This window comes from Rhodanobacter sp. FW106-HT46G03 (assembly GCF_058789895.1).
Map to the genome: position 1 here is coordinate 2,007,283 of NZ_JBYTCC010000001.1, position 223,803 is coordinate 2,231,085.

The following is a 223,803-nucleotide window of genomic DNA, read 5'->3' on the forward strand; positions in this document are numbered from 1 at the left end:
GCAGCACCTCGCGGTTGCCTCGGGGCTGGTGCTGGCGGAAATCGAACGCCGCCTGCCGAGCGACAAGCTGGTCTCGCGCGCCTCGTTCGACGTGCTGGGGGTGATTTACTCGGGCGAGTTCACCATCGACGTCGAGGTAGTGCGTCCCGGCCGCACCATCGAGCTGGTGGAAGCCACCATGCGCCACGGCGAGCGCGTCAGCATCCGCGCCCGCGTGTGGCGGCTGGCGGCGAGCGACACCACGAGCGTCGCCGGACTGGAATCGGACGCCATGCCGCCGCCCGAAAGCATGCCGCGCCTGGCGTTCTCCAAGGTCTGGGCGGGCGGCTACATCGACGCGCTCGAAGTCCATCAGGAAGCCACCGCGCGCCCCGGTCGCGGCCGCAGTTGGCTGCGCACAACCTACCCGCTCGTGGCGGGCGAGGTCGACCCGCCCACCGCCGGCTTCGTCAAACTGGTGGACACCGCCAACGGCCTCGTGGTGCGCGAAGACCCCGGGCACACCTTCTTCGCCAACGTCGACCTCACCATCCACTTTTTGCGCCAGCCGCAGGCCGGCTGGGTCGGCTTCGACACCCGCGTCAACTTCGGCCCGAGCGGGTTGGGCGAAACCTTTACCGTGCTCAGCGACGTGCACGGTCCGGTCGGCACCGCCGCGCAATCACTCACCGTGCGGCTGGGACAAGGCACGAAATAACCGCGCTCAATCGCGTTTTTCGCCGTCCTCCAGCAAGCCGGCCGGGGACGGCACGTGTTCTTCGGCACCCAGCTCGGCGCGCCGGTTCGCCAAGGGATCAAGCGTGCCCAGCCACGACTCCGGCCAGAATGGATCGGACTGTGGATCCTCCAGCACCATGGCGTGCCACTCGGCCGCCGTCATCACCAGGCTCGGCGCGCGATACGGCTGCAACGCCTGCGCACGCGGCGTCGCGTCGCCCACCGCATCGCTGGTGCTGGCAACCGGTCTTTTCATCGCGTCCAGTATGGCGCGGCTCCTGCACGTGCCGCCAACCAGCACCACCCTAATGGTCGCGGCGCAACGTGCCCGTGACTCGCATCAGCCCTGCGCCTTGCCGCGCGCAAGCTGGCGTTTGCGGCTTTGCGCCGCAAACGCCATGCTGTACTGCGCGCTTTCATCGCCGGCCACGCGCTCTTGCCGAGCGCCGTCCCCGTCTTGCCGGTCAACCACCACGCAATCCGTCAGGCACAGCCAGCGCCGCTGCAGGCCCGCCTTGAGAAAGCCGTCGCCACCCCGATCATTCCAGGCATCCGATCCATGCCGCGGTAGCCATGCTCGAGAAAATCCGCCACTGGCGCGACCAGCGCATTGCCGCCCGGCGCGCGATTGCCGAGCCGCTGTGGCGCTACGCGTTGCAGCATTGCGCGCCGGCGCAGCGACTCGGCCCCGCTGACCAGGCTCGACTACGCGTGCTGGTGACCTTGTTTCTCGAGCGCAAATCGATCGAGCCAGCAGCCGGGCTGGTCCTCAGCGACGCCGACCGTGTACTGCTTGCCACCCATGCCTGCGTGCCGATCCTCGCGCTCGGGCTCGACTGGTACGCCGGCTGGCGCAGTGTCATCGTCTACCCGGAGGCCTTCGTGCCACGTCGCACGCAAGTCGATGCGGCCGGCGTGGAACACGTCAGCCACCACGCGCTGGCGGGCGAGGCGTGGCTACGCGGCCCGGTCATCCTCTCGCTTGCCGACGTGCATCAGACCGGCCAGGTGCCGGGCCACAACGTCGTGATCCACGAAATGGCCCACAAGCTGGACATGCGCAACGGCGAAGCCAACGGCTTTCCGCCCTTGCCCCGCCGCATGGATCCGCACGTCTGGTCACAGGTGTTTGCCTCCGCATGGCACGGGTTGCACGAGGATCAACGCCTGGGCCTTGACCTGCCGCTCGACCCTTACGCGCTGGAAAGCCCCGGCGAGTTTTTCGCCGTTGCCAGCGAGGCCTACTTCGAAACCCCGCAGGCACTGCACGCCACCTTGCCTGCGGTATACCAGCAGCTTGCGCAGTTCTACGCCATCTGAGGACAGGGGCTGGTCTGCTTTCGCAATGGTTTGCGCAGGCCGCCTGGTCACCAGGAAGTGAACTTGACCTTGGCTCCGATTGAGATACCCGCCACCGCCACCACATCATGATGATCTCCACTGCTACCGGATCACCCATGACCACGCCGGCCACTCTGCGCATTGATTTCGTCTCCGACGTTGCCTGTCCGTGGTGCGCCATCGGATTTGCCAGCCTGCAACGGGCGCTGGCGAAGCTCGCTGGCAAAGTGCACGCCGACATCCACCTGCAGCCGTTCGAGCTGAGCCCGCAGATGCCGATCGAGGGCGAAGACGCCGGCGAGCACATCATGCGCAAGTACGGCATCGACGAGAAAAAAATGGATGCCAACCGCGACGCCATCCGCGAGCGCGCCGCGGCGCTTGGCTTCGCCTACAACGTGCATCACGGCAGCCGCGTGTGGAACACTTTCGATGCCCACCGCCTGCTGCACTGGGCGAGCCTTGGCGACAATGCCCGTGCGCTGGCGCTGAAACAGGCGCTGTTCCGCGCCTATTTCAGCGATGGCGAAAACGTCTCCGATCCCGAGGTGCTCCTCCGTATCGTCAACGCCGTCGGCCTTGATGCGGATGCGGCCCGTGGCGTGCTCGAAACGGGCGCCTACGCCGACGACGTGCGTGCCCAGGAGCAGCGCTATCAGCAAGCCGGCATCCATTCCGTCCCGGCCACCATCGTCAACGGCGCCCACCTGATCCCCGGCGGGCAGCCACCGGAAGTCTTCGAGCAGGCCTTGCAAGAGCTCGCTGCATCAGGGGCGTCCGGGACTTGAGCGCCTGGAAAAATGCGGCAGCAGCAGTGACTGCCACGCGACAAGCGCCATAGCATGGCTCAACGGCGGCAACCGTTGGCATGCCTGATTTGGCCGGCTGGCCATCGGCTTCAAACCAACGCTCTGCAAGTGCCAAGAGATGGCGCTGCGGCGTTTCCATACACCGATAACCGGCATCGCACCAGCGCATACTGACGCGCAAGTTCTCGTGGTGACATGCCGTTCATGGCGTCCATTTATCGTGTCCAGGATGTGCTGGCGCGTTGCCATCTGACGCACCGGGGGAAGCAACAGGGACTCACCATGGTTTGCCTGCCAATGCTGCGTAAGCGTGCCGCACGAGTGGCGTTGGCGACCCTGCCGTGCGCCTTGTTGCTTTCCGCCTGCGCCGTCGGCCCTGCCTATCACCAACCAGCGTCGCCAAAGGCAACCCTGGCGGTGCCTGCGAGTGCGGACGGCGCGCAGCGCTTCGTGCCGGGTGCCGAGGTTTCGGGCGACTGGTGGACGCTGTTCCATTCGCCACAACTGGATGCGCTGATCGCGCAGGCACTGGCGCACAACCCGGACCTCAAGGCGGCGCAAGCCGCGTTGCGCGTGGCGAACGAGAATGCGTTGGCACAGCGCGGGGCATTTTTGCCGAGTGTGTCGGTGAGTCTGGCGGCAAGCCGCCAGCGCCAGGCGGGCACGCTCGCGCCGGTGCCCAATTCGAACACGTTCGAGTACAACCTGTTTACGCCGCAACTGTCCGTGTCGTATGCGCCGGATGTGTTTGGCGCCACGCGGCGCGGCGCCGAATCGCTGGCGGCGCAGACGCAGGCAGCCCGGTTCCAGATGATTGCGGTGTGGAACACGTTGGCGTCCAACGTCGCGGTGACCGCGATCCAGCTTGCTTCGCTGAATGCGCAAATCGATGCCACGCAGCACGTGATCGACGCCGGCACGCAGATGCTCGACATCACGCAACTTCGCCTGCGCAAGGGTTACGCGAGCGGTGCCGACGTGGCCGCACAGGAGACCCAGCTTGCACAACTCAAGGCGGGCTTGCCGCCGCTGAGGAAACAACAGGCGCAGACGCGCGATGCACTGGCCATGCTGACCGGGCACTTCCCGTCGCCGTCATCCGCACCATCGGTGACGCTCAACGCCCTGCAGCTACCCGAAAATCTGCCGGTCTCCCTGCCCTCCGCCCTGGTGGCACAACGGCCGGACGTGCGCCAGGCCGAGGCCAACCTGCACGCCGCCAGCGCACAAGTCGGCATCGCCACCGCCGCGCGGCTGCCGAGTCTGACCTTGAGCGCGGATACCGGCAGCACGGCGCTCGCGTTCTCCAAACTGTTCACGGCAGGCACCGGGTTCTGGGATTTCGGTACTTCGCTGGTGGCGCCGGTGTTCCAGGGCGGCACGCTGTTGCATCAGCAACGCGCGGCAAAAGCCGCCTATGCCGAAGCCGCCGCGCAGTACCGCAGCACGGTGCTGGGCGCGTTCCAGAATGTGGCGGATGCGCTGGCGGCGCTGGATGCCGACGCCGGCGCCGTGATGGCGACCACCCGCGCCGAACAGGCTGCCGAGCGCTCGCGCAATTTGGCACAACGCCAGCAGCGCGATGGCTACGCCGACAACCTTGCGCTGCTGAATGCGGAACAGGCTTGGCAGCAAACGCGCATTGCGTCGATCCAGGCGCGCGCCAATCGCCTGGCGGACACCGCCGCGCTGTACCAGGCGCTTGGCGGCGGCTGGTGGCACCACCCCGACCTGGCCAAACCGTGACATGAACAAGCCCAAGTTGCGTTCTCCGTTCCCCCTGCGCTGGTGCATGCCCCTGCTGGTCGCGACCGCAGCGGCCATGCTGGCTGCCTGCTCCTCATCGCCTGCGCCCACGGCCGCCGGCGATACGACGCCGCACGATGTCACCCTGACTTCGGCACAACAGCAAAGCATTCGGCTGTACACGGTGGAGCCATCCACCTATCGCACCGTGACCGACACCACCGGCACCGTCGACTACGACCACGATCACTCGACGGCAGTGCTCGCGCCCTTCTCCGGCGCAGTCGTCAAGGTGCTGGTAGCACTCGGCGATCACGTGCAAGCCGGCCAGCCGCTGGCAACGGTCGCCTCGCCCGATTACGCCGCTGCCGCGGAAACCTATCGCAAGACGCTGGCGGCCGCGCACGCGGCGGCCCAATTGGCCGCGACCGACAAGGACTTGTTTGCGCACGATGCAATCTCGCAACGCGAAAACACGCAGGCACAGTCCGATGCGATCGGCGCAGCGTCGGATCGTGATGCGGCACGCGCGACGCTCATCGCAATGCACGTGCCGCCGGCGGTCCTGGCCCGGATCGAGCGTGGTGATGCTGCGGCGGGCGATCAGGGCATCATCCGCGCGCCCCTGGCCGGCACCGTGGTCGAGCGCTCTGTCACGCCGGGCCAGCTGCTGTCCGCCGGCAGCACGCCCTGTTTCACTCTTGCCGACGTGGCAAAGGCTTGGGTGATGGCCCAGGTATACGGGCGCGATCTCGCACGCGTGAAAGCAGGCGACCGTGCACGCGTCACCGTCGACGGCAAGACGCTCGATGGCATCGTCGCCAATGTCTCGCCGGGGCTTGACCCCGACACTCGCGCGGCGGTGGCGCGCGTCGTGGTGGACAACGCGGCAGGCCTGCTCAAACGCCACATGTACGTGCAGGTGCAGCTCGTCTCTGCGCAGGCGCAGCGCGGGTTGCAGGTGCCGGTGGGTGCCGTGCTGCGCGACGACGAAAACCTGCCGTTCGTGTACCTGCGCAACGCCGACGGCGGTTATGCGCGGCGCCCAGTGACGCTGGGCGAGCGCGATGGCGACCGCTACCTGATCGCCGACGGCCTGCATTCCGGTGACCAGGTCGTCGCCGAAGGCGGCATCTTCGTGCGCTTCATCCAGACCCAATGAGCGAGCCGGCGCAAACGGCGCACACGCCGTCCCTCATCAACCGCATTGTCGCGTTTGCGCTCGCGCAACGCCTGCTGGTCGTGCTGCTCACCGCGCTGGTGGCTGGTGCCGGCATGTGGGCGCTCAAGCGCCTGCCGATGGACGCCTATCCCGACCTCTCGCCGCCGATGGTGGAGATCATCACCCAGTGGCCAGGGCACTCGGCCGAAGAGATCGAACGGCTGATCACGATTCCGGTCGAGCTGGCGATGAATGGCATCCCCAAGCTTGCGGTGAAACGCTCGCTTTCGCTCTACGGGCTATCCGACGTGACACTCACGTTCGCCGACGGCACCGACAACTACTGGGCGCGCCAGCGCGTGTTCAACCGCTTGTCGGGCATCAGCCTGCCCACCGGCGTGGCGCCGTCGATTTCGCCGCTGTCCTCGCCGTCGGGGCTGATCTACCGCTACGTGCTGACCAGCTCCGACCGCTCGCCGATGGAGCTGAAAACGCTGGAAGACTGGGTGATCGCACCGCAATACCGCTCGGTGCCGGGGGTGGCCGACGACTCCGCGTTCGGTGGCGGCGACATGCAGTACCAGGTGGTACTCGACCCGGCGAAGCTCGCCGCGCACGGCCTGTCGGTGGCGCAGGTGGAAACCGCCATCGGTGCCAACAACGGCAACGCCGGCGGCGGCTTCTACACCCAGGGTGACCAGTTCTTCTACGTGCGCGGGCTGGGCCGCATCGAGACCCTGCAGGACATCGGCAACATCGTGCTCGCCGTGCACGCCGGCACGCCGGTGCTGGTGAAAGACGTGGGCACGGTGCGCATCGGCATCGCGCCGCGGCTGGGCGAGTTCGGTTACATGGGCAAGGACGACGCGGTGGAGGGCGTGATCCTGATGCTCACCGGGCAACAGACCCAGGACGTGCTGCGCCGGGTCGAGGCGGAAACGCGCGAGCTCAATACGCACCTGCTGCCGCCGGACGTGAAGATCCATCCGTTCTACGACCTCAGCGACCTCATTGCGCAAACCACGCACGTGGTCGAGCGCAACCTGCTGCTGGGCATGGCGCTGGTAATCCTGGTGCTGGTGTTTTTCCTGTACGACGTGCGCGCCGGGCTGATCGTCGCCGCGACGATACCGCTCGCGCTCTTGTTCGCCTTTGCGTGCATCCAGCTGCAAGGCGCCTCGGCCAACCTGCTTTCGATCGGCGCGGTGGATTTCGGCATCCTCGTGGATGGCGCGATCTTCATGGTCGAGAATATTTTCCGCGAGCTGGCGAAGCGCCACGGCACCGATTACGACATCCGCGAAGTGATCCGCACCGCGGCTTCGGAAGTGGATCGCCCGCTGGTGTATGCGGTGGCGGTGATCGTCGCCAGCTTCCTGCCGATCTACGTGCTCACCGGGCCTTCCGGCACGCTGTTCAAGCCGATGGCCGACACCATGATCTTTGCACTGGTCGGCTCGCTTTTGGTCACGCTCACGCTGTTGCCGGTGCTGTGTGCACTCTTCATGCGCCGCGGCGTGCGCGAGCGGCGCAATGTCTGGTTCGAGAAAACGCAGGCGTTGTACGTGCGCTGGCTGGATCGCTGCTTCGCCGCGCGTTGGCGCACCGTGCTGATTCCGACCGCCTTGCTCGGCCTCGCCATGCTGCTGGTGCCACGCATCGGTGCCGAATTCATGCCGCACCTGGATGAGGGGGCGCTGTGGGTGCGCGCCACCATGCCGTACACCATCTCGTACCAGAAAGCCGCCGAGATCACGCCGAAAATCCGCGCCATCCTGCGCTCGTTCCCGGTGGTGACCACCGTCACCTCCGAACTCGGCCGGCCCGACGACGGCACCGATTCCACCGGCTTCTTCAACGTGGAATTCCTTGTCGGCTTGAAGCCCTACTCGCAGTGGGACGGCAAGTACCCGAGCAAACAGGCGTTGATCGACGCGATCGACAAGCAGCTGCGCGTGCTGCCTGGCATCGACTTCAACTACACCCAGCCGGCCGAGGATGCGGTCGACGAAGCCGAGACAGGGCTCAAGAGTTCGCTGGCGGTGAAGATCTACGGGCCCGACCTCAAGACCCTGCAGGACAAGGGCAAGGCAATCAAGGCAGCCATGGAACGCGTGCCCGGCATCACCGACGTGACACTGGTGCACGAGCTGGGCCAACCCAACCTCGCCATCAAGATCGACCGTGCGGCCATTGCGCGCTACGGCCTGAACGTCGCCGACGTCAATGCCGTGATCGAGGCGGCCATCGGCGGCGACGTTGCCACTCAGGTGGTGCAAGGCGAAAAGCAATTCGACCTCGTCGTGCGTCTGGCGCAACGCTACCGCGACAACCCACAGGCGATCGGCGATATCCCGGTGCTGACGCCGGGCGGGCAGGAGATTCCGCTCAAGCAGCTGGCGTCGATCACCATCGCCAACGGCGCCTCCTTCATCTACCGCGAAGACAACTCGCGCTACATCGGCGTGCAGTTTTCGGTGAGCGGACGCGACCTCGCCAGCACCGTGCATGCCGGCATGCGCGAGGTGGCCAAGGCGGTGAAACTGCCGCAGGGCTACCGCATCGACTGGGGTGGCGAATACAAGGAGTACACCGCCTCGCGTGCGCAGATGAACCTGATTTTGCCGGTCACCGTCCTACTGATCTTCGGGTTGCTGTTCGTGCTGTACGGCAATTTCAAGTTCCCGTTCATCACCGTACTCAGCGTGCTGCTCAGCGCGCCGGTGGGCGCGGTACTTGCGCTGTGGCTCACCGGCACGCCGTTCTCCGTCTCCTCCGGCATCGGCTTCATCGTGCTGTTCGGCGTGTCGGTGCTGACCTCAGTGGTCTACATCTCGTGCGCCAATGAGCTGCGCGGTCGCGGCATGACCATCAATGAGGCCACGCGCGAAGCCGCGATCCTGCGCTTGCGACCGATCATGATGACCGCGCTGGTCGCCGCGCTCGGCCTGCTCCCGGCCGCCATCGCCACCGGCGTCGGCACCGACTCGCAGCGCCCGTTCGCGCTGGTGATCGTGAGCGGCATGCTGTCGCGCCTGGTGATCGGCGTGCTGCTGATGCCGGTGCTGTATCGCCTGGTTGCGCGCGACGGCGACGCACTACAGGTATGACGACCCGGAGCACGGCGGCAACCACGCGAGCGGCTGCGGCTGCACCGCTGTGGCCATCTTCCGCGCTGGTCTTCGACCGTGATGGCCGGCAAACCGTCACTCAATCTGGCTCAAAACGGCTTTGCCTTACCTGCCCGTCTTCTACCGCCTGCATTCCTAGCGTCGCGCGCGGAAAAACGCACGCAACAACGCGGAGGATTCCTCGGCCAGCAGGCCACCCTGCACGTCGACGCGATGGTTGTGCCGCGGGTCGACCAGGGTGTCGAACACGCTTCCAGCCGCCCCGGTCTTGGGGTCGGCTGCGCCGTACACCACCCGGCCCACGCGCGCGTGGATCAGGGCCATCGCGCACATCGCGCACGGCTCCAGCGTGACGTACAGCGTGCCGCCGACCACGCGGTGGTTGCCGAGCTTCTCCCCGGCCGCGCGCAACGCCATGATCTCCGCGTGCGCCGTGGGGTCGTGCAGGGTGATGTTGCGGTTCCACCCCAAGCCGACGATCTCGCTGTCGAGTACCAGCACAGCGCCCACCGGCACTTCGCCTTCCGCATCACGCGCATGCGCAGCCAGTTGCAGCGCGCGGCGCATGTGGGTTTCGTCGGCGGGGGTGAAAGGCGAGTCGGCTTCCATCATGTCAATGTAGGTCGGGCTTCAGCCCGACATCAAAAAGCAGTCGGGCTGAAGCCCGGCCCACAGGCACTGGCCAGACCCTACTCCCACTCGATCGTCGCCGGCGGCTTGCCGCTGATGTCGTAGACCACGCGGGAGACGCCGCGCAACTCGTTGATGATGCGGTTGGAGACCGCACCGAGAAACTCGTAGGGCAGGTGCGCCCAATGCGCGGTCATGAAGTCCACGGTCTCCACCGCGCGCAAGGCAATCACCCACTCGTAGGCGCGGGCGTCGCCCACCACGCCCACCGACTTTACCGGCAGGAACACGGCGAATGCCTGGCTGACCTGATCGTACAGCGCCGCCTTGCGCAATTCGTCGATGAAAATGGCGTCGGCTTGCGCAAGCAGCTCGGCGTATTCGGGCTTGACCTCGCCCAGGATGCGCACACCGAGACCGGGGCCGGGGAACGGGTGGCGGTAGACCATCTCGCGCGGCAGGCCGAGTTCGACGCCGATGCGGCGTACCTCGTCCTTGAACAGTTCGCGCAACGGCTCGACCAGCTTGAGCTGCATGTGCGCCGGCAGGCCGCCCACGTTGTGGTGGCTCTTGATGACATGTGCCTTGCCGGTCTTGGCACCGGCCGACTCGATCACGTCGGGATAAATCGTGCCCTGCGCGAGCCATTTCACCTTGCCGCCGCCAGCGACAAGCTTGCGTGATTCCTCGTCGAAGATCTCGACAAACAGGCCGCCGATGATCTTGCGCTTGGCCTCGGGGTCGGTCACGCCCTTGAGCGCGGTAAAGTAGCGCGCGGCGGCGTTGACGCGCACCACCTTGACCCCCATGTTGGCGGCCATCGTCGCCATCACCTGGTCGCCTTCCTGATAGCGCAGCAGGCCGGTGTCGACGAACACGCAGGTCAGGCGGTCGCCGATAGCCTTGTGCAACAGCGCGGCAACCACCGAGGAATCGACGCCACCGGAGAGACCGAGCAGCACCTGGTCGTCGCCGACGGTTTGCCGCACGCGGGCGATCTGGTCGTCGATGATGTTGGCCGCCGTCCACAGCGTGGCGCAACCGCAGATCTCGACCACGAAGCGCTTGAGCAACGCTCCGCCCTGCTTGGTGTGGGTGACCTCGGGATGGAACTGCACGCCGTACCAATGCCGCGCAGCGTCTTCCATCGCCGCGATGGGAATGCGGTCGGTCGTGCCGGTGACGGCGAACCCGGGCGGTGCCTGCGACACGTGGTCGCCGTGACTCATCCACACGTCGAGTCGCGCGCAGCCCGTGTGGTCGGTGAAGCCATGGAACAGTTGGCTTTCCGCGGCGACGTCGACACGGGCGTGGCCGAACTCGCGATGGCCAGAAGCCTCGGTGGCGCCGCCCAGCTGCGCCGCCATGGTTTGCATGCCGTAGCAAATGCCGAGCAGCGGCACCCCCGCGTCGAACACCGCCTGCGGCGCGCGCGGCGCGTTCGCCTCGGTCGTCGACTCCGGCCCGCCGGAAAGAATGATGCCCTTGGGCGCAAACGCCGCGATCTCTGCCGGGTCGTGGTCCCACGCCCAGATCTCGCAATACACCCCGAACTCGCGTATCCGCCGTGCGATGAGCTGTGTGTACTGCGCGCCGAAATCGAGGATCAGGATGCGGTGGTGCTGTAACCGGGATTCGGGGGACGGGATTCGGGAAACGGGCATGGCATTCTCGCAGGGAACAGGAAATCGAGAATGGGGAATAGGAAAAGCCGCTACCGCGGGACCGAATAGTGTGCCGGACAGCGCTGTTGCCCTTCCGATTTCCGTATCCCTATTCCCCAATCCCGGCTCTTACGAATTCAACCGATAGTTCGGCGCTTCCTTGGTGATCTGGATGTCGTGCGGGTGGGCCTCGGTGATGCCGGCCGAGGTGACCTTCACGAACTGCGCCTTCTTGCGCACGTCCTCGATCGTGGCCGCACCGAGATACCCCATCGACGCACGCAGGCCGCCGATCAACTGGTGGATGATGTTGCGCAGCGGACCGCGATACGGCACGCGGCCTTCGATGCCCTCGGGCACCAGCTTGTCGGCGTCGGGTTCGTCGTCCTGGAAGTAGCGATCCTTCGAACCGAGCTGCATGGCGGCGATCGAGCCCATGCCGCGATAGCTCTTGTACGAGCGCCCCTGGAACAGTTCGACCTCCCCCGGGCACTCTTCGGTGCCGGCGAACATCGAGCCGAGCATGACGGTGGACGCACCGGCGGCGAGCGCCTTGGGGATGTCGCCCGAGTAGCGGATGCCGCCATCGGCGATCACGGGGATGTCATCCTTGAGCGCGCTGGCCACCATGTCCACTGCGGTGATCTGCGGCACGCCGACGCCCGCGACCACGCGCGTGGTGCAGATCGAACCGGGGCCGACGCCGACCTTGACCGCGTCGGCGCCCGCATCGCGCAGCGCCAACGCCGCGTCGCCGGTGACAATGTTGCCGGCGATGAGCTGCACCTGCGGAAAATGCTTGCGCACCCACGCCACGCGATCGATCACGCCCTGCGAATGGCCGTGGGCGGTGTCGACTACCAGCACGTCCACGCCGGCGTCGATCAACGCTTCGACGCGGCGCTCGGTATCACCGCCCACGCCGACCGCCGCGCCGACCAGCAGCGCACCGTTCTTGTCCTTCGCCGAATGCGGGTTGTCGCGCGCCTTCTGGATGTCCTTTACCGTGATCAGGCCGCGCAACTGGAAGGCGTCGTTGACCACCAGCACCTTTTCGATGCGGTGGCGGTGCAGCAATTCAAGCACCTCGTCCTGGCTGGTGCCTTCTTTCACGGTGACCAGCTTGTCCTGCCGGGTCATGATGTTGCGCACCGGGTCGTCCGGCTTGCGCTCGAAGCGCATGTCGCGGCTGGTGACGATGCCGACGAGCTTCTCGCCGTCGACTACCGGCACGCCGGAAATGTTGTGCGAATGGGTGAGCTTGAGCACGTCGCGGATCGAGGTCTCCGGGCCCACGCTGAACGGGTTGCGGATGACACCGGCCTCGAACTTTTTCACCAGCCGCACTTCGGCAGCCTGCTGTTCGAACGACATGTTCTTGTGGATGATGCCGATGCCACCTTGCTGCGCCATGGTGATGGCGAGTCGCGCCTCGGTCACCGTATCCATCGCGGCGGAAACGATCGGAATGTTCAGCCGCAGGCCGCGGGTAAACCGGGTGGAGGTATCCACATCGCGCGGCAACACGGTGGAATGGCCCGGGACGAGAAAGACGTCGTCGTAGGTGAGAGCCTCGGCGAGAATGCGCATGGTTTGCCCCGCTGCAAAGAAAGAATTATACGCGGCGCAGCATGATCGCTGCCAGCGAAGGCGCTGAACGAACGCCGCGCAGCTCAGACGCCGTCGCGCGCGTTGGCGGCTTCGAGCGTGTTTTCCATCAGCGTTGCCACCGTCATCGGGCCCACGCCGCCGGGTACCGGCGTAATCCAGCTTGCGCGTTCGGCCGCCACGGCAAACTCCACGTCGCCAACGAGGTGGCCATCGGCCAGCCGATTGATGCCGACGTCGATCACCACCGCGCCGGGCTTGATCCATTCGCCCTTGACCAGCCCAGCCTTGCCGGCGGCAACGATGACGATATCGCCCTGGCGGACGAAGCCGTCGAGGTCCCGCGTGAAGCGATGACAACAGGTGGTGGTGCAACCGGCGATCAGCAACTCCAGCGCCAGCGGTCGGCCAACATGGTTGGAGACGCCGACGATCACCGCATGCTGCCCGCGCACCGGACGATCGGTGTGGCCGAGCAGCGTCATCACGCCTTTGGGGGTACACGGGCGCAGGCCGAACCGGCGCAGGGCGAGGCGTCCGACGTTGATTGCCTGGAAACCATCGACGTCCTTGTTGGGGTCGATGCGATCGACCAGCGCGTCCTCGTCGATATGGTCCGGCAGCGGCGACTGCACCAGGATGCCATGCACTTCGGGGTCGGCGTTCAGGCGGTCGATCAGCGCGATCAGCTCAGCCTGGCTCACGCTCGCCGGCAAGTCGAAATCGAACGAACGGAATCCCACCTGGTGGCACGCCTTGCGCTTGTTGCGCACGTACACCGCCGAAGCGGCATCGCTGCCGACCAGCACCACCGCCAGCCCCGGCGCCGCGAGTCCGCGGCCGGTGCGCAAGGCCACGCGCGCGCCGACGCGCTCCAGCAATTCGCCCGCAATGCGCTTGCCGTCGAGGATGCGTGCCGTCATGGGGGATTCCGTAGCAATGGACGCGCCATTATCGTGGCTCGATCCACCGCATACAAACGGACGTCCATGTCAGAGCGATCCGCCCTTGCCGCAACGCGGCTTTGCGACTCCACGGTGCGGCTGACGCCATGGGCGCTGGCCGATGCGCAGGATCTGCTGGCGGCGGTGCGGGAGTCGGTCGCCGGCGTGGGGCACTGGCTGCCGTGGTGCACACCCGACTACGGGCCGACGCAAGCCGAGCAATGGGTTGCCACTTGCCGCGCGCAGTGGCGCGTCGGCGCGGCGTATGCGTTCGCCATCCGCGCCGTGGACGGCGGCGCCTTGCTGGGCAGTTGCGGCCTCAACCAGCTCGACCACAAGCACTGCCTCGCCAACCTCGGCTACTGGGTGCGCAGTGCGGCACAAGGTCGCGGCACCGCGACCGCTGCCGCACAGTTGGTCGCGGCATTCGGTTTTCGCGAGCTGGGTTTGGCGCGCATCGAGATAGTCACCCTGACGGACAACCTCGCCAGCAGGCGCGTCGCGGTCAAGCTTGGCGCGCGGCATGAAGGCGTTGCGCGGCACCGATTGTGGGCGTGGAACCGGGCGCACGACGCAGCGGTATACGGCCTGTTGCCGGGCGATCTCGCCGACTGATGCGGTTGGTTACTTCTCGCGCCGCTTGATTTCGCGGATCATCCGCTGCCGTTTGCGCTGCTGGCCTTCGGTCAACACGTTCTTCCTGCCCGCAAACGGGTTTTCGCCCTCGCGGAACAGAATGCGGATCGGTGTGCCTTCCAGCTTGTAGCGCTTGCGGAAGTAGTTTTCGAGATAGCGCTGATAGGCGGGCGCAATGTGTTTGGTGCGGGTACCGTGGATCACGATGGTGGGCGGGTTGCTGCCGCCTGGGTGCGCGAACCGCAGCTTCGGCGCGTGGCCGCGCACCAGCGGCGGCTGGTACGCCTGATAGGCCTTTTCCAGCGTGCGCGTCAAGTCGGCGGAGCCGAGCTGGTAGTTCGCCGACGCATGGGCACGCACGACGGCAGACATCAGCTCGCGCAGGCCGGAGCCGTGCAGCGCCGAGATTGTCACCTGGCGCGCCCATTCGACAAACTGCAGGCGCCGCGACAGTGCCTCGCGGCATTGCTCGCGCTGGTAAGTGTCGAGGCCGTCCCACTTGTTGAGCGCGATCACCAGCGCACGGCCTTCGTCCAGCACTTGGCTGATGAGGGTCAGATCCTGCTCGGCAAGGTTCTCGCGCGCATCCACCAGGAGGACCACCACCTGCGCTGCGCTGATTGATTGCAGTGCCTTGATGACGCTGAATTTCTCGACCGCTTCCTCGACCCGGGCACGGCGCCGTACGCCGGCGGTGTCGATCAGGGTGTAGCGCCGGCCATCGCGTTCCAGTGCCACCCGGATCGGGTCGCGCGTGGTGCCGGCGGTAGCGGAAACCACCAGCCGGTCCTCGCCAAGCAGACGATTGACCAAGGTCGACTTGCCGGCATTGGGGCGCCCCACGATGGCCACCCGAATGCTGTCGTCATCGGCCACCAGCGCCTCGGCGTCGACGTCTTCCGGCAGCAACGGCAACAATGCGGCAATGGCAGCGTCGATGCCGCGGTTGTGGGCCGCGGAAAGCGGCAGCGTGTGCGCCATGCCAAGCGCGGCAAAGTCGGCAAGCGCGGTGTGCTCATCGAGCCCGTCGATCTTGTTGACGGCCACCACGATGGGTTTGCCGCTGCGCCGCAGCTCATCAAGGATGCTGCGGTCGTGCGGCAACAGGCCCTCGCGTGCATCCAGTACCAGCAGCAGCGCGTCGGCCTCGACGATGGCAAGCCGCACTTGTTGCGCGGTCAGCTCGTCCATCTCATTACTGCGACCGGACAACCCGCCGGTGTCGACCACCATGAAGGGGCGGCTGCCAAGGCGGCAGACGCCGTAGTGCCGATCGCGCGTCACCCCGGGCAAATCGGCCACCAGCGCATCGCGCGTGCGCGTCATGGCATTGAAAATCGTCGACTTGCCGACGTTCGGGCGACCGATGAGAGCAACGACGGGCAGCATGCGTCAGGCCGACCGGAGTTCAGTGCGGGTCGAGACGGTAGGCGCCAATGTGGCCGGTAACGTCCTCGACGTACACCAGATCGCCCACTACCACCGGCTGCGCCATGATCGCCTTCTTCGAAAGGCGCATGCGCGCGGCCAAGGCACCGTCGCCACTCTGCAGCCAATGCACGTAGCCGTACATGTCGCCGACCACCACGTAATCGCCCTGCACTGCCGGGCCGGACAACCAGCGGTACTTCAGCTTGGCGTTCTTCCACATGTCGGAGCCGCTGGCGCGATCAAATGCCCAGACTTCACCCTGGTCATTGACGCCGTAGATCGAGTTGCCGCCAAGCGCGAGCCCGGTGTAAGTCGAGAACGGATGCGTCCACAGCGGACGCCCGCTCGGGCCATCAATGGCAGTGAGATTGCCGTGATAGGCCGCGGCGTACAGCGTGGAACCCTCAATCAACACACTGCCATCGGCGTCGTCGAGGCGCTCGATATCAGTGCGTCCGTCGCCATTGGCGAGTTTCTGCTCCCACAGCTTTTCGCCGTTGTCCTGGCGCAGCACGACCAGTTTGCCGTCATCGGTGGTGATGAACACCACACCGTTGGCCGCCAACGGCGCACTGTTTCCGCGCAAGCTGAGCAGCGGCACAGTGCCCTGGTCGTAAACCCAACGTCGCGTGCCGGTTGCCGCATCCAGGCCATAAACGCGGCCATCCTGGGTGCGCACAATGACGAGGTCGCCGCTGATGGCCGGTGCGGCCACCACTTCCGCGGTCAGTTCGGCTTCCCAACGGCGGTTGCCGCTCTTGGCATCCATCGCGTAGACGTGACCATCCAGCGTGCCGACCACCAACAGGTCGCCGGCCACTGCCGGGCCACCGGCATACAGCGCATCCGCGCGCTTTTTGTCGCCCCAGCCGAACCAGCCCTTGGTGCGGCTGCTTTTTTCCCACAGTTTCTTGCCGCTCGCCGCGTCGAACGCCGCCACCTTGCCGTCGGTACTGTCGGCATACAGCACACCATCGGCCACGGCCGGCTGCAAGCGCAGGCCACTGCGCCCGACACCGTCACCCAGGTGCGTGCTCCATACCTTGGACACCTTCACCGTCGGCGTGAAATGCTTTTCCAGCGGCGTCGGCGGCTGCAGGTTGGCTTTCTTGAACGAATTGCACCCGGCCAGCGCAACCAGCGCGCCAAGAGCCACGACCCACACACCTGTCTTCACCACGGATTTCATGCACCCTGCTTTCCGGCCACGGCCAGATCGTCAATCTTCATCTGCAAGACGGCGTGCTGCGGAGCATCTTCACCCAACGCCGCCATGGCCGCTTCGTATGCCTTGCGCGCTTCAGGTGCGCGCCCGAGCTGGACCAGCGCATCGCCGCGGAGTTCCTGCACCAGGCCGGCGTATTGCCCGACCGCGATGCCTCCCAGCGTGGTCAACGCCGTCTTGGCGTCGTTGTTGGCCATTTGCACGCGCGCAAGGCGCAACTGCATCAGCGCCTTGAGTTGCGGCGCATTGGCATGGCCGGCCGCCCACTCGAGCGACGCGCTGGCCTTGGCGAGCTGCTGGTCCTGAACCTGCCGACGCGCCTGATCGCTTAGCGCAAACAGGGTATACGGCGACTTGGCGTAGTCCTTCTTGAGTTCTTCGATGAAGGCCGTGGCCGCAGCCGGCTTGTCGCTGGCCAACGTCACCTGTACCTGCTGATACAGCACCGAGGCGGCCGCTTCGCTGTTGGCCTGATGTTGGCGCCACTGTTGCAGCCCGAAAATGCCGACCAGGCCGATCACGATGCCGACGAGGATGGACACGCCATTTTCGCGCAGCCAGCGCTGCACGCGTTCACTCTGTTCGTAGTCGTCGTATGCGTCGTCAAGTGCCATCAGGGTCACCGTTGGAAAATCGTGCGCCGACCGCGCGCGGGCCGACTGCCTCGGGGCGTGCGGTCAGCCCACCAGTCGAGATCGGGAATGCGGAAGCATAACCGAAAGCGGCGCCCGTCAGGCGCCGCTTGCGTGTGCAGTTCAGTCAGGATCAGAGATTTGCCGCGCTGGCCTTGCCGTCGGCAATCTGCACTTGGAAGTGCGCAACATTTGCGCGTTGATAGGCGTCCAGCGCCACCGCTGTGCCATCAATGCTCACTTGGGCGCCCTGCGCATTGCCAATGCGCACGTCCAGTGGCTGATCGCTATGCCAAGTCTTGCTGCTGCCAGCCGGCAAGAGGCCGTATTCCAATCGCGTACCGTCCTGCTGCGTCACCGCCACCCAGCTGGCGCCGTCCAGTTCAAGACTGAGGCTATGCGCGCCTTGCGCAACGGCCGGTGTCGCAGCTTGCGGTGGTGTGCTGGTGTCGTTGAGCGTGGGGAACGGCGCCATCGATGCCAACAGAGGTTGATCCTGCGCCGGTTGGGGCGTGGGCGCCGCATGCACCGGTGCCGTCGGCATCCCCCGGGTCGATTCGCCGCGCCGGGCGGGCACCACCGGCCGCGTATCCTGCTGCGCGACGGGCGAAGCATCAAGCGGCGTCAAGTGGCTGAGATCGCGATCCAGCGTACTGCGCACACCAAACCAGATGGTCGGTACCGCAATCACCATGGTCAGCACGACATAGGTCGCTGCCGCACGGTAACGGTCGAACAGAAAACGTGAGTGCGAAACGCCGCCGGTGGCAATCAGTGGTGGCTCCGGCTGGCGCAGCAGGGCGACTTCGGCGTTGATCGCCGCCGCGTCCACCCCGAGATGGCGGCCGTAGCTTTCGAGATAGCTGGCCAGATAAACGCGTGAATCCGTACCTTCGTAGGCGCCCTGCTCCAGCTTGCGCAAGATGCGTATCGGCAACTTGAGCGCTTGTGCGCAGGCATCCAGATCAAGCCCCTGCGCCTCGCGCGCGGCACGCAGCCGGTTGCCAAAGTTCGCCGCGTGGGCGTCGATTGCACGCGCATCGAATACGGTGTCGGCGTGAACCGCCGGTTCGACTGGATCGCACTCGGACGTGTCCTGACCGGGCAGGGAGGGCTGAAGGGTGGTCATGGGTGACTGGCAGTGCTGTTGGCGGCGTGAGCCGGCTCCGCTCCCGGAAACTGGCTGTGCAAGCGCCTGAGATAGTTCTGGGCAGCATCCTTGTTGCCCAAGCGCGATTCGATGCCGTAACCGAGCTGAAGCGATGCCGCAGTCGGCTTACCCAGCGCCTCGAAGCGCTGGATGAACGCACGTGCACCAAAAGCGTTCCCCTGTCGATAGAGTACTTCGGCGAGGTGGAAAAGTGCATCACCGTTATTTGGATTACGTGCGATCGCGTCACGGAAACTGGCCTCGGCACCCGTCATATTGCTGACGTTCATCTGGCATATGCCGGCATTGGTCAGCGCCGCGTCGGGCGTGCTGTAGAACGGATCGGCTACCGCCTTGTTGAAATAGGCGATCGACTCCTGTTCCTTGCCGTGGCGGCACAGGAACAGGCCGAGGTTGTTGTTGGTATCGCCCTTGGTGGGCTCCAGCGCCTCCGCCTTGCGATAGTTCGCCTCGGCCTCCGGCACCTTGTTGATCCGTTCGTAGACGTACGCGATCACGGTGTGCGCCGGGGCGTAGTCGGGATCGAACTTCAGCGCGAGCTGCAACTTTGCCAACGCATCCTGCAGGTCGCCCTGCGCGAGGTAATGCTGGGCCAGTTCGGTATGGATGCGGGCCGCATCCCGCCGCTGCTGCGCCTTGCTGGCGCTGACCACCTTCGGAGCGCGCTGGTTGCCGGAACCTTCGCCGTAGTTGTTTCCGTTGTTGCCGCCAACGGTGACGCAACCGCCGAGCAGCGCGGCAAGGCCCAACCACAGCAACCGTTCACAGCGCATGCGTCACCTCGGCGTTCTGGCGTTTGCGGATCTCGGCGCTGCGCCGGGTGCGATCCTTCACCTGCCCGGCAAGCTGGCCGCACGCGGCATCGATGTCCTCGCCGCGCGTCCGCCGCAGCATGGTCAAAACGCCGGCCGCCATCAACTGTGCCTGAAATGCCTCGATCACGCTCGTCTCGGAGCGCTTGAACTGCGTGCCCGGGAACGGGTTGAACGGGATCAGGTTGACCTTGCACGTCGGGTACCGGCGCATGAAGCGGATCAACTGCTTCGCATGCAACGGCTGATCGTTCACGCCTTTCATCAAGGTGTATTCGAAGGTGATCGTGGTGCGCGGCTTGCGCGCCAGCCAGCGGTCGCACGCGCCCATGAGCTCGGCCAGCGGATAGCGCTTGTTGATCGGCATCAGCTCGGTGCGCAGCTCGTCGTTGGTGGCGTGCAACGACACCGCCAGCGAGACGTCGATCTCCTCGGAGAGCTTGTCGATCTGCGGCACCATGCCCGCGGTGGACAGCGTGACGCGCTTGGCGGCAAGCCCGAACCCGAGGTCATCGCGCATGAGTTTCATCGCGCGCACGACATGGTCGAAATTGGCCAGCGGCTCGCCCATACCCATCATCACCACGTTGGTGATGCGCCGGGTCTGATGGGTGATGTTGCCGAGATACTTCGCCGCCACCCACACCTGTCCGATGATTTCCGCGGTGCTGAGATTGCGGTTGAAGCCCTGGGCGCCAGTGGAACAGAACTGGCAGTTGAGCGCGCAACCGATCTGCGAGGACACGCACAACGTGCCGCGGGTGGGCTCCGGGATGTACACGGTTTCCACCGCGTTGCCCTGGTTCATGCCCAACAGCCACTTGTGCGTGCCGTCGGTGGCGGCTTTCTCCACCAGCGTGTTCGGTCGCTCGATACAGCTCACCTCGGCCAGTTTCGTGCGCAGCGCCTTGCCCAGATCGGTCATCGCCTCGAAGTCGTCCTCGAGGTTGTGGTAGATCCACTTCATCACCTGGTCGGCGCGATAGGGTTTCTCGCCCAGTTGCGCAAAGAATTCGCGCAGCCCGTCGCGATCAAAATCGAGCAGGTTGACCTTGCCGGCTCGCGGCGGGTTGGCGGGAGTAGCGACGACGGTGTTCACGGCTTGGCATTGGCGGCGGGCGACGAACGCCTCAGCCGTGGATCTCGGTGGTGGCGAAGAAGTAGGCAATCTCGACCTTGGCGGTTTCCGGCGCATCGGAACCGTGCACCGCGTTGGCGTCGATCGAATCGGCGAAATCGGCGCGGATCGTGCCGGGCGCAGCATCCTTCGGGTTGGTGGCCCCCATCAGCTCACGGTTCTTCGCGATCGCGTTCTCGCCCTGCAGCACCTGGATCATCACCGGGCCGGAGGTCATGAACTCGACCAGCGGCTTGAAGAACGGGCGCTCCTTGTGCACCGCGTAGAAGCCCTCGGCTTCGGCGCGCGAGAGCTGCTTGCGCTTGGCGGCGACCACGCGCAGCCCGGCCTTTTCAAAGCGGCTGTAGATCTCGCCAATCACGTTTTTGGCAACCGCGTCGGGTTTGATGATGGAAAGCGTGCGCTCCAGCGCCATGGGATGCTCCGGGAAGACAGGGAAAACGGCGGGGCGGCATCGTGCCGCAAACAGCCAAAACCGACTGGAAATGCGGGTTTAGCCAATGAAGTTTGACAGATTCTACTGCATTGGCAAGCACGGTCGCCGCGGCGTGGATCGTTGATTTGACGACCACAAAGGCGCCCGCGTATCCTCAAACGATCGTTTGAACTTGTCCGGTTACCTGCCTGAAGGCCTGCGCCGTGAACCCAGCCGGTTCCACCAAGGAACGCATCTTGAACGCCGCCGAGGCGCTGTTCGCGCAGCGCGGCTTCGATGGCGCTTCGCTGCGTCAACTGACCAGCGCCGCCGGCGTCAACCTGGCTGCCGTGAATTACCACTTCGGCTCCAAGGACAAGCTGGTGGAACAGGTGTTTCGCCGCCGCCTCGATGCCCTCAACACCGAGCGCCTCGCCGCACTGGCGAAAGTATCCGGCGCACCGGGGACCCGACTCGAAGACGTGCTGGCAGCGTTCATCCGGCCCGCGCTGGAGCTCTCGCACGACAACGGCGGCTCACTTTTCATGCGCGTGCTGGCGCGCGCATTCGCCGAGCATGACGACACGCTGCGCACCTTTCTGTCGGAAAACTACGGCCACGTGATGCGCCAGTTCACCGCCGAGTTCGCGCGCCTCCTGCCGGGCCTCAGCAAGGAAGAGCTGTACTGGCGCATCGACCTGGTGACCGGCGCGCTGACGCTCGCCATGTCCGGCTTCGGCATGATCCGCCGCCGCGACAACGTCAGCGAACGTGCGCATCGCGAACAGACCACGCAACACCTCATCCGCTTTGCGGCCGCCGGCCTCAGTGCGTCCTGACCCCTTTCACCGCGCGGCTACGGCCGTGCGTTCACCTTGAGTGGCTGCTCAGCACTCCTTGTTGTCCTTGCTCGGAGAATCCTCATGACTGCTCCATCTACCTCTCCCGCGACACTGCACATCCGCAAGGCCGCGGTGCTCGGTGCCGGCGTCATGGGCGCGCAGATCGCCGCCCACCTGACCAATGCCGGCGTGGAAACCCTGCTGTTCGATCTGCCCGCGAAGGAAGGTCCGAAAAGCGGCATCGCGCTGAAAGCCATCGAGCATTTGAAGAAGCTCTCGCCCGCCCCGCTCGCCGACCCGGCGCTGGCGGCGGCGATCCTCCCCGCCAACTACGACGAGCACCTTGATCTGCTCAAGGATGTCGACCTGGTGATCGAGGCGATCGCCGAACGGATGGATTGGAAGCTGGATCTGTACAAGAAGATCGCCGGCCATCTGTCGAAGACCGCGGTGATCGGCTCCAATACCTCGGGATTGTCAATCAACGGGCTGGCGGACGTGCTGCCAGAGGAAATGCGCCACCGCTTCTGCGGCGTGCACTTCTTCAACCCGCCGCGCTACATGCACCTGGTCGAATTGACGCCGACCCGGCACACCGACCCGGCCATCGTCGCCGCGCTGGAAGCCTTCCTTACCACCACCGTCGGCAAGGGCGTGGTGATCGCGCGCGACACGCCCAACTTCATCGGCAACCGCATCGGCGTGTTCTCGATGCTGGCCACCATGCACCACACCGAACAGTTCGGCCTGGGCTTCGACGTGGTGGATGCGCTGACCGGCCCGGCCGTCGGCCGCCCGAAGAGCGCCACCTACCGCACGGCGGACGTGGTCGGCCTGGACACCATGGCGCACGTCATCAAGACCATGGCCGACACCCTGCCCGATGATCCGTGGCACTCGTATTTCAAGGCGCCCACCTGGCTCTCCACGCTGATCGAAAAAGGCGCACTCGGCCAGAAGAACGGCGCCGGTTTCTACAAGAAGGTCGGCAAGGACATCGTGGTGCTCGACCTCGCCAAGCAGGATTACCGCCCGTCGCAGCAGAAGGCGTCGGATGAGGTCGCCGCGATCCTTGCGATCAGGAACCCGGCCGAGAAGTTCGCCAAGCTGCGCGCCTCGCAGGATAAACAGGCGCAGTTCCTGTGGGCGACGTTCCGGGATCTCTTCCACTACAGCGCCTATCACCTCGCGAGCATTGCCGACACAGCGCGGGACGTCGACCTCGCCATCCGCTGGGGTTACGGCTGGAAGCTCGGCCCGTTCGAAACCTGGCAGGCCGCCGGTTGGCAGCAGGTCGCCGGCTGGATCGCCGAGGACATCGCGGCCGGCAAGGCCATGAGCAAGGCGCCGCTGCCAGCGTGGGTCACCGACGGACGTACCGGCGTGCACGGCAAGGATGGTTCATGGTCGGCCGCCGACGGCAAGGCCAAGCCGCGCTCCGCCCACCCGGTGTACGCCCGCCAGTTGTTCCCCGATCCAATCCTCGGCGAAACCTTCGATCACGGCACGACGCTGTGGGAAAACGATGGCGTGCGGCTGTGGACGCTGGGCAACGACGGCGTCGGCATTGTCTCGTTCAAGACCAAGATGCACACGGTGAACGACCAGGTGCTGGACGGCGTGCAGCACGCGATCGGCATCGCCGAGGACCAGCTCAAGGCGGTGGTGATCTGGCAGACCAGCGAACCGTTCTCCGCCGGGGCCGATCTCAAGGGCGCGCTCGGACTGCTGCAAGCCGGCCGCTTTGACGACTTCGAGAAAATGGTGGCGAACTTCCAGCGCACCAGCATGCGCATCAAGCATGCGCTCGTGCCGGTGGTGTCCGCGGTGCGCGGGTTGGCGCTGGGCGGCGGCTGCGAGTTCCAGATGCATTCGGCACGCACAGTGGCCGCGCTGGAAAGCTACATCGGCCTGGTCGAGGCCGGCGTCGGCCTGCTGCCGGCCGGCGGCGGGCTGCACGAGCTGGCGATCCGCGCCGCCAAGTCCCATCCGGACGATCCGTTCGAAGGGTTGAAGCACGTGTTCGAAACCGTGGCGATGGCCAAGGCTTCCACCAGCGCATTCGACGCCAGGAAGCTCGGTCTGCTGCGCGACAGCGATGTCGTCGTGTTCAACGCCGACGAGCTCTTGTACGTGGCGAAGAAGGTCGCACTGTCGCTTGCCGAGTCGGGCTGGCGCCCGCCGCTCTACCAGCACGCGATCCCGGTTGCTGGCGACGTCGGTCGCGCCACCTTCCAGGCGCAACTGGCCAACCTGCAGGCCGGCTATTTCGCGTCCGAGCACGACGTACTGATCGCCACGCACATCGCCGACACCCTGTGCGGCGGCAACATCGAACGCGGCTCGCTAGTCGACGAACAATGGCTGCTCGACCTCGAACGCAAATACTTCGTGGAGCTGGCCAAGACCGAAAAGACGCAGGCGCGGATTGCGCACACGATGACGACGGGCAAGCCGCTCAGGAACTGAGATTCGAGATACGGGATTCGGGATGGGGCAAAAGCCACGATCCCGAATCCCGAGGCCACTCCACACAACACTATTGAGAGTGCCGGGCATCGCAACCGGGTTCTGGATCGCATCAAGCCGCTTCGATCGAATCCCCAATCCCGCATCCCGGCTCTCGGAGAAAGCTCATGACCAAGCAAGTACAAGACGCCTACATCGTTGCCGTGACGCGCACGCCGGTGGGCAAGGCACCGCGCGGCGTGTTTCGCCATACCCGCCCGGATGACATGCTGGCGCACGTGATCCGCGGGGTGCTGGCGCAAGCGCCAAGCGCCGACAAAGGCCGTATTGAGGACGTGATCATCGGTTGCGCGATGCCGGAGGCCGAGCAAGGCATGAACGTCGCGCGCATCGGCCTGCTGCTCGCCGGCCTGCCCGACCACGTGCCGGGTGTCACCGTGAACCGCTTCTGCTCCTCGGGCCTGCAATCGGTGGCGATGGCCGCCGACCGCATCCGCCTCGGTGAAGCCGACCTGATGCTGGCCGGCGGCACAGAAAGCATGAGCATGGTGCCGATGATGGGCCACAAGATCGCGATGAACCCCGACATCTTCAAGGACGAGAACATCGGCATCGCCTACGGCATGGGCATCACTGCCGAAAACGTCGCCACGCGCTGGAAGATCAGCCGCGAGCAGCAGGACGCGTTCGCCGCGGAAAGCCATCGCCGCGCGCTGGCCGCGCAGGCCGCCGGCCTGTTCAAGGACGAGATCACGCCGTTCAAGCTGGATGACCGTTATCCGGATCTCGCCACCCACGGCATCAAGAGCGACACCCGCCTGATCGAAAACGACGAAGGCCCGCGCGCCGGCTCCACGCCGGAAGTGCTCGGCAAGCTGCGCACCGTGTTCCGCAACGGCAAGCTCGGCGGCACGGTGACCGCCGGCAATTCCAGCCAGATGTCGGATGGCGCCGGCGCCGTGCTGCTGGCCAGCGAGCAGGCGCTGAAGGATTACAACCTGACGCCGATGGCGCGCTTCGTCGGCTTCTCGGTAGCTGGCGTGCCGCCGGAAATCATGGGCATCGGGCCGAAGGAAGCGATTCCCAAGGCGCTCAAGCTCACCGGCATGAAGCAGGACCAACTCGACTGGATCGAACTCAACGAGGCGTTTGCCGCGCAATCGCTGGCGGTGATCCACGACCTCGGCCTCGATCCGGCCAAGGTCAACCCACACGGTGGCGCCATCGCACTCGGCCACCCGCTGGGCGCCACCGGCTCGATCCGCATCGCGACGATGCTTTACGGCATGCGCCAGAAAAAACAGAAGTACGGCATGGTGACCATGTGCATCGGCACTGGCATGGGCGCGGCGGGCGTGTTCGAAGCGTTGTAAACAGATTGCACGCGAGCCGGGGCCTTCCGGCCCGCGTGCTGCCCCGGTCGAACACGGGTTCGGTTCGCACAGGGCACCTGTCAACCTGATTTCAATCATTCGGTATACAGGCGCCGGCGACTACGCTGCATGCCTCTGTGGCGTACGCCATCCCGCAGGTTTCGGCCATGTCCCTGACTCCCCCGTTCGCGCTCCAGCAATGGATCGAAACCCACCGTCATCTGCTCAAGCCCCCGGTTGGCAACAAGTGCATCGTCGACGGCGATTTCATCGTGATGATCGTCGGCGGGCCAAACGCGCGCACCGACTATCACTGGGACGAAGGCCCGGAATTTTTCTACCAGCTCGAGGGCGAGATGGTGCTGCACGTGCAGGACGACGGGCAAAAGCGCGACCTGCCCCTGCATGCCGGCGAAATGTTCTACCTGCCGCCGCGCGTACCGCACTCGCCGGAACGCATGCCGGAATCGGTCGGCCTGGTGATCGAACGCAAGCGCCTGCCGCACGAGAAGGACGGTCTGCTGTGGTACTGCGAGGCGTGCAATCACAAGCTGTACGAGGAGTACTTCACGCTCCAGAGCATCGAGCATGATTTCCCGCCGGTGTTCGAGCGCTACTACCGCTCGCCCGAAGCGCGCACCTGCACCGCGTGCGGCCATGTGAACCCGGCACCGGCGCGCTATGCCGACGCGACTGAGACCGCCTGACACGCCTCCGGAGGTCGGGCTTCGGCCCGACAGGCTCTTGGCAAGCACTCGTCGGATGAGGCCCGACCCGGAGCGGTATTGCTTTCCAGGCAGTCCCTCAGCGCGGCCGGTTCATCCACTTGCGCGCCATCCGTTGCATTGAAGCGTCGGGGTCATCGAGCGCGAGGTCGCTGATCGGGCGCCAGGCCAGCGCGAGCGATTCCGCACCGACGACGAAGTCCTCGCTGATTGTGGCGTGCACGACATGCCGCACGTCGTAATGCCAATGTTCCGGCTCATCGCCGCGTGGCGGAATGCGATGCGCGTCGAGATCGAAAATCTCCGCATCGACCGTCAAGCCGGGCAGCCCCGACTCTTCGTCCGCCTCGCGCAGCGCGACCCGCGCAAGATCGGTATCGCCATCGGCGTGCCCGCCCAATTGCAGCCAGCGACCGAGCTTGCGGTGGTGGGTAAGCAGCACCCGTTCGCTGTCCGCACTCACCAGCCAGGCCGACCCGGTGAAGTGGCCAACCTGGTGCCGGCGCTCGAATACGGCCGCATCGGAGGCAAGAAAGGATTCGAAATCGGCAACGACTTCGCCCTCCTCCGGATACCGCGCGCGATAGTCGGCAAAAGCAGCCGCAAGATGCGGAAAAAACGCAGGCATGACTTGTGGCATGGACACCGGGAAGGTCAGCCATTCTAGCTGCATCGCGTCTTGTACCGGTGCGCGCGGCTCCGCTATGGTTGGCCGTCCGCCGGCCCGTTGCGCCACGCATCGCGCGCCCGTTCGCGCGCGACGTCGTCGTCCCACGGGGAACCATGCATGCTGTTCAAGCGCGTCAAGCCGATCGACCAGATCATCGCCACGGCGGAGAAAAAAGGTCTTACCCGCCAACTCGGTGCGTTCCAGCTCACCATGCTTGGCATCGGCGCCATCATCGGCACCGGCATTTTTGTATTGACAGCCGAGGCGGGGCAGAAAGCCGGCCCCGGCATGATGGTGTCGTTCGTGATTGCCGCCATCATTTGCGCACTGGCGGCACTGGCCTACGCCGAGCTTGCCTCGATGGTGCCGGTCGCAGGTTCCGCCTATACCTATACCTATGGCGTGCTCGGCGAGGGCACCGCCTGGGTCGTGGGCTGGGCGCTGGTGCTCGAATACACGATCGCTGCCAGTACGGTGTGCGTCGGCTGGGCCGGGTACGTCAACGGACTGTTGGTGCACGCGGGCTACGGGCTGCCCGAGTTTCTGCGCGTGGGGCCGATGGATGGCGGCAGCTTCAATTTGCTGGCTTGCCTGATCGGGCTCACCGTCACCGGCCTGCTGGTGGTCGGCACTTCGAAATCCGCTTCGGTCAACACTGTATTGGTGCTGATCAAGATCGCCGCACTGACGGCATTCGTGTTCGTCGCCATACCGGCGGTGAAAGATCCCAACTTCACGCCGTTCGTACCCAATGGGTGGGGTAGCCCGATGGGCGGCATCGGCGTGCTCGGTGCCGCCGCCTCCATTGTGTTCGCCTACATCGGGTTCGATGCGGTGTCCACCGCGGCGGAAGAAACCAAGAACCCGAACCGCAACATCCCGATCGGCCTGATCGGTTCGCTTGGCGTGTGCACAGTGTACTACCTCCTGGTCAGCTACGGCGCGGTTGGCTCGGTCGGTTCGCAGCCGTTGATGGATGCCCACGGCGTGGCATTCGAGCCCGGCACCCCGGGCTTTGCCGCTGCGTGCGCGGCGGTCAGCGAACATGCCGCGCAGCCGCTGGTGTGCAGCAAGGAGGCGCTGGCACATGTGCTGCGTCTGCTCGACTACAACCGGCTCGGCAACCTCGTCGGGCTGGCTGCGGGCATCGCCCTGCCGTCGGTCATCCTCACCATGACCTACGGCCAGACACGCATCTTCTTCACCATGGCACGCGATGGCCTGTTGCCGTCGGGGCTCGCGAAGATCCATCCGCGGTTCCATACCCCGCACATCATCACGCTGATTACCGGCACCTTCGTCGCGGTGTTCGGTGCGCTGTTCCCGGTGGGCATCCTTGCCGACATCACCAACTCCGGAACGCTGTTCGCGTTCATGATGGTGGCGCTCGGCGTGCTGATCCTGCGCCGTACACAGCCGGATCGCCCGCGGCCGTTCCGCACGCCCATCGCATGGCTGGTATGCCCACTCGCCGTGCTCGGTTGCCTGCTGCTGTTCCTGAACCTGTCGGAGAAGGCGATCATCACCTTCTTCGTGTGGGGCGGCATTGGTCTGGTGGTGTACTTCGCCTACGGCTACCGCAAGAGCAACCTCGCGCGCAGCAATGGTTCCAACTGACGCTGCAACCGCGCCTCGCGCATAGTCCGGGAGCCCGATGTTCACGCAACTGTTTGCCTGCAAGACCAACTTTGACGGCAGCGATGCCCATGGTGTGGCGCTGGAGCGGACGCTCGGACCGTGGGGGCTGACGGCGCTCGGGATTGGCGCGGTGATCGGCGGCGGCATCTTCGTCATCACCGGGCAGGCTGCGGCCGAGCATGCCGGGCCGGCCATCATCCTCGCCTTCATCATTGCCGCCGTGTGCTGCAGCTTTACCGCGCTGTGCTACGCGGAGTTCGCCACGCTGATCCCGATGTCGGGCAGCTCGTACTCCTACGCGTACGCCACACTGGGTGAGCTGACCGCCTGGTTCATCGGTTGGAACATGGTGCTCGAATACGGTGTGTCGGCTTCGGCGGTTGCGGTGAGCTGGACCGGCTACTTCACCAGCTTGCTCGACCACATGGGCCTGCACATACCCGCCGTGCTGACCAACGCACCGATTGCCTACCACGACAGCCATTTCATCCTGACCGGCGCGCTGATCAACCTGCCTGCCGTGGTGATCGTGCTGGCGCTGACGTGGTTGTGCTACGTCGGCATCCGCGAATCAAGCGGTGCGAATCTCGCGATGGTCATCCTCAAGGTGGGGCTGATCGTGATCGTGATCGTGGCCGGCTGGCAGTACGTGAACCCCGAGTTGTGGCACCCGTTCATTCCCGCCAACGAAGGGCCGGAGAAATACGGTTGGTCAGGCATCATGCGTGCCGCCACCATCGTGTTTTTCGCCTACATCGGGTTCGAAGCCACCTCGACCGCCGCGCAGGAAGCCCGCAACCCGCAGCGCGACCTGCCGATCAGCATTCTCGTTTCGCTGTCGATCTGCACCGTGCTTTACGTGGGCATGGCCGCCGTCATCACCGGCCTGCTGCCGTTCGACCTGTTGGGTACAACCGAGCCGGTAGTCACCGCCGTACGCGCGCATCCGGAACTCAACTGGCTGCGCTGGCTGGTGGAGATCGGCGCGCTGATCGGCTTGTCGTCCGTGGTGTTGGTGATGATCATCGCGCAGCCGCGCATCTTCATGATCATGGGCAACGACGGCCTCTTGCCGCCAGTGTTTGCGAAAATCCACCCACGCTACAAGACGCCGCACATCAACACGGTGATCACCGGCGTTGGCATTGCGTTGCTGGCTGCGGTGTTTCCGCTCGATATCCTCGGCGACCTGGTGTCCATGGGCACTTTGATCGCCTTCGTCGCGGTATGCGCCGGCGTGCTGATCTTGCGCTACACCCACCCGGAGTTGCCGCGCACTTTCCGCGTGCCGTGGGCGCCAGTCACTTGCGTGCTGGGCGTGCTTTCCTGCGCCACGCTGCTGTACTGGGAGAACTGGTACAACTGGGCGCTGATGAGCATCTGGACGGTCATCGGCCTGGTGATCTATTTCGCCTACGGCTACCGGCATAGCTACCTGCATCAACGCAAATCTGCCGCAACTTCAGTGAACGCCGCCGATTGATACAGGATCTTTCGGCATCTTCGCCCGCAGTAGGTCCAGGTTGGCGTTTCGTCTCCTGACCGTCATGTTCAACATCAAGGTTTTATTGTAGATCGTTGATACTGGGGCGTATTACGGCGTTATCGACAAAGAAATCCGCGCACGAACAGCCTATTCACGGCGGCGCGGGTTATGATCCTCGGCCCGTGGGTTGATCACTTGGCAGTGGGCCCCGGATCGCCGCCCGGCGTGTCAGGTAGGCAGCTCCTCAGCCTGATGCGTCGGGCAGCACTTTTCTGCTGGCAGCACAGCGCCGGCAAACCCGATACGAAAACGGCCGGCAAATGCCGGCCGTTTTCTTTCATCGTGATGAACGCGTGGCGTGTTCGATCAGTGCGCCTTGGGCGCGTGCGACACACACCAGCCCTTTGCACTCACCGACTTGCCGGGGAACAAGGCACACGGGCCGTAGCCGGTCGCACCGCCCGAGTAGAACTGGCAGTTGGCGCAATTGTCGCCCGCCTTGTGCTTGGGGTTCTTGGTCTTTGCGGCGTCGTCGATGTAATCGAGTGCCTTGGCCGTCGGGTCCGCTGCCGTCACGTGCGGCAAGTCGGCGCTGCGCGCCATGGTAGGCAGCCCGCCCAACACCACCGCGGCAGCCGTGGTGCCGGCAGCCACCTTGAGGAAACGGCGACGCGACTCGTTGCTCTCTTCGTGCGACATGAAAAACCTCCGTCGTTGGCATGCAGGCCGCCATTCGCGAATGGCGGAATCGGGTTGATCCTACGCCGCGCACACCATACAAGGCGCGAATGGAACGCATTAACCACGACTGGTGCCGGTGGCCTTGGTGTATAGTCAGCCACTCGTTTGGACGTCCATTTGCATGAGCCAGCAGCTGCCCGACTCGATATCGCCCACCGTCTTTCGTGCATGTGCCGAAGCCATCGCCAATGCTGCGCGCAACCTGGCTGAGCGTGGCTGGACGCCAGCCACCAGCAGCAACTTTTCGCTGCGCGTGGACGCCGCGCACATTGTCATCACGATTTCGGGACGCGACAAGGGCAAGCTGCGCGCCGACGACATCATGCTGGTCGACCTGGATGGCAACCCGGTCGGCACCAATGCCCATCCCAGCGCTGAAACCGCACTGCACACGCAGATTTACCGCCGCATGCCTGTCATCGGCGTCGTGCTGCATACGCACTCGCATGTGCAGAGCGTCGCTTCGCGCCTGTACGCACGCGCCGGCGAGGTGCGGCTCCAGGGCTGGGAGCTGCAGAAGGCGATCGCCGGCATCACCACGCATGCCGACACGCTCGTCATCCCGGTGTTTCCCAATACCCAGCACATGCCCGAGCTGGTGGCCCAAGTGAAGGCCTGGCTCGATGCCGACAAGCCGCTGGCGGCCTACCTGATCGACGGCCACGGCCTCTACACCTGGGGCCGCGACATGGCTGAGGCGCAGCGACATCTCGAAGCATTGGAATTCCTGCTTGATTGCGAACTGGATCTGAGGAGATTGTCACCATGAGCCGCCTGCGCATTTTTGACGAACATCGCCCCACCACGCCGGTTGCGGATTGGACAGATCACGCTGCGATCAAGCGCGAGCTGGCCCAGGTCGGCGTACGCTTCGAGCAGTGGGCCGCGAACCAGCCGATCGCCCCCGGCGCCAGCCAGGAGGAAGTGATCGCCGCCTACCGCGGCGACATCGACCGTCTGATGCGCGAGGAGGGTTACCAGGCCGTCGACGTCATCAGCCTCAAGCCCGACCATCCCGACCGCGCGTCGCTGCGTGAGAAATTCCTCTCCGAGCACACCCACAGCGAGGATGAGGTGCGGTTCTTCGTAGCCGGAGCCGGCCAGTTCACCCTGCACCTTGGCGGCAAGGTGTATGCCGTGCTGTGCGAAGCCGGGGATCTCATTGGCGTGCCGGACGGCACCCGCCACTGGTTCGATATGAGCGAGGCACCATATTTCGTCGCCATCCGCCTGTTTACCAACAAGGAAGGGTGGGTCGCGACCTACACCGGCAGTGACATCGCCAAGGGCTTCCCGCGCATGCAGCCCATTGCGACCGGCGCATAAAACGGCACGCCCGGTAAACTGGGGGCCCTTTCCGGGATTCGCCGCATGCCCCCCGTCCGCGTCGTACTCACCGATATCGAAGGCACCACCAGCTCGATCCATTTCGTCAAGGACGTGCTGTTTCCGTACGCGCGCAAGCGCCTGCCCGCCTTTGTGGAAACCCATGGCGACCAGCCTGAAGTGCAGCACTGGCTGCATGAGGCCGCGCGTGAGGTTGGGCTGGTCGAGGCGGCACGCCAGGGCGTGATCGAACTGCTGCTGCGCTGGATTGACGAGGATCGCAAGTCGACCGCGCTCAAGGCACTGCAAGGCATGATTTGGCGCGATGGCTATGTCGCCGGCGACTACCGCGCCCACGTTTATGCCGAGGTCCCGGCACGTCTCGGCGCCTGGCAAGCGGCGGGACTGCGGCTGTATGTGTACTCGTCCGGCTCGGTCGCGGCGCAGCGGCTGTTTTTTGGCTACAGCGAAGCAGGCGACCTGACACCGCTGTTCAGCGGCTACTTCGATACCACCTCCGGGCCCAAGCGCGAAGCGGCGTCCTACGCCACGATCGCAGCCGCCATCGACGAGGCCCCCGAGCGCATCCTGTTCTTGTCCGACATTGTCGAAGAGCTGGATGCCGCCCACGCCGCCGGCTTGCAAACCGGCTGGCTGGTGCGCCCGCCGCAGCCACGCCCACCGCACCCGCGCCACCCGGTGTACGCGGATTTCGACGCGATCACGCCCTGAACCATGCGCACCATCGTCATCACCCTGCTTGCCTTTGCTGCCGGCGTATTGCTGACGCTCTGGTCGCCGCGGTGGCCATCGACCCCGGTAGCGGCATCCACGGCCACGCCAGCGAGCGCCGCCAACACGGCCGACAGCGGGGATGACACCGCCGCCGGCTGGCCGGCCGACGCACCAACGCCCGAGCAGGTGCTTTACGCGCAAGCCGGATTGGTGCGTACTGCGCTGGCCAAACTCACGCCACGTGTGCCCGGCACCCCCAATCTGTATGTCGTCGCGTTTGCCGGCGACGGCGGCGAGGACGTCTTTCGCAACGAAGTCGAATACATCGCGCGCGCCTTCCCTGCCCGCCTCGGTCCCAGCACCCATGTGCTGGTGCTGGAGAACAACCCGGCCCCGCTCGCCACGCGCCCGTTGGCGACGTGGAGCAACCTCGAAGGCACGCTGGATGGCCTGGCCAAGGTCATGCACCCCGACGACATCCTGATGCTCTACCTCGCCACCCATGGCAGCGAGGATCACCAACTGCTGGTGGACATGGATCCACTGCCGCTGGACCAGATCGACGCCAACGACCTCGCCGGCATTCTCAAGGAGCACACGTTCGACTGGAAAGTCGTCGTGGTCAATGCCTGCTACTCGGGCGGCTTCATCCCGCCGCTGCATGCGCCGGGCACGCTGGTACTGACCGCCGCCCGCAGCGATCGCAGCTCGTTTGGTTGCGGCAGCGAATCCGAGCTCACGTATTTCGGCCATGCATGGCTGGTCGATGGGCTCAACCACACGGATAGTTTTTTGGCGGCCTTCGGCATCGCGAAAACCGAAATCGCCGGCTGGGAACGACAGGACAAGCTCCCCCCGTCGGAGCCGCAGATGGACGCCGGCGGCGGCATCCAGGCACAGCTTGCGGCGTGGCGCAAAGGAGTCAAACCCGGCCCGCCCGTGCCGTTTGCGCCGGCGCCCGCCGCATCGTCCGCGGCGCCCTGATTCAGTTTTTGGCGCTTGCTTCGCGCTCCGCGTGACGGCGCGCCAGCACGGCCGCCACCTCGCCCAGCCCGAGGTGGCGGGCGCGCAACACCACGGTCAGGTGAAACAGCAGATCCGCCGCCTCGCCAAGCAGTTCCTCGTCGCCTTGCACCACCGCGGCCAATGCCGTTTCCACGCCTTCTTCGCCCACCTTTTGCGCCATCCGGCGCACGCCGGATTCGAACAGCTTCGTGGTGTAGCTGCCGGCCGGGCGTTCGACATCGCGCGTGGCGACCAGCGCATCCAGCTCGGCAAGAAAGCCCAGCGGCGGACGCACCTCGCCGCGGTCGCCAAAACAACTGAAGCTGCCGGTATGGCAGGTCGGGCCACTGGGCGTGGCGGCGATCAACAGCGTGTCGGCATCGCAATCGGCGCGGATCGACACCACCGACAGCACGTTGCCCGAGGTTTCGCCCTTCATCCACAATCGCCGCTTGCTGCGGCTCCAAAACGTCACCAGCCCCTTGGACTGCGTCGCCGCCAGCGCCTCGGCGTTCATGTAGCCGAGCATCAGCACCTCGCCACTGGCCGCGTGCTGCACGACGGCCGGCACCAGGCCGTCGCCCTTGGCCCAGTCCAGTCGCGAAAGATCGGTATGCATCGCACTCATGGTTTGTTTCCTTGCCTACAACCGCACCGGGATGCCCGCGGCAGCCAGCTGGTGCTTCAAATCGGGGATGGCGATGGCGCTGGAATGGAACACACTGGCGGCGAGTGCACCGTCGACATCGGCCGCGCGGAACGCATCGCGGAAATGCTCCGGGGCGCCAGCGCCGCCCGAGGCAATCAGCGGCACCGTGCACAACGCACGCACCGCCTTGAGCTGCGGGAGATCGTAGCCGGCGCGCACGCCGTCGCTGCCCATGCAATTGAGCACGATCTCGCCCGCGCCACGGCGCTGCGCCTCGGCCACCCAGTCGAGCGTGCGCCGGCGCAGGGCCTGCGTGCGCGAGGGGTCGCCGGTGTACTGGCGCACGCGCCACTCGCCATCCGCATCGCGCAGCGAATCAACGCCGACCACCACGCACTGCACGCCGAATGCCGCTGCCAGCTCGTCGATCAGGCCGGGACGTTCGAGCGCCGGAGAATTCACCGAAATCTTGTCCGCCCCGGCGTGCAGCACCGCGCGTGCATCGGCCACCGAACGGATGCCACCGGCCACGCAAAACGGAATGTCGATGACGCGCGCGACCTTTTCCACCCACGCGCGATCCACGCTGCGCCCTTCCGGGCTGGCGGTGATGTCGTAGAACACCAGCTCGTCGGCGCCTTCATCGCGGTAGCGCAACGCGAGGTCGACGATACCGCCCATCACCACGTGGTTGCGAAACTGCACGCCCTTGACCACCTGGCCATCGCGCACGTCGAGGCAGGGAATGATGCGCCGGCTCAGCATGCCAGCGCCTCGCGCAAGGTGAACCGGCCTTCGAGCAAGGCGCGACCAAGGATGACCCCGGTGGCGCCGGCAGCGCGCGCGGCGCGGATGTCACCCAGCGCACGCACGCCGCCGGACGCCTGCACCTGCAGCGTCGGCACGCTGGCGGCAAGATGCCGGTACAGGTCGAGGTTGCAGCCGGCGAGCATGCCGTCGCGGTCGATATCGGTGCACAGCAGATGCTGCGCGCCGCGTGCGGCATACCAGGGCGCGAGCTGGTCGAGTGTGCCGGCTTCGACCTGGGTCCAGCCGGCGCTGGGCAACGTCCAGCGGTTATCGACGCGGCGGGTGTCCAGCGCAATCGTCAAGTGTTCGGCACCGAAATCGGCAAGCCACGTCACCACCTGCTGCGGGTCGCGGATGGCAACACTGCCGACCACGACGCGGGCCACGCCGGCGTCGCGCAGGCGACGCACGTCGGCCTCCGTACGCACGCCACCGCCGGCCTGCACCTGCATGCCGACCCGGGCCAGCGCCTCGATGACGGCAAGGTTGTCGAACTGGCCGGCACGGGCGCCGTCGAGGTCGACCACGTGCAGCCACGTTGCGCCCGCTTCCGCATAGCGCTGCGCTACGCCGAGCGGATCGTCGGCATAGGTGGTCTGCTGGGCGTAATCGCCTTGCTTCAGGCGTACCACGTGGCCGCCGCGCAGGTCGATGGCAGGGATAACGGTAAACGTCATGGTCGGAGAAAATTCCCGAGCAAGCGGGCGCCGACTTTAGCCGAGCGCTCCGGATGAAATTGCATGCCGAAAAAGTTGCGGTGTGCGACCACAGCAGAAAACGGCTCGCCGTATTCCGCGGTCGCCAGCGTCCACGGCCCGACCGGCACCACATAGCTGTGCACGAAATACGCCTGATCGCCTGCCTCCAGGCCCGCCAGCAACGGGTGCGGCGCGACCGCACGCAGCGTGTTCCAGCCCATGTGCGGCACACGCAGCTCGGCGCGCGCGACCAAGTGGCCCACGCGTGCCGGAATCAATCCGAGGCCCTCGACGTTGCCCTCGTCCAGATGCGCACACAAAAGCTGCATGCCCAGGCACACGCCCAGCACCGGCTGCGTCAGGGAACGCAGCACTTCGACCAAGCCAAGCTCATGCAGGCGCGCCATGCCGGGGCCGGCCGCGCCCACGCCCGGCAGGATCACGCGGTCGGCGCTGCGAATGGCCGCCGCATCCGCCGTGAGCGCCGTCTCCACGCCGAGGCGTCGCAAGGCGTAGCGCACCGAGCCGATGTTGGTGCCGCCGGCATCGACCAGTACCACCCGCATCAGAGCAAGCCCTTGGTGCTGGGAAGCTCGTCGCCCTGGCGCGCGATGGCCTGGCGCAGCGTGCGCGCGACCACCTTGAAGCACGCCTCCACCATGTGGTGCGCGTTGTCGCCACGCACGGAAAGATGCAGGTTCGCGCCCAGCGCCTCGCACAGCGAGCGGAAAAAGTGCGGCACCATTTCCACCGCCAGCTCGCCCACGCGCTCGCGTGGAAAGGTGCCATCGAACGCGAAGTACGGACGCCCGGAAAGGTCAAGCCGGGCATCGGCGGCGCTCTCGTCCATCGGCAGCGAGAAGCCGTAGCGTGCGATGCCGCGCTTGTTGCCCAGCGCCTGCTTCAGTGCCGCCCCGAGGGCCAGCGCGCAATCCTCCACACTGTGGTGATCGTCGATGTGGATATCGCCCTGGCATTCGAGTTCCAGCGCAAAGCCGCCGTGCTTGCCGACCTGCTCCAGCATGTGGTCGAAAAAGCCGAGCCCGGTGTGCACCTGCGGATCGGCCACGCGGTCCAGATCGACGCGCACGCGGATGCGCGTTTCGCGTGTGTCGCGCACCACCTCGCCGATGCGCGGCGCATCCAGCACGCGATGCGCGATCTCGTTCCAGCCAAGGCCGTGCGGCCCGACGCGAAATCCGCGCACGCCGAGGTTGGCGGCAAACTGCAGGTCGGTTTCGCGATCTCCCACCATTGCCGACGCGGCGCGGCTCCAGCCGTCGTCGGCAAGGTACGCGCGCATCAGGCCGACGCCGGGCTTGCGCGTGTCCTTGCCTTCGTAGTCGAAACTGCGATCGATCAGCACCTCGCGAAAACGCACGCCCTGCGATGCCAGCAGGCGCAGCAGCAGCTCCTGCGGCCCACGGAAACTTGCTTCGGGAAACGACGGCGTGCCGAGGCCATCCTGGTTGGTCACCATCACCAGCTCGTAGCCGGCGCCGACGAACCGCTGCAGCGCGGCGACCACCTCCGGCAGCAGGGCGAGTTTTTCATAGCTGTCGATCTGGCCATCCGCCGGTTCCTCGATGACGCACCCGTCGCGATCGACGAACAACAGTTTGCGCGCGCTCATGCGAGCACCTCCGCCACCGGCCCGCGCAACGCCGCCAGCACACCGTCGTTCTGTTGCGGCGTGCCGATGGTGATGCGCAAGGCGTCCTCCAGGCCGGGGTAGCGGCGTACGTCGCGCACCACGATGCCCGCCGCGGACAAGCGCGCGAAAGCGTCGGAGGCATCGGCAAACCGCACCGTGAGGAAATTGGCTTGCGAGGGCAATACCGCGTGCACACCGTCCATCCGTGCCAATGCGGCGCCCACGCGCGCACGCTCGTTGCGCACCACCATCAGATGCGCCCGGGCGTTGGTCTGCCCCCAGCCGGACAGCGCCAGCAGCGCCGCCGCCACGCTCGGCCGCGGCAGCGGATACGGCGCCATGATCCGCCGCAACAAGGCCACCACGTCCGGATGCCCCAACAGGCAGCCGACGCGCGCACCGGCCAGCGCCCACGCCTTGGACAACGTGCGCAGCACCACCAGGTGCTCAAAGCGGTCGAGCGCGTCGGCCATGCCGGCCTCGTCGGCAAATTCGACATACGCCTCGTCGACCACCAGCAAGGCGCGACCGGCAAGCCCCTGTGCCAGCCGTTCGAGATCGCGCCGTGGCACCTGGGTGCCGGTCGGGTTGTTCGGCGTGCACACGAACACCAGCTTGACCGCAGGCGTTACCGCGGCCAGCGTGGCTTCGACGTCCAGCGCAAAATCCGCACCCAACGGCACCGTGATCACCTCGGCGCCCTGGATATGTGCACTCACTGCGTACATGCCAAAAGTGGGCGGCTGGATCACGATCGCGTCGTGCCCGGCGCGGCAAAACGCGCGCATCAAAAGGTCAATGGCTTCGTCGCTGCCCCGCCCCACCAGCAGCTGCGCCTCGCGCACACCGTACAAACGCGCCAGGGCCGCAACCAGCTCCGGCGGCTGCGGCTCGGGATAACGGTTGCACCCGATGCCGGTGTCGCCCGTGGGCGGCCACGCGGATTCGTTGGCGTTGAGCAGCACCGCGCCGCCGCGGGCTTCCATGCGCGCAGAGGAATATGGCGTGAGTGCGCGGATTTCCGGCCGCGCCAGATCGAGCACGTTCATGCCGTTCGCTCCAGGGTCGCCAGACGCAACGTCACCGCACGGCGGTGAGCGTCGAGTTGTTCAGCCGCCGCCAGCGTTGCCGTGCACGGGCCGATGGCACGCAAGCCATCGGCGCTCAGCTCCTGCACCGTGATCTGCTTCTGGAAGCTCGCCACCGATACGCCGCTGTAACTGTGCGCGTGGCCGTAGGTCGGCAACACGTGGTTGCTGCCGCTGCAGTAATCGCCCACCGACTCGGGCGCCCACGCGCCGAGAAACACCGCGCCCGCGCTCTGGATGCCGGACAACAGGCTGCGCGGATCATTCACCTGGATGATCAGGTGCTCCGGCGCATAGCGGTTGCTGACTTCCACCGCCTGTGCCAGCGAGGCGACGAGAATCAGCCGACTGCGCGCAAGCGACTTGCGCACGATGGCGATCCGCGGCAACTCGGCGCATTGGCGTTCGACTTCCACCGCCACGGCATCGAGCAACGCCGCCGACGGGCTGAGCAGAATCACCTGCGAATCCGGGCCGTGCTCGGCTTGCGACAACAGATCGGCGGCCACGAATACCGGGTTGGCGTCGGCATCGGCAATCACCAGCACCTCGGACGGGCCGGCCGGCATGTCGATGGCGGCGCCATCGGGGTCGGCCGCAACCTGCAGCTTGGCTTCCGTCACCCACGCATTGCCGGGGCCGAACAGCTTGTCGCACTTGGGTACGCTCGCGGTGCCATAGGCCATGGCGGCGATGGCCTGCGCACCGCCTGCCTTGAACACCTGATGCACGCCGGTGAGCTGCGCGGCGTACAGCACGGCAGCGTCGCACCGCCCATCCGTCCGCGCCGGGGAACACAGCACCACCTGCGGACAGCCGGCAATGCGTGCGGGCACGCCCAGCATCACCGCCGTCGACGGAAGCGGCGCACTGCCCGCCGGCACGTACAAGCCAACCCGCCCCACCGGACGCACGATGCGTTCGAGGTGCACGCCGGGCGCGGTTTCCACCGCAGCCGGCGGCAGCGCCGCCGCACGGTGCCAGGTCTCGACCCGCCCGATCGCTTCACGGATCGCCGCCTTGAGCGATTCGGTGAGTGCCGCTTCGGCCTCGGCAAACTCGCGCGGCGTCACCTGCAAGGCGTCCAGCGTGCAGTGATCGTATTTGGCGCCGAACTCGCGCAGCGCGTCGTCGCCGCGCTCGCGCACCGCGGCGATGATGTCGGCGACGCCCGCATGCAGCTCCGCCGCCTGCGCCCGCGCAGGGCGTGCCAGTGCCTTGGTCCGCTCCGTCTCGTCGAGCGTGTTCCAGTCGATCCGGTTCATCGGGGTTCCTAGGTCAGCATCTTCTCGACCGGCAACACGAACATGTCGCGTGCGCCGGCCTTCTTGATTTCTTCCAGTTGCCGCCAGCTCACTTCGCCGGCGCACAGCGCCTGCAACAGCAGTTGCTCGGGTTGCCCCGCCACCGGCAGCAAGGTTGGCTGCGGACCGCCCGGCAACAGCCGGGTGACCGCTTCCACCGCGCAGCGCGGCGCCTGCAGCAGCAGCAAGCGCGACTCACGCACCTGGATCACACCGTCCAGCCGCTTGAGCAGCAGCGCCAAGAGATCGCCCCGCTCGTCGCCCGGCAGCTCAGCCGGGCCGGCCAGCACGGCTTCGCTGTCCAGCAGTACGTCGGCCTCGCGCAACTGGTTTGCCACCAGCGTCGCGCCGCTTTGCACCAGATCGCAGATGAGGTCGGCGGTGCCGAGCTTCGGCGCGATCTCCACCGACCCGGCAAGCGTCACCACGCCGGCCTCGATGCCGCGCTCACGCAGCCAGGCACCGAGCAGGCCGGGGTACGAGGTGGCGATGCGCAGGCCGGCCAACTGCGCCGGTTCGCGATAGGCGGATTCCTGCGGCACCGCAATCGACAACCGGCAGCGGCCGAACCCCAGCGCGCGCAGCTCTGCCAGCGGCGCCTGCTCGACGCCGGCGGTAAGCCGGAATTCGTCGAGCACGTTGCGCCCGACGATGCCGACATCGCATACGCCCTGTGCAATCAGGCCGGGGATGTCGTCGTCGCGCACCAGGAGCAGGTCGACCGGCTCGCTCTCGCCAAAACAGAACAGCTTGTCGCGGCTCTGGCGGAAGCTCAGGCCACAACGGCGCAACAATTCGAGTGCCGGTTCGGTGAGCCGACCGGATTTCTGCATGGCGACCCGCAGGCGATCACGCGGTTTCATGGACGTACCTTGTTGGCGGCGGCGCGACGGCGCGAGGCGCGTGCCGCCGCCGCGAGATACCCGCCATTGCCTTGGTTGAGAAAGCGCGCAACGCGACCAATCGTGGTGATGCTGACCGCCGTGCGCTCATGGATTTCACGATACGAGATGCCATCGAGCAGATGCGGCACCACCCGCCAGCGGTCGACCAGCACCTCCAACTCGGCCGGCGTGCACAGATCGCGCAGGAACGCGTCCATTTCCTCGACGCCCTTGAGCGACAACAGCACCGCGCACAAGCCGAGTTCGGCATCTTCGATGGGGGTTTCGGGGTCCAGCGATCGTCGTTTCATCGTGTTAATGCGTTAATACATTGGTTAGCGATTCTACGGGATGCTGCGACGCAGCGCAACAGGGCGAAGCGGGGTTCTGAAGGATTGGCGGTGCATCGGGGCTGGCGTCGCCTCGGATGTCTGCAGGAAGCCGGGTTCCGGCACGCGATACCACCCGGCCAAAAGCGCACTGGGCTGAAACCGTCAAGCCTTCTGCGAACCCCAGACGCGAAAAACCCCGCCGAGGCGGGGTTTTTCATGCGTGCTGCCGAATGCGGATCAGGCGGATTTTTTCTTCGGCGCGGCTTTCTTGGCTGCCACCGGTTTCACCGCCGTCGCCTTGGCGCCGACTACGACCGGACGCACAGCGTGCACGCGCTTGTTGCCGTAGCTGCCACGATAGGTCTTGCCACGGCGGGTCTTGCGGTCACCCTTGCCCATGAAAATCTCCTCGATGCGTGTTGGCTGGCCATGATACCAGCGCCGGCACTGCCAGCCATAGCGCAGCGGAACGCATCAATCGTGGGCGCAGTGCTCGTCGTGATCGGCGCACGGGCCAGGATCGATCTGCACCGTGACATGTCGGATCTCGAAGCGCTCCAGCAGCAACTGGTTGATGGCACGCAGCGCGCGCGCGCCGCCAGCCGGGTCTTCCACCACGGCGTGCAAGGTAGCCATGCGCGAGCCGGAGGCCAGTTGCCACACGTGCAAATGATGGATGTCGCGGATGGCCGGGTCGGCGCTGCGCAATGCCGCCTCCACTGTCGCGCTGTCCAACCCTTCGGGCACGCCTTCGAGCAAGATATGCGCCGAGCGCCGCAACAAGCGCCACGCACTGGCCAGGATCAGGATCGCCACCAGGATCGACAAGGTCGGATCCATCCACAGCCACCCGAACGCCTGGATCGCCAGCGCAGCCAGCACTGCCGCGACCGAACCAAGCAGGTCGCCCAACACGTGCAGCGAAGCCCCGGCAGCGTTCATGTCGTCATGCGCATGGGTATGCAGGCTGCGCAGCACCAGCACATTGACGACCAGCCCGACCAGCGCCACCACCAGCATCATGCCGGACAAGATCCTGTCAGGATGCAGCAGCCGGTCGAACGCCTCATACACCACCCAGCCCACCAACACGAACTGGCTGAGCGCGTTGACGAAGCCGACCAGGACCTCCATGCGCCCATAGCCGTAACTGCGTTTGGCATCGGCCGGGCGCAGGGCGAGCCGCGCGCCGGCAAACGCCATCAACAGGGCGAGCGCGTCCACCATCATGTGGCCGCCATCGGTCAGGAGCGCCAACGAGCCCGACCACAGCCCACCCACGATCTCGGCGATCATCATCATCGTGGTGAGCAAAAACGCGATCAGCAACTTGCGCCCGCGCACGGCCGGAGGCAGCGCATGATCGTGATGGTGGAGGTAGTGCTGCGACGCTGACGCGTGGGCCGCAGCGTCATCGTGGGCGGGGTTTGCGCTCATCCAATCATGCTAGGAACCGCCTGCCGCGTTACACAATCACCGCATCAATGTGCGCAATGCCCGCGCCTGCGGTCGATCCACAGGTTGACGAAATGCCCGGACGCCACCAGCAACCCGCCACAGGTCACCAACGTGGCATGCAGCACGATCGGATACGCCTCGGCCCAAGTCACGCCAAGCAGCAACAACGCCAGGCCCGGCAGTGCCAACCGCAACGGCAACGCCCGGCGGTGCCGCCGGTAACCCGTGATCAGCGCCAGCAACGCCAGTGCGACGGCAAACAACACGAAATAACGCTCAAACCGATGGCTGGCGAGAAACCCCAGGCCGACCAGCGGCAACGCCGTCAGCACAAACGGCAATAGGGCACAATGGATGGCGCACAGGAACGAAGCCGTGGCGCCCACGCGATCGGCAGCGTCCCACCCATGCGTGTGTGTGGCCCTTGCCGGCGCGCAAGCCGAAACCGCCGAGCCGTCTGGCAGACGGCCATCGAGCGCGACTGAAGTATCCACGTTGTCCATAACGGGATGTTACTTTATAACGTTTCGCCGCGGCAAGTGGCGTATCGCGCCATTCAGTCAGCGTTTGCGACAGCGCTTGCAGACGCCATGCACTTCAAGCGTCTGCGCCAGCGCCTGAAAGCCGAGCGCCTGCGCCTGTGCGTCGATCAGCGCGGCCACGCGCGGGTCGCACACCTCCTCGGCACTGGCGCACACGTCGCAAATCAGGAACGGCACCTGATGCGCCTGCGCCGGGTGGTGGCAGGAGACGTAGGCGTTGATCGATTCGAGTTTGTGGATGAACCGCTGTTCGAGCAGGAAATCCAGCGCGCGATACACCGTGGGCGGCGCCGCATTGCCGTGCTTTTCGCGCAGTTGGTCGAGCAGATCGTAGGCCTTCACCGGCTTGGTGGCTGCCGCGATCAGTTCGAGCACCTCCATGCGCAACGGGGTCAGCCGCAGGCCGCGCTCCTCGCTGACGTGCTCCACCTCGCGCACAAAACCCTTCGCATCGTGATGATGTGTGTGTTGCAGCTGCAGGTGGGTGGCGGTTTCATGCATCACGGCGATCTCCCTCAACGATCATACCTGTCGCGCCGTGCGCCAGCGAAATCAGCGCCGGTGCGGTAGCGGAGGCGGGGTGGCATGTCGCCGTGTGCGGGCGAGTAAAACCAACCACCCGATTGGCCCGAGCACCCACGCCCAAGCAACGCCTTCCCACAGCCGTCCGCGCCACCAGCCAAGCAGCGCGCCCACCGCGACAAACGCCAGGTTCCACCACATAAGCGCAACCCACGGCACCATCGCCATGAGGTTGGCAAAAATCTGCCAGAAAGCATCCGGCGCGTCCGGATCGACGCCCTGCATCGCGCGAGCCAGGAGCTCGTCCACGATGCGTGACCTAGCCGCGCGCGAGCGCCAGCGCGTAGTCGATGCGCCGGAGTGCCTCGTCGCGGCCGGTGAGGTAGATCGTGTCCTCGATCGACGGCGACACTTGCGTACCGGTCATGGCCACACGCAATGGTTGCGCGATCTTGCCCATGCCCACTTCGAGGTGCGCGGCCAGCTGTTCGACCAGCGGATGGATCGCCAGCGGGTTCCACGCCACGGCCGCCAGAAGCGGCTTCGCAGCTTCCAGCACGGCGGCGCCCGTCGGGGTCTTGAGGTGCTTGGTGACGGCCTTTTCGTCCCAGTCGGTGATCGGGCCGTACCAGATCTTCGCGCGCTCGGCCATTTCCTTCAGCGTGTGCACGCGGTCACGCAAGGCGACGATTACCTCGGCTGGCGCCGGGCCGCGTGTCGCGTCGATGCCGGCGCGGGCGAGATGCCAGGCAAACTCGGGCACCAGCGCCGCGGGCTCGTCGGTTTTCAGGTAATGCTGGTTGAGCCACTTCAGCTTTTCGATGTCGAACCGCGACGCCGCCTTGTTGACGTCGCCGATATCAAACAACGCCGTCATCTCCGTGCGCGAAAAAATCTCCTGATCCCCATGCGACCAACCCAGCCGCACGAGGTAATTGAGGATGGCATGCGGCAGGTAACCCTCCTCGCGGTACTCCATGACGCTGACCGAATTGGTGCGCTTGGAGAGCTTCTTGCCGTGGATGTCCAGAATCATCGGCAGGTGCGCAAAAGTCGGCACCGGTGCGCCGAGCGCATGGTAGATGTTGATCTGGCGCGGCGTGTTGTTGACATGGTCGTCGCCGCGGATCACCTCAGTGATACCCATGTCGGTGTCGTCCACCACCACGGCAAAGTTGTAGGTGGGCCAACCGTCGGAGCGGAAAATCACGAGATCATCCAGCTCACTGTTGGCGATCTCGATGCGGCCCTTCACCTTGTCCTCGAACACCACCGTGCCTGCGGTCGGGTTCTTGAACCGGATCACCCGGTTCGGATCGTCGCGGTACGGCTCGTTGCGGTCGCGGTAGTAGCCGTTGTAGCGGGGCTTCTCGCCCTTCGCCATCGCCGCTTCGCGCATCGCCTCGATCTCTTCCTTGCTCTCGTAGGCGTAGTACGCCTTGCCTTCGGCCAGCAGGCGGTTGGCCACCTCGGTGTAGCGCGCCAGGCGCTGCGTCTGGTACACCGGCGCCGCGTCGGCGTTGAGATCGAGCCACGCCATCGCATCGAGGATGGCTTTTACCGCCGCATCGGTCGAACGTTCGCGATCGGTGTCCTCGATGCGCAACACGAACTCGCCACCATGCCGCCGCGCTTCCAGCCAGCAATACAAGGCGGTGCGCGCGCCGCCGATGTGCAGGAAGCCGGTGGGACTGGGGGCGAAACGGGTGCGCATGGTCATGACTTTGAGTCTGAAGCGGCAAAGCCAAGCATTTTAGCCGATCCGCTCCCCTGCCCGATCCGCTGTGGCGCTGTCACTCCACGTGAATGGTAATCTTGCGCGAGACCACGGCCGGCACGAACGGCACGTGATTCGCATCGCCCAGCTCCAGTTGCAGGGTGTGCGTGCCCGGCGCAAGTTCCAGCGCGGTCTCGGTCTGGCCGCCGCCGAAATGGCGATGCTGCGCGTCGGTCGGGATCGGCTGGCCGGCCGCCGGCAGCGTGTCCATGTCCACCAACAGGTGGTGATGCCCGGTGTGCGCCTTGGCCATGCCGGCCGGGGCGACGCCCATGCCGGACAAGCCGAAGCGCACCGTGACCGGAGAGCGGACCGTGGCGCCGTCGGCCGGGCTGATGACGTAGACCCTGGTGCCCTCCGGGGCAGCGGTGGTCGGCAGTTCGGCGCCTTGCGCCAGGACGGGCATCGAGGCCAGGGCAATCACCAGCAGCAGGCTTTTCATGCGGGGTCCTCCGGAAACGAGACATTGAGTCTAACGTTTCGGGCGCTGTTCCCGGCAAGCCGCGTCAGCCGACCAACTGCGCAGGTCTTCGGCAAAGAGAGCCAAACGCCTGAATGGCAACCCGTCAGCAGGAGTTGTCCACAGACTTGCGAGGCACTCATCCACACCGCCTGTGGAAAACTGGACGCCGGACGCGAAGCTGCCGCCCGCAGGCGGCAGCCGTAGCAGGCTGGCCGCGGGCTTCAGGCCGCGCGTGGCAGCTGCTTGAGTACCCGCAGCAAGTCGGCCAGCTTGTCCCGCATTTCGCGGCGATCGACGATGAGGTCGATGGCGCCGTGCTCAACCAGGAACTCCGAGCGTTGGAAGCCTTCCGGCAACGTTTCGCGCACGGTCTGTTCGATCACGCGCGGGCCGGCAAAACCGATCAGCGCCTTGGGCTCGCCGATATTGATGTCGCCGAGCATGGCGAGGCTGGCCGATACGCCGCCGGTAGTCGGGTTGGTCAACACACTGATGTAGGGCACCCCAGCCTGGCGCAAGCGCGCGAGCGCGGCCGAAGTCTTGGCCATCTGCAGCAACGAAAACAACGCCTCCTGCATGCGCGCGCCGCCGGTAGCGGTGAACCCGACCAAGGCGCTCTTGTCCGCCAGCGCGCGCTCGGCGGCGCGAGTGAACTTTTCACCGACGACGGAACCCATCGAGCCGCCCATATAGGCAAATTCGAAGGCAGTGGCGATCAGCGGCATGTCCTTGAGTTTGCCGCTCATGACGACCAAGGCGTCCTTTTCACCGCTTTTTTTCTGCGCAGCGGCAATGCGGTCGCGGTACTTCTTGGTGTCGCGGAATTTCAGCGGGTCCACCGCCTCCATGCCAGCCCAAAGCTCCCTGCCGGAGCCAGCGTCGAGCAGCGCGGCAAGCCGCGTACGGGCACGGATGGCGTGGTGGTGTCCACACTTGGGGCACACCATCAGGTTGCGCTCGAGCTCGGGCTTGTACAGCACCGAGCCGCAGCCGCCGCACTTCTCCCACACGCCTTCGGGAACCTTGCCTTTGCCCGCTACCGCACTTTGCGGATGCACGCGCGGCGTCATGATTTTCTGCAGCCAGTTCATGGGAACCCCTTGTACGAGTTGCCCATTCTAGCGAACTTGGCTACACCGATCCGGACGCCGGCGTGTGGTCAGCGCGGACGATCCAGTGCGGCACGGATCGGCGCCAGGAACGCCGTGGCGCGCTGCGTGACGTCCGCGACCGTCGTCGCCCCGGCAAGACGATCGACCAGCGCGCTGCCGATCACGACCGCATCGGCGAATTGCGCAATGGCGCGCGCACTTTCACCGTCGCGCACGCCGAAGCCGACGGCAACGGGCGCTGCCGCATGCGCACGCACATCGGCAACGCGCGCGGCGATGTCGCCCACGCTCAGGCTTGCGGCGCCGGTGATGCCGGCAAACGACACGTAATAGAGGAATCCGTTGGCCGCCTGGCACAGCGATGCCAAGCGCTCTGGCGCGGTGGTCGGCGCGGCCAGCAGAATCTGGTGCAGCCCTGCCGCGCGCAGTGGCGCGAGCACGGCGGATTCCTCCAGTGGGCAATCGACCAGCAATACGCCGTCCACGCCCGCAGCGGCAGCCTCCTGCGCAAAGCGCTCGTAGCCGTGAATCTCGACCGGATTCAAATAACCCATGAGCACCACCGGAGTGTCGCTGTCGCGCTCGCGAAACGCGTGTACCCAGCCGAGCACGTCGGCCAGGCCGACGCCGTTGGCAATGGCACGCTCGCTCGCATGCTGGATTACCGGGCCGTCGGCCATCGGATCGGAGAACGGCACCCCCAACTCGATCGCATCCGCACCGGCCGCAACCAACGCATGCATCAGCGCGACGGTGTGCGCGGGTGCCGGATCGCCGGCCGTAATGAAGGGAATGAGCCCGGCGCGATGGTTGGCCTTGAGGTGGGCGAAGCGGGTGTCGATGCGATTGGGATTCGGGATTCGGGATTCGGGATTCGTCATGGCGCACTTGCTCGCAAGAAAAATGACCGGTACCCATCGGGGTTCGTGCCTGCCTCCGCTGAGTCCCGGATCCCATATCCGACGCTCATATCCTCACCCCCTCGCGCGCGGCAATCGTGTGCACATCCTTGTCGCCGCGCCCCGACAGGTTGCACAGCACGATGCCGTCCTTCGGGTATTCGCGGGCGAGCTTGATCGCCTGCGCCACCGCGTGGCTGGATTCCAGCGCGGGCAGGATGCCTTCGGTGTGCGCCAGCAGGTGAAAGGCGGCAAGCGCTTCCTCGTCGGTGACGCCCACGTACTCGGCGCGGCCGGCGTCTTTCAGGAACGCGTGCTCGGGGCCGACGCCGGGGTAGTCGAGGCCGGCGGAGACCGAATGCGTCTCGGTGATCTGGCCGTTGTCGTCGCACAGCACATAGGTGCGATTGCCGTGCAGCACGCCGGGACGACCGAGCGACAGCGAGGCGGCGTGGTGGCCTGGTGCAGTGCCGTCACCGCCGGCTTCGGCGCCAACGATACGCACGTCGCGGTCGTTCAGGAACTCGTAAAACAGGCCCATGGCGTTGGAACCGCCACCGACGCACGCCGTCAACACGTCCGGCAGACGGCCGTACTCGGCCAGCATTTGCGCACGCGCCTCGCGCCCGACGATGGCATTGAAATCGCGCACCATCATCGGATACGGATGCGGGCCGGCAACGGTGCCGATGATGTAGTAGGTGTCGGCGACGTTGGTGACCCAGTCGCGCATCGCCTCGTTCAGGGCATCCTTCAGCGTCTGCGAGCCGGAAGTGACCGGCACCACCTCGGCGCCGAGCATCTTCATGCGGTAGACGTTGATCTTCTGCCGCTCGATGTCGGTGGCGCCCATGTACACCACGCACTTGAGCCCCAGCCGCGCCGCCACGGTCGCGCTGGCGACGCCATGCTGGCCGGCGCCGGTCTCGGCAATGATGCGGGTCTTGCCCATGTAGCGCGCCACCAGCGCCTGGCCCACGGTGTTGTTGATCTTGTGCGCGCCGGTGTGGTTCAGGTCCTCGCGCTTGAGCACGATGCGCGCGCCGCCAACGTGCCTGGTGAGCCGCTCGGCAAAGTAGATCGGGCTGGGGCGGCCCACGTAGTGCACCAGGTCGCGGTCCAGCTCGGCGATGAACGCGGGGTCCTTGCGCAAACGCAGATAGGCTTCGGTCAACGCCGCCAGCGGCGCCATCAATGTCTCGGCCACGTAGCTGCCACCAAAGCGGCCAAACCGGCCCTGCACATCGGGGAAGGCGTGGAAATCCAGAACCTCGGCCATGTCGACTCCGTAAAGACACATCGTGGCATATGCCACATACTCACACCCTATCGGCACCAGTGCCTGCAAAAAAGCGAAGAACTTGCATCGAAGGTTGAGTTAACCTCACATCATGTCGAATCGTGACCTGCCCTCGCTGAACGCCTTGCGCGCGTTCGAAGCTGCTGCCCGCTTGGGCAGCATGAGCCTCGCTGCCCGGGAGCTGTTTGTCACCCATGGTGCCGTCAGTCGCCAGATTCGCACACTGGAGGAATCCCTCGGGCGCGCCTTGTTTGAGCGCCAAGGGCGCGGCGTAGCCCTCACCAAGGCGGGCCAGCAACTGCAGGAACAATGCCATGGCGCGTTCACCCAGTTACGTGAGGCTTGGCACCAGCTGTGCGAAGAGCAGGCCGCACCGGCGTTCGTGCTTGGCTGCTCCGGCAGCGTGCTCGCGCGCTGGGTCATTCCGCGGCTGGAACGCCTGCGCCACGAATTGCCGCAACTCACGGTGCACCTCGCCGCCCAGGATGAGCCCTTCCCGGCCTCCGCCACTGATGTCCACGCGAGCCTGGTGATCGCCGCGCCACCATGGCCCAGCGGGTGGCAGGTTCACGAGCTCGCGGCCGAGCGCATCGGCCCGGTGCTGAGCCCGGGTTACCCCAGCGCCCCGCGTCTGCGCGACGCCCCCCCCTCCGCACTGGCGGACGAGCCCTTGCTGCAGACCGCCTCCCGCCCGCAAGCCTGGCCCAACTGGGCCAAGGCGATGGGTTTGCCGCCAACCTCGCTGCACCCCACCCAACCACTGCCGCATCTCTACTTTCTGCTCGAAGCCGCTGCCGCCGGCCTTGGCGTGGCGATCGCCCCGCGAGCCCTGGTGGCCGATGACATCGCCAAACGACGCCTCATCGCACCCTGGGAGTTTCGTGAAACGACGGCGCGCTGGGTGCTGGCTACCCGCCGGCCCGGCGACGCGCGGGTCAACGTGTTGGCGCAATGGCTGGCGCACCAGCTCGCGGCCGAATGAAACCGGGCGGCATTACTCGCTCGGGCGCATGCCGTCCGGAAGCTGCCCGGCGCGGTCCAACACTTCGCCATCGGCCGCGCGCACGGCAGCAACAAATTGCCGCATCCGCTGCGCATCCTTGATACCCGGCGCGGATTCGACCCCACTGGCGACATCCACCGCCCATGGCCGCACGGCGGTGATGGCAGCGCCGACGTTGCCGGCATCCAGCCCGCCGGCCAGCACCACCGGTTGCCGGATGTCACGCGGCAACAGCGACCAGTCGAAGGTACGTCCGCTGCCGCCCGTCTGCCCGCCAGCGTGGCCGTCCAGCAACAGCGCTGTGGCCTGCGGGTACGCACGCAGCCTTGGCAACGCCGCCGCGCCATCTCCCATCGCCACGGCCTTCATGTAGGGCCGCCCGAATTGCGCGCACCATGCGTCGGTTTCATCGCCGTGAAACTGCAGCAAGTCGGGCTGCACGACTTCGATGACTTCGTTCACCAGTTCGACAGCGTCATCCATGAACAAGGCGACGACGGAGACAAACGGCGGCAGCGCCAGCCGGATCTCGCGTGCCCGTGCCGGGGACAGGCGCCGTTTGCTGCGCACGGCAAACACCAGGCCGACGGCATCGACGCCCAGTTGTGCCGCCAGCAAGGCGTCTTCGATCCGGGCCATGCCGCAGCACTTGACGCGGGTCATGGCTGGCACACCTCCGCAGGCAAGCCCCAATGCGCCTCGTAACGCGGGCCAATGAATGTCAGCCCGGTGGGCGGCGCGGTGGGGCCGGCGACCTCGCGATCGCGTCCGGCCAGCAGCTCGGCGATCCACTCCGGCGGCTGCTCCCCGCGCCCGACCGGCAACAGCGAGCCGACGATATTGCGCACCATGTGATGCAGGAACGCATTGGCCTCGATATCTACCATGACGATGTCCCCCTCCCGTTGCACGCGCACCGCCAGCACGCAACGCCGGGCGTGCCGCGCCTGACAGGACGCGGCGCGAAACGCGGAAAAATCATGCTCGCCCACCAGTACCTGGGCGGCGGCTTGCATGCGCGCGGCATCGAGCGGCAGGCGCTCCCAAGTCACATAACGCGCGTCCAGGGCAGCGCGAATGGGACGGTTGAGCAGACTGTAGCGATAGCGCCGGCTGCGCGCGGAAAACCGCGCATGAAAGGCCGGATCGACCTCTCGTGCCCACACCACGGCGATGCTCGGCGGCAAATTCGACGTGGTGCCCAGCTGCCACGCGCGCAGGCTGCGCGCCACCTCGGCATCGAAATGCACCACCTGGCAACGGCCGTGCACGCCGGTATCGGTGCGCCCGGCGCAGGTCACGGTGACCGGCTGCGAGGCCACCTGCGACAGCGCTTGCTCCACCGTGCCCTGTACCGTCTCGCCGTGGCTCAAGCGCTGCCAACCCAGAAAGTCGGTGCCGTCATATTCGATGCCGAACGCAATGCGCATGCCACGCCACAATCCACGAAAGCCTGCAGCGTAGCAGCCCGCCGCCATGCCGCGACAAAAACGCAAACGGGCCGGCAAGCCGGCCCGTTCCTGGTTGCCCGCACCGGTCAGTGCAAGTCGTCGATCATGCGCTTGGCCACATCCTTTTGGGTCTGGCTGCCTTCCTGCATGACCTCCTCCAGCATGGCCTTGGCCCCTTCCGGATCGCCCATGTCGAGATAGGCGCGCGCAAGATCGAGCTTGGTGTCGACCGGGTCGTCGTTGAAGGTTTCGATGTCCGGTACCCGCGCGTCAGACACCGGTGCCGGCTCGTCGAAGTGCCAGTCCGAGACGGGCGCGGCCGTCGGCACGGACTTGGCGGCAGCGGGCTCAACCGCCGCCCCGTGAACCGCCGCTGGCGCTTCCTGCGCAGGCGTCAGATCAAAGTTGAAGTTGTACTCGCTCACCTTGACCGGATCGCTCGGAAACGACGGCGCGGCCGAAGCCGGCACCGTCTTGCCCGCTGGCGCGGTGGCCGTGACATCGTCGGCGTCAAAATGATCGATATCGAAACCGGGTACCGGCTCGGCGGCAACGGCGGTTGCCGCCGCGTTTTTGTGAGCAAACAGCGGATGTGCGGGGGTCAGGTCTTCCCCCATGCGCACTACTTCTTGCCACTCCTCCTGATGCGGGTCGGCAACGTGTACGTGCATGGCTTCGGCCGCAGCCTCGAAATGCTCGACGTCGCGACGCTCGTAATACAGGCTCGTCAGTTCGAGGTGCAGGCCGACGTCGTCCGGATGTTCGGCGAGCTGATCGAGCAGATGGGTTTGCTCCGGGTCGGCATCCGCCTCCGCATCTCCGGCACCGCTTGCCGCGCTGGCGGCAAAGCGATCGGCGAGCGATGCGCCCGCCTTCGAGCCCTTGTCGGTCGGTTTGCGACCGCGCCGCCTGCCAAGCAAGGCCAACAGCAGCAACAGCACGACAATGGCACCGCCGAGTGCCTGCGCCCACAACTGCATGTACCAGGGTTCTTCCGCAGCCGGTTGCGCTGCCGTGGTGGTTGGCTTGAGCGGTGTCGTCTTTGCCGCCGCGGCTGGCGTTTCCGCCACCGGTTTACTGGCGACTGGCTCGGCACTGCCTGTCGTGGCAGGCGCCATTGCCTCGGCCGCGACTGGCGCACTGGCGGCCGCAGTCGGCTTGGCCGCATTTGCCGCCACCACCGGCACCGGTGCCGCCGATGCGCTGGCGGCGGCATTGGCGGCCACCGCCTCGGCCGGCAGACCGGCCGCCTTGCGGGCCGCCGCCAGTTTCGCTTGCAACTCGGCGATCTGGTTGTCCTTCAATGCCAGCAAGTGCGCGTTCTTGCTGTTGATGTCGGTGAGATCCTTCAACCGCGATTTCAGGTCGTCGCTTTGCTGTTGCAGGCTGGCGACAGCCTCTTGGCTGCGCAACAGATCCTGCTGGCTGCCGTGATCGGCATTGCCCGCCGCCGCAGCCTTCGCCCCCTGCTTGGCTGCCGGCACCAGCGCGAGATGATCACTCTTCGGCGCCGTACTTGTGGCAGGCGAGCTGGATGTCGCGCTGCGAGTGCCGGCGTCGGCGACCGTGACCGGCGAGCTGGCGACGCGGCCGCTGCGCCAATCACCGTTTTGCTGTCGCACCTGGGCAGCCGCTGCGGCGACCGCCACGGCTTCGGCCTCGGCCTTGCTCGGCACCCGCAGCACGGCGCCGGCTTTCAGCGCATTGATGTTTTCGCGATAAAACGCATCGGGGTTGGCCTGTCTCAGGGCCAGCATCATTTGATTCAGGTCGACGCCGGCCGGCGCCGTGCGCCGCGCCACCGCCGACAACGTCTGTCCGTGCGCGATCGGGCCGAACTTGCCGTTGGCAAGTTGCGCGCTTTCGGCTGGTGCCGACCGCTTCGGTCGCGGCTCTGGCGCTGCCGCAGTAGCCGGGCTGCGGCTCGGCGCCGTCGGGCGCGCCGCCACCGGCGCCGGATTGGTGCCCGGCGGATCAAGCAGGATGGTGAACTCGCGCACGCTCTTGCCAGTGCCACCATGAATCTCGATCAACAAGTCGAGGAACGGATCGTTGACTGCCGTCTGGCTGGTGATTCGGATGACCTTGTGTCCGCCCTCGCCGCTGACGACCTCGAAATGCAGCGGGATCGCCGGGCGTCCGGCGCTCACGCCAGCGCGCGCAAACTCGTCGCCGGATGCCAGCTGCACGCTGAGCTTCTGCAGCTCGGCCGGGGTGGCCTTCTGCACCGGTATCTCGGCAAGCAAGGGCTGGCCCAGCGCTGATTTCACCTGGATCTGCCCCAAGTCGAGCGCCAAGGCCTGGCTGCTGCCGAGAGCCAATGCGATCAGCAATGGCAATTTCAACGAACGCTTCATCACGTCTCCCCCGAACAAGCCGTGGCCCTTGGCGAGACCGTCACCATGGCGGTGCTTCACCCAAACGATGCGCCACTTTAGTTAGATAGTGGCTGATCAACAATAGCTGGAACGGTGACTTGCAACGCATTGCTGCGACACATTCCAGATCGCGGCGGCAGCTTAACGAACCTTGGTCGCCGGCATCGGCACCGGCTTCACCGCCTGCAATTGCCGTTGCAGTTCGGCGATCGTTGCGTCTTTTTGCTGCAGCTGCGCTGCCGCCGCGCGGCTGCCAGCCTCCTTGCTGGCAACGGCGTGCTTGAGCTGCTCAACCGCCGCGCGCTGCTGCCGGATGGACGTGACCGTCGCCGCCGGCGCGCGTGATCCCGGCTCGGAGCCCGGTGTCTGCGCCAGCAATGCTGGGGCCGCACACATCCCGAACCATGCCAGCGCGATGGGCAGCCCCCTCATAGATAGGTCTCGATGAGTTGCTCGGCCACTTGCACTGCGTTGAGCGCGGCGCCTTTGCGGATATTATCCGAAACTACCCACAGGTCGAGCCCGCGCTCGCAGGAGATGTCCTCGCGGATGCGGCCGACGAATACCGGGTCCTTGCCGGCGACATCGCCGACCGGAGTCGGGTAACCGCCCGCCTTGCGCTCATCCATCACCACCACGCCATCGGCCTTTTCCAGCAGGGCGCGGGCCTGCGCGGCGGTGATCTTGTCGCGGGTCTCGATGTGCACCGCTTCCGAGTGGCCATAGAAGACCGGCACGCGCGCCGCCGTGGGGTTCACCTGGATGGACTCGTCCTCGAGGATCTTGCGCGTCTCCCACACCATCTTCATTTCTTCCTTGGTGTAGCCGTTCGCCTGGAACTCGTCGATGTGCGGGATGACGTTGAAGGCGATCTGCTTGGGGAACTTCGACGGCTTCGCCTGCTTGAAATTGAGCAGGTCGGCGGTCTGCCGCCCCAGCTCTTCCATGCCCGAACGCCCGGCCCCGGAAACCGACTGGTACGTGGCCACATTGATGCGCGTGATGCCTGCCGCGTGATGGATCGGCGCCAGCGCGACCAGCATGCCCATGGTCGAGCAGTTCGGGTTGGCGATGATGCCGTGCGTGGTGTAGCCGGCGATCGCATGCGGGTTGACCTCTGACACCACCAGCGGGATGTCGTCCTGGTAGCGGAACTCCGAGGTGTTGTCGATCACGACCGCACCGGCCGCCGCCGCGCGTGGCGCGTGCACCTTGCTGACCGAACCGCCGGCAGAGAAGAACGCAATGTCGACGCCGGCAAAGTCGTAATCGGCGAGGTTTTGCACGGTGAGCTGTTTGTTGCCGAACTCCACCTGTTTGCCGGCCGAGCGCTCACTCGCCAGCGGAATCAGCTCGCTGACCGGAAAGTGGCGCTCGTGCAGAATCGCGAGCAGCGCCTCGCCAACTGCGCCGGTGGCGCCGACCATCGCAACCTTGTAACGGCTCTTCTTGCTCATCGGGTGATTTCTTGGTGGGGTGGAAACGACACGCCGGCCGCGGCCAGCGCAGTGGAATTGACAAGATTGGGCGGGCGCCCGGCATGCGCGCCAAAACCGAAGCAGGCCAGCACATTGTCGACCGCTACCGCGGTCATCGCGCGCCGGGTGTCGACGGTGGCGCTGGCGATGTGCGGGCTGAGCACCACATTGTCCAGTTCGAGCAGCGCCGGGTGCAGCCGCGGCTCGCCCTCGAATACGTCGAGCCCGGCCGCGGCAAGCTGGCCGTTGCGCAGGGCCGCGAACAACGCGGCGTCATCGACCACGCCGCCGCGCGCGACGTTGACCAGCACTGCAGTGGGTTTCATCTGCGCCAGTTCGGCGGCACCGATCGCGTGGCGCGTCTGTGCGGTGAGCGGCACCACCAGCACCAGCACATCGGCTTCGCGCAGCAGCGTGGCCTTGTCCACGTAGCGCGCGTTGCATTCGCGCTCGGTGGTTTCGGACAGGCGCGAACGGTTGTGATAGATCACCGGCATCGCGAAACCGGCCGCACGGTGCGCGATCGCGCGGCCGATGCGGCCCATGCCGAGAATGCCCAACGTGCGGCCGTGGACATCCAGCCCGAGCCACGACTTGAATTCGATCGAGTGCCATTGGCCGGCGCGAATCCAGCGCTCGGCGGCACCCACGCCACGCGCCGCCGCCAGCATCAACGCCCAGGCGTAATCGGCGACGCTTTCATCCAGTACACCGGCGGTATTGCTGGCGGCGATGCCGGCCGCACCCAGCGCGCCGACATCGAGGTTGTCATAGCCGACGGAGAGGTTGGCGACGATGCGCAGCCGCTTGGCGTTGGCGACCGCAGCGGCGTCGACGCGCTCTTTCATGCCGACGATGGCGGCGTCGCAAGCGGCGAGCCTGGCGGCCAGTTCGGCCGGCGAAAACTTCCGCTCCTCCGGTTCGGCGAGTACTTCGAAATGCGGCCACAAGCGTGCGATCACGTCGTCGAACGTGGGGCGGGAAACCCAGACTCGCAGTGGCTCACTCATGGCTCGCAGGTATGCGTTGGCTGCCGGTGCATCATGCAATGCGCGGCGACACCGGCCCCACGTCGCCGCACTGCGCGCGCTGGCGCAAGGCGTGATCCATCAGCACCAGCGCCATCATCGCCTCGGCGATGGGCGTGGCGCGGATGCCGACGCAGGGGTCGTGCCGCCCCTTGGTCACCACGTCCACCGCCTCGCCGGCCAGGTTCACGCTGTGGCCGGGGACGAGGATGCTGGACGTGGGTTTCAGCGCGATCGTGGCAACCACCGCCTGACCGCTGCTGATGCCGCCAAGGATGCCACCCGCGTGATTGGACGTAAAGCCGTCCAAATAAAGCTCATCGCGATGCTCGCTGCCATGCTGGGTGACGGCCGCAAAACCGTCGCCGATCTCCACGCCCTTGACCGCGTTGATCGACATCAGTGCCGCGGCGAGATCGCCATCGAGCTTGCCGTAGATCGGCTCGCCCCAGCCCGGCGGCACGCCGTCGGCCACCACGCGTACGCGCGCGCCGACCGAATCTCCGGCGCGGCGCAGTTGATTGATGTAGGCCCCCAGCGCCGGCACCTGCGCCGTGTGCGGCCAGAAAAACGGATTCTGTTCGACCGCGTCCCAGTCGAAACCCTCGGGCACGATGTCGCCAAGCTGCGCGAGATGGCCGCGCACGTGCACGCCGTAGCGTTCGGCCAGCCATTTTTTTGCGACCACGCCCGCCGCCACCCGCATCGTGGTTTCGCGCGCCGAAGCACGCCCGCCGCCGCGTGGATCGCGGATGCCGTACTTCTGCCAATAGGTGTAATCGGCGTGGCCGGGGCGAAAGGTCTGCGCGATGGCACCGTAATCCTTGCTGCGCTGATCGGTATTGCGGATCAGGAGCGCGATCGGCGTGCCGGTAGTCTTGCCCTCGTAAACGCCGGAAAGAATCTCCACCTCGTCCGCCTCGTGGCGCTGCGAGGTGTAGCGGCTGCGGCCGGTGGCACGCCGCTCCAGGTCATGGCGAAATTCCTCCGGCGCAATCGCCAGCCCCGGCGGGCAACCGTCGAGCACGCAACCAATCGCCGGCCCGTGGCTCTCGCCAAACGTGGTCACGGTGAACAGTTTGCCGAAAGAATTGCTGGACACGGGCGCGGGGCTCGTCGATGGCGGAAAACCCAAGCTTAGCCGGGTTGGCCGTCCATGTCGCGCCGCACAAGATTCAATCCGCGCCGGTTGCCATGGCACGCCACTCGCGTGCCAGCAGTGCATAGATCGCCTCGTCCGCAAAGCCGGCACCATCGCGCCAGCCTTCGCGAAACAGGGCCTCCTGGCGCAATCCGAGGCCTTGCAGCAACCGCACACATGCCACGTTGCGCGGGTCGACCGCCGCATACGCGCGATGCCGGCCCAGGGTGCCGAACACGAGATCCAGTGCAGCGCGCATGGCCTCGCCGGCAAATCCCCGGGACTGCTGAGCCAGCGCCAGCGTGATGCCGAGTTCGACCGTGTCCGGATCGACGAAATGCAGGCCCAGATCGCCGATCAGCCCAGTGCCGTCACGCGGGCGGATCGCAAACTGCCGCCAGCTCCCCGGCGTACCGAATTCCACGGTCAACTGCCGTTCGATGAAATGCGTCACTTCGACCAGCGTGATCGGACGCCAGCCCTGATAACGATTGACCGCAGCATCGGCGCGATACGCGAACAGCAGCGGAGCATCGTCCGGGCGCAAGGCATCCAGTCGCAGGCGCGCCGTGACGAGCTCCATCGCTCAGCGCCGTGCGGCAGCGGCGTGGATGGCTGCGTGGTGGGCCACGAGGTCGCGTTTTTCCAGCACGAACACGCCCATCTGCCCCACCTTGAACTCCACCCATACGAACGGCACCTCGGGCAACAACGCCGCCAATGCGCGCTCGCTTTCGCCCACTTCAACCACCAAGAGCCCGTCATCCGCGAGCAGATCGGCAGCCTCGTCCAGGATGCGCAGGCAGATATCCAGCCCATCGGCGCCGGAGGTGAGCCCGAGCTTGGGCTCGTGTGCATATTCGCCGGGCAGCGCCGCATACTCGGCGTCAGTCACGTAAGGCGGGTTGGACACGATGAGGTCGTAGCGGCGACCGCGCACGGCCGCGAACAGGTCGGATTTCAGCACCTCGACGCGCTCGCCCACGCCCTGGAGCGCGACGTTTTCGCGCGCCAGCGCCAGCGCATCGTCGCTGACGTCGACCAGATCGACGTGCCAGTCCGGGTTGTACTCGGCCATCGCGATGCCGATGCAGCCCGAGCCGGTGCACAAATCCAGTGCGTGCTCGACGTGGCGCTCGTCCAGCCATGGGGTGAAGCCGGATTCGATCAGCTCGGCTATCGGCGAGCGCGGCACCAGCGCGCGCGGATCGCTCTTGAACTTGAGCCCGGCAAACCAGGTTTCGCCCACCAGATAGGCCACCGGCAGGCGCTCGGTCACGCGGCGCTCGATGAGTTTCAGCACCTTCTCGCGCTCGCTCGACACCAGCTTGCCGGCGCCATAGGCGGGAGGCAGGTCGGGCGGCAAATGCAGGCTCGCCAGTACCAGATGCGTGGCCTCGTCGATCGGGTTGTCGTGACTGTGGCCAAAGGTCAACCCTGCCTCGGCGAAACGGCTCGCGCCGTAGCGGATGAAATCGATGATGGTCGAAAGGTCGGCGGTCACGGGAGGCCCGGCAGGCAACGGAAAGGCCGTGATTATAGAGGCTGGCCCCGTATACTCCCGCGGATGAATTTTCGCGTCCTTGTGCAATACCTGTTGCCGCACCGACTGCTTTCGCGCGCGGTGTATCGCGCCACGCGCTGGACCTTCGCGCCGTGGAAGAATTGGCTGATCGCCACCATCGTGCGCAATTACGGCGTGGATCTCTCCGAGGCGGCACAGCCTGACCCACGCGCCTACCCGCATTTCAATGCGTTTTTCACCCGCGAATTGAAACCCGGCGCGCGCATGCCCGACAGCACGCCCGACGCGATCCTGTCACCCGCCGACGGGCGCGTCAGCCAGGCCGGGCGCATCGAGGCGGGGCGCATTTTCCAGGCGAAGGGCCAGTCGTACACCGCGACCGAGTTGCTCGGCGGTGACGAAGCCGCGGCCGAGCCCTATCGCAACGGCCGCTTCGTGACCGTGTACCTGTCGCCGCGCGACTACCACCGCGTGCACACGCCGCTGGCCGGTACGCTCACGGAAACCGTGCATGTGCCGGGGCGCATTTTCAGCGTTGCCCCGTTTGCGGTGGATGCCATCCCGCGCCTGTTCGCCCGCAACGAGCGGCTGGTTTGCCACTTTCGCGGCGAACGTGGGCCATTTGCCGTCGTCATGGTGGGCGCGATGCTGGTGTCCTCGATTGCCACCGTGTGGGACGGGCTGGTCATTCCGCCTTATGCGGCAGCGGTCGGGCACAAACGCTTCGCCGACAACACCGTGGCACTGGACAAGTTCGCCGAGCTTGGGCGCTTCAACATGGGATCGACGGTGATCGTGTTGTTTCCCGACCGCACTGCCGAGCTCGACGATTTGTTGCCGCAGCAAACCGTGCGGGTCGGTCAGCGCATCGGCCAGGTTCCACCGCAAAACTGACATACAACGTCGTTTTGTGACGCGCTCGGTGCAATTGTGCCGAAGAGCCGCTATGCTCGCCACCGTCATCGCCCTTCACGGCTCGTCGACCAGGGGTCTCCATGCAGCTGCTCAGTCCGGCCATTGCCCTCTTTCGCGCCTATCAGCTCGAACGTCAATTGCGCGTGATTGCCAACGCCATTCACACCCTGCCGCGCCGCAGCCTTGGCCAGTTGAGCGTGCTCACGCTGCGCGAGATCGGTCAGGCCTCCCGCAGCGAGTTTCCACACCTGTATGGCACCTCGCCCGAAGCACGCTATCTACCGTGGGGGCAAGGCACTGCCGCCGGCTATGAACGCGCTCGCTCGGACAACCCGGAGGTTGCCCTACGCGGCATCGCGCTGTGGCTGGCTGTGGCCTATCACGAAACCAAACATTCGCCGCAGGACCGCCTGCTGCCGCAGCACCGTCAGGTACTGCAACTGCTGCAGGAGCTGAAACGCCTGCACCAGCCGGCCGACGCGGGCAAAAACTGGATGGAGCAGGCCGGCGCTACCGCCTGAATCGCCGTGGCGGCGCGCCGCGTCGCATGCATGCCGAATTGTTTTCACGCCGCCGCCAACCCACGTGGCGCGCTCGCTGGTTGCGCCTCCCGCGCGCGGCTGACCGGTCAATCACCCCGCCGATACCGTTCCGCGTTTTCCACGCACGGCCCGCGTAAAACGCATCGTGCCTGCGCGCCGCCTGCGACCGGTGTCGTGCCCACGTAATGCGAACGTCGCCCGCGCGCAACCAGCAACCGCGATGCTCCGGTGGTCACCCACCGGAGAACCACCATGCACATCGCCTTTGTTTCCGAAACGTGGCCACCGCAGATCAACGGCGTCGCATTGACCGTACGGCGATACGCCCAGGGCCTGGCGGAGCGCGGGCACCAGGTTGACGTGATTCGCCCCGGCAGCGACGGCCACGAAAACCAGCTTGAAATGGTGCACGCCAAGGGAGCCCGGATCCCACGCTACCCGTCGCTGCAGTTCGGCATGCCGCAAGGCGGCAGCCTGCGCAAGCGCTGGTCCGCACGTCGCCCGGACGCGGTCTACATCGCCACCGAAGGGCCGCTTGGCACGTCCGCCATGCGCGTGGCCAATGTGCTGGACATCCCGACCGCCACCGGCTTCCACACCCGTTTCGACCAGTACGCCGGCTACTACGGCGTCGGACTGTTTACCCCGCTGGTGCGCTCGCATCTGCTGAAGTTTCACCGCCGCGGCCAAATGACCCTGGTGCCGACCCGCGCACTGCTGAAGGAGTTGCACAGTAGCGGCGTCACCAACGCGCGCCAGCTGCGGCGCGGGGTGGACACCGGACTCTTCGCGCCAACCCGGCGAGACCCGTCCCTGCGCGCCCGTTGGTATGCCAACGACAACACGCCAGTCATGCTGTGCGTGGGCCGGGTGGCCGCCGAGAAGAGCCTGTGCCTGGCGCTCCAGGCCTGGCGCGCCCTGCAGGCACGCAATCCACAGGCGCGCATGGTGGTGGTCGGTGACGGCCCGCAGCGCGCAGCCCTGGCCGCCGCCTACCCGGATGCGATCTTCACCGGCGCCCTGCACGACGTCGAGCTCGCCACCCACTACGCCAGCGCCGACCTGTTCCTTTTCCCCAGCGTGACCGAAACCTTCGGCAACGTCGTGCTCGAGGCGATGGCCTCGGGGTTGCCGGTGGTGGCATTCGACCGCGCTGCGGCGCATGAGCACCTGATCAACGGCATTTCCGGCCTGCTGGTGCCGGACACCGACACGCGCGGCTTCATCACCTCCGCCTTCCAGCTCGGGCTGGATCAGGAAATCCGCGTCGCCCTCGGCGCCAACGCCCGGCTGGCAGCCGAGCGCTGCGCACCCGAGTACGTGATCAAGGACATGGAGAGCCTGCTGAAAGCCATGCTGGCGGCACACACGGCTCCCCCGTTCCAAGCTGCCTCATGATCACCCGTACGCGCCTGCGGCAAGGTTGGGCGTTCGATCCGCGGTGGTGTCACATCGCCAACCGCTGGGGTGCCCATCGCAGCCTCCACCGATTGTTCACCCTGGTCAGCCGCCTGGGCGACGGCTGGTTGTGGCTGGCGCTGGCAGCCGGTTTGGCCGCGTTGCCGGGTTCGCGCGGCATATGGGCGGCGCTGCAGATGCTGGTCACTGGCGCGGTGGGGTCCCTAGTGTACCGCGTGCTCAAGCAGATGACCCGCCGCTCGCGGCCGTACCGTATCCATGCAACCGTGGTGGCCCGCGTCACGCCGCTGGACGAGTACAGCTTTCCGTCCGGCCACACCCTGCATGCGGTCTGCTTCAGCATCGTGGCCGGCGCGTGGTTCCCGATGCTGGCGCTGCCGCTGATCGTGTTCACCGTGCTGGTGGCACTCTCGCGGCTGGTGCTTGGTCTGCACTACCCGACGGATGTCCTCGCCGGCGCCTTGCTGGGCACGGTGATCGCCCTGCTGTCGCTGTACCTCGTGCCGGTGATTCCGCGCTGAGCGTGGCCTACCGGCACGCCAGCACTTTCAGGGTTTGTCCGACCGCCAGATGGTGGTGGTGCAGGCCATTCATCTCGGCCACTTCCTGCACGCTGGAGCAGCGCAGATTGCGCACGATGCTGACCAGCGTGTCCCCGCGGTGCACCTTGTAGCGCCGGGTACCGACTTTCACCGGTGCGCGCACGATGCTCGGCGGTGCGATGACGACCGGCGCTGCGGCATGCTGCAGATCGGCTGCGAGGATGGGCCATGGGCCGTCCACGCACTGGTTCGCATAAGCCCTTTCGAGCCGTTTCGGCACCTGCATTTCGGTGCCTGCCGGTTGCTCTTGCTGCGGATCGAGTCGCGGGTTGAGATTGCGCAGCGTGCGAAACCAGCCCTCCTCCATGCCATCGGCCGAACCAAGGCAAACCGTCAGTTCGGAAATCGATGCCGGGCGTTTCAGCACGATGGTGCCGGCCTTGCCGTCGATGCGCGGGAACCGCAGGTTGTAGCTGTCGGGGTGCAAAAACAGCCATGCTGCAGCCAATACGGCGGGTACGTAGTCGCGCGTTTCCTGCGAGAGCTGGTCGTAGATGCGCGGGTCGTAGAAGCTCACCGCCGTATCCGCCCCCACCAACCGACGCACCCGGCCCTCACCGGCGTTGTATGCCGCCAGCGTCAGTTCGAGATTGTCGTTGAACACCTTGAGCTGCTCGTTCATGTACTCGGCATTCGCGCGCGCCGCGGCCACCGGGTCGAACCGCAGATCGAAGCCGCCGGTATTGCTCAGGCCGAAGCGCAGGCCGGTGGAATACATGAACTGCAGCGGCCCGGCGGCGCCGGAACGCGACACCGCATGCACCTTGCCGCCGGACTCCTTGGCCATGATGCCGAACAGGATTGCCTCGGGCAGGTCGGCCTGCTTGTACGCCGGCCACATTTCGTGGCGCAGGTATTGATAGTTGATCCACGCATCGACGAGGTTGGGTCGCAACTGGGTCAGCCACATCTGCAGCGCGGACTTCACCGCACCATTCATGGCGATCAACTCGGAGAGCTTTTGTCCGTGCAGCAACGTCACGCTGCGCTGGGCCTCGGGCAAGGTGGCCACACCGTGCTGGTCGAGCGCCATGCCGGTGGTGGATTCGCCCTCGATGGTGTCGCCATCATCCGCACCACCGGCCGCCCCGCGCAGGATGCGGTCGTAAACCGCCGCAAAGCGCTGGACGTCGCAACCTGCGGTACGCACGCATGCCGTGGTGGCATCGTGCAACGTGGCCGCCGCCGCATCCATCGCCTGCTGGCCGCCCGCACTGTCGCCCTGGCGCACGCGCCGCGCGCCGGCCTGATAGGCCGCTGTCGCCTGCGTCAACTGCGCATACAGCGCGTTGGTCGTCGGAGTTCGCCGTGCCCCGCCGGCACCCGCACACCCTGCCGTCATCGCCACCGCCACCAACATCGGTACCCAGCGCAAGCACCGTCTTCCACGAGCAGGCCACATGACTACGACTACCAGCCGAAAGACATGCACGATAGCGAGCAGTTGGCGGCTACTCAATGGACAAGGCCAACACCCGCACTGGCTACAATCACGGCCACTCATTCGGGGAGGACGCACATGAGCGGGATTCTGATCGGCCGCAACGACCACACCGGCGTCAGCCTCGATCCGCACTACGGCAATCGGCACGGCATGATTGCCGGCGCCACCGGCACCGGCAAATCCGTCTCGCTGATGGTGCTGGCCGAGGGGTTCTCGCGCCTCGGCGTGCCGTGCTTCCTTGCCGACGTCAAAGGCGACCTCGCCGGCCTGGCGCTGCCGGCGTCAGAGCCGGGCGACAAACTCAAGGCCCGGCTCGCCACGCTCAAGCTGGATGGCTGGAAGCCCGCCCCCAACCCGGTCGTGTTCTGGGACATCTACGGCAAGCTCGGCCACCCGGTGCGCGCCACTGTGAGCGAGATGGGCCCGGCGCTGCTGGGCCGCGTGCTGGATCTGAACGACACCCAGCAAGGCGTGCTGGAGATCGTTTTCAAGCTGGCCGACGACAATGGCTGGCTGCTGCTCGATCTCGATGACCTGCGCGCGCTGCTTGGCTTTGCCGCCGACAACAGCAAGGATCTCTCGACCCGCTACGGCCTCATCAGCAAGACCAGCCTCGCTGCCGTGCAGCGCGCCCTGCTGCAACTGGAACAAGGCGGCGGCGCGAGCTTCTTCGGCGAGCCGGCACTGGAACTGGCCGACCTGATGCGTCAGGACATGTCGGGCCACGGCATCATCAGCGTGCTCGCCGCCGACCAGCTCGTGCTGAAACCCAAGCTGTATTCCACCTTCCTCCTGTGGCTGCTGTCGGAGCTCTTCGAGCAGTTGCCGGAAGTCGGCGACCTCGACCAGCCCAAGCTGGTGTTCTTCTTCGACGAGGCGCACCTGCTGTTCGACGACTGCCCGTCGGCGCTCAAGCAACGCGTGGAACAGGTGGTGCGGTTGATCCGCTCCAAGGGCGTGGGCGTCTATTTCTGCTCGCAGAATCCGGACGACGTGCCGGGGGAAATCCTCGGCCAGCTCGGCAACCGCATCCAGCACGCGCTGCGCGCGTTCACCCCGCGCGATCAGAAAGCGGTCAAGGCGGCGGCGGAAACCTTCGCCGCCAACCCCAAGCTCGACGTGCGCGAGGCCATCGGCAAGCTCGGCGTCGGCGAGGCGCTGGCTTCCACGCTCGGCGCCGGCGGCGTGCCGACGCCGGTCGAACAGGTCCTGGTGACGGCGCCATGCTGCCGAATCGGTGCCATCAGTGATGCGGAGCGCGCTACGGTGCGCAGCCGCTCGCCCGTCGGCGGCAAATATGACACGCCGGTCAATCGCGAATCGGCAGCGGAAATGCTGGCCAAGCGCGCCGACACCAAGGCCGCTACTCCCGCAACGCCCGTCGCCGAGCCCACCGCCGACAGCGGCACCTCGGGCTGGGGCAGCACCGTGCACGACGTGGTGTTCGGCACCAAGCGCCGGCAGGGCATGCTCGAAACCATGGGCAAGCAGATGGTGCGCACCGCCGGCGGCCAGCTCGGCCGGCAGATCCTGCGCGGCGTCCTGGGCGGCATCTTCGGCGGCAAACGGTGATCGAATGAGCCGCTGGCGTCCACCTGCCCCGAAATCCACTGCGATCATCACGCGCGAGGGATTCGAGAAGCTCAAGGCCGAAGTCGACTACCTGTGGCACACGTTGCGCCCGGAAGTGGTGAAGGCGCTCGCGGCGGCCGCAGCCGAGGGTGACCGCTCGGAAAACGCCGAATACACCTACCGCAAGAAGCAGCTCGGCGGCATCGACCGCCGCGTGCGCTACCTCAGCAAACGCATCCCGTCGCTGCAGGTGGCCGAAGGCGTACCGGGCGACAAGGATGCGGTGTTTTTTGGCGCGCACGTGACGCTGGAAAATGCCGCCAGCGGCGAGGAAGTGACCTACCGCATCGTCGGCCCGGATGAAACCGACGCCGAAAACGGCTGGATCAGCATCGACTCGCCGCTCGCTCGGGCGATGCTGAAAAAACATCTCGACGATGAGTTCGACGCCGAGCTGCCTGGCGGTCGCACGTGCTTCTGCATCATCGAAGTGCGTTACGACGGCTGAGGCTCACGACTGGCGACGACCCGCACGTCGGCGCCGTCCACTGCAGGCGAAAGGCCCGTGCACCGACCCTCAGCCCATCTGTTTTGCCAGCGCTTCGGCCAGGCCGAGATACTCGGCATGCTGCTTGAGGCCGTCGATGAAACGTTGCGGGATCGCCTGCACACCGCCGATGGCGCCGCTCAACGCACCGGCCAAAATCGCGCGCGCCTGGTTCTGTCCACCGCCGTTCACCGCGCTCAGCACCGCCTGCTCCACATCGCCCTGGAAGCGCGCGGCGAGATAGTACGCCGCCGGGAACTGGTGATACACCGCACACGGCAAGCCATAGACCAAACCCGCCTTGGACGCCGGCTCGATCACCACCGCCGGGTCGCGTGCCGCACGCGCAATCGACGACACCGTGAGCAGCGCATCGGGCGAGGAAAACTGCCCCGCGACCAGCGCCGCCTCGTCGCCACGCGGTACATCGAGCTGGCCGCTGGTGACCGTGTGGAACGGCAACTCGCCACTCTTGACCAGCGCCATCAGGCGACTGGAAAGCTGCTCGTCCAGCGGCGCGCCATTCACCAGTTGCCCGAGCACCGCGGCAAACGCCAGGGTCATGGCGCCCACCGTGGGGTCGCTCTGGGTCAGCGCCACGTTGCTGCTCACGTATTGCGCAAGGTGCTGCGGCTCGGCGGCATAGCGCACGGCAATCGCAAGCACCCGCTCGGCGGCCTCCGTGTTGTCCGCCAGCCCGGCCACCTTGCCCCACGGCAAGCCCGCCCGCCGCTTGCGCCAGGCCTCGCGGATCGACTGGCTGGTGTAGCCGCCAGGCCCCGCCATCGGCGAGCCATCGACCAGCGGAAACAACTCCTCATCCATCCGCCGGCAGAAATCCGCCTCATCGTAACCGCCCTGCGCCACCAGCGACCGCAGCGTCAGCGCCAGGATGAATCCGGCCTGCGATGACGCTCCGGCCGGCAGACCGGCGTGATAACGGCCCGGCTTGGGCGCCGTGTAATCGCTGATCCAGTTGCCGTAGACATGCTTGAGCTCGTCCAGGTCGTAATACCAATGCGGCCCGAGCGCGAGTGCGTCGCCCACGAACGCACCAAGCAGCGCGCCCACGACACGGTCGGCGCGCGAAACGGGAGAGGCGGACGATGACATGCGATGACTCCGGCGAAACGATGTTGGCAGTCTACGCGCCGACAAGTGAAGGCCATCGATGCACTCGCCATCACCGCCCAACCGTCACCTCGCGGGATTGCGTTGCGGCAAAAGATCATGGCCAGGTCAAGGCTAGAATCGGAATATCGTTGCCACCGGAATCAGGCCCATGGGACACAGCATCAATATCCCCACTCAGCGCACGCGCTGCATCGGCGGCTACCTTGCCAAGCCGAAGGGCAAGCCAAAGGGCGGCGTGATCGTGGTGCAGGAGATTTTTGGCGTCACCGCACATATTCGCAGCGTCGCTGATCGCCTTGCGGCGGTGGGCTATACCGCCCTGGCGCCGGCGTTTTACGACCATCTCGAAGCCGGTCTGGAACTTGCCTATGACAAAAGCGGCGTCACCCGCGGCAAACGCCTCGCCGACGAGTTGGGCATGGACCGTGCGCTCGAATACGTGGCCAATGCCACCGATGCGATCCGCTCGGCCGGCAAGATCGGCGTGGTCGGTTTCTGCTGGGGCGGCACGGTAGCGTTGTTGTCCGCCATCCGCCTGGGCTTGCCGGCGGTGAGCTACTACGGCGCGCGCAACGTGCCCTACCTCGGCGTCAACCCGAAGGCACCGGTCATTTTCCACTTCGGCGAAAAGGATCGCAGCATCCCGCCAGAAGCCATCGCCCAGCACCGCGAGCTGCTGCCGGACATGCCGGTGTACACCTACCCCGGCGCCGGCCACGCGTTCAACCGCGACGTCAAGGACGACCCGCACTACCACGCAGCCAGCGCCAAACTCGCCTGGCAACGCACGCTCGACTTCTTCGACCAGCAGGTGGCTCACGCATGAGCACGCCGGACTTCGCCCTCGACCCACGACTCGAACACGACACCCGCCCGGTCGCCGAATTGCCCCTGTGCAGCGTGCGGTTGATGGACGATTTACGCTTCCGCTGGCTGATCCTCGTGCCGCGCCGCGCGAATGTGGTGGAAATCGCCGACCTTGCCGAAGCCGACCGTGCCCAGCTGTGGCGTGAAGTCGACCAGTGCGCTGCGGCGCTGCGCGGCACTGGTCCGTGCACCAAGCTCAACCTTGGCGCACTGGGCAATGTAGTGTCACAGCTGCACGTGCACGTCGTGGCCCGCATGGAAGGCGATACCGCCTGGCCGGGCCCGGTGTGGGGCGTTGCCGGCCGTCTGGCCTATGCGCCCAGCCTGCTCAAGCAGCGCACCGAAGCGCTGCAAAAAGCGTTGGCCGGCTGAAGCCAGCTGCTGCGGATCTGGCGCAGGCCAGTGCAGGTCGGACGCCTGTCGACGAAGCCGGGGTTGGGGATGCGGAATTCGACGGAACCACCGTGGCGACCAACGCGGCACCCGAGGATTGGTGCAGCTCAGGCTTCAACCCAACCCGCAGATGGGAGCGGCTCTTTACCGGATCCCATGTCCCAAATCCCCCATTCCGGCCGTCCCGGTTCAGTACCCCCGCTGCCCCGACGATTGCTGGTCCATGCGATCGCACCCGGCGGCGGATTTGCACTGCTGGCTGTCCTCGATCTTCATCGGCGTATGGTGATCCTTCAGCTCGCGGGCCTTGGTGTTCACGGCATTGATCTGGGTGATCTGTCCGTCGTTGTCGTAGTACGCGGCAAAGCCGTAGTCGATCGACATGCGCGCGAGGTATTGCAGGTGCACCTTGCGGATCTTCGAATCGCTGCTCGGCATCAAGAGCACGGTTTTCGGCAGCTTGTGGATATCGCGCAAATAGGCGAAGTGGCTGCCGGCATCCACGGCAGAAAGCACCGCGCCGTCGATCAGGAACTGGCCGTCCTTGTACGACTCGATGGTGGCGTCGAACTTGCCTTCCCACTGCGCGGCGAGCTGCTGCTGGCTTTTGACGCCTTGCTTGTGGCAACCGCCAAGCACCAACGCACTGCCCACGACGAGTGCGGCGGCGATGCGGGCCAACAGAGTGGGCAGACGGGTCATGCGGGTCTCCAGCGGGGTTCGGTCGATCAGACGGCAGAGTGTAGCGCTCGTGCGGTGCCACCTCGGCGACGCCCTGCGCAGGCTCGGCGGGCGTTCAGGTACGCGGCAGCGTCACGCCCTGCTGGCCCTGGTACTTGCCGCCACGGTCCTTGTAGCTGGTGGCGCACGGCTCGTCGGACTGGAAAAACAGCATCTGCGCCACGCCTTCGTTGGCGTAGATCTTGGCCGGGAGCGGCGTGGTGTTGGAAAACTCCAGCGTCACGTGGCCTTCCCACTCCGGCTCGAGCGGCGTGACGTTGACGATGATGCCGCAGCGCGCATAGGTGCTCTTGCCCAGGCACACCACCAGCACGTCGCGCGGAATGCGGAAATACTCCACCGTGCGCGCCAGCGCGAACGAATTGGGCGGGATGATGCATACGTCCGACACCACGTCGACGAAGCTCGCCGGGTCGAACGCCTTGGGGTCGACGATCGTGGAGTTGATGTTGGTGAAGATCTTGAACTCGCGCGCGCAGCGCACGTCGTAGCCATAGCTCGACGTGCCCCACGACACTGCGCGTCGACCGTCCTCCAAAATCTTGCACTGGCCGGCTTCGAACGGCTCGATCATGTGCTGTGATTCGGCCATGCGCCGAATCCACTGGTCGGATTTGATGGTCACTTGCGCTCCGTGGTCACGCGTCCGGCGTCGTGCGCCGCGGCGAAAGGCGGAAAGTTACCGGTTCGCGGCCGGCGCGTCGAGCTCAGGCCGCGCCGGGCACGCCACGCACCACGATCTTGCCCAGCCCCAACGACTTGTTGCGCGGCAGGAGCGACAACCGTCCCGCCGTGTTGCGCGCGATCTCGCGATAGCGCGCGGAAAGATCGGATTCGGGAATGGCATCCACCGTCGGGTTGCCGCCGTCAGTCTGTTCGCGGATACGGATATCGAGCGGCAGCGAGCCCAACAGCGGCACCTTGTAGCGCTCGGCCATGCGCTCGCCGCCGCCTTCGCCAAAGATGTGCTCCTCGTGGCCGCAGTTCGAGCACACGTGGGTAGCCATGTTCTCGACGATGCCAAGCACCGCCACCTCCACCTTCTCGAACATCTTGATCGCGCGGCTGACGTCGATCAGCGCGATGTCCTGCGGGGTGGTGACGATCACCACGCCCGACACCGGAACCTTCTGCGCCAGCGTGAGCTGGATGTCGCCGGTGCCGGGCGGCAGGTCGATGATCATGTAGTCGAGCATGTTCCAGCGCGAGTCGGTGATCAGCTGCATCATCGCCTGGGTGACCATCGGGCCGCGCCAGATCATTGGCGTGTCCTCTTCCACCAGGAACCCGATCGACATGATCTGCACGCCGTGCGCTTCCAGCGGCACGATGCTCTTGCCGTCCGGCGATTCGGGCTTGGCGTTGATGCCCAGCATGCGCGGCTGGCTGGGGCCGTAGATGTCGGCGTCCATCACGCCCACCTTCGCGCCCTCCGCCTTCAGCGCCAGCGCGAGGTTCGCGGCCACCGTGGACTTGCCCACGCCGCCCTTGCCGGAGGCCACGGCGATGATGTTCTTGACGTTCGGCAACGGCCCCAGCGTGCCCTGCACCTTGTGCGACTGGATGCGGGTGGTGACCGACACCGCCGCCGATTCGATCCCGGCATTCGCCTCCAGCGCCTGCTTTGCCTGCTGCGTGATCGCCGTGATCGCGCTGGCGGCCGGATAACCGATCAGGAGATCGACTGACACCTTCGCGCCATCCACGCCCACGGCACGGATCGCGTTGCCGAGCGGGGCACCGGTGTGGGTGTCGATCACCTCGCCGAGGAGTTGGCGCACCAAGGCTTCGTTTACCTGCGTCATGTCGGTTGGAGCTTCACTGCAATACGAGACACGACATTATGCCAGCGCCTGCCGCCACGCCGGGTGATGCAGATCAGCGGGCATGGCGCGACGCAGCTTGACGCCCCGCGCGCGCACCGGCAGGCTCCGACCATACTGCCCAGCACGGAGCGTTACGATGAAGCCCAGCAACTGCTTTGCCCTTGTCTTCGGCCTGCTGTTGGCCGCCGGCCCTGCGCTCGCCGCCAACGACACTCCGGCGGGCACTTGGAAGACCATCGACGACACCACGCATCAGGCCAAGTCCATCGTCGAGATCAGTGAACACGACGGCGAATATCAGGCAAAAATCGTGAAGCTCCTGAACCGCTCGCCGGAAGACATTGCCCGCGACGGCGACGTGGCGTTGTGCCACGCCTGCAGTGGCGCCCGCAAGGACAAGCCGATCGAGGGCATGGTCATCATGTGGGGCGTCCGCCAGGACGGCACGGTGTGGGATGGCGGCAAGATCCTCGACCCCAAGAGCGGCAAGATCTACAAGGTGAAACTCTCGATGCTGGACGGCGGACAAAAGCTCGACGTGCACGGCTACATCGGCTTCGCACTGCTCGGCCGCAGCCAAGTGTGGGAGCGTCAGTAACCCCGCTCGCAACGCGGGCTCGCAACGGGCGCACCACTCGGTGCGCCCGTTGCGTTTGGGCGGCTACACCAAGGGCCGCGCCGGCATGCGTGCCATAATGCAAGGCTCGTTTCCACGCGCAAAAACCATGAGCCGTCGCCTCCTCGTCACCAACGCCCTGCCTTACGCCAACGGCCCGCTGCACATGGGCCACTTGCTGGGCTACATCCAGGCCGACATCTGGGTGCGTGCGCAACGCATGCTGGGCAGCGACGTGGCCTATGTGTGTGCCGACGACGCGCATGGCACGCCAATCATGCTGGCGGCGGAAAAAGCCGGCACCACGCCGGAGGCCTTCATCGACGGCGTGCGCCAGGCACACGCGGCGGATTTCGCCGCCTTTGGCGTCGCCTTCGACCACTACCACACCACGCATTCGGACGAGAACCGCGAGCTTTCCAGCCTGATCTACACCCGCCTGCGCGACGGCGGCTACATCGCCAAGCGCACGATCCAGCAGTTGTACGACCCGGAAAAGCAGATGTTCCTGCCGGATCGCTACATCAAGGGTACCTGTCCGAAATGCGGCGCGCCGGACCAGTACGGCGACAACTGCGAAGTGTGTGGTGCGACCTATGCACCCACCGATCTCCTGAATCCGTATTCGGTGGTGTCCGGCGCGACACCGGTGCTGAAGGATTCGGAGCACTACTTTTTCGAACTGGGCAAGTTCGAAGCACTGCTGCGCGACTGGTTTGCCGGCAAGCGCACCGATGGCAAGCCAGTCGCCAACCCCAGCGTCGTCGCCAAGTTGCACGAGTGGCTGGATGGCGGCCTGAAAGATTGGGACATTTCGCGCGATGCGCCGTATTTCGGCTTCCCCATCCCCGATGCGCCGGGCAAGTTCTTCTACGTGTGGCTGGATGCGCCAGTCGGCTACCTCGCGAGTTTCACCGCGTTGTGCAAAAAGACCGGGCAGGAGTTCGACGATTACCTCGGTGAAGCCAGCACGGCGGAATTGCATCACTTCATCGGCAAGGACATCATCAATTTCCACGGCCTGTTCTGGCCGGCGATGCTGCACGGCGCGCATTTCCGCACGCCGACCGCGCTGCACGTCAACGGCTACCTCACGGTCAACGGCGCGAAGATGTCCAAATCGCGCGGCACCTTCATCAAGGCGCGCACCTATCTCGACGCCGGGCTCAACCCGGAGTACCTGCGCTACTACTTCGCCAGCCTCCTGAACGACACGCCGGTCGATGTCGATCTGGATCTCAAGGCGTTCGAGGATCGCGTCAACTCGCACCTCGTCGGCAAATGGGTAAACATCGCCAGCCGCACGCAAGGCTTCGTGCACAAGTTTTTTGGCGGCAAACTGGCGGCGGCATTCGACGCCGAACGCAGCGCCCTGTGGCAAACCCTGCTGGGCCACTACGACGGCATCGAGGCGCTGTACGAAGGCGGGCACTTCGCCGACCTCGCCCGCCGCTTCGTACTGATGGCCGACCTGGTCAACGGCCATATCGCCGCGAAGGCCCCGTGGACGCTGGCCAAGGACGCATCGCAATGCGCCGAACTGCATCAGGTGTGCTCGTTCGCGCTCGCCGCATTCCGCCTGCTCGCCGGGCTCTTGAAGCCGATGCTGCCGGCCACGGTTGCCGCTGCCGAAAGCTTCCTCGCCGCACCGATCACCGATTTCGCCAGCGCGCGCAATCCGCTGGCCAGCCACACCATCGGCAAGTTCACGCCACTGATGGCGCGCCTCGACCCCAAGCAGATCGAGACCATGATCGAAGCCTCGAAAGAATCCCTGGTCGCCACGCCCGCCGCAGCCCCGACCGCCGCGCCGAGCTCCGCGCCGGCAGCTCCCGGGGTCGTCTCCATCGACGACTTCGCCAGGCTCGACCTGCGCATCGGCAGGGTGCTGGCGTGCGAGGCGGTGGAAGGCTCGGTCAAGCTGTTGCGCTTCGAGCTGGACGGCGGCGCGCTGGGCAAGCGCCAGATCTTCTCCGGCATCCGCAGCGCCTACCCCGAGCCGGAAAAGCTCGTCGGCCGCAACGTGGTGTTCATTGCCAACCTCGCGCCGCGCAAGATGCGCTTCGGCCTCTCCGAAGGCATGATCCTGTCCGCCGGCACCGGCGGCACCGACCTGTTTTTGCTGAATGCGGATCAGGGCGCGCAGGCGGGCGCCACGGTACGTTGATTTTCCCGCCAGCCCAGCCTCGCGTCATCGCGGGCAGGAAACGGTCATGACGTCATCACTTGCCGACCAGATCGACGCGCTGTTGCCGCAAACCCAATGCGGGCAGTGCGGGTATCACGGGTGTCGGCCGTACGCCGAGGCCATCGCGCGTGGGGAGGCACCGATCAACCGTTGCCCGCCCGGTGGTCAGGCCGGTATTCGCAAACTGGCCGCGCTGCTGGGCGTGCCGGAAATTCCGCTCGACACCACACGCGGGGTGGAAAAGCCGCGCATGCTGGCGCACATCGTCGAGCACGACTGCATCGGCTGCACCAAGTGCATCCAGGTGTGTCCCACCGATGCGATCGTCGGCGCGCCCAAGCTGATGCACACCGTGCTCGCCGATGACTGCACCGGTTGCGAGTTGTGCGTGGCCGCCTGCCCGGTGGATTGCATCGAGCTGGTGACGATGCCCGAGACGCAGATCGACCAGCCGCATGCCGATGCGGCACGCGAGCGCTTCATCCGGCGCGAAGCCCGGCTTGCACGCGAGCAGGCTGAACGCGCCGCCCAGCTTGCGGCGCGCAAGGCCGAAGTGGATGCCGCACTGACCGCCGAAAACCCGGTGCTGGCCGCACTGGCCCGCGCCCGCGCGAAGAAGCAGGGCTGACGCCATGCCCCTGAAACGCGAGGAAGTCGTCGAGCTGTTCACCCGCCTGCGCGAGCTGAACCCGCACCCACAACCGGAACTCAAGTACGGCTCGCCGTTCGAGCTGCTGGTGGCCGTGGTGCTTTCCGCACAGGCCACCGACACCGGGGTCAACAAGGCCACCCGCAAGCTGTTCCCGGTGGCGCACACCCCGCAGGCCATGCTTGCGCTCGGCGAGGATGGCCTCAAGCGCTATATCAATACCATTGGCCTGTACAACGCGAAGGCAAAAAACGTCATTGGCCTGTGCGAGCGGTTGATCGCGCAGTGCAGTGGAGAGGTTCCGCGCACGCGCGAAGCGCTCGAAGCACTGCCCGGCGTGGGGCGCAAGACCGCGAACGTGGTGCTCAACGTCGCCTTTGGCGAGCCGACGATTGCGGTCGACACGCATATTTTTCGTGTCGCCAACCGCACCGGCCTCGCACCCGGCAAGACCGTACGCGCAGTGGAAGACAAGCTGCTCAAGGTCGTCCCCGACGAGTTCCGGAAAGACGCCCACCACTGGTTGATTCTGCACGGCCGCTACGTGTGCAAGGCGCGCAAGCCGGATTGCCCGCATTGCCCCATTCGCGACATCTGCCGCTACAAGCACAAGACGCCAGCCGAAACGTGACTGGTCGACGCTTGGCCCGACCAGCAGGCGATGTATAAGGGAGTTTCCTGCCCCGGGAGATTCCCCATGTTCCACCTGCCTGCCCGTACCGTGCTGTTGGTCGTGACGCTGTCGTTTGCCGCTGTCGCCTCGGCGCAGAGCCTCGATTCACTCAAGGGCGCCGCCGGCAATTTGCTCGGCCAAAAAACCTCCACGACGACCGCCATGCCGTCCCTCTCTTCGCTCGGCACGGCACAGAACGCTGCCGGTGTGCTCGGTTACTGCCAGTCGCATGGCTACCTGCCGAGCGCCACCGATACGCTCAAGAACAAGCTGCTCGGCAGCCTTGGCGCGCCTGCGCAAGCCAAGCAGGATCCAGGCTACCAGCAAGGCCTGAACGGCATGCTGCAGGGCGGCGACGGGCAAAGCTTCAACCTCGCAAGCCTCAAGGGCACGGTCGCCAAGAAGCTGTGTGAAAGCGTTGCCAACAAGGCGGCATCGCACTTTCTCGGCCAGTGATCGCCGCGCGTCCAAAGCCGTGACTGATATGCTTGGTGGATGGATGTTTCGAGTCACAGCATGGCCAGCCGCCTGGCCGGGCGCTTTCGCGGTTTCCTCCCTGTAGTCGTCGACGTCGAAACCGGCGGCTTCGATGCCGAACACGACGCCTTGCTTGAGATCGGCGCCGTGCTGCTGGCCATGGACGGCGAGGGTTTCCTGCACCCGCATGCGTCGGTGCACGTCAACGTGGCGCCATTTCCGGGCGCCCACCTTGACCCGCGCGCGCTGGAAGTCACGGGGATCGACCCGGACAACCCGTTACGCGGCGCCGTGGACGAACGAATCGCACTGGAGCAGGCGTTCCAGCCGGTGCGCGTGGCGATCCGCAGCCACGGGTGCCAGCGCGCTGTCCTGGTCGGCCACAACGCGCATTTCGATCTCGGCTTCATCAATGCCGCGGTGAAACGCACCGGCAACAAGCGCAACCCGTTCCACCCGTTCAGCTGTTTCGACACCGCGACACTGGCCGGCTTGGCCTACGGCCAGACCGTGCTGAGCAAGGCGGTGCAGGCGTCTGGCCGCGACTTCGATGCGCACGCCGCGCATGCCGCGCTGTATGACGCCGAGCGCACCGCGGCCCTGTTCTGCGACATCACCAATCGCTGGCATCGGCTTGAGATGCTCGAACGCGACCAGGTCGGACAAAGGCTGTAACCCGCGCGGCGGGTGTCACCTCGCTGTCACAAACCTCTCATCACTGTGCAACACGCAGACGCTGCAATGGCATCCATCGGGCATTGCCCCGCCCCCAGCAGGAGCCAACGTGTTGAAATCACCCCGCCGCACCCTGCGCTTCGGCGCGCTCGCCGTTCTCGTCTCGCTCGCGCTCACCGGCATTTCTGCCCAGGCCACCGACGTCACCGGCGCCGGATCGAGCTTCGTGTACCCGGTCATCTCCAAATGGTCGGCCAGTTACGCTGAAAAGACCGGCAACCGCGTCAACTACCAGTCCATCGGCTCAGGTGGCGGCATCGCCCAGATCAAGGCTGGCACGGTGGATTTCGGCGCCAGCGATATGCCGCTGGACGCAGCCACCCTGGCCAAATTCGGCCTTGGGCAATTCCCTGACGTGATTGGCGGCATCGTGCCGGCGCTCAACGTGCCTGGCGTGGCGCCCGGTCAGCTGGTGTTGGACGGCCCGACCTTGGCCAACATCTTCCTTGGCCGCATCGCCAAGTGGAACGCCCCTGCCATCGTGGCTTTGAACCCCGGCGTCAAGCTGCCGGGCACCAAGATCACGGTGGTACATCGCTCGGATGGTTCGGGCACCAGCTTCAACCTCACGAACTACCTCACCAAAGTCAGTCCCGAATGGAAGGCCAAGGTGGGTGAAGGCACCGCGGTGAACTGGCCGGTCGGTATCGGCGGCAAGGGCAACGAAGGCGTGTCGGCGTACGTGCGGCAGATCCCCAATGCGATCGGCTACGTCGAGTACGCCTATGCGGTGAAGAACCACATTGCCTACGCGCGGATGAAGAATGCCGCGGGCAAGGTGGTGGAGCCGAAGGCCGCCAGTTTCCAGGCTGCCGCTGCCACCGCCGACTGGGCGAGCGCGAAAAACTTCGACCTCTTGATGACCAATGCCCCGGGCGCGGAAGCCTGGCCGATCACTGCCACTTCCTGGGTGATCGTGTACAAAAAGCCGAAGAACGCCGCCAACAGCAAGGTCGTGCTCGATTTCTTCAAATGGGCCTACGAACACGGTCAGCCCGCTGCCAGCGCGCTCGATTACGTGCCGCTGCCGCCATCCCTGGTCGGGCAGATTGAGAGCTACTGGAAGGCCGAGCTCAAGCAGTGACGGGGACGCATGCGGGTCAGGTTTTGGCCCGACATGCCACGCTTTGTGTCACGATAAATCTTGGCCCACAACCGCCATGCGGTTCCGGTGGGCCGGGATTTATTCTGCTTGTACCAACCACCCGCCCCGCGACCTGATCGAAGCGTCTTGATGTCTTCCCGTTTTGACAATCCACCTACGGTTGCCACCACCGACTACCGTAGCCGCCGTGATGCGCGCCACGACACGTGGTTCCGCCGCCTGCTGAAAACCTGTGCCCTGCTGGTGCTTGCCGCCCTGCTCGGCGCAGCACTTGCCACCTTCTGGGGCGGGCGCGAAGTGCTGTTCCACGACGGCTTCCGTTTCCTCACCAACGACACCTGGAACCCGGTCGCCGATGACTACGGCGCGCTGGCGCCGATCTACGGCACGCTGGTGACCTCGTCCATTGCGCTGCTGCTGGCCGTGCCGGTCAGCTTCGGCATCGCGTTGTTTCTGACCGAACTGGCGCCACACTGGCTGCGCGCGCCGGTGGCCACCGCCATCGACCTCCTGGCCAGCATCCCGTCGATCATCTACGGCATGTGGGGCCTGTTCGTGTTCGTGCCATTCATGGCCAGCATTGAGCCGGCGCTGTCCGCCAGCCTTGGCCGCTTGCCGCTGGTCGGCGGGCTGTTCGACGGCCCACCGCTCGGCCTCGGCCTCCTGACCTCCGGCATCGTGCTGGCGGTGATGATCCTGCCGTTCATTGCCGCGGTGATGCGCGAGGTGTTTCAGACCGTGCCGGTACGGCTCAAGGAGTCGGCCTATGCGCTGGGATCCACCACTTGGGAGGTGATGTGGCACATCGTGCTGCCGTACACCCGCTCGGCGGTGATCGGCGGCGTATTCCTCGGCCTGGGGCGTGCGCTGGGCGAGACCATGGCGGTGACCTTCGTGCTCGGCAACTCCTACCTCATTACCGGCTCGCTGTTGATGCCGGGCACCTCGATTTCCTCGTCCATCGCCAACGAATTCAACGAGGCGGTGGGCATGCATCGATCGGCACTGATCGCGCTGGGTTTCCTGCTGTTCGTGGTGACGTTCGTGGTGCTGCTCATCGCCCGCCTGATGCTGCGCCAACTCGCCCGCCGGGAGGGTGAGCGATGACCCGTACGCCATATCTGCGTCGCCGGTTGACCAACCTCGTCGCGCTCGGCTTTGCCGGGCTCGCCACCGCGCTGGGGCTGGCGTTTCTCGGCTGGATTTTGTGGGTGACCCTGTCCAACGGAATCTCCGCGTTCGGGCCACGGCTGTTTACCCGCATCACCGCCTATGCGGATCAGGGCGGGCTGGCGAACGCGATCGTCGGCAGCCTCATCATGGACGCGTTGGCGCTGGCCGTCTGCGCACCGATCGGCGTGCTGGCAGGCACCTTCCTCGCTGAATACGCAAACCGCAGTCGACTCGGCACCACCATCCGGTTCTTGAACGACATCCTGCTCTCCGCGCCGTCCATCGTTCTGGGCTTGTTCGTGTACGTCATCGTGGTGCTGCCGATGTCGCGCCTCACCAACGGCGCCGTGTCGTTCTCGGGCGTGGCCGGTGCCCTCGCACTGGCACTGATCGGCCTGCCGGTGATCGTGCGCACCACCGACGAGATGCTCAAACTCGTGCCCAGCACCCTGCGCGAGGCAGCGCTGTCGCTCGGCATCCCGCAATGGAAGGTGACGGTGCAGATCCTGATGCGGGCTTCCACCTCGGGCATCGTCACCGGCGTGCTGCTGGCGCTTGCCCGGCTCGCCGGCGAAACCGCGCCATTGCTGTTCACCGCGTTCGGTAACAACTATATGGTGCTGAATCCATTGGACAAGATGGCCAGCGTGCCGGTGGCGATCTACCAGTACACCAACGACCCCGACCCCGCGCTGCACGCCATCGCGTGGGCTGGCGCGTTGCTGATCGCGCTCGCGGTGCTGGCGACCAGCCTCGTCACCCGCCTGCTGTTTTCCAGCCACAAGGTTCGTCATGACTGACCCCACTCCCACGCCGGCCAAGCTTGCCGCGCGCGGCCTCGATTTCCACTACCACGACCACCACGCACTCAAGGGCATCAACCTGGATGTTCCGGCGCGCGAAGTCACCGCCATCATCGGGCCGTCCGGCTGCGGCAAGTCCACCTTGTTGCGCGTGTTCAACCGCATCTACGCGATCTACCCCGGCTTGCGCGCCAGCGGCGAGGTGCTGCTGGACGGCGACAACATCCTGGATGCGCACTACCCGCTCAACCGCTTGCGCAGCAAGGTCGGCATGGTGTTCCAGAAGCCGGTGCCGTTCCCGATGACCATCTTCGAGAACGTCGCATGGGGTATCCGCCACCACGAACGGCTCGGCAAAACCGACATGGCCGACCGCGTCGAACAGGCACTGCGCCGTGCCGCGCTGTGGGACGAGGTGAAAGACAAGCTCAAGGCGAGCGCCCTCGGCCTCTCCGGCGGCCAGCAGCAGCGCCTGTGCATTGCCCGTGGCATCGCGCTCAAGCCCGAGGTACTGCTGCTCGACGAGCCCACCTCCGCGCTCGATCCGATCGCCACCGGCCGGATCGAGCAGCTGGTGGATGAGCTCAAGGGCGATTACACCATCGTCATCGTCACCCACAACATGCAGCAAGCCGCCCGTATCTCCGACCGTACTGCCTTCATGTACCTGGGCGAGCTGATCGAGTTCGACCACACGGAAAAGATCTTCACCCAACCGGCGAAAAAGCAGACCGAGGATTACATCACCGGAAGGTATGGCTGAGAGCCGGGATTCGGGATAACGCAGATTTCCGTGAACCCTGGCCGTTTCACCTGCTCTAAGCTTTCATCCACACACAACACCGCTCGTCCAGTTTCCATTTCCATTTTCGATTCCCTGCCCCATGCCCAACCACCTCATCAAAAGCTACGACACCGAACTCACCCGGCTCACCGGCGAACTGGTGCGCATGGGCGAATTGGCCATCCACCAACTGGATGCCGCCATGGACGCACTGGCACGCCGTGACACGGTGCTGGCGCAACAGGTGGTGGACGACGACGACGCCATCGACCGGCTGGAGCAGGAAATCGGTCAGGACGTGGTGCGCCTGCTGGCGCTGCGGGCACCGATGGCAGGAGACCTGCGCAACGTGTTTGCGGCGCTACGCATCGCCTCCGACATCGAACGCATCGGCGATTACGCGGCCAACGTGGCCAAGCGTTCCATCCCGTTGTCGCAATACGCACCGATCGCCCCCACCGGGGGACTGGCACACCTCGCCAAACTGGCCACCATCGCAGTCCGCAAGGTGCTCGATGCCTGGCGCGACCACGACGCCACGCTGGCCCGACAGGTGTGGCTGGACGACACCCAGCTCGACGACGCCTGGACCGGCTACTTCCGCCAATTGCTCACCTACATGATGGAAGACCCGCGCCACATCACACCGTGCACGCACCTGCTGTTCATGGCAAAAAACATCGAACGCATCGGCGACCACGCCACCAACATCGCCGAAAACGTGTGGTTCGTCGTGCACGGCACCCCCCTGCCCGAGCTGCGCGAAAAACGCGACCGCACCAGCACGACGTGAAGGCTGTAGCCCACGGCATCGCCCTTGTTGCGATGGCAGGCAGAAACAACAAACGATGGTCTGGTTGGAGGTCCTGATCCGTACGCCTGGTTGATACTGCTCCGCACAGCCAACGCTGGCCTGCAGGGCACACAACTGTCGTGGCAGAAAACACCGATCATCGGGCCAGGCGTTTACCACGATGGAACGGCGAATCTAGGCGCCTTGGCAACCAGAGTTACCGCGAATCGTATCGGTGACCGCCAAAGTTACCGCCAACCCGTGGCAAATCTGCAATAACCGTGCCGTTTACGGTGTGCCGATCCAAAACTCCACGCAAAGGAAAAGCCCCAAGAATCGGGGCTTTAGGGGTATCGCGGGGTATTGCGTGATGCTCAAATGGTGCCCAAGGGGGGACTCGAACCCCCACGCCTCTCGGCGCTACCACCTCAAGGTAGTGCGTCTACCAATTCCGCCACCTGGGCTTGTCTGATCAGTGCTGCTTCTGCGGGGCCGGGGCTGCCGGCACGCCGGATTGTTGCTGGTTGGTTGCTGGCGCCGCGGGTATTGCCGTATTGCTGGCCGGGGTTGCCGCCGGAACTTCCGGGTTGGCTGGTGCGGCCGGCTTTGGCACCGGCTTGACGGGCGCCTTCTGGGTTTGCCCGACACCGGCCATGACGCCAAGACTGGCGTTGGCATTTTGCTGTGCGCCGTGGCTGTGCAGGTACATGCCCATGCCAAGGCTGAGCGCGAAGAAGATGGCGCCGAGCACTCCGGTGGCCCGGGTCAGGAAATTGGCCGAGCCGCGGGCACCGAACACTGTGGCCGAAGCACCGCCACCGAAGCCGGAGCCGGCGTTCGCACCTTCACCGTTTTGCAGCAGGATCAACACGGTCATGGCCGCGCCAACCAGGATGTAAAACACGCTGAAAATGACAAACATGACAGTGATTGAGCCTGTGACGCCTAGCGGGCCGCTGCGCAGATTTCAAGGAAGTCGGAGGCGACCAACGAGGCCCCACCGATGAGCCCGCCATCCACGTCCGGTTGTGCAAACAATTCGGCGGCATTGGCCGCCTTGACGCTGCCGCCGTAAAGCAGCCGGGTCAGACGGGCAATTCTAGCATCTTCTTTTTCGAGTTGGCTACGGATGAAGGCGTGGACGTGCTGCACTTGTTGCGGTGTGGCGGCATGCCCGGTGCCGATGGCCCACACTGGCTCGTAAGCGATCATGCCGGCCTCGAACGCGCCGATGCCGCAGATGTCCAGCACCGCGCCCACCTGGTCGGCAATGACCGCATCGGTTTCACCCGCCTGGCGTTGCGCGAGTTTTTCGCCGACGCACAGCACCGGCGTGAGCCCCCCGGCCAGCGCTGCGGCAAACTTGCGGGCAACGAGCTCATTGCTTTCGGCGTGGTAATGGCGCCGCTCGGAATGACCTACCAATACCCAGTGCGCGCCACAGTCGGCCAGCATCGCGGCGGACACCTCGCCGGTATAGGCGCCTGGCTCGATATGCTCGCTGAGGTTCTGACCGCCGACACCGACGCCCGCCACGCCGCACAGGTCGGCCACGTCGGAAAGATACGGGTCGGGTGGGCAGATCAATACATCACAGTGCGTCGGGTTGGCCGCGACAATCGCCGTGCACAGCGACTTCGCCATGGCCCTGCTGCCGTACATTTTCCAATTGGCCGCAACGATTTTTTTTCGCATGATTCAACGATGTTTCCCCGAAACAAGGCGTAAATTCTAGGTGCCGCGCGTGATGCGCGGCAAACTGACAACGGTGTCTGCCGCACTGCAGTGTGCGAATGCCGGGCACCGGTCCTCATGGAGCAATGATGATTCCCGAGCATCCACTGAGCCTGGTGACAGGGGCTTCGTCCGGTATTGGTGCCGCTTTTGCGGAAGCTCTGGCGGCGCGCGGCCACGACCTCGTGCTGACCGCGCGCCGCGCCGACCGGATGCACGCGCTGGCAGCGCGATTGCACCAGCAATACGGCTGTACGCCCACTGTCCTGCCGGTCGATTTGAGCACGGACGCTGCGCCGCAACACCTGCACGAAGCGTTGCTGGAGCGCGGCTTGCACGTGGATTGGCTGATCAACAACGCCGGTTACGGTGTGCCGGGCGGTTTCATTGCCAACGCCTGGCCGATCCACGCGCAGTTCCTGCAGGTGCTGGTGACGGCACCGATCGAGCTCGCGTGGCGCCTGCTTCCCGGCATGCGCGAGCGCGGTTACGGGCGCATCGTCAACGTCGCCTCGCTCGCCGGCCTCGTGCCCGGTACTGCCGGCCATACCCTGTACGCGCCGGCCAAGGCGATGTTGATCAAGTTTTCGGAAGGGTTGGCGCTGGAAAACCGCGGGCACGGCGTCAACGTGTGCGCACTGTGCCCGGGCTTCACCCGAACGGAGTTCCACGACGTCACCGGCACTCGCACGGTGATGAACCGCTTGCCGGGTTTCGCGTGGCAAACCGCCGAAGCCGTCGCACGCGAAGGCATCGCGGCGGTCGAACGCGGCGCCCCGGTGCATGTGTCTGGCCGAGTGAACCGCGTCATCAAGACCGTGTTCAAGCTACTACCTGATCGCCTCGCCTTTCGGCTTTCGGCTCGCGAAGCCAAGCGTTACCGCAGCGCCGATGGAGCCCAGCCATGAGTTTGTTCCCGACCCAGATGCGCCCGCTGCCGTATCGCAAGCCAAGCCTCGGGCGCGATTACTGGGTGTTCGACGACGCCTTGCCCGAGCCGCTGGCACTACGCGAACGCTGCCTCGCGCGCGAGGATTGGGTGTACGGCTACCCGACCACCGCCGAGGTTTGGCCTGGCATGCGCGCGCTGCCGGCCTTGTCGACCGCGGAGCTGACCATCGTCGAAGACAAGGTGCGTGCGGCCACCGGCGCCAAAAAGCTGTGGGTCGCCACTGCGGAAGACGGCGCGCGACTCAACCACAACTGCGTCCAGGTGGTGGGTGCGGTCGAAGGCACGGTAAAGCCGCATACCGACTCGCTCGACCTGTGCCGCTACGCCGGCGTGCTGTACCTCAACCCGCAGGTATCGGACAACTGCGGCACCAGTTTTTTCCGTCAACGACTGGGCGATGGCCGGTTGGGCGGCAACATCGTGCTGCCGCCGCACCGCAACCTCGTCGACGCACTGGGCAACCGCTTCGTGCAGCCCAACGCGTTTGCGGTCGACGTGCGCGTCGCCCACCGCTTCAACCGCCTCTTGGTGTACAAGGCCAACCTGATCCACAGCGCCAACGCCTACGCGGGTTTCGACGGGATCGAGAGCAAACGCATGACGGCGGTGTTTTTCTGGATGGCGTGAACAACAGGCGCCCAGTCCGGACGATGCCCGCCCCACGACAACCGCGCAAATCCCGAATCCCGGCCTACATCAATTTGATTTCGCGCAGGCGCTGCTGCAGATACGCATGCGCGGTGATCGAGGTGTCGTAGCGGCGCGGGTTGTCGGGCGTAATGCATTCGGGCAGCGGGTCGAGTACCACGTTGGGATTGGGGTGCAGGAAGAACGGCACCGAATAACGCGGCTCGCGCGCGCTCGCGCCTTGCGGGTTCACCACGCGGTGGGTGGTGGACGGGTACACATGGTTGGTGAGCCGCTGCAGCATGTCGCCAATGTTGACCACGATGGCATCACCCTCGGTGGTGATCGGCAGCCACTTGCCTTCGCGCGTCAACACCTCAAGACCGGCGGCGCTGGCGCCAACCAGCAGCGTGATGAAGTTGATGTCCTCGTGCGCCCCGGAGCGCACGTTGGGTGCGTCGCCGTCGACGATCGGCGGGTAGTGGATCGGGCGCAGGATCGAATTGCCCTGGTCAGTCTTGTCGTCGAAGTAGTGCTCGGGCAAATGGATATGCAGTGCCAAAGCGCGCAGCACGCGCGTGCCGAGTGCATCCAGCGCCTGATAGAGCGCGCTCGCGCTGGGTCGGAATGTCGGCACTTCGAGTGGCCACAGGTTCGGCGGCATCAAGGCAGCAAACTTCGAGCCGGGCGGCAGCTCGCGACCGACATGCCAGAACTCTTTCAAGTCGGGGTAGCGACTGTCCTTCGCGGTTTCCACCTTGAACGGCGTGTAGCCGCGCGCACCGCCGACACCGGGCAGGTGGTACTTCATTTTGGTTTGCGCCGGCAGCGCAAAGAATTGGCGGAACGCGTCGTACGCGCTGTCGATCAATGCCGCGGAAATGCCATGGCCACGGATGCAGCAGAACCCGAATTCCCGGTAGGCCGCGCCAAGTTCGGCGACGAACGCCTCACGGTCAGTTTCGTAACGACGGATATCGAGGGTAGGAACGCTGTTCATGGATGGCTGCCCCGGTAAACCTGCGGTCGATGGGTGCCCCGCCACCGCAGGGGCGGGTCATGTCGGGCCACTCCACGGCGACCGGATCAGGCGCGCAGCGCCAGCCGGTTCACGAGCGTTCTGCGGCCGATTTTACGACGTCGGCAAGGCCTTGCGCCAAACGCTGCACCTCATCGGCATCGGCGCCTTCCACCGTGACGCGCACCAGTGGCTCGGTGCCGGACGCACGCAGTACCACGCGGCCGCGACCGCGCAGCGTGGTTTCCGTGGCAGCCAGGGCGGCGCGCACGGCCACGTTGGTAAGCGAGGCGCGCGCTCCGTCGGCGCGTACGTTGATCATCACCTGCGGGAGCTTGTGCAGCCCCTTGCGCACTTCGGCAAGGTCCGCACCGGCCAGCGCTTCAAGCACGGCCAGCGCTGAACAAATGCCGTCACCGGTGGTGACCCGGTCGAGACACAGAATGTGGCCCGAGGTTTCGCCGCCAAGCACACCGTGGTGTTCCTTGAGTTGTTGCAGCACATAGCGGTCGCCGACGTTGGCGCGCACCAGCGGAACATCCAGTGCCTGCAACGCGAGTTCGAGCCCGTAATTGCTCATCAAGGTGCCGACCACCGGCCCTTTGAGCAACCCGCGCGCCTTCCATGCCCGGGCGATGACGTAAAGCAGATCGTCGCCATCGGCGAGCACGCCGTGGCGATCCACCAGCTGCACGCGGTCACCGTCACCGTCGAAGGCAACACCCAGGTCGGCGTGCTGCTCGACCACCGTGCGCTGCAGGGTTTCCGGGTGGGTCGAACCAATATTGCGGTTGATGTTGAAGCCGTCGGGCTGGTTGCCAAGCGCGATCACCTCGGCGCCGAGCTCGGCAAACACCTTGGGTGCCACCTGGTAGGTGGCACCGTTGGCGCAATCGAGCACGATCTTCATGCCGGTGAGGTTGAAATCCTCCGGCACGGTGGCCTTGCAGAATTCGATGTAGCGGGTGGTGGCATCGGCGATGCGGGTGGCCTTGCCGAGCTCTTCGGACGGCACCGTGAGAAAGGCGGCGTCGATTTCCGCTTCGATCGCGTCCTCCATTTCGTCGCTGAGCTTTTCGCCCTGCGCGGAAAAGAACTTGATACCGTTGTCGTAGTGCGGGTTGTGCGAGGCGCTGATGACGATGCCGGCCTCCGCGCGCAACGAGCGCGTGAGGAATGCGATCGCCGGCGTGGGGATCGGTCCGAGCATGCGCACGTCGACCCCGGCCGAGACCAGGCCGGCCTCGAGTGCCGCCTCGAACATGTAGCCGGAGACGCGGGTGTCCTTGCCGATCAGCACGCCGCGCCGCGCACTGCCCTGGCGCTTGAGCACCGCACCGGCAGCGCGCCCGAGGCGCAGCATGAACTCCGCGTTGATCGGCCAGGTGCCAACCCTGCCGCGAATGCCGTCGGTGCCGAAGTACTTGCGCTGCGCCATGTGCCGCCGTCTCCCGAATGGATGCCCTGCCCCGCGCGGTGCTGTTCCGCTCTCAATCGTCGTCCGGCCAGCGCGGCGCAGGCGGTCGTGCATCGCGCACGGGCGCCGCATCGCCGGCGTGGACGCTGCGCCACACCGCGAGTACGTCGACGGTGGCCGCAACGTCGTGTACGCGCACCAGGCGTGCGCCACGCTGCACTGCGATCAACGCCACCGCAGTCGACGCGGCAACCCGCTCCACCGGCACCTTGCGGCCAGTGAGTTCGCCCAGCATCGACTTGCGGGAGAGGCCCACATACACGCCGCCGCCGAGGTCGGCAAAGCGTTCCAGCGCACGCAGCAGGGCCAGGTTGTGTTCGAGATCCTTGCCAAAGCCGAAACCCGGATCGAGCATGACCTTGCGCCGATCGATGCCGGCCAGCTCGCACGCCAGCAAACGATCGGCCAGGAACCGGTGCACCTCGCCGACGACGTCGTCGTAATGCGGGGCCGCCTGCATGCCGCGTGGTTCGCCCTGCATATGCATCAGGCACACCGCCACGCCAAGGCTCGCCACCACATCGAGCGCACCGTCGCGGCGCAGCGCATACACGTCGTTGACCATGCCGGCGCCAGCCGCCACCGCCGCGCGCATTACTTCCGGTTTGTACGTATCGACGGCAATCGGCAGCGTGGTTTGCCGCGCGAGTTGCTCGATCACCGGGACCACCCGGCGCAACTCCTCTTCCACCGGCACATCGGCCGCACCGGGACGAGTGGATTCGCCGCCGACGTCGAGCATGTCGGCGCCTTCGGCGGCCAGCTGCAGACCATGCTCGACCGCGTGCGCGGTATCCGCATACAACCCGCCGTCGGAAAACGAATCGGGCGTGACGTTGACGATGCCGGCAATGCGCGGGCGGTCGAACACCAGCACGCGGCCGGCGCAATCCAAGGTTGGCGCCAACATGGCATCGAGCGTGTTCATGCGTGATCCTGCCCGCCCAGCGCGCCCATGAAGCGCCGGTAGTAGCGCAGCTCCGAAATCGAGTCGTGGATATCGGACAGCGCCGTGTGTGCCGCCTCTTTGCCGAAGCCCTTGGCGATCTCCGGCACCCAGCGCTTCGCCAACTCCTTGAGCGTGGAGACATCCAGGTTGCGGTAATGGAAAAAGTGTTCGAGACGCGGCATCTGGCGATGCAGGAACCGGCGATCCTGGCAAATGGAATTGCCGCACATCGGCGACTTGCCGGCCGGCACCCATTGTTGCAGGAACGCCAGCGTCGCCTGCTCGGCCTCGGCATGATCGGCGGACGCGGTCAGCACCCGCTCCCACAAGCCGGATTTGCCGTGCTGGTTGCGGTTCCAGCTGTCCATCGCGTCCAGCGCGTCCAGCGTGTGGCGGATGGCGAACACCGGCCCCTCGGCCAGCACCGTGAGTTCCTTGTCGGTGACGATGGTGGCGATCTCCAGGATCGAGTCGCGATCCGTATCGAGACCGGTCATTTCCAGATCGATCCAGATCAAGTTCTCATCGTTCGCTTGGCTCATGATCGCTCCTTGTGAGGAGCGCAGTTTACCAGCCCCGCATGCGATCATCGCCCGATGCAAACCTTCTTCTGGCACGATTACGAAACCTTCGGTGCCGACCCGCGGCGCGACCGCCCGGTGCAGTTTGCCGGTATCCGCACCACCACCGAGCTGGAAATGGTCGGCAACCCGGTGATGGTGTTCGCGCAGCCACCGCGGGACTGCCTGCCGCAGCCGGAAGCCTGCCTCATTACCGGCATCACCCCGCAGCAGGCCGCGCGCGAAGGCGTATGCGAAGCCGATTTTGCGGCGCAGGTGCACGCGGCGCTGGCCGAACCGGGCACCTGCGGCGTCGGCTACAACTCGCTGCGTTTCGACGACGAGGTGACGCGCCAGTTGCTGTACCGCAACTTTTTCGAGCCCTACGGGCGCGAGTGGGAAAACGGCAACTCGCGCTGGGATCTGATCGACCTGGTGCGCATGTGCGAGGCGCTGCGCCCGGAAGGCATCCATTGGCCGCTGCGCGACGATGGCAGCCCAAGCTTCAAGCTCGAGCATCTGGCGCGCGCCAACCACCTGCAACAAGAGCACGCGCACGACGCGCTCTCCGACGTGCACGCCTTGATCGACCTGGCGCGCCTGCTGCGCACACGCCAGCCAAGGCTGTGGGATTGGCATTACGCGCTGCGCCGCAAGCAGCGCGTGTTCGGGCTGATCGACGTGGCGCAGATGACGCCGCTGGTGCACGTTTCCTCGCGCTACCCGGCATCCCGCCATTGCCTGACGTTGATCGCGCCGATCGCGATGCATCCCGCACGCCCCGGCGAAATCATCGTGTGCGATCTTGCCAGCGACCCACGCGCGTGGCTCGATCTGGACGAAGACGACATTGCCGACCGCGTGTTCACCGCGCGTGCCGACCTGCCCGAAGACATCGAGCGCGTGCCGCTGCGCACGCTGCGCGCCAACCGCTCACCGGCGATCGCGCCGCTGTCGGCGCTGAAAGGCGCCGACCTTGCGCGACTGCAACTCGATCCCGAACGCTGTCTTGCCCACCGCGATGTGCTGGCTGCCACCGATGGTCTGGCCGCGAAAGTTGCCCGTGTGTTCGCCCATGCCGCAAGCATCCCACCGGCCGCAGATGCCGAGCTTGCGCTCTACGACGGCTTCCTGCCCGATGCCGACAAGCGCCTGCTGCGCGACGTGCGCAGCACGCCGCCCAGCGAGCTTGCGAGCCGCGTCTTTCCCTTCCGCGACCACCGCTACGCCGAGTTGCTGTTCCGTTACCGTGCGCGCAACTGGCCGGAAACGCTCAACGCCACGGACGACGCACGCTGGAAGACATTCCGCCGCAACCGCCTCACCCGCGCCACGCCGCTCACCACGCTCACTTTCGACGATTACTTTGCCACCCTCGCCGCGCTGCGCGCCGACCCCGTGCGCGCCGACAAACTGGCCATCCTCGACCAGTTGCAGGCGTGGGGCGAAACGCTGCACGACACCCTTTGAACCGAGGCCCCATGCCGCACCACGCTTATTTCACCCCGGCCGCGTTCCGCTTCTGGCGCACGCTGGCCAAGCACAACAACCGCGAATGGTTCACCGCGCACAAGGACGACTACGAGCGCCATGTACGCGAGCCCTACCTCGCGCTCATCACCGACCTGCAGCAGCCGTTGGCGAAAATCAGCCCGCATTTTCGCGCCGACCCGCGCAAGGCCGGCGGTTCGCTCTACCGTTATTTTCGCGACACCCGCTACTCGCACAACAAAATGCCGTACAAGACCTGGCAAGGTGCGCGATTCTTCCACGAGCGCCGGCACGAAATCGTCGCCCCCGGCTTTTTCATGAACCTTGAACCCGACCATTGCTGGGCCGGCGGCGGGCTGTGGAATCCCGAGCCCGACGTGTTACATCACATCCGCGAGTTTCTTGCGGACAACCCGACCGCGTGGAAGCGCGCCACGCGCAGCAAGGCGTTCACGAGTCATCTCACCCTGCGCGGCGAAACCTTGAAGCGCCCGCCACGCGGGTTTCCGCCCGAGCACGAGCTGATCGATGATCTGAAACGCAAGGAGTTCGTTGCCGGCGCCGATTTCGACGAGGTGTTCGCCTGCTCCGCCGAGCTCCTGCCATGGCTGGTTGACTGCTTCCGCCACGTCGCGCCAATGGTGGACTACCTCTGCGCGGTGCAGGAACTGGAGTTCTGAACCTGGCGCCCGCGCGCGAGGAGCCACGCGGCCACGCCGGCACCGACCAGTGCGGTCACTGCCACATAATGCGCTGGTGCCAGCGGCCCAAAACCGCGCACCAGAAGCCCGACCAGCGGCGGCGTGAAGCCGCCGAACAGCGCATAGGCGATGTTGTAGGAAAACGACAGGCCGGAAAACCGGATTGCCGGCGGAAACGCCTCCACCATCACCACCGGCACCACGCCGACCACGCCCACGCAGAACCCCGCCAGCGCGTACAGCGGCAGGAAGTGTGCGCCGCCCGCGCGCAGGTCGACGAACAGCCACCACGTGGAAAGCGCAAGCGCCGCCGCGCCGACCAGCAGCGACCACGCGCTGCCCACGCGATCGGTCAGCCGTCCAAACGCAAGACAACCGGCGGCAAGCGCGAGCGACGCCACGGCGTTGCCGGCAAACGCCCGCGTGGCCGGCAGGTGGAAGGTGGACTGCACCAGCACCGGCGCCATCAGGATCACCACCACGATGGCCGCGGTGAGCATCCACGTGACCAGCATGGACAGCGCGATCGCACCGCGGTGGTCGCGCAGCACCAGCGCCAGCGGCAACCCGCGCGCCAATTGCTTGCGTGCGCGCATGGCCTCGAACACCGGGGTCTCCGCCAGCCAGTGGCGCAGCCACACCGCGAAGAAACCGAACACGCCGCCGGCGATGAACGGCAGGCGCCAGCCCCAGGCCAGGAGTTCCGCGTGGCTGAAATGCGCATTGATCGCGGCCGCCGCCAGCGAACCGAGCAGGATGCCGGCGGTGAGCCCCGAGGTGAGGCTGGCGCAGGCAAAACCCGTGCGTCCGCGCGGCGCGTGCTCGGCCACGAACACCCACGCGCCCGGCACCTCGCCGCCCACCGCGATGCCCTGCACCACGCGCAGACCCAGCAACAGCACCGGCGCCAGCGCGCCGATCTGCGCGTACACCGGCAACAACCCGATGGCGAGCGTGGGCAGCGCCATCAGGAAAACGCTGAGCATGAACATGCGCTTGCGCCCGGAGGTGTCGCCGTAGTGCGCCATCACGATGCCGCCCAGCGGGCGCGCGAGATACCCCGCGGCAAAGATGCCGAACACCTGCAACTGCGCCAGCCACGGCGGGGTATCCGGCGGAAAGAACAGGTGTCCGAGCGGGATGGCGAAAAACACGAACACGACGAAGTCGTAGAACTCCAGCGTGCCACCTAGCGCAGACAGCACCAGCGTGCGGATGTCGTTGCGATCCAGTCGCTGCCGGCTTGCCGGCATGACCGCCCCCGAGTCGCCCATTTCCTTCCCCTTGATGATGACGTCCGCACTGCTGCGGTGCACCACGATGTTACTCGGCTTAAGCTCGCGGCGTGCCGGCGGCAATGCAGGTGGGGAGCGCGTGGCAACGGGCTGCTTCCTGGGTGGTCGACGACACCGTGCAAACCACTCAACACGAAAGGAGCATTCGATGAATCTCGGCAAACGCATGGCGGCCGAAGCATTCGGCACCTTCTGGCTGGTTCTCGGTGGCTGTGGCGCAGCGGTGATTTCCGCCGGCTTTCCACAACTTGGCATTGGCTTCGTGGGCGTCGCCCTCGCCTTCGGCCTCACGCAGCTCACGATGTGCTACATGATCGGCCACATCTCCGGCTGCCACATCAATCCGGCCGTGTCGTTCGGCCTCGCGGCCGGCGGCCGTTTTCCGTGGAAGGAAGTGGCTCCATACGTCATCGCGCAGGTAGTCGGCGGCGTACTCGCCGGACTGGTGCTGTACGGCATTGCCTCCGGCAAGCCCGGCTTCGAGGTCGGCAACTTCGCCTCCAATGGCTATGGCGCGCATTCGCCGGGCGGCTACTCGATGGGCGCGGCAGCGCTGTGCGAGTTCGTGCTCAGCGGGTTTTTCGTGCTGATCATCATGGGTTCCACCGACAAGCACGCGTCCGCCGGCTTCTTCGGCCTCACCATCGGTCTGGCGTTGACCTTAATCCACCTCGTCAGCATCCCGGTCACCAACACCTCGGTGAACCCGGCGCGCTCGACCGGCGTGGCGTTCTACCAAGGCGGCTGGGCGGTCGACCAACTGTGGTTCTTCTGGGTGGTGCCGATTGTCGGCGGCCTCGTCGGCGGCCTGCTCTACCGCAGCCTGTGGAGCCAGCACGACTGAAGTCGCTGCCGCGCGCCACCCGCCAGTGGCGCGCGGCATCAAGCCTCGGCAAACGGAAACGCCAGCACGTCGGCAATCGCGTCGGTACCGGCCAGGCACATCAATAGCCGCTCGATGCCGAGCGCGACGCCAGCGCAATCGGGCATGCGGTCGAGCACAGCAAGCAGACGCTCGTCGATCGGCAACTCGCGCTGGCCGCGTTCGCGACGGCGCTGGTTGTCGCGCTCGAACCGCGCGCGCTGCTCGGCGGCACGGTTCAACTCGTGATAGCCGTTGGCCAACTCGTAACGGCCCAGATACAACTCGAAACGCTCGGCGCGCGGCGGATCGCCGGGGCGGATGCGCGCCAGCGCGCACTGCGTGGCCGGGTAATCGTGGATCACGGTGATGCGGTCGGCGGGAAACGTCGGCTGCAGCTTGTGGGTAAGCAACAGGTCGAGCCAGTCGTCGCGCGTGAGCCCGGCTGGATCGATGTGAAACGCTGCCAGCGGCGCACGCAGCTCGGCGATGGGAGCATGCACCGAGTCGACGCCCAGCTCGTCCACGAACAGCTGGCGGTAGCCGGTGACCGTCACCTCGGCGCGCTTGTTGACCAGCGCCAGCGCCGCAGCCACCAGCGCCACGGTTTCGTGCATCAGCCGCCGATGATCCCAACCGACGCGATACCACTCCGCCATCGTGAACTCGGGGTTGTGCCGACCGCCCGCCTCGCCATTGCGAAACACACGCCCCAACTCGTAGCAGTCGCCCACGCCCGCCGCGAGCAGGCGTTTCAGCGGATATTCCGGCGAGGTACGCAGCCAGCGCTCGCGCGGGCCGGCATCCACGTGGCCGCTGAACTGCGTGCTGAAGCTCTCGATGTTCGGCTCGGTGTTGCCCGCCGCCGACAAGATTGGCGTCTCCACCTCGAGCACACCGCGTTCGGCAAAAAAATCCCGGATCAGCGCGTACAGGTGCGCACGCAGATGCAATGCCGCCCGCAACCTGGCGGCCATCACGCGGCTCCGTGTGTGGCCAGCATGGCCATGAGCCGTGCTTCGTCCCACACCGGCACACCCAGCTCGCGCGCCTTGTCGAGCTTGGAGCCGGCGGCCTCGCCAGCCACGACAAAGTTGGTTTTCTTCGACACGCTGCCGGCTACTTTCGCACCGAGCGCTTCGAGCTTGGCCTTGGCTTCGTCGCGCGTTAGGTTCACCAGCGTCCCGGTGAGCACCGTGGTTTGCCCTTCCAGTGGCAGCGTGCCGCTTGTACCGGCAGGCAGCGCGGCCAACAGGCGATCCATCGCCGCCTCGGCCGCCTGCAACTCGCCTGCGCGTGCGGGGTCGTCCAACCACGCAGCAAGGTTGATGGCGGCGGCTTGCGTCAGGCCTGCCGTGATCCACTGCGCCTGCCCCGCTGCCTGCAGGTCACGCAACGTCGGGAAGTGTTGCGCCAACAAGACCGTGCTTTTCGGTCCGAGCTTGTCGACGTTCGCCATGTCCAGCAGCACCGCCAGCCCGAGCCGCCGACGCAGCTTGGCGTTTGGCGCAACCTCATCGTGAAACGCGATGCCGGCCGCAAGCAGTTCATCCACCACGCGCTGGTTGCCCGCCTGGGCAAAGAAGCCGGCGATGGACGCCGCCACCTCGGCGCCGATGTCGGGCAGCACGCGCAATACCGGCGCCGGCGTGCTGCGCACGAACGCCAGCGAGCCGAGCCAGGTTGCCAGTGTCTTGGCCGTGCTTTCGCCAATGTGCATGATGCCAAGCGCGTAGAGGAAACGCGCCAGCGAGGCGTGCTTGCTGGCTTCGATCGCAGCGAGCAGGTTTTTCGCCCACTTGGTGGCAACCTTGCCCTGCTTGACGGTTTCCGGCGTAGTGCCGTCGTGCTCGTCGGCGCGGCGCTTCATCGCGAGGAAATCATCCAGCGTCAGGCGGTACAGATCGACCGGCGTCGCGACGTAGCCGAAATCGACCAGCGCATCCACGTAGCGGTCGCCGATGCCCTCGATGTCCATCGCGCGCCGCGAGGCAAAGTGGATCAGGGCCTCTTTGCGTTGCGCCGCACACACCAGCCCGCCGGAACAGCGGTAGGCGGCCTCGCCGTCTTCGCGCAGCAGCGCGGAGCCGCACACCGGACAGCGCGCCGGCATGTGCCACACCGGCGCATGCGCCGGGCGGTACTCGGGCACCACGCGCACGACTTCGGGGATCACGTCGCCGGCGCGGCGCACGATCACGGTGTCGCCCACACGCACGTCGAGCCGCGCCACCTGGTCGGCGTTGTGCAGCGTGGCGTTGGTGACGATGACCCCGGCCACCTGCACCGGCGCCAGTCGCGCGACCGGTGTCGCCGCACCGGTGCGACCGATCTGGATCTCGATTGCCGCGACCGTGGTGGTCTGCTCCTGCGCCGGAAACTTGTGCGCGATCGCCCAGCGCGGTGCGCGCGCGACAAAGCCCATTTCGCGCTGGCCGGCGTAGTCATCGAGCTTGTACACCACGCCGTCGATGTCATACGGCAGCGCGTCGCGCTTCGCGCCGATGCGGTGATAGAACGCGATCAACCCGTCGAAGCCACGCGCAGTGCTCACCTCGGGCGACACCGGGAAGCCCCATTCGCGCAGCTTGCGCAAGGTGGCCGAATGGGTATCCGGCAGCTCGCCGCCTTCGACCACGCCGATGGCGTAGGCGAAAAAGCTCAACCGGCGCTGCGCGGTCACCGCCGGGTCGAGCTGGCGCAGTGAACCGGCAGCGCCGTTGCGCGGGTTCGCCAATGGCTTCTCGCCGCGTTTGCGCGCGCGCTCGTTGTAGGCCTCGAAATCCTTGCGCAGCATCAGCACTTCGCCGCGCACTTCCAGCACCTCGGGCCAGCCGGTGCCGCGCAGGTGCAGCGGAATCGAGCGCACGGTGCGCACGTTGGCGGTGACATCCTCGCCGGCCTGGCCGTCGCCGCGCGTCGCGCCGCGCACCAGCACGCCGTGCCGGTAGAGCAGGCTCATCGCCAGCCCGTCGAACTTGGGCTCCACCGAAAACAGCGGATTGGTGCGATGAGTGGTTTCCTCGATGCGCTGCTCGAAATCCAGCACCTCGCGAAACCGCGTGCGGTCGTCGTCGCCCTCCTGGCCGAAGGCGTCGATCAGCGACAGCATCGGAATCTCGTGGCGTACCTCGGCAAAACCGCTGTGCGCCCGCGCGCCAACCTTGCGCGTGGGTGAATCAGGCGTTGCCAGCTCCGGGTGCGCGGCTTCGAGCGCGCGCAGCTCGCGCATCAGCGCGTCGTAATCGGCATCCGGAATATCCGGGTCGTCGAGCACGTAGTAACGCTGACTGGCGTCGTCAAGGCGCCGGCGCAAATCGGCCGCAAGCGCAGCCGGGGCAGAGGTTTCCAGGTTCATGCCGCAAGTGTAATCGCGGCGGTGAAGTGCCGGGATTAGGGATGCGGGATTGGAGTTTCGGAAAGGCGCGCCGACGCGAGGTGCAGGCTTTTTCCAATCCCGAATCCCCACTCCCGAATCCCGGCTCTTACCGATGCAAATCGCCCGAGGCTTCGGGCTGGTAGTCGATCGCCAGCACGGTGAGCCGGCGGGTCTTGCCGTCGGGCGTGGGCCAGTCGATGTGCTTGCCCTTGGCAAGACCAAGCAATGCGCTGCCGACCGGGGCCAGGATCGACACCGTACCCGGTTTGCCGGCCGCGTTCGGATACACCAACGTGAGGGTCATCGGCTCGCCGCCCGCGGTGTCGGTGAAGCTCACGGTGGAGTTCATCGTCACCACGTTGCGCGGCATGGCGGCCGGCTCCAGCACCGTCGCACGATCCAGCTCCGCCATCAGCGCATCGTGCTTGGCCGCATCGGCACGCGGCATGCGTTCGATCAGGACCTCGATGCGTTCGAGGTCGAGGCGGGAAACGGTGATGGCGGGTTTGCGGCTCATGATTCGCGTCCTGTCGCTGGCTTGTATGGTTCACGCAAAAGCGCGCCGGAGCGGTTGCGCCCCGGCGCGCGTGATTCTGCGTTGTCACGTCAGCTCATGGTAAGGGCATCTGCGACTGAAACAAGCCTGCCCCTGCCTTGCGCGTACACGGAATGCAGGCACGCCACGCACTACCATTGTGCAAATGCCGGATCGTGCCGCCGAGTCTCCCCCGCACCGCGGTTCGCCACCGGCCGATTCCGTCGATGTGCCTGCGGCGTCGTCATTGCAGCGCTATCGCGGCCTGCTGTGGCTGGTGGCGGCGGCATTCTTCATGCAATCGCTCGACTCCACCGTGGTCAACACCGCGGTGCCGGCGATTGCGGAGGCGTTGCACGAAACCCCGCTGGGCATGCGCAGCGCGCTCACCAGCTACGTGTTGACGCTGGCGATCCTCACCCCGGCCAGCCCATGGCTGTGCGACCGCTTCGGCACCCGCCGCGTGTTCGGCGCGGCGATCCTGCTGTTCGGGCTGGGTTCCCTCCTGTGCGGGCTGTCGCAATCGCTGCACCAGTTGGTGGCCGCGCGCGTGCTGCAGGGCGTCGGCGGCGCGGCAATGATGCCGCTGGGCCGCTACGTGCTGGTGCGCAGCATCGACAAGCGCGAATTCGTGCGCGCCATGAGCACCGTGGCCACCTTCAGCGTGCTCGGTTCGGTGCTCGGGCCGCTGCTGGGCGGCGCGCTCACGCAGTTCACCAGTTGGCGGCTGATTTTTCTGGTCAATGTGCCGGTGGCCATCGCAGGCATCTGGATGAACCGGCGCAGCATGCCCGAGTACCGGCTCAAGCGCGCGCACCATTTCGACCTGGCCGGGTTCCTGCTGTTCGCGGCCAGCTCGGCGTTGCTGCTGGTGGCCTCGGAGTTGACCTCCGACACCCCGGTGCCATGGTCGCGCATGGCCGCCTATGGCCTGTTTGCGTGCCTGCTTGGCGCCGTTTACGTGTGGCACAGCCGGCGCACCGCGCACCCAGTGGCCGACCTCGCGCTGCTGCGCATCCGCAGCGTGTGGGTGTCGCTTTCCGGCGGGCTGTTCACCCGGCTTGGCATCTCCGGCATGTTTCTGCTGCTGGTGCTGTTTTTGCAGGTGGGCTGCGGCTGGTCGCCGCTCGCGGCCGGCTTGATGATGGTGCCGCAGGCCATCGGCTCGATCGTTGCCAAACGCGTGATCCACCGTGTGCTGGCGTACTACGGCTACCGCCGGCTGCTGCTCGCCAACACGCTGGTCGTGGCAGTGCTGCTGGCGGGATTTGCGCTGCTCGGCGCCGACTCCTCGCCGTGGGTCATCGGTGCCCTGGCGTTTGCCTACGGCGGCTTTGCCGGCCTGCAATACACCGCGATGAACACGCTGATCTACAACGACATCGACATCCACGCGGCGGCGATGGCCTCGTCGATGGCTTCCAGCGTGCAGTACCTCGCCATGAGCTTTGGCATCGCGCTGTCCACCTTGCTGATGCAGGCCTTGCTGCGCGGCCACGAGCCCGCGGATTTCGTCGTCGCCTTTCGCTGGACCGTGGTGCTGCTGGCACTGGTCACCGCGTTCGCCAGCCGCGTGTTCGCGCGTCTCGATCCGGATCGCCCGGCGATCGCCGCCTCCACCGCACACTGAGAGGCGCCATGTAGCATGCAGGTCTTCCACAGGCCGAGCGAGCCGGTTTGATGCACCACGCCAGCGACATCCTGCTGCTGCTTTTCATCGTGTTTGTCGCCGCGCAGATCGGCGGTGAGATCGCGCAGCGCCTGAAGTTGCCCAGCGTAGTGGGCGAGATCGCTGCCGGCTGCGTGATCGGGCCCTCGCTCCTGGGCTGGGTCACGCCCGAGCAGATCGCGATCGGCACCCCGCTGGACGTGCTGTCCGAGGTTGGCGTAGTGCTGCTGCTGTTTTCCGTCGGCCTCGAAACCCGGCTGGACGACCTCAAGAAAGTCGGCCGCACGGCGTTCATGGTGGCGCTGATCGGGGTGCTGGTGCCGTTCGGCATGGCCGCCGTGTGGGCCCACGTCGAAGGGCTCAACTGGGACCGCTCGATGTTCGTCGCCGCCGCCTTCGTGGCCACCTCGGCCGGCATTACCGCGCGCGTGCTGCAGGAACTCGGCGTACTGCAGCGGATCGAGAGCCGGGTGATCCTGGGCGCCGCGGTGATCGACGACGTGCTCGCCATGCTGCTGCTTGGCATCGTGGTCTCGCTGCAGGGCGGCGAAAGCCTGAACCCCGGGCACCTCCTGGTGGTGCTCGGCGAGGCGCTCGGCTTCATCGCCGTGATCGGCTGGGGCGGCGCCCGCATCATGCGCTGGAACTCGGCATGGCTGGATACCCCGCGCCACGCGCAGTCGCCTCTGCTGATTGCGTTGGCGCTGTGCCTTGGGCTGGCCTATGTCTCCACCCTGTTTGGCCTGGCCGCGATCATCGGCGCCTTCCTTGCCGGCATGATCGCCTCGGAAACCCGCCAGCAGCACACGCTGGAAACCCAGACGCGACCGCTGCTGACCTTGCTGGTGCCGTTCTTTTTCGTCGTCACCGGCGCCAAGATCGACCTGCACGAGCTGGCCAGCCCGGATGCGCTGTGGATGCTGCTGGTGGTCACCGCGATCGCGGTGGTGTCCAAGCTCGTCGGCGGCGGCCTCGGCGCGCTTTCGCTCGGTCCACGCAGCGCCACCATCGTCGGCTTCGGCATGGTGCCGCGCGGCGAGGTGGGCATCGTCGTCGCCAGCCTCGGCCTCGCGGCCGGCGTCTTCGACAACCGCATCTACGCCGTCATCGTTGCCATGTCGCTGCTGACCGCCATGCTCACCCCGCCGGTGCTGGCGGGAATGCTGCGCCGCTGGCCTTCACCGCAATTTGCCGCGCAAAATCGTAACGATTCGATACAGTAAACTGCGCCTAGACTCGGCGCACCACCCAGGCTTCGAGGAGACCCTGATGAACAAGCACGTCCTGCTCGCCATTGCCACCGCCGGATTGATCGGCCTGGCCGCCAGCGCCGGCGCCCATGCGCAACAACCGAATGGCGTCCTCGTGCGTTCGGACGGCATCTACCTGCGTTGCGACCAGTGCGGCACGGTGGAGCGCATCGAACGCAACGTACAACAAGGCGGCGGCCACGGCACCGCCGGCGCGGTGATCGGTGCGATCGCCGGCGGCCTGCTGGGCAACCAGGTCGGCCGTGGCAAGGGCCGCGAACTGGCCACCGTGGGCGGCGCCGTCGGCGGCGGCTTCGCCGGCCACGCCATCGGCGACCGCACCGGCAGCAGCGACAGCTATCTGGTGCGCCTGAAGATGGGCAACGGCAGCTACCAGAACATCCAGGTCAAGGACGCCAGCAGCATCCGCGAAGGCGATCTGGTGCAGGTCGACCAGAACGGCAACATCACCCGCATCCAGTGATGCCCGGCCGGGCCGGGCCCCGGCGCCCAAAGTCCGCTTCCTCAAGAGGGGCTTTGGGCCTGCGGCACGTCCGTGGAGGCACTCGGCGCACGCGAAACGTCACGCGTCGGGATCGAAGTAGTCGCCATCAATTCGCTTGACCACGTAAGTGGCCTCGCCGCTCACCCCAACGTCATGGCGGATCATCAGCTCGGCCAGTTTCCGGCCATCGATCAGCACGATCTTCTTGCTGATCTTGCCGACGTAATCACGGGCTTCCACGGTAAAGGCCGACGTGGTGATGAACACGCCCTTGGTCGCGCGCTCGCCTTCCAGCGAACCGGAGAAAGCCTGCACAATCGGTCGGCCGATATTGTCCTTCCAGCGTTTGGCCTGCAGGTAGATCTTGTCCAGCCCGAGTTGATCCTCGTCGATCACGCCATCGATCCCGCCGTCACCGGACTGCCCCACCGTGTGCCCCACCTCGGCGCGCGAGCCGCCGTAGCCCATCGCCAACATCAAATCCACCACGATTTTCTCGAAGTACACAGGCGGCACCTGCTTGACACGTTCGAGCAGCTCGTCGGCCAGGTCGCGATGCAGCTGCGCGTGCATGCGCTCCAGCGTTTCACGCGGAGTTTCGTCGCCTCTGTCGTCGATATCATGGTCATCCGGCGTAGGCCCAGCCGTACCGGCAGCAGACTTCGCAGGTCGCGCCCATTCGGCAAACTCGGGGTAACGCATCAACCAGGCGTTGTTGATGCCTGCTGGGTTTTCCCGCAGCACCGACTGGCCGCGCTCGGTAATGGCAACCATCCCCCACTTGGGTGACTGCACCAGTCCGGCCTTCTTGAGGAAGGTACGCGCCCAGCCAATACGGTTGCGATAGGTGGGGCCGGTGCCACTGGGCAGCATTTCGCCCAGGTCGGCCTCGCTCAGGCCAGCTTCTTTTGCAAGCTCGTCGTAAACCTCGGACATGCGCCGCGCGCGCCCGTCGCCTAGCAGGCGCAACAACGGCAGATACCACCAGTCGTATTTCGGCACCGCCATGACGTACTCCTTTGCGTGGCCTGCTTATGAAACCATCGGCAGCTTCAAGCCCTTTTCCTTAGCGCAGGCGATGGCTTCGGGATAACCCGCATCCGCATGGCGCATGACGCCGGTGGCCGGGTCGTTCCACAGCACGCGGGCGATGCGCGCGTCGGCTTCCCTGGTGCCGTCGCACACGATGACCAGACCGGCGTGCTGGCTGTAACCCATGCCGACACCGCCACCATGGTGGAAGCTCACCCAGGTGGCACCGCCCACCGCGTTCAAGAGGCAGTTGAGCACGGGCCAGTCGCTGACCGCATCGGAGCCGTCGCGCATGGCTTCGGTTTCGCGGTTGGGACTGGCCACCGAACCGGAATCGAGGTGATCGCGGCCGATCGCGATCGGCGCCTTGAGCTCGCCGTTGCGCACCATTTCGTTGAACGCCAGACCGAGCTTGTCGCGCAGGCCGAGGCCCACCCAGCAAATGCGCGATGGCAGGCCCTGCCAGTGGATGCGCTGCTCGGCCATGTCCAGCCAGTGGTGCAGGTGTTGGTCGTCCGGGATCAACTCCTTGACCTTGGCGTCGGTTTTCAGGATGTCTTCCGGATCACCCGACAGCGCCACCCAGCGGAACGGGCCGATGCCACGGCAAAACAGCGGGCGGATGTAGGCCGGCACGAAGCCGGGGAAATCGAACGCGTTCTTGCAGCCCACGTCGAACGCCATCTGGCGGATGTTGTTGCCGTAGTCGAAGGTGGGGATGCCTTGTGCGTGGAACGCCAGCATCGCCTCGACGTGCTTGCGCATGGATTGCTTGGCAGCGGCCGCAGTGCCCTGCGGATCACCCACGCGGCGCTCGGCCCATTGCGCGACCGTCCAGCCCTGCGGCAAATAGCCGTTGACCGGATCGTGCGCGCTGGTCTGGTCGGTGACCGCATCCGGACGCACGCCGCGACGCACGAGTTCGGGCAGCACGTCGGCGGCGTTGCCGAGCAGCGCGACGGATTTCGCTTCGCCCGCCTTCGTATAGCGCTCGATACGCGCGAGCGCATCATCGAGATCCTTCGCCTGCTCGTCGACGTAGCCCGTCTTCAGGCGGAAGTCGATGCGGTGCTGGTCGCACTCCACCGCCAGCATGCAGGCGCCAGCCATCACCGTCGCCAGCGGCTGCGCGCCGCCCATGCCGCCGAGGCCCGCGGTCAGCACCCAGCGCCCCGTGAGGTTGCCGCCGTAGCTCTGGCGGCCCATCTCGGCGATGGTTTCGTAGGTGCCCTGGATGATGCCTTGGGTGCCGATGTAGATCCACGAGCCGGCCGTCATCTGGCCGAACATCATCAGGCCCTTCCGGTCCAGCTCGTTGAAGTGCTCCCACGTCGCCCAGTGCGGCACGAGGTTGGAGTTGGCAATCATCACGCGCGGCGCATCCGGCGTGGTCTTGAACACGCCAACCGGCTTGCCGGACTGCACCAGCAGCGTCTCGTCGGGATTCAAATCACGCAACGCCTGGAGAATCGCGTCAAAGCATTCCCAATTGCGCGCCGCGCGGCCGATGCCGCCGTAGACCACCAGCTCGGCCGGGTTTTCCGCCACCTCGGGATCGAGGTTGTGCTGGATCATCCGGTACGGCGCCTCGATCAGCCAGTTCTTGCAATGCAGCTCGGGGCCGCGCGGCGGGTGGATGACGCGGGTGCGGTCGATGCGGGTGGGAGCAGTCATGGGGGTCTCATGGAACCGGAGAGAATCCGATTGTGGCTAGCCGCCCGGCGCGTGAAAAGGCGCGCCGCCGCATCACGGCGGGAACACCCGGCTACGAGCGTCGCCGAAAACATCACTGGCCCGTAGCCGCGTGCAGCGGCACGCGGGCTCCGGCTTCGCGACCATGCATGAGCGACTGGCGCAGTGCGAATGCCCTGTGCCAGGAAACCTCAGCGGCAACCCAGCAGCGGCTGCAGCTTCGCGTCGAACAGCACGTCATAAGCCAACGCACCCATCGCGGCGTAGCCGCGATCATTCGGATGCAGGCCTGCGTCGCCCGCGCAGACGGTCGCCATGCCGGCCGGCAACGGGGACTGCTGCGCAACCAGCGGCGGCGGCACGTACGCACCCGCCACGGCGTCGGCGAAATCGACCACGCCGTCGAACACGCCGGAACGACGCATCCACTGGTTGAACTGCAGCCGGACGGCCTCCCGCTGCGGGCTGTACCAGCCCGGGAATCCGGCGAACGGCGTGACCGTGCCGGCGTAAATGCGCAGGTGGTGCTGGTGGGCGACGTCGGCGAGCATGCGCATCGCGGCGATGAGGTCGCCGGCCGATGCGCCGTTCGGATAGCCGGCGGCATCGATGCCGCGATTGATGTCGTTCGCGCCGAACAGCACGACCACATCCGTGACACCGGGGCGATCGACCACGTCGCGCAGGAAGCGCTTCAGGCCGGAGGCGCCGGCACCCGGCGCACCGATCTGGTCGGTGGTCAATTCATTGGCGCTGATGCCGGCATTCACCACCGCCGCCGCGTCGCCGTGGCGCTGGGCGAGGCCGGCCAGCACCGCCGGCCAGGTGGTGCCGGGCGCGCTGGCGAGCGCGCCGTCGGTGATCGAGTCGCCGAACGCGACGATGCCGCGGGTGTCCTCCGGCACCTCGACCTCGACGCCAGCAAGCAGGTAGAGGTGATCGTCCCGCGTGCGCGGCAGTGCCTTCGCGGCCGGCAGGTGCGCCAGCGATGGCTGCCGCGTGGCGTCGCCGTCGACCGCGTAGGTGGTGTGCGCCGGTTCCATCGGATGGAAATCGGCGAGCTGGACCGGGCCGGCGAAATACAGGCTGACGACCACGTTCGACAGTGCCGGCACGCGCAGCTCCACCGGATCGCTGACCGCCTCGTTGCCGGGCGCGATGGTGATCGATCGCTTGCCACCGCCGAAGCTCAACCGCCGGTCGCTGTCGGGATCGATCGCCGACAGGTCATCGGCGTGGCCGGCGCCGAGCGCAATGCGCGCGACGCCCACGGTGAGCGGCGCACGGCCGTGATAGTTCGACAGCCGGATGCGCACGCGCACGCCGCCGGCACTGACGTTCACGCTCTGGCGCAGGGTGAGGTGATCGACCGTGGGCGCGTGCTCGAGCGGCTGCCCATAGACATCCCGTAGCGGCTCGCCGTCGCGGCCGGCAACCCGCACGTATTGCGAGGTCATCGCCTGCCCCCAGGTAGCGACCCACTTCTGCGTCGCGGCTCCCGCGCCGGCGGCGTGTGCCTGACACAGCAGGCTTCCCGACAACAGCACCGCCAGCACGACGATGAACCGCAAACGGACTTGGGAACGTGCGTGTGCCATGCGTGCCTGCCCGGGAAACCAAAGGATCACCATCCCGGATCGTTCGGCAGTCCGCAGGGGATTGTCAACGCGGCGGGAAGGCCGCCACGAAGCCGGCGGCCCCTGCACGACCGACGCCCGTGCCAGATGGCGTCCCGCACAAGGCTCGTGCCATCGATGTCCGAAAACGGCGAGTCTCCGCGCAGGGCCGGTGCTAGCCTGATCGCATGTCCGACACCCACGCCACCACCCTGCCCGACGCGCGTACCTGCGAACGGGCGCGGCTCAGCCGCGACGCGCGGTTCGACGGGCTGTTCTTCACCGCGGTGGCCAGTACCGGCATTTACTGCCGGCCGGTGTGCCCGGCGCCGCCGGCCAGGCGCGGGAACGTGCGCTACTTCGCCAATGCCGCAGCGGCGGAAGCCGCCGGCTTCCGGCCCTGCCTGCGCTGTCGGCCGGAGCTCGCGCCCGGCAACCCGTGGTGGCAACGCGGCGATCACGTGGTGGCGCGTGCGCTGCAACTGATCGAGGCCGGCGCCCTGGCGGACGGCTCGCTGGACCAGCTCGCCGCGCGGCTCGACCTGGGCGCACGGCAATTGCGCCGGCTGTTCGTGGAACGGCTGGGCGTACCGCCCATCAGCGTGCACACCACGCGCCGCCTGCTGTTCGCCAAGCAGTTGCTCACCGAGACCGCGCTGCCGATCACCGACGTGGCGCTGGCGTCCGGCTTCCGCAGCCTGCGCCGGTTCAATGCCGCGTTCGCGCTGGCCAACCGGGTGGCACCGCGCGAATTGCGCCGCACCCCGCGCACGGCATCCGGCGACGCGCTGGTACTGCACCTGGCCTACCGTCCGCCCTGCGATTTCGCGGCGCTGCTGGCGTTCCTGCGCGGCCGTGCGCTGCCGGGCATCGAGCAGGTGGACGAGCACTGCTACACGCGCGTGTTCGGCCCCGCGGCAGCACCGGGCTGGCTGCGGGTATCCGCCGGCGCACGCGGCACGCACGCGCTGAAGCTGGAGCTGCACGCGCCACAGCCGGCGCAGCTGCTGGACCTGGTGGCGCGGGTGCGCCGCCTGTTCGATCTCGACGCCGACCCGCAGGCGATCGCCGCCGCCCTGCGTGGCGAACCCATGCTGCGCCCCTTGCTGCGCAAGCATCCCGGCCAGCGCCTGCCGGGCAGTTGGGATGGCTTTGAAATCGCGGTGCGCGCGGTGCTCGGCCAGCAGGTGAGCGTGGCGGCGGCCCGCACGCTGGCGGCGCGCATCGTGCAGCGCCACGGTGGCGTGCTGGACCCGGCGCCGATGCCGGGGCTTGATCGCCTGTTTCCCGACCCCGCCACGCTGGCCGCGGCCGACCTGCGCGAGCTGGGCGTCACCACGGCGCGCGCGGCGACGATCCGCGGCATCGCTCGCGCCCTGCTCGACGGCCGGGTGGATTTCAACCGCGGCCAGTCGCTGGAGACGTTCGTCGCGCGCTGGACCGCCCTGCCCGGGATCGGCGACTGGACCGCGCATTACATCGCCCTGCGCGTACTCGGCCATCCCGACGCCTTCCCGGCCGCCGACCTGGTGCTGCGTCGCGCCGCCGCGGCCGGCGGGTCCATCCCAAGCGCCAGGGCACTGACCGTGCGCGCCGAGGCGTGGCGGCCGTGGCGTGCCTACGCTGTGATGCACCTGTGGCGCGGCGCCCAGCCTCGCGCACGCAACGGCGTGCCCGCTGCGCGATGAGCCCTTCGCCAGCCATTCCGTCATGTGCGCGGCGCCTGCACGCGTGTCTCCCATCCCCCCGACCATGAGCGGCAAACCCATGACGACACCCCGAGTAGCCCTGTACTACGACATCATGCCGAGCCCGCTCGGCCCGCTGACGCTGGTGGCCGATGACGCCGGCCTGTGCGAAATCTGCTTCGAGAGCGAGCACCGTCCGAATACGAAGGACACATGGCAACGCGACGCCGGACGCCTTGCCAAGGCACGCACGCAACTGGCCGAATACTTTGCCGGTCGACGCACCGTGTTCGACCTGCCGCTGCACCCACGCGGCACGCCATTTCAACTTGCCGTATGGGAGGAACTGCTGCGCATCCCGTTCGGCATCACCATGAGCTATGGCGAGCTGGCGCAACGCATCGGCAAGCCCAAGGCGGTGCGCGCCGTCGGCGCCGCCAACGGGCGCAACCCGATTCCCATCATCGTGCCCTGCCACCGCGTGATCGGCGCCGACCACAGCCTCACCGGGTACGGCGGCGGGCTGTGGATCAAGCGCGCCTTGCTCGGCCTCGAAGGCCGCAAGCTGCACGGCGACCTGTTCGTCGAACCGGCTCAGTGACCCTGGTTGGCCGCATCGCGATAGCGGTCGACTGCATCGCGCTGCTGCGCGGCGCTCGCCGCCTGGCGTGCGCGATCGGCCTGTTTCAGTGACCGCTGCCCAGCAGAGCCTTGCGGCAACACCTTGCCCGCCACGTCGCTGACATTCTGCTGTTGCTGTGCCTGTTGTTGACTCTTCTGCAACTGGTCGCTGACGTGTTGCTGCTGCATGGTCTGCTGGAACTGCGCGGCCGCCGGCGGCACCTGCTGCGCGACAACGGCCAGCGGCAACACCGACAAGCCGAGTGCCATCGCAAGTGCCAGGTGTTCATGACTGGTTGTTGCGTGGGAACGCTGCATCGGCATGTCAACCTGTCCATCATGGATACACGACCTGAGCGTAGGTACCCTGGCATGAAATTTCCGTTCCGATACGCCGTCATCCTGCTGCTGGCGCTGCTTGCCGGCTGCGCGGCGCAAGGCCGCTTGCCGCCGAACGCGACCACACCCGCCAGCCGCCCCGGTCCGGTGCTGCTGGTGTCGATCGACGCCTTCCGCGCCGACTACATCAACCGCGGCCTCACGCCCACGCTGACGATGCTGGCAAAAACCGGCGTGCACGCGGCGGCGCTGCAGCCCGCGTTTCCCTCGCTTACCTTTCCCAACCACTACACGCTGGTGACCGGGCTGTATCCCGACCACCACGGCATCGTCAACAACACCATGTTCGACGCGCAGCTCGGCAAGTTTTCGCTCGGCAACCGCAAGGCGGTATCCGATGGCCGCTGGTGGGCCGAGGGCACGCCGATCTGGGAAGACGCCGACGCGCACGGCCTGCGCACCGCCACCATGTTCTGGCCGGGCAGCGAGGCCGACATCCACGGCAAGCATCCCGATTACTGGAAACCCTACAACGGCAAGATCACCGCCGACCAGCGCGTCGACCAGGTGCTGGCCTGGCTCGACCTGCCACCGGCCGAGCGCCCGCGTTTCCTCACCCTGTATTTCGACGAAGTGGATCACGCCGGCCACGCGCACGGCCCCGATTCGCCCGAAGTGGACGCCGCGCTGCGCGACACCGACGCTGCGCTCGCACGCCTGGTCGCCGGCCTCAAGGCGCGCGGCCTGTACGACAGGGTGAACCTCATCGTGCTCGCCGACCACGGCATGGCCAGCGTGCCGAAAGAGAACAACGTCTACATCGACAAGCTGATTCCGCTCGACGCCGTGCACGTCGTGAGCCTCGAGATCGTCGCCGGTTTCAACCCGCGTGCCGGCCACGACTTCGCCGCCATCGAAAAGCAGCTGGAAGCCCCGCAGCAGCACATGCAGTGCTGGGACAAGACCCGCATTCCGGCACGCTTCCACTACGGCACCAACCCGCGCGTGCCGCAGCTCGTGTGCCTCGCCGACGTCGGCTGGCGCATCACCACCACCGCCTCCGCCGCCAGACGCGGCGACCGTGTCAGCATCGGCAACCACGGCTACGACAACGCCGACCCCACCATGCGCGCCCTGTTCATCGCCCACGGCCCCGCCTTCCGCCAAGGCATCACCTGGCCGGAATTCCCCAACGTCGATGTATATCCGCTGATGACCCATTTGCTCGGCATCCCGGCGGATCGGAACGATGGGGATTTCGATGCGGTGAAGGGGATGTTGGTGGGTGGGGCACGAGATTAGGAATACGGGATTGGAGATTCGGTAGAGCAGCGATCCTCACTGCCTTCGCTTCGGCTGGCCGCAGATGCAACGCGACGCTCAGAACGCCGCTTTGCCAAATCCCCAATCCCAAATTCCAAATCCCGACCCTTACCCCATCGCCCCGCGGCTCATCGGTTGCGGCAGCGTCGGCACGTTGACCAAGGGCTTCAGGCGAGTGAGCCCGAGCGCGATGGCGAGGCCGGCGAGGGTCAATGCGCCGACGAAGAGCGCGACGCCGGTCCAGCCGTGGGCGGCGTAGAAGAAGCCGCCGAAATAACCGGCCGTACTGGAGCCCATGTAATAGCAGAAGAGGTACAGCGAGGCGGCTTGCGCCTTGGCCGCGCCGGCGCGGCGGCCGACCCAGCTGCTTACAATGGAGTGGCCGCCGAAGAAGCCGAAGGTGATGGCGACGACGCCGAGCATGATGAGCCACAGCGATGCCGCTGCGGTGAGCGCGGCACCGACCAGCATCAGGGCCAGCGCGGTCCACAGCACCTTGCGGCGGCCGAGCTTGCCGGCGAGGTGGCCCATCCACGCCGAGCTGAAGGTGCCGATGAGGTAGATGCCGAAGATCAGGCCGACCGCCGCCTGACTCAGGTTGTACGGCGGCGCCAGCAGGCGGTAGCCCAGATAGTTGTAGACGGTGACGAAGGCGCCCAGCAGCAGGAAGCCTTCGAGGAACAGCCACGGCAGGCCGCGGTCATGGAACACGCCGGAGAAGCGTCCGGCGATACCGCGCAGCGACAATGGCTGGCGGCGAAAATGCCGCGATGCCGGCAATGCATGCGCAAACGCCAGCGCGCAGGCCAGGCCGATCACACCGACCACGGCGACGCCGATGCGCCAGCCGACGAAATCGGCCAGCACGCCAGTGACGATGCGCCCGCCCATGCCGCCGATTGCGCTGCCGCTGATATACAGGCCCATGCCGAGGCCGATCGACTCGGCATCCATCTCCTCGCTGAGGTAGGTCATCGCCACTGCCGGCAGGCCGCTCAACGTCAGTCCCATCAGCGTGCGCACCGCCAGCAGGCTGCCCCAGGTCGGCATCACTGCACTGCCCAGCACCAGCACCGCCGATGCCAGCAGCGAGACCACCATCACGCCCTTGCGACCCCACGCATCCGACAGCGCACCGGCTACCAGCATCGCTATGGCGAGCACGCCGGTAGTGAGCGAGAGCGACAACGACGCGCCGGCTTCGGACACGCCATAGTCGCGGCTGAACTCGGGCATCAGCGGTTGCACGCAATACAGCAGGCCGAAGGTGCACAACCCGGCCGCAAACAGCGCGAGATTGGTGCGGGTGAAATCCGGCGTGCCGTGATGGATGTACGGCGTTGCCGCACTGCTTTCCGCCGCCGTTTCGTACCGCATGCGCTGCCCACCGTTCAAATCGACACGCCAGCATACGGGCGCGCTGCCCAATGCCGGATGACGCAGCGCAGTACGCCCGCGAACGTGGTCAGTAGAAACCAAGCAAGCGAGAGGAAACGGCTTTGCGCCAATTGACGTGACGGTCTGCAGCCACACCGTCATTCCATTGGCCAACAACCACCGGTGCGGAAGATCGCCAGGACGGCACAACTGCAGTCGCTTGGATTTCCGCCGCCCGCGCTCCCCGGTTCTACACGTGATGCACACGCCGGCGGCGTAGCATGCACTCGCCGCCGTTGCGGCATCGCACAAACATGGGCATACCTCCTTTTTCTCACACTCCGCGCGGTGCGCGGCGCTGGTGCTTTGTATCGCTGCCGATGGTCTGCGCGCTGCTGTCAGCATGTACCGTTGGACCGGCCTGGCATCGGCCACCCGCACCAACCGTCGCCACCTACACGGCATCCACTGCCGCGCCGGCATCAGCCAGCAGTACGGTGACGCCACCAAAGCTGCAGGTTGGCGCGGCGGTCGATCCGCAGTGGTGGCGCGCGTTCGGTTCGGCGCCGCTTGACCGGCTAGTCGATGCCGCACTGGCGCACAACCCGGACATCGAAGCGGCACAGGCCACGGTGGAGCAGGCGCAGCACCTGCTGCGCGCCACGCGCGGCGCGTTTTATCCGCAGGTGGCGCTTGGCCTCGGTGCCGAACGCCAGCGTTCGAGCGGCGCGGCGAGCGGCGGCAGGGTCGGCCCGCAGCTGTACAACCTGTACACGGGACAGGTGGAGGTGAGCTACGCGCCCGACGTGTTCGGCCTGAGCCGGCTCGCCACGCACGATGCGCAGGCGCGGGTGGACATTGCACGCTACCGGCTGGCCGCCGCGCGGCTGGCGATTGCCGGCAACGTCGTGGCCACCACCATCGACCTGGCCGCGCTGGATGCGCAGCTTGATGCCATGGCGCACACGCTGCACGACCAGCAGCAGGTGCTGGACCTCGCGCGCACGCAGTACCGGCTGGGTGCCACTTCGCAATTTGACGTGCTTACCCAGCAAAGCCTGCTTGCTTCCAGCCAGGCGCAACAGGTGACGCTGCAGCAGGCACGCGATGCAGCGTTGCACCTCCTGGCCACCTATCTCGGCCGATTCCCGGCGCAGGCCGGCACGCTCACATTGCCCGCCATCGACCAGTTGCAGCTGCCGACCGCCCTGCCGCTCAGCCTGCCCTCCGCGCTGGTGCACGAGCGCCCGGACATCCTGGCCGCCGAGGCGCAGTTGCGCGCCGCGAACGCCGAGGTCGGCATCGCGGTGGCGCGCATGTATCCCAACGTCGAGCTCAGCGCCGCCTGGGGCGTGCAGGGCAACCACACCGATGGCCTGTTCAGCCCGGCCAGCCGCATCTGGAACGTGGCCGCCGGCCTGGTGCAGCCGATCTTCGAAGGCGGCACGCTGAAGGCCGAGAAGCAGGCGTCCGAAGCCGCCTACCGCGGCGTGTTTGCCGACTATCAAAGCACCGTGCTTGGCGCGTTCCGCGATGTGGCCGACGTGCTGCGCGCGCTCGACCACGATGCCGGGCTGCTCGCAGCGCAAGACGACGCGCTGCAGGCGGCGCAACAGGCCAATCAACTGGTCGCCGCGCAATACCGCGCCGGTGGCGTCAATTACCTCGGCCTGATGACCAGCCAGGTACGGCTCGAAGCCGCGCGCATGGCGCAGATCAAGGCACGCGCGCAGCGCTACGCCGACGCCACGGCGCTGTATGTCGCGCTCGGTGGCGGGCAATGGCCGGTGGCCACGGCGCAGGCCACCACGCGGCAAGGAGATCAATGATGCACAAGGCATGGCTTGCGACCGGCATCGCGCTGGTCGTGGTGTTTGGCGCCATCTTCGGCACGCGGCTGTATGCCGACCGACGCGCCGCGGCGCAGCCGCATGGCCAGCCGCCGGTTGCCGTCGCCACCGCGGTGGCGAGCGCCGCCACGTGGGCGCCGCAATCTCACGTGGTCGGCAGTCTGGAAGCGGTGCAAGGTACGGAGATCACTGCGCAGATCGCCGGCAACGTCACCGAGGTAGCATTCCGGTCCGGCGCCAAGGTGCAGCGCGGGCAACTGTTGGTGCGGCTGGATGATTCCAGCCAGCTCGCGCAGTTGCACGCGGATGAAGCCAAGCTGCAACTGGCGCAGGCCACGCTCGCACGCACACAGCAACTTTATGCGGCCAAGGCGTCGAGCCTGTCCGACCTGCAAACCGCGCAGGCGAACGCCGGCGTCGCACACGCGGCGGTGGAAAGCGACCGCGCCACGCTGGCCAAGCTCCACATCAGCGCGCCGTTTGCCGGCACCGTCGGCATCCGCGAGGTGAGCCTCGGCCAATACGTGTCGCCCGGCACGCCGGTGGTCGACCTGCAAAGCTGGAACCCGCTGCTGCTGGATTTCAGTGTGCCGCAAGCGCAGCTGCCGCAACTCAAGCCCGGCAGCAAGGTGAGCTTCACGGCGGACGCGTTCCCCGATACCCCGTTCACCGGCAAGATCACGGCGGTCGGCGCGCGGGTGGATCCAGCCACCCGCAACGTCGCGTTGCAGGCCACCCTGGAAAACCCCGGCGAACGCCTGCGGCCCGGCCTGTACGGCCACGTGCAGTTGGCGCTCGGTGCGGCGCAACACGGCATCGTGGTGCCGCACACCGCCATCACCTACAGCACCTTCGGCGACAGCGTGTACGTGGTGCACGACGGCGCGCACGGCAAGGTCGTGCACCCGCAAGTGGTGCAGGTGAGCGAGGAGCGCGACGGCAAGGCGCTGCTCGCCAGCGGCATCCAGCCGGGCATCACGGTGGTCATCGCCGGCCAGAACAAATTGCGCGATGGCGTGCCGGTCACGATCGACAACGCGATCCAGCCGTGAAGCGCCGCGCATCATGAAATTCACCGATCTCTTCATCCGCCGCCCGGTGCTGGCGAGCGCGATCAGCCTGGTCATCCTGCTGCTCGGCGCCCGCGCGTGGACCGGCATGACGATCCGCGAATACCCCACGGTGACCAGCACCGTAGTCACCGTCACCACCGCCTACCCCGGCGCCAGCCCGGAAACGGTCGGCGCTTTCATCACCACACCGCTGCAGCAGGCGATCGCGAGCGCGCCCGACATCGACTACATGACTGCGACCAGTGCGCCGGGGCTGTCGACGATCATCGCCAACATGCGCCTGAATGCCGACCCGAATGCCGCGGTGGCGCAGATCCTGTCCAAGGTGAACCAGGTGCAGAACGTGCTGCCGGCGCAAGCGCAGCGGCCGACCATCAACGAGACGGTGGGTGACCCCACCGCGCTGATGTACCTCTCGTTCGGCGGCAAGGGCATGAGCCAGCAGCAGATCAACGACTACGTGCTGCGCGTGGCGCAGCCGAAGATCCAGGGCGTTCCCGGCGTGGGCCAGGCGCAGATCGTGCCGGCCGGCATCGACCCCAGCGGCAACGCGTTCGCGCTGCGCGCATGGCTCGACCCGGCGCGCATGGCGGCACGCGGCGTCACCCCGGCCGACGTGGCGGCGGCGCTGCAGGCCAACAACGTGGTCTCCGCGGTGGGCAGCACGCGCAACGCACACGAGCAGGTGACGATCACCGCCAGCACCTCGCTCGACAACCTGGCGCAGTTCAAGCGCCTGGTGGTGAAGACCGTCGGCACCACGACGATTCGCCTCGAAGACGTGGCCGACGTGACGCTCGGCGCCGCCAACTACAACCAGGCAGTGTTCTACAACGGCGAACCCGCGGTGTTCATCGGCGTGCAGCCCACGCCGGATGCGAACGCGCTCGATGTCGCCGACGGCGTGCATGCGGCGCTCAAGGAGTTGCGCGCCAACCTGCCCCCCGGCATGCATGCCGACGTGGCGCTCGACCAGAGCGTGTTCATCACCGCCTCGCTGCACGAGGTGATCTTCACCATCGCGATCACGCTGGCGGTGGTGGTATTCGTGATCTTCCTGTTTCTCGGCTCGCTGCGCTCGCTGCTGCTGCCGGCGGTGGCGATTCCGCTGTCGGTGATCGGCGCCGGCATCCTCATGCTCGCGCTCGGCTTCACCATCAACCTCTTTACGCTGCTCGCCGTGGTACTGGCGATCGGGCTGGTGGTGGACGACGCGATCATCGTGCTGGAAAACATCCAGCGCCTGATCGACGAGGGCGAAACCCCGCTGGCCGCCGCGTACCACGGCGCGCGCGAGCTGGCGAGCCCGATCATCGTGATGTCCACCACGCTGGTGGCGGTGTTCATCCCGATCGGTTTCATGGGCGGCCTCACCGGCAGCCTGTTCACCGAGTTCGCATTCACCCTGGTAGCGACGGTGATCGTGTCGATGGTCGTGGCGCTGACGCTGACGCCGATGCTGTGCTCCAAGGTACTGCGCCACACGCCGGCCAAGGGGCTGACCCACGTGCTCGACCACGGTTTTGCGCGGTTGCGCGCGGCGTACGACAAATCGTTGCACGCGGTGCTCGACGTGCGCGCGGTGGTGCTGGTGACCGGCGCCTGCGTGCTGGTGAGCATCCCGCTGCTGTTTCTCGGTACCCAGAGCGAGCTGGCGCCGACCGAGGACCAGGGCACCGTGCTGGTCTCCGGCACTGGCCCGGCCACGGCCACGCTGACCTACCTCAACAAGTACAACGAACAGATCCACCAGATTCTCGCCAGCTTCCCCGAGACCGGGCTGGTGTGGCAGATCAGCGGCCTGGCGCCTTCGGGCGGCGCCGGCAACAACGCCGTGTTCGGCGGCGCCAACCTGAAACCGTGGGATGCGCGCTCGCGCACGCAGATGCAGATCCTGCCGCTGGTGCAGAAAAAACTGAACGCGGTCACCGGGCTGCAAACCGTGGCGTTTGCGCGGCCTACGCTGCCGGGCTCCTCCGGCGGCCTGCCGATCCAGTTCGTGCTGACCTCGACCCACGACTACGCGCAGATCAATGCCGACGCCGACCGCCTGATCGGCGCGGCGATGCAGACCGGGGAATACACCTTCCTTACCAAGAACCTGCACTACGACGCCCCGACGATCTCGCTCGACATCAAGCGCGACGTGGCAGCCAACCTCGGGCTCGACATGCACACCATCGGGCAAAACCTCAGCGCGCTGTTGAGCGAAAACTACGTCGGCCGCTTCGACATGAGTGGCCACAGCTACGAGGTGATTCCGCAGGTGCCCAATGCACTGCGCGCCAACGCCAACGCGCTCGGCGACTACTACCTGCACACCGCCGGCGGCAAGCTGGTGCCGCTCACCACCGTGGTCGACGTCAAGCGCAGCGTGCAGCCGGAATACCTGCCGCAGTTCCAGCAGCAGAACTCGGTGACGATCCAGGGCGTGATGGCACCGGGCGCCACCCTCGGCCAGGCGCTGGGCACGTTGAAGAGCCTGGCGGCGAAGGTGCTGCCCACCGGCTATGCGATCGATTATGCGAGCGAATCGCGCCAGTTCATCAAACAGGGCAACACGGTGATCGTCACCTTCGGGCTGTCGATCCTGCTCGTGTATCTGTTGCTCGCCGCGCAGTTCGAGAGCTTCCGGGACCCGCTGATCGTGCTGGTGGCGGTGCCGATGTCGGTGTTCGGCGCGCTGGCGTTCCTCTACACCGGCGCGGCCACGCTCAACATCTACACCGAGGTGGGACTGATCACGCTGATCGGCCTCATCACCAAGCAGAGCATCCTGATCGTGCAGTTCGCCAATGTGATGCAGGAGGAGCAAGGCCTCGACCGCCGCACTGCCGCCGAGCGCGCCTCCAGCATCCGCCTGCGTCCGATCCTGATGACCACCGGCGCGATGGTGCTCGGCGTGGTGCCGCTCCTGCTCGCCAGCGGCCCCGGCGCCGTGAGCCGCTTCGACATGGGCCTGGTGATCGCCACCGGCCTCACCATCGGTGCGCTGATCTCGCTCTACGTGGTGCCGGTGATCTACACCTACGTCGCCACCGACAAGGCGGCCGCACACACCGAAGCTGTGGCGTCGCTGCCGGCGCTATAGGTCGGGGTCCAGCCTCGGCAACACCTCTTGGCGGCGCACCTTCGGGTGCGCCGCATGCGTGTTCACGACCAAAGTTTTTGTCCGGCGCAAACCCACAGAGGCCACCGCTTGCGCGATGCGGTGTTTTCGGATTTCCAATCCCGGCCCGCAGGCGCCAAACCGCAGGTCAGCGATAGCGCCAGTGGCCACCCACCCACACGCCACCGCCATAGCTCCAATGCCCCGGCACCCACACCTGTGCATGGCGCGGCGGCACGATGACGCAGCCGCTGACCATCGCACTGCCGCCGAGCAGCACCAGCGAAATCAGGCAAGCTCGCAGGAAACGATGCATCGCACACTCCTCATCGGATGGATGGAGTGTGAAACGCCCGTCCGACGGCATCGCCTACCGCCGCCCCGCGTACGGTTTCGCAATCGTTCAACCGCCCCGCTTCGCGCCGGCCACGGCATGGGTGACGCGATGGATCAGCCGCGCGGCGACGCGTGCGGTCACGCCGTCGTGGTCGTGCGGCGGCGACAGCTCCGCGATGTCCAACACCCGCACTTTGCCGGTAGCCGCCACCGCGTCGAGGATCGGTTCCACCACATCGAGCGACACCCCGCGCGCAGCCGGCGCGCTGACGCCCGGTGCCATCGCGTGCGGCAGCGAGTCGATGTCGATCGTCTGGTAGATCACGTCCACGTCGGCCAGCACTGCCTGCAGCGCCGCGATGCGCTGCGGCAGGTCGAGCACACCCAGCTCGTCGTCGCGCACGTAGTGCACGTAATGTTCGTCGGCGGTCTGAAACAGCAAGCGCGTGTTCGACGCCGCGCTGATGCCGAGCACGCAGTACTGCACGGCAAGACCGATGCCCTGCGCGTGCTCGAGGATTTGCAGGAACGGCGTACCCGAGCTGCCGCGCTCCTGCTGGCGCAAGTCGAAGTGTGCGTCGATGTTGACCACCGCCACGCGCGGCCGGTGCTTGCCCAGATGTTTCGCCAACCCCTGGTAGGTCGCAAACGCGATCTCATGGCCGCCGCCGAGGCCCACCGGGAAATGCCCGGCATCCAGCAACGCCGCGAGCCGCTCGGCATACCGCACTTGTGCGCCTTCGAGGTCGCCATCCACTACGTCCACCGTGCCGGCGTCGTACAGCGGTGTGTCGTCCAGCGTGGGCAAACCCGACAGTGCCTTGCGCAGCGACGTCGGGCCTTCGGCCGCACCGACGCGCCCGTGGTTGCGCCGCACGCCTTCGTCGCTGGCAAAGCCAAGCACCGCAACACCCGGCGCCGCACCGGCCTCCAGCGGACGCACCCACTGGTGCCAACGCCGCGTCAGCGGCCCCTCAGGCAGATCGACGCGTCCGCTCCAGCCTTGCATGCCGTCACTCCCGCAAATGGATGGCCGGCATTGTAGTCGGCACCATCCGGCGATAATGCAGCCACCTTTTCGCGAGACACGATCATGCCCGGTTCGTGGGATCACCTGCTGTTGCACGCGACGCTGGCCACCTTCGCGGGCAATGCGCCGTTCGGACTCATCGAGGATGGCGCCATCGCCTGGCGCGACGGCAAGGTCGCCTGGCTCGGCCGCGCAAGCGACCTGCCGGGCGATGCCACCGCGACCGTCACGGAAGACCTGCACGGGGCGCTCGTCACCCCGGGCCTCGTCGATTGCCACACGCACCTGGTGTTTGGCGGCGAGCGCGCCAACGAATTCGACCTGCGCTTGAACGGCGCGAGTTACGAGGAAATCTCCCGCGCTGGCGGCGGCATCGTGTCCAGCGTGCGGGCGACGCGCGCGGCGAGCGAGGACGACCTTTTTGGGCAATCGCTGCCGCGTGCGTGCGCGCTGCTCGCCGATGGCGTCACCACGATGGAGATCAAATCCGGTTACGGACTGGCACTGGACGCCGAGCGGCGCATGCTGCGCGTCGCGCGACGCATCGGGCGCGAACTGGGGATCACGGTGCGCACGAGTTTTCTCGGCCTGCACGCGTTGCCACCCGAATACGCCAACCGCCACGACGACTACGTGGCGCTGGTCATCGACCACATGCTGCCGACGCTCGCCGCCGAAGGGTTGGTGGACGCGGTGGATGCATTCTGCGAGCGCATCGCGTTCACCCCGGCCGAAACACGACGGTTGTTCGAGCGCGCACAGCAGCTCGGCCTGCCGGTAAAGCTGCACGCCGAGCAGCTTTCCGATCAGGGCGGTGCGGCGCTGGTCGCCGATTTCCATGGGCTTTCCGCCGATCACCTGGAACATCTGGGTACCGCTGGCATCACCGCCATGAAGCGGGCCGGCACCGTCGCCGTGCTGCTGCCTGGCGCGTTCTACGCGCTGCGCGAAACCCGGGCGCCGCCGGTGGCGGCACTGCGCCAAGCCGGCGTGCCGATCGCCATTGCCACCGATTTGAACCCCGGCACCTCGCCGCTGCTGTCCCTGCGCCTGGCGGCGAACCTCGCCTGCACGCTGCTGCGCCTGACGCCCGAGGAAGCTTTGCGCGGCGTCACTGCACACGCCGCCCGCGCGCTTGGCCTGGCCGACCGCGGCACCCTCGCCGTCGGCCAACGCGCCGACCTCGTGGCATGGAACGCCCGCCACCCGGCCGAGTTGTGCTACTGGATCGGCGGCACCCTGGCACGCCAGACATGGATCGCCGGCAAGGCGGTCGGCCCAGAGCATTGATGATGGCAACCCAAACGGTTTTGTCCCGCCTGCTTGGTTGCTGCCGCCCCCGCTCCTAAGCGCTGGCGGGGAGCAGCCGCTCCGCCTTGAACACGCAGGCGAAGGTGGAACCCTTGCCGGGCGTGCTCTCGATGCGCAACTCGGCGCCGTGCAGGTTAAGCACGTGCTTGACGATGGAGAGCCCCAAACCGGTGCCGCCGGAAGCGCGCGAGCGGCTGGATGACACGCGGTAGAAGCGTTCGGTGAGTCGCGGCAGGTGCTCGGCGGGGATGCCGTAGCCAGTGTCGATCACGGCGTATTCCGCGCCGCCCGCGCACGGCCGCCACGCAATGGTGATGTCGCCGCCGTCGGGCGTATAACGCACCGCGTTGCTGACCAGGTTGGAAAACGCGCTGTGCAGATCGCGCGGCGAACCCATGAGGTCGAACTGCGCATCGCGTTGCACCTGGATGCGATGGCGCCCCTGGCTGAGCGCCTCGGCTTCGTGGCGCAGGCCGTCGAGCAACGGCGCCATCGGCACCCGTTCCTCGTCCAGGCTTTGCTGCATCTCCAGATGCGACAGCATCAGAAGATCCTCCACGATCTGGCGCATGCGTTGCGACTGCACGCGCATCTCCTGCAGCACGCCGGCCAGCGCCGGCACGTCCTCGGGGGAGAGCAGTTCGAGATAACCGTGGATCACGGTGAGCGGCGTGCGCAGTTCGTGCGACACGTTGGCGACGAAATCACGCCGCACCTGTTCCAGCCGGCGCACCTGGCTGATGTCGCGCGCCACCAGCAGCTGACGATGCGCGCCATAGGCGGTAAGCGACAACGCCAGGCGCACGGCGTCGTCGGTCGGCGCGGCAATGTCCTGCGCGTCGCCGCTTTCGATCAATGCCCACACCGCCGCACCCTGCGCACCGAAACAGTCGCGCGCCGGCGCGCCGCGGTCGCGCGGCCAGCGGATGCCAAGCAGGCGTTCGGCTGCCGGGTTGCACCAGCGCAGGCGGTCGTCGTGATCGAGCAGCGCCAGTCCGTCGGGCAAGGCGCAGGCGACGGTGCGCATGTCGTGCAGTTGCGCGGCGAGGCGCTGCGCGCGATGCAAATCCCCGTTCATGGCGTGGCCGACAGGCGGTAACCGGTACCGCGCACGGTCTGCACCAGGCCATCGAGCGCAAACGGTTCCAACGTCTTGCGCAGCCGGCGAATGTGCACATCCACCGTGCGCTCGTCGATGTAGACGCTGCCGCCCCACACCTGATCGAGCAACTGCGCACGGGAATACACGCGCTCGGCGTGGCTCATGAAAAAGTGCAGCAGGCGATATTCGGTGGGACCGATCTCGACCTTGGCGTCGCCGGCATAGACGCGATGCGCCGGGCCGTCAATGCGCAAGGCGCCCACTTCGAGCGAGCCGGTGCCGCCATCCGCCTGGGTGCGCCGCAGTACGGCCTTGATCCGCGCGATCAGTTCGCGGGTGGAAAACGGCTTCACCACGTAGTCGTCGACCCCGGCTTCGAGCCCGCTGACGCGATCCACTTCTTCGCCACGCGCGGTGAGCATGATGATCGGGATCTCCGCGGTGCGCGGGTCTTGTCGCAACCGGCGGGCAAGCTCCAGCCCGGACAGCCCCGGCAGCATCCAGTCGAGCAGAATCAGGTCGGGTACGCGGTCGGCAATCGCGACCAGTGCCGCGTGGGCATCGGCGGCGTGCACTGGTTCCATCTCGGCGCGGCGCAGCGCAAAGGCGACCATGTCGCGGATGGAGGCTTCGTCTTCAACGATCAGGATGCGTTTGGACATGATCTACGTGCACGCTGTCGGCAGGGGAATCAAGGCGTATTGCAACTGCAACACGTGACATCTACATGACAGGTACAGCCTGGCGCAAGGCCAAGGCCTGCTGCCACCACGTCGCGCCCATGCCGGCGGCATCCGGTGCCGAGCGTCCGGCCACGTGAATTGACCCGCTGCCGCCACCGTACGGCCCCCACTGCGCCGGATCGGTGACCGAGAACACACCCAGCGTAGGTGTGCCACTGGCCCAGGCCAGATGCATCACGCCGCTGTCACTGGCGATGCAGGCGTCCATGTTGGCGATGAACGCCGCCAGGTGGCGCACGTCGCTGGTGAAATACGCGGGGTACGCATCCGCCAGCATCGAGCGCCCGGAGGCCGGCACCAGCTCCACGATGCGAGCATCCGGCACCAGCGCGGTGAAAGTCGAGAGAAACTCCTGCCACCACGCCAGCGGCAACAGCTTGTCGCCGGTGGCGTTGGCAAACACCGCGATCCGCGGGCCGGCGCCAACACGCGCCGCCACGCGCGCCGCCGTGTGCCAACCGGTTTCCAGTTCAGTTGCAGTGAGCGGCAGGCTCGGCAGCGGAAACGCTGCGCCGGTCGGGTCTTCACCCAGCGCTTTGCGCAACAGGTAGACCGGCAGCATCGCCTTGTGACGTACTTCGACCGGCACCGCCACGCCGTGGGTGACCGCACCTTGCTTGCCGGCGCCCACATAACCGAGCGCGAGGCGTGCGTGCGCCATTGCCAGCATCAAGCGGCCGGATTGCGAGCGCGGATCCGGGTCGATCGCCAGGTCGTACCCCTTGCGCCGCATGCGGCGGAAGGCCGTTGCGGTAGCGATCGCATGGCCCGGCATGTGCTGCGGCAAAATCCACAGGTCGCGCATGTTGGCAAAACCGCCGAACAATTCGCGCGCCACCTTGCTGCGGCTGACGATATCCACCTCGGCGCCCGGATACACCCGCGCCAGCTCATCGACCAGCGGCGTCAACGTAAGCGAGTTGCCAAGCGTGCGGATACTGCGGCAGATCAGGATGCGGTGGATGCCGCGGCGCGGCAGCGGCTGCGTGGAGTCTCCGACATCATGCAACACACTGCCGACCAGCCGCGCGGATACCCGGCGGCGCAGTCTCTGAATGGCATCGAAGCGGTTCAAGGCGGATCTCGCACGAAAGCTGGCGGGCGACTGTGCCACTTCGCCCGCTCAAAAGCGATGGATGAAACCCACCTGGAAGCCGCCGGGAAGCCAGCCGAGGATCAGCGGAGACTGCCGATGTGCGGCCCAGATACCCACTGCGGTGCCCGCCGCCCAACCGACCAGCACATCGCTTTGCCAGTGCCCGCGCGTCTTTACCCGCGCCACCGCGTCGTACGCCGGCAGCAATTCCAGCGCGTAGACCGCCGGATAGTCCTTGCCGTAGGCCACCACGAACGGTGTTACCGCGCCGGCAATGGCGCTGACCTCGCCACTGGGGAAGCTTTCGTTGTGGATACCCTTGAAAAACTCGTTGGGGTTGGCGGTTTGCGACGGCCGCTCGCGCTGGAACACCCACTTGCCGCCCTGCGCGATCGCGGAGGACACCGCGACCGAATCCACCGACCGCCAGAAGGTGTCGCCGAGCTTGTCGTGATCGCCCAACGCAAAGGCGCCGCCGATCACCGCGACGATGGTGGCCGTCAGCACTTCCTGCTGGTGGTTGCGTTGCCAGATGCCGTGGTTGTCCACCGCCACGCGATGATCGATACCGAACGGGCCACCGGCCCACGCACGCGCGCCCGGCAGCATTACGCTGGCCACCGTGCACGCGAGGAACATGCCGAGCGACGCCTGCCATGCGTGTTTCATCGCGATCTCTCCCCGGACGGACACCCGCAGCATGCGCCCATATGCTTAGCGGGTGCTTGCGATGTGCCCTCCCCGGTTCAGCGATCGGTACCGGTCAAGGTCGCCATCACCGTCTTGCCCTGCAGCGAAACGCGGTAATGCGCCACCTGCCGGCCAGCATCCTGGATCACGTCGACATCGGCGTGCGCGGTGGCGCCGTGCCCCCCGTTTCTGCCTCGAGTGCGGGCCCCTTGCCCACCCGTTCGGCGTGCGCCATGGCAGCGGCGAGGGTAAGGGTGGTGCCATCCAGCGCATGCGCCCCCTGGGCATCCTCGCCGTGGGCGGGCTTGCGGCCGATGACCTTGCCGGTGGCGACATCCACCCGCACCGACTCCAGCGCACCGCCGCGCCGCACGTCGACCTTGGACCAGCGTTGCCCGCCGTCCACTTCCATGCCGTACGCATACGCCACGCCACCGTCGGCTTCCGCCGCACGCACCGCCTGCGTCGGGATCACGGTGGCCTGCCTCACCGCCGCGATATCCGCGCGGTCGTCCGGCTCGATCCTGCCGGCCAAGGCAGTGCCCGCCACCGTCAGCGTCAAGGCGGCGACCAGGATCCGCACGGTCGACTGGCGCACGGTACGCACTTCTCTCTGAGTGGGAGGCCTCACGATGCGGCCCGACGCTTTGCGTGCCATTCGCAAACGCTTTGCAAAGACTTTGTAGTTGCCCGCGCAGGCAGGTGTTAGCGTCCGCCCATGGCCATCGCAAAACGTCCGGCATGAAGCTGCTCCTGATCGAAGATTCCGACCGCTTGCGCACCACCCTTGCCCGCGGCCTGCAGGCCGCCGGCTTCGTGGTCGACGCCGCCGCCGACGGCGTTGCCGGCGTCACCTACCTCAAGGCCTACGGGTACGATCTGGTGCTGCTCGATCTCGGGTTGCCGCGGCTGGATGGCTTCGGCGTGTTGCAAGCATTGCCACGCAGCGGCGAACGCCCGCGCGTGCTGGTGCTGTCGGCACGCGACCAGGTGAGCGACCGCGTGGACGCGCTGAATGCCGGCGCCGACGATTATCTGGTCAAACCCTTTGCTTTCGACGAACTGGTGGCGCGCCTGCACGCGCTCGCGCGGCGGCCGGTGGAAACCCGCGCGGACACGCTTGAACTGGGTGCGCTCACACTGGACACCCAGGCCCGCCAGGCCCGCGTCGGCAACGAGCCGCTGCACCTCACGCCGCGCCAGTACGAGCTGCTTGAATTCCTGCTGCGCCATCGTGGACGGGTGTCGCCACGCGCCATCATCCTCGAACGCATCGCCGGCAGCGACAGCGAGGCCTCCGACCGCAGCATCGAAGTGCTGGTGTTCGGCCTGCGTCGCAAGCTCGACGAGGCGGGACTGCCGGGGCTGATCGAAAACCGCCGCGGCGCCGGCTACCTCATTGCATGACGCCGGCAGCATGTCCCACCTGACCCGCACCTACTCGCTGCGCACGCGGCTGACCATCGCGCTGACCGTGCTCATCCTTGCGGTGTTTGGCAGCGCCGCCTTCGTGGTCGACCGCCAGGTTGACCACGCCATGCAGCAGCGCTTCGATGCCGATCTGCTGATGCAGGCCGACGCCATCGCCGATTTGCTCGAAAACACCGCCGTCGGCAACCGTGCGGACACCGCCGAGGCCGCCACCCCGGCCACGGAAGGAGGCTGGTTCCAGCTGCGCTGCGACGGTCGGCGGCTGGCGCATACCATGCAGCTCGACCTGCCGCCGGCCACCGGCACGGCACCCCGATTTGCCCACGCGCAGTTGCCCAATGGCACCGCGGTGCGCGTGGTCTCGCTGCCGTGGTCGGCCGGCAACGCCGGGGATCGTTGCACGCTCGACTACGCTGCCGCTACCGCCGCGTCCCACAACTTGCTGCGCGACATCGACCTGCTCTTGATCGGCAGCCTGCTGGTGGCTTGCGCGCTGGTGGTGCTCGCCACGCCGTGGGTGGCCAAACGCGCGCTGCGCCCGCTCGCGGTACTGAGCCAGGTGATGGCGGACATCGGCCCGGATACTCCCGGTGCACGCCTGCCCTCCAGTCACATTGCCGAGTTGTCGTCGCTCACCGCGCGTTTCAACGAGGTGCTGGCGCGCATGGACGACGGCATGGCGCGCGAGCGCCGATTCGCCGCTGGCGTGGCCCACGAGTTCCGCACCCGGCTGGCGGAGCTGCGCGTACTGGTGGAGGTGGAAACGCGCTACCCGAGCGGGCGCGACAGCGCCGCGCTGCTGGCGGAAGTCGGGCACATCTGCGCCGAACTGGAGGCCACGGTGACCGCGCTGCTGCAGCTCACCCGCATCCAGGCCGGGCTGGAACAAGCGCGCATCGAACCGGTGCCGCTGGCAGCCGCCGTCGAGCGGGTCGTTGCCCGCCACCAGCCGGCGGCGCAAGCACGCGGCCTGGCGCTCGACGTCACGCTGGACGCAGACACCACCCTCGAGGCCGACCCCACCTTGCTCGAGGTGGTATTCGACAATCTGCTGGGCAACGCGATCGAGTATGCGGCCGAGCGCGGCCGCATCACGGTGCAAGCCCGGCACGATGGCTGGGCCGTGTGCAATGCTGCACCGTTATTACAACCCGCGGATCTGCCGCGGCTTGGCCAGCAGTTCTGGCGCAAGTCGCCAGCCGGCAGCGGCCACGCCGGACTCGGCATTGCGCTGGCGGGTGCCGCCGCCAAGGCCATGCACATGCGCCTCGATTTCACGCTGGAAGCTGGCCAGCTGTGCGCCGCGTTGGCGTGGCCAATGCCAACGCGCAACGCCGGCATGAATCCGCTCTCCGGAGAGCGCGGACGATAGAGACCAGGCAGGCAAGTCAGGGCTGCCTCAAGGCAGCCTGCGGGCGATTTGTCGCCCCGTGGCGGTTCATCGGTCAAACACTGGTGCGGAAGACCGCCAAAACGGTGCAGCCACGGCCGTTGGTGTCGCCTCCACCCCGCTCCCCAGCCCGGACCGGCATCCGTGTCCGGCCCGGGACCTTTCAGGCATCCTGCCAGTACATGAGGACGATCCGTTCCTCGTCCCTACGCGGCATCCTTCCGCATCAACCACTGCCAGCGGTTCCTGCTCAGAACGCCACCTCACCGAACACGCCGATCTCGTTGGTCTTCACGTTCTGCACGTGCGCCGGCAGCGGCGTGGTCACCGACTTGTCACCCTTTTCGTGCTTCCACACGCCGGCGAGCTTGAAGCCCTTGGTCACCTGGTACTGCAGGCCGAGGTTCCAGTAGGTGTCCTTGGCGTTGCGATCCAGATCCTTGCTCAGTTTGGCCTCGTCGTAGCGGGCAAACAGGGAGAGGTCGTCGTTCAGCGCCACGCTGCCCCACACCGACCAGCCATCGGCCTTGTCGGAGCGCGGCGTCAGCACGTTGTTCCAGTCCTTCGCGGTGAAGTACTCGCCGCCCACACGGAACTGCTTGTTCACGTAGGCAATCAGGAAATCGCCGCGCTGCGCGGTGTGGGGAGCGCTGGTGGTCTGCGTCTCCTGCCCGCGGTGGCCGGAGTAGCCGCCGAGCGCCACGGTGAGGCCGTCGAACGGCACGAAACCGACGCGCGCTTCCACATCGACGCCCTTGCTGCGGCTGGGGTTCTTGTAGCCGGCACCGTTCACCACCGACACCGCGTAGTTGAACATCTTGCCCGCGCCCACGTCGCCGAGCGCATGCAGGCCCCAGTCGGCCGAGTTGGCGTACTTCAGGCGGTCGGTGATGGTGTTCTCGACATAGCGGTAGCCATAGACGTTCTCGACGAACGGGATCCACGGCATGTCGGCCGAACCGATGCGCAGGATCGCCGCCTGGTCGAACTTGCCCTGCACGTAGGCCTTCTTCACGAACAGGTTGGTCTCGCCGTCGTTCGCGACGTAGTTGAAGTCGGTGGTGAGGTTGGCCGACCAGATGTCGTTGAACTTGTGGTCGACGCCGAGGTAGAAGCGCTTCACGTCCAGCCCGGTGCCGTTGGCGGCAGTGCGGCCCGTGTCGCTGTTCTTCTGGTCGATGTTGGTGAAGTCGAAGAACATCTTGCCGGACACCTTGGTGTTGTTGACCAGCTTGTTCAGCGCCTCCAGGCTCTTGGACTGCGTGCCACCGGCGTTCTTGCCGTCGGCCTCCACCTTCTGCACTGCCTGCGCCGTCTCGGCTTGCGCCGCGGTCTGCGCCTCGGATTGCTGCGAGAGCTCATCCACCTTTGCCTGCAAGGCTGCGAGCTGGGCCTTGAGCTGCGCCACTTCGGCCGCAGACGCGGTGGATTGGGGTCGTGTAGCGGCGTCGGCGCGGGCGCCGTAGCCGGCAAAGCCCAGGGCGGCGGCAATCGCCAGCGCGAGCGTCTTCGAATGCATGCGTTTCTCCACAATGGTCAGGATGTCGCGCCCCGCCCCGTGTGCCCCTGGCAGCAAGACTGCGATCGGGCGCAAGAATGCAGGGGTCGCCTTACCGTCATGTGCAAGTGCCGTGACAGGCTGATGACACACCCGAATTCGACGTTGCCGGCGCGTCGATGCCCCTCCCGATTTCCCCCGCTGGCACGCCGGCAAGGGATGACTTCGGGCACGCCGTATTAGGGTGCGATGTCCCGCCGACGCTGGCCGCATCCGCCCCGACACGGCGCCAACGGTGTTTTGCCGGACGCCCCGCGCGTGGCATACTTATCAGCTTACGCAGTCAATCCGGCTGCGCGCGACCCGGAACACATGGCCAAAGACGACGTCATCGAAATGGAGGGCACGGTTACCGACACCTTGCCCAACACCATGTTTCGCGTGGAGCTGGAGAACGGGCATGTGGTCATTGCCCACATCTCCGGGCGCATGCGCAAGCACTACATCCGCATCCTCACTGGCGACAAGGTCAAGATCGAGATGACCCCGTACGACCTGAGCAAGGGGCGGATCACCTACCGCATGAAGTAAACCTTCGGCGTCCGGTGGCAGCAAAAGGCCGCGCAGTGCGCGGCCTTTTGTCGTTCCTGAAACAGCCGCCTATTCGACCACGGCCGGCAACTTTTCCGCCTCCTCGCAGCTCACCGTCAGCTCGCCATCCTTGACGCCCAGCAGCACCTTGCCGCCGTCCGCCAGCTTGCCGAACAACAGCTCATCGGCCAGCGGCCGCTTCACCTTGTCCTGGATCACCCGCGCCATCGGCCGCGCGCCCATCTGCGGGTCGAAGCCGTGCTCGGCCAGCCAGCGCCGCGCCTCCGGCGCCACGTCCAGGCTCACGCGCTTCTCGGTCAACTGCGCTTCCAGCTCGATCAGGAACTTGTCGACCACGCGCAGGATGTGCTCGAAATCGAGCGCGTTGAACTGGATGATCGCATCCAGCCGGTTGCGGAACTCCGGCGAGAACGCGCGGCGGATGACCTCCATCGAGTCGGTCTGGTGGCTTTGCGCCACAAAACCGATGCTGCGCCGCGCCGCCTGCGCCGCGCCGGCATTGGTGGTCATCACGATGATCACGTTCTTGAAGTTGGCCTCCCGTCCGTTGGTATCGGTCAGCACGCCGCGATCCATCACCTGCAGCAGGATGTTGTACACATCGGGGTGCGCCTTCTCGATCTCGTCCAGGAGCAGCACCGCATGCGGGTGCTTGGTGACTGCCTCGGTCAGCAGGCCGCCCTGGTCGAAACCGACATAGCCCGGCGGTGCGCCGACCAGCCGCGAAACCGAGTGCGACTCCATGTACTCGGACATGTCGAAGCGGATGAACTCGATGCCGAGCTGCAACGCCAGCTGGCGGGTGACCTCGGTCTTGCCCACGCCGGTCGGGCCGGCAAACAGGAAACTGCCGATCGGCTTGGCCGGGTCGGCGAGGCCGGAGCGCGCCATCTTGATCGCCGAAGCCAGCGCGCCGATGGCGCCGTCCTGGCCGAACACCACCATCTTCAAATTGCGTTCGAGGTTTTTCAGCACGTCACGGTCGGACGCCGACACCTGCTTGGGCGGGATGCGCGCCATCTTGGCCACGATGTATTCGACTTCGGCCACGTCGACCTTGCCGGTGCGCTCTTCCGGCGGCAGCAGGCGCTGGCGTGCACCAGCCTCGTCGATCACGTCGATCGCCTTGTCCGGCAGCAGCCGATCGGGCAGGTGCTTGACCGCCAGATCCACGGCTGCCTTCAGCGCCTCGTTGGTGTAGATGACGTTGTGGTGCTCCTCGAAACGCGAGCGCAGGCCCTTCAAGATCTCGACGGTTTCGGCCACCGATGGCTCGACCACGTCGATCTTCTGGAACCGCCGCGCCAGCGCGCGATCCTTCTCGAACACGCCGCGGTATTCCTGGAACGTGGTCGACCCGATACAGCGCAGCTCGCCCGAGGCCAGCATCGGCTTGATCAGGTTCGAGGCGTCCATGGTGCCACCGGACGCCGAGCCGGCGCCGATGATGGTGTGGATCTCATCGATGAACAAGATCGCATCCGGCTGCTTCTTGAGCTGCGCGATCACGTTTTTCAGGCGCTTCTCGAAATCGCCGCGGTATTTGGTGCCGGCCACCAGCGCGCCCAGGTCGAGCGCCCAGATCGTGGCGTTTTCCAGCACCTCGGGCACCTGGCCGTCGACGATGCGCTTGGCCAGCCCCTCGGCCAGCGCGGTCTTGCCCACGCCGGCGTCGCCCACGTACAGCGGGTTGTTCTTGCGCCGGCGGCACAAGACCTGGATGGTGCGCTCGATCTCGTCGGCACGGCCGATCAGCGGGTCGATCTTGCCCTGCGCGGCACGCTCGTTGAGGTTGCTGGCAAACTCGGCCAGCGCATTGCCACGGGCGTCGCTGCCCTCCTCGCCCTCGCGCTCGCCACCGGCCGCCGGGTCCACCGTGCTCTCGTCACCCACCTTGGCGATGCCGTGCGAGATGTAATTGACCACGTCGAGCCGGGTGATCTCCTGCTGGTGCAGAAAATACACGGCGTGCGAGTCCTTCTCGCCAAAGATCGCCACCAGCACGTTGGCGCCAGTGACTTCTTTGCGCCCGGAGGATTGCACGTGGTAGACCGCGCGCTGCAGCACGCGCTGGAAACCCAGCGTGGGCTGGGTGTCGCGCTCGTCGCCGTGCGGCAATACCGGCACGGTCTCGGCAATGATCTTTTCCAGCTCGTGCGTGAGCCGCGGCAGATCGACCCCGCACGCGCGCAACGCGCTGAGCGCGGACTGGTTGCTGGTAAGCGCCAGGAGCAGGTGCTCCACCGTCATGAATTCGTGGCGCTGCTCGCGGGCCTGCTTGTAGCACTGGCCGATGGTGACTTCGAGATCCTTGCTGAACATCCGGACCGTCTCCGTTGCAGTGGCGTGGGCGGGTTGAACCGCGATGGCTACAAAGTAAGGGCTCCTAGACCTTTTCCATAGTGCACAACAAAGGGTGTTGATGGGCGCGTGAATACTCATTGACCTGGTTGACCTTGGTCTCCGCGACCTCGCGCGTAAACACCCCGCAAACCCCCTTGCCGCGCGTATGCACATGCAGCATGACCTGCACCGCACGCTCCTGCTCCATCGCAAAAAAGCCGCGCAGCACTTCGATCACGAAATCCATGGGAGTGAAATCGTCATTGAGCAGCAAAACCTGGAACATCGGCGGCCGCGCAACCTCGGGTTTTGCGGTTTGCACGGCAATGCCGCGGCCGCCGTCCTGTTCGTTTTCGGGTTGATTGGCCATGGATCGAACACACTCCTGCAACCGCCACAATTATACGCAGCGAGCCCGTCGCGACTGCGCTGCAGGCCCCCGGTACAGGTGATGGCACAATGGCGTCTTTCCAAGTCGTGTACCCTATGTCTCCCGTCGTCCCCACCGCCGCCATCTGGCGTCCGCACGTCACCGTCGCCTGCATCGTGACCGACGGCGCGCGCTACCTCATGGTCGAGGAGGAAGCCCACGGCCGCCTCGGCTACAACCAGCCGGCAGGCCACCTCGAGGATCACGAGCAACTGCTCGCTGCGGCCCGCCGCGAAACGCTGGAAGAAACCGGCCGGACGGTCGAACCCACGCACCTCGTCGGCGTCTACCAGTGGCACAGCACCGAGCATGGCGAAGGCGTGGTGCGCTTCTGTTTCGCGGCCCGCGCGGTGTCGCACGACGCCACGCGGGCACTGGACAGCGGCATCCATCGCGCACTGTGGCTGACCCGGGAAGAAATCGCGGCGCTCGGCACCCGCCTGCGCAGCCCGCTGATCCTGGCCAGCATCGACGACTGGCTCGCCGGATCGCGGCTGCCGCTGGATACCTTGCACTGGTGGCCGGAACCCACCGTGTCATGCGGGTGATGCTCGGCATCTCCGGCGGCGTGGACTCCTCGGTCGCCGCCCTGCTGCTCAAGCAGGCCGGGCACGCGGTCGAAGGTTTGTTCATGCAGAACTGGGAAGACGACGGCCGTGACGGCCCGTGCACCACCGACGCCGACCGCAAGGATGCGGTCGCCGTATGCGGCCAGCTCGGCATCCCGTTCCACGCGCGCAACTTTGCCGCCGCGTATTGGGACGGCGTGTTCACCCATTTTCTGGACGAATACCGCGCCGGGCGCACGCCGAACCCCGACGTGGCGTGCAACCGCGAGATCAAGTTCAAGACCTTCCTGGACGAGGCACGCAAGCTCGGCGCCGAGAAGATCGCCACCGGCCACTACGCCCAGGTCGACTGCGTGGACGGGGCCTACCGCCTGCTGCGCGCGGTCGACCGCGCCAAGGATCAGACCTACTTCCTGCACGCCCTGGGGCAGACGCAACTGGCGGCCACGCTGTTCCCGATCGGCGCGCTGGAAAAATCCCGCGTGCGCGAGCTGGCGCGCGCCGCCGGCCTGCCCACCTCGGCCAAGAAGGATTCCACCGGCATCTGCTTCATCGGCGAGCGCGATTTCCGCCAGTTCCTTGCGCGCTACCTGCCCGGCCAGCCGGGCGAGATCCGCACCCCCGACGGTCGCCTCGTCGGCGAGCACCAGGGCGCGATGTACTACACGCTCGGCCAGCGCAACGGTCTCGGCATCGGCGGCCGCCACGACGCCAGCGGCAAGCCGTGGTATGTGGTCGGCAAGGATGTGGCCGCGAACCGGCTGATCGTGGCCCAGGGCAATGCGAACCACTGGCTGGATTCGCGCCACCTGCGCAGCGAAGCACCCACCTGGGTTGCCGGCCACGCGCCCGCCGCGCAGTTTCGCTGCACGGCAAAAACCCGCTACCGCCAGCCCGACCAGGCTTGCACAGTCACGGTTACGGACGACGCACTGGAAGTGCACTTCGACACTCCCCAGCGCGCCGTCACGCCCGGCCAGTCGCTGGTGCTCTACGCTGGTGAGGTGTGTCTGGGCGGCGCGGTGATCGCCGCGACCGACGCGCCGTACGGCGGCCTTCCCCCGAATGATGAGAGTTGAACGACGGTGTTTGAAGCTTTTGCGATGAGCGAGGAACGCGTGCTGGCGCTGGCTGGTTTGTACCAGGCCTGCCTCTTGACCAAGCAATTGGCCAACGACGGCCGCTGCGACGAAGGTGCCATGGAAGCCGGACTGGCCAGCGTCTTCCGCATCGACGCGCCGTCGGTGGTAGCGGTGTATGGCAGTACCGCCGGCGTACGGCTGGGGCTGCGTACGCTGGTGTCGCAGCTCGACGAAAACGGCAACGACATGACCGTGACGCGCATGGCAATGACGGTGATGCGCGTGGAACGCAGCCTGTCCGGCCGGCGCGACCTGCTCGACGAGCTGCAGCAAGGCATCATCGCCGCGCAGCGCCAGGTCGAACATTTCGGCATGGGCTCGCCGCAAGTGACGGCACGGCTCGCCGAGCTTTACGCGCAAACCCTGTCCACCCTGCGCCCGCGGGTGATGGTCAACGGCAACCCGACGCATTTGCAGCAAGCGCCCATCGTGGAGAAGGTGCGCAGCAACCTGCTCGCCGCAGTGCGCTCCGCGGTGTTGTGGCATCAGCTCGGCGGCCGCCAATGGCAACTGCTGCTGTTCCGGCGCCAGTGCAGCATGCTCGCGCGCGGCCTGTTGACCGGCACCACGCTGGACAACGGCGGCTGAGCACCGGTTAAAAAAACCGCCTGCCGGACCTTTTCCGGCGCCGAACCTCAGCCGATCAGCTTGAGCCCTGCCAGCTGCCGCGCCAGTTGCCGCAGCAGCTTGGCGAACGCCTGCAAATCGGGTTGCCACGGCGTCGCCTCGCGCCAGTAAAGCGCGATCTCGCGTCCCGGCACCTGGCCACGAATCTTCGCCAGCACGATGTCCGGCTTGGACGCCAGCCGCGCGTGCGCCAGCGCCGGCACAAAGGTGTGCCCGCCACGCAGGCTCACCAGCGCGGCAAGGCTTTCGAGGCTCACGTCCTGCACGTAGCCCTCGCCGTCGGCATGGCTTTCGGCCATCAGGATCGCATCCGCGGCATCAAGCTGGTCAAGCGTGACGCTGCGGCGCCCGGCCAACGCATGGTCGGCGCGCAGCATCACTTCCCATGGCTCGAAAAACAGCGGTGTAACAACCACGCCACTGCCGGCCACGGTAAGCGGCGCCAGCGCCGCGTCCAGCTCGGCCTCGCGCAGCCGTCGCAGCAGGCCGCGCGGCTTGCCTTCGGAGATACCCAGCCGCACGCCGGGGAAATGCTGCGGAAACGGCGCAATCAGGTGGGGCAAGAGATACGGCCCGAGCGAGGCGGGCACGCCCAGTCGCAACTCGCCGCCAAACGCCAGTTCACCGGCATGCGCACCTTGCTGCAGAGCCTCGGCGGCGCCCAGCACGGCGTCGATGCGCGCCAGCAGCCGGCGCCCACCGGCAGTCGGCACCACCTTGCGCCCGCCGCGCTCGAACAGCGGCGCCCCCAGCGCCTGCTCCACCTTTTGTACTTGATGGGACAGGCCCGAGGGGCTGATGTGCATGGCGCGCGCGGCATGGTTGAAGCTGCCGTGCTGGTGCACTGCCTGCACCATCGCCAGGTCGCGCAGCGAGACCGCGGCGAGCCCGGTCGAAATCATCGAATGCTGCATGTCATGAAATGCGTTTGTGGATGGCTGCGTGGCTCGCCATGCTATACGGCCTTTGGCCAGTACGTCGCGTTTGCAGCACTCGGCAACGCGCCGACCGGGCGACAATCACGCCAACTTTGCACGCGAATTGCCATCTTCGTGCACCTGATCGCGTCGATTACGCCAGACCGCCACCGTCCCAGCAGCAGGATTTCGCCAGGAGCCCCCATGAAAGATTCCTTCCAGGTACGCGACACATTCGAAGCCAACGGCCAGAAGTACCGCTTCTTCAGCCTCGCCAAACTCGGCCAACGCTTCGACATCAAGCGCCTGCCCTACTCGCTCAAGATCCTGCTGGAAAGCCAGTTGCGCAACGAGGACGGCGTGGATGTGACGCCGGACAAGATCGAAGCCATCGCGAAATGGGTGCCATCGGCCACGCCGTCGACCGAAATCGCGTTCATGCCGGCGCGCGTGATCCTGCAGGATTTCACTGGCGTGCCGTGCGTGGTCGACCTGGCCGCGATGCGTGACGCCGTGGTCAAGCTCGGTGGCGACGCCACCCAGATCAACCCGGTCAACCCGGTGGAGCTGGTGATCGACCACTCGGTGCAGGTGGACATCTTCGGCTCCGAGGGCGCGCTGGAGAAGAATGTCGAGATCGAGTTCCAACGGAACCGCGAGCGCTACAGCTTCCTGCGCTGGGGCCAGAAGGCATTCAAGCATTTCCGCGTGGTGCCGCCGCGCACCGGCATCGTGCACCAGGTGAACCTGGAATACCTCGCCCGCGTGGTGTTCACCAAGGAGATCGAGGGCGAAACCTACGCCTATCCGGATTCGCTGTTCGGTACCGACTCGCACACCACCATGATCAACGGCCTGGGCGTGCTCGGCTGGGGCGTCGGCGGCATCGAGGCGGAGGCCGCGATGCTTGGCCAGCCCTCGTCGATGCTGATCCCGCAGGTGGTCGGCGTGAAGCTGACCGGCCAGCTCGCCGAAGGCGTCACCGCCACCGACCTCGTGCTGACGGTGACCGAGAAGCTGCGCAAGCTCGGCGTGGTGGGCAAGTTCGTCGAATACTTCGGTCCCGGCCTCAAGAACCTCGGCCTCGCCGACCGTGCCACGGTGGGCAACATGTCGCCGGAATACGGCGCCACCTGCGGCATCTTCCCGATCGACCAGGTCTCGCTCGACTACATGCACCTCTCCGGCCGCAGCGACGAGCAGGTCAAGCTGGTCGAAGCCTATGCCAAAGCACAGGGTCTGTGGCACGACGAGCACACCCCGGCCGCCGAGTACTCCACCGTGGTCGAGGTCAACCTGCCCGACGTCGTACCGTCGATGGCTGGCCCCAAGCGCCCACAGGATCGCGTGCTGCTGTCCCAGGCCAAGGAAAACTTCCACGAAGTCGTGGTGCCGATGACCGCGCGCCGCAGCAAGCCGCACGCCGAAGGCGGCGTCACGGTCAAGCGCAACGGCCAGACCTTCAAGCTGGACGATGGCGCGGTGGTGATCGCCGCGATCACCTCGTGCACCAACACCTCCAACCCGACGGTGATGGTCGGCGCCGGCCTGCTGGCCAAGAAGGCGCACGACCTCGGCCTCAACTCCAAGCCGTGGGTGAAGACCTCGCTGGCGCCCGGCTCCAAGGTGGTGACCGACTACCTCGTCAAGACCGATCTGCTCAAGGATCTGGAAGCCATCGGCTTCTATGTGGTCGGCTACGGCTGCACCACCTGCATCGGCAACTCCGGCCCGCTGCCGGAGGAAGTCAGCGCCGGCATCAGCGAGGGCGATCTCGCCGTCGCCGCCGTGCTTTCCGGCAACCGCAACTTCGAAGGCCGCGTGCACGCCGAGACCAAGCTCAACTACCTCGCCTCGCCGCCGCTGGTGGTCGCCTACGCGCTGGCCGGCACGCTGGACATCAACCTCACCAAGGATCCGATCGGCACCGGCAAGAACGGCCAGCCGGTCTATCTCAAGGACATCTGGCCGTCCAACCGCGAAATCGGCGAAGCCATGGCCGGTCGCATCACCGCCGACATGTTCAAGAAGAACTACGCCGACGTGTTCAAGGGCGACGAGCGCTGGAATGCCATCCCGTTCCCGAACGGCGACGTCTACGAGTGGGAAAAATCCACCTACATCAAGAACCCGCCGTACTTCGACGGCATGACGATGGCGGTGGGCAAGGTCGAGGACGTGCACGGTGCACGCGTGATCGGCCTGTTTGCCGACTCGATCACCACCGACCACATCTCCCCGGCTGGCGCGATCAAGAAGGACAGCCCGGCGGGCCGCTACCTGATCGAACACGGCGTCGATCCGAAGAACTTCAACTCCTACGGCTCGCGGCGCGGCAACGACGACGTGATGGTGCGCGGCACGTTTGCCAACATCCGCATCAAGAACCAGCTGCTGGACGGCGTGGAAGGTGGCTACACCAAGTACCTGCCGACCGGCGAGCAGATGGCGATCTACGACGCCGCGATGAAGTACAAGGAAACCAACACGCCGCTGCTGGTGGTGGCCGGCAAGGAATACGGCACCGGCTCCTCGCGCGACTGGGCGGCCAAGGGCACGCTGCTGCTCGGCATCAAGGCCGTGCTGGCGGAGAGCTTCGAGCGCATCCACCGCTCCAACCTGGTCGGCATGGGCGTGCTGCCGCTGCAGTTCAACGCGGGCGAAAACGCCAAGACGCTGGGGCTGGATGGCACCGAGACGTTCGACATCACCGGGCTGGACAACGGCAACGCGAAAGAGGCGAAGATCACGGCCACCGCGTCCGACGGCAGCAAGAAGCAGTTCACCGTGCACGTGATGCTGCTGACGCCGAAGGAGCGCGACTTCTACCGCCACGGCGGCATCCTGCAATACGTGTTGCGCCAGCTTGCCAACGAGAAGAAAGCCGGCTGATCCACGCGTCACCGCAGCACCCGACCGCCCCGGCTTGCCGGGGCGGTTTTTTCATGGCCGCGAGAAACGCGTTACAGCGAGCGCTTCCACGCGGCGCGGTAGCAACGCCAGTGGCCACCCTCCCTGCGCCAGGCGGTTTCCGCCCGGTATACGCCAAGCCGATCCGGCAACACGCGCCCACCGCTGGTGAGCGTCACGGTGAAATCCGCCACCAGCCGGTCGCCACGACGCTCGATGGCAATCGGCCCGGTGGTGGCGCCAACATGCTCGCCGCGCAACGCCAGGCCCGCGACCATGCGCACCAGGTCGCGCCGCCCAAGCTCACCGGCATTACCGTCGAAATCGTCAGTCAGCACCGCACCCAGATCGCTGGCCGAACCCGCCTGCACTGCCTGCGCACCCGCCGCAATCGCGGCGCGCACCTGCACCTCGTCCGGCGTGCGTCGGCAGGCGGTGATCGGGACGCCGATCAGCATCGTCATGACCAGCAAAACCAGTACCTTCACGTCCTTCATGGCCACCTCGAATCGTTGCATTGCCGCTTGCCCCGTACGCCGGCGCATGTTCAAATCTTCGGTCACAATCCACGACGGATGCCTACGCCAACGCGACGCTTCCATCCGCCCATTGTCATCGACACAACAGGGGATCCAAAGCATGAGCAATGACCGTCCGTGGCTGGCGCACTATCCCGCCGGCGTACCCGCCGAAATCGACATCAACACCTACGGTTCGGTGGCGGCGGTAGTGGAAGAAGCGTTCACCAAGTTCCGTGATCGCCCCGCCTTTGCCAACTTCGGCAAGGTGCTCAGCTACGGCGAGATCGACACGCTCAGCCGGCAGTTTGCCGGCTACCTCACCGGCGTGATCGGGCTGGCCAAGGGCGACCGCATCGCCCTCATGATGCCGAACGTGCTGCAGTACCCGATCGCCCTGTTCGGCGCGCTGCGCGCCGGCATCGTGGTAGTCAACACCAACCCGATGTACACCGCGCGCGAGCTCAACCATCAGCTCGAAGACTCCGGCGCCCGCGCCATCGTGGTCCTCGACAACTTTGCCAAGACGCTGCAGGAAGTCGTCGCCGGCACCCAAGTCAAGCACATCATCACCACCGGCATTGGCGATCTGCTCGGCTTCCCCAAGGGCGCACTCGTCAATTTCGTGCTCAAGCATGTCAAGAAGATGGTGCCGGCCTATCAGCTGCCGACCGCCGTGCGCTTTCGCGACGCGCTGGCGCAAGGCGCCGCGCACCCGGTGCCCAAGGTCGAGCTGACCCACGCCGACCTCGCCTTCCTGCAGTACACCGGCGGCACCACCGGCGTCGCCAAGGGCGCGATGCTGAGCCACGGCAACATGGTCGCCAACATGCTGCAGGCCGGCACCTGGGTCGGCGGCAACACCAAGCCCGGCGAAGAAGTCATCATCACCGCGCTGCCGCTGTACCACATCTTTTCGCTCACCGCGAACGGCCTGGTGTTCATGCGCATGGGCGGGCTCAACTGGCTGATCACCAACCCGCGCGACATGCCGGGCTTCGTCAAGGAACTGAAGGCCTCGCATTTCACCGCGCTGACTGGCGTCAACACGTTGTTCAACGGCCTGCTCAACACGCCGGGGTTTGCCGAAGTGGATTTCTCGCGCCTGCATCTGACGCTCGGCGGCGGCATGGCGGTGCAGCGGGCGGTGGCGGAGCGCTGGAAGAAGGTCACCGGCTGCACGCTGGCCGAGGCCTACGGCCTCACCGAAACCTCGCCGGCGGCATGTATCAACCCGCTCGACCTCAAGGAGTACAACGGCTCGATCGGGCTGCCGGTGCCGTCCACCAACGTCGCCGTGTGGTCGGAGGACAATCAGCCCTTGCCGGTGGGCGGCGTGGGCGAGCTGATGGTCAAGGGCCCGCAGGTGATGCAGGGCTACTGGCAGCGCCCGGAGGAGACCGCCAAGGTGCTCGGCGCCGACGGCTGGCTGCATACCGGCGACATCGCGCGGATGGACGAGAACGGCTACTTCTACATCGTCGACCGCAAGAAGGACATGATCCTGGTGTCCGGCTTCAACGTGTATCCGAACGAGGTCGAGGACGCCGTGATGCTGCACCCCGGCGTGGCCGAGGTGGCCGCCGTGGGCGTACCGGACGAGCACTCCGGCGAGGTGGTGAAACTCTACGTGGTGCGCAAGGACCCGAACCTCACCGCCGAAGCCCTCAAGGCGTTCTGCCACGACCAGCTCACCGGCTACAAGCGCCCCAAACTGATCGAATTTCGCGACAGCCTGCCCAAGAGCAACGTTGGCAAGATTCTCCGCCGCGAGTTGCGCAACGAGGCGCGCGCACAAGCGGCAAAAGCGGCGGGTTAATCCACGACAACCCGCCGCTCGGGGACGCGCGGCGGTTCAATCCTTCCAAAGTTCGAGGATGTCGGCGTAGCCGCCGAGCAGGTTCCACAATGGCACCTGCTTGTCCTCGGGGATCGCCACGTAGGAAAAGCCGAGGTGATGGTCGGCAATGCGCGCCACCTGCGCTTCCAGATGGATGTGCAGGTCACTGCCGAAAATCATGTCGAGCAGCCAGGTCTGGCCCACTTCGCCTTCCCATCCCAACGGCCGCCGCAGCAGGGCGCCGGTGGCCGAGATGTCGACCAGCTCGGTCGGATGGGATGCGACGCCGCGGCTCATCAGCACCGTGGTCTCGATCTGCATGCGCGCCGGTCGCAGGTGTTCGGCTTCGCTGCCGGGCTTGTTGTCGTCCTTTGCCATTCGTATCCCCTTGTCGGCCAAGCCCGTCATATGTTGCACCGTGGTTGTGGCCGGCAAAAACCGCCATGAAGCGTTCCAAGCAAGCGTTGTGCCACCACGTCCGACCGCAAGGCGGCCCAATTGCCGGGAGCCGTGTTGCCCCAGGTTTGCCAACTTCGACGCTGCAGGTCACTCGCCTTTGCGCGACCGCCCCGTGCCGGCACGACAGAGCCCGAATTGTACTCGGCGAAGAAATCCTTTCCGTGCGCCAGCGCGGTGATGGCTGGACTTGACCGCCGCACCCCGTTACTCTTCCCCCACACGTGGTGCCACAGCCAGACGCCAGCCGGTTGCTTCCGGCGGCAGTGGCACCCGACGATGTCTCGGGCCGATCGCTCCGACTTGCCGGCGACATGATTCGCCACTGCACTGTCCAGTTCCTGTCATGCCCAACCGGCCTGCGCGCCGGCCCATGGTGGCAACTACCGCATGCCAGCCGCGCCGCAAGCGCGCGCGGCCTGCCGGCCGTGACAGGGGAAAGCCGGGGTCGGCACGCAGATATCGCGTGCAACCGTTTTGCCGAAGCACCGCTTTGGCGTCGCCACCGCGCTGGAACACGGCGCGGCGGTGTCGTCACCAGGCCAATGTTTCGCCCTTGATGGACCAGAACGTTTTGCCGGCCGCCATGCGGCCCAATGACACGCATTGATGAGCACCGAACCCCTCGGACCGCAAGGCCCGGTCGCTGCGCAGGACAACCCTGCGACACCACCCCAGCAGCAGGAAATGCCGCTGGCAGTCGTGCGTGGCGAACCTGTGCTGCAAATGCCGCAGGATCTGTACATCCCACCGGATGCGCTGGAAGTGATCCTGGAAGAGTTCGAAGGCCCGCTTGACCTGTTGCTGTACCTGATCCGCCGGCAGAACCTCGACATCCTCGACATCCCGATTGCCGAGATCACCCGCCAATACATGCAGTACATCGAGATGATGCACGACGTGATGCGGCTGGAGCTGGCGGCCGAATACCTGCTGATGGCCGCGATCCTCGGCGAGATCAAGTCGCGCCTGCTGCTGCCGCGACCGCCGGCCGAGGAAGGCCTCGAGGAAGACCCGCGCGCCGAACTGGTGCGCCGCCTGCAGGAATACGAGCGCTTCAAGAAGGCCGCCGAGGACATCGAGTCCCTGCCCCGGCTCGAACGCGACACCGTGCCGGTGCATGCCGATGCCGGCGACCACAACGTGATCCGCCTGCCGCCACCGCTCGAACTGCGCGAAATGCTGCTGGCACTGAAGGATGTCCTGCGCCGCTCCGAGCTGTTCGGCCACCATGCGATCAAGCGCGATGCGCTCAGCGTGCGCCAGCGCATGGGCGACCTGCTGGGCAAGCTCGACGGCGCCGATTTCCATCGTTTCGAGACCTTGTTCGACCCGGGCGAAGGCCGCCTGGGCGTAGTGGTCACCTTCCTCGCCATGCTTGAGCTCGCCAAGGAGTTCCTGGTCGAGATCGTGCAGGAGGCTCCGCTTGCGCCGATCTACCTGAAAGCGCGCGTGCAGCATCCTGCCAGCATGACCGATACCGCGCCGGACGCCGACGACGAAGCCGGCGAGCCGGCCTACGACACCCCGCAGGCCTCCGACGGCGCCCCTTGAATCGACACGCACAGCCATGCAGAGCGAACAACTCAAACCCATCGTCGAAGCCGCCTTGCTGGCCGCCAGCCAGCCACTGAGCGTGGCCCAGCTTGGCGACCTGTTCGGTGAAGGAGACGAGGTCGACCGCGAGGACATTGCCCGCGCGCTGGAGTCCCTGGTCGACGATTGCGCCGGCCGCGGCGTCGAGCTGATCGAGGTGGCTTCCGGCTTTCGCTACCAGGTGCGTCGCGACGTGCACCCGTGGGTGGCGAAGATGTGGACCGAAAAACCCAGCCGCTACTCGCGCGCGCTGCTGGAAACCCTGGCGCTGATCGCCTACCGGCAACCGATCACGCGGCCGGAGATCGAACAGATTCGTGGCGTCGTGGTGTCCTCCAACATCGTCAAGACGCTGGAAGAGCGCGAGTGGATCCGCATCGTCGGCTACCGCGACGTACCGGGCAAACCGGCACTGTTCGGCACCACGCGCACGTTTCTCGACTACTTCAATCTGAAATCGCTGGACGAGCTGCCGCCGCTGGCCGAAATCCGCGACATGGAAGACCCGCAACTCGGCTTTGACCAGACGCCACTGCCGCCGCGCGTCATCAAGGACCTGCCGATCGACCCCGAGGCCACGGCCGCTGCACTGGCCGCACCGGCCAACCCGCTGGCAATCGAAAGCGAACCCGACACCGTAGCCACTGCGCCAGACGACGCAGCCACTACCGAACCAGAACCCCCGGTTGCCGAGACGGCAACCGCCGCGCCGGACGCCGTTACCGACGGCGACGCACCGAATCCCTGAGGAGTACCGCGCATGACTGCGCCGCAAAAATCCATCCTGTCCCTGAAGCGCGCGCCCGCCAGCGACGCTGCTCCGCTCGAAGAACGCCTGCACAAGGTGCTGGCCAACGCCGGCCTCGGTTCGCGCCGCATGCTCGAACAACGCATCCTGGCCGGCGAAATCGAGTTGAACGGCGCGCCGGCCACGATCGGCACCAGTGTGCATGCCGGTGACCGCGTGGTGGTCGACGGCAAGCAGTTCGTGGTCGCCACCGATACCCGCAGCGACGCCGAGGTGCTGATCTACCACAAACCCGAAGGCGTGCTCACCACGCGGGACGACCCGGAAGGCCGCCCGACCGTGTTCGAGCAGCTGCCGCGTCTGAAGGGCGCGCGCTGGGTGGCCGTGGGCCGGCTCGACATCAACACCACCGGCATCCTGCTGCTCACCACCGACGGCGAGCTGGCCAACGCGCTGATGCACCCCAAGGCCGGCGTGGAACGCGAATATCTGTGCCGCGTGCACGGCGAGGTGCCGGACGAAGTAATCGAAAAGCTCAAGGCCGGGATCGACCTTGAAGACGGCCCGGCGCGGTTCGACGAGATCGGCGTCATCAGCCGCGGTGGCAGCCACAGCTGGTTCCGCGTGGTCATCCGTGAGGGCCGCAACCGCGAAGTGCGCCGCCTGTGGGATTCACAGGGTTTCCTGGTCAGCCGGCTCAAGCGCATCCGCTACGGCGGCGTCGAGCTGCCGCGTACGCTGCGCCGCGGCGATTGCGAGGCGCTCGACGAAGAAGCGGTAAAGCGCCTGCGTGAACTCGGCGGAGTCAGCGCTCCGCAGCCGGTGCTCACCTTGAGCGCGGTCCTGCACCAGCGCCGCGCCAACCGCAATGTCACCGAATACCGCCCGGAACAAGGCGCCGCCAGTGCCTGGAGCGCTGGTTACCAGGACGAGGCACGCGAGATTCGCGCCTTTGACCGCATTCGCGTGGATGCGCCGCGCGGTCGCCAGAAACCGCGCAAACCCGGCCGCGAGGTGAACGGCAACGTCGCCCTGCCCGAGCGTCCGACCGGCGGTCCACGCAAGAAGAATCGCCGCGGCGTTGCCCCCGGTCAGGAGCTGCCCTCGGTGCGCACCTGGTTTGCCGGCGACACCCGCGACGGCGCCGCGGCAGCCCATGGCAAACGCCGCGGCGGGCCCGGCGCCCCGGGCGCTGCCGCGGGTGGCCCGCACACCGGCTTTGCCGGCTACCACGCCGGCAATCGCCCGGCCGGCGCCGGCAACCGCGGTGGCCGCGGGCGGCCACAAGGGCAAGGTCAGGGCGGCAATCGCCCGCCGTTCGGCGGTGGTCGCCCTGGCGGTGGACGTCCGCACGGACGCGGCGGCAACCGTTCCGGCAACCGCTGATGATCCGCATCTACCACAACCCCCGCTGCAGCAAGTCGCGCGCCACCCTCGCGCTGCTCGCGGGCCGCGAGGTCGAAGTGGTGAATTATCTCGACACTCCGCCCGATGCCGCCGGACTCAGGCATCTGCTGCAACTGCTCGGCATGACGCCGCGCGGATTGTTGCGCACGGGCGAGGCGATCTATCAGGAGCTCGGCCTGGCCGACCCGGCGCTCGATGACGACGCGCTCATTGCCGCCATGCTTGCACACCCGATCCTGATTGAACGCCCGATCGTGGTCGCCAACGGCAAGGCGGTTATCGGCCGACCGCCGGAGGCGGTACTGGCGATCGTGTGAGGTAACGGAGCCAGGCTCAGCCGGCACGACAACACCGCCCGGCCGATGGCTTCACAGCTTGCGGCGAGCCCAGCACGAACGGCTGTTGCCGTGGATGCTCGCCACCCGCAACGCCCGCATCAGTGTCCGATGTGGATCTCTTTGCCTTCGTGGTCGCGATCCCAACCCCGCAATTCGTCGCGGATGTGGGCAATGCGCTGGCGTCCCAGAGCATTGCGTTCCTCGTCCAGCACCTGGCCATCCAGCAGCTCGGCCAGGCGTTGCGCCGTGGGCAGCATGGTGTCCCAGGCATCGAGTGCGGGCAGCGGTGCCGGCAAGGTCATGAAAAAGCTCAGGCCAGGCGTGCGCAACGTGTCGATGCGGGCGAGATCGAAGCTGCCAGGCTTCAGCATGTTGGCCACACTGAAAATCGGGCCTTGGTCGCGCTTGCCGTCCACAAGGCGGTGGTAGATGCCCATGTCGCCAAACTCCAGCCCGGCCTTTTCCGCGGCAACGACCAGATCGGCGCCGTTGAAGCTGGCGCCCTCGCGCGCGACGACAAACAAGGTGACGATTCGTTCAACCGTCCATTGGGACGGGCGGCGCCCCAGGTCGGAGCGTGGCGGCATTCGCGGTGCGGCCGGTTGCGGGGGTTGCGCCGGTGCCGCGGCCAGTGGCGGGGTCACGGACGGGGAAGCCAGCGGTGACGGTCCGACGGGCTCGCCCGCAGCGGCGGCATCGAGATTGCCAATGGTCGGCTCACCCTTCCGCGGCGCGCGCAACGCGTCGACGATGGCCGCGGCCTGCCCGGCCAGCCGGCTGCTGCGCGGGGTGGCCGGCTTGTGTTCGCTCGCCAACGTGGTGCTCAAGCGTTCAAGCTCTTCGCGCAGGCCGACGTCGAGCTCGCCTTGATGGGGCGGTTGCGGAGCCGGTGGCGCAACAGGATCGAGGCTGTCGGTGGCCGAGAACGACAGGCCATCCGTCCTGCCCCCCTCCGATTCACTTTGCCCGCCCAGCGTGGGTTCGAACCGCTCGGCGGTGTGCGTGCCCTGGCCCGCTTCCGGGCGACGGCGCCCCTGTTGCGCCTTCTTCGGCCCACCAAACAGCCAGATCAATGCCAGCACGACGATGCCGATGATGAGCAACGGCAGCCCAACCGCGGGGTTCCATGCCAAGGCAAGCATCGGTTGCAGCGTCATGGTTCGCTCCTTATCTCATTCGAGGCGAGTGCGTGACCGGGGTCACGTTCAGGCCGTACCGGCAAGTTTAGCCGCTTCCGCCAGATCCACCTGCACCAGACGCGATACGCCAGGCTCGCGCATGGTCACGCCGCACAGCTGGTTGGCCACTTCCATTGCGGCCTTGTTGTGGCTGATGAAGATGAACTGCACCTTCTCGCTCATCTCGCGCACCATGTTGGAGAAACGGCCCACGTTGGCCTCGTCCAGCGGCGCATCCACCTCATCCAGCAGGCAGAACGGCGCCGGGTTCAGGTTGAAGATGGAGAACACCAACGCCACGGCGGTGAGTGCTTTCTCGCCGCCAGAGAGCAGCGAGATGTTGGAGGGCCGCTTGCCCGGCGGGCGCGCCATGATCGCCACACCGGTGTCGAGCAGGTCGTCGCCAGTGAGCTCGAGATAGGCGTGGCCGCCGCCGAACAGGCGCGGGAACAGCTCCTGGATGCCGGCGTTGACCTTGTCGAAGGTTTCCTTGAAGCGCTGGCGGGTTTCACGGTCGATCTTCTTGATGGCGCCTTCGAGCGTTTCCATCGCGCTGGTGAGGTCGGCAAGCTGGTTGTCGAGATAAGTCTTGCGCTCGCTCTTCTCGGCGTGCTCCTGGATCGCGGCAAGGTTCACCGGCTCCAGCCGGGTGATCTTGCCGGCAAGCTCGTCGAGCTGTTGTTTCCACTGCGTGGCATCGACCTCCTCGGCCAGTTCCGCCAGCAGGGTTTCCAGATCGAGACCCGCGGCGCTGATGGCTTCGGCCAATTGCTGGGCGCGCAACTGCAGCGCCTGTGCGGCGAGGCGCTTTTCGGAGAGGCTTTCGCGCAGCCCGGCAAGCTCCTGCTCGGCCAGCTGGCGACGCTGTTCGAGCTGGCGGAAGGCGAGATCGGACTCCTCCAGTGCGCGACGGGCATCGACCAGTTGCTTGTCCACCAGCAGACGCTGATCAAGATAGGTTTGCCGCTCGGCTTCGAGCTCGGCAATGGGGTCGGTGCCGGCTGCCAGCTGCTCGGCAATCGCCTGCCGCCGCGCGTCGATCTGGCGCAACTGGGTGTCCATCCGCGCCAGGGATTGTTCAAGCGAGGCGCGCGCGGAACGCTTGGATTCCAGCGACAACGCCAGCGTGTGCGCCTGGTCGGCGGCGTCGCGCGCGTTCATGCGCGCTTCTTCGCGGGCTTCAAGCAGGGCACGACGCTCGTTTTCCAGCTCGCGGCGCCGGTCTTCGAGGTCACCCATGTGGCCAACCGACGCATCCAGTTGCGCACGGGCCTCGCGCGTTTGCGCCTGCAGCTCGTCGATCTGCGCGGCGATCGCAGCCACGTCGGCGGTGACCTTTTCGCTGCGTGCCCGCATGGTTTCCAGTTTGCCGCGCTGGCTTTGCAACTGGCCGGCCAGCTCGGAGGCACGGCGATGCGCGTTGTACAGCTCGCGCTGGGTGTCGTCGCGCGCGCGTTCGGCTTCGAACTTGCGCGTGCGCAGGTCCTCCAGCTCACCGGTGGTCGCCTCGATGCGCGCGTCGAGCAGCGCGACCTCGTCGGTCAACTGGCGAATCTCGCGCTCGCGGGCGAGCACGCCGACCTGGTTGCCTTGCGCCCGGCGCACACGCGCCCAGCCTGGGCCAAGCCATTCGCCGCCCTGGGTGATGACGGATTCGCCATCGCCCAGCGTGGCGCAGCGCTGGCGGGCCGCGTCCAGCGTGGCCGCGGTTTGCACCTTGCCAAGCAGGCGCAACGCCGCCGCCGGGCCGCGTACCTGCGCCGCCAGTGTGCCATCGGCGCCGGCACCACCGTGCGCGCTGTCGAGCAGGGCGATGTCGGCATCGTGCAAGCCCGACAGCTCGCCGGCAACGGCATGGACGTCATCGATCAACACGCCGTCGATCAGGGCCGCCAATACGGTTTCCACCGCGGTTTCCCAGCCGGCTGCAACTTGCAGTGCCTCGCCAAGGCGCTGCGCCTGGCCAAGGCCGAGCTTCGCCAGCCACTGGTTGGCCGGGCTTTCCTCCTGCCCGAGCGCGGCGTGCTGCAAGGCCTCGAGTGAGGACAAACGACCGCGCGAGGTTTGCAATTGCGAACGCGCGTCGTTCAACGTGGACTGCAGTTGCCGCTCCTGATCGACAACCTGCTCATAGCTGGTCTTGTGCTGATCGAGCATGGCGCCGAGGGTTTCGAGCTTTTCGCGCTGGGTGTCGTGCTCACCCGCCATGCGTTCGGCTTCGGCTTCGAGCGCGGCAAAGTCGGTGGCGCGCTGCTCGGCCTCGAGCGTTTCGCGCCGTTTGGCGAGGTCGAGCGACTGCCGATCGAGATAGTTGAGCTTGGTGCGCTCCACCTCGGCGGCACGGCTCGACTCGCCGGCGGTGCGCGTGTGCGCGTCCCAGCGCTGCTGCCAATCGGCAAGCTTGGCGTCCGCACTGCGCTGCGCCTCGGCGGTGTCGTCCTGCAATTGCTGCAAGGTCTCCAGCCGCGGTTCGCCTTCGGCCAGTGCGGTGCGCAGGGTTTCGGCCTGCTCGCGGTCACCGTCGACCTGCGCGGAAAGCTCGGCAAATTCGCGCTCCGCCTCCGCCTGGCTGTGCTGCAGGCGTTCGGCGGTATCCCGGTTGAAGCGAACCTGTTGCTCGACCCGCGCAATCTCGGCGCCCACCTTGTAGACGTCGGCCTGCACCGCGCTCAAATGTTCGCTGGCTTCGGTATGGCGCTCGCGCATGCTTTCCAGCTGCGCTTCAATCTCGCGCTGGCGGGCAAGCTGCTTCTCGATCCCGGTTTCCGCCGTCGCAAGACCTTCGCTCTCGCCTGCGTGCTGGCGTTTCAAGCCGCGGTATTCGAGCGCGCGCAGCTCGCCTTCCTTGCGTGTCTGCTCCTCCTTCAGCGCTTTCCAGCGCTCGGCCGCACGGGCCTGGCGGTTCAGGTGTTCGAGCTGTTTGTCCACCTCGTCGCGCACGTCTTTCACGCGATCGAGGTTTTCGCGCGTGGCCTTGATGCGGCTCTCCGTCTCCTTGCGGCGCTCTTTGTACTTGGAGATACCGGCGGCTTCTTCCAGATGGGTGCGCAGTTCTTCGGGGTGCGCCTCGATGATCTGGGTAATCATCCCCTGCTCGATGATCGAGTAGCTGCGCGGACCGAGGCCGGTACCGAGAAACAGGTCGGTGATGTCGCGTCGGCGGCAGCGCGCGCCATTCAAGTAATACGCGGATTGCCCGTCGCGAGTGACCTGGCGCTTGACCGAGATTTCGGCGTACTGGCCGTACTCGCCCTGCACCGTGCCGTCGCCGTTGTCGAAGATCAGCTCCACCGTCGCCTGTCCCACCGGCTTGCGCGAGGTGGAGCCGGAGAAGATCACGTCGGTAAGCGAATCGCCGCGCAGGCGGGATGCCGCGCTTTCGCCCATCACCCAGCGGATGGCGTCGATGATGTTGGATTTGCCGCAGCCGTTCGGCCCCACCACGCCGGTCATGTTGGCCGGCAGGTTCAACGTGGTCGGGTCGACGAAGGACTTGAAGCCAGCGAGTTTGATCGTGGTCAGGCGCATGCGGTCACTGCCGGAAGGGGCGGGTTATTTCGCATCGATCGACAGCGCGTGGACGCCGTGATCCATCAGGTCGGCCAGCGCCGCGTAGACCATCCGGTGGCGCTTGACCGGCGCGACCCCGGCAAACGCGGCGCTGACGATGCGCACGCGATAGTGCCCCTTGCCTTCCGCCGCGTGGCCGATGTGCAGGTGGCCGTCGTCGATCACCTCCAGCTCGCTCGGCGCGAATTCGGCGGTGAGCCGCGCGCGGATCTCGGCCATCGTCGCGCCGTGGTCGCTCACGGCAACGCCTTCAGGAACGGCTTGACCGCGGTTTCGCGATAAACCCCCGCGGCCAGGTACGGATCGGCCTTGGCCCAGGTTTCGGCATCCGCCAGCGACGTGAATTCGGCCACGATCAGGCTGCCGGTGAACCCGGCCGGGCCGGGGTCGGGGGAGTCGATGGCCGGAAACGGTCCGGCCACGAAGAGCCGCCCTTCCGCCTGCAGCTGCTTGAGCCGCGCCAAATGCGCTGGCCGCGCCGCCTTGCGGCCTGCCAGCGAATCCGGGTTGTCGGTGCCAACGATCGCGTACCACATGGTCACGCCTCCGGGCGCATGTACGGGAACAGCAGCACGTCGCGGATGGACGCGGAGCCGGTGAGCAGCATCACCAGGCGATCGATGCCGATGCCGAGGCCGCCGGTGGGCGGCAGGCCGACTTCGAGCGCACGGATGTAGTCGGCGTCGTAGTGCATGGCCTCGTCGTCGCCGGCAGCCAGCGCGGCGACCTGCGCCTTGAACCGTGAGGCCTGATCCTCCGGGTCGTTGAGCTCGGAGAAACCGTTGGCGATTTCCTTGCCGCTGACGAACAGCTCGAAGCGGTCGGTGATGCCCTTGTCGGTATCGTTCTCGCGCGCCAGCGGGGAAACCTCTTTCGGGTGCTGGGTGATGAAGGTCGGCTGGATCAGCGTTTCCTCCACCGTCTTCTCGAAGATTTCCTGCAGCAGCTTGCCCCAGCCATAGCCATCCTTGACGGCGATGCCGAGGCGCCTGGCGTGCGCAGCGAGCGCCGCGCGATCGCGCAATTCGGCGCGCCGGATCTCCGGGTTCTTCTCCAGCACGGCGTCTTCCATCGTCCAGCGGCGGAACGGCTGGCCGACGTCGATTGTGTTGCCGTCCCAACTGAGCTGCGTGGTGCCGATCACCGTCCGCGCGACTTCGCGGATCAGGGTTTCAGTGAGATCCATGATCTCGTTGTAGCTGGCGTAGGCCTGGTACAACTCGAGCGTGGTGAACTCGGGGTTGTGGCGGGTGGAGACGCCCTCGTTGCGGAAGCAGCGGTTGAGCTCGTAGACACGCTCGAAGCCGCCGACCACGAGGCGCTTCAGGTGCAGCTCCGGCGCCACGCGGAGGTAAAGATCAATGTCCAGCGCATTATGGTGGGTAACGAACGGCTTGGCCGTGGCGCCGCCGGGGATCACGTGCATCATCGGCGTTTCCACTTCCATGAAGCGGCGCGGTGCGGCCTCCAGCCAGTGGCGGATGAAGCCGATCACGCGCGAGCGCTTCTGGAAGGTGTCGCGCGCCTCCGGGGTGACGATGAGGTCGACGTAGCGCTGGCGGTAGCGCTGCTCGACATCGGCCATGCCATGGTGCTTGTCGGGCAGCGGGCGCAGGCTCTTGGTCAGCAGCCGCAGCTGGTCCGCCTTGATCGACAGTTCGCCCGCCTTGGTGCGGATCAGCTCGCCCTCGGCGCCGACGATGTCGCCGATATCCCAGCCCTTGAACGCGCCGTAGGTTTCCTCGCCCAGCGCGTTCTGGTGCAGGAACAACTGGATGCGCCCGCCCATGTCCTGCACCTGCACGAAACTGATCTTGCCCTGCACGCGCTTGAGCACGATGCGGCCGGCCATTTTCACCCGCCGATGCAGCGCTTCGATCGCCTCCGGCGTCCACGCCTCCTTGTCGGCAAACTCGGCCTGCAGGTCGCCGGCAAAGCTGTCGATGCGGAAGTCGTTCGGAAAGGCAATGCCCCGCCCGCGCAGCGCAGTCAGTTTTTCGCGCCGCTCGGCAATCAACTTGTTTTCGTCGACGGGCTGGGTATCGGTGGTTTCGCTCATGGGTTCGCGTGGTCTCCGCACCGGCACCGCCGGTCTGGGTTCATCGATGGCGCATCCGCGCCGGATCAGTTGCCGTCTTTGCCGAACGCTTTTTTGGCACCGGCCTTGGTGGCGTCCCAGCCCTCTTTCGCGCCATGACCCACCGCGATGCCCGCCTTCTTCGCGCCGTGCCCGATGCCGACGCCGGCTTCCTTGGCGCCGTGCCCGATCTTGACCGCGACGTCGCGCGTGGCATGACCGACCGTGCGTGCGCCGTCGGCCACGCCGTGCCCCACGGTCTTGGCGTCCTGCTTGATGGTCTGCTTGGCGCTGTCCTGCGGGTTTGCCACAGCGCTGGTTGCGCCCAGGGCCAACACCAGAGCTGCTGCGATGGTGCATACGTGTTTGCGTTTCATGCCTGCCACCTCGTCGTCAGTCAACCAGGATTGTCGCTCAGGCGTCGATGCGCTTGGCACCGGCGTCGAGCCCGGATTTCAGGCTGGCCTCGATGAATTCGTCAAGGTCGCCATCGAGCACTTTCTGCGTGTCGGTGCGTTCCACGCCGGTGCGCAGATCCTTGATGCGGCTCTGGTCGAGCACGTAGTTGCGGATCTGGCTGCCCCAGCCGATGTCCGATTTGGTGGCCTCCACCGCATCGCGCTCAGCGTTGCGCTTCTGCACTTCCAGCTCGTACAGGCGCGCCTTCAGCATTTTCATCGCGCGATCGCGGTTGGAATGCTGACTGCGCTCCACCTGGCAGGCCACCACCACGCCGGTGGGCACGTGGGTCAGACGCACCGCCGATTCGGTCTTGTTAACGTGCTGGCCACCCGCGCCGGATGAACGGTACACATCCATCTTGATGTCCGCCGGGTTGATCTCGATCTCGATCTCGTCGTCCACCTCGGGCGAAACGAACACGCTGGTGAAGCTGGTATGGCGGCGGTTATCGGAGTCGAACGGGCTTTTGCGCACGAGGCGATGCACGCCAATTTCGGTCTTGAGCCAGCCGTAGGCATAGTCGCCTTCCACCCGGAACGTGGCCGATTTGATTCCGGCCACTTCGCCGCCGGAGGCTTCCATCATCTCGGTTTTCCAGCCGCGCGACTCGGCCCAACGCAGGTACATGCGCAACAGCATTTCGGCCCAGTCCTGGGCCTCGGTACCGCCGGCGCCAGCCTGGATGTCGACAAACGCGTTGCAGGCGTCCATTTTGCCCGAGAACATCCGCTGGAATTCGAGCTTGGCCACCCGTGCATCAAGCCGGTCGACGTCACGGTGCACGGCAGCAGCCGTTTCCTCGTCGCCGTCGGCGTTGGCCATTTCCAGCAGTTCGCGCGCGTCGTTCAAACCCGATGCGAGTTCGCGGATGCCGTTGACCACCGACTCCAGCCGCGCCCGCTCGCGGCCCAGCTCCTGCGCGCGCGTCGGGTTGTCCCAGATGTCGGGGTTTTCCAGCTCGCGGGTTACTTCTTCGAGGCGTTCGAGCTTGGTGGGGTAGTCAAAGATACCCCCTAAGCGACTCGACGCGTTCCGTAAGGTCGGCAATCTGCGCAAGAATGGGATGCGGTTCGGTCATGGTCGGGCGCGCAATAAGTTGGCTTGCCATCTTAACAGAGCGCTCCCCGCGGCTGGCTGACCCGCACCTGCATCGCGCGCGCCATCGACCGACCGCCAACGGCGCACGGTGCGAATCGACCGCGGCGACGCGCGGCCGAGCCGGCAACCGCACGGTTGCCGGCTCGGATACGCGCCAGAGCTGAACCAGAACGCGTTCCGAGCTCAGCTCAGCGCATGTTCGTGCACGCTCTTCACTGCACGGCCGGACGGGTCGGCCAGCTTGGCAAAGCTCGGATCCCACGCGATGGCGGCCGGCGAGGAGCAGGCGATGGACTTGCCGCCGGGTACGGTGGCGACCGCCGCCGGGCTCGGGTAGTGGCTCTCGAAGATGCGGCGGTAGAAATACGCCTCCTTGGTTTCCGGCGTGTTGAACGGGAAGCGCGCGGCGGCCGCAGCAAATTCGCGATCGCTCACCGACTTCTCCGCATGCGCCTTGAGTTCGTCGATCCAGCCATAGCCAACGCCATCGCTGAACTGCTCCTTCTGGCGCCAGAGGATTTCCTTCGGCAGCGCACCTTCAAAGGCCTCGCGCAGGATGGATTTCTCGATCTTGCCGTGGCCGGCCATCTTCGCCGCGGCGTCGATGCCCATCGCCACGTCGATGAATTCCAGATCGAGAAACGGCACGCGCGCCTCCACGCCCCAGGCCATCATCGACTTGTTCGCGCGCAGGCAGTCGTAGGCGTGCAGGGTGTCGAGCTTGCGCACGGTTTCCTCGTGGAACGCCTTGGCCGACGGTGCCTTGTGGAAATAGAGGTACCCGCCGAAGATTTCGTCCGAACCTTCGCCCGAGAGCACCATCTTCACGCCCATCGCCTTGATCCGGCGCGCCATGAGGTACATCGGCGTGGCGGCGCGGATGGTAGTGACGTCGTAGGTTTCCAGGTGCCGGATCACCTCCGGCACGGCATCCAGGCCTTCCTGGAAGGTGTAGACGAACCCGTGGTGCACGGTGCCGAGCGCGTCGGCGGCGACCTTGGCCGCGGCGAGGTCGGGCGAGCCTTCCAGTCCGATCGCGAACGAATGCAGGCGTGGCCACCAGGCTTCGCTGCGGTCGTCCTCCTCGATCCGCTCGCGCGCGAATTTGGCGGCGCACGCGGCGACCAGCGACGAATCCAGCCCGCCGGAAAGCAGCACGCCGTAGGGCACATCGGTCATCAGCTGGCGATGCACGGCATCCTCGAACGCCTTGCGCAACGCGGCCGGGGCCGGCACGTGGCCCTTGGTGGCGGCGTAGTCGCGCCACGGTTTGACGTAGTACTGGCGCAACTCGCCAGTGGCGCTGTCGTACAGATACCCGGCAGGGAACTCGGCGACGTCAGCGCACAGCTCGGCAAGCACTTTCATTTCCGAGGCGACGCAGGTGCGGCCCTGCGCGTCGTGGCCCCAGTACAGCGGGCACACACCGATCGGGTCGCGCGCTACGAGGTAGCGGCGGGCGGCGGCATCCCACAGCACGAAGGCAAAGATGCCGTTGAGTCGCGGCACGAAGTCGGCGCCCTGCTGACGATACAGGGCGTTGATGACTTCGCAGTCGGAGCCGGTGGTGAAATCGTAGTCGGTGGCGGCGCGCAGCACCTTGTGGTTGTAGATCTCGCCGTTCACCGCCAGCGCGAGCTGGCCGTCGCGCGAACGCAGCGGCTGCGCCCCGGAGGCCGGGTCAACGATCGCCAGGCGCTCGTGCACCAGGATCGCGCCGTCGTCGGCAAACACGCCGCTCCAATCCGGCCCGCGATGGCGTTGGCGGCGCGAGAGATCAAGCGCCTGCCGGCGCAGCGTGGCGACGTCGTCGCCGGGTTGCAGGTCGAACATGCCAAAGATGCCACACATGGTTTTTGCCTTTTCAGGGTGAATGGAAGGCACAAAAAAACGGGGCCCGCTTTTCGGCGGGCCCCGGTTTGCGTGTCTGTGATGAAACTTGCAGCTACGCGCGGGCCCGCCAACAGTTGGCGTTATTGTTCGCGCGATTGTTGTTGCCGGCAGCCACGGCCAAGCCGAACGCCGCGGCGGCGTTGGAGTCCAGGGCAGTGGAAGTCATCGGTGACATGACACCGACTAGAACAGATACGGCGCGTGCTTGCAAGTGACGATTCGGCATTAGCCGTATGGATGGCCGAATCAGCATGCCTCCACGTGGCGCAGCAGCAGGCGCGGCGACTCCCTGCCCTGCCAGTCGTTGACCACCAGCTCGAACGCCGCACGCAGGCGCGCGGGCGGCGTGGCGGCGCCGACATTGAACATCACCGCATCGTGCGTGGCGCCGTCGCGCGCATCGCGCAGGTTGAGCCGCCAATGGTTTTCGCCCATGCGTTTCCAGCCAGCGCAATCGAACACGCCGTCGAACACCGGCGGCGGGAAGCCCTGCCCCCATGGCCCGGCATCACGCAACTGGCGGGCAAGGTCCAGCGAAAAGTCCCCCACCAGCAATTCGCCATCGGTATACAACGTGGCCTGCAGCGATTCGGGCGCGATGAGCTCGCTCGCCGTGTGGTCGAAGGCCTGGGCGAACCGCGGGTAATGCGCCGCCGGCAAGCTGAGCCCGGCCGCCATCGCATGGCCGCCAAAGCGCTCGATCAAACCCGGCTCGCGGGCGTCGATCATGGCCAGCGCGTCGCGCAGGTGGAAACCGGCGATTGAACGGCCGGAACCACGCAATTGCTGCGGGTCATCGTCGCTGGCAGGGGCAAAGGCAATCACCGGACGATGCAGGCGATCCTTGAGCTTCGACGCCACCAGCCCGACGACGCCGGCATGCCACGAGGGCTCGTACAGCGCGACGCCGGTAGCGCCGTTGTCGCCGATGCCGGCCACCATGGTTTCCGCCGCAGCCACCATCGAGGCTTGCAGGTCGCGGCGCGCGTGGTTGATCTCGTCGAGTTCCCCGGCCAGGCGTTGCGCGCGGCCGGCATCGTCGGCCAGCAGGCATTCAATGCCGATGTGCATGTCTTCGAGCCGGCCCGCCGCGTTGAGGCGCGGGCCGATGGCAAAACCGAGGTCCGCCGCACACAAGGTGGCGACGCTGCGCTTGCCGCAGGCGACGAGCGCAGCGATGCCGGCATGCGCGTAGCCGCTGCGGATGCGCCGCAGGCCAGCGGCCACCAGCACCCGGTTGTTGAAATCCAGCGGCACCAGGTCGGCCACGGTGCCCAACGCGACCAGGTCGAGCAGGCTGGACAAATCCGGCTCGCCGCCGGCAAACGCCCCCTGCGCACGCAGCTTCGCACGCAGCGCCAGCAGCAGGTAGAACATCACGCCAACGCCGGCCAGCGCCTTGCTGGGAAACGCATCGCCGGCAAGGTTGGGGTTGACCATCGCATTGCACGCCGGCAGGCGTTCGCCCGGCAAATGGTGGTCGGTGACGATCACCCGCATGCCCAGTTCATGCGCGCGCGCCACGCCGGCAATGCTGGCGACACCGTTGTCCACGGTGACGATCAGTTGCGGCCGCGGCGACAGCGAATCCACCAACGCCGGCGTCAGGCCGTAACCGTGCACGAAGCGGTTGGGCACCGCATAGGAGACGTGCGCGGCACCCAGCATGCGCAGGCCACGCACCGCCACCGTGGTACCGGTGGCGCCATCGCAGTCGTAGTCGCCGGCAACGAGAATGTGCTCACCGGCGCGGATCGCATCGATCAGCAGATCGGTGGCTGTATCCAGCCCGCCCAGCGTCTGCGGCGGCAACAGGCGTTGCAGGCGATGCTCGACGCCGGTCGGCCCGAACACGCCACGCGCTGCATATACCCGCTGAACTACCGGATGCACGCTGGCATCCCAACCTGCCGGCTCGCCTTGCGGCACGCGCCGGCGCAAGGTCGGGGCGCTCAACGCGCCGGCCTGCGCCAGATGCGCCAGCGATGCCACGGCCGCCACGCCCAGCATTCGCCGCTGCCGAACACGATATGCAGCGCGCGGCGCGCCATGGCGGTCTGCATGCTTGGCCACCAGTCGCGCTCGAACTCACCGGCGGCCAGTCCTTGCAGGTCCACCAGCCAGCCGGCGGCTGCCAGCGCCACGGCATCCGGCGACAAGGGTTTGCGTTCGATGCCCGCGCGCGCCGCCAGCGCCACCAGCAACGGCTCGTCGCTGACAACCCCTGCCACGTTCGCGGTGACCGTTGCCGGCAGCTTGCCGGCGCCCCATGGCCACACGGTGTTGACCACGGTTTCGCCGTGTCGCTTGCGCGCCAGGTTCACCGGGTGCTCGTGCAGCGCCATCTGCACGTCATTGAACAAGATGCGCCAGCGCTTGCCGGCATCACCCTTCGGCAGGTGCAGGAACAGATCCTCGCCCAGCGCCTGCTCGGGCGCAGTCAGCTCCGGCAAGGCGGTGTCTGGCGCGGCGCGCAATTGCCATTGCGTCGGCGTTGCCGCAAGCAGCTGCATGCCTACTTCGGCAAACAGCGGCGCCAGCGATGACACCAGTGCCGCAGCCTCCTTCGCGGTGACCTCAAGCGAGCCGCACGCCATCAGCCGCACGCCGTTGATGTCGGCAAATGCCCAGGCCGGCTCTGCCGCCATCCACACGCTATCGCCGGCATCGCCGGCAAAGTGCTGCCGCAGCAGCGCACCGGCAGGGATCGTGGCGGTACCGACATCGAACCACTGCGTCAGCGCAGGCAGGCGTGCCGGTGGGGTGTCGGCAAGGTGGTCGGCGCGCAGGAGTTGCTGGCGCAGCGGGTGTTTCTTGCCCAGGCGATCCAACGCCGGCAACCACCATTGCGCCATCGGCTTTTTCATGTGTGGCCCCTTCAGGCTTCCAGCACTTCGTAAAGTTCCAACCACTCCGCTTCGAGCGTTTCCTTCTCGCGGCGCAAGTTGGCCTGCTGCTGTCCAAGTTGCATCAGTGCCGCCGTCGGTCCGTTGTAGGTTTCCGGATCGGCGAGCTTTGCATCCAGCGTGGCCAGCTCGGCGTCGATGGCGGCAACCCGGGTTTCGACTTTTTTCACCCGCTGACGGGTGGCGCGCTCGCTGTCGCGCTGGGCCGCGGCAGCGCGCCGGCGATCGGCTGCCGATACCACCACCGTCTCGGTCTTTTCCTCGCCGCGCTTCGCCGCATTGTTGTGCGCATGCAGCCAGCGCGCGTAGTCGTCGAGATCGCCGTCGAAGGTTTCGACCTTGCCGCCCGCGACGCGCCAGAAGCTGTCGCACACTAGCCCGAGCAGGTGGCGGTCGTGCGCCACCAGCACCAGCGCGCCGTCGAAATCGGCGAGCGCGTCGGCCAAGGCCTCGCGCATGTCCAGATCAAGGTGGTTGGTGGGCTCGTCCAGCACCAGCAGGTTCGGCTTGTTCCACGCGATCAACGCCAGCGCGAGCCGCGCGCGCTCGCCGCCGGAGAAACCATCCACCGGCTCGAACGCGCGGTCACCGGTGAAGTTCCAGCCGCCGAGGAAATCGCGCAGTGCCTGATCGGCCACACCCGGAGCCTGCTCGCGCAGGTGGTCGATCGGGCTGGAGTGCTCGCGCAGGTTTTCCACCGTGTGCTGCGCGAAGTAGCCGATGCGCAGCTCCTTGTGCGCCGTGCGGTCGCCGGCGAGCGGCGCCAGTTCGCCGACCAGGGTCTTGACCAAGGTGGATTTGCCGGCGCCGTTCGGGCCGAGCAGACCGATGCGGTCGCCGGCTTCGATGGAGAAGCGGACATCCGAAAGGATGACGTTTGCCCCCTCTCCCTGTGGGAGAGAGAGGGTGGAGCTTGCGTCGGCGTTCGTCGAAGACTCTTCGCCGGCCCAGCCCCTCACCCCGCCCCTCTCCCCGGCGGAGAGCGGGAGACCAGCGGCATCTGCGCCAGCTCCAAAGCTTTCCGGGGGCGCGGGAGAGCAATAACCGGCCGCCACATCTTCCAATCGCAGCATGGAATCAGGCACGCGCTCGGGTTGTGCAAACTGGAAATGGAACGCACGTTCCGCCCGTACCGCTTCGGTGCCGGCAAGCTTTTCCAGCCGTTTCATCCGCGACTGCGCCTGCTTGGCCTTGGTCGCCTTCGCCTTGAAGCGGTCGATGAAACTTTGCAGATGCGCCCGCTCGGCCTGCTCGCGCTCGTGCGCGATCTGCTGCTGGCGCAACTGCTCGGCGCGCAGGTGCTCGAACGCGCTGTAGTTGCCGGTGTACAGGCGCACGCCGCTGCCTTCCAGATGCAGGGTGTGGTCGATCACGCCGTCGAGGAATTCGCGGTCGTGCGAAATGATGAGCAAGGTGCCCTGGTAACGCCGCAACCATTCTTCCAGCCACAGCACCGCATCCAGATCCAGATGGTTGGTCGGCTCGTCGAGCAGCAGCAGCTCGGACGGCGCCATCAGCGCACGAGCCAGGTTCAAACGCACGCGCCAGCCGCCGGAAAACTCGCGCACCGCGCGCTCGTGCATGTCGGCGGCAAAACCCAGCCCGTGCAGCAGGCGCCCGGCGCGGGCGCGACCGTCGTAGCCGTGCAGCTCTTCGATGCGATGGTGCGCGCGTGCCATCGCCGCAGCGTCATTGCGCTTCTCGGCGTCGGCCTCGTCACGCAGCGCGGCGGCCAACTCGGCATCGCCACCCAGCACATAGTCGATCGCGGCATCCGGCAATGCGGGGGTTTCCTGCGCCACTGCGGCCCAGCGCAGTTTCGCCGGCAACTCGACCGCGCCGACATCGGCTTCGAGCTGGCCCATCAAGGCCGCAAACAGGCTGGATTTGCCGCTGCCGTTGCGGCCGATCACGCCCAGTCGCCAGCCGGCCTGGATGACCAAGTCGACATCGGACAGCAGCAGGCGGCTGCCGCGGCGCAAGGCAAAGTGGCGAAACGTAATCATCGAACCGGCAACGACAGGGACACGACCGGCCATGATAATGGCTATGCCGGTCACACCCGTTGCGGCGTGGCATGGATTGCATGCGGCAGTTCTGTTAAAACGGCGCGGCACCGCCCAGCCGGGAGAGGGGATCATGTTCACGTACCACTACCACCTGCCCTTGCTGGCAGCCTTTGCCATCGGCCTTGGTGCCATGGCCGCCACGCCAACAGCGCACGCCGAAAACCTGCTGCTGCATCGCGTACAGCAGGAAAAGTCGATGAACCTGCCGGCACGCGGCATGACGGCGGCCCAGGTCGAGCACCGCTACGGCGCCCCAGTGCGCAAGCTCACGCCGCGTGGCGGAGACAGCCGCCACCACCCGGTGATCAACCGGTGGGAATACGCCAATTTCATCGTGTACTTCGAGCACGAACACGTGATTCATTCGGTGCTCAACACGCCGGCTGGCAACAACACCAACCCTTCCGCGGCACATTGAAACATGCGCAGGCGCGGTCCGCGGCAACGCGGGCCGCGTTTTCGTGTGCACACCGGTAAACTGGCGGGCCGTCATCTGCGCGAGTGCAAACCATGTCCGAGCCCCGTTGGCGCCTGCCTGCCGAATGGGAGCCGCAATCGGCAGTGCTGATTGCCTGGCCACATGCCGGCACCGATTGGGCGGCGCGCCTGGCCGAAGCGGAAACCACCTATGCGGCGCTGGCAGCCGCCGTCACCCGCTTCCAGCTGCTGATGGTCGTGGTGGCCGATGCCAACGTGCGGCACCAGGCGCAGGCGTGCATGCAGCGCGCCGGCGCCAACGCCGCGCGCGTGCGTTTCGTCGAGTTGCCCTATGACGACACCTGGCTGCGTGACTCCGGGCCCATCACCCTCAGCAACGACGACGGACGTTTCCAGCTCACCGATTTCCGCTTCACCGGCTGGGGCGGCAAGTTCGGCGCCGAACGCGACGACGCCCTGATTGCCGGACTGATGCGCGCCGGCGTGTTCACCCAGGCGACGCACACGCGCATCGACTGGGCACTGGAAGGCGGCGGCATCGAAAGCGACGGCACCGGCACCATCCTGACCACCTGGCGCTGCCTGCACCAGCGCCACCCCGACGCCAGCCGCGCGCAGATGGAAGCCGTGCTGCGCGACGCGCTGCATGCCGAGCGGGTGCTGTGGCTCGACCATGGCTACCTCGAAGGCGACGACACCGACGCGCACATCGACACGCTCGCGCGTTTTGCGCCCGGACAGAACATCGTCTACCAGGCCTGCAACGACGCGCAGGATCACCACCACGCGGAGCTGCAGCGCATGGGCGCCGAACTCGCCGCCTTGCGCACCCGCAGCGGCGAGCCGTACCGCGTGCATGCCCTGCCATGGGCGCGACCGATCATCGACGAGGGCCGCCGGCTGGCTGCCTCGTACGCCAATTACCTCGTCATCAACGGCGCCGTGCTGGTGCCGGCCTACGGCGACGCGGCCGATACCGAAGCCGCGCGGCTCATCGGCGCACTGCACCCCGGCCGCGCCGTAGTGCCGGTGCCCTGCCGGCCGCTGATCTGGCAAAACGGCAGCCTGCACTGCATCACCATGCAACTGCCGGCCGGTGTGCTGGCAACACCCTGACCCGTGGGTCGGGATTCATCCCGACAGGCTCTTCGCGAACCGCCTGCCGGGATTCTCCGGCCAGACACGAGACATCGCACCGTCGGGCCGAAATCCGACCCACGCCGCCTGACCCACGCCTGCATCGACTAAAATGGCGCGCTGCACGATGGAGAAACCGCCATGGCCCGCAAACTGCTCAAAGTCGCCTTGCTGCAGGAAACCGATCGCGGCAGTCGCGACGCCAATCTCGCCGCGATCGAGGCCGGACTGCGTGAGGCAGCCAAGGCCGGCGCCGAGCTGGTGCTGCTGCAGGAGCTGCACAATGGGCCGTATTTCTGCCAGCACGAGTCGGTGGACACGTTCGATCTGGCGGAAACCATCCCCGGTCCCGGCACCGCGCACCTGGGCAAACTCGCGGCCGAACTCAAGCTGGTGGTGGTCGCCTCGTTGTTCGAGAAGCGCGCGACCGGGCTGTATCACAACACCGCGGTGGTGTTCGACCGCTCACCCGCGATCGCCGGCAAGTACCGCAAGATGCACATCCCGGACGATCCGGCGTTCTACGAGAAGTTCTACTTCACGCCGGGAGACCTGGGCTTCGAGCCGATCCAGACCTCGGTCGGCAAGCTCGGCGTACTGGTGTGCTGGGATCAGTGGTACCCCGAAGCCGCGCGCCTGATGGCACTGGCCGGCGCCGAACTGCTGCTCTACCCGACCGCGATCGGCTGGGATCCGCGCGACGAAGCGGCTGAAAAGGAGCGCCAGCGCGATGCGTGGGTCACCGTGCAGCGCGGGCACGCGGTAGCGAACGGCCTGCCGCTGCTGGCAGTGAATCGCGTCGGCTTCGAGGCCGATCCCTCCGGCACCGGTGCCGGCATCCAGTTCTGGGGCACGAGTTTCGTCGCCGGGCCGCAGGGCGAATTCCTCGCCAAGGCCGGCACCGACGGCCGCGAACTGCTGCTGGCCGAGGTCGACCTTGCACGCAGCGAAGAAGTGCGGCGCATCTGGCCGTTCCTGCGCGACCGCCGCATCGATGCCTATGGCGACCTGCTCAAGCGTTTCCGCGATTGAGCTTGCTTCGCCGCCAACCGCACCCCATGCTTCGGGTTACCTCGACTTGCCTGTCCGCGCATGAGTGATACCGCTGCCGATCTGCCGTCCGTACTCAAGGATCAACCGATCGAGCGCATCGAGCGCGACGGCGTCGAGTACGTGATCCTCGGCACGGCACACGTCTCGCGCACCAGCATGGAAGCGGTCAACGCGCTGTTGGAAACCGAACATTACGACGCGGTGGCGGTGGAGCTGTGCGAAAGCCGCGCGCAAAGCCTGCGCGATCCCGATGCATTCAAGCGCATGGATCTGTTCCAGGTGATCCGCCAAGGTAAGGCCGGCATGGTCGCGGCCAGTCTGGTGCTATCCACCTTCCAGAAGCGCCTGGCCGAGCAATCCGGCATCCAGCCCGGTGCCGAGATGAAAGCGGCAATGGACGGCGCCGAAGCGCGCGCGCTGCCGCTGTGGCTGATCGACCGCGAGGTGGGCACCACGCTCAAGCGCGCGTGGCGCAGCGTAGGTTTCGTGCAGCGCTTTGGCCTGCTCGGCGGCCTCATTGCCAGCGTGTTCGAGCGCGAGGAAATCGAAGCCAGCGAGATCGAAAAGCTCAAGCAGGGCGACATGCTGGAAAGCGCGTTCAGCGAGTTTGCCAATGAGTCGAAGCCGCTTTACGCCAGCCTGATCGATGAGCGCAACCGGTTCATGGCTGCGCGCTTGCGCGAGGAGGCCGCCGGCCTGCCCGCCAGCGAACCGCGCCGCGTGCTGGTGGTGATCGGTGCCGGCCATCTGCAAGGCCTGGGCGACCTGCTGCATACGCAAGCCGAGGCGCCTGCCGCGGTGGTTGCCGAACTGGGGAAAACGCCGCCCAAGGCGCGCTGGCCAAAGTGGCTGGCGCTGGCACTGGTGCTGGCCGTATTTGCCGCCATCGCCTTTGCGTTCCATCGCAACACCTCGCTGGGCGCCAGCGCACTTACCGCGTGGGTGCTGTTCACCGGCGGCTTTGCCGCGCTCGGCGCGCTGACGGCTGGCGCCCACCCCTTCAGCATCCTGGCCGCGTTTGTGGCCGCGCCGATCAAACCGTTCCGCCCCGGCATCCCGGCCGGCGGCATCAGCGCCATGGCCGAGGCCTGGGCGCGGCACCCGCGCGTCGCGGATTTCGACAGCTTGCGCGACGACATCGGGCACTGGAGTGGCTGGTGGAAAAACCGCGTCGCCCGTACGCTGCTCAACTTTTTCCTCGTCAGCGTCGGCACCATCGTTGGCGAATACAGCGCCGGCATCCACATCTTCCGCGCGCTGGTCTGACCTGACGCAAGTCAATCGGGTGCGGCATGTTGTCCACTTGCAGACCGCATGCTTATACTGCGGCGGTCGCTGTATCAACCACCGTTGTACTTGGGGAACCGATTCGATGACACGACTGCATTTGCTCGGTCTTGCCGCCGCATGTGCGTTGCTGGCCACGTCCAGCGCGTATGCGGAGGGCAACAAGGCAGAGGGCCGCACCTTGGTCTACACCTGTGCCGGCTGCCATGGCGTACCGGGCTACACCAATGCCTACCCCAATTACCCGGTGCCGAAGATCGCCGGGCAAAACGAGCAATACCTCGTCAACGCGCTGAACGGCTACAAGAACGGCGAGCGCACCTATCCGACGATGGCCGTGCAGGCCCAGAGCCTGTCCGAGCAAAACATCAAGGACATCGCCGCCTACCTTTCCAGCGTTACGCCGCTCAAGTGATCGAAGGATTCCGCATGCAACGCGCATTTGCACTCATCACGCTCGGCGCCGCGCTGGCGCTGGCTTCCGCTCCGCTGCTGGCCCGCGGCAATGCCGCCGATGGCAAGACCAAGGCCGCCGCCTGTTTCGCCTGCCACGGCGCCGACGGCAACGGCGTCGATCCGCAGTACCCGCGCCTTGCCGGCCAGTACGACGGCTACCTCGTCCAGGTGCTGCACGAGTACAAGAGCGGCAAGCGCAGCAACCCGATCATGAAAGGCATGGTGGCGACGCTCTCCGATCAGGACGTCGAGGATGTCGCCGCCTATTTCTCCGGCCTGCCGACCAAGCTCGATACCTTGAAGGGCCACGTTCAGGGCGACTGAAACCAGGCTTGGCCCATGCAATGCGCGAAGCCCGCCAATCGGCGGGCTTCGTTGTTGCGCGCGCGTCGCGGCCTCATGCCATCGCCGATTTGCCTTCGTGCTTCTTGTAATACGGCTGCTTGCCGTCGGTATGGTCGGTAGCGTCGCGCACGACCTTGATCTCGGGGATCATTTCCTTCAGCGTTTTCTCCACGCCCTGTTTCAGCGTGACATCGACCATGCCGCAACCGTGGCAGCCACCGCCGAACAGCAGCACGATGATGCCGCCCGGCTCGATGTCGAGCAGCTTGACGTTGCCGCTGTGCGCGGCGAGTTTCGGGTTGATCTCCGAGTCGATCACGAACTGCACGCGCTTCGCCAGCCCAGCCTCGGCGCCCGGCACCTCGCCCTTGATCCGCGGCGCCTGGATGTTGAGCAGACCGCCGGTCTTGGTCGGCTCGAAGTCGATCGTGGCGCCTTCCAGCCAGCGTGCGCTCGGACCGTCGACGTAGAAGGTGAAACCCTCGCAGGCCACCTGCCACTCATCGCCGACAAGCTCGTCGTTCTCGCAAAACTCCAGCTCGCAATTGGCCGCCGGGGTACCCGCTTCGAGCACGTGCATGCGGATACTGAGGTCGTCGCTCTGCTGCAGGTCGAGCAGGTGGCGGAAGTGCTTTTGTGCGGTTTCGGAAATGTCGATCATCGTTTGCCTGTCGCGGCTGTCGGGCGCGGCTGTCGCGTTCGCTCTCAATCCGGACCATTTTAGTACGGTTTCGCTTTTTCCCGCAGGCTTTGACTTTCCTGTCGACGGCTCCGAGGCTGTGCGCCAAATCCATTCGCGGAGTTGCCATGAATCTCGATCAACTGGCCCACCAGCCCTGCCAGCCGCGCAAAGGTGCGGCCGATGCGCTCGCTGCTGCCGACCTGGCGGCGGGTTTGTCCGCCCTTCCCGGTTGGGCGTTGACCGCCGACAACCACGCGATCACCAAGGATTTCCGTTTTCCCGACTTCCACCACACGCTTGGCTTCATCAACGCCGTGGGTTTCATGGCCAACCGGGAAGACCACCACCCCGACCTCGAAGCCGGCTACGGCCATTGCCGCATCACCTGGTCCACCCACGACGTTGGCGGGCTGTCGATGAACGACCTTATCTGCGCCGCCAAGGTCGAGGCGCTGCTGAAGCGCTGAACGTGCCAGGCTGAAACCGGGTTTGAGGCCATGTGCACGGCGTCGCGATCTTCGTCACCGTCCCCGGAGACCTTGGCAGGTTTCCCCGGCAGGCCTGTCAGCGCCGGCGACGCTCGCGGCGCCGTTCCCCGCCGCCACTGGCGCTCAGCGCATCGAGAAAGTCCTTGAGGTCATCGGGCAGCGGCGTGGAGAAGTCGTAGGCGCGCCCGTCCAGCTCGAAGCCGAGATGGGCGGCGTGCAGAAACATCCGGTGCAAGCCCAGCTCACGGAAACGCTTGTTGGCCTCGCGGTCGCCGTATTTCGGATCACCGGCCAGCGGGTGGCCGATGTGCGCCGCGTGTACGCGAATCTGGTGGGTGCGCCCGGTGCCGAGCGTGGCCTGCATCAAGCGCGTGCCAGGGTAGGCCTCCACCTCACGGAAGAACGTCAACGCCGGCTTGCCGTCGTCGCTGACGCGCACCATGCGCTCACCACCCTGCAGCACCGACTTGCGCAACGGCACGTTGACGTCGAATTTCGCCTTGGCGGGCGCACCGACCATCAGGCACAGGTACTGCTTGGTCACCTCGCCGGCCCGGATCGCCGCCTGCAGGCCAATCAGCCCGGCGCGGGTCTTGGCCAGCACCAGCACGCCGCTGGTATCGCGATCCAGCCGATGCACCAGCTCCAGCGAGTCGCGCGGACGCGCCGCGCGCAGGATTTCAATCGCGCCATGGCTGACGCCGCTGCCGCCGTGACTGGCGATGCCGGAAGGCTTGTCGATGACGAGGAAGTGCTTGTCCTCGAAAATCACCGTCTCATTGAGCGATGCGACCAAATTCGCGGGTGGGGCCTCGTGTTCGTGAGGTTCTGCCGTGCGAATCGGCGGAATTCGCAGCATATCGCCGTCAGTTAGCCGGGTATCGGGCTTGGCGCGCTTGCCGTTGACGCGCACCTGCCCCGTCCGCAACAGGCGATAGATCATGCTTTTCGGCACCCCCTTGAGCAGCGTCGTGAGTGCGTTGTCGAGCCGCTGGCCGTCCCGTTCGGGTCCTACCGCGAGTTGTCGCACGCCGTGCTGCGCGTCACGGGAAGTTGCCGTCTGCATTGAAAAAAACCTGTCTGGATAGGATACTTGCCGGGCGTCGATTCCTGTCTGCCGCATGCGGCTTTGCAGGGTCCGCCCGTCACGCGGGTGAGGATGGCGCCGCCTGCCTGAAGCAGCGGTCGCGACTGCCTTTCATCGTAACGGTTCGGATGGTCGTTTGCCCGAAGCCCCATGGCCACGGCGCGCCCGACGCGGCTGACCGAACATCCGGGCGCCGGGAACGGCGCCATTACCAAACCGCTCTGCGCAGCGGCGCGATTCACGGCAGGCCGCCAGCCCGGCGCCACCGCGGCACGCGACGCGCGACGGGGCCAAGGAACCCACCACCATGAAGCGCATGTTGATCAACGCAACTCAGCGTGAAGAGTTGCGCGTGGCCATTGTCGATGGCCAAAACCTGTACGACCTCGACATCGAAATCCCCTCGCGGGAACAGAAAAAAGCCAACATTTACAAGGGCCGCATCACCCGCGTCGAACAGTCGCTCGAAGCCTGCTTCGTCGACTACGGCGCCGAGCGCCACGGCTTCCTGCCGCTCAAGGAAATCTCCCGCGAGTACTTCGCCGCCGGCGTCGACCACCACAAGGCCGGCATCCGCGAGCTGCTGAAGGAAGGCCAGGAGGTCGTTGTCCAGGTCGAAAAGGAGGAACGCGGCAACAAGGGCGCCGCGCTGACCACCTTCATCTCGCTGGCCGGCCGCTACATGGTGCTGATGCCGAACAACCCGAAGGCCGGCGGCGTCTCGCGCCGGATCGAGGGCGAGGATCGGCAGGCGCTGAAGGAAGCCCTCGAACACGTCACGGTGCCCGACGACGTCGGCCTGATCGTGCGCACCGCCGGCCTCGGCCGCGACGCCGAAGAGCTGCAGTGGGACCTGGATTACCTCCTGACCCTGTGGCGCTCGATCAGTGAGGCCGCCAGCGCGCGCAAGGCGCCGTTCCTGATCTACCAGGAATCCAAGCTGTTCATCCGCGCCCTGCGCGACTACCTGCGCAGCGACATCGGCGAAATCCTGATCGACGAGCCCGACCTCTACAACGACGCGCGCGACTTCATGCAGCAGGTGATGCCGACCTCGCTGCGCAAGCTCAAGCTGTACCAGGACGACACTCCGCTGTTCACCCGCTACCAGATCGAGACCCAGATCGAGAGCGCGTTCGACCGCCAGGTGCGCCTGCCCTCCGGCGGTTCGATCGTGATCGACCCGACCGAGGCGCTGACCGCGATCGACATCAACTCGGCCAAGGCCACCAAGGGCTCGGACATCGAGGAAACGGCGCTCAACACCAACCTCGAAGCCGCCGTGGAAATCGCCCGCCAGTGCCGCATCCGCGACACCGGCGGCCTGATCGTGATCGACTTCATCGACATGGACAGCCCGCGCCACCAGCGCGAGGTGGAAGACAAGCTCAAGGAAGCGCTGAAGTTCGACCGCGCCCGCGTGCAGGTCGGTCGCATCAGCCGCTTCGGCCTGATGGAAATCTCGCGCCAGCGCCTGCGCCCGAGCCTGGGCGAGGCCACCCAGATCGTGTGCCCGCGCTGCGAAGGCCATGGCGTGATCCGCAGCATCGAGTCTTTGGCGCTGTCCACATTGCGCCTGATCGAAGAGCACGCGATGAAGGAGAACACCGGCGAAGTCGTGGTGCAGGCGCCGCCGAGCGTCGCCAACTTCATGCTCAACGAAAAGCGTGCCGGCGTGGTCGAGATCGAGCTGCGCCACAAGGTGCACATCGTCATCATCGCCGACGAGAAGCTGGAAACGCCGCACCTGGAAATCCAGCGCATCCGCGAAGCGGACATGGGCGAGCACAGCCCGCCGAGCTACGAGCGCCTGACCAGCACCGAGCCGACACCGCTGCCGAAAATGGGCCAGGCGCTGGGCAGCCACGAGCAACCCGCTGTCTCCGGCGTGGTGCCTGCAACCCCTGCGCCAGTACGTGAAGAAGCTCCCGCGCCAGTGCCCGCCCCCAGCAAGCCGCCCGCAACCGCGCCGGCGACAACGCCGGCAAGCGGCGGCATCATCGCGCGCCTGTTTGGCTGGTTCCGCAATGCCGCCGCCGCAGCGCCGACTTCCGCGCCCGCCGCCACGTCAGAGCATGCCGGCGACGAGCGCCGCAATCCGCGCGGCAATGGCGGCAATCGCAATGCGCCACGCCGCGGCGACCGCAATGAGCGCAGCGAACGCGGCAATCGCAACAGTCAGTCCGGCAGCGGCAATAATGGCGGCAACAACAGCCGACCGCGCCGCGACGCCAATCCGCAATCGGCCAAGTCGAGCAACAACAACGCCGGCAACCGCGGCGGCCGGCAACCCCGTGCCGATGAATCCGGGCAGCGACCGGCCCCGACGCCACGCGCAACCAAGCCGGATCGCCAACAAAACGTGTCGGCAACCGCCGCCGAGACCCCATCGGCCACCACCGAACGCAAAGCCCTTGTCGCAGTCGCCGCTGCTGCTCCTGCTGTTGCCAGGCAGCCCGCAAGTGACACGGCAGCCAAGGCGACGCCGGCACCAAGCGAAGAAAAGCTGCCATTGGCCACTGCAACGGCAACGGAAGCAACTTCCTCGGCGGCAGACGCGCCGGCAACCACGCCAGCTGGCGACGACGCGCCGGCAACCGAAAACGATGCCGAAAACCCGACCCGTCGCCGCCGTGGTCGTCGTGGCGGCCGCCGTCGCCGCCGGCATGACGAGGCAGCAACTGGCATCAATGGCGGCGAGTCGGTCGCAGATGGCGCAGAGGATGCGCAGCATGCCGACTCGGGCAACCCCCGTACGGACACGGCCGAGATGCCAGCTCCGACCGGCGCCGCAACAAGTGCTTCGACACCCCCCGCAGTAACTGCTGCCACGGCCCCCTTACCAACCCAGGCTGTCTCTCCGGCTCCAGCACCCGCCGCCCCGAAACCGCCGCGCACCGAACCGCCGCGCACCGAACCACGCCGTGCGCCACTGGCCGAGGCGCCGCTGGCTGCCGCCGTGGCGACAGCCTTCAGCCTGCCGACCTTGCCGCCAATTGCGCCGCACCCGGCAGAGAAAACATCGGCCGCCACGCCGGTGGCACCCACCGCAACGGCGTCGCGCACGGTAACCACTGGTAACCCTCCGGGACCCGAATCAAAGTCGGCCACACCGGAGTCGGCCAACTCACCGATTGCCGCCGCACCGGAGTCGACCAGCAGCCCTTCACCGACCGCACCAGCACCAGCACCAGCACCGGCACCGGCACCAACGCCTGCCGCAGTGCCGGCGGCGCCGCTCGTCGACCAGACTCCGCACCAAGGCGAGCTTCTTGTGGCGCCACGCCCATTGACGCCATCGGTAGCCCCTGCGGTGGAAAAGCCGGACGATCCTGAAGAGAGATCGCATCCTTCCGTCTGAGCCGTTCGCTCTGTAACAAGAAAAAGCCGGGCAACGCCCGGCTTTTTCTTGTGGTTTCGAGCATTGGGCTACGCGTGAATCAAAGTCGCACCTGGTGGTTGGGCGAGTCGATCAAGCCGTGCAACGTCATCAGGTGCGCCAGGCTCAGCACATGCTCGATACGCAGTTTTTCCATCAAGCGCTGCTTGTAGGTGGAAACCGTCTTGGGGCTCAGGTTGAGCTGCTCACCGATGACGGTAAGCGGCTTGCCGTGCACCAGCATCATCGCCACTTCCAGCTCGCGACTGGACAGCGCATCAAATGGCGAGCCGGTACCGTCGATCGTGGCCAGCGCCAGCTGCTGCGCGACTGCCGGTGCCAGATAACGCCGCCCCATCGCAACCTGCCGCACCGCGGTCACCAGCTCGTCCGCATGACAACTCTTGGTCATGTATCCCGAAGCGCCAACCTCCATCAGTCGCCTTGGGAAGCGCCCGCCATCCACCACGGTCACCACCACGATGCGCGTCGGCAGCTCGGCACGCCGCACCCGTTCAGTCAGCTCGATACCGCTCATCCCGGGCATGTGCACGTCCACCACCGCCACCTGGGGTTTCAAACTGCGGATCAACCGCAGGCCATCCTCGGCATTACCGGCCTCGGCACAGACCCGCAAATCCGCGTGTTGTTCGAGGATCATGCGAAAACCGGTGCGTACCAGCTCGTGATCGTCCACGATGGCAACCTGAATCATGCTCAGCACTCCTTTCCGAGATCGACCAACCCAAAGGAGACATGGACAAACGCCCACATCGATACGGAAGCCGGCTGGCGTCGCCAGCGCGCAACGCCGACAACCAGAACGGCAAAAATCTGCTTGCGAGTACCTGCCCTGCCGCACGTGCAAGTTCTTGCGTAAACGGAGTAGTTGGGCCACGGTGCCATGGCTCACGGCCTGCTGCTGTAGGCATCGGCTGATACGCACGTCCGATTTCGCCTTGCCGCCGTCAAAACGTCCACCCAACCCTGACGTCGTGGTGCACCAGGCGCACCCTGCCCGCCGCTTCATGCGCCAGCCGGTGCCCAATGGCCAGGCGGGCATACTCCGGCAGCTGTGGGGCTGGACCAAGCGCCACAGCGAACCGTATTTTCGCAAGCCACTCCAAGGGATCGGCGTTTGGGGTGACCGCGTTGCGCCCGCCATCCCGCGTGCTCGCTGCGTTGCTCCGGCCAGGCCATGGCTCAGCCGGCTTTGCCCAGGATTCGCGGCAAATTGATTTCGATCCAATCGGCAAGGCCGCGCACCTGGGCGGCAGCTTCACGGCCCAGTGCAGTCAAGCTGTATTCGACATGCGGTGGCACGACCTCCAGCGCGGTGCGTCTGACCAGGCCATCGCCTTCCAGCCATTGCAGGGTCTGCGCCAGCATCCGCTCGCTGACGCCATCGACCGCGCGTCGCAGTTCGCTGAAACGATGCGTGCGCGTCTCAAGCACGATCAGCACCAACACACCCCAGCGGCTGGTGACGTGCTTCAACACCTCACGCGACGGGCAGTGGCGATTCAGCAGGTCACCACGGCCAAGGCGCTCCGACAGGCCGGGCACCCTGCGTGGAATGACTACCTCCTCCCGCTTGACACTAACCTTCATGTACGTACTTCCTGATAGTTCGTGCATATCGTAGAGTCGTGGCATCCCCTTTTCAAAGGAAGCTCCCATGTTCATTGCCATCGCCGGCGCCAGCGGCCAACTCGGGCATCTGGTGGTTCAAAAGCTCAAAGGCCATACGCCCACTGCCAATCTGGTCGCGCTTGCGCGAACCCCCGCCAAGGCAACCGACCTTGGCGTTGGCGTGCGTGAAGCCGACTACGACCGCCCGGCCACGCTCGCGCCCGCACTGGCGGGCGTCCACACGTTGCTGCTGATTTCCGCCAGTGAATTGGGCCAGCGCGAGCATCAGCACCGCAACCTGATCGAGGCAGCAAAGCAGGCTGCGGTTCAGCGCATCGTCTACACCAGCCTGCTGCACGCAGACAGCTCGCCACTCAACCTGGCCGGCGAGCACCTGGCGACCGAACACATGCTGCACGAGTCGGGCATCGCCTGGACGATCCTGCGCAACGGCTGGTACACCGAGAACTACACCGCGGCCATTCCCGGCGCGCTGGCTGCGGGTGTGCTTGTCGGCAGTGCGGGCAACGGTCGCATCGCCGCCGCACCGCGATTGGACTACGCCGAGGCGGCTGTCGCCGTGCTCACCACCGACGGGCACACCGGCAAGTGCTATGAACTGGCTGCCGACAGTACCTGGACGCTCACCGAACTGGCCGCGGAGATTTCACGTCAAACCGGTCGAGACATTCCCTATCGCAACCTGCCCGAAGCCGACTACGCGGCCACCCTGGCTCAGCATGGCTTGCCCGCGGAGCTGGCGCGTGCCATCGCCAGCTGGGATGTCGGTGCCGCGCACGGCGCGCTTGACGACGACAGCCACACACTGTCCCGGCTGATCGGCCGGCCGACCACGCCAATGGCACAGGTTGTGACCGCCGCGCTCAAGCCAGCTTGACGTGAAATGGCGAGCCGGGCTACGCGCCACTTCCATTCACGCGTTCGCCTGCCGGCTCCGCCGTGAGCGGGGACAGGTCTTCCTGTCCTGTCCCCGCCAGTCGCGATCGCAGCGCGCATGCACGCCGCCTGCCCTTGCGCGGCGGGTTGCGCCGTGGGCGGACGATCAAGCGCGCCATACCTGCGTCTTTGCGCCCTGGCGATCACGCCAAAAGTCGGCCCAGACGAAGCCTGATCGACAGCGTCCCAAGCCGGCAACCCGGCTACGGCAACCTCGCGATCACCGCATCGAAAAACGCAGTCGGCAGTACCGCACGCACCGGTACGCGCCACGCATGCGCCAGTGCAAGGCCGGCGCATTTCACGGCATCCTTGTCGGTCATCAGCACTGGCAGCGCATCACCAAAGGCGAAGTCGCCGGCAACGAAGGCGTGATGGTCGGCAAACGGGTGCTCGATGACGTCGATGCCCGCGCCACGCAAGGCGGCAAAAAAGCGTGCCGGATGACCGATGGCGGCGACCGCATGCGCTCGCCGGCCAGCAAACGCGGCCAGCGGCTGCGTGCGCCCGTCGGCGAGCGTGACCGCCTCATCGCCAACCAGACGCATGGCGTGCTCGCCCGCCTGCGGCTCGCCGCCGTTGCACACGCGCAGATCGACGCGCGCGAGCCGGCGCAGCGGTTCACGCAGTGGCCCGGCGGGCAGCAAGTGGCCGTTGCCAAACCGGCGTACGCCATCGATGACGCAGATCTCGACATTGCGCGCAAGGCGGTAGTGCTGAAGGCCGTCATCGGCGATCACCACGTTGCATCCGGCTTCGATCAACATGGCCGCCGCCGCGGGACGATCGCGGCCAATCGCCACCGGCACCCCGCTCGCACGGATCAGGCAGGGCTCGTCGCCCACGGTACGCGGATCGGGTGCGTCTCCCAGCAGCAATGGCCCGCGCTTGCTGCCGCCGTAGCCGCGGCTGACCACGCCGGGTTTCCAGCCACGTGCGCGCAACGTTGCCGCCAGCGCGATGGTCAACGGGGTCTTGCCGGTGCCGCCGGCGGTGAGGTTGCCAATCACGATGACCGGTGCCGCCACGCGCACGGAACGCAGTACACCAACGCGATACCACCCACGCCGCAACCCCGTCAGCACGCCATACAAAACCGCCAGCGGCCACGTCCACCACGGGCTGCGCACGCCCTCGCGATACCAGGTTTCACTGAGCGTCTGCGCCAGGCTCATGGCGCGTCAACCACCCTCGGTATCGGCATCGTGAAACTGCATGCGATACAGCGCGGCATATTGACCACCCCGCGCCAGGAGTTCGGCATGCGTGCCGCGCTCGACGATGCGGCCGGCATCCATCACCGCGATCTGGTCGGCGCCTTCGATGGTGGAAAGCCGGTGCGCAATGACCAGGGTGGTGCGGTGCTGCATGAGGCTGTCCAGTGCCTGCTGGATCAAGTGCTCGGACTCGGTATCCAGCGCGCTGGTGGCTTCGTCCAGCACCAGGATCGGCGCATTCTTGAGGATGGCGCGCGCAATCGCGATACGTTGACGCTGGCCGCCGGAAAGCTGGTTGCCGGCCTCGCCGATCGGGCTGTGGATGCCCTGCGGCATGCGCGCGATGAACTCCATGGCATTGGCGGCAGTAGCCGCCGCCACGATCGCCTCCTCACTCGCTCCCGCCAGCTCGCCGTAGGCGATGTTGTTGGCCACGGTATCGTCGAACAGCACCACGTTCTGGCCGACCCACGCGATCTGCCGGCGCAATGAGGCAAGGGTGTAGTTCTCGTAGTTTTCGCCATCCAGCACGATGCGCCCGCCGCTGGGTTCGTAGAAGCGCGGCAAGAGGCTCACGAGGCTGCTCTTGCCGCTGCCCGAACGCCCGACCAGCGCGGTGACCGTGCCCGGCGCGCAATCCAGCGTCACACCGCGCAGCGCCGCGCAGTCGTTGCGCGGATAGGTCAACCGCACGTTTTCAAAGCGCAAATCGCCGCGCGCACGCGCCAACTCGATCGTGCCGCGGTCAATCTCGGCCGGCGTGTCCATGATCGCGAACAGATCCTCGGCCGCCGACATCCCGCGCTGGATGTTGGCCTGAACGTTGGTCAGGCGCTTGAGCGAGGGCAGCATCGCACCCATCGCCGTCAGCACCTGCACGAACACGCCGGAGCTGATGTGGTCGATCACACCCGGCCGCGTGCCCAGCCACACCAGCGCGGCGAGCGCGCACGCGGCCACGGTCTGGATGGCCGTGCTCGAGCTGGCGTTGGTCGCGGCGATCTTGAGGTTCAGCCGGCGCGTGCGATGGGTGACGTCGTCAAAGCGCTCGGTCTCGCGCTGCTGGCCGCCGTACACGCGCACCTCGCGGTGCGCCCCGACCGATTCCTCCACCGCGCCGGTCACGCTGCCCATCGAGCCCTGGATGCGCCGGCTGATCTGGCGGTAACGACGGCTGACCACGGTGGCGATGAGTGCCACCGGCGGCACCATCACCAGCAGCACCAGCGTGAGGTAGGCACTGGTGCTGAGCATCACGTAGAACATGCCGATGACGGTGATGCCCTCGGTGACCACCGTGCGCAGCGCGTCGGTGGATGCCGAAGCCACCTGCTCGCTGGTATAGGTGATGCGCGACACCTGCTGGCCCGAGGGCTCGCCGCCGAAAAACGCGGCCGGCAGGCGCAGGTAGGTGGTGAACACATCGTGCTGGATCGCCTGCACCACGTTGCGGCCAACGTAGGCCATGCCATAGGTGCTGAGAAAAATGCCGACGCCGCGCACGCTGAAGATCGCGATGATCCAGATCGGCATCCAGAAAATGAGATACGGATCCTTGTGCGCAAAGAGCTGGTCGATCATTGGCCGAAGCAGCCGGGTGAAGGCCGCCAAGCCACCGCCATCCGCCGCCATGCCCAGGATGGCGATCACGCCCACCGCCCAATAACGCCGAGTGTAGCCAAGCAGCCGCTTGTAGATGCCCCAGGTATGGGCATCCCACAAGGCGACCTTGCCGGCGTTCATTGCGCTGCGCCCGGATGGGTCGGTGTGGTCGCGATCGATAGTTGGGTGAAGCCGAGCTGGCCGAGTGCATCCATCGCGGTTACCACGCTCTGGTGCGAGGCCTGCGCATCGGCGCGAATCGTCACCGGGCGATCGTGCTCGCCGTTGGTCGCCTGCTCGATCGCCTGCTTGAGCACCTCGACGCCTGCACCGGGCACCGCGTCGCTGCCCACCCAGTAGTGGCCCTCGCGGTCCACCATGACGACCAGCGTCGGCGCGTTGATGTCGCGGTCGTGCACGCTGGCATCGGGCAGCGTCACCTGCATGCGCGAGTGCTGGATGAAGGTGCTGGTCAGCACGAAAAACATCAGCAGCGTGAGCAGCACGTCGATCAACGGCACGATGTTGATCTCGAACTCGTCCCGCCGGCGATCATTGCCGATGTGCATGGCTCAGCCCGCCGTCGGCGCCGGATGGGCGACCACGGCACGCCGCGCTCGCGGCGCCGCCGCGGCGACATTCAATGTGAGGTCGTCAAGCAGCGCGGTGGCCTGCTTTTCCATGTCCACGCAATAGCCGGCCACGCGCGAGTGGAAATAGCGATGCAGGATGTACGCCGGGATTGCGATGGTCAGCCCGGACGCGGTGCAGATCAGTGCCTCGCCGATGCCGCCGGCCATGCGCGCCGGGTCGCCGATGCCGCCGGCCATCACTTCCATGAACATGCGGATGAGGCCAATCACGGTGCCGAACAGACCCAGCAGCGGGCCGATCAGCGCAATGGTGCCGAGCGAGCTGAGATACCGCTCCATGCGATGCACCACATGGCGGCCAGTGTCTTCGATGCGCTCCTTGATCAGCTCGCGGCCCTGGCCGCGCACCCGCAGCGCGGCGGCCAGCAGCTCGCCCAGCGGCGAGCCGTCTTCCAGTGCTTCGAGATGTTCCGGATCAAGCGTGCCGCCGCGCGCCCACTGGCGCACCTCGTCGCCGAGGCCGGGCGGCAATACCGCCTTGCGGCGCAGGGTCCAGAAGCGTTCCAGCACAATCGCCAGCGCCACCAGCGAGCACACCACGATGGGCACCATGCCCCAGCCGCCAGCTATCAGGATGTCGAGCACGTTGGTTACCGTCGCGTTCAAGCCGAAGGCACGCATGATAGCAGCGGGCCTGCCCGGTTCCGTGGCGAGCGTGGCAGTTGCAGCGCGTTACTCGCGCCAGTAGCGCACCGCGCGCAAGCGCTGGCGGGCAAGCACATGGGCAGGTGCCGCCACCGGAAACGCCAGGCCAATCGCGCCGCTGTCGGCGGTGTTCAGCACCGGCACCCCGGCCTCGACATAGCGCGCGACGACCGCGGGCTTCGGATGACCGAAGCGGTTGCGCCAGCCGGCGGAAATGATCGCCAACGACGGTGCCGTTGCCGCGATGAACGGCGCGCTCGACGAGGTCTTGCTGCCGTGGTGCGGCACCACCAGCACCGGTGGCGGCCCGGCGCCAAGCGCTGCCGCCACCGCCGGCTCGGTTTTGTGCGTGATATCGCCCGTCAACAACAGGCGACCGCCCTGCCCCTCCACCAGCAGCACACAGGAGCGGTCGTTGCCCTTGCCGCGAGCGTCGGCGGCCGGATTCAGCACGCGAAAGCGCACGTCATCCCAGGTCCAGGCCTGTCCAGCGACGCAGGCGTCCATCGGCGGCTGCGTGCGTGTCGGCTCACCCGCCAAGCGGCGCGCACGCGGAAACGCCGCAACGACACTCGCTGCGCCGCCCGCGTGATCATTGTCCGCGTGACTGACGATCAGAGTGTCCAACTGCCGCAGACCAAGGGCGTGGAACGTCGGGACCACCACCGCCTCACCCAGGTCGAAGCCGGACGGATAGCTCGGCCCAGTGTCATAGATGAGTGCGTGCCCGCGGGTGTGCACCACTACGGCCAAGCCCTGCCCCACATCGAGTACCCAGGCCTCGAACGCGCCTGCCGCAGGCAACGGCAAGCGCGGCCATAGCAGCGGTGCCAACAGCAGCAACCCGAGCCAGCGCAACGGCACGCCGCGCGGCAAAAACAACCACAGCGCCCCCAGCAAGGCCAGCGCCAGTGCCCATGGCGTCACCTGCGGCAGGTACCAATGCGCACCCGGCCAGGCAGCCAGGCGTTCCAGCCACCACCACTGCACATGCGCGAGGCGGCCAATGACCCACCAGGCGAGCGGTGCCGCCGGCGGGCAGGCGCCGAGCAGCACGCTGGCAACCAGCGCACCCGGCACGATCACGAAGCTGACGAACGGCACGGCCATGAGATTGGACAGCGCACCCACCAGCGATGCCTGACCGAAGAACCACAAGGTGAGCGGCAACAGCGCCACCGTCATCAGCCACTGGCTAGCGGTGAGCTCGTGCAGGAACGCCCGCCAGCCGCGGCCACGCCGTTCCAGGCTCACCATGAGAAACGCGACGCCGACGAACGACAGCCAGAACCCTGCCGCCAGCACCGCCAGCGGGTCGAACGCGAGGATCGCCAGCAAGGCCAGCGCCAGCGAATGCAGGCCATGGCTGCCACGTCGACTCAATCGCGCCAGCGCCACCACCGCAATCATCAGCAAGGTGCGCACGGTAGGGATGCCAAACCCGGCCAGCGCGCTATAGCCCCATGCCACCAGCAACGCACCAGCCGCCTGTGCCGGCGGCCGCGGCCAGCGCAACGCGAGCGCTGGCCACAGGAAATACAGTGCGCCAACCAGCCACACGCCGAAAATCGCGGCCACGCCGACGTGAAAGCCGGAAATCGCGATCAGGTGGGATACACCGTTCGCACGCGCGATATACCATTCGTGCTGGCCCAGTCCGCGGGTGTCGCCCACTGCCAGTGCACGCAGCAGTGCCGCATCGCGCCCGGCACCCACCTGCGCGTCGATCCGCGTGGCAATCGCGGCGCGCACCCGATCCACGCACCATGCCGTCCCGAGCCGCTGGTTTGCCACATCCTCGCGCACGTAGCCGGTAGCGACGATGCGTCGCTGCAACGCGCTGCGTTCGCCGTCGACGGTGCCGGGGTTGACCAGCCCGCGCGGGCGTTTGAGGCGCAACACCAGCCGCCAACGCTCACACGGCGAAAGCGGTGGCGCGGTGCGATACCAGTTGAGCTGCACGTTTCCCGTGAGCGCCACCGGCGTTTCGCCATGCCACGCGCGGGCGATATCGAAGGTGAAGCGCGTGGCGTCCTCGCGCGCCGACGGCAAATCCACCAGGCGCCCGACAACGGTGAAATCCTCGCCCTCAAGCGCACGCGGCAAGCGCGCATCCATCGCGCCGCGCCCAGCCGCGCCGGCCCACGCGGCGCCGAGCAGAAAGACCAACCAGAGGCACCACCCACGCCGTCGTGCCAGCGCCACGGCGGGAACCAGCGCCGTACACGTGGCGAGCATGACCCAGTGCGGTGGCAACCGCGGCAACCATTGCACCGACAACGCGCCCACCAGCGCCACCGGCGCGACGGCGCCGGCTTCGATCCATCCCGCCACCCTGCCCCGCATACCGCTCCCCGTCGGTACCAACCGGAGTTCGAGGCTAACCCGTGGCGGTCAGCCGGCAGGATGAAAACCGCGTAGGCGCAGCCCGCGTCAGTCGTGGGCCTTTTCGCGCAGCACGCCGCCGTGCAGCACCAGCGTGCGATCCATGCGCGCAGCGAGCCGATGGTCGTGGGTGACGAGGACGAAGCTGGTGCCGACTTCGCGGTTCAACTCCAGCATCAACTCGTACACCTGCGTGGCGTTGCCTTCGTCGAGGTTGCCGGTGGGTTCATCACCCAGTACGCACGCGGGCCGGGTCACCAGCGCACGCGCCACTGCACAACGCTGGCGCTCCCCACCGGAAAGCTCGGCCGGCTTGTGGTCGATGCGCGCGCCCAGTCCCACGCGTTCGAGCAGGGCATGCGATTGCCGCTGCGCCTCGGCAATGCCGGTGCCGCGAATGAGCAGCGGCATGCACACGTTTTCCAGCGCCGTGAACTCGGGCAGCAAGTGATGGAACTGATAGACGAAACCCAGCGCGCGATTGCGTACCCGGCCACGCTCGGCATCCGACAGTGCGGAAAGGTGATGGCCGTCGACCTCCACCTCGCCGGAGCTCAAGGTGTCGAGCCCGCCCAGGATGTGCAGCAGCGTGCTCTTGCCCGAGCCGGATTGGCCGACGATGGCCATCGTCTGGCCGCGCGCAAGCTCGAAGCTCACATCGGTGAGCACGGCGGTGTTCAAGCCGCTCTCGGTATAGGTCTTGGCCACGCGGCTCGCGCGCAGCACGCAATCGGTTTTCGCCATCGGTTTGTGCTCACTCATAACGCAGCGCCTGCGCCGGCTGCGTGCGCGAGGCGCGCCACGCGGGGTAGAGCGTCGCCAGCAGCGAAAACGCAAAGGTCACCAGCGACACCCAAACGACGTCGCCCAGCTCCAACCGGCTCGGTACTTCGCTGATGTAGTAGACGTCCGGCGACAAAAACTGCACGTGGAAAATGTGCTCGATTACCTTGACGATGCCCGGCAATTGCCACGACAAGAGCGAGCCCAGGCCCACGCCGATGGCAATCCCCACCAATCCCACCAGCAGGCCTTGCACCATGAACACGCCCATCACGCTGCGCGGCGTCATGCCCAGCGTGCGCAGGATCGCGATATCGGCCTGCTTGTCGGTCACCAGCATCATCAGCATCGAAATGAGGTTGATGACGGCCACCAGCACGATCAGCGACAGGATCACACCCATCACCTTCTTTTCCATCGAGATCGCGGAGAACAGGTTGGTGTTGGTCTGCTCCCAGGTTTGCACCTGGTAGACCTGCCCGAGCTGGTTGGCCAGCGCGCGCGCCACCGGCCGCGCGTTGAACAAGTCGTCGAGCTTCAGCCGGATGCCGGTCGGGCCGGATTGGCTCGCGAGCTTTTCCGCATCCTGCATGTTGACCATCGCCAGGCCGGAGTCGAATTGCTCGATGCCCATGGTGAAGGTACCCACCACGTGGAAACCGCGCATGCGCGGCACCCCGCCAAACGGCGTCGCGCGAAACTCCGGCACCGCCATCACCACCTGGTCGCCGACGCCAACGCCAAGCTGGTTGGCGAGATCCTGCCCCAGCACGATGTTCCAGCTGCCCGGCGTCAGCGCAGCGAGCGAGCCGTGCACCATGTGCTTGCCGATGTCGACCACCGCGGGTTCGAGCTTGGGATCAATGCCGCGCACCATGGCCGCCGACGGCGCGCGGCCTTGCAGCAAACCCTGAATTTCCACGTACGGCGCCGCGCCCTTCACGTGCGGATCGGCATGCGCAATCCGCAACGCGTTGCGCCAATCGGGCATGCTTTCGCCAATGCCCGAAATCGTCGCGTGCGAAATGCCGCCGAGGATGCGGGTTTTCATCTGGTAGTCGAACCCGTTCATCACGCTCATGACGGTAATGAGCGCGATCACGCTGATCGAGATGCAGGTGATCGACACCGCTGAAATGAACGAAATGAACTGGTTGCGGCGCTTGGCGCGGGTGTAGCGCAGGCCGATGAAAAGTTCGAGCGGTCGAAACATGAAGGCTGCCGGCAGACGCCGCACATCATGCGCGGCAAAGTTGGTGATTATCCGGCATCGCGGCACTCTTTGCCCGCAACGCTACCGCCGCCGGCGACCAGCGATTCAGATACGCGGCAGCGCGGCGGACAGATCGAGCGCCGCCAGACGCATGCGCAGGCGGCGACGCAGGTCCGCATCGCTATTGTCCGGCGTCAGCAGCAGCGCCAGCTCACCGTGCACAGCCAGCTTGAAACGCAGCAGGATGCACGGGCCAAACACCCGAAAGCCGGCCAGTACGGCCGCGGTTTCGCCCTCATCGCGCAAGTGCAATTGCCATTGGCCGGCGGCATCACAACCCACCTGCCACACGCGCCCGCGCGTCCAAACCAACGCCGCACGCCACACGCACGCCAGGACCACCGCTACCGTCGCGATACGCGCCCAGGCCGGCGCGCCACTCATCAGCACCGCCACCGCTGTTGCCCCGCCAATCGACGCGAGCGCCGTCGTCATCCAGCACGACGGCCGATAGTCAAAGCCGATGGCGGGTGCGGATGTCATCAATGATCACCTGCCAATCGGCGCGCGGCGCGCGTGCATGGCCCATCAGCCAATCCCAGACCAGGGGGTCCTGCTCGTCGAGCAAGGCGTCAAACGCTTCCTGCAAGGCGGAATCGGCGCCTGGAAACACATGCTCGAACCAATCTCCGAGCATGGCGTCGAGTTCCAGCGTGCCACGGCGCAAGCGCCAGCGGATACGTTTCAAGCAGGCTTCATCCACGGTGTTGCCTCGTTTTCATCAATACCGGCGACAAGAACGCAACAGGCCGCGAGTAGCGGCCTGTTGCATCGTAGCCATGACGTCGGCAGCAATCACGCCGAACGCCGGGCCACCATCAACTTCTTGATGTCCGCAATTGCCTTGGCCGGGTTCAAACCCTTCGGGCAGGTGCGGGTGCAGTTCATGATGGTGTGGCAACGGTACAGTTTGAACGGATCTTCGAGATCGTCCAGACGCTCGCCAGTGGACTCGTCGCGGCTGTCGACGATCCAGCGGTATGCCTGCAGCAGGATCGCCGGGCCCAGATACTTGTCGCCGTTCCACCAATAGCTGGGGCAGCTGGTCGAGCAGCACGCGCACAGGATGCACTCGTACAAACCGTCAAGTTTCTTGCGATCCTCCGGCGACTGCAGGCGTTCCTTGTCCGGTGCCGCGCTCTGGGTGCGCAGCCACGGCTTGATCGAGGCGTATTGCGCATAGAAGTGGGTGAGGTCGGGCACCAGATCCTTGACCACCGGCATGTGCGGCAGCGGATAAATCTTGACGTCGCCGTCCTTCAGGCGGTCGATCGCGCAAATGCAGGCCAGCGTATTCGTGCCGTTGATGTTCATCGCGCACGAACCGCACACGCCTTCGCGGCAGCTGCGACGAATGGTCAGCGTGGAATCGACTTCGTTCTTGATCTTCAGCAGCGCGTCCAGAACCATCGGTCCGCAGTCGTCGAGATCCACTTCAAACGTGTCAACGCGCGGATTCTCGTCGTTGTCCGGGTTCCAGCGATACACCCGGAAGTTGCGCGGCTTCTTCGGATTCTTCGCCGGATAATGCTTGCCCGGTTGGATCTTGGAATTCTTGGGTAACGCAAACTCTCCCATTACAGTTCTCCAATCCAGGTCAGTAAACGCGTTTCTTCGGCTGCACCATCTCGACCTCATCGGTCAGGGTGTACATGTGCACCGGGCGGTAATCGAAGCTGGTCTTGCCGTTGTCGTCGACCTTGACCAAGGTGTGCCGAAGCCACTCGGCATCGTTGCGATCGGGGAAATCCTCGCGCGCATGCGCGCCGCGGCTTTCCGGGCGCTGCTCGGCCGAATGCATGGTGCCCACTGCCTGCTCGAGCAGGTTGGCCAGCTCGAAGGTCTCGATCAGGTCGGTGTTCCACACCAGCGAGCGGTCGGTGATCTTGACCTGCTTGAACGAGTCGTACACCTCGTCGATCTTGCCGCAGCCCTCTTTGAGCGTTTCGGCCGTACGAAACACTGCGGCGTCGTTCTGCATGGTGCGCTGCATCTTGGTGCGGATCTGCGCGGTAGCCAGCTCGCCGTTGGCATTGCGGATCTTGTCGAAACGATCGAGCGCCTTGTCCAGGATGCTGGCCGGCAGATCCTTGTGCGGGGTGTTCGGCTTGATGATCTCGGCCAGGCGGTCGGCGCAGGCGCGGCCGAACACCACCAGGTCGAGCAGCGAGTTGGAGCCCAGCCGGTTGCCGCCATGCACCGACACGCAAGCCGCTTCGCCGATGGCGAACAGCCCCGGCACGATGGCGTCGACGTCGTCGCCGCGCTTCTGCACCACTTCGCCGTGATAGTTGGTGGGAATGCCGCCCATGCAGTAATGCACCGTCGGCAACACCGGGATCGGTGCCTTGGTCACGTCGACGCCGGCGAAGATGCGCGCCGACTCGGAAATGCCGGGCAGGCGCTCGTGGATGACTTCGGGGCCGAGATGCATCAGGTTCAGGAACACGTGGTCCTTGTGCGCCCCGACGCCGCGGCCCTCGCGGATCTCGATCGTGATCGCGCGGCTGACGACATCGCGCGAGGCGAGATCCTTCGCGTGCGGCGCATAGCGCTCCATGAAGCGCTCGCCCTTGTCGTTGGTGAGGAAACCGCCCTCGCCGCGCACGCCTTCGGTGATCAGGCAACCCGCCCCGTAAATGCCGGTCGGGTGGAACTGGACAAACTCCAGATCCTGCAGCGCCAGCCCCGCGCGCAGCACCATGCCGCCGCCGTCACCGGTGCAGGTATGCGCCGAAGTGCAGCTGAAGTAGGCGCGGCCGTAGCCGCCGGTTGCCATCACCGTCGCGTGGCCGCGGAAGAAATGCAGCTCGCCGGCGTTCATGTCGAGCGCCAGCACGCCAAGGCAAGTGCCTTCCTCGTCAAAGATGAGGTCGGTGGCGAAATACTCGACGAAGAACGTCGCGTCATGTGCGATGGCCTGCTGGTAGAGCGTGTGCAGGATCGCGTGACCGGTGCGGTCGGCCGCCGCGCAAGTGCGCTGCGCCGTGCCTTGGCCGTAATGGGTGGTCATGCCGCCGAACGGCCGCTGGTAGATGTGGCCATCCTCGGTGCGCGAGAACGGTACGCCGTAGTGTTCCAGCTCGATCACCGCCTGCGGTGCGTTCTTGCACATGAACTCGACCGCATCCTGATCGCCGAGCCAGTCGCCACCCTTGACGGTATCGTAGAAGTGGAAACGCCAATCGTCCTCGCCCATGTTGCCGAGCGCGGCGGCAATGCCGCCTTGCGCCGCCACCGTGTGCGAGCGGGTCGGGAACACTTTGGAGATGCAAGCCGCGCGCAGGCCTTTTTCGGCCAGGCCGAAAGTGGCACGCAAGCCGGCGCCACCGGCTCCGACCACCACCACGTCGTATTTGTGCTGCTGGATCTTGTAGCTTTCCACGTCTCAGACTCCCAAAGCGATGCGCAGCACAGCCAGCACCGCCGCCGTCGCGGCAAGCACGGCAACGAACTTGATGGCAACCATCGCGGCCACCTCTTTCCAGCGGGTGTGCACGTAGTCTTCCAGTACCACCTGCAAACCAAGCACCGCATGCCAGAACGCGGTAACGATGAACAGGATCAGCAGCAGCGCGTTCCACGGCTTGGCCACGGTGGCGTGCGCCATCGCGTAATCGGCATGCAACAGGCTGAGCACGGTGATGACGAACCACCCGCCGAGCAGGATCAGGGCACCCGCCGTCAGTCGCTGCACCCACCAGTGACCGACGCCTGCCTGAGCCGAGCCCAGGCCGCGTGCGTGTTTCATCGGATCGCGCAGCATGCCGCGCACATCGTCGGTCCCCACACGAAGCGTCATGCCGCACCTCCAACCAGGAGCACATAGGCCCAGATGACCACCAGAAACACGACGCTGCCGATCACCGCCAGCCAGCTGGAGCGGACGAATTGCGAAATCTGGAAGCCCGCGCCGGAGTCCTGCACCAGGTGGCGAATGCCGTTGCACAAGTGAAAGGTCAGCGACCAGCTCCAGCCCACCAGCAGAATGACGCCGATCGGGTTGCCGATGCACGACTTGAACGTCTCAAATGCGGATTCGCTGGTGGCCAGTGCCAAGATGCCCCACACCACCAACAAGGTGCCCACTGCCAAGGCAATGCCCGTGGCCCGATGCAGGATGGATGTCACCATCTGTATCTGCCAGCGATACACCTGCAAGTGGGGGGAAAGCGGGCGCGGTCTATCGGTCATGACGGCTATCCTTGGGTGGAATCGCTGAAAAGGCAGTACCAGACAGCAGCTCCCGAACAACGAACGCCGCCGCGACACGACGCATCAAAAGTCGACGCAACGTCCGTTCTTTTCCCAATCCCCGTAGCGGGTCGGTTCGAGCTCATCCTTCTCGACCTTGTCCCACGACACCGCCCCTTTTCCGGGTGTGGCCGCCATCCCGCCAGTCGTTTCTTCAGGCTTGGATTCGTCGGATTGCTTCGTATCAGTCATGGTCTTTCTGCCAGCCGCCGAAGGTTAGTACGCGGCATCATATCGCACAACCTTGACGCCGACCGTATGCGGTGCTTCGGCGGCGCCGACGACAACGCGACTGCGGCGCACATGCGGCAGTGCCGAAGCCAGCCCGCGCATGGCGGCAAAGCACGGGCCGCATACACGGGTGGCCGTTGTCCCCACGCCAGGTGACGACCCACTGCGCAACCCGTGGCACCTTCCAGGAGTCGTCTTCCGACGCATCTCAAGTATTAGCCGTTTAAACGTTTATACGTATAAATAATCTGTTCGCATTGCAGACCGAGTTTTGCACCGGCCACGTGCCGATTGCTTCCAAAATTCACACCTGAATGCACATTCAGGTTCCTGCGCCACTGGCTGAATTTTGGTGGCCGCCAAATGTGCCCGGCACTTGCGGTGCCAAAAAACCATGGTTAGTCTCCTGCCACCTCCATATCGCGGCATCCGCCACCCACGGCTGCTGAAACACGCGACGAACCGGAAGTTTCCGCATCGGCGCGACCCGGCCCCACCGGATGGAATACCCGCACTGAGTGCGGCAACTGTTGCAGGCCTTGCGGCATCGATGCCGCAACACCGGCCGTGCAACGTCAACCTCGCCCGGCACCAACGATGTCGTGCGATCGCCACAATCCCGTGGCAGCCGTACGGCCCCAGGTTTCGGCCGCCGGTTCATCCAGGTGGAAACGGACTGCCCGCCCGTCCACCGCAACGGCGTGTCTGGCTTTGCATCGCCAGCGCGTACAGCACGCTGGAGGCAGACAATGAGACTTTCGATGTTGTTGTGGCTGACTTCGTTGATGCCCCAGCCGGTTGCCAACCAGGCTTGCCTGGCAACCACGGTGTACCTCGAAGCACGCAGCCAACCGCCGATCGGCCAGATGGCCGTGGCCGAAGTGGCAATGCGCCGCCGCGAACGCGGCCGCTGGGGCGACACCGTATGCGAGGTGGTCATGGCACCGCGTCAATTCGCCACCACCACCACGCCGGGTTCGTTTGAAATCACCAACCTGTCGGCCTTCCACAAAGCATGGGAAATTGCCGGGCGCACCATTCACGACTGGCAACTACCGGCCAACAAACGCCGCATCGTGGTACCCCACGCCGATCATTTCGCCACCGTTGCCTTGAACCCTTCGTGGTCATACCGCAAGCCGGCGCTTACCATCGGCGACCACACGTTCTATGCAGTGAACTGAACCGGCAACACCTGCAAATGAAAAGGCCCTCCTGCGAGGGCCTTTTCTTGTATGGACATCCATACGTCCAAACGGCCGGAACTTCTCAGCGCGCGTCGCTCACCACCGAGACGCCTTCCTGCACCTGCACGCGATCGCCCGGATCGTGGTCCATGCGCGTGGTGCGCGTCACGCCGTTGTACACGTACTGCACGTCGTAGCCGACGACCCTGTTCTTGGTATCGGTGACGGTGCTGCAGCGACGCTCCACCGTCGAGGTGACCTGCGCCTGATGGTGCGAGTTCTCGATGCGGTTGCCTGCATAGCCGCCGCCTACTGCACCGGCCACCGTGGCCAGCGTCCGCCCCTTGCCGCCACCAATCTGGTTGCCAAGCAGGCCGCCGGCAATGGCACCAATCGCGGTACCGGCGATGTTGTGCTGATCCTTCGGCGGCGCAGCGTGGTTCACCACCTCGTCCCGGCAGACCTGACGCGGCGTACTCGAGCTGGAACGTACCGGCGTGACGCTGACCACCTTGGCGTACTGCGGGCCAGCCGGAGGTGCCGGCTCGGTCGCAGGAACCGTGGTGGGCGCCGCCGCACCGGCCTCGGCCCCCGGCTGGATGCCGGCATCGGCGCTGCGATTGCATGCGGACAAGCCGACGGCCAGCGCCGCCGCGATTGCCACATTGAGTGCGTTGACCATCAACCTGTTCATCGCGAATCTCCTCTGTCAAGTAGGCGGCCGTGCGACTTATCTTGTACGCCGTACGCGGCCTCATTGCCATTGAACACACGACTATCTGAATAGTACCTAGACTGCCGCCAGTACACTTCTCACCTTTGGCACGAAGCCGCCTGCCGTCGCACAAAGCCGGAACCCGATCACACCGTGCTCATCGACAGTCACGTACATCTCGATCACCGCGCGTTCGACCATGATCGCGATGCAGTGCTGGCACGTGCGGAAGCCGCAAGCGTCCGACAGCTGATCATTCCCGCCGTGGATCGGGCAAGCTGGCCGCGCATCCATGCACTGTGCGCCCGCACTCCACAGCGCTGCTTCGCCGCCTTCGGCATTCATCCATTGTTTATCGCCCGCGATACCGCAGGCGATACGCAACTGCTGGACCCATGGTGTGCCACGCACGCCGTCGTGGCGATTGGCGAGATCGGGCTCGATTTTCACACCGCCGAGCCCGATGCCAGCCTGCAACGCCGATGCTTCGACGAACAGCTCGCCCTGGCGCGCGCGCGCGGGCTGCCAGTCATCGTGCATGCCCGGCAAGCACTCGAAGAGGTCATCCTCACGTTGCGCCGCCACCCCGGCATCCGCGGCGTGGTGCACAGTTTTTCCGGCAGCGCGGAGCAGGCGCGGCAATTGTGGCAATTGGGTTTTCGGCTCGGCATCGGCGGCGTGGTCACTTACCCGCGCGCGCAACGCCTGCGGCGCATCGTGGCCGGTCTGCCGATCGAACAACTGCTGCTGGAAAGCGACGCACCCGACCAACCCGGTGTGAACCACCGCGGCGGGCGCAACGAACCCGCGTTCGTCGCCGAAGTGCTGCACACGGTCGCTGCGCTACGCGGCGAACCACCGGAATCTCTCGCCGCCGCCACCAGCGCCAACACCCGCCAGCTGTTCTCGCTGCCAACCATCGGCATTTGACACTTGCGCCACGCCCTCCGACCCCATCACACTTTGGTTCATTACTGAACTACTGGCTGGTGAAATGGTTGGCTTGGTCGAACACATCGCCCGCCTGGACGAAGGCATCGCGCAACTGCACGCCGCCATCCCCGGTTTTCCCGCCGGGCCGGCGGCGTTGTACCGTCTGCTGTTGCTGGTCGACGAGCGCATGGATGCGGCGCTGGCCGATGAGCTCAAGCCGCACCGATTGAACCACAGCGAGTTCCTCACGCTGATGGTGCTGTACAGCTGCCCTGAAGGCAGCTCGACACCCGGCGAGTTGTGCGACTTCACCTCGCAGGGCACCACCAACATGACGCGCATCGGCAACGCGCTGGCCGCGCGCGGGCTCATCACGCGCGGCACCAGCCGCAGCGACCGCCGCCAAGTGGTTGTTCGCATCAACGCCGCCGGACGCCGGTTCGTGCAAAAGCTGCTGCCGCCGATGTTCCCCCGCGTGGAAGCCATGTTCGCGGGTTTCAGCATCGGCGAACGGCGCACGCTGGATCGCCTGCTGCGCAAGCTTGCCGGCAACCTCGACCGCGCCGAAACCGGCAAGACGACCTGAAGGATTTCCGATGACCTCCCCCCGCTTGCGGATCGTCGCCATGCCGGCGCTGGCGCTGCTGGTCGCCAGTTGCGCGTTCGCCCCGCCCAAAGTCGCGCCACCACACCTGCAACCCGAGGCGCCGCTGGCCGGCCTGCCGGTGCCAACCGGCAGCCACTGGCCTGTAGCCGACTGGTGGCGCGCCTACGCGGACCCGCAGCTCGATACCTTGATGAGCGCCGCGTTGCGGCAATCGCCCGATCTCGCGCTGGCCGAGGCGCGGGTGACGGGCGCTGAACAATCGGTGCGGCTTGCGGCGGCGCAGGCCGGCCTGCGTATCGACGGCAGCGCGCAAGTCAGTCGCCAGCGCATGAGCGAACACGGCCTGATGCCGCCGCAGCTGGTCGGCTTCAGCTGGTACAACCAGGCCGACCTTGGCGTGCAGTTTCGCTACGACTTCGACTGGTGGGGCAAGCACCGCGCCCGCGTCGACAGCGCGCGCGACCAGGCCCGCGCCGCCGCCGCGCAACGCAGCGCGGCGGCACTTGCGATCCAGCACGCCGTGGCCGATGCGTATTTCGGCTGGTTGGCGGACGAGGCGCGATTGACGCTGGTGACGCAAGCCCTGGGCACCCAGCAGCAACTGCAAAAGCTGGCGCAATTGCGGGTGACACGCGGGGTCGACTTGCCGGACAGCGCGCTCGAAGCCAATACTCGCGTTGCCGCCGCGCAGCAGGCGCAGACCGCACTGCGCAGTTCCGCCGAGATCCGCAAGCTTGCCCTCGCCGCGTTGCTGGGCGTCGCCCCGTCGGCATTGCCGCCGCTGACACCGCGCGCCTTGCCGATGGTGAATGCACAATTGCCCGCGGACGCCAGCATCGACCTGGCTGCACGCCGTCCGGACATCGCGGCCAGCCGCTGGCAGGTCGAAGCCGCGTTGCGCCAGACCGATGCCGCGCGCGCGCAGTTCTTCCCGGATTTCAGCCTTACCGCGCTGGCCGGTTTGTCGAGCACCAACCAGGGCACGCCCGCGCTGTTCGGTGGCCACGGCGGCGGCAGCCTCGGCAACGTGTTCGAACCCGGCAGCCGCGTGTTTGGCATCACCCCGGCCTTACACCTGCCGATCTTCGAAGGCGGCCAGCTCAAGGCGGCACACGGCATCAGCCGTGCGCAACTGGACGCCGCCGTGGCGCAATATGACGCCGCGGTATTCCACGCCGCACGCGAAGCCGGCAGCCAGGCGCTGGCGGCGCAGCAGCTTGCCACCCGCCGCGCGCAACAACAGGCACAGGTGGCCGCTGGCGAACGCCTGTATGCGAATGCGCAAGCGCGGTTGCGCCAAGGCGTACGCGACGCCCGCGAAAGCCTCGCCAGCCGCGCGCAACTCCTGCAACAACAAGATCAGGCCGTGGCCTTGCATGCGCAGGCGCTGACGACTGATCTTGCCCTCATCCAGGCCCTCGGCGGCGGTTACCGCATGCCGCCGGTCGCCACCCCGCATCCGGCCCGGAGCCAAAAGCCATGAGCGATACCCCTGCCACCGCCGACGCCCGCGACAGCGGGCTGGCCGCGAAAGACCCGGCCAAGCGCCGCCGCACGCTGTTGCTCGTCGCCACCATCTTCCTGCTTATCGCCGTGATCTGGTTTGCACTGTGGAAGCTGGTGTTTTCGGTGCGCGAGCAAACCGACAACGCCTACGTCGGCGGCAACGTGGTGGCGATCTCGGCGCAGGTGCCCGGCACCGTGATCGCCGTGCTGGCCGACGATACGCAGCACGTGACGGCTGGTGAGCCGCTGGTGCGGCTCGATCCGACCGATGCCGACGTGCGCCTGCGGCAGGCCGCCAGTGCGTTGGCGCTGGCGGTGCGCCAGGTGCGCGGACAAACCGATAGCGCCGCCGGCGCCGATGCGGCGGTCGCCGCGCGCAAGGTGGAACTGGACAAGGCGCAGGCGGACCTCAAGCGCCACTTGCCGCTGGTGGCGGCGCAGGCGGAATCGCCGGAAATCGTGCAGCACCTGCGCGACGCCGTGGCCGGTGCGCAAGCGGCGTTCGCCGCCGCGCAGGCCCAGGCCCAGGCAGCCCACGCGGCGATTGCCGGCACCGCCGTGGCCGACAACCCGCTGGTGGCACAGGCGCGCGCGACTTTCCGCGCGGCGTGGATCGCCGCTCAGCGCAATACCATCGTCGCCCCGGTAGCCGGCTATGTGGCCGAACGCAGCGTGCAACTCGGCGCCAGCATCGCCCCCGGCCAGCCGCTGCTGAGCGTGGTGCCGCTGCACGACTTGTGGGTGGACGCCAACTTCAAGGAAAACCAGCTGCGCCACATTCGCATCGGCCAGCCAGCCACCATCACCACCGATCTATATGGTGACCGGGTGAGCTATCGCGGCAAAGTGGTCGGCCTCGGGGCCGGCACCGGCAGCGTGTTCTCGTTGCTGCCGGCGCAGAACGCCACCGGCAACTGGATCAAGGTGGTGCAGCGCGTGCCGGTGCGCATCGCGCTGGACAATCGGCAACTCGATGCGCATCCGTTGCGCGTGGGGCTTTCCGCCGCCGTGACGGTGGATATCCGCCACACCGACGGCAAGCTGCTCGCCGCCGGCCCCGCGCGCCCGGCCGCGGAAACGTCGGTCTATGACCACGTCGCCCACGCGGCCGATGCCGAAGCCGACCAGATCATTGCCGCCAACCTCGGCCCTGCGGCCAGGGCACGTTGAGCTTCCCATGAGCACTCCACCGGAGACCCCCGCGCCCCTGGCGCCGCTGCAAGGCGGCGTGCTCGCGCTACTCACCGTCGCCGTGGCGTTCAGTACCTTCATGGAGGTACTGGACATGACGATCGTCAACGTGGCTGTGCCGCACATCGCCGGCAGCCTCGGCGTCAGCCCGAACGAAGGCACCTGGGCGATCAGCTCCTACGCCCTGGCCAGCGCGATCATGCAGCCCTTGACCGGCTGGCTGGCGCGCCGCTTTGGCGAAGTGCACACCTTCGTCACCTCGGTGCTGCTGTTCGTGGTGTTTTCGATGCTGTGCGGGCTGGCCAGCTCGATGCCGATGCTGGTGGCGTTCCGGCTGCTGCAAGGTGCCGGTTCCGGGCCGATGGTGGCGTTGTCACTGGCCTTGCTGCTGTCCAACTACCCGGCGGCCAAACAAGGCATGGCGCTGGCGCTGTGGGCGATGACGGTGGTGGTGGCGCCGATCTTCGGCCCCATCCTCGGCGGCTGGCTGGCCGACAACTTTTCGTGGCCATGGATTTTCTTCATCAACCTGCCGGTGGGTGCGGCGGCGGCCGTGGTGACCTGGGGCATCCTGCGCAAACGCGAAACGCGCACGGCGAAAGCGCCGATCGACATGGTCGGCCTGGCGCTGCTCATCTTTGGCGTGGGCAGCCTGCAATTCATGCTCGACCACGGCAACGACCACGACTGGTTCGCCTCGCCGATGATCGTGACGCTCGGCGTGGTCGCCCTGGTGTGCCTCACCTTTCTGGTGGTGTGGGAAATCCACGCCAAGCACCCGGTGGTGGATCTCTCGCTGTTCAAGCAGCGCAATTTCACCGTCGGCGTGCTGGCGCTCACCGCCGGCATGTTTGCGTTCTTCGGCATCAACGTGGTGTTTCCGTTGTGGCTGCAGGTGGACCTTGGCTACACCGCCACCTGGGCCGGGCTGGCCACCGCACCGATCGGCGTGCTGGCGTTCGTGCTGGCGCCAATCATCGGCAAGAACATGGACCGGCTCGAACTGCGCGCGGTGGTGACTTTCGCCTTCGTCGTGTTTGCCGGCACCGCGTACTGGCTTTCCACGTTCGACAGCAACGCCTCATTCGCCAAGCTGGTGCTGCCGCCGTTCGTGATGGGGCTGGCCATCCCGTGCTTCTTCATTCCGCTGAACCAGGTCTACCTCGCCGGGTTGCCGGCTTCGGAGTTCGCCAACGCCTCGGGGCTGGCCAATTTCTGCCGCACCATCGGTTCGAGCATGTCGACCGCGGTCACGGTGACCCTGTGGCAGCACCGCAGCGAGCTGCACCACGCGACGCTGACCGAATACATCAGCCCCGGCCACCCAGCGGCCACCGGCTTTCTGCAGGGCCTGACGCAGCACGGCATGCCGCAGCAACAAAGCCTCGGGCTGATCGACCAGTTGATCCAGCGCGAATCGCTTACGCTCGGCGTCAACGACGTGTTCTATGGCTGCGCCATCCTGTTTTTGCTGCTGATTCCCATCCTGTGGTTCGCACGGCCACCGTTTGGCAGTGCCGGGGGAGCGGTCGGGCACTGATTTTGCTGCAGACCACCGGTGCGGATCGGCGCACTGGCTGTCATCAACGACAAGACCAATTCCACCGGGTGCATACCAGTGGTCTACTGGTGCGGCGCAATATCCTCTGCTACCGTCGCGCCATGACCCAATCCAAACGCACCATCAAGAAGTACCCGAACCGTCGGCTCTACGACACCGAGATCTCCAGCTACATCACACTGGAAGAGGTGCGCCAGCTGGTGCTGGACAACGAGGACTTCGAGGTTCGCGATGCCAAGAGCGGCGAGGATCTCACCCGTTCCGTGCTGCTGCAGATCATCTCCGAGCACGAGGAACAGGGGCAGCCGATGTTGTCGCCGCGCCTGCTCAGCCAGATCATCCGCTTCTATGGCGATTCGCTGCAGGGTTTCATGGGGCCTTACCTGGAGCGCAGCCTGCAGGTGTTCCTGGATCAGCAGCAGCAGTTCCGCACCCAGCTCAACAGCCTCATGGGCCAGACGCCGTGGACCATGCTGAATGACCTGACCGAGCGCAACATGGATGCCTGGAAGTCGATGCAGCGCGGCATGCTGGATGCCGCCGCGCAAATGCACCCGCAAGGCACGGGCCGCTCCGGCAACAAGAAAGTCGGCTGACCCCTTTCCCGCAGCACCCCTTTCCACGCGCCGCTCTCGAAGCGGCGCGTCACGTTGGAGCATTCGCCATGAATCCGACCGGCAACCACGCCGCGCCGCGCCTTGCCCTGGTCACCGGCGGCATCGGCGGGCTGGGCACGGAAATCTGTCGCCAGCTGGCCGCCGCCGGGCGCCTCGTCGTGGCCGCCGACCTGCCGGCCAAGCCCGAGCGCCTGGCCGCCTTTCGCGCCGCCACCGCCGAGTTCGGCGCCACCATCGTCTATCGCGAGCTGGATGTCAGCGACCACGCGGCCTGCGCCGCCGCCATGGCAACGCTGGAAGGCGAGCATGGCAGCGTCGACATCCTGGTCAACGCCGCCGGCATCACCCGCGACGCCAGCCTGCGCAAGATGACCGCCGCGCAATGGCACGAGCTGATGCGGGTCAACCTCGACGGCGTGTTCAACACCTGCCACGCCGCGATCGACGGCATGACGACACGCGGCTTTGGCCGCATCGTCAACATCAGCTCGGTCAACGGCCAGACCGGCCAGTTCGGCCAGACCAACTACTCCGCGGCCAAGGCCGCCGTGCACGGGTTCACCATGGCACTGGCGCGCGAGGGTGCGCGCAAGAACGTTACCGTCAACACCGTCTCGCCCGGCTACTGCGACACTCCCATGGTTGCCGCCGTACCGGCCGAGATCCGGGCGCAGATCCTCGCCGGCATCCCCGTCGGCCGCCTCGGCCAGCCCGCCGACATCGCCCGCGCCGTCGCCTTCCTCACCGCCGACGACGCCGGCTATCTCACCGGCGTCAACCTGCCGGTGAATGGCGGGTATTTCATGAGTTTCTGAGTGCGTCCCCAGTACAGGCTTCTGCCGACCGCCGTTGGACTGAACCCGACCCACGGTGGATGTGCGGCGCCCCGCACCTGGGCAACAATGGCGGTTTCGTCCAAACGGTAGGCGGCATGCGGCAGCTTCCCCAAATCACCCTGATCGGCGGCGGGCTGGTTGGCGCCTTGTTGGCGCGGCGGCTGGCGCAACGCGGCTTTGCGGTAGAGGTATTCGAGAAACGGCGCGACCCGCGCCGCGCCGCGCTGGCCGAAGGGCGCTCGATCAACCTGGCGCTGGCCGAACGCGGGCTGCAGGCATTGCGCACCACCGACCTGGCCGAGACGGTGCTGGGGCGCGCCGTGATGATGCGCGGGCGGATGGTGCACGACGGCGCGCAGCACTGTGTATTGCAGCGCTATGGCGTGGACGACGGCGAAGTGATCTGGTCGGCCTCGCGCAACGCGCTCAATCGTTTGTTGCTGGATGCGGCCGAAGCGGTCGGCGTGCGGTTGCACTTTGACGCGGAACTGGTCGGCGCGGATTTGGAGCGCGGCCGCATCCGGCTGGCCGATGCGCATGGCACGACGCGCGAGCACGACGCCGGGCTGCTGATCGGCGCCGATGGCGCGGGTTCCGCACTGCGTGCGGCGATGGCGCTGCACACGCCGCTGGGCGAACGCGTGGAGCCGCTCGGCCACGGCTACAAGGAGTTGGAGATTCCGCCCATCGCGACATGGCCGCGCGGCGCGCAGCCGGCCGCTGCGCACGGCAACTTTGCGCTGGAGCCGAACGCGCTGCACATCTGGCCGCGCGGGCATTACATGTGCATCGCGCTGCCCAATGCGGAAGGCAGTTTCACCGTTACCCTGTTTTTGCCGGGCAAGGGCGCGTACCCGAGTTTCGAGAGCCTGCCCGACGTTGCCGCTGCCCGCGCGTTTTTCGCTGGCGAGTTCCCCGGCCTGTTGCCATTGATCCCCGATTTCGACGCCGACTGGGCGGGCCACCCGATGGGCACGCTGGCCACGCTGTATCTCGACCGCTGGCATCTGGATCACCGCGCGCTGCTGGTTGGCGACGCCGCGCACGCCATCGTGCCGTTCCACGGCCAGGGCATGAATTGCGGTTTCGAGGACACCGTGACGCTGGCCGATCTCCTGGCCGCCGAGCCGCATGCCAGCGCGGAGGTGTTCGTGGAATTCCAGCGCCTGCGCAAGCCCAACACCGATGCCATCGCCGCGATGTCGCTGGCCAATTACATCGAGATGCGCGATGCGGTGGCCGACCCGCACTATCTTGCCAAGCGCACGCTCGAAGCGCGCCTGGAGCCGCGCATCCCGCGGCATTTCATGGCGCACTACCGCATGGTGGCCTTCACCCACCTGCCCTACGCCTACGCGCAGCGCCGCAACGACGCGCAGGATGTACTGATCGAGCAGCTGCTGCGCGATACTCCCGATCCGGCGGCGGTCGATCTCGATGCCGCCTGTCGTCTATTCCAGTCCCAGTTGGAGCCGTTGCCGGAACTCACCCATGGATGAAGTCCTGCTCGAAGCGTTTCGCGCCACCACCTACCACGTCTGCCTCGACCCAGTGACATGGGCAATCATCCGCGTGGATCTGCCACTGCCGGCAGCGCTCGCGCAGACGGTCGGCACCGGGCCGTGGGCGTTCATCACCGCGTGGAACCCGCAGGCCCGGCGGCGCCCGCCGGCGGAAAACGAAGCAGCGCAGCGCCAGTTGCTGGGCGAGATCGGCCACGCAGCCGGCGCGCGCGTCTACCCGGCGATTGGCGTGGGCACCTCAGGCTGGAGCGAGCCGAGCCTGTTCGTGACCGGGCTCGACGTGCCGGCGCTGGACGCCCTGACCCGCGCCCACGGTCAACTGGCCTACGTACATGGCGAGGCCAGCGGTCCGGCGACGCTGCGCGTGCTCGACTGACCGCCCACTGCACGGCCAGCGACAGCACACCGCATGGACAGCCATGCGGACAATTGCCGAAAATGGAAGCAATGACCGCCGTTTGCGCCACGCCGTTGCTCCAGGCCCGCCAGCTCACCTTCCATCGCGGCGACGAGCCGGTGTTCGCCCCGCTGGATTTTGTCCTGCACACGGGTGAGCTGCTGCTGATCGAAGGCGACAACGGCAGCGGCAAGACCACTTTGCTGCGCGTCCTGGCCGGCCTGCTGCATGTGAGTGCGGGCACGCTGCACTGGCGCGGCGCGCCGTGGCAGCGCGACGCAGTGGCCGGCGACCTGGTGTTTCTTGGCCATCAGCTTGGGCAGAAACTCGACCTGAGCCCGCGCGAAAACCTCGCGTTTGCCACCGGCTTGCATGGGCAACGCGCGGAGCCGTCGATCACGGATGCCCTGATGCGTGTCGGCCTGTCCGGCTATGAGGACGAGCCGGTGCGCCGGCTGTCCGCCGGACAGAAAAAGCGCGCCGCGCTGGCGCGCCTGCCGTTGCTTCCCGCCACCCTGTGGCTGCTCGACGAGCCGTACGCCAACCTCGACCGTCACGGCATCGCGCTGGTCGATCGCCTGTTGGAAAGCCATCTCACTGGCGGTGGCGCAGCCCTGGTGAGCAGCCACAGCACGGTGAACTTCCACGGCGGCGAGCCGCAGCGGATCCGCCTGCATGGCTGAGCGCGTGCCCGCAACGGTGACCACGGCGTGCGCGGCGATGCTGCGCCGGGATCTGCTGCTGGCATGGCGCCAACGCGGCGACCTTGCCATGCCGGTGCTGTACGCGGTGATCGTCACCGTGCTGTTTCCATTTGCGCTGGGGCCGGACCTTGCACTGTTGCAACGCATCGCGGGCGGCGTGGTGTTGGTCACGGTGCTGCTCGCCATGCTGCTGGCACTCGACGCCATGTTTGCCAGCGACATCGAGGACGGCTCGCTCGAACAACTGCTGCTGGCGCCGCAACCGCCGGCGCTGCTGCTGGGCATGAAAATTCTTGCGCACTGGCTCACCACCGCGCTGCCGCTGATCGTGATCGCGCCGGTGCTGGCCGGCATGCTGCACCTGCCAACGGCGGCGATGCCGGCGCTGGTGCTGGCGCTGCTGTTTGCCACGCCGCTGCTCAGCCTGCTCGGCGCCGTACTCGTGGCGCTCACGGCCGGCACCCGGCGCTCTGGTATGCTGCTGGCCTTGATGTTGCTGCCGCTGTGCGTGCCCGTGGTGATCTTCGCGGCCGGCGCGGTGGCCGCTGCCCAGCAGGGCTTGCCATGGCTGGCACCGATCGCGTGGCTGGCCGCCGCCTTCATCCTCACCGTGGTGCTGGCGCCGCTTGCCTGCGCGGCGGCCCTGCGCATTGCCCTGGATTCGTGAGTCATGTCGACCTGGATTCCGCTCTGGATGCACAAGCTCGCCTCGCCGCCGACGTTCTATCGCGTCGCTGGCGCGATCCGTCCGTGGGCGCTGGCGCTGGCGCTGCTGCTCGGCGCCATCGGCCTGTACGGCGGGCTGGTGCTGGCACCGCCGGATTACCAGCAGGGCGACGCCTACCGCATCATCTTCATCCACGTGCCCAGCGCGTGGATGAGCATGTTCATCTACGCCGTAATGGGCGTGGCCGGCTTCGTGGCGCTGATATGGCGCCTGAAACTGGCCGAAGTGGTGGCCATGCAATCGGCGCCGATCGGCGCCGCGTTCACCGCCATCACGCTGGCCAGCGGTTCGCTCTGGGGCAAGCCGATGTGGGGTACCTGGTGGACGTGGGATGCCCGACTCACTTCCGAGCTGGTGCTGCTGTTTCTCTACCTCGGCGTGATCGGCCTGTACCACGCCTTTGAAGACCGCCGCCAAGGCGCCCGCGCGGCGAGCTTCCTGGCCATCATCGGCGTCATCAACGTGCCGATCGTGCATTTCTCGGTGGTGTGGTGGAACACCTTGCACCAGGGCAGCACGGTCAACGTGTTCGGCCACTCCAAGATGGCGTGGGACATGTTGTGGCCGCTGCTGGTCGTCACGCTCGCCACCAAGTTTTATTACGCCGCCAGCCTGTGCGCCCGCGCGCGTACCGACCTGCTCGACCTCGAAGGCGGCAAGGACTGGGTGCGCAAGATCGCCGATGCGGAGGCGCGTCCATGAGCTCGCTGCACGAGTTCCTGTCGATGGGCGGCTACGGCGCCTATGTGTGGCCGGCCTACGCACTGTTCTTCGCGATCCTCATCGCCGACAGCCTGGCGCCGGGCCTGCGTCGCCGCCGTATCCTGCGCGAGCTGCGCGCACGGCTCGCCCGCCACGCCGCCCGCACGGTACGCGCGGCCGAGCCGCCTTCTTCCCCGTCGTCGCCCTGAGCCTCACAGGCATCACTATGGCCATGAACCCTTCCCGCAAACGTCGCCTCACGATCCTCTCCGTGATCGTGGTGGCCAGCGCGCTTGCCATCAGCGTTGGTGTGTACGCGCTGCAGCAGAACATGAATTACCTGTTCACCCCGAGCCAGGTGCTTGGCGGACAGGCGCACAGCTACAAGACCTTCCGGCTCGGCGGCATGGTCAAGGCCGGCTCGATCAAGCGCAGCGAGACTTCGCTCGACGTGCACTTCACCGTGGTCGATGCCGACGGCGCGATGCCGGTGGAATACACCGGCATCCTGCCCGACCTGTTCCGCGACGACCAGTCGGTGATCGCCACCGGACACATGGACGGCCACCACTTTGTCGCCACCGAAGTGCTCGCCAAGCATGACGAAACCTACATGCCCAAGGAACTCAAGGAAGCCATGGCAAAGGCGCATGCCGGAAAGCCGGGATTGGGGAGTCGAGAGTAGAGATTTGGCAAAGCCGTATTCCCACAAGCCCGGTTCCACGCCTTTCAATCCGACCTAAAAACTTGTACCTCGTGCAATCTCCATGCTTCTGACGAATCCCATATCCCAAATTCCCAATCCCGGCCCAACCCCATGACCCCCGAACTCGGCCAGCTTGCACTGGTGCTCGCCTTCCTGCTTGCAGTTGCGCAGGGCACGCTGCCCTTGTGGGGCGCGTGGCGCGGCAATCGCGCGTTGATGGCAGTGGCGCGACCGGCAGCGGCGGGGCAAGCGGTGTTCGTGACGATGGCGTTTGCCATCCTGGCGTGGGCGTTCATGCACTTCGATTTTTCGGTGCAGTACGTGGCCGACAACTCGAACCTCACGCTGCCCTGGTACTACCGCTTTGCCGCGGTGTGGGGCGCGCATGAGGGCTCGCTGCTCTTGTGGGTGCTGATCCTCGACGTGTGGACGGTGGCGCTGTTGTTTTTCGGCACGCGCCTGCCCGAGGTGTTTTTCGCGCGCGTGCTGGGCGTGATGGGGCTGGTGTCGGTCGGGTTCCTCGCGTTTCTGGTGTTCACCTCCAATCCGTTTGGCCGGCTGCTGCCCGAGCCGCCGAACGGCGCCGACCTGAACCCGGTGCTGCAGGACCCCGGCATGGCGCTGCATCCGCCGGTGCTGTACATGGGCTATGTCGGTTTTTCGGTGGCCTTCGCGTTTTCCATCGCGGCGCTGCTCAGCGGTGAGGTCGAGCAGAAATGGGTGCGCTGGGCGCGGCCATGGACCAACGCAGCGTGGGGCTTCCTCACGCTCGGCATTGTTGCCGGCAGCCACTGGGCTTACCACGTGCTTGGCTGGGGCGGCTGGTGGTTCTGGGACCCGGTCGAAAACGCGAGTTTCATGCCGTGGCTGGCCGGCGCAGCGCTGATCCACGCCCAGGCGATCACCGAAAAGCGCGGCGGCCTGCGCGCGTGGACGCTGCTGCTCTCGATCTTCGCCTTCGCGCTGTCGCTGCTGGGCACCTTCCTCGTGCGCTCGGGCGTGCTGACCAGCGTGCACGCGTTTGCCTCCGATCCGCGGCGCGGCGTGTACATCCTCATCTACCTGGTGATCGTCGTCGGCGGTTCGTTGCTGCTGTACGCGCTGCGTGCACCCAAGATGACGGCGAGCAAGCCGTTCAACATCGTCTCGCGCGAAACCGCGCTGCTCATCGGCAACCTGATGCTGATCAGCGCTGCGGCGATGGTGATGCTGGGCACCTTGTTCCCGCTGATCGGCGATGCGCTGCATTTGGGCCGCATCTCGGTCGGGCCGCCGTATTTCGGGCTGCTGTTCCCGCTACTGATGATCCCGGTCGTCGCGCTGATGCCGCTCGGTCCGTTCCTCGGCTGGGGTGATGCCGACCGCGACCAGATCACGTCCATCCTGATTCGCATCGGCATCGCGGCGGCGGCGTGCGCACTGCTCACCGCGTTCCTCACCCAGGGCACGTTCAAGGCCATCCTTGGCGTGGCATCACTCACCTGGATCGGCATCGGCGTGCTGCTGTATGCCTACAAACGCTATCGCACTGCGCCGCGCGGTCGGCGCTACCCGGCGGAGATGGCCGGCATGCTGCTGGCCCACTTCGGCGTGGCGGTGTTCGTCGCCGGCGTGCTGCTTTCCGAATCGCTCAGCGTTACCCACGACGTGCGCCTGGCGCCGGGGCAAACCAAGGAAATCGCCGGCTACAGCTTCCAGTTCAACGGCGTGCACCGGGTGACGGGCCCGAACTATCGCGCCGACCAGGGCGTGGTCACGGTGAGCCGCGACGGCAGCACCATTGCCGTCATGCACCCGCAAAAGCGCACTTACTCCAACGAGCAGGTGCAGACCGAGTCGGCGATCAACGGCGGCGTGTTCCGTGACCTCTACGTCGCGCTCGGCGAGCCGATGGACCCGAAAAACATCGAAGGCGCGTGGGCACTGCGGCTGTACTACAAACCGTTCGTGAGCTGGATCTGGATCGGCGGGCTGTTCATGATGTGCGGCGGTTTTGTCTGCGCCGCCGACAAGCGCTTCCGCATCAAGCGCATCGCCAGCGAGGTCACCCCCGCCGGGCTGGTGGTGGAACCGCAGGAAAGCGCCGCATGAAGCGGCTGATCCCCTTTGCCGTGTTCATGGGGCTGATCGGGCTGTTCGGCTTCGGTATCTGGTGGAACACCTGGCACGACGCGCGTTACGTGCCTTCGCCCTTGATCGACAAGCCGGCGCCGAACTTCGCGCTCCCCAAGCTCGATGCACCCGATGAAACCGTGACCAAGGCCAGCCTGCTCGGCAAGCCGTATCTCTTGAACATATTCGGCAGCTGGTGCATCGCCTGCGCGGAGGAACACCCGGTGCTGATGGCCGACGCGCGCAGCCTCGGCATCCCGCTGGTGGGCTACGACTACAAGGACGACCCGAACGATGCCAAGCGCTGGCTGGCCGACCACGGCAACCCCTACGACCTGGTCATTGCCGACGAGCCCGGCCGCACGGCGATCGACTTCGGCGTGTACGGCGCGCCGGAGAGTTTCCTGATCGACGCCAAGGGCATCATCCGCTACAAGCACATCGGCCCGCTCACGCCGGATGTGATCAAGAAGGAACTCCTGCCGCGCATCGCCGCCGCCAAGCGGGAGGCGCCATGAAACTGCGCCTCGTGCTGCTGGCGGCACTGCTCGCGTTTGCCGCGCCGACGTGGGCGGTGAAGGGCGCAATCGAGCCGTTGCCGTTCCAGAACCACGCACAAGAGGTGCGCTTCCAGCACCTCACCAAGCAGCTGCGCTGCCTGGTGTGCCAGAACGAGAACCTTGCCGACTCCAACGCCGACCTCGCGCGCGACCTGCGGCTGGAAGTGTTCCAGCTCATGCAGCAGGGCAAGACCGATGCGCAGATCAAGGCGTACCTGGTGGCGCGCTACGGTGATTTCGTGCTGTACCAGCCGCCGCTGAAACCGGGCACCTGGTTGCTCTGGTTCGGCCCGGCCGCGATCCTTTTGGCCGGCGGCGTGGTGGTGGTCATCGCCATCCGGCGCCGGCGGCGTCTCGCCGACAACCACCAAGGGGCCGCCACAGCAGGCCCGTCCGGCGAAGCGCCGGAGAACACAGGGGACGACTGGTGAAGTACGTGTTTGTCTTGCTCGCCGCCGTCATGGTTGCGGTGGCGCTCGCGCTGTTGCTGTTGCCGCTGCTGCGTCGCGGGCGCGAGGCCGGCCACCCGCGCAGCGTGTTTGGCGTGGCGTTGGGCATCGCCCTGCTGGTGCCGATCGCCACTGGCGGCCTGTATCTCCTGGTCGGCACGCCGGCCGCGCTGAACGGTGTCCCCAAGGCGCAGCCGCAGATCGACGTGCAGCAGGCCATTGCGCAATTGCGCGCGCACCTCAAGGCGCAGCCCGACGACACCCAGGGCTGGAGTGTGCTGGCGCAGGCCATGACCGCCCTGAAGCAGCCGGCCGACGCGCGCGACGCTTGGAATGGCGCGCTCACGGCCGACCCCAACAACCTTGCCGCCATGATCGGTTATGCCGAGACTGACTCGATGGCCCGCGCCGATCACCTGATCGAAGGCCGCGCGCTCGACCTCCTCAACCACGCGCTTGAGCTGCAGCCGAAAGACCAACGCGCGCTGTGGCTCCTGGGCGTCAGCCAGTTCCAGCACGCGCAATACGCGCAGGCCGCAGGTACTTGGCATACCCTTGAACCCTTGCTCGAACCCGGCTCCAGCGTGGCCCAATCGGTCGCCGCACAAATCGCCAACGCCGAGGCGCGCGCCGGCAAGGCGCCAGCCGCAACGGCGCCCACTGGCGCCACGCTCACGGTCGAAGTCAGTCTGGCGCCGGCGCTCAAGACCAAGCTCAAACCGGGCGACCAGCTCTACGTGTTTGCCCGCCCCACCAGCGGTCCGAAAATGCCGCTGGCCGCGCTCAAGCTCGCGGCCGACCAGCTGCCGGTCACCGCCCGCCTCACCGATGCGATGGCGATGAGCCCTGAGCTCAAGCTTTCTTCCGTGCCGCGCGTCATCGTCGAGGCGCGCATCAGTCACGACGGCCAACCCGGCGCGCAAGCCGGCGACCTCGAGGGCAGCGCCGGCGTGGTCGACACCGATCGCAAAGCCCCCATCCCGCTCGTCATTGACAAGGTGCGGTAACCATCATGCCCCAGGGAACCCAGCCCGACGCCCGCCGCTACTGCCCGCTGCCCTCGCCGTTCAAGATGAAACGCGGCGGCGAGCTGCGCGACGCGCGCGTGGCGTACGAGACCTGGGGCACACTGAATGCCGCGCGCGACAACGCGGTGCTGGTGCTCACCGGACTGTCGCCGAGCGCGCACATGGCAGCCAACGCCGAAGACCCCAGCGACGGCTGGTGGGAGGGCATGGCCGGCCCCGGCAAGGCAATCGACACGGACCACTGGTTCGTCATCTGCGTCAACTCGCTGGGCAGCGACAAGGGCTCCACCTGCCCGGCTTCGGTCGACCCTGCCACCGGCGAGCCGTATCGCCTCAGTTTCCCCGACCTCTCGCTCGAGGACGTCGCCAACGCCGCGCACGTCGTGGTGCAAAGCCTCGGTGTCGAGCGCCTTGCCTGCCTCATCGGCTGCTCGATGGGCGGCATGGCCGCGCTCGGCTACATGCTGCTGCACCCCGGCAGCGTGCGCGCCCACGTCAGCGTGGATACCGCGCCGCAGGCGCAGCCCTTCGCCATCGCCATCCGTTCGCTGCAGCGCGAGGCAATCCGTCTCGATCCGCGCTGGGACGAAGGCCGCTACGACATCCACGCCGGTGCGGACGACGTCGGCTATCCCGACATGGGCATGGCGATCGCGCGCAAGCTCGGCGTCATCACCTACCGCTCGGCGATGGAGTGGAACGGCCGCTTTGCACGCATCCGGCTCGATCCGGAAAAACGCGAAGACGAGCCGTTCGGCTTCGAGTTCGAGGTGGAGTCCTATCTCGAAGCCCACGCGCGCCGCTTCGTGCGCAGCTTCGACCCCAACTGCTACCTGTACCTGTCGCGCGCCAGCGACTGGTTCGACATTGCCGAATACGGCGGCGGCAGCATCACCGGCGGCCTCGGCCGCATCTGCATCGAGCGCGCACTGGTGATCGGCGTCAGCACCGACATCCTGTTTCCGCTGGCCCAGCAGGAGCAGATCGCCGACGGCCTGCGCGTCGCCGGCGCGCAAGTGGACTTCGTCGCGCTGGACTCTCCGCAAGGCCACGACGCCTTCCTCGTCGACATCAAGAACTACAGCCGTGCCATCGGTGGCTTTCTCGCCACCCTCTGAAGCCGGCCGCGCCGGGTTAGGATGGCGTCACCTTAAGCTTTCTGCGAGAGCACCATGCTCACCACCGAGTTCCCCGGCTGTAGCCAACTGGTCGCCGCCCTCGACGACGCCGTCACCCAGGACAGCACGCAAGCCATCACCGACAGCCTGCGCCACAGCCTGTGCCGGCTGATCCGCAACGGCGACATCCACCTGCCCGATTGCGTGCGGGAAACCGTCGCCGGCCGCTACGCACGCCGCGAGCTGTACCGCAGCGAAGAACACGGCTACTGCGTGGTGGCGATGACCTGGGGCCCGGGCCAGGGCACGCCAATCCACGACCACTGCGGCATGTGGTGCGTGGAAGGCGTCTGGCACGGCACGCTGGACGTGGTGCAGTACGAGCTCATCGAGGACGTCGCCGGCCACTGCCACTTCCAGCCCGTGGGTTCGGTACAGGCCGGCGCCGGCTCCGCCGGCAGCCTGATCCCACCGCACGAGTACCACAGCATCCGCAACCCCAGTGACCGCGACATCGCCGTGAGCCTGCACGTCTACTCCGGCAACATGACCCACTGCGCGGTCTACGAGCCGCTGGCCGGCGACGCCGGCTACGAGCGCTGCGAACACCAGCTGGGCCTCGACCCGGTGCACTGAACCCGGCATAATGCGCAACCCACATGCCGGTGTGGCGGAATGGTAGACGCGGCGGACTCAAAAACCAGTGCCTCTACCTCTGGTTAACTCGGGTTCATCGTCCGAAAGCCGCATCAGGCAAAGGTTTCAAGGAAAAATTGGCTTCTGATTGGAAAGTACACCTTTCGGGCCAGGAGCCAACTAGGAGCCAGTGCGACGCAGACTGGCGCCAAGCAGGTGGTAGCAGGTAGTTGAAGTAAGATTGCGTCACGCCCGAGTGGTGGAATTGGTAGACGCAGAGGACTCAGACCAAATTTGAGCCCTCTTGGAGAAATCCTTGAGGTGAAGCCCGTCAAACTCGGTGAAGGCCCTGGACGCAAGTCCGAGCTAATGCCGAGCCAAGCCCAGACCGAAAGGTGTGGGAAGGTGTAGAGAGCAGACGGCGGGCACCTACGGCAAAGCGGTAACACGCAGTGCTATGGTGAAGGCGTGCTCCAGACCACGAACGCCCTGCCTCGTGCAGGACGGCGGCGAAAGCCGAAGTGGTAAGAAAATCCTCCGCCGCAAGGCTTGTCGGTTCGAGTCCGACCTCGGGCACCAATTCAAAAGCCGTCCCTGTTCACACAGGGGCGGCTTTTTCGTTGCGGCGTGTGCTACTGCTATTCGAACGTCGGAAGCCTCGATCTCCCGCCATAAAGGCTTCAAGCATATGCGGGATCAACGTCGCTGCATCGACCGCCTCACCGTAGGTTTGCGCATGCAGCGCGGCATAGCGGTCGAGGTCGGCTTTGAGGCCGGTGGGACACGAGAACGTCAGCTTGACCGTCTGCGTACCGAGCAACGGCCCTAATCGCAGCTTTTTGGGGGACGCACTCATGGTATCGGTCCTCGCTGAAAGAACATCGGCTGGTACGGCCGTAGCACCAGATCCTTGTTGACCATCACTTCCAGCGGAAAACCGGGCCGTACCGTCAGCGTCGGTTGGATGCTCAGATTGCGTCGGGTGATTTCCTGGCCGACCTGGTTGGCCGTGTCCTGCGCACTGTTGCGCAAGGCGACGACCGTGTTGCCGTTGACGTTGCCCTCGTTCGAGACGGCCAGCTCGGAGCTGACGCCGAGCAGCGTGGACAGCGCCGCGCCTGACAGGATGCGTCCCCAGTGCCAGTCCACGCCATCTTCCAGGCCGGCGTAGCCAGCGGGGTCGATGCCGGGCAGTTTGTCCAGCGCGATCGACGAAGTATCCGGCAGCACCAGCCGCAGCCAGACCAGCAGCACGCGTCGCTGCCCGAAGGTCACCTGGCTGTCGTAACGGCCGATCAGGCGCGAGCCCTGCGGAATCAGCAGATAGTGACCGGTCGCGGTGTCGTACACCGGCTGCGTGACCTCGGCGATGATCTGCCCCGGCAGGTCGGAATTGATGCCCGTCACCAGCGCTGCCGGAATGATGGTGCCCGTCATCACCGTGTACGGCGAGACTGGCCCCTGCAAGGTGCCGGCGTTAGTGGTGGCGGCATCGCCGCTTTTGGCCAGGAACGCTTCCTTCCGGTCTTGCCGGTTCTGGAGCGCCGTCGGATCGTTGGGTTGCGCCGCCGCGGACGCCGACCCAGCGCCCATTGGATTGAACGGTCCGGCCGAAGTGTTCGGCATGGACGGCAACTGCGCTGTCGTCGCCGCGTCCGTTTTCCCCGTGGCATTGCTGGTGCGAAAGAAGACCGACGAACGGGCGACTTCCTCGGCCTGGCGCTGCCGGTCAATATTCTCGGCCGATGGCCCCGGATTGGCGTTGCCAGCCGGCAGTGGCGCGACGGATGCTGCACCCCAGTCGCCGGGCAGCGGCGGTCCGAGCTGCGGTACGCTGGCCGTCGGCGCCGGCTTCGCCGGCAGCTTCGAATAGTCAGCCGGCAACTGGTCCAGGTCGTCGGACTTGGCGATCCGATCGACGTTGTATAGCTCCGTCTGGTCGCCCGAACTGCGCCGGCCTTTCGATTGCAGCGCCCACATGGAGGCGCCGGCGACGGCCACTGCGAGCAATGTCGCCGCAACGGCCAGCGTGCGGCGATTGAGCCGCGTCACTCGACGCGGCGCGGCGCGCAAGGCAACGCCCTCGGGAGCCACCTTCGGCGTGGGCTGGGCTTCGTGCTCAGTCGTGCCCATGAACCGCTCCCGTGGCGATGCCGTCGGTGCGCTCGATGCGCACGACGGCCGCCCTACTCCCATCCTTGCCACCGAGCCGCAGTTCGGCCGCGCCGAACAGTCGATCCACGATGTCGTAAGGCGCGTGGAAACGATAGTTCACCAGCTCACCCTTGCCGTCCCGGCCCACCACGAATAGCGGCGGCAATTCGCCCTGCGCGATGCCGGCGGGAAACTGGATATACACGTGCTGCCCATCATCGAAGGCACGTACCGGCTTCCACGATGGGCTGTCACCCGTGATCGCGTAGCGGAAGTGCAACTGGTCGAGCGACAGGCCCGAGGCGGCGGGTGCTTGCGTATCGGCCGCCCGCGCCTGGGCCTGCAACGCCAGCATCTGGTCCTTCGGGTATTGCCACGACACGGATGCCATCCACGCCTTCGCGGTGGACGTGAGTTCCAGCAGATAGGTGCGCCGACTCGTCGTGATGACGAGGTTCGTCGTGATCCCCACGCGTACCGGCTTGACCATGACGGCCACGCGCCGATCCGTGCCGCTACCGCTGGCCGTATCGCCCACGATCCATTGCACGGTGTCGCCGGCGGCGACCGTCACCAGTTCCTCGCCCGGCTGCAAGCTGATGACCGTCACCCGGCCGGGGCTCGCATAGACCTGATACAACGCGCCATCGGAGAACGGCCAGATCTGGATTGCGTTGATGTAGCCCTCGCGCGTGGGTGCCACGCTCGCGTCGGCATTGGCCTGTTCGACGCGTGTCTTCGCATCGGCAGGTTCCGGAGCCGGCTTCGCATCGGCTCCGCCCGGTAGCGGCTTCATCTGGTCCGGCAACGGCAAGGGCTTGGGCACTTCCACCACCACGACCGGCTTCGCCGGCTCGGGTAGCGGCTCGGCCTTCACGGATTCATCCAGTGAAATAGCCGGCGGCGGTTTGCCCTGGGTGGCGCAGCCGGTGAGTCCGCCCAGTAGGCCGAGGAAAGCAAACGTGGTGATGACGTGTTTCATGGCTTCTTCGCTCCTTCCGGCGCATCCAGGTCGCGGCTCCAGGACAGCCCGTTGATGTAGATACCGAGGGGGTTACGGCGCACCTGCTGTTCGGTGCGCGGCGTCTGCATGACGAGGGTGAGCATCGCGGTCCAGTGCTCGATGCCGGTGGGTGCGCCCTCGTTGTAGTGCTGCTCGGTCCAGCGCACCTGGAACGAGGTGTCGCTGACGCGCACCACGCTGGTCACGTCCACCGAGATGGAGTCTTGGCCGACATGCGCGAACGGATCGTGGGCACGCGCGTAGTCGTTCAAGGTGGTGGCGCCCCGGTCCGTGGTGTAGCCGTAGGCTTCAAGCCAGTTCTGCCGCACCACCACCGGGTCGATCGACAGCGCGCGCACGTCGGCGATGAAGCGCGCCAAGTGATAGGCGATCTGTGCATCGGTCGGCTGGTACGGCGTGACTGCGGCGCCGACGGCACGCACCTGCCCGGCGTGATCGACTTCGACCACGTAAGGCGTGATGCGCGACTGGCCGGACTGCCACACGAGGCCAGCAGCCATCAGCAACGCGAGCCCGAGACAGCCGAAGGCCATCAGCCGCCAGTTCTTCGCCTGCACGCGAGCGCTACCCAGGCGTTGGTCCCACACCTGGGCAGCGGCTTGATACGGTGTGGCGGGCACAGGTGACTCGCTGTAGCGCACGCCGGGTCGTGTGAAGCGCATCGTTCGCCTCCCTTATTCGTTCGAGGAATCGCGCAGTTCCGGCGCGGCACCGCCGCCACCGTGATCGGCCGAGCGCACGACATGCGCGGCCGTCGAGGCGCCGTGTGCCACGCGCTGGCGGCGTTGCAGGCGCTGCGCCCAATCGGGCGCCTTGCCAGGGGACCCGGCAGGCGCCGCCGCGCCCGACGAGGTGTTCGAGGTCGATCCGACGCCAGCGGCCGAGGCCACACGATTCCGCACGGCACGGGCGCCGGCCGCGACGCGCTCACCCGCCGCTTGTGCGCCGCTACGCGCCACGTTGGCCATGCCCGCGCCGAAGGCTCGTGCGCCGGTCGCGCCCGAGGCGGCAGCGCCGGCGCGATAGGCCGACGCCGCACCACTGGCTGCGCGCGCGCTGCCTACCGCGCCACGAGCCGCCAGGCGTGTTCCGGCCGCGACTGCAGCGCCAGCCGTCGCCACGGCTGCCCCGCCTGCCACCGCGAGACCCGCCGCACCGAGCGCCGTGCCGGCTGCCGCACCGGCGCCGAGCTGCGGCGCCCCGGACACCAGCCCCGTGGCAATCCCCGGTCCGAAGATGCCCAGGCCCAGCATCGTGAGCGAGGCCAGCATGACGGCGAGCGCATGGTTCAATGACGGGTCGGCGCCGGCCGGCGTCTGGAACTGCCCGAAGATCGTCGAGCCGATGCCAACGATCACCGCCAACACCAGCACCTTGATGCCCGAGGACACCACATTACCGAGCACCTTCTCGGCAAGGAATGCGGTCTTGTTCCACAGCGCGAATGGCACCAACACGAAACCGGCAAGCGTGGTCAGCTTGAACTCGATCAGCGTCACGAAAAGCTGTACGGCCAGGATGAAGAAGCTGATGACCACGACGATCCACGCGAGCAACAGCACCACGATCATGTCGAGGTTGCTGAAAACCGCTGTGAACCCGTGCGACATCGTGCCGACTTGTTGCAGGATCGGCTGGCCGGCCTGGACGCCAATCGCGGCGAGCCGCCCCGGTTGCAGGAAGTTGCCGATGCTCAACGTCGAGCCGGCGGCGAGCAACCCGAGGCCCGTGAACGAGCGGAACACGATGCCAGCCAGCGTGTTGAAATTGCCGATGATGTAGGCGAAGGCTCCGATGTAGAGGGTCTTGCGGATGAGCTTGGCCAGCACGTCCTCGCCGCCCATCGCCCAGAACAGGCCGGCCAGCGTCATGTCGATGACGATCAACGTGGCGGAGAGGTACGCCACTTCGCCATGCAGCAGCCCGAAACCGGAATCGATGTACTGCGAGAAGACCGCCAGGAACTGGTCGATGACGGACAGGTCGTTCATGGCCGTGCTCCGTCGTCAGGCGCATCGAAGCTCGCCGGGATCGGCGGCAACGAGGCCAACGTCTGGTATTCACCGGGGCCACCCAGTCCGAGGAAGAAGCGCCGCGCATACGCCGCGTCCACGAGGCGGCAGGTCGCGCCGTCCATCTGCGGACGTGCAACGGCACAGCGATGGCGAAGCACGTAAAGCCGCTGCGGATCGTGTGCGAGTGCATCGACCGTCAACACTGGTTCGTGCCGGCCGCAAGCGGTCAGCATGACGATGGCGACGAGGACAAGTGCGCGGCGCATCGTCGTCAGTTCCTGTAAAAGTTCACCGGCTGCGGCGTGTACTGCGGACCGCTGCCGATGAAGCGCGAACGCACCTGCTCGGCCTGCGCCTCATCGGCCGCGGCGCGGGCCTGGTCCAGCGCCGTCGCGCGATCCTGCGACACGGTGAGCTGTTGCGCCTGGATCGCTTGGCGTGCGATCAGTGCGAGCAACTGGTTGGTCGCCTGGCTGGCCTGCAAGGCGCCGACCGCGCCCTGACTCTGCGTGACCAGCCCGCTCAATACGCCCTGATCCGACAGCAGGTTTTGCGCGGCCTGCGACTGCATCTGCGTCGAGGTCTGCAATGCCTGCACCGAGGTCTGCCAGCGCGTTTGCGCGTCCTGCACCATTTGCGCGTTCGGGGTGCCGGCACCGTAGGAGCCGGGATACAGTCGATTGAACGTCGCCTGCGACTGCGCGACGTTGAAGGTCAATCCCTGCGCTTGCGAGATCAACTGATTCGTCGTCGCCAAGGTGGACAGCAACTGCGACAGCGAGCTGTAGTCGAGGCTGGTGAGATTGCGACCCTGGTTGACCAGCATCGTTGCTTCGTTCTGCAACTGCTGGATCTGGTTGTCGATCTGTTGCAGCTCGCGTGCCGCGGTCAGCAGATTCTGCGAGTAGTTCGCGACGTCGAACACCGCCCATTGCGCGAAGCTCGCGGACGAGCACGCGAACAGCACGGCCGCAGCGGCCGCATGCCAGGTCTTCTTCATGGCCGAATCTCCGATGGCGAAGGAACCGAGGGAAACGAAGGAATGAGGTCAGCGGCCCAATCGAGGCCGGTATGGCGCAACCAGGCGCTTGTGAAACCGGGTGCGCTGGCGTCGAGCACGCGATCCATATCGCGCTGGTCCTCTGGTGTTGAGGCGCCAGCGAAAGCCAGCGTCACCGGTCCCAGGTCAAGGTCGAACAGGCGATTGCCCAGCCGCGACTGGTAGTAGTAGTCACGCTTGGGCTCGGCGGTGGCGACAATCTCGATCTGCCGGCTGTTGAGGCCAAAGCCTTCGTAGATCGTGCGAATCTGCGGCTCGGTCGCTTGCGGGTTCGGCAGGAAGATGCGACTCGCGCAACTCTCGATGATCGCAGGCGCAATGCTCGAATTCTTGACGTCGGCGAGCGACTGCGTGGCAAAGATGACGCTGACGTTCTTCTTGCGCAGCGTCTTCAACCACTGGCGGATGCGCGCCGCGAACACCGGGTCGTCGAGGAACAGCCATGACTCATCAAGAATCAGGAGCGTTGGTACGCCGTCGAAGCGTTCCTCAAAGCGCGCGAAGAGGTAATGCAGCACGGCCAGCACGGCGGCCTTGCTATGCATGAGTTCTTCCATCTCGAAGCCTTGCACGTCGGCCGAACCCAGCCGATCGTGATCGGCATCCAATAGGCGACCGTGCGCGCCGCCCAGCACGTAGGGCGCGAGCGCCTGGCGCAACGTGTTCGATTGGAGCAGCACCGACAGCCCCGTCAGCGTGCGCTGTTCCAGCGGTGCACCGGCCAAACTGCCGAGTGCCGACCAGACCGCCGCCTTCTCGTCCGGCCCGACCGCGATGCCCTCGTGCGACAGCCGGCCTTCGACCCATTCGGCCGCCCAGGTGCGATAGCCTTCCTGGTCGATGCGCGCGAGCGGCTGGAAGGCGATGGCGCCATCGGCACCGAGGTCGTAGTGCTCGCCACCCAAGCCAAGGATGGTGGCGCGCATCGAGCGCCCCATGTCGAAGGCGAAGACGCGCGAACGTGGGTAGCGCCGAAACTGCATCGCCAACACGGCCAGCAGCACGGACTTGCCCATGCCGGTGGGGCCGACCACCAACGTATGCCCCACGTCACCGATGTGTGTCACCAACCGGAACGGCGTAGCCCCGTCCGTACGCGTGACAATCAGCGCTGGACCATCGAGATGGGTGTTCTTCTCTTGTCCCGCCCACACGGCCGACACCGGCATCATGTGCGCGAGGTTCAACGTCGAGATGATCGGCTGACGCACGTTGGCATAGGCATGGCCCGGAATTGAGGACAGCCATGCTTCTACTGCATTGAGCGTTTCGGGAATCGTCACAAAGCCGCGCCCCTGGATGGCACGCTCCACCCTGCGCAACTTTTCGTCAGCCGTCGCCGCATCGACATCCATCACGGTGACAGTCGTCGTCACGTAACCAAAGGCCACCTGGTCACTGCCCAGCTCCTGCAAGGCAGCGTCCGCGTCGGTAGCCTTGTTGCTGGCATCGGTATCGACCAGCGGCGATTCCTGCTGGAAGATGGTTTCACGCAGCAACGCGACGACGTTCTTGCGCTTGGCGAACCACTGCCGGCGCAGCCGCGTCAGTTCCTTCTCTGCTTCGGCTTTGTCTAGGCACAGGAAGCGTGTGGACCAGCGGTAGGCGAAACCCAGACGATTGAGGTCGTCCAGCAAGCCCGGCCATGTCGACGTCGGGAAACCGCGCACCGTCACGACGCGCAGGTGCTGATCGCCCAGCATGGGCGCGAGGCCGCCGACCAGTGCCGAGTCGGCCAGCAGCGCGTCGAGATGGAACGGCACTTCCGGCACGCCGATGCGATAGCGCCGCGTCGAGATAGTCGCGTGCAGATAGGTCAGCGTTTTACTGTCGTCGAGCCATGCAATTTCCGGCATCACCCCATCGAGCAGGTCGAATACGCGATCGGCTTCCGCGACGAAAGCGGTGAGCCGTTCGCGCCAGTCCACGCCGGACGTGGGCGTGTTCTCGTACAGCAGCTTCGCCGCCCGCGCCCGAGCCTCCTCGGGTGGCAGGTACACCAACGTCAAGTGATAGCCACTCTCATAGTGACTGCCGGCAGCGTCGAACGCGGCGCGGCGCTCCTCGTCCACCAGCCAGGACAGCGGCTCGGGAAAGTCCGAGTGTGGATAGTGCGCCGCCGGCCGGCGCTCGGCTTCAACAAAGAGTGCCCATCCCGAACCCAGCCGGCGCAGCGCGTTGTTCAGACGCGCGGTCGTGGCGACCAGCTCGCCCTGTGTCGCGCTGTCCAGATCCGGTCCGCGAAAGCGCGCCGTGCGCTGGAAACTTCCATCCTTGTTGAGTACTACGCCAGCCGCGACCAGACCTGCCCACGGCAGCCAGTCGGCAAGCAGTGCGGGGCGCTGGCGGTATTCGGCAAGGTGCAACATGGCATCGACCTCACACGTCCAGTAGCGGCTTGTGCTTGAGGTGCCGCGCGAAGACCTGCATGAACTGCGGATCGACTTTCGCTCCCCACACGGCGAGCGAATGACCGATCAGCCACAGCGCGATGCCGGGAATCCACAATTGCAGGCCGAGCCCCACGGCAGCGGCCAGCGTGCCGTTGGCGATGGCCACGGCGCGCGGCGCGCCGCCCATCTGGATCGGTTCGGTGAGCGACCGATGCAGCGGCACCTCGAAGCCGGTGGCGGTGGACTCGTTCATGCCACCACCGCCCCACCGGAAAAGCTAAAGAACGACAGGAAGAAGCTCGACGCGGCGAATGCGATCGACAGCCCGAACACGATCTGGATCAACCGCCGGAAGCCGCCGCTGCTGTCGCCGAAGGCGAGCGTGAGGCCCGTCACGATGATGACGATGACGGCGATGATCTTGGCGACCGGTCCCTGGATCGAATCGAGAATGGATTGCAGCGGCGCTTCCCACGGCATGTTGGAGCCGGCCGCATGGGCGGCCGTCGCCGCCAGACACATCAGCAGGAGCGGCAGCCAAGGCCGCGCGTTACGGAAAAGCGGATCGTCGTAAAAGCGTGTTCGTGTCATGACGGGACTCCTGGAGTGGCGGACGAGGAAGACGACGCACCGGGCATGGCATCGAGCCGGTAGCCGCGCTCGTCGAAACCGGCGACGCGGGCAATGTCCTGGATACGGCGGGCACGGCCGCGCCCGGCGATGAATACGACGACGTCGACCGCCTCGGCGATCAGCGCGCGCGGCGGGGTCACAGCGACTTCGAGAATCAGTTGCTCCAGGCGCAGCAGCGCGCCGTGCGCGGAGCCGGCGTGGACAGTAGCGATGCCGCCCGGATGGCCGGTGCCCCAGACCTTGACCAGATCGAGAGCTTCGCCGCCGCGCACCTCGCCGACAATCACGCGGTCGGGACGAAGCCGCATCGTGGCACGCACAAGTTCGGTCATCGACACGATGCCCGGCAACGTGCGCAGCGGTACATGGTCGCGCGCTACGCATTGCAGTTCCACCGTGTCTTCGAGGACCAGCACACGGTCGCCGGTAGCGGCGATTTCGGCCAGCAGCGCGTTGGCGAGTGTGGTCTTGCCGGTGCTGGTGCCGCCGGCGATCAGGATGTTCTGGCGTTCATGCACGGCGCCCAGCAGGAAGCCCGCTTGGGCGGCCGTCATCATCCCATCGCTCACGTAGCGTTCGAGCGGGATGACGCCGACCGCACGCTTGCGCAGCGCGAAGGCCGGCCCGGGTGCCGCTGGCGGCAGAATGCCCTCGAAGCGTTCGCCGGTCTCGGGTAGCTCCGCCGACAGCAACGGCTTGCCGGCATGGATTTCGGCACGCACATGGGCAGCGACCAAGCGAATGATGCGCTCACCATCGGCAGCGGAAAGCCGTACGTCCGTCGCTGTGCGCCCACTGGACAGCCGGTCGATCCACAACGAACCGTCCGGATTGAGCAGGATCTCCACCACGTCCGGGTCCTCCAGCGCGGCAGCGATCAATGGCCCCATCGCCGTGCGCAGCATGCGCACACGCCGGTCCAGCGACCGGGCGGCCGTCGTCAACAGGTCGTGCGGCTGCGCGCTCATGGCGGCGCGTCCGCATCGGCGGCGGCCTCACGCCGCACCGTGTCGGGTTGGATTTCCTCCACCAGCTCACGCACGAGACTGTGTCCGCGCAGCAGATGGCGGCCAAGCTGTTCGATGAACTGGGCGAAACGCGCCTTGCCTTGAGCGCGTGCCGCATCCTGATGCGCCTCCGGCACAGGGGTACTCACGGTCAGGAAGTAACGAATGAACAGCGCCAGCGTCTCGATCTGGATGGACTGGTCGCGCTCCAGGCGCTCGAACTGGCGCGTGAGCCGGTCCAGCCGCTTGGCGATCGCCGCCTCACGCTGGTCGCCGGCATCGGGCGAGAGCCAGGACGCCAGCGCCGCCGCGACGATGGACGACTTCGAGACACCTTTCTTGGCAGCTAGCTCATCGAGCCGCCGGGCGTGCTCCGGCGGGATGAATAGATTCAGGCGGTATTGGCTCATAGCGGTATCCCGTCCGCCGGATCGAGCGTGGCCAGCCGCGCCATGCGTTGCAGACGTGAGTCGAGCCGGGCAGGAACCGGCAATGGCAGGTCGTCGTCATCGAGCATCGCCAGGTCGTCGGCCGCCCTGTCGGGCGACGGGACATAGGCCATCTCGTCGGTAACCTCGGGCTCGCGGCGCGGGCCGCCGTCGTCGATTACGCCTTCGGGCGACGTGGCGGTCACGGCGGCCGGGTTCGGCGTCGAGGGGATCGGCAGCGCACTCCAGTCGTCGGCCCGCCGTGCCGGCGTATCGACATAAGGGCCACTTGCCAGCATCGGCGGCGCGAGCACGCGGCGCTTGAAGTTGGCATCGGCGTAGTAGCGCAGCTTCTTCGCACGGATCGGTGCATGCCCTGAGACCATCACCACGGCGTCGTCAGGCGGGAGCTGCATCACCTCGCCGGGCGTCAGCAGCGGGCGTGCGGTCTCCTGGCGCGACACCATCAGGTGGCCGAGCCACGGGGCCAAGCGGTGGCCAGCATAGTTGCGTTGTGCCCGCAGCTCGGTTGCGGTGCCCAGCGTCTCGGAAATGCGCTTGGCGGTGCGCTCGTCGTTGGTGGCGAACGTCACGCGCACATGGCAGTTGTCCAGGATCGAGTGATTGACGCCATACGCCTTGTCGATCTGATTGAGGCTCTGCGCGATCAGGAAACTGCGGATGCCGTAGCCGGCCATGAAGGCCAGTGCGGACTCGAAGAAGTCGAGTCGGCCAAGCGCCGGGAACTCGTCGAGCATCAGCAGCAGACGATGTTTGCGCGCGATACCATCCGAGCCGTCCAGCGATTCGGTCAGCCGCCGGCCGATCTGGTTGAGGATGAGCCGGATCAGTGGCTTCGTGCGGCTGATGTCCGAAGGCGGCACGACCAGGTACAGCGATGCCGGGTGCTCGGCCGAGATCAGGTCAGCGATGCGCCAATCGCAGCGCGCGGTAACTTCGGCCACTGTGGGATCGCGGTAGAGACCCAGGAACGACATCGCGGTGGACAACACGCCCGAACGCTCGTTGTCGCTCTTGTTGAGCACTTCGCGCGCGGCGGACGCGACGACTGGATGCGGAGCATCGCCCAGGTGCTTCGTCGTCATCATCCGGTGCAGCGTCAGTTCGAACGGACAGGCCGGATCGGAGAGGAAATTGGCGACGCCGCGCAGCGTCTTGTCGATGCCGGCGTAGAGCACATGCAGGATCGCGCCGACCAGCAACGCGTGCGAGGTCTTCTCCCAATGGTTGCGCCGCTCCAATGCGCCTTCGGGATCAACGAGGATGTCGGCGATGTTCTGCACGTCACGCACTTCATGCACGCCGCGCCGCACTTCCAGCAGCGGGTTGTAGGCAGCGGAGCGCGCATCGGTGGGGTTGAACAGCAGGCAGTGCGAGAAGCGCGCGCGCCAGCCGGCGGTGAGCTGCCAGTTCTCGCCCTTGATGTCGTGGACCACGACCGATGCCGGCCAGGTGAGCAGCGTCGGCACCACCAAGCCCACGCCCTTGCCCGAGCGCGTCGGCGCGAAGGTCAGGACATGTTCGGGGCCGTCATGCCGCAGGTAGCGATCATGATGGAGGCCGAGAAAGACGCCAGCGGCGCCGGTCAATCCAGCCTTGCGGATTTCCTTCGCATCGGCCCAGCGCGCCGAGCCGTAAGTGGTGACGCGCCGCGATTGCCGCGCACGCCACACCGACATGCCGATGGCGACGAACGCCGCAGTGAAGCCGCTCGTCGCGGCGATGGCGCCACCCTTGAGAAACAGGCGCGGCGCATAAGCGTCGTACCAGTACCACCACTCGAACAGCCGCCATGGGTGATAGAAAGGCATGCCAAACAGGTCGAACCAGGGCGCGCCAAGGCGTAGCTGATAGCCCAGGTGTGCGGCGGTCCATTGGGTTGCAACCCATGTTCCCGCGACCACGATACTGATCACCGCCAGTACCTGGCCGAACAGCACACTGGTTCCGTTCATGCCGGCCTCCGACTTGCTCCTTACGTCTGCAGCAAAACGCGCCGCATGACCGAGAGCTTCGGTGCCGTGGCCAGTACCGGTCAAAGACCGTTATGGCGATAAAAATGATCGAAAAAACAAGATTTCCAGCAGGGGAAATGTACAGCGCGTCACAGGATTTGCGCGCGCACCACAGCGTAGCGAGCAACACATCAACATCACGTGTTGTCTTGACAGCGATTCAGAACTTCGGCGCCTTCTTGGGTGGGGTGTACTGCGGGCCGTTGCCCATGAACAAGCGATGCCGCGCTTCAGAAGCGGCATTGCATTCGACCGCGCCCATCTTCGCGTAGTCGTTCGCGCACTGTTGTTCAACTGCACGCAATCGGTCGGGATGCGCCACCAACGAATCCACCGTCTCGGTGGGCGCGGCCTCGCTGCAGGCCGCGAGCATGGCAGCCATCAACACCACGCCGATCTTGTTCATAGGGCTTTCTCCTGCGACATGAGGCCAAGCCATCGAGGCGCTTTACGGTCTGTTGCCTGGCAGAGGGGCTTGATCGGATCTAACCCGTTCAATGAAATGACGCAATGGCTCTGACGGCTCACCGTCCGGCTGCAACAGATACGTCGTCAACATGACGGCACGGCCGGCCAACGGTCGCACGACGACCTCGGGATGGCGAAAGTCATCGATGTGGGTCGCGCTGATGAGACCGATGCCGTAGCCGGCCGCAACCAGTGTGATCAGCATGTCGCGCGTCGTTACGCGATCGATCACGATCGGCTCGGCATCTACGGTGCGCAGCACGCGTTCGATCTGCCGCGCACAGCCTTCACAGGCTTCGGGGTGACAGAGCACCAGCGGATAGCGCAGTACGTCCTCCAGCGGAATGCGCTTGTGTATCAGCAGCGGATGGCGCGCCGGCACGGCGGCTACCAGCGGATCGTGCCATACCGGCTCGGCGAGGATGCCATCGCCCACCTCATTGGATTGGGCAAAGCCCACATCGTAAAGATCGCTGCGCAGTCCCTTGACCTGCTGCGCGAACGGTGTTTGGAACAAACGGGTCTCCACTTCCGGCTCCTCCGCCCGACATTGGGCCAGGAGCGCCGCCAGGCGTGATGGGACGATACCATCGGACACTGCGATGCGTAGCGTGCCGTGGTAGCCGCTCGCGGCCGCCTTCACATTGACCCGGGCCTGGTCGAGCGCGGCGAAGACGCGGTGCACGTCTTCGAGAAAAACCTGACCGGCCCAAGTCAGGCGCGTGCTGCGCGTGGTGCGCTCGAACAATTGCGCGCCCAGATCGGATTCGAGTTCCTTGATCGCGCGCGACAGCGGCGACTGCTCGATATGAAGTCGTTCCGCCGCGCGAGCAAAGTGGAGTTCTTCGGCGACGGCTAGAAAACGGCGCATATGGCGAAGTTCCACCGGACGATCTCCTAATTGATAGCGCCGAATGGCCGTTTCGGCCTAGCTTCACCACCTTACTGCTCAGCCACGGCAGCGACTGATCAGCGGCTTTGATAGCTCACGGATCGACCGGCCCTTGTCGGCCAAGAGCCAACACACGTTCGCAATGGGTGGCTTGGGAAGTACCCATGAGACAGGCAGCCGTCCGTGCTCGTCACGATTGAGCCCGCAGCGTCGGCAAGACCCGGCGCGCCGACCAGCTTCGCAGGCGCTCCATGTAAATGAAGATGACTGGTGTGGTGTACAGCGTCAGCAACTGACTCAGCAACAAGCCGGCAAGCATCGCGTAGCCGAGTGGCTGGCGCAGTTCGGAGCCGACGCCGCGGCCAAACGCCAGTGGGGCTGCGACCAGCATGGCGGCCACGGTCGTCATCAGAATCGGCCTGAAGCGAAGCAGGCACGCTTCACGCGCGGCCTCCACCGCCGAAAGACCGCGTTCGCGCATGGCCACCACGGCGAAGTCGACCAGCAGGATGCCGTTTTTCTTGACGATGCCGATCAGCAGGATGATGCCGATTATGCCGATGACGGTCAGGCCCATGTGCATGATCCAGAGTATGGCCAGCGCGCCGACACCGGCAGAGGGCAACGTCGACAGTATCGTCAACGGGTGAATGAAACTTTCGTACAGTATTCCCAGAACGATGTAGATCAGCACCAACGCACCCAGCACCAGCCACGGCATGTTCGCCAATGAGGACTGGAACGCCTTGGCGTTACCCTCAAAGGCCCCGTGCACCCCGTCGGGCATGTCGATTGCTGCCGCGGCCTGCTGGATCGCGGTGACCGCTTCGCCCAGCGCCACCCCAGGCGGCAGATTGAACGACAGCGTGACGGCGGGAAACGATCCTTGATGGATCACTGACAGCGGGCCCACTTTGCTGGAGTCCACTCGCATCATTACCGACAACGGCACCACGGCACTGGTGAGGGGCGATTGGACATACAGCCTATCGAGCGACGCGAGCTTGTGCTGCAAGTCGGGCGTGACCTCGAGGATCAGGGGATAGGTGCTGACCTGAGTGAAGTATTGGGTGATCTGGCGTTGGCCATAGGCGTCATTCAGCGTGTCGTCGATCGTTTGCGGTGAAATGCCGAACTGTGCGGCCACCGTGCGCTCGATATGCAGCGTGAGTTGTGGCGCACTAGACTGCAGGTCGCTCGCCACATCGGTCAATTGCGGCAACGTGCGCATCTTTGCCAGCATTTTCTGCGACCACCCATCGAGCTCGTCGACATCCGCGCCGCGCAGCGTGTACTCGAAGTCGCCGCGTGCATTGCGGCCGCCTGTCGTGATGTCCTGCGCCGCGGTCAACTTCAAGTCGACACCGGCAACGGCGCCGACACGTGGCTTCAGTCGGCGAATGATTTCCGTGGCAGACAGCTTGCGCTGTGCAAGCGGCTTCAACACGACGAAGTAGCGCGCCGTGTTCGCTGTCTGCGCATAACCACTGCCGCCCGTCGTGCCGGTCCAGGAAGCCACGCCCGCCACATCGGGGTCGCGCAACACCACCGTGTCGAGCTCGTGCTCCAGACGTCGCATTTCCGCGGGTGAAGTGCCTTGCGCCGCCTCGGCCAACCCTTGGATCAATCCGGTGTCCTGGATCGGAAAGAAGCCCTTGGGAATCCAGATGGCCAGCGCCAATGCCGATGCGACCGTGGCAAGAAGCACACCCAGGGTGATGGCCGGATGGCGCAGCACGCTGTCCAGCGTGCGCCGATAACCATCCAGGAGTGCATCGAATGCGGCCTCGATCCGGTCATGCCAGCGGCCATGCCGGTCACTCCCGCGGCGCATGAAGCGCGAGCACAGCATCGGTGCCAGGGTCAACGACACCAGCATAGACACCACTATCGACGCCATCATGGTCAAGGAAAACTCCTGGAACAGACGGCCAACGATCCCGCCCATCAACAACAGCGGAACGAACACGGCGAGCATCGACAGGCTGATCGAAAACACGGTGAAGGCAATCTCGCGTGAACCTTCGAGCGCTGCCTGCATCGGCGGCATGCCGCTCTCGACATGGCGCTGGATGTTTTCCACCATCACGATCGCATCGTCGATCACGAAGCCGATGCCCAGCGTCAAGGCCATCAACGACAGGTTGTCGAGACTGAACCCGAACAGCCACATCGCCGCGAACGCACCGAGCAGCGAGAGCACGATGGTGATGCCCGGCACCAGGGTCGCCCACAGGTTGCGCAGGAACAGCAGCACCACCAGTACCGCCAGGATGACCCCCAACACCAGGGTAAATTCGACATCGTGTACTGCGGCGCGGATGGTGACAGTACGGTCTAGGACCGTATCGATGGTGATGGCGCGGGGGATATCAGAGACCAGTTGGGGAAGTTCCGACTTGATGCGCTCGACCGTGGCGATGACGTTGGCGTCGGGTTGCTTGTATACCGTGAGCAGGATGGCCGGCTGATTGTTGTAGTACGCCGCCGCGTTGCGATCGGCGGCTGCGGCGACGGCCCGTCCGATATCGCGCACCCGTATGGGCGCGCCATGCTTGTAGGCAAGCACGACATCCTCGAACGGTTGTGCCTGGACGATCTGATCGTTTGCGGCGATCGCAAAACTCGTCGTGGGTGTGTCGATCGTGCCTTTCGCTGCGTCTGTGGTGGCCGCGACCAGCGCGGTGCGCACTTGCTCAAGCGTCAAGCCGACTGCCGCGAGCCGGCCGGGGTCGGCTTGCACCCGGATCGAAGGCTGCTGTTCGCCCCCGAGTGAAACCTGGGCCACGCCCGGTACCTGTGAAATCTTGCGCGCCAGGAAATTGTCGACGGCGTCCGAGACAGCGGTCAGCGGAAGCGCGTCGGAACTCGCCGCCAGCACCAGGATCGGCGCATCTGTCGGGTTCAACTTCTTGTAGGTTGGCGGCGTAGTCATCTCCCGCGGCAAGTCTTTGCCAGCCGTCGTGATCGCTGCCTGCACGTCCTGCGCCGCCGCATCGATGTTGCGATCCAGCTCGAACTGGATGGTGACCGAGGTCGCACCCATCGCGCTGAAGGAGGTCATATCGCTGACCCCGGCGATCTGCCCCAACTGCCGCTCCAATGGCGTGGCCACCGACGACGCCATGGTTTGCGCGCTGGCGCCCGCCAGGGTCGCCGTGACCTGGATGGTTGGAGCGTCGATCTGCGGCAACGGCGCGACCGGCAACAGTGGAAACGCGACGATGCCCGCCAAAGCCAGCGCTGCCGTGAGCAGGGCAGTGGCGACCGGCCGCGCGATGAACGGCGCGGACAAATTCACCGGGTCGATTCACACCAGGAGAAAGTCACCGCGGCGTCAGCAACGCGCCAGGCATGCCCGGGCCCACGGTCACCCTTAGCTTCGGCAATCAAGGCGGGGGCAGCAGAAAAGCAGGCAAAGCCAAGCTTGGGGTATGTCATTCGACAGGCCAACTTGAAAGGAGATAGGGTTGCGTGGCAAAGCGGTGCAATGGCGCTATCTTCGAGCACAAGCGCCGCGCGTGACCAACGACTAATCCTTGCTATCGCGAAAGTTTTTCTTGGGCTACCGTCATGACAGTACCTCTTCCCTTCCTGAATGGGCTGCGTGCTTTCGAAACGGCAGCCCGCTGCGGCAGCTTCACCTCGGCCGCCAGCGACCTGCATGTCACGCAGGCCGCAGTGAGCCAGAGCGTGCGTCTGCTGGAACGCCGCCTCGGCTTCCCGCTATTCCATCGCCGCGCAAACGGACTCGAACTCACGCCGCAAGGACGCGCACTGCAGCCCGGGTTGACCGACGCCTTTGAGGCGATCACGCGGCTGGTCGCACAGGTTTCGGCCATGCGCGCCGGTCCAGTGCTCACGGTGGGTGTCGCTCCCGCATTGGCGTTGCATTGGCTGATCCCGCGGCTGGCCGGTTTCAACCATGATCACCCGCAGATCGAGGTCCGCGTGGCAACGGGCGGTCTCATGAATCCAATGCGTGACGACTGGACCTGCACCGTGCGCCGCGGCTCCGGCGATTGGCCCGGCTACATTTCAAAGGAGTTGTTTCCTTCGACCCTGGTGCCGGTCTGTACCCCCGCTTTGGCGAAGGGTTTGCATCAACCACGCGATCTGCGTCAAGCCACCCTGATCGTGGTCGCGCATCTGCGTGAGCAGTGGGCATGGTGGTTCAAGGCCGCAGGGTTACGTGCACCGCTCAAGCCAAAAACGGAAGTGACCTTCGAGAGCTCGGCTATGGCTATGCAGGCAGTGCTGGACAGCGTGGGCGTCGCCGTAGCCCAGCTTCCCTACGTCAGCGATGCACTCAGATCGGGCCGGCTGGTCGCCCCTTTTCATTCCACCGGAAAGAAATATGAGAGCTGGTATCTGGCGTACCGCCCGGCCCACGCGCACGATCCCGCATTGGCGGAATTTCGTACATGGCTGCTCGCTGCAGCGAATGAGCAACGCGACATGTATCGCAATGGGCTCTGACGACGGGGCGGGCAACGTGTTTCCCGTTCGAGGCAGGCAGCCCATAGGAATCCGAATGGCGTTGGACATGCAGTGGTGCGCTTTGGACCGAGTGCAGACGACCAACCCGGTGTAGGTCTGCCCTCTCCATTGAACTGCCCACGCTGGATCAGTCCGGTGATCAGCCGTTCCAGCACATACAGACCTATCGCAGCGCGAGCGTGGCGATATCCATCGCTATCCGCATCGAAGTCGGCCAGCGAGCGTGTGGCTATCCAACCGTAGGGCCTCGCATTCGACCAATCTCCCAACTCGAGTTCGAGCCGCGAACCGTTACTGCAATCTGCTGCCCCATTCGCTGTTCGATAACCGGCTTCCACGGAACCAGACTAAATTCCACGCCGTCATCCAGCATGGCGTAGCGCCCGCTGGCCAGCAGCACGCTGCGCCGGTAGATACCGGCCACACGCTGCCCGTCGGTCACCGCCCGATACTCCAGGCCGGTTTCGGCCGCAATGTCACGCGCGGTCTTCGCCAACTCACGACTGCGCAGCGTCGCCAGTAGGTTGCGCGCAAGAATCACTCGCTGCCCGCGCCGTTCAGCTAACCCCTGTTCTACCAGGAAGTCGGTGCGTTGGCGCAGCGTGTCCTTTACCTCTCCGC

The 223,803-nt window shown here is 66.2% G+C and carries 218 protein-coding genes and 1 tRNA gene (2 of these 219 cut by a window edge); 95 read left to right on the forward strand and 124 right to left on the reverse strand.

Annotated elements, in window-relative coordinates; genetic code table 11:
• On the forward strand, positions 1-697 hold the 3' portion of the coding sequence (locus AC3WP6_RS08615) for a thioesterase family protein (RefSeq protein WP_492627311.1). Its footprint begins 128 nt before the window's first position; only the last 697 of its 825 coding nucleotides appear in the window; its start codon lies off the left edge, out of view; the stop codon is at positions 695-697.
• A 6-nt stretch (positions 698-703) separates the two neighbouring features.
• Here the strand turns inward: AC3WP6_RS08615 and AC3WP6_RS08620 are convergent, their stop codons facing one another.
• Both AC3WP6_RS08620 and AC3WP6_RS08625 read right to left on the reverse strand, forming a co-directional pair.
• Positions 704-973 carry a hypothetical protein gene (locus AC3WP6_RS08620; protein ID WP_492627312.1) on the reverse strand — a complete coding sequence of 90 codons (270 nt, stop codon included), beginning with the start codon at positions 971-973 and terminating at the stop codon, positions 704-706.
• A gap of 84 nt (positions 974-1,057) precedes the next feature.
• Positions 1,058-1,189, reverse strand: coding sequence for a hypothetical protein (locus tag AC3WP6_RS08625; protein WP_492627313.1), 132 nt, complete (start codon positions 1,187-1,189; stop codon positions 1,058-1,060).
• Between the two features lie 101 nt (positions 1,190-1,290).
• On the opposite strand from AC3WP6_RS08625, the gene AC3WP6_RS08630 reads away from it, so the two are divergent.
• The 5 genes from AC3WP6_RS08630 to AC3WP6_RS08650 all read left to right on the forward strand — a co-directional run bounded on the left by AC3WP6_RS08630 (position 1,291) and on the right by AC3WP6_RS08650 (position 8,885).
• A complete protein-coding gene (locus AC3WP6_RS08630; protein ID WP_492627314.1) occupies positions 1,291-2,037 on the forward strand; it encodes a M90 family metallopeptidase in 747 nt (248 codons plus the stop codon).
• 137 nt (positions 2,038-2,174) lie between these two features.
• Positions 2,175-2,846 carry a DsbA family oxidoreductase gene (locus AC3WP6_RS08635; RefSeq protein WP_492627315.1) on the forward strand — a complete coding sequence of 224 codons (672 nt, stop codon included), beginning with the start codon at positions 2,175-2,177 and terminating at the stop codon, positions 2,844-2,846.
• A 318-nt stretch (positions 2,847-3,164) separates the two neighbouring features.
• Complete coding sequence (locus AC3WP6_RS08640; RefSeq protein ID WP_492627316.1) at positions 3,165-4,613, forward strand: efflux transporter outer membrane subunit; 1,449 nt, start codon at positions 3,165-3,167, stop codon at positions 4,611-4,613.
• A gap of 1 nt (position 4,614) precedes the next feature.
• A complete protein-coding gene (locus tag AC3WP6_RS08645) occupies positions 4,615-5,775 on the forward strand; it encodes an efflux RND transporter periplasmic adaptor subunit (RefSeq protein ID WP_492627317.1) in 1,161 nt (386 codons plus the stop codon).
• Positions 5,772-8,885 carry an efflux RND transporter permease subunit gene (locus AC3WP6_RS08650; protein WP_492627318.1) on the forward strand — a complete coding sequence of 1,038 codons (3,114 nt, stop codon included), beginning with the start codon at positions 5,772-5,774 and terminating at the stop codon, positions 8,883-8,885. The genes AC3WP6_RS08645 and AC3WP6_RS08650 overlap by 4 nt, the downstream gene beginning before the upstream one ends.
• A gap of 156 nt (positions 8,886-9,041) precedes the next feature.
• Here the strand turns inward: AC3WP6_RS08650 and tadA are convergent, their stop codons facing one another.
• The 4 genes from tadA to folD all read right to left on the reverse strand — a co-directional run bounded on the left by tadA (position 9,042) and on the right by folD (position 13,731).
• Complete coding sequence (gene tadA / locus AC3WP6_RS08655; protein WP_492627319.1) at positions 9,042-9,518, reverse strand: tRNA adenosine(34) deaminase TadA; 477 nt, start codon at positions 9,516-9,518, stop codon at positions 9,042-9,044.
• Between the two features lie 77 nt (positions 9,519-9,595).
• Positions 9,596-11,200, reverse strand: coding sequence for a glutamine-hydrolyzing GMP synthase (gene guaA, locus AC3WP6_RS08660; RefSeq protein WP_492627320.1), 1,605 nt, complete (start codon positions 11,198-11,200; stop codon positions 9,596-9,598).
• Between the two features lie 129 nt (positions 11,201-11,329).
• Positions 11,330-12,790, reverse strand: a complete 1,461-nt coding sequence (gene guaB, locus AC3WP6_RS08665) for an IMP dehydrogenase (protein WP_492627321.1) — start codon at positions 12,788-12,790, stop codon at positions 11,330-11,332.
• Between the two features lie 83 nt (positions 12,791-12,873).
• A complete protein-coding gene (folD, locus tag AC3WP6_RS08670; RefSeq protein WP_492627322.1) occupies positions 12,874-13,731 on the reverse strand; it encodes a bifunctional methylenetetrahydrofolate dehydrogenase/methenyltetrahydrofolate cyclohydrolase FolD in 858 nt (285 codons plus the stop codon).
• Positions 13,732-13,797: 66 nt separating this feature from the next.
• Between folD and AC3WP6_RS08675 the strand changes: the two genes are divergently transcribed.
• Positions 13,798-14,367, forward strand: coding sequence for a GNAT family N-acetyltransferase (locus AC3WP6_RS08675; protein WP_492627323.1), 570 nt, complete (start codon positions 13,798-13,800; stop codon positions 14,365-14,367).
• 9 nt (positions 14,368-14,376) lie between these two features.
• Here AC3WP6_RS08675 and der read toward each other — a convergent pair whose 3' ends face one another.
• The 7 genes from der to ndk form a co-directional block, all read right to left on the reverse strand.
• Entirely contained in the window at positions 14,377-15,777 is a 1,401-nt protein-coding gene (der, locus tag AC3WP6_RS08680) for a ribosome biogenesis GTPase Der (protein ID WP_492627324.1), read from the reverse strand.
• A 19-nt stretch (positions 15,778-15,796) separates the two neighbouring features.
• A complete protein-coding gene (bamB, locus tag AC3WP6_RS08685) occupies positions 15,797-17,008 on the reverse strand; it encodes an outer membrane protein assembly factor BamB (protein WP_492627325.1) in 1,212 nt (403 codons plus the stop codon).
• Positions 17,005-17,658, reverse strand: a complete 654-nt coding sequence (locus AC3WP6_RS08690; protein WP_492627326.1) for a YfgM family protein — start codon at positions 17,656-17,658, stop codon at positions 17,005-17,007. Before AC3WP6_RS08690 ends, bamB begins: the two co-directional genes overlap by 4 nt.
• A 151-nt stretch (positions 17,659-17,809) precedes the next feature.
• Positions 17,810-18,805, reverse strand: a complete 996-nt coding sequence (locus AC3WP6_RS08695; protein ID WP_492627327.1) for a helix-turn-helix domain-containing protein — start codon at positions 18,803-18,805, stop codon at positions 17,810-17,812.
• Complete coding sequence (gene pilW, locus AC3WP6_RS08700; protein WP_492627328.1) at positions 18,802-19,620, reverse strand: type IV pilus biogenesis/stability protein PilW; 819 nt, start codon at positions 19,618-19,620, stop codon at positions 18,802-18,804. The genes AC3WP6_RS08695 and pilW overlap by 4 nt, the downstream gene beginning before the upstream one ends.
• A complete protein-coding gene (gene rlmN / locus AC3WP6_RS08705) occupies positions 19,610-20,758 on the reverse strand; it encodes a dual-specificity RNA methyltransferase RlmN (RefSeq protein WP_492627329.1) in 1,149 nt (382 codons plus the stop codon). The genes pilW and rlmN overlap by 11 nt, the downstream gene beginning before the upstream one ends.
• Before the next feature lie 31 nt (positions 20,759-20,789).
• A complete protein-coding gene (ndk, locus tag AC3WP6_RS08710) occupies positions 20,790-21,212 on the reverse strand; it encodes a nucleoside-diphosphate kinase (RefSeq protein WP_492627330.1) in 423 nt (140 codons plus the stop codon).
• A gap of 224 nt (positions 21,213-21,436) precedes the next feature.
• Here ndk and AC3WP6_RS08715 point away from each other — a divergent pair, with 224 nt between their 5' ends.
• The 4 genes from AC3WP6_RS08715 to AC3WP6_RS08730 all read left to right on the forward strand — a co-directional run bounded on the left by AC3WP6_RS08715 (position 21,437) and on the right by AC3WP6_RS08730 (position 26,603).
• Positions 21,437-22,051 carry a TetR/AcrR family transcriptional regulator gene (locus AC3WP6_RS08715; RefSeq protein WP_492627331.1) on the forward strand — a complete coding sequence of 205 codons (615 nt, stop codon included), beginning with the start codon at positions 21,437-21,439 and terminating at the stop codon, positions 22,049-22,051.
• An 84-nt stretch (positions 22,052-22,135) separates the two neighbouring features.
• Positions 22,136-24,523, forward strand: coding sequence for a 3-hydroxyacyl-CoA dehydrogenase/enoyl-CoA hydratase family protein (locus AC3WP6_RS08720; RefSeq protein WP_492627332.1), 2,388 nt, complete (start codon positions 22,136-22,138; stop codon positions 24,521-24,523).
• A 167-nt stretch (positions 24,524-24,690) separates the two neighbouring features.
• Positions 24,691-25,896 carry an acetyl-CoA C-acyltransferase gene (locus tag AC3WP6_RS08725; protein ID WP_492627333.1) on the forward strand — a complete coding sequence of 402 codons (1,206 nt, stop codon included), beginning with the start codon at positions 24,691-24,693 and terminating at the stop codon, positions 25,894-25,896.
• A 167-nt stretch (positions 25,897-26,063) separates the two neighbouring features.
• Positions 26,064-26,603 carry a 3-hydroxyanthranilate 3,4-dioxygenase gene (locus AC3WP6_RS08730; protein ID WP_492627334.1) on the forward strand — a complete coding sequence of 180 codons (540 nt, stop codon included), beginning with the start codon at positions 26,064-26,066 and terminating at the stop codon, positions 26,601-26,603.
• A gap of 97 nt (positions 26,604-26,700) precedes the next feature.
• On the opposite strand, the gene AC3WP6_RS08735 is transcribed toward AC3WP6_RS08730, so the two are convergent.
• Positions 26,701-27,249, reverse strand: a complete 549-nt coding sequence (locus AC3WP6_RS08735) for an NUDIX hydrolase (RefSeq protein ID WP_492627335.1) — start codon at positions 27,247-27,249, stop codon at positions 26,701-26,703.
• A 159-nt stretch (positions 27,250-27,408) separates the two neighbouring features.
• Here AC3WP6_RS08735 and AC3WP6_RS08740 point away from each other — a divergent pair, with 159 nt between their 5' ends.
• Both AC3WP6_RS08740 and AC3WP6_RS08745 read left to right on the forward strand, forming a co-directional pair.
• Positions 27,409-28,908, forward strand: coding sequence for an amino acid permease (locus AC3WP6_RS08740; protein WP_492627336.1), 1,500 nt, complete (start codon positions 27,409-27,411; stop codon positions 28,906-28,908).
• A 37-nt stretch (positions 28,909-28,945) separates the two neighbouring features.
• Complete coding sequence (locus AC3WP6_RS08745) at positions 28,946-30,412, forward strand: amino acid permease (RefSeq protein WP_492627337.1); 1,467 nt, start codon at positions 28,946-28,948, stop codon at positions 30,410-30,412.
• A gap of 369 nt (positions 30,413-30,781) precedes the next feature.
• On the opposite strand, the gene AC3WP6_RS08750 is transcribed toward AC3WP6_RS08745, so the two are convergent.
• Positions 30,782-31,114, reverse strand: coding sequence for a high-potential iron-sulfur protein (locus AC3WP6_RS08750; protein WP_492627338.1), 333 nt, complete (start codon positions 31,112-31,114; stop codon positions 30,782-30,784).
• Between the two features lie 163 nt (positions 31,115-31,277).
• On the opposite strand from AC3WP6_RS08750, the gene AC3WP6_RS08755 reads away from it, so the two are divergent.
• From AC3WP6_RS08755 to AC3WP6_RS08770, 4 genes are read left to right on the forward strand one after another with little or no spacing between them, the layout of a single operon-like run.
• Complete coding sequence (locus tag AC3WP6_RS08755; protein WP_492627339.1) at positions 31,278-31,925, forward strand: methylthioribulose 1-phosphate dehydratase; 648 nt, start codon at positions 31,278-31,280, stop codon at positions 31,923-31,925.
• Entirely contained in the window at positions 31,922-32,482 is a 561-nt protein-coding gene (locus tag AC3WP6_RS08760; RefSeq protein ID WP_492627340.1) for a 1,2-dihydroxy-3-keto-5-methylthiopentene dioxygenase, read from the forward strand. The genes AC3WP6_RS08755 and AC3WP6_RS08760 overlap by 4 nt, the downstream gene beginning before the upstream one ends.
• A gap of 45 nt (positions 32,483-32,527) precedes the next feature.
• On the forward strand, positions 32,528-33,214 hold the full coding sequence (gene mtnC / locus AC3WP6_RS08765; protein WP_492627341.1) for an acireductone synthase: 687 nt from the start codon (positions 32,528-32,530) through the stop codon (positions 33,212-33,214).
• A 3-nt stretch (positions 33,215-33,217) separates the two neighbouring features.
• Entirely contained in the window at positions 33,218-34,201 is a 984-nt protein-coding gene (locus AC3WP6_RS08770) for a C13 family peptidase (RefSeq protein ID WP_492627342.1), read from the forward strand.
• 1 nt (position 34,202) lies between these two features.
• Here the strand turns inward: AC3WP6_RS08770 and hisIE are convergent, their stop codons facing one another.
• The 19 genes from hisIE to trpB form a co-directional block, all read right to left on the reverse strand.
• Entirely contained in the window at positions 34,203-34,850 is a 648-nt protein-coding gene (gene hisIE / locus AC3WP6_RS08775; protein ID WP_492627343.1) for a bifunctional phosphoribosyl-AMP cyclohydrolase/phosphoribosyl-ATP diphosphatase HisIE, read from the reverse strand.
• A 15-nt stretch (positions 34,851-34,865) separates the two neighbouring features.
• Entirely contained in the window at positions 34,866-35,636 is a 771-nt protein-coding gene (gene hisF, locus AC3WP6_RS08780; RefSeq protein ID WP_492627344.1) for an imidazole glycerol phosphate synthase subunit HisF, read from the reverse strand.
• Positions 35,630-36,358 (reverse strand): 1-(5-phosphoribosyl)-5-[(5-phosphoribosylamino)methylideneamino]imidazole-4-carboxamide isomerase, encoded by a 729-nt coding sequence (hisA, locus tag AC3WP6_RS08785; RefSeq protein ID WP_492627345.1) that lies wholly within the window; start codon positions 36,356-36,358, stop codon positions 35,630-35,632. Before hisA ends, hisF begins: the two co-directional genes overlap by 7 nt.
• On the reverse strand, positions 36,355-36,945 hold the full coding sequence (hisH, locus tag AC3WP6_RS08790; protein ID WP_492627346.1) for an imidazole glycerol phosphate synthase subunit HisH: 591 nt from the start codon (positions 36,943-36,945) through the stop codon (positions 36,355-36,357). The genes hisA and hisH overlap by 4 nt, the downstream gene beginning before the upstream one ends.
• Entirely contained in the window at positions 36,945-38,012 is a 1,068-nt protein-coding gene (gene hisB, locus AC3WP6_RS08795) for a bifunctional histidinol-phosphatase/imidazoleglycerol-phosphate dehydratase HisB (protein ID WP_492627347.1), read from the reverse strand. The genes hisH and hisB overlap by 1 nt, the downstream gene beginning before the upstream one ends.
• Complete coding sequence (gene hisC, locus AC3WP6_RS08800; protein ID WP_492627348.1) at positions 38,009-39,082, reverse strand: histidinol-phosphate transaminase; 1,074 nt, start codon at positions 39,080-39,082, stop codon at positions 38,009-38,011. The genes hisB and hisC overlap by 4 nt, the downstream gene beginning before the upstream one ends.
• The gene (hisD, locus tag AC3WP6_RS08805) at positions 39,079-40,386 is read right to left on the reverse strand and encodes a histidinol dehydrogenase (RefSeq protein ID WP_492627349.1); all 1,308 of its coding nucleotides are present in this window, start codon (positions 40,384-40,386) and stop codon (positions 39,079-39,081) included. The genes hisC and hisD overlap by 4 nt, the downstream gene beginning before the upstream one ends.
• 8 nt (positions 40,387-40,394) lie before the next feature.
• Positions 40,395-41,288, reverse strand: a complete 894-nt coding sequence (hisG, locus tag AC3WP6_RS08810; protein ID WP_492627350.1) for an ATP phosphoribosyltransferase — start codon at positions 41,286-41,288, stop codon at positions 40,395-40,397.
• Positions 41,285-41,620: a YerC/YecD family TrpR-related protein gene (locus AC3WP6_RS08815; protein WP_492627351.1), complete on the reverse strand. Its 336-nt coding sequence runs from the start codon at positions 41,618-41,620 to the stop codon at positions 41,285-41,287. Before AC3WP6_RS08815 ends, hisG begins: the two co-directional genes overlap by 4 nt.
• Positions 41,621-41,878: 258 nt before the next feature.
• Positions 41,879-42,040, reverse strand: a complete 162-nt coding sequence (locus tag AC3WP6_RS08820; RefSeq protein WP_492627352.1) for a 30S ribosomal protein THX — start codon at positions 42,038-42,040, stop codon at positions 41,879-41,881.
• Between the two features lie 75 nt (positions 42,041-42,115).
• On the reverse strand, positions 42,116-43,078 hold the full coding sequence (locus AC3WP6_RS08825; protein ID WP_492627353.1) for a cation diffusion facilitator family transporter: 963 nt from the start codon (positions 43,076-43,078) through the stop codon (positions 42,116-42,118).
• Between the two features lie 44 nt (positions 43,079-43,122).
• A complete protein-coding gene (locus AC3WP6_RS08830; RefSeq protein WP_492628666.1) occupies positions 43,123-43,563 on the reverse strand; it encodes a MerC domain-containing protein in 441 nt (146 codons plus the stop codon).
• 96 nt (positions 43,564-43,659) lie between these two features.
• Positions 43,660-44,142: a transcriptional repressor gene (locus AC3WP6_RS08835; protein WP_492628667.1), complete on the reverse strand. Its 483-nt coding sequence runs from the start codon at positions 44,140-44,142 to the stop codon at positions 43,660-43,662.
• A 51-nt stretch (positions 44,143-44,193) separates the two neighbouring features.
• Positions 44,194-44,472: a hypothetical protein gene (locus AC3WP6_RS08840; RefSeq protein WP_492627354.1), complete on the reverse strand. Its 279-nt coding sequence runs from the start codon at positions 44,470-44,472 to the stop codon at positions 44,194-44,196.
• A 10-nt stretch (positions 44,473-44,482) separates the two neighbouring features.
• On the reverse strand, positions 44,483-45,883 hold the full coding sequence (gltX, locus tag AC3WP6_RS08845; RefSeq protein ID WP_492627355.1) for a glutamate--tRNA ligase: 1,401 nt from the start codon (positions 45,881-45,883) through the stop codon (positions 44,483-44,485).
• A gap of 73 nt (positions 45,884-45,956) precedes the next feature.
• Complete coding sequence (locus AC3WP6_RS08850) at positions 45,957-46,382, reverse strand: DUF4399 domain-containing protein (RefSeq protein ID WP_492627356.1); 426 nt, start codon at positions 46,380-46,382, stop codon at positions 45,957-45,959.
• Between the two features lie 242 nt (positions 46,383-46,624).
• Positions 46,625-47,494: an acetyl-CoA carboxylase, carboxyltransferase subunit beta gene (gene accD / locus AC3WP6_RS08855; RefSeq protein ID WP_492627357.1), complete on the reverse strand. Its 870-nt coding sequence runs from the start codon at positions 47,492-47,494 to the stop codon at positions 46,625-46,627.
• Positions 47,495-47,562: 68 nt separating this feature from the next.
• Positions 47,563-48,396 carry a tryptophan synthase subunit alpha gene (trpA, locus tag AC3WP6_RS08860; protein ID WP_492627358.1) on the reverse strand — a complete coding sequence of 278 codons (834 nt, stop codon included), beginning with the start codon at positions 48,394-48,396 and terminating at the stop codon, positions 47,563-47,565.
• Positions 48,397-48,481: 85 nt separating this feature from the next.
• Positions 48,482-49,693, reverse strand: a complete 1,212-nt coding sequence (trpB, locus tag AC3WP6_RS08865; RefSeq protein ID WP_492627359.1) for a tryptophan synthase subunit beta — start codon at positions 49,691-49,693, stop codon at positions 48,482-48,484.
• Between the two features lie 112 nt (positions 49,694-49,805).
• On the opposite strand from trpB, the gene AC3WP6_RS08870 reads away from it, so the two are divergent.
• Positions 49,806-50,696, forward strand: coding sequence for a LysR family transcriptional regulator (locus AC3WP6_RS08870; RefSeq protein WP_492627360.1), 891 nt, complete (start codon positions 49,806-49,808; stop codon positions 50,694-50,696).
• A gap of 12 nt (positions 50,697-50,708) precedes the next feature.
• On the opposite strand, the gene AC3WP6_RS08875 is transcribed toward AC3WP6_RS08870, so the two are convergent.
• The 9 genes from AC3WP6_RS08875 to prmB all read right to left on the reverse strand — a co-directional run bounded on the left by AC3WP6_RS08875 (position 50,709) and on the right by prmB (position 59,697).
• Positions 50,709-51,380 carry a phosphoribosylanthranilate isomerase gene (locus tag AC3WP6_RS08875; protein ID WP_492627361.1) on the reverse strand — a complete coding sequence of 224 codons (672 nt, stop codon included), beginning with the start codon at positions 51,378-51,380 and terminating at the stop codon, positions 50,709-50,711.
• Entirely contained in the window at positions 51,377-52,147 is a 771-nt protein-coding gene (gene truA / locus AC3WP6_RS08880; protein WP_492627362.1) for a tRNA pseudouridine(38-40) synthase TruA, read from the reverse strand. Before truA ends, AC3WP6_RS08875 begins: the two co-directional genes overlap by 4 nt.
• Positions 52,148-52,254: 107 nt before the next feature.
• Positions 52,255-54,525 (reverse strand): motility hub landmark protein FimV, encoded by a 2,271-nt coding sequence (locus AC3WP6_RS08885; RefSeq protein ID WP_492627363.1) that lies wholly within the window; start codon positions 54,523-54,525, stop codon positions 52,255-52,257.
• Between the two features lie 162 nt (positions 54,526-54,687).
• Positions 54,688-54,978: a hypothetical protein gene (locus tag AC3WP6_RS08890; protein WP_492627364.1), complete on the reverse strand. Its 291-nt coding sequence runs from the start codon at positions 54,976-54,978 to the stop codon at positions 54,688-54,690.
• On the reverse strand, positions 54,975-56,003 hold the full coding sequence (locus AC3WP6_RS08895; RefSeq protein WP_492627365.1) for an aspartate-semialdehyde dehydrogenase: 1,029 nt from the start codon (positions 56,001-56,003) through the stop codon (positions 54,975-54,977). The genes AC3WP6_RS08890 and AC3WP6_RS08895 overlap by 4 nt, the downstream gene beginning before the upstream one ends.
• On the reverse strand, positions 56,000-57,034 hold the full coding sequence (locus tag AC3WP6_RS08900; RefSeq protein WP_492627366.1) for a 2-hydroxyacid dehydrogenase: 1,035 nt from the start codon (positions 57,032-57,034) through the stop codon (positions 56,000-56,002). Before AC3WP6_RS08900 ends, AC3WP6_RS08895 begins: the two co-directional genes overlap by 4 nt.
• Positions 57,035-57,065: 31 nt before the next feature.
• Positions 57,066-58,154 carry a chorismate synthase gene (gene aroC, locus AC3WP6_RS08905; protein WP_492627367.1) on the reverse strand — a complete coding sequence of 363 codons (1,089 nt, stop codon included), beginning with the start codon at positions 58,152-58,154 and terminating at the stop codon, positions 57,066-57,068.
• A 73-nt stretch (positions 58,155-58,227) separates the two neighbouring features.
• Positions 58,228-58,776: a GNAT family N-acetyltransferase gene (locus AC3WP6_RS08910; protein ID WP_492627368.1), complete on the reverse strand. Its 549-nt coding sequence runs from the start codon at positions 58,774-58,776 to the stop codon at positions 58,228-58,230.
• Positions 58,777-58,779: 3 nt separating this feature from the next.
• On the reverse strand, positions 58,780-59,697 hold the full coding sequence (prmB, locus tag AC3WP6_RS08915) for a 50S ribosomal protein L3 N(5)-glutamine methyltransferase (protein ID WP_492627369.1): 918 nt from the start codon (positions 59,695-59,697) through the stop codon (positions 58,780-58,782).
• 63 nt (positions 59,698-59,760) lie between these two features.
• Between prmB and asd the strand changes: the two genes are divergently transcribed.
• The 4 genes from asd to AC3WP6_RS08935 all read left to right on the forward strand — a co-directional run bounded on the left by asd (position 59,761) and on the right by AC3WP6_RS08935 (position 63,115).
• Positions 59,761-60,612, forward strand: a complete 852-nt coding sequence (gene asd, locus AC3WP6_RS08920; RefSeq protein ID WP_492627370.1) for an archaetidylserine decarboxylase — start codon at positions 59,761-59,763, stop codon at positions 60,610-60,612.
• 101 nt (positions 60,613-60,713) lie between these two features.
• Positions 60,714-61,154: a hypothetical protein gene (locus AC3WP6_RS08925; RefSeq protein ID WP_492627371.1), complete on the forward strand. Its 441-nt coding sequence runs from the start codon at positions 60,714-60,716 to the stop codon at positions 61,152-61,154.
• Between the two features lie 273 nt (positions 61,155-61,427).
• Positions 61,428-62,573 carry a glycosyltransferase family 4 protein gene (locus AC3WP6_RS08930; RefSeq protein WP_492627372.1) on the forward strand — a complete coding sequence of 382 codons (1,146 nt, stop codon included), beginning with the start codon at positions 61,428-61,430 and terminating at the stop codon, positions 62,571-62,573.
• Positions 62,573-63,115, forward strand: a complete 543-nt coding sequence (locus tag AC3WP6_RS08935) for a phosphatase PAP2 family protein (protein WP_492628668.1) — start codon at positions 62,573-62,575, stop codon at positions 63,113-63,115. Before AC3WP6_RS08930 ends, AC3WP6_RS08935 begins: the two co-directional genes overlap by 1 nt.
• Before the next feature lie 7 nt (positions 63,116-63,122).
• Here AC3WP6_RS08935 and AC3WP6_RS08940 read toward each other — a convergent pair whose 3' ends face one another.
• Positions 63,123-64,598: a transglycosylase SLT domain-containing protein gene (locus tag AC3WP6_RS08940; RefSeq protein ID WP_492627373.1), complete on the reverse strand. Its 1,476-nt coding sequence runs from the start codon at positions 64,596-64,598 to the stop codon at positions 63,123-63,125.
• Between the two features lie 117 nt (positions 64,599-64,715).
• Between AC3WP6_RS08940 and AC3WP6_RS08945 the strand changes: the two genes are divergently transcribed.
• Together AC3WP6_RS08945 and greB are read left to right on the forward strand one after the other, a co-directional pair.
• Positions 64,716-66,212, forward strand: coding sequence for a helicase HerA-like domain-containing protein (locus AC3WP6_RS08945; RefSeq protein WP_492627374.1), 1,497 nt, complete (start codon positions 64,716-64,718; stop codon positions 66,210-66,212).
• Positions 66,213-66,216: 4 nt separating this feature from the next.
• Positions 66,217-66,720: a transcription elongation factor GreB gene (gene greB / locus AC3WP6_RS08950; RefSeq protein ID WP_492627375.1), complete on the forward strand. Its 504-nt coding sequence runs from the start codon at positions 66,217-66,219 to the stop codon at positions 66,718-66,720.
• Positions 66,721-66,789: 69 nt separating this feature from the next.
• Here the strand turns inward: greB and AC3WP6_RS08955 are convergent, their stop codons facing one another.
• Positions 66,790-67,872, reverse strand: coding sequence for an ADP-ribosylglycohydrolase family protein (locus AC3WP6_RS08955; RefSeq protein ID WP_492627376.1), 1,083 nt, complete (start codon positions 67,870-67,872; stop codon positions 66,790-66,792).
• Between the two features lie 169 nt (positions 67,873-68,041).
• Here AC3WP6_RS08955 and AC3WP6_RS08960 point away from each other — a divergent pair, with 169 nt between their 5' ends.
• Positions 68,042-68,719, forward strand: coding sequence for a dienelactone hydrolase family protein (locus AC3WP6_RS08960; protein ID WP_492627377.1), 678 nt, complete (start codon positions 68,042-68,044; stop codon positions 68,717-68,719).
• Positions 68,716-69,132, forward strand: coding sequence for an HIT domain-containing protein (locus AC3WP6_RS08965; protein WP_492627378.1), 417 nt, complete (start codon positions 68,716-68,718; stop codon positions 69,130-69,132). The genes AC3WP6_RS08960 and AC3WP6_RS08965 overlap by 4 nt, the downstream gene beginning before the upstream one ends.
• A 210-nt stretch (positions 69,133-69,342) precedes the next feature.
• On the opposite strand, the gene AC3WP6_RS08970 is transcribed toward AC3WP6_RS08965, so the two are convergent.
• The 3 genes from AC3WP6_RS08970 to apbC form a co-directional block, all read right to left on the reverse strand.
• Positions 69,343-69,855: a hypothetical protein gene (locus AC3WP6_RS08970; protein WP_492627379.1), complete on the reverse strand. Its 513-nt coding sequence runs from the start codon at positions 69,853-69,855 to the stop codon at positions 69,343-69,345.
• A gap of 94 nt (positions 69,856-69,949) precedes the next feature.
• Complete coding sequence (gene dcd, locus AC3WP6_RS08975) at positions 69,950-70,519, reverse strand: dCTP deaminase (RefSeq protein ID WP_492627380.1); 570 nt, start codon at positions 70,517-70,519, stop codon at positions 69,950-69,952.
• Between the two features lie 82 nt (positions 70,520-70,601).
• Entirely contained in the window at positions 70,602-71,699 is a 1,098-nt protein-coding gene (apbC, locus tag AC3WP6_RS08980) for an iron-sulfur cluster carrier protein ApbC (protein WP_492627381.1), read from the reverse strand.
• A 157-nt stretch (positions 71,700-71,856) separates the two neighbouring features.
• Here apbC and AC3WP6_RS08985 point away from each other — a divergent pair, with 157 nt between their 5' ends.
• The 11 genes from AC3WP6_RS08985 to phoU all read left to right on the forward strand — a co-directional run bounded on the left by AC3WP6_RS08985 (position 71,857) and on the right by phoU (position 81,716).
• Positions 71,857-72,318, forward strand: coding sequence for a DUF2147 domain-containing protein (locus tag AC3WP6_RS08985; protein ID WP_492627382.1), 462 nt, complete (start codon positions 71,857-71,859; stop codon positions 72,316-72,318).
• Between the two features lie 127 nt (positions 72,319-72,445).
• Complete coding sequence (gene metG / locus AC3WP6_RS08990; protein WP_492627383.1) at positions 72,446-74,503, forward strand: methionine--tRNA ligase; 2,058 nt, start codon at positions 72,446-72,448, stop codon at positions 74,501-74,503.
• 46 nt (positions 74,504-74,549) lie between these two features.
• The gene (gene rsxB, locus AC3WP6_RS08995) at positions 74,550-75,152 is read left to right on the forward strand and encodes an electron transport complex subunit RsxB (protein WP_492627384.1); all 603 of its coding nucleotides are present in this window, start codon (positions 74,550-74,552) and stop codon (positions 75,150-75,152) included.
• Positions 75,153-75,156: 4 nt separating this feature from the next.
• On the forward strand, positions 75,157-75,804 hold the full coding sequence (nth, locus tag AC3WP6_RS09000) for an endonuclease III (RefSeq protein WP_492627385.1): 648 nt from the start codon (positions 75,157-75,159) through the stop codon (positions 75,802-75,804).
• Positions 75,805-75,870: 66 nt separating this feature from the next.
• On the forward strand, positions 75,871-76,302 hold the full coding sequence (locus AC3WP6_RS09005; protein ID WP_492627386.1) for a DUF2501 domain-containing protein: 432 nt from the start codon (positions 75,871-75,873) through the stop codon (positions 76,300-76,302).
• A gap of 39 nt (positions 76,303-76,341) precedes the next feature.
• Complete coding sequence (gene rnt, locus AC3WP6_RS09010; RefSeq protein ID WP_492627387.1) at positions 76,342-76,998, forward strand: ribonuclease T; 657 nt, start codon at positions 76,342-76,344, stop codon at positions 76,996-76,998.
• A gap of 133 nt (positions 76,999-77,131) precedes the next feature.
• Positions 77,132-78,142, forward strand: a complete 1,011-nt coding sequence (gene pstS / locus AC3WP6_RS09015; RefSeq protein ID WP_492628669.1) for a phosphate ABC transporter substrate-binding protein PstS — start codon at positions 77,132-77,134, stop codon at positions 78,140-78,142.
• A gap of 150 nt (positions 78,143-78,292) precedes the next feature.
• Positions 78,293-79,270, forward strand: a complete 978-nt coding sequence (gene pstC / locus AC3WP6_RS09020; protein ID WP_492627388.1) for a phosphate ABC transporter permease subunit PstC — start codon at positions 78,293-78,295, stop codon at positions 79,268-79,270.
• Complete coding sequence (gene pstA, locus AC3WP6_RS09025; protein WP_492627389.1) at positions 79,267-80,136, forward strand: phosphate ABC transporter permease PstA; 870 nt, start codon at positions 79,267-79,269, stop codon at positions 80,134-80,136. The genes pstC and pstA overlap by 4 nt, the downstream gene beginning before the upstream one ends.
• The gene (gene pstB, locus AC3WP6_RS09030) at positions 80,129-80,902 is read left to right on the forward strand and encodes a phosphate ABC transporter ATP-binding protein PstB (protein ID WP_492627390.1); all 774 of its coding nucleotides are present in this window, start codon (positions 80,129-80,131) and stop codon (positions 80,900-80,902) included. Before pstA ends, pstB begins: the two co-directional genes overlap by 8 nt.
• 121 nt (positions 80,903-81,023) lie before the next feature.
• On the forward strand, positions 81,024-81,716 hold the full coding sequence (phoU, locus tag AC3WP6_RS09035; protein ID WP_492627391.1) for a phosphate signaling complex protein PhoU: 693 nt from the start codon (positions 81,024-81,026) through the stop codon (positions 81,714-81,716).
• Positions 81,717-82,095: 379 nt separating this feature from the next.
• Here phoU and AC3WP6_RS09040 read toward each other — a convergent pair.
• The 3 genes from AC3WP6_RS09040 to tpiA all read right to left on the reverse strand — a co-directional run bounded on the left by AC3WP6_RS09040 (position 82,096) and on the right by tpiA (position 83,411).
• Positions 82,096-82,180 (reverse strand) — tRNA-Leu (locus AC3WP6_RS09040).
• An 8-nt stretch (positions 82,181-82,188) separates the two neighbouring features.
• A complete protein-coding gene (secG, locus tag AC3WP6_RS09045; RefSeq protein WP_492627392.1) occupies positions 82,189-82,638 on the reverse strand; it encodes a preprotein translocase subunit SecG in 450 nt (149 codons plus the stop codon).
• Between the two features lie 23 nt (positions 82,639-82,661).
• Entirely contained in the window at positions 82,662-83,411 is a 750-nt protein-coding gene (tpiA, locus tag AC3WP6_RS09050; RefSeq protein ID WP_492627393.1) for a triose-phosphate isomerase, read from the reverse strand.
• Positions 83,412-83,539: 128 nt separating this feature from the next.
• Between tpiA and AC3WP6_RS09055 the strand changes: the two genes are divergently transcribed.
• Positions 83,540-84,358 (forward strand): SDR family NAD(P)-dependent oxidoreductase, encoded by an 819-nt coding sequence (locus tag AC3WP6_RS09055; RefSeq protein WP_492628670.1) that lies wholly within the window; start codon positions 83,540-83,542, stop codon positions 84,356-84,358.
• A complete protein-coding gene (locus AC3WP6_RS09060) occupies positions 84,355-85,029 on the forward strand; it encodes a DUF6445 family protein (protein WP_492627394.1) in 675 nt (224 codons plus the stop codon). The genes AC3WP6_RS09055 and AC3WP6_RS09060 overlap by 4 nt, the downstream gene beginning before the upstream one ends.
• Positions 85,030-85,093: 64 nt before the next feature.
• Here AC3WP6_RS09060 and AC3WP6_RS09065 read toward each other — a convergent pair whose 3' ends face one another.
• The 4 genes from AC3WP6_RS09065 to orn form a co-directional block, all read right to left on the reverse strand.
• Positions 85,094-86,029, reverse strand: a complete 936-nt coding sequence (locus AC3WP6_RS09065; RefSeq protein ID WP_492627395.1) for an isopenicillin N synthase family dioxygenase — start codon at positions 86,027-86,029, stop codon at positions 85,094-85,096.
• 109 nt (positions 86,030-86,138) lie between these two features.
• Positions 86,139-87,485 carry a phosphoglucosamine mutase gene (gene glmM, locus AC3WP6_RS09070; RefSeq protein ID WP_492627396.1) on the reverse strand — a complete coding sequence of 449 codons (1,347 nt, stop codon included), beginning with the start codon at positions 87,483-87,485 and terminating at the stop codon, positions 86,139-86,141.
• Positions 87,486-87,537: 52 nt separating this feature from the next.
• On the reverse strand, positions 87,538-88,452 hold the full coding sequence (gene folP / locus AC3WP6_RS09075; RefSeq protein WP_492627397.1) for a dihydropteroate synthase: 915 nt from the start codon (positions 88,450-88,452) through the stop codon (positions 87,538-87,540).
• Positions 88,449-89,015 (reverse strand): oligoribonuclease, encoded by a 567-nt coding sequence (gene orn / locus AC3WP6_RS09080; RefSeq protein WP_492627398.1) that lies wholly within the window; start codon positions 89,013-89,015, stop codon positions 88,449-88,451. Before orn ends, folP begins: the two co-directional genes overlap by 4 nt.
• A 54-nt stretch (positions 89,016-89,069) precedes the next feature.
• Here orn and sbcB point away from each other — a divergent pair, with 54 nt between their 5' ends.
• Together sbcB and AC3WP6_RS09090 are read left to right on the forward strand one after the other, a co-directional pair.
• Positions 89,070-90,503, forward strand: coding sequence for an exodeoxyribonuclease I (gene sbcB, locus AC3WP6_RS09085; RefSeq protein ID WP_492627399.1), 1,434 nt, complete (start codon positions 89,070-89,072; stop codon positions 90,501-90,503).
• An 11-nt stretch (positions 90,504-90,514) separates the two neighbouring features.
• Positions 90,515-91,204, forward strand: coding sequence for a DUF2461 domain-containing protein (locus AC3WP6_RS09090; RefSeq protein WP_492627400.1), 690 nt, complete (start codon positions 90,515-90,517; stop codon positions 91,202-91,204).
• On the opposite strand, the gene AC3WP6_RS09095 is transcribed toward AC3WP6_RS09090, so the two are convergent.
• On the reverse strand, positions 91,171-92,478 hold the full coding sequence (locus tag AC3WP6_RS09095; RefSeq protein ID WP_492628671.1) for an MFS transporter: 1,308 nt from the start codon (positions 92,476-92,478) through the stop codon (positions 91,171-91,173). The genes AC3WP6_RS09090 and AC3WP6_RS09095 overlap by 34 nt on opposite strands.
• Positions 92,479-92,668: 190 nt before the next feature.
• Between AC3WP6_RS09095 and aqpZ the strand changes: the two genes are divergently transcribed.
• The gene (gene aqpZ / locus AC3WP6_RS09100; protein ID WP_492627401.1) at positions 92,669-93,364 is read left to right on the forward strand and encodes an aquaporin Z; all 696 of its coding nucleotides are present in this window, start codon (positions 92,669-92,671) and stop codon (positions 93,362-93,364) included.
• 38 nt (positions 93,365-93,402) lie between these two features.
• Here the strand turns inward: aqpZ and epmA are convergent, their stop codons facing one another.
• The 3 genes from epmA to rnk form a co-directional block, all read right to left on the reverse strand.
• Complete coding sequence (gene epmA, locus AC3WP6_RS09105; protein WP_492627402.1) at positions 93,403-94,359, reverse strand: EF-P lysine aminoacylase EpmA; 957 nt, start codon at positions 94,357-94,359, stop codon at positions 93,403-93,405.
• Entirely contained in the window at positions 94,359-96,740 is a 2,382-nt protein-coding gene (ligA, locus tag AC3WP6_RS09110) for an NAD-dependent DNA ligase LigA (RefSeq protein ID WP_492627403.1), read from the reverse strand. Before ligA ends, epmA begins: the two co-directional genes overlap by 1 nt.
• Before the next feature lie 127 nt (positions 96,741-96,867).
• The gene (gene rnk / locus AC3WP6_RS09115; RefSeq protein ID WP_492627404.1) at positions 96,868-97,278 is read right to left on the reverse strand and encodes a nucleoside diphosphate kinase regulator; all 411 of its coding nucleotides are present in this window, start codon (positions 97,276-97,278) and stop codon (positions 96,868-96,870) included.
• Between the two features lie 184 nt (positions 97,279-97,462).
• Here rnk and AC3WP6_RS09120 point away from each other — a divergent pair, with 184 nt between their 5' ends.
• From AC3WP6_RS09120 to AC3WP6_RS09130, 3 genes are read left to right on the forward strand one after another with little or no spacing between them, the layout of a single operon-like run.
• Complete coding sequence (locus tag AC3WP6_RS09120) at positions 97,463-98,926, forward strand: MFS transporter (RefSeq protein WP_492627405.1); 1,464 nt, start codon at positions 97,463-97,465, stop codon at positions 98,924-98,926.
• Between the two features lie 50 nt (positions 98,927-98,976).
• Positions 98,977-100,188, forward strand: coding sequence for a cation:proton antiporter (locus tag AC3WP6_RS09125; RefSeq protein WP_492627406.1), 1,212 nt, complete (start codon positions 98,977-98,979; stop codon positions 100,186-100,188).
• 46 nt (positions 100,189-100,234) lie between these two features.
• Complete coding sequence (locus AC3WP6_RS09130; protein ID WP_492627407.1) at positions 100,235-100,699, forward strand: glycine zipper 2TM domain-containing protein; 465 nt, start codon at positions 100,235-100,237, stop codon at positions 100,697-100,699.
• A 99-nt stretch (positions 100,700-100,798) separates the two neighbouring features.
• Here AC3WP6_RS09130 and AC3WP6_RS09135 read toward each other — a convergent pair whose 3' ends face one another.
• The 3 genes from AC3WP6_RS09135 to AC3WP6_RS09145 all read right to left on the reverse strand — a co-directional run bounded on the left by AC3WP6_RS09135 (position 100,799) and on the right by AC3WP6_RS09145 (position 105,042).
• Entirely contained in the window at positions 100,799-101,728 is a 930-nt protein-coding gene (locus tag AC3WP6_RS09135) for a restriction endonuclease (protein WP_492627408.1), read from the reverse strand.
• A gap of 24 nt (positions 101,729-101,752) precedes the next feature.
• Entirely contained in the window at positions 101,753-103,426 is a 1,674-nt protein-coding gene (gene hutU / locus AC3WP6_RS09140; RefSeq protein ID WP_492627409.1) for a urocanate hydratase, read from the reverse strand.
• Positions 103,427-103,635: 209 nt separating this feature from the next.
• The gene (locus tag AC3WP6_RS09145) at positions 103,636-105,042 is read right to left on the reverse strand and encodes a GDSL-type esterase/lipase family protein (RefSeq protein ID WP_492627410.1); all 1,407 of its coding nucleotides are present in this window, start codon (positions 105,040-105,042) and stop codon (positions 103,636-103,638) included.
• A 206-nt stretch (positions 105,043-105,248) separates the two neighbouring features.
• Between AC3WP6_RS09145 and AC3WP6_RS09150 the strand changes: the two genes are divergently transcribed.
• Positions 105,249-106,748 carry a DNA-3-methyladenine glycosylase 2 family protein gene (locus AC3WP6_RS09150; protein WP_492627411.1) on the forward strand — a complete coding sequence of 500 codons (1,500 nt, stop codon included), beginning with the start codon at positions 105,249-105,251 and terminating at the stop codon, positions 106,746-106,748.
• A gap of 79 nt (positions 106,749-106,827) precedes the next feature.
• Positions 106,828-107,349 carry a methylated-DNA--[protein]-cysteine S-methyltransferase gene (locus AC3WP6_RS09155; protein ID WP_492627412.1) on the forward strand — a complete coding sequence of 174 codons (522 nt, stop codon included), beginning with the start codon at positions 106,828-106,830 and terminating at the stop codon, positions 107,347-107,349.
• On the opposite strand, the gene AC3WP6_RS09160 is transcribed toward AC3WP6_RS09155, so the two are convergent.
• Entirely contained in the window at positions 107,343-107,639 is a 297-nt protein-coding gene (locus tag AC3WP6_RS09160) for a hypothetical protein (protein ID WP_492627413.1), read from the reverse strand. The genes AC3WP6_RS09155 and AC3WP6_RS09160 overlap by 7 nt on opposite strands.
• A 102-nt stretch (positions 107,640-107,741) precedes the next feature.
• Here AC3WP6_RS09160 and AC3WP6_RS09165 point away from each other — a divergent pair, with 102 nt between their 5' ends.
• The gene (locus tag AC3WP6_RS09165) at positions 107,742-109,010 is read left to right on the forward strand and encodes an alkaline phosphatase family protein (RefSeq protein WP_492627414.1); all 1,269 of its coding nucleotides are present in this window, start codon (positions 107,742-107,744) and stop codon (positions 109,008-109,010) included.
• 129 nt (positions 109,011-109,139) lie between these two features.
• On the opposite strand, the gene AC3WP6_RS09170 is transcribed toward AC3WP6_RS09165, so the two are convergent.
• Positions 109,140-110,408 carry an MFS transporter gene (locus AC3WP6_RS09170; RefSeq protein WP_492627415.1) on the reverse strand — a complete coding sequence of 423 codons (1,269 nt, stop codon included), beginning with the start codon at positions 110,406-110,408 and terminating at the stop codon, positions 109,140-109,142.
• Between the two features lie 380 nt (positions 110,409-110,788).
• On the opposite strand from AC3WP6_RS09170, the gene AC3WP6_RS09175 reads away from it, so the two are divergent.
• The 3 genes from AC3WP6_RS09175 to AC3WP6_RS09185 are packed head-to-tail and all read left to right on the forward strand — an operon-like array spanning position 110,789 to position 116,422.
• The gene (locus tag AC3WP6_RS09175) at positions 110,789-112,237 is read left to right on the forward strand and encodes an efflux transporter outer membrane subunit (RefSeq protein ID WP_492628672.1); all 1,449 of its coding nucleotides are present in this window, start codon (positions 110,789-110,791) and stop codon (positions 112,235-112,237) included.
• Positions 112,237-113,310, forward strand: a complete 1,074-nt coding sequence (locus AC3WP6_RS09180) for an efflux RND transporter periplasmic adaptor subunit (protein WP_492627416.1) — start codon at positions 112,237-112,239, stop codon at positions 113,308-113,310. The genes AC3WP6_RS09175 and AC3WP6_RS09180 overlap by 1 nt, the downstream gene beginning before the upstream one ends.
• A 13-nt stretch (positions 113,311-113,323) precedes the next feature.
• A complete protein-coding gene (locus AC3WP6_RS09185) occupies positions 113,324-116,422 on the forward strand; it encodes an efflux RND transporter permease subunit (RefSeq protein ID WP_492627417.1) in 3,099 nt (1,032 codons plus the stop codon).
• 166 nt (positions 116,423-116,588) lie between these two features.
• Here the strand turns inward: AC3WP6_RS09185 and AC3WP6_RS09190 are convergent, their stop codons facing one another.
• Positions 116,589-116,756, reverse strand: coding sequence for a hypothetical protein (locus AC3WP6_RS09190; RefSeq protein ID WP_492627418.1), 168 nt, complete (start codon positions 116,754-116,756; stop codon positions 116,589-116,591).
• A gap of 87 nt (positions 116,757-116,843) precedes the next feature.
• The gene (hutG, locus tag AC3WP6_RS09195; protein ID WP_492627419.1) at positions 116,844-117,785 is read right to left on the reverse strand and encodes a formimidoylglutamase; all 942 of its coding nucleotides are present in this window, start codon (positions 117,783-117,785) and stop codon (positions 116,844-116,846) included.
• Between the two features lie 84 nt (positions 117,786-117,869).
• Here hutG and hutI point away from each other — a divergent pair, with 84 nt between their 5' ends.
• Positions 117,870-119,096 (forward strand): imidazolonepropionase, encoded by a 1,227-nt coding sequence (gene hutI, locus AC3WP6_RS09200; RefSeq protein WP_492627420.1) that lies wholly within the window; start codon positions 117,870-117,872, stop codon positions 119,094-119,096.
• Positions 119,097-119,151: 55 nt separating this feature from the next.
• Here hutI and phoR read toward each other — a convergent pair whose 3' ends face one another.
• The 5 genes from phoR to AC3WP6_RS09225 all read right to left on the reverse strand — a co-directional run bounded on the left by phoR (position 119,152) and on the right by AC3WP6_RS09225 (position 123,346).
• Positions 119,152-120,195, reverse strand: coding sequence for a phosphate regulon sensor histidine kinase PhoR (gene phoR / locus AC3WP6_RS09205; RefSeq protein ID WP_492627421.1), 1,044 nt, complete (start codon positions 120,193-120,195; stop codon positions 119,152-119,154).
• Positions 120,192-120,881, reverse strand: a complete 690-nt coding sequence (phoB, locus tag AC3WP6_RS09210) for a phosphate regulon transcriptional regulator PhoB (RefSeq protein ID WP_492627422.1) — start codon at positions 120,879-120,881, stop codon at positions 120,192-120,194. The genes phoR and phoB overlap by 4 nt, the downstream gene beginning before the upstream one ends.
• Before the next feature lie 61 nt (positions 120,882-120,942).
• On the reverse strand, positions 120,943-122,037 hold the full coding sequence (locus tag AC3WP6_RS09215) for a glycosyltransferase family 9 protein (RefSeq protein ID WP_492627423.1): 1,095 nt from the start codon (positions 122,035-122,037) through the stop codon (positions 120,943-120,945).
• A gap of 48 nt (positions 122,038-122,085) precedes the next feature.
• The gene (locus AC3WP6_RS09220) at positions 122,086-122,727 is read right to left on the reverse strand and encodes a phosphatase PAP2 family protein (protein ID WP_492627424.1); all 642 of its coding nucleotides are present in this window, start codon (positions 122,725-122,727) and stop codon (positions 122,086-122,088) included.
• A 166-nt stretch (positions 122,728-122,893) separates the two neighbouring features.
• Positions 122,894-123,346 carry a hypothetical protein gene (locus AC3WP6_RS09225; protein WP_492627425.1) on the reverse strand — a complete coding sequence of 151 codons (453 nt, stop codon included), beginning with the start codon at positions 123,344-123,346 and terminating at the stop codon, positions 122,894-122,896.
• A 143-nt stretch (positions 123,347-123,489) separates the two neighbouring features.
• On the opposite strand from AC3WP6_RS09225, the gene AC3WP6_RS09230 reads away from it, so the two are divergent.
• Together AC3WP6_RS09230 and AC3WP6_RS09235 are read left to right on the forward strand one after the other, a co-directional pair.
• The gene (locus AC3WP6_RS09230; protein ID WP_492627426.1) at positions 123,490-124,155 is read left to right on the forward strand and encodes a response regulator transcription factor; all 666 of its coding nucleotides are present in this window, start codon (positions 123,490-123,492) and stop codon (positions 124,153-124,155) included.
• Between the two features lie 10 nt (positions 124,156-124,165).
• Complete coding sequence (locus AC3WP6_RS09235; protein ID WP_492627427.1) at positions 124,166-125,551, forward strand: sensor histidine kinase; 1,386 nt, start codon at positions 124,166-124,168, stop codon at positions 125,549-125,551.
• 268 nt (positions 125,552-125,819) lie between these two features.
• Here AC3WP6_RS09235 and AC3WP6_RS09240 read toward each other — a convergent pair whose 3' ends face one another.
• On the reverse strand, positions 125,820-127,088 hold the full coding sequence (locus tag AC3WP6_RS09240) for a porin (RefSeq protein ID WP_492627428.1): 1,269 nt from the start codon (positions 127,086-127,088) through the stop codon (positions 125,820-125,822).
• A gap of 351 nt (positions 127,089-127,439) precedes the next feature.
• Here AC3WP6_RS09240 and infA point away from each other — a divergent pair, with 351 nt between their 5' ends.
• A complete protein-coding gene (infA, locus tag AC3WP6_RS09245; RefSeq protein WP_492627429.1) occupies positions 127,440-127,658 on the forward strand; it encodes a translation initiation factor IF-1 in 219 nt (72 codons plus the stop codon).
• Between the two features lie 69 nt (positions 127,659-127,727).
• Here the strand turns inward: infA and clpA are convergent, their stop codons facing one another.
• The gene (clpA, locus tag AC3WP6_RS09250) at positions 127,728-130,001 is read right to left on the reverse strand and encodes an ATP-dependent Clp protease ATP-binding subunit ClpA (RefSeq protein WP_492627430.1); all 2,274 of its coding nucleotides are present in this window, start codon (positions 129,999-130,001) and stop codon (positions 127,728-127,730) included.
• A gap of 64 nt (positions 130,002-130,065) precedes the next feature.
• Complete coding sequence (gene clpS / locus AC3WP6_RS09255; RefSeq protein ID WP_492627431.1) at positions 130,066-130,392, reverse strand: ATP-dependent Clp protease adapter ClpS; 327 nt, start codon at positions 130,390-130,392, stop codon at positions 130,066-130,068.
• Between the two features lie 116 nt (positions 130,393-130,508).
• Between clpS and AC3WP6_RS09260 the strand changes: the two genes are divergently transcribed.
• The 3 genes from AC3WP6_RS09260 to hflD are packed head-to-tail and all read left to right on the forward strand — an operon-like array spanning position 130,509 to position 132,751.
• Positions 130,509-131,000 carry an NUDIX hydrolase gene (locus AC3WP6_RS09260; RefSeq protein WP_492627432.1) on the forward strand — a complete coding sequence of 164 codons (492 nt, stop codon included), beginning with the start codon at positions 130,509-130,511 and terminating at the stop codon, positions 130,998-131,000.
• Complete coding sequence (mnmA, locus tag AC3WP6_RS09265; RefSeq protein ID WP_492627433.1) at positions 130,991-132,100, forward strand: tRNA 2-thiouridine(34) synthase MnmA; 1,110 nt, start codon at positions 130,991-130,993, stop codon at positions 132,098-132,100. The genes AC3WP6_RS09260 and mnmA overlap by 10 nt, the downstream gene beginning before the upstream one ends.
• A 24-nt stretch (positions 132,101-132,124) precedes the next feature.
• Positions 132,125-132,751, forward strand: coding sequence for a high frequency lysogenization protein HflD (hflD, locus tag AC3WP6_RS09270; protein ID WP_492627434.1), 627 nt, complete (start codon positions 132,125-132,127; stop codon positions 132,749-132,751).
• 47 nt (positions 132,752-132,798) lie between these two features.
• Here hflD and AC3WP6_RS09275 read toward each other — a convergent pair whose 3' ends face one another.
• Entirely contained in the window at positions 132,799-133,704 is a 906-nt protein-coding gene (locus tag AC3WP6_RS09275; protein ID WP_492627435.1) for a LysR family transcriptional regulator, read from the reverse strand.
• A 207-nt stretch (positions 133,705-133,911) separates the two neighbouring features.
• Here AC3WP6_RS09275 and acnA point away from each other — a divergent pair, with 207 nt between their 5' ends.
• Complete coding sequence (gene acnA / locus AC3WP6_RS09280) at positions 133,912-136,599, forward strand: aconitate hydratase AcnA (RefSeq protein WP_492627436.1); 2,688 nt, start codon at positions 133,912-133,914, stop codon at positions 136,597-136,599.
• A 71-nt stretch (positions 136,600-136,670) separates the two neighbouring features.
• On the opposite strand, the gene AC3WP6_RS09285 is transcribed toward acnA, so the two are convergent.
• The gene (locus tag AC3WP6_RS09285) at positions 136,671-137,135 is read right to left on the reverse strand and encodes a hypothetical protein (RefSeq protein ID WP_492627437.1); all 465 of its coding nucleotides are present in this window, start codon (positions 137,133-137,135) and stop codon (positions 136,671-136,673) included.
• Positions 137,136-137,256: 121 nt separating this feature from the next.
• On the opposite strand from AC3WP6_RS09285, the gene AC3WP6_RS09290 reads away from it, so the two are divergent.
• Complete coding sequence (locus AC3WP6_RS09290) at positions 137,257-138,954, forward strand: AMP-binding protein (RefSeq protein ID WP_492627438.1); 1,698 nt, start codon at positions 137,257-137,259, stop codon at positions 138,952-138,954.
• Between the two features lie 36 nt (positions 138,955-138,990).
• Here the strand turns inward: AC3WP6_RS09290 and AC3WP6_RS09295 are convergent, their stop codons facing one another.
• Entirely contained in the window at positions 138,991-139,353 is a 363-nt protein-coding gene (locus AC3WP6_RS09295) for a PilZ domain-containing protein (RefSeq protein WP_492627439.1), read from the reverse strand.
• 687 nt (positions 139,354-140,040) lie between these two features.
• Between AC3WP6_RS09295 and AC3WP6_RS09300 the strand changes: the two genes are divergently transcribed.
• The 4 genes from AC3WP6_RS09300 to arsC are packed head-to-tail and all read left to right on the forward strand — an operon-like array spanning position 140,041 to position 143,499.
• Positions 140,041-140,985 (forward strand): segregation and condensation protein A, encoded by a 945-nt coding sequence (locus tag AC3WP6_RS09300; protein ID WP_492627440.1) that lies wholly within the window; start codon positions 140,041-140,043, stop codon positions 140,983-140,985.
• Positions 140,986-141,001: 16 nt separating this feature from the next.
• The gene (scpB, locus tag AC3WP6_RS09305) at positions 141,002-141,775 is read left to right on the forward strand and encodes an SMC-Scp complex subunit ScpB (RefSeq protein WP_492627441.1); all 774 of its coding nucleotides are present in this window, start codon (positions 141,002-141,004) and stop codon (positions 141,773-141,775) included.
• A gap of 12 nt (positions 141,776-141,787) precedes the next feature.
• Positions 141,788-143,161, forward strand: coding sequence for a pseudouridine synthase (locus AC3WP6_RS09310; RefSeq protein WP_492627442.1), 1,374 nt, complete (start codon positions 141,788-141,790; stop codon positions 143,159-143,161).
• Complete coding sequence (gene arsC, locus AC3WP6_RS09315) at positions 143,161-143,499, forward strand: arsenate reductase (glutaredoxin) (protein WP_492627443.1); 339 nt, start codon at positions 143,161-143,163, stop codon at positions 143,497-143,499. Before AC3WP6_RS09310 ends, arsC begins: the two co-directional genes overlap by 1 nt.
• A 119-nt stretch (positions 143,500-143,618) precedes the next feature.
• Here arsC and zipA read toward each other — a convergent pair whose 3' ends face one another.
• The 11 genes from zipA to AC3WP6_RS09370 all read right to left on the reverse strand — a co-directional run bounded on the left by zipA (position 143,619) and on the right by AC3WP6_RS09370 (position 158,710).
• A complete protein-coding gene (gene zipA, locus AC3WP6_RS09320; RefSeq protein ID WP_492627444.1) occupies positions 143,619-144,677 on the reverse strand; it encodes a cell division protein ZipA in 1,059 nt (352 codons plus the stop codon).
• Between the two features lie 48 nt (positions 144,678-144,725).
• Positions 144,726-148,226 carry a chromosome segregation protein SMC gene (gene smc / locus AC3WP6_RS09325; protein ID WP_492627445.1) on the reverse strand — a complete coding sequence of 1,167 codons (3,501 nt, stop codon included), beginning with the start codon at positions 148,224-148,226 and terminating at the stop codon, positions 144,726-144,728.
• 24 nt (positions 148,227-148,250) lie between these two features.
• Positions 148,251-148,487 (reverse strand): BolA family protein, encoded by a 237-nt coding sequence (locus AC3WP6_RS09330; RefSeq protein WP_492628673.1) that lies wholly within the window; start codon positions 148,485-148,487, stop codon positions 148,251-148,253.
• A 17-nt stretch (positions 148,488-148,504) separates the two neighbouring features.
• A complete protein-coding gene (locus AC3WP6_RS09335) occupies positions 148,505-148,804 on the reverse strand; it encodes a YciI family protein (protein ID WP_492627446.1) in 300 nt (99 codons plus the stop codon).
• 2 nt (positions 148,805-148,806) lie between these two features.
• Positions 148,807-150,327, reverse strand: coding sequence for a lysine--tRNA ligase (lysS, locus tag AC3WP6_RS09340; protein ID WP_492627447.1), 1,521 nt, complete (start codon positions 150,325-150,327; stop codon positions 148,807-148,809).
• A gap of 65 nt (positions 150,328-150,392) precedes the next feature.
• Positions 150,393-150,722: a hypothetical protein gene (locus AC3WP6_RS09345; RefSeq protein WP_492627448.1), complete on the reverse strand. Its 330-nt coding sequence runs from the start codon at positions 150,720-150,722 to the stop codon at positions 150,393-150,395.
• 37 nt (positions 150,723-150,759) lie between these two features.
• Positions 150,760-151,885 (reverse strand): peptide chain release factor 2 gene (gene prfB, locus AC3WP6_RS09350; RefSeq protein WP_492627449.1). Its coding sequence is split into 2 segments (ribosomal slippage): positions 150,760-151,809 and positions 151,811-151,885, totalling 1,125 coding nucleotides; the frame shifts between segments, so codons are not numbered across the junction.
• A 203-nt stretch (positions 151,886-152,088) separates the two neighbouring features.
• A complete protein-coding gene (gene asnB / locus AC3WP6_RS09355) occupies positions 152,089-153,756 on the reverse strand; it encodes an asparagine synthase B (protein ID WP_492627450.1) in 1,668 nt (555 codons plus the stop codon).
• A gap of 288 nt (positions 153,757-154,044) precedes the next feature.
• Positions 154,045-155,799: a single-stranded-DNA-specific exonuclease RecJ gene (gene recJ, locus AC3WP6_RS09360; RefSeq protein WP_492627451.1), complete on the reverse strand. Its 1,755-nt coding sequence runs from the start codon at positions 155,797-155,799 to the stop codon at positions 154,045-154,047.
• The gene (locus AC3WP6_RS09365) at positions 155,751-156,665 is read right to left on the reverse strand and encodes a phosphoglycerate mutase (RefSeq protein WP_492627452.1); all 915 of its coding nucleotides are present in this window, start codon (positions 156,663-156,665) and stop codon (positions 155,751-155,753) included. Before AC3WP6_RS09365 ends, recJ begins: the two co-directional genes overlap by 49 nt.
• A gap of 11 nt (positions 156,666-156,676) precedes the next feature.
• Entirely contained in the window at positions 156,677-158,710 is a 2,034-nt protein-coding gene (locus tag AC3WP6_RS09370) for an ABC-F family ATP-binding cassette domain-containing protein (RefSeq protein WP_492628674.1), read from the reverse strand.
• 133 nt (positions 158,711-158,843) lie between these two features.
• Here AC3WP6_RS09370 and AC3WP6_RS09375 point away from each other — a divergent pair, with 133 nt between their 5' ends.
• The 6 genes from AC3WP6_RS09375 (at position 158,844) to AC3WP6_RS09400 (ending at position 163,468) form a co-directional block, all read left to right on the forward strand.
• A complete protein-coding gene (locus tag AC3WP6_RS09375; RefSeq protein ID WP_492627453.1) occupies positions 158,844-159,191 on the forward strand; it encodes a hypothetical protein in 348 nt (115 codons plus the stop codon).
• A gap of 92 nt (positions 159,192-159,283) precedes the next feature.
• Complete coding sequence (locus AC3WP6_RS09380; RefSeq protein ID WP_492627454.1) at positions 159,284-160,327, forward strand: agmatine deiminase family protein; 1,044 nt, start codon at positions 159,284-159,286, stop codon at positions 160,325-160,327.
• A 162-nt stretch (positions 160,328-160,489) separates the two neighbouring features.
• Positions 160,490-161,380: a carbon-nitrogen hydrolase gene (locus AC3WP6_RS09385; RefSeq protein WP_492627455.1), complete on the forward strand. Its 891-nt coding sequence runs from the start codon at positions 160,490-160,492 to the stop codon at positions 161,378-161,380.
• A gap of 60 nt (positions 161,381-161,440) precedes the next feature.
• On the forward strand, positions 161,441-162,667 hold the full coding sequence (locus AC3WP6_RS09390; protein ID WP_492627456.1) for a TraB/GumN family protein: 1,227 nt from the start codon (positions 161,441-161,443) through the stop codon (positions 162,665-162,667).
• Between the two features lie 106 nt (positions 162,668-162,773).
• The gene (locus tag AC3WP6_RS09395) at positions 162,774-163,103 is read left to right on the forward strand and encodes a c-type cytochrome (RefSeq protein ID WP_492627457.1); all 330 of its coding nucleotides are present in this window, start codon (positions 162,774-162,776) and stop codon (positions 163,101-163,103) included.
• 14 nt (positions 163,104-163,117) lie between these two features.
• Positions 163,118-163,468 carry a c-type cytochrome gene (locus AC3WP6_RS09400; RefSeq protein WP_492627458.1) on the forward strand — a complete coding sequence of 117 codons (351 nt, stop codon included), beginning with the start codon at positions 163,118-163,120 and terminating at the stop codon, positions 163,466-163,468.
• Between the two features lie 73 nt (positions 163,469-163,541).
• Here AC3WP6_RS09400 and AC3WP6_RS09405 read toward each other — a convergent pair whose 3' ends face one another.
• Positions 163,542-164,150, reverse strand: coding sequence for an NfuA family Fe-S biogenesis protein (locus AC3WP6_RS09405; RefSeq protein WP_492627459.1), 609 nt, complete (start codon positions 164,148-164,150; stop codon positions 163,542-163,544).
• A 146-nt stretch (positions 164,151-164,296) separates the two neighbouring features.
• On the opposite strand from AC3WP6_RS09405, the gene AC3WP6_RS09410 reads away from it, so the two are divergent.
• Entirely contained in the window at positions 164,297-164,638 is a 342-nt protein-coding gene (locus tag AC3WP6_RS09410; RefSeq protein WP_492627460.1) for a 4a-hydroxytetrahydrobiopterin dehydratase, read from the forward strand.
• A gap of 97 nt (positions 164,639-164,735) precedes the next feature.
• On the opposite strand, the gene AC3WP6_RS09415 is transcribed toward AC3WP6_RS09410, so the two are convergent.
• The gene (locus tag AC3WP6_RS09415) at positions 164,736-165,725 is read right to left on the reverse strand and encodes an RluA family pseudouridine synthase (protein ID WP_492627461.1); all 990 of its coding nucleotides are present in this window, start codon (positions 165,723-165,725) and stop codon (positions 164,736-164,738) included.
• Between the two features lie 328 nt (positions 165,726-166,053).
• Here AC3WP6_RS09415 and AC3WP6_RS09420 point away from each other — a divergent pair, with 328 nt between their 5' ends.
• Positions 166,054-169,107: an Rne/Rng family ribonuclease gene (locus AC3WP6_RS09420; RefSeq protein ID WP_492627462.1), complete on the forward strand. Its 3,054-nt coding sequence runs from the start codon at positions 166,054-166,056 to the stop codon at positions 169,105-169,107.
• A 79-nt stretch (positions 169,108-169,186) separates the two neighbouring features.
• On the opposite strand, the gene AC3WP6_RS09425 is transcribed toward AC3WP6_RS09420, so the two are convergent.
• The gene (locus AC3WP6_RS09425; protein ID WP_492627463.1) at positions 169,187-169,840 is read right to left on the reverse strand and encodes a response regulator; all 654 of its coding nucleotides are present in this window, start codon (positions 169,838-169,840) and stop codon (positions 169,187-169,189) included.
• 488 nt (positions 169,841-170,328) lie between these two features.
• On the reverse strand, positions 170,329-170,811 hold the full coding sequence (locus tag AC3WP6_RS09430) for a winged helix-turn-helix transcriptional regulator (RefSeq protein WP_492627464.1): 483 nt from the start codon (positions 170,809-170,811) through the stop codon (positions 170,329-170,331).
• Between AC3WP6_RS09430 and AC3WP6_RS09435 the strand changes: the two genes are divergently transcribed.
• Positions 170,804-171,655, forward strand: a complete 852-nt coding sequence (locus AC3WP6_RS09435) for an SDR family oxidoreductase (RefSeq protein ID WP_492627465.1) — start codon at positions 170,804-170,806, stop codon at positions 171,653-171,655. The two genes, AC3WP6_RS09430 and AC3WP6_RS09435, sit on opposite strands and share 8 nt — an antisense overlap.
• Before the next feature lie 262 nt (positions 171,656-171,917).
• Here the strand turns inward: AC3WP6_RS09435 and lpxK are convergent, their stop codons facing one another.
• The 14 genes from lpxK to AC3WP6_RS09505 all read right to left on the reverse strand — a co-directional run bounded on the left by lpxK (position 171,918) and on the right by AC3WP6_RS09505 (position 184,718).
• Positions 171,918-172,889 (reverse strand): tetraacyldisaccharide 4'-kinase, encoded by a 972-nt coding sequence (lpxK, locus tag AC3WP6_RS09440; protein WP_492627466.1) that lies wholly within the window; start codon positions 172,887-172,889, stop codon positions 171,918-171,920.
• 6 nt (positions 172,890-172,895) lie between these two features.
• On the reverse strand, positions 172,896-174,674 hold the full coding sequence (msbA, locus tag AC3WP6_RS09445) for a lipid A export permease/ATP-binding protein MsbA (RefSeq protein WP_492627467.1): 1,779 nt from the start codon (positions 174,672-174,674) through the stop codon (positions 172,896-172,898).
• Positions 174,671-175,102 carry an ExbD/TolR family protein gene (locus AC3WP6_RS09450; protein ID WP_492627468.1) on the reverse strand — a complete coding sequence of 144 codons (432 nt, stop codon included), beginning with the start codon at positions 175,100-175,102 and terminating at the stop codon, positions 174,671-174,673. The genes msbA and AC3WP6_RS09450 overlap by 4 nt, the downstream gene beginning before the upstream one ends.
• A 3-nt stretch (positions 175,103-175,105) precedes the next feature.
• Positions 175,106-175,807, reverse strand: a complete 702-nt coding sequence (locus tag AC3WP6_RS09455) for a MotA/TolQ/ExbB proton channel family protein (RefSeq protein WP_492627469.1) — start codon at positions 175,805-175,807, stop codon at positions 175,106-175,108.
• Positions 175,808-175,858: 51 nt separating this feature from the next.
• Positions 175,859-178,177 (reverse strand): DNA internalization-related competence protein ComEC/Rec2, encoded by a 2,319-nt coding sequence (locus tag AC3WP6_RS09460; RefSeq protein ID WP_492627470.1) that lies wholly within the window; start codon positions 178,175-178,177, stop codon positions 175,859-175,861.
• 87 nt (positions 178,178-178,264) lie between these two features.
• The gene (gene lolD, locus AC3WP6_RS09465; RefSeq protein WP_492627471.1) at positions 178,265-178,978 is read right to left on the reverse strand and encodes a lipoprotein-releasing ABC transporter ATP-binding protein LolD; all 714 of its coding nucleotides are present in this window, start codon (positions 178,976-178,978) and stop codon (positions 178,265-178,267) included.
• Positions 178,971-180,212, reverse strand: coding sequence for a lipoprotein-releasing ABC transporter permease subunit (locus AC3WP6_RS09470; RefSeq protein ID WP_492627472.1), 1,242 nt, complete (start codon positions 180,210-180,212; stop codon positions 178,971-178,973). Before AC3WP6_RS09470 ends, lolD begins: the two co-directional genes overlap by 8 nt.
• 105 nt (positions 180,213-180,317) lie before the next feature.
• Positions 180,318-180,755, reverse strand: coding sequence for a protein YgfX (locus AC3WP6_RS09475; RefSeq protein WP_492627473.1), 438 nt, complete (start codon positions 180,753-180,755; stop codon positions 180,318-180,320).
• Positions 180,727-180,960 (reverse strand): FAD assembly factor SdhE, encoded by a 234-nt coding sequence (locus AC3WP6_RS09480; protein WP_492627474.1) that lies wholly within the window; start codon positions 180,958-180,960, stop codon positions 180,727-180,729. Before AC3WP6_RS09480 ends, AC3WP6_RS09475 begins: the two co-directional genes overlap by 29 nt.
• A 107-nt stretch (positions 180,961-181,067) precedes the next feature.
• Positions 181,068-181,850, reverse strand: coding sequence for a succinate dehydrogenase iron-sulfur subunit (locus AC3WP6_RS09485; protein ID WP_492627475.1), 783 nt, complete (start codon positions 181,848-181,850; stop codon positions 181,068-181,070).
• 19 nt (positions 181,851-181,869) lie between these two features.
• Positions 181,870-183,657: a succinate dehydrogenase flavoprotein subunit gene (sdhA, locus tag AC3WP6_RS09490; RefSeq protein WP_492627476.1), complete on the reverse strand. Its 1,788-nt coding sequence runs from the start codon at positions 183,655-183,657 to the stop codon at positions 181,870-181,872.
• Between the two features lie 3 nt (positions 183,658-183,660).
• Entirely contained in the window at positions 183,661-184,074 is a 414-nt protein-coding gene (gene sdhD / locus AC3WP6_RS09495) for a succinate dehydrogenase, hydrophobic membrane anchor protein (protein WP_492627477.1), read from the reverse strand.
• Positions 184,071-184,466: a succinate dehydrogenase, cytochrome b556 subunit gene (sdhC, locus tag AC3WP6_RS09500; protein WP_492627478.1), complete on the reverse strand. Its 396-nt coding sequence runs from the start codon at positions 184,464-184,466 to the stop codon at positions 184,071-184,073. The genes sdhD and sdhC overlap by 4 nt, the downstream gene beginning before the upstream one ends.
• Positions 184,467-184,550: 84 nt before the next feature.
• Positions 184,551-184,718: a DUF1674 domain-containing protein gene (locus AC3WP6_RS09505; RefSeq protein WP_492627479.1), complete on the reverse strand. Its 168-nt coding sequence runs from the start codon at positions 184,716-184,718 to the stop codon at positions 184,551-184,553.
• Positions 184,719-185,506: 788 nt separating this feature from the next.
• On the opposite strand from AC3WP6_RS09505, the gene AC3WP6_RS09510 reads away from it, so the two are divergent.
• Positions 185,507-185,941 carry a cell wall hydrolase gene (locus AC3WP6_RS09510; protein WP_492627480.1) on the forward strand — a complete coding sequence of 145 codons (435 nt, stop codon included), beginning with the start codon at positions 185,507-185,509 and terminating at the stop codon, positions 185,939-185,941.
• Positions 185,942-186,026: 85 nt separating this feature from the next.
• On the opposite strand, the gene AC3WP6_RS09515 is transcribed toward AC3WP6_RS09510, so the two are convergent.
• Positions 186,027-186,638 (reverse strand): glycine zipper 2TM domain-containing protein, encoded by a 612-nt coding sequence (locus AC3WP6_RS09515; protein WP_492627481.1) that lies wholly within the window; start codon positions 186,636-186,638, stop codon positions 186,027-186,029.
• 234 nt (positions 186,639-186,872) lie between these two features.
• Here AC3WP6_RS09515 and AC3WP6_RS09520 point away from each other — a divergent pair, with 234 nt between their 5' ends.
• From AC3WP6_RS09520 to AC3WP6_RS09615, 20 genes are all read left to right on the forward strand, one after another.
• A complete protein-coding gene (locus AC3WP6_RS09520; protein ID WP_492628675.1) occupies positions 186,873-187,589 on the forward strand; it encodes a TatD family hydrolase in 717 nt (238 codons plus the stop codon).
• A gap of 64 nt (positions 187,590-187,653) precedes the next feature.
• Complete coding sequence (locus tag AC3WP6_RS09525) at positions 187,654-188,178, forward strand: MarR family winged helix-turn-helix transcriptional regulator (RefSeq protein WP_492627482.1); 525 nt, start codon at positions 187,654-187,656, stop codon at positions 188,176-188,178.
• 10 nt (positions 188,179-188,188) lie between these two features.
• Complete coding sequence (locus AC3WP6_RS09530) at positions 188,189-189,682, forward strand: efflux transporter outer membrane subunit (protein ID WP_492627483.1); 1,494 nt, start codon at positions 188,189-188,191, stop codon at positions 189,680-189,682.
• Positions 189,679-190,875, forward strand: coding sequence for an HlyD family secretion protein (locus AC3WP6_RS09535; RefSeq protein WP_492627484.1), 1,197 nt, complete (start codon positions 189,679-189,681; stop codon positions 190,873-190,875). Before AC3WP6_RS09530 ends, AC3WP6_RS09535 begins: the two co-directional genes overlap by 4 nt.
• 7 nt (positions 190,876-190,882) lie before the next feature.
• Positions 190,883-192,436 (forward strand): DHA2 family efflux MFS transporter permease subunit, encoded by a 1,554-nt coding sequence (locus tag AC3WP6_RS09540; protein ID WP_492627485.1) that lies wholly within the window; start codon positions 190,883-190,885, stop codon positions 192,434-192,436.
• A 122-nt stretch (positions 192,437-192,558) separates the two neighbouring features.
• On the forward strand, positions 192,559-193,053 hold the full coding sequence (gene phaR, locus AC3WP6_RS09545) for a polyhydroxyalkanoate synthesis repressor PhaR (RefSeq protein WP_492627486.1): 495 nt from the start codon (positions 192,559-192,561) through the stop codon (positions 193,051-193,053).
• A 68-nt stretch (positions 193,054-193,121) separates the two neighbouring features.
• Positions 193,122-193,889, forward strand: a complete 768-nt coding sequence (gene phbB, locus AC3WP6_RS09550) for an acetoacetyl-CoA reductase (protein WP_492627487.1) — start codon at positions 193,122-193,124, stop codon at positions 193,887-193,889.
• Between the two features lie 116 nt (positions 193,890-194,005).
• The gene (locus tag AC3WP6_RS09555; RefSeq protein WP_492627488.1) at positions 194,006-195,409 is read left to right on the forward strand and encodes an FAD-dependent oxidoreductase; all 1,404 of its coding nucleotides are present in this window, start codon (positions 194,006-194,008) and stop codon (positions 195,407-195,409) included.
• Positions 195,402-195,809 (forward strand): DUF3293 domain-containing protein, encoded by a 408-nt coding sequence (locus tag AC3WP6_RS09560; protein ID WP_492627489.1) that lies wholly within the window; start codon positions 195,402-195,404, stop codon positions 195,807-195,809. The genes AC3WP6_RS09555 and AC3WP6_RS09560 overlap by 8 nt, the downstream gene beginning before the upstream one ends.
• Positions 195,810-195,880: 71 nt before the next feature.
• Positions 195,881-196,513: a cytochrome c biogenesis heme-transporting ATPase CcmA gene (ccmA, locus tag AC3WP6_RS09565; protein WP_492627490.1), complete on the forward strand. Its 633-nt coding sequence runs from the start codon at positions 195,881-195,883 to the stop codon at positions 196,511-196,513.
• Positions 196,506-197,201: a heme exporter protein CcmB gene (gene ccmB, locus AC3WP6_RS09570; RefSeq protein WP_492627491.1), complete on the forward strand. Its 696-nt coding sequence runs from the start codon at positions 196,506-196,508 to the stop codon at positions 197,199-197,201. Before ccmA ends, ccmB begins: the two co-directional genes overlap by 8 nt.
• 3 nt (positions 197,202-197,204) lie before the next feature.
• Positions 197,205-197,963: a heme ABC transporter permease gene (locus AC3WP6_RS09575; protein ID WP_492627492.1), complete on the forward strand. Its 759-nt coding sequence runs from the start codon at positions 197,205-197,207 to the stop codon at positions 197,961-197,963.
• Positions 197,960-198,172, forward strand: coding sequence for a heme exporter protein CcmD (ccmD, locus tag AC3WP6_RS09580; RefSeq protein WP_492627493.1), 213 nt, complete (start codon positions 197,960-197,962; stop codon positions 198,170-198,172). The genes AC3WP6_RS09575 and ccmD overlap by 4 nt, the downstream gene beginning before the upstream one ends.
• 23 nt (positions 198,173-198,195) lie before the next feature.
• Positions 198,196-198,648: a cytochrome c maturation protein CcmE gene (gene ccmE / locus AC3WP6_RS09585; RefSeq protein ID WP_492627494.1), complete on the forward strand. Its 453-nt coding sequence runs from the start codon at positions 198,196-198,198 to the stop codon at positions 198,646-198,648.
• Between the two features lie 132 nt (positions 198,649-198,780).
• A complete protein-coding gene (locus AC3WP6_RS09590) occupies positions 198,781-200,760 on the forward strand; it encodes a heme lyase CcmF/NrfE family subunit (protein WP_492627495.1) in 1,980 nt (659 codons plus the stop codon).
• Entirely contained in the window at positions 200,757-201,299 is a 543-nt protein-coding gene (locus tag AC3WP6_RS09595; protein WP_492627496.1) for a DsbE family thiol:disulfide interchange protein, read from the forward strand. The genes AC3WP6_RS09590 and AC3WP6_RS09595 overlap by 4 nt, the downstream gene beginning before the upstream one ends.
• On the forward strand, positions 201,296-201,772 hold the full coding sequence (locus tag AC3WP6_RS09600; protein ID WP_492627497.1) for a cytochrome c-type biogenesis protein: 477 nt from the start codon (positions 201,296-201,298) through the stop codon (positions 201,770-201,772). The genes AC3WP6_RS09595 and AC3WP6_RS09600 overlap by 4 nt, the downstream gene beginning before the upstream one ends.
• Positions 201,769-202,797 (forward strand): tetratricopeptide repeat protein, encoded by a 1,029-nt coding sequence (locus tag AC3WP6_RS09605; RefSeq protein WP_492627498.1) that lies wholly within the window; start codon positions 201,769-201,771, stop codon positions 202,795-202,797. The genes AC3WP6_RS09600 and AC3WP6_RS09605 overlap by 4 nt, the downstream gene beginning before the upstream one ends.
• Before the next feature lie 5 nt (positions 202,798-202,802).
• Entirely contained in the window at positions 202,803-203,936 is a 1,134-nt protein-coding gene (metX, locus tag AC3WP6_RS09610) for a homoserine O-acetyltransferase MetX (protein WP_492627499.1), read from the forward strand.
• A gap of 54 nt (positions 203,937-203,990) precedes the next feature.
• Positions 203,991-204,572 (forward strand): cysteine dioxygenase family protein, encoded by a 582-nt coding sequence (locus AC3WP6_RS09615; RefSeq protein WP_492627500.1) that lies wholly within the window; start codon positions 203,991-203,993, stop codon positions 204,570-204,572.
• Between the two features lie 598 nt (positions 204,573-205,170).
• Here the strand turns inward: AC3WP6_RS09615 and AC3WP6_RS09620 are convergent.
• The 16 genes from AC3WP6_RS09620 to AC3WP6_RS09695 form a co-directional block, all read right to left on the reverse strand.
• Positions 205,171-205,428 (reverse strand): DUF2274 domain-containing protein, encoded by a 258-nt coding sequence (locus AC3WP6_RS09620; protein ID WP_492627501.1) that lies wholly within the window; start codon positions 205,426-205,428, stop codon positions 205,171-205,173.
• Positions 205,425-206,705, reverse strand: coding sequence for a TraB/TrbI/VirB10 family type IV secretion system protein (locus AC3WP6_RS09625; protein WP_492627502.1), 1,281 nt, complete (start codon positions 206,703-206,705; stop codon positions 205,425-205,427). The genes AC3WP6_RS09620 and AC3WP6_RS09625 overlap by 4 nt, the downstream gene beginning before the upstream one ends.
• Positions 206,692-207,708, reverse strand: a complete 1,017-nt coding sequence (gene trbG / locus AC3WP6_RS09630) for a P-type conjugative transfer protein TrbG (RefSeq protein ID WP_492627503.1) — start codon at positions 207,706-207,708, stop codon at positions 206,692-206,694. Before trbG ends, AC3WP6_RS09625 begins: the two co-directional genes overlap by 14 nt.
• Positions 207,705-208,412: a conjugal transfer protein TrbF gene (trbF, locus tag AC3WP6_RS09635; RefSeq protein ID WP_492627504.1), complete on the reverse strand. Its 708-nt coding sequence runs from the start codon at positions 208,410-208,412 to the stop codon at positions 207,705-207,707. Before trbF ends, trbG begins: the two co-directional genes overlap by 4 nt.
• 12 nt (positions 208,413-208,424) lie before the next feature.
• On the reverse strand, positions 208,425-209,741 hold the full coding sequence (gene trbL / locus AC3WP6_RS09640; RefSeq protein WP_492627505.1) for a P-type conjugative transfer protein TrbL: 1,317 nt from the start codon (positions 209,739-209,741) through the stop codon (positions 208,425-208,427).
• Complete coding sequence (locus tag AC3WP6_RS09645) at positions 209,738-210,031, reverse strand: hypothetical protein (protein WP_492627506.1); 294 nt, start codon at positions 210,029-210,031, stop codon at positions 209,738-209,740. The genes trbL and AC3WP6_RS09645 overlap by 4 nt, the downstream gene beginning before the upstream one ends.
• 5 nt (positions 210,032-210,036) lie before the next feature.
• Positions 210,037-210,765, reverse strand: a complete 729-nt coding sequence (gene trbJ / locus AC3WP6_RS09650; RefSeq protein ID WP_492627507.1) for a P-type conjugative transfer protein TrbJ — start codon at positions 210,763-210,765, stop codon at positions 210,037-210,039.
• Entirely contained in the window at positions 210,762-213,194 is a 2,433-nt protein-coding gene (trbE, locus tag AC3WP6_RS09655) for a conjugal transfer protein TrbE (protein WP_492627508.1), read from the reverse strand. The genes trbJ and trbE overlap by 4 nt, the downstream gene beginning before the upstream one ends.
• Positions 213,195-213,204: 10 nt before the next feature.
• Positions 213,205-213,471, reverse strand: coding sequence for a VirB3 family type IV secretion system protein (locus tag AC3WP6_RS09660; protein ID WP_492627509.1), 267 nt, complete (start codon positions 213,469-213,471; stop codon positions 213,205-213,207).
• Positions 213,468-213,809 (reverse strand): TrbC/VirB2 family type IV secretion system protein, encoded by a 342-nt coding sequence (locus tag AC3WP6_RS09665; protein WP_492627510.1) that lies wholly within the window; start codon positions 213,807-213,809, stop codon positions 213,468-213,470. Before AC3WP6_RS09665 ends, AC3WP6_RS09660 begins: the two co-directional genes overlap by 4 nt.
• Complete coding sequence (gene trbB, locus AC3WP6_RS09670; protein WP_492628676.1) at positions 213,806-214,756, reverse strand: P-type conjugative transfer ATPase TrbB; 951 nt, start codon at positions 214,754-214,756, stop codon at positions 213,806-213,808. The genes AC3WP6_RS09665 and trbB overlap by 4 nt, the downstream gene beginning before the upstream one ends.
• 59 nt (positions 214,757-214,815) lie before the next feature.
• Positions 214,816-215,268 (reverse strand): CopG family transcriptional regulator, encoded by a 453-nt coding sequence (locus AC3WP6_RS09675; protein ID WP_492627511.1) that lies wholly within the window; start codon positions 215,266-215,268, stop codon positions 214,816-214,818.
• Entirely contained in the window at positions 215,265-217,262 is a 1,998-nt protein-coding gene (locus AC3WP6_RS09680; protein ID WP_492627512.1) for a conjugal transfer protein TraG, read from the reverse strand. The genes AC3WP6_RS09675 and AC3WP6_RS09680 overlap by 4 nt, the downstream gene beginning before the upstream one ends.
• 220 nt (positions 217,263-217,482) lie before the next feature.
• Positions 217,483-217,728 (reverse strand): EexN family lipoprotein, encoded by a 246-nt coding sequence (locus AC3WP6_RS09685; protein ID WP_492627513.1) that lies wholly within the window; start codon positions 217,726-217,728, stop codon positions 217,483-217,485.
• A gap of 42 nt (positions 217,729-217,770) precedes the next feature.
• On the reverse strand, positions 217,771-218,676 hold the full coding sequence (locus AC3WP6_RS09690; protein WP_492627514.1) for a LysR family transcriptional regulator: 906 nt from the start codon (positions 218,674-218,676) through the stop codon (positions 217,771-217,773).
• Between the two features lie 196 nt (positions 218,677-218,872).
• Complete coding sequence (locus AC3WP6_RS09695; RefSeq protein WP_492627515.1) at positions 218,873-221,983, reverse strand: efflux RND transporter permease subunit; 3,111 nt, start codon at positions 221,981-221,983, stop codon at positions 218,873-218,875.
• 272 nt (positions 221,984-222,255) lie between these two features.
• On the opposite strand from AC3WP6_RS09695, the gene AC3WP6_RS09700 reads away from it, so the two are divergent.
• Positions 222,256-223,161: a LysR substrate-binding domain-containing protein gene (locus AC3WP6_RS09700; protein ID WP_492627516.1), complete on the forward strand. Its 906-nt coding sequence runs from the start codon at positions 222,256-222,258 to the stop codon at positions 223,159-223,161.
• 250 nt (positions 223,162-223,411) lie between these two features.
• Here AC3WP6_RS09700 and AC3WP6_RS09705 read toward each other — a convergent pair whose 3' ends face one another.
• Positions 223,412-223,803 carry the 3' portion of a DUF3363 domain-containing protein gene (locus tag AC3WP6_RS09705; RefSeq protein ID WP_492627517.1) on the reverse strand. The gene runs 1,570 nt beyond the window's last position, so the window shows 392 of its 1,962 coding nt (coding positions 1,571-1,962); its start codon lies beyond the right edge, outside the window; the stop codon is at positions 223,412-223,414.

What these genes read in the sequence shown, in the direction of transcription:
- AC3WP6_RS08620 (WP_492627312.1), bottom strand. Translation starts at nt 973, where the DNA reads ATGAAAAGACCGGTTGCCAGCACCAGCGATGCGGTGGGCGACGCGACG.
- AC3WP6_RS08630 (WP_492627314.1), top strand. Translation starts at nt 1,291, where the DNA reads ATGCTCGAGAAAATCCGCCACTGGCGCGACCAGCGCATTGCCGCCCGG.
- AC3WP6_RS08635 (WP_492627315.1), top strand. Translation starts at nt 2,175, where the DNA reads ATGACCACGCCGGCCACTCTGCGCATTGATTTCGTCTCCGACGTTGCC.
- AC3WP6_RS08640 (WP_492627316.1), top strand. Translation starts at nt 3,165, where the DNA reads ATGCTGCGTAAGCGTGCCGCACGAGTGGCGTTGGCGACCCTGCCGTGC.
- AC3WP6_RS08645 (WP_492627317.1), top strand. Translation starts at nt 4,615, where the DNA reads ATGAACAAGCCCAAGTTGCGTTCTCCGTTCCCCCTGCGCTGGTGCATG.
- AC3WP6_RS08650 (WP_492627318.1), top strand. Translation starts at nt 5,772, where the DNA reads ATGAGCGAGCCGGCGCAAACGGCGCACACGCCGTCCCTCATCAACCGC.
- tadA (WP_492627319.1), bottom strand. Translation starts at nt 9,518, where the DNA reads ATGATGGAAGCCGACTCGCCTTTCACCCCCGCCGACGAAACCCACATG.
- guaA (WP_492627320.1), bottom strand. Translation starts at nt 11,200, where the DNA reads ATGCCCGTTTCCCGAATCCCGTCCCCCGAATCCCGGTTACAGCACCAC.
- guaB (WP_492627321.1), bottom strand. Translation starts at nt 12,790, where the DNA reads ATGCGCATTCTCGCCGAGGCTCTCACCTACGACGACGTCTTTCTCGTC.
- folD (WP_492627322.1), bottom strand. Translation starts at nt 13,731, where the DNA reads ATGACGGCACGCATCCTCGACGGCAAGCGCATTGCGGGCGAATTGCTG.
- AC3WP6_RS08675 (WP_492627323.1), top strand. Translation starts at nt 13,798, where the DNA reads ATGTCAGAGCGATCCGCCCTTGCCGCAACGCGGCTTTGCGACTCCACG.
- der (WP_492627324.1), bottom strand. Translation starts at nt 15,777, where the DNA reads ATGCTGCCCGTCGTTGCTCTCATCGGTCGCCCGAACGTCGGCAAGTCG.
- bamB (WP_492627325.1), bottom strand. Translation starts at nt 17,008, where the DNA reads ATGAAATCCGTGGTGAAGACAGGTGTGTGGGTCGTGGCTCTTGGCGCG.
- AC3WP6_RS08690 (WP_492627326.1), bottom strand. Translation starts at nt 17,658, where the DNA reads ATGGCACTTGACGACGCATACGACGACTACGAACAGAGTGAACGCGTG.
- AC3WP6_RS08695 (WP_492627327.1), bottom strand. Translation starts at nt 18,805, where the DNA reads ATGACCACCCTTCAGCCCTCCCTGCCCGGTCAGGACACGTCCGAGTGC.
- pilW (WP_492627328.1), bottom strand. Translation starts at nt 19,620, where the DNA reads ATGCGCTGTGAACGGTTGCTGTGGTTGGGCCTTGCCGCGCTGCTCGGC.
- ndk (WP_492627330.1), bottom strand. Translation starts at nt 21,212, where the DNA reads ATGGCGCTGGAGCGCACGCTTTCCATCATCAAACCCGACGCGGTTGCC.
- AC3WP6_RS08720 (WP_492627332.1), top strand. Translation starts at nt 22,136, where the DNA reads ATGACTGCTCCATCTACCTCTCCCGCGACACTGCACATCCGCAAGGCC.
- AC3WP6_RS08725 (WP_492627333.1), top strand. Translation starts at nt 24,691, where the DNA reads ATGACCAAGCAAGTACAAGACGCCTACATCGTTGCCGTGACGCGCACG.
- AC3WP6_RS08730 (WP_492627334.1), top strand. Translation starts at nt 26,064, where the DNA reads ATGTCCCTGACTCCCCCGTTCGCGCTCCAGCAATGGATCGAAACCCAC.
- AC3WP6_RS08735 (WP_492627335.1), bottom strand. Translation starts at nt 27,249, where the DNA reads ATGCCTGCGTTTTTTCCGCATCTTGCGGCTGCTTTTGCCGACTATCGC.
- AC3WP6_RS08740 (WP_492627336.1), top strand. Translation starts at nt 27,409, where the DNA reads ATGCTGTTCAAGCGCGTCAAGCCGATCGACCAGATCATCGCCACGGCG.
- AC3WP6_RS08745 (WP_492627337.1), top strand. Translation starts at nt 28,946, where the DNA reads ATGTTCACGCAACTGTTTGCCTGCAAGACCAACTTTGACGGCAGCGAT.
- AC3WP6_RS08750 (WP_492627338.1), bottom strand. Translation starts at nt 31,114, where the DNA reads ATGTCGCACGAAGAGAGCAACGAGTCGCGTCGCCGTTTCCTCAAGGTG.
- AC3WP6_RS08755 (WP_492627339.1), top strand. Translation starts at nt 31,278, where the DNA reads ATGAGCCAGCAGCTGCCCGACTCGATATCGCCCACCGTCTTTCGTGCA.
- AC3WP6_RS08760 (WP_492627340.1), top strand. Translation starts at nt 31,922, where the DNA reads ATGAGCCGCCTGCGCATTTTTGACGAACATCGCCCCACCACGCCGGTT.
- mtnC (WP_492627341.1), top strand. Translation starts at nt 32,528, where the DNA reads ATGCCCCCCGTCCGCGTCGTACTCACCGATATCGAAGGCACCACCAGC.
- AC3WP6_RS08770 (WP_492627342.1), top strand. Translation starts at nt 33,218, where the DNA reads ATGCGCACCATCGTCATCACCCTGCTTGCCTTTGCTGCCGGCGTATTG.
- hisIE (WP_492627343.1), bottom strand. Translation starts at nt 34,850, where the DNA reads ATGAGTGCGATGCATACCGATCTTTCGCGACTGGACTGGGCCAAGGGC.
- hisF (WP_492627344.1), bottom strand. Translation starts at nt 35,636, where the DNA reads ATGCTGAGCCGGCGCATCATTCCCTGCCTCGACGTGCGCGATGGCCAG.
- hisA (WP_492627345.1), bottom strand. Translation starts at nt 36,358, where the DNA reads ATGACGTTTACCGTTATCCCTGCCATCGACCTGCGCGGCGGCCACGTG.
- hisH (WP_492627346.1), bottom strand. Translation starts at nt 36,945, where the DNA reads ATGCGGGTGGTACTGGTCGATGCCGGCGGCACCAACATCGGCTCGGTG.
- hisB (WP_492627347.1), bottom strand. Translation starts at nt 38,012, where the DNA reads ATGAGCGCGCGCAAACTGTTGTTCGTCGATCGCGACGGGTGCGTCATC.
- hisC (WP_492627348.1), bottom strand. Translation starts at nt 39,082, where the DNA reads ATGAACGTGCTCGATCTGGCGCGGCCGGAAATCCGCGCACTCACGCCA.
- hisD (WP_492627349.1), bottom strand. Translation starts at nt 40,386, where the DNA reads ATGAACCGGATCGACTGGAACACGCTCGACGAGACGGAGCGGACCAAG.
- hisG (WP_492627350.1), bottom strand. Translation starts at nt 41,288, where the DNA reads ATGAAACCGCGTGATCGCCTGCGGGTCGCCATGCAGAAATCCGGTCGG.
- AC3WP6_RS08815 (WP_492627351.1), bottom strand. Translation starts at nt 41,620, where the DNA reads ATGAAACGACGATCGCTGGACCCCGAAACCCCCATCGAAGATGCCGAA.
- AC3WP6_RS08820 (WP_492627352.1), bottom strand. Translation starts at nt 42,040, where the DNA reads ATGGGCAAGGGTGACCGCAAGACCCGCCGTGGCAAGACCTATCGTGGC.
- AC3WP6_RS08825 (WP_492627353.1), bottom strand. Translation starts at nt 43,078, where the DNA reads ATGAGCGCAAACCCCGCCCACGATGACGCTGCGGCCCACGCGTCAGCG.
- AC3WP6_RS08835 (WP_492628667.1), bottom strand. Translation starts at nt 44,142, where the DNA reads ATGCATGAAACCGCCACCCACCTGCAGCTGCAACACACACATCATCAC.
- gltX (WP_492627355.1), bottom strand. Translation starts at nt 45,883, where the DNA reads ATGACCATGCGCACCCGTTTCGCCCCCAGTCCCACCGGCTTCCTGCAC.
- AC3WP6_RS08850 (WP_492627356.1), bottom strand. Translation starts at nt 46,382, where the DNA reads ATGAAAAGCCTGCTGCTGGTGATTGCCCTGGCCTCGATGCCCGTCCTG.
- accD (WP_492627357.1), bottom strand. Translation starts at nt 47,494, where the DNA reads ATGAACTGGCTGCAGAAAATCATGACGCCGCGCGTGCATCCGCAAAGT.
- trpA (WP_492627358.1), bottom strand. Translation starts at nt 48,396, where the DNA reads ATGACGAATCCCGAATCCCGAATCCCGAATCCCAATCGCATCGACACC.
- trpB (WP_492627359.1), bottom strand. Translation starts at nt 49,693, where the DNA reads ATGGCCGAGGTTCTGGATTTCCACGCCTTCCCCGATGTGCAGGGCCGG.
- AC3WP6_RS08870 (WP_492627360.1), top strand. Translation starts at nt 49,806, where the DNA reads ATGTCGAATCGTGACCTGCCCTCGCTGAACGCCTTGCGCGCGTTCGAA.
- AC3WP6_RS08875 (WP_492627361.1), bottom strand. Translation starts at nt 51,380, where the DNA reads ATGACCCGCGTCAAGTGCTGCGGCATGGCCCGGATCGAAGACGCCTTG.
- truA (WP_492627362.1), bottom strand. Translation starts at nt 52,147, where the DNA reads ATGCGCATTGCGTTCGGCATCGAATATGACGGCACCGACTTTCTGGGT.
- AC3WP6_RS08885 (WP_492627363.1), bottom strand. Translation starts at nt 54,525, where the DNA reads ATGAAGCGTTCGTTGAAATTGCCATTGCTGATCGCATTGGCTCTCGGC.
- AC3WP6_RS08890 (WP_492627364.1), bottom strand. Translation starts at nt 54,978, where the DNA reads ATGAGGGGGCTGCCCATCGCGCTGGCATGGTTCGGGATGTGTGCGGCC.
- AC3WP6_RS08895 (WP_492627365.1), bottom strand. Translation starts at nt 56,003, where the DNA reads ATGAGCAAGAAGAGCCGTTACAAGGTTGCGATGGTCGGCGCCACCGGC.
- AC3WP6_RS08900 (WP_492627366.1), bottom strand. Translation starts at nt 57,034, where the DNA reads ATGAGTGAGCCACTGCGAGTCTGGGTTTCCCGCCCCACGTTCGACGAC.
- AC3WP6_RS08910 (WP_492627368.1), bottom strand. Translation starts at nt 58,776, where the DNA reads ATGGAGCTCGTCACGGCGCGCCTGCGACTGGATGCCTTGCGCCCGGAC.
- asd (WP_492627370.1), top strand. Translation starts at nt 59,761, where the DNA reads ATGAATTTTCGCGTCCTTGTGCAATACCTGTTGCCGCACCGACTGCTT.
- AC3WP6_RS08925 (WP_492627371.1), top strand. Translation starts at nt 60,714, where the DNA reads ATGCAGCTGCTCAGTCCGGCCATTGCCCTCTTTCGCGCCTATCAGCTC.
- AC3WP6_RS08930 (WP_492627372.1), top strand. Translation starts at nt 61,428, where the DNA reads ATGCACATCGCCTTTGTTTCCGAAACGTGGCCACCGCAGATCAACGGC.
- AC3WP6_RS08940 (WP_492627373.1), bottom strand. Translation starts at nt 64,598, where the DNA reads ATGTGGCCTGCTCGTGGAAGACGGTGCTTGCGCTGGGTACCGATGTTG.
- AC3WP6_RS08945 (WP_492627374.1), top strand. Translation starts at nt 64,716, where the DNA reads ATGAGCGGGATTCTGATCGGCCGCAACGACCACACCGGCGTCAGCCTC.
- greB (WP_492627375.1), top strand. Translation starts at nt 66,217, where the DNA reads ATGAGCCGCTGGCGTCCACCTGCCCCGAAATCCACTGCGATCATCACG.
- AC3WP6_RS08955 (WP_492627376.1), bottom strand. Translation starts at nt 67,872, where the DNA reads ATGTCATCGTCCGCCTCTCCCGTTTCGCGCGCCGACCGTGTCGTGGGC.
- AC3WP6_RS08960 (WP_492627377.1), top strand. Translation starts at nt 68,042, where the DNA reads ATGGGACACAGCATCAATATCCCCACTCAGCGCACGCGCTGCATCGGC.
- AC3WP6_RS08965 (WP_492627378.1), top strand. Translation starts at nt 68,716, where the DNA reads ATGAGCACGCCGGACTTCGCCCTCGACCCACGACTCGAACACGACACC.
- AC3WP6_RS08970 (WP_492627379.1), bottom strand. Translation starts at nt 69,855, where the DNA reads ATGACCCGTCTGCCCACTCTGTTGGCCCGCATCGCCGCCGCACTCGTC.
- apbC (WP_492627381.1), bottom strand. Translation starts at nt 71,699, where the DNA reads ATGACGCAGGTAAACGAAGCCTTGGTGCGCCAACTCCTCGGCGAGGTG.
- AC3WP6_RS08985 (WP_492627382.1), top strand. Translation starts at nt 71,857, where the DNA reads ATGAAGCCCAGCAACTGCTTTGCCCTTGTCTTCGGCCTGCTGTTGGCC.
- metG (WP_492627383.1), top strand. Translation starts at nt 72,446, where the DNA reads ATGAGCCGTCGCCTCCTCGTCACCAACGCCCTGCCTTACGCCAACGGC.
- rsxB (WP_492627384.1), top strand. Translation starts at nt 74,550, where the DNA reads ATGACGTCATCACTTGCCGACCAGATCGACGCGCTGTTGCCGCAAACC.
- nth (WP_492627385.1), top strand. Translation starts at nt 75,157, where the DNA reads ATGCCCCTGAAACGCGAGGAAGTCGTCGAGCTGTTCACCCGCCTGCGC.
- AC3WP6_RS09005 (WP_492627386.1), top strand. Translation starts at nt 75,871, where the DNA reads ATGTTCCACCTGCCTGCCCGTACCGTGCTGTTGGTCGTGACGCTGTCG.
- rnt (WP_492627387.1), top strand. Translation starts at nt 76,342, where the DNA reads ATGGATGTTTCGAGTCACAGCATGGCCAGCCGCCTGGCCGGGCGCTTT.
- pstC (WP_492627388.1), top strand. Translation starts at nt 78,293, where the DNA reads ATGTCTTCCCGTTTTGACAATCCACCTACGGTTGCCACCACCGACTAC.
- pstA (WP_492627389.1), top strand. Translation starts at nt 79,267, where the DNA reads ATGACCCGTACGCCATATCTGCGTCGCCGGTTGACCAACCTCGTCGCG.
- pstB (WP_492627390.1), top strand. Translation starts at nt 80,129, where the DNA reads ATGACTGACCCCACTCCCACGCCGGCCAAGCTTGCCGCGCGCGGCCTC.
- phoU (WP_492627391.1), top strand. Translation starts at nt 81,024, where the DNA reads ATGCCCAACCACCTCATCAAAAGCTACGACACCGAACTCACCCGGCTC.
- secG (WP_492627392.1), bottom strand. Translation starts at nt 82,638, where the DNA reads ATGTTTGTCATTTTCAGCGTGTTTTACATCCTGGTTGGCGCGGCCATG.
- tpiA (WP_492627393.1), bottom strand. Translation starts at nt 83,411, where the DNA reads ATGCGAAAAAAAATCGTTGCGGCCAATTGGAAAATGTACGGCAGCAGG.
- AC3WP6_RS09055 (WP_492628670.1), top strand. Translation starts at nt 83,540, where the DNA reads ATGATTCCCGAGCATCCACTGAGCCTGGTGACAGGGGCTTCGTCCGGT.
- AC3WP6_RS09060 (WP_492627394.1), top strand. Translation starts at nt 84,355, where the DNA reads ATGAGTTTGTTCCCGACCCAGATGCGCCCGCTGCCGTATCGCAAGCCA.
- AC3WP6_RS09065 (WP_492627395.1), bottom strand. Translation starts at nt 86,029, where the DNA reads ATGAACAGCGTTCCTACCCTCGATATCCGTCGTTACGAAACTGACCGT.
- glmM (WP_492627396.1), bottom strand. Translation starts at nt 87,485, where the DNA reads ATGGCGCAGCGCAAGTACTTCGGCACCGACGGCATTCGCGGCAGGGTT.
- folP (WP_492627397.1), bottom strand. Translation starts at nt 88,452, where the DNA reads ATGAACACGCTCGATGCCATGTTGGCGCCAACCTTGGATTGCGCCGGC.
- orn (WP_492627398.1), bottom strand. Translation starts at nt 89,015, where the DNA reads ATGAGCCAAGCGAACGATGAGAACTTGATCTGGATCGATCTGGAAATG.
- sbcB (WP_492627399.1), top strand. Translation starts at nt 89,070, where the DNA reads ATGCAAACCTTCTTCTGGCACGATTACGAAACCTTCGGTGCCGACCCG.
- AC3WP6_RS09090 (WP_492627400.1), top strand. Translation starts at nt 90,515, where the DNA reads ATGCCGCACCACGCTTATTTCACCCCGGCCGCGTTCCGCTTCTGGCGC.
- AC3WP6_RS09095 (WP_492628671.1), bottom strand. Translation starts at nt 92,478, where the DNA reads ATGCCGGCAAGCCGGCAGCGACTGGATCGCAACGACATCCGCACGCTG.
- aqpZ (WP_492627401.1), top strand. Translation starts at nt 92,669, where the DNA reads ATGAATCTCGGCAAACGCATGGCGGCCGAAGCATTCGGCACCTTCTGG.
- epmA (WP_492627402.1), bottom strand. Translation starts at nt 94,359, where the DNA reads ATGGCCGCCAGGTTGCGGGCGGCATTGCATCTGCGTGCGCACCTGTAC.
- ligA (WP_492627403.1), bottom strand. Translation starts at nt 96,740, where the DNA reads ATGAACCTGGAAACCTCTGCCCCGGCTGCGCTTGCGGCCGATTTGCGC.
- rnk (WP_492627404.1), bottom strand. Translation starts at nt 97,278, where the DNA reads ATGAGCCGCAAACCCGCCATCACCGTTTCCCGCCTCGACCTCGAACGC.
- AC3WP6_RS09120 (WP_492627405.1), top strand. Translation starts at nt 97,463, where the DNA reads ATGCCGGATCGTGCCGCCGAGTCTCCCCCGCACCGCGGTTCGCCACCG.
- AC3WP6_RS09125 (WP_492627406.1), top strand. Translation starts at nt 98,977, where the DNA reads ATGCACCACGCCAGCGACATCCTGCTGCTGCTTTTCATCGTGTTTGTC.
- AC3WP6_RS09130 (WP_492627407.1), top strand. Translation starts at nt 100,235, where the DNA reads ATGAACAAGCACGTCCTGCTCGCCATTGCCACCGCCGGATTGATCGGC.
- AC3WP6_RS09135 (WP_492627408.1), bottom strand. Translation starts at nt 101,728, where the DNA reads ATGGCGGTGCCGAAATACGACTGGTGGTATCTGCCGTTGTTGCGCCTG.
- hutU (WP_492627409.1), bottom strand. Translation starts at nt 103,426, where the DNA reads ATGACTGCTCCCACCCGCATCGACCGCACCCGCGTCATCCACCCGCCG.
- AC3WP6_RS09145 (WP_492627410.1), bottom strand. Translation starts at nt 105,042, where the DNA reads ATGGCACACGCACGTTCCCAAGTCCGTTTGCGGTTCATCGTCGTGCTG.
- AC3WP6_RS09150 (WP_492627411.1), top strand. Translation starts at nt 105,249, where the DNA reads ATGTCCGACACCCACGCCACCACCCTGCCCGACGCGCGTACCTGCGAA.
- AC3WP6_RS09155 (WP_492627412.1), top strand. Translation starts at nt 106,828, where the DNA reads ATGACGACACCCCGAGTAGCCCTGTACTACGACATCATGCCGAGCCCG.
- AC3WP6_RS09160 (WP_492627413.1), bottom strand. Translation starts at nt 107,639, where the DNA reads ATGGCACTCGGCTTGTCGGTGTTGCCGCTGGCCGTTGTCGCGCAGCAG.
- AC3WP6_RS09165 (WP_492627414.1), top strand. Translation starts at nt 107,742, where the DNA reads ATGAAATTTCCGTTCCGATACGCCGTCATCCTGCTGCTGGCGCTGCTT.
- AC3WP6_RS09170 (WP_492627415.1), bottom strand. Translation starts at nt 110,408, where the DNA reads ATGCGGTACGAAACGGCGGCGGAAAGCAGTGCGGCAACGCCGTACATC.
- AC3WP6_RS09175 (WP_492628672.1), top strand. Translation starts at nt 110,789, where the DNA reads ATGGTCTGCGCGCTGCTGTCAGCATGTACCGTTGGACCGGCCTGGCAT.
- AC3WP6_RS09180 (WP_492627416.1), top strand. Translation starts at nt 112,237, where the DNA reads ATGCACAAGGCATGGCTTGCGACCGGCATCGCGCTGGTCGTGGTGTTT.
- AC3WP6_RS09185 (WP_492627417.1), top strand. Translation starts at nt 113,324, where the DNA reads ATGAAATTCACCGATCTCTTCATCCGCCGCCCGGTGCTGGCGAGCGCG.
- AC3WP6_RS09190 (WP_492627418.1), bottom strand. Translation starts at nt 116,756, where the DNA reads ATGCATCGTTTCCTGCGAGCTTGCCTGATTTCGCTGGTGCTGCTCGGC.
- hutG (WP_492627419.1), bottom strand. Translation starts at nt 117,785, where the DNA reads ATGCAAGGCTGGAGCGGACGCGTCGATCTGCCTGAGGGGCCGCTGACG.
- hutI (WP_492627420.1), top strand. Translation starts at nt 117,870, where the DNA reads ATGCCCGGTTCGTGGGATCACCTGCTGTTGCACGCGACGCTGGCCACC.
- phoR (WP_492627421.1), bottom strand. Translation starts at nt 120,195, where the DNA reads ATGAACGGGGATTTGCATCGCGCGCAGCGCCTCGCCGCGCAACTGCAC.
- phoB (WP_492627422.1), bottom strand. Translation starts at nt 120,881, where the DNA reads ATGTCCAAACGCATCCTGATCGTTGAAGACGAAGCCTCCATCCGCGAC.
- AC3WP6_RS09220 (WP_492627424.1), bottom strand. Translation starts at nt 122,727, where the DNA reads ATGAAACACGCATGGCAGGCGTCGCTCGGCATGTTCCTCGCGTGCACG.
- AC3WP6_RS09230 (WP_492627426.1), top strand. Translation starts at nt 123,490, where the DNA reads ATGAAGCTGCTCCTGATCGAAGATTCCGACCGCTTGCGCACCACCCTT.
- AC3WP6_RS09235 (WP_492627427.1), top strand. Translation starts at nt 124,166, where the DNA reads ATGTCCCACCTGACCCGCACCTACTCGCTGCGCACGCGGCTGACCATC.
- AC3WP6_RS09240 (WP_492627428.1), bottom strand. Translation starts at nt 127,088, where the DNA reads ATGCATTCGAAGACGCTCGCGCTGGCGATTGCCGCCGCCCTGGGCTTT.
- infA (WP_492627429.1), top strand. Translation starts at nt 127,440, where the DNA reads ATGGCCAAAGACGACGTCATCGAAATGGAGGGCACGGTTACCGACACC.
- clpA (WP_492627430.1), bottom strand. Translation starts at nt 130,001, where the DNA reads ATGTTCAGCAAGGATCTCGAAGTCACCATCGGCCAGTGCTACAAGCAG.
- clpS (WP_492627431.1), bottom strand. Translation starts at nt 130,392, where the DNA reads ATGGCCAATCAACCCGAAAACGAACAGGACGGCGGCCGCGGCATTGCC.
- AC3WP6_RS09260 (WP_492627432.1), top strand. Translation starts at nt 130,509, where the DNA reads ATGTCTCCCGTCGTCCCCACCGCCGCCATCTGGCGTCCGCACGTCACC.
- mnmA (WP_492627433.1), top strand. Translation starts at nt 130,991, where the DNA reads ATGCGGGTGATGCTCGGCATCTCCGGCGGCGTGGACTCCTCGGTCGCC.
- hflD (WP_492627434.1), top strand. Translation starts at nt 132,125, where the DNA reads ATGAGCGAGGAACGCGTGCTGGCGCTGGCTGGTTTGTACCAGGCCTGC.
- AC3WP6_RS09275 (WP_492627435.1), bottom strand. Translation starts at nt 133,704, where the DNA reads ATGCAGCATTCGATGATTTCGACCGGGCTCGCCGCGGTCTCGCTGCGC.
- acnA (WP_492627436.1), top strand. Translation starts at nt 133,912, where the DNA reads ATGAAAGATTCCTTCCAGGTACGCGACACATTCGAAGCCAACGGCCAG.
- AC3WP6_RS09285 (WP_492627437.1), bottom strand. Translation starts at nt 137,135, where the DNA reads ATGCAACGATTCGAGGTGGCCATGAAGGACGTGAAGGTACTGGTTTTG.
- AC3WP6_RS09290 (WP_492627438.1), top strand. Translation starts at nt 137,257, where the DNA reads ATGAGCAATGACCGTCCGTGGCTGGCGCACTATCCCGCCGGCGTACCC.
- AC3WP6_RS09295 (WP_492627439.1), bottom strand. Translation starts at nt 139,353, where the DNA reads ATGGCAAAGGACGACAACAAGCCCGGCAGCGAAGCCGAACACCTGCGA.
- AC3WP6_RS09300 (WP_492627440.1), top strand. Translation starts at nt 140,041, where the DNA reads ATGAGCACCGAACCCCTCGGACCGCAAGGCCCGGTCGCTGCGCAGGAC.
- scpB (WP_492627441.1), top strand. Translation starts at nt 141,002, where the DNA reads ATGCAGAGCGAACAACTCAAACCCATCGTCGAAGCCGCCTTGCTGGCC.
- AC3WP6_RS09310 (WP_492627442.1), top strand. Translation starts at nt 141,788, where the DNA reads ATGACTGCGCCGCAAAAATCCATCCTGTCCCTGAAGCGCGCGCCCGCC.
- arsC (WP_492627443.1), top strand. Translation starts at nt 143,161, where the DNA reads ATGATCCGCATCTACCACAACCCCCGCTGCAGCAAGTCGCGCGCCACC.
- zipA (WP_492627444.1), bottom strand. Translation starts at nt 144,677, where the DNA reads ATGACGCTGCAACCGATGCTTGCCTTGGCATGGAACCCCGCGGTTGGG.
- smc (WP_492627445.1), bottom strand. Translation starts at nt 148,226, where the DNA reads ATGCGCCTGACCACGATCAAACTCGCTGGCTTCAAGTCCTTCGTCGAC.
- AC3WP6_RS09330 (WP_492628673.1), bottom strand. Translation starts at nt 148,487, where the DNA reads ATGGCCGAGATCCGCGCGCGGCTCACCGCCGAATTCGCGCCGAGCGAG.
- AC3WP6_RS09335 (WP_492627446.1), bottom strand. Translation starts at nt 148,804, where the DNA reads ATGTGGTACGCGATCGTTGGCACCGACAACCCGGATTCGCTGGCAGGC.
- lysS (WP_492627447.1), bottom strand. Translation starts at nt 150,327, where the DNA reads ATGAGCGAAACCACCGATACCCAGCCCGTCGACGAAAACAAGTTGATT.
- AC3WP6_RS09345 (WP_492627448.1), bottom strand. Translation starts at nt 150,722, where the DNA reads ATGAAACGCAAACACGTATGCACCATCGCAGCAGCTCTGGTGTTGGCC.
- asnB (WP_492627450.1), bottom strand. Translation starts at nt 153,756, where the DNA reads ATGTGTGGCATCTTTGGCATGTTCGACCTGCAACCCGGCGACGACGTC.
- AC3WP6_RS09365 (WP_492627452.1), bottom strand. Translation starts at nt 156,665, where the DNA reads ATGAAAAAGCCGATGGCGCAATGGTGGTTGCCGGCGTTGGATCGCCTG.
- AC3WP6_RS09370 (WP_492628674.1), bottom strand. Translation starts at nt 158,710, where the DNA reads ATGATTACGTTTCGCCACTTTGCCTTGCGCCGCGGCAGCCGCCTGCTG.
- AC3WP6_RS09375 (WP_492627453.1), top strand. Translation starts at nt 158,844, where the DNA reads ATGTTCACGTACCACTACCACCTGCCCTTGCTGGCAGCCTTTGCCATC.
- AC3WP6_RS09380 (WP_492627454.1), top strand. Translation starts at nt 159,284, where the DNA reads ATGTCCGAGCCCCGTTGGCGCCTGCCTGCCGAATGGGAGCCGCAATCG.
- AC3WP6_RS09385 (WP_492627455.1), top strand. Translation starts at nt 160,490, where the DNA reads ATGGCCCGCAAACTGCTCAAAGTCGCCTTGCTGCAGGAAACCGATCGC.
- AC3WP6_RS09390 (WP_492627456.1), top strand. Translation starts at nt 161,441, where the DNA reads ATGAGTGATACCGCTGCCGATCTGCCGTCCGTACTCAAGGATCAACCG.
- AC3WP6_RS09395 (WP_492627457.1), top strand. Translation starts at nt 162,774, where the DNA reads ATGACACGACTGCATTTGCTCGGTCTTGCCGCCGCATGTGCGTTGCTG.
- AC3WP6_RS09400 (WP_492627458.1), top strand. Translation starts at nt 163,118, where the DNA reads ATGCAACGCGCATTTGCACTCATCACGCTCGGCGCCGCGCTGGCGCTG.
- AC3WP6_RS09405 (WP_492627459.1), bottom strand. Translation starts at nt 164,150, where the DNA reads ATGATCGACATTTCCGAAACCGCACAAAAGCACTTCCGCCACCTGCTC.
- AC3WP6_RS09410 (WP_492627460.1), top strand. Translation starts at nt 164,297, where the DNA reads ATGAATCTCGATCAACTGGCCCACCAGCCCTGCCAGCCGCGCAAAGGT.
- AC3WP6_RS09415 (WP_492627461.1), bottom strand. Translation starts at nt 165,725, where the DNA reads ATGCAGACGGCAACTTCCCGTGACGCGCAGCACGGCGTGCGACAACTC.
- AC3WP6_RS09420 (WP_492627462.1), top strand. Translation starts at nt 166,054, where the DNA reads ATGAAGCGCATGTTGATCAACGCAACTCAGCGTGAAGAGTTGCGCGTG.
- AC3WP6_RS09425 (WP_492627463.1), bottom strand. Translation starts at nt 169,840, where the DNA reads ATGATTCAGGTTGCCATCGTGGACGATCACGAGCTGGTACGCACCGGT.
- AC3WP6_RS09435 (WP_492627465.1), top strand. Translation starts at nt 170,804, where the DNA reads ATGTTCATTGCCATCGCCGGCGCCAGCGGCCAACTCGGGCATCTGGTG.
- AC3WP6_RS09430 (WP_492627464.1), bottom strand. Translation starts at nt 170,811, where the DNA reads ATGAACATGGGAGCTTCCTTTGAAAAGGGGATGCCACGACTCTACGAT.
- lpxK (WP_492627466.1), bottom strand. Translation starts at nt 172,889, where the DNA reads ATGAGCCTGGCGCAGACGCTCAGTGAAACCTGGTATCGCGAGGGCGTG.
- msbA (WP_492627467.1), bottom strand. Translation starts at nt 174,674, where the DNA reads ATGAACGCCGGCAAGGTCGCCTTGTGGGATGCCCATACCTGGGGCATC.
- AC3WP6_RS09450 (WP_492627468.1), bottom strand. Translation starts at nt 175,102, where the DNA reads ATGCACATCGGCAATGATCGCCGGCGGGACGAGTTCGAGATCAACATC.
- AC3WP6_RS09455 (WP_492627469.1), bottom strand. Translation starts at nt 175,807, where the DNA reads ATGCGTGCCTTCGGCTTGAACGCGACGGTAACCAACGTGCTCGACATC.
- AC3WP6_RS09460 (WP_492627470.1), bottom strand. Translation starts at nt 178,177, where the DNA reads ATGCGGGGCAGGGTGGCGGGATGGATCGAAGCCGGCGCCGTCGCGCCG.
- lolD (WP_492627471.1), bottom strand. Translation starts at nt 178,978, where the DNA reads ATGAGTGAGCACAAACCGATGGCGAAAACCGATTGCGTGCTGCGCGCG.
- AC3WP6_RS09470 (WP_492627472.1), bottom strand. Translation starts at nt 180,212, where the DNA reads ATGTTTCGACCGCTCGAACTTTTCATCGGCCTGCGCTACACCCGCGCC.
- AC3WP6_RS09475 (WP_492627473.1), bottom strand. Translation starts at nt 180,755, where the DNA reads ATGACATCCGCACCCGCCATCGGCTTTGACTATCGGCCGTCGTGCTGG.
- AC3WP6_RS09485 (WP_492627475.1), bottom strand. Translation starts at nt 181,850, where the DNA reads ATGGGAGAGTTTGCGTTACCCAAGAATTCCAAGATCCAACCGGGCAAG.
- sdhD (WP_492627477.1), bottom strand. Translation starts at nt 184,074, where the DNA reads ATGACGCTTCGTGTGGGGACCGACGATGTGCGCGGCATGCTGCGCGAT.
- sdhC (WP_492627478.1), bottom strand. Translation starts at nt 184,466, where the DNA reads ATGACCGATAGACCGCGCCCGCTTTCCCCCCACTTGCAGGTGTATCGC.
- AC3WP6_RS09505 (WP_492627479.1), bottom strand. Translation starts at nt 184,718, where the DNA reads ATGACTGATACGAAGCAATCCGACGAATCCAAGCCTGAAGAAACGACT.
- AC3WP6_RS09510 (WP_492627480.1), top strand. Translation starts at nt 185,507, where the DNA reads ATGAGACTTTCGATGTTGTTGTGGCTGACTTCGTTGATGCCCCAGCCG.
- AC3WP6_RS09515 (WP_492627481.1), bottom strand. Translation starts at nt 186,638, where the DNA reads ATGAACAGGTTGATGGTCAACGCACTCAATGTGGCAATCGCGGCGGCG.
- AC3WP6_RS09525 (WP_492627482.1), top strand. Translation starts at nt 187,654, where the DNA reads ATGGTTGGCTTGGTCGAACACATCGCCCGCCTGGACGAAGGCATCGCG.
- AC3WP6_RS09530 (WP_492627483.1), top strand. Translation starts at nt 188,189, where the DNA reads ATGACCTCCCCCCGCTTGCGGATCGTCGCCATGCCGGCGCTGGCGCTG.
- AC3WP6_RS09535 (WP_492627484.1), top strand. Translation starts at nt 189,679, where the DNA reads ATGAGCGATACCCCTGCCACCGCCGACGCCCGCGACAGCGGGCTGGCC.
- AC3WP6_RS09540 (WP_492627485.1), top strand. Translation starts at nt 190,883, where the DNA reads ATGAGCACTCCACCGGAGACCCCCGCGCCCCTGGCGCCGCTGCAAGGC.
- phaR (WP_492627486.1), top strand. Translation starts at nt 192,559, where the DNA reads ATGACCCAATCCAAACGCACCATCAAGAAGTACCCGAACCGTCGGCTC.
- phbB (WP_492627487.1), top strand. Translation starts at nt 193,122, where the DNA reads ATGAATCCGACCGGCAACCACGCCGCGCCGCGCCTTGCCCTGGTCACC.
- AC3WP6_RS09555 (WP_492627488.1), top strand. Translation starts at nt 194,006, where the DNA reads ATGCGGCAGCTTCCCCAAATCACCCTGATCGGCGGCGGGCTGGTTGGC.
- AC3WP6_RS09560 (WP_492627489.1), top strand. Translation starts at nt 195,402, where the DNA reads ATGGATGAAGTCCTGCTCGAAGCGTTTCGCGCCACCACCTACCACGTC.
- ccmA (WP_492627490.1), top strand. Translation starts at nt 195,881, where the DNA reads ATGACCGCCGTTTGCGCCACGCCGTTGCTCCAGGCCCGCCAGCTCACC.
- ccmB (WP_492627491.1), top strand. Translation starts at nt 196,506, where the DNA reads ATGGCTGAGCGCGTGCCCGCAACGGTGACCACGGCGTGCGCGGCGATG.
- AC3WP6_RS09575 (WP_492627492.1), top strand. Translation starts at nt 197,205, where the DNA reads ATGTCGACCTGGATTCCGCTCTGGATGCACAAGCTCGCCTCGCCGCCG.
- ccmD (WP_492627493.1), top strand. Translation starts at nt 197,960, where the DNA reads ATGAGCTCGCTGCACGAGTTCCTGTCGATGGGCGGCTACGGCGCCTAT.
- ccmE (WP_492627494.1), top strand. Translation starts at nt 198,196, where the DNA reads ATGAACCCTTCCCGCAAACGTCGCCTCACGATCCTCTCCGTGATCGTG.
- AC3WP6_RS09590 (WP_492627495.1), top strand. Translation starts at nt 198,781, where the DNA reads ATGACCCCCGAACTCGGCCAGCTTGCACTGGTGCTCGCCTTCCTGCTT.
- AC3WP6_RS09595 (WP_492627496.1), top strand. Translation starts at nt 200,757, where the DNA reads ATGAAGCGGCTGATCCCCTTTGCCGTGTTCATGGGGCTGATCGGGCTG.
- AC3WP6_RS09600 (WP_492627497.1), top strand. Translation starts at nt 201,296, where the DNA reads ATGAAACTGCGCCTCGTGCTGCTGGCGGCACTGCTCGCGTTTGCCGCG.
- metX (WP_492627499.1), top strand. Translation starts at nt 202,803, where the DNA reads ATGCCCCAGGGAACCCAGCCCGACGCCCGCCGCTACTGCCCGCTGCCC.
- AC3WP6_RS09615 (WP_492627500.1), top strand. Translation starts at nt 203,991, where the DNA reads ATGCTCACCACCGAGTTCCCCGGCTGTAGCCAACTGGTCGCCGCCCTC.
- AC3WP6_RS09620 (WP_492627501.1), bottom strand. Translation starts at nt 205,428, where the DNA reads ATGAGTGCGTCCCCCAAAAAGCTGCGATTAGGGCCGTTGCTCGGTACG.
- AC3WP6_RS09625 (WP_492627502.1), bottom strand. Translation starts at nt 206,705, where the DNA reads ATGGGCACGACTGAGCACGAAGCCCAGCCCACGCCGAAGGTGGCTCCC.
- trbG (WP_492627503.1), bottom strand. Translation starts at nt 207,708, where the DNA reads ATGAAACACGTCATCACCACGTTTGCTTTCCTCGGCCTACTGGGCGGA.
- trbF (WP_492627504.1), bottom strand. Translation starts at nt 208,412, where the DNA reads ATGCGCTTCACACGACCCGGCGTGCGCTACAGCGAGTCACCTGTGCCC.
- trbL (WP_492627505.1), bottom strand. Translation starts at nt 209,741, where the DNA reads ATGAACGACCTGTCCGTCATCGACCAGTTCCTGGCGGTCTTCTCGCAG.
- AC3WP6_RS09645 (WP_492627506.1), bottom strand. Translation starts at nt 210,031, where the DNA reads ATGCGCCGCGCACTTGTCCTCGTCGCCATCGTCATGCTGACCGCTTGC.
- trbJ (WP_492627507.1), bottom strand. Translation starts at nt 210,765, where the DNA reads ATGAAGAAGACCTGGCATGCGGCCGCTGCGGCCGTGCTGTTCGCGTGC.
- trbE (WP_492627508.1), bottom strand. Translation starts at nt 213,194, where the DNA reads ATGTTGCACCTTGCCGAATACCGCCAGCGCCCCGCACTGCTTGCCGAC.
- AC3WP6_RS09660 (WP_492627509.1), bottom strand. Translation starts at nt 213,471, where the DNA reads ATGAACGAGTCCACCGCCACCGGCTTCGAGGTGCCGCTGCATCGGTCG.
- AC3WP6_RS09665 (WP_492627510.1), bottom strand. Translation starts at nt 213,809, where the DNA reads ATGACACGAACACGCTTTTACGACGATCCGCTTTTCCGTAACGCGCGG.
- trbB (WP_492628676.1), bottom strand. Translation starts at nt 214,756, where the DNA reads ATGCTGCGCACGGCGATGGGGCCATTGATCGCTGCCGCGCTGGAGGAC.
- AC3WP6_RS09675 (WP_492627511.1), bottom strand. Translation starts at nt 215,268, where the DNA reads ATGAGCCAATACCGCCTGAATCTATTCATCCCGCCGGAGCACGCCCGG.
- AC3WP6_RS09680 (WP_492627512.1), bottom strand. Translation starts at nt 217,262, where the DNA reads ATGAACGGAACCAGTGTGCTGTTCGGCCAGGTACTGGCGGTGATCAGT.
- AC3WP6_RS09685 (WP_492627513.1), bottom strand. Translation starts at nt 217,728, where the DNA reads ATGAACAAGATCGGCGTGGTGTTGATGGCTGCCATGCTCGCGGCCTGC.
- AC3WP6_RS09700 (WP_492627516.1), top strand. Translation starts at nt 222,256, where the DNA reads ATGACAGTACCTCTTCCCTTCCTGAATGGGCTGCGTGCTTTCGAAACG.